The organism is Streptomyces qinglanensis (assembly GCF_900111245.1).
GTDB classification, from domain to species: domain Bacteria; phylum Actinomycetota; class Actinomycetes; order Streptomycetales; family Streptomycetaceae; genus Streptomyces; species Streptomyces qinglanensis.
The window spans coordinates 1-168,141 of the sequence record NZ_FOGO01000018.1 but is presented as its reverse complement, the minus strand read 5'-3'; the positions used below and the strand labels follow the sequence as shown (position 1 = coordinate 168,141).

Annotated in this window: 143 protein-coding genes, 1 tRNA gene, 2 rRNA genes, 4 pseudogenes and 1 riboswitch; of the genes and pseudogenes, 85 read left to right on the top strand and 65 right to left on the bottom strand. The window is 71.8% G+C overall.

Annotation, left to right across the window (positions count from 1 at the left end; translation table 11 throughout):
• Together BMX65_RS28850 and BMX65_RS28845 are read right to left on the bottom strand one after the other, a co-directional pair.
• A partial coding sequence (locus BMX65_RS28850) for a transglycosylase SLT domain-containing protein (protein WP_075003292.1) occupies window positions 1–616 on the bottom strand: 616 nt, incomplete at its 3' end.
• A 245-nt stretch (window positions 617–861) separates the two neighbouring features.
• Window positions 862–2,037 carry an FAD-dependent monooxygenase gene (locus tag BMX65_RS28845; RefSeq protein ID WP_075003291.1) on the bottom strand — a complete coding sequence of 392 codons (1,176 nt, stop codon included), beginning with the start codon at window positions 2,035–2,037 and terminating at the stop codon, window positions 862–864.
• Between the two features lie 205 nt (window positions 2,038–2,242).
• Here BMX65_RS28845 and BMX65_RS28840 point away from each other — a divergent pair, with 205 nt between their 5' ends.
• Genes BMX65_RS28840 through BMX65_RS28830 form a run of 3 tightly spaced genes read left to right on the top strand, consistent with a single transcriptional unit; the run spans window position 2,243 to window position 4,337 of the window.
• Window positions 2,243–3,241: a TetR/AcrR family transcriptional regulator C-terminal domain-containing protein gene (locus tag BMX65_RS28840; protein ID WP_075003290.1), complete on the top strand. Its 999-nt coding sequence runs from the start codon at window positions 2,243–2,245 to the stop codon at window positions 3,239–3,241.
• A gap of 40 nt (window positions 3,242–3,281) precedes the next feature.
• Window positions 3,282–3,968: a GNAT family N-acetyltransferase gene (locus tag BMX65_RS28835; protein ID WP_075003289.1), complete on the top strand. Its 687-nt coding sequence runs from the start codon at window positions 3,282–3,284 to the stop codon at window positions 3,966–3,968.
• A gap of 27 nt (window positions 3,969–3,995) precedes the next feature.
• Window positions 3,996–4,337 carry a DUF427 domain-containing protein gene (locus BMX65_RS28830; protein ID WP_075003288.1) on the top strand — a complete coding sequence of 114 codons (342 nt, stop codon included), beginning with the start codon at window positions 3,996–3,998 and terminating at the stop codon, window positions 4,335–4,337.
• A 190-nt stretch (window positions 4,338–4,527) separates the two neighbouring features.
• Here the strand turns inward: BMX65_RS28830 and groL are convergent, their stop codons facing one another.
• The 4 genes from groL to thrC form a co-directional block, all read right to left on the bottom strand.
• Entirely contained in the window at window positions 4,528–6,156 is a 1,629-nt protein-coding gene (groL, locus tag BMX65_RS28825) for a chaperonin GroEL (protein WP_019355143.1), read from the bottom strand.
• A 501-nt stretch (window positions 6,157–6,657) separates the two neighbouring features.
• Window positions 6,658–6,861, bottom strand: coding sequence for a cold-shock protein (locus BMX65_RS28820; protein ID WP_016472377.1), 204 nt, complete (start codon window positions 6,859–6,861; stop codon window positions 6,658–6,660).
• A gap of 549 nt (window positions 6,862–7,410) precedes the next feature.
• The gene (locus BMX65_RS28815) at window positions 7,411–7,686 is read right to left on the bottom strand and encodes a MoaD/ThiS family protein (protein WP_019355144.1); all 276 of its coding nucleotides are present in this window, start codon (window positions 7,684–7,686) and stop codon (window positions 7,411–7,413) included.
• Window positions 7,687–7,869: 183 nt separating this feature from the next.
• The gene (gene thrC / locus BMX65_RS28810; protein ID WP_177214372.1) at window positions 7,870–9,183 is read right to left on the bottom strand and encodes a threonine synthase; all 1,314 of its coding nucleotides are present in this window, start codon (window positions 9,181–9,183) and stop codon (window positions 7,870–7,872) included.
• A gap of 17 nt (window positions 9,184–9,200) precedes the next feature.
• Window positions 9,201–9,350: riboswitch (SAM riboswitch) on the bottom strand.
• Window positions 9,351–9,748: 398 nt separating this feature from the next.
• Between thrC and BMX65_RS28805 the strand changes: the two genes are divergently transcribed.
• Both BMX65_RS28805 and BMX65_RS28800 read left to right on the top strand, forming a co-directional pair.
• On the top strand, window positions 9,749–10,750 hold the full coding sequence (locus BMX65_RS28805; RefSeq protein ID WP_075003286.1) for a glucosyl-3-phosphoglycerate synthase: 1,002 nt from the start codon (window positions 9,749–9,751) through the stop codon (window positions 10,748–10,750).
• A gap of 80 nt (window positions 10,751–10,830) precedes the next feature.
• Window positions 10,831–12,417: an alpha,alpha-trehalose-phosphate synthase (UDP-forming) gene (locus tag BMX65_RS28800; protein ID WP_239502301.1), complete on the top strand. Its 1,587-nt coding sequence runs from the start codon at window positions 10,831–10,833 to the stop codon at window positions 12,415–12,417.
• A gap of 116 nt (window positions 12,418–12,533) precedes the next feature.
• On the opposite strand, the gene otsB is transcribed toward BMX65_RS28800, so the two are convergent.
• The 3 genes from otsB to BMX65_RS28785 all read right to left on the bottom strand — a co-directional run bounded on the left by otsB (window position 12,534) and on the right by BMX65_RS28785 (window position 15,267).
• Window positions 12,534–13,412: a trehalose-phosphatase gene (gene otsB, locus BMX65_RS28795; RefSeq protein ID WP_075003284.1), complete on the bottom strand. Its 879-nt coding sequence runs from the start codon at window positions 13,410–13,412 to the stop codon at window positions 12,534–12,536.
• Between the two features lie 56 nt (window positions 13,413–13,468).
• A complete protein-coding gene (locus BMX65_RS28790; RefSeq protein ID WP_079172131.1) occupies window positions 13,469–13,834 on the bottom strand; it encodes a DUF3263 domain-containing protein in 366 nt (121 codons plus the stop codon).
• 137 nt (window positions 13,835–13,971) lie between these two features.
• Window positions 13,972–15,267, bottom strand: a complete 1,296-nt coding sequence (locus BMX65_RS28785; RefSeq protein ID WP_239502300.1) for an extracellular solute-binding protein — start codon at window positions 15,265–15,267, stop codon at window positions 13,972–13,974.
• A 371-nt stretch (window positions 15,268–15,638) separates the two neighbouring features.
• Here BMX65_RS28785 and BMX65_RS28780 point away from each other — a divergent pair, with 371 nt between their 5' ends.
• The 3 genes from BMX65_RS28780 to BMX65_RS28770 all read left to right on the top strand — a co-directional run bounded on the left by BMX65_RS28780 (window position 15,639) and on the right by BMX65_RS28770 (window position 19,045).
• Window positions 15,639–16,598: an ROK family protein gene (locus BMX65_RS28780; protein WP_075003283.1), complete on the top strand. Its 960-nt coding sequence runs from the start codon at window positions 15,639–15,641 to the stop codon at window positions 16,596–16,598.
• Window positions 16,595–17,776, top strand: coding sequence for an N-acetylglucosamine-6-phosphate deacetylase (gene nagA, locus BMX65_RS28775; RefSeq protein WP_075003282.1), 1,182 nt, complete (start codon window positions 16,595–16,597; stop codon window positions 17,774–17,776). The genes BMX65_RS28780 and nagA overlap by 4 nt, the downstream gene beginning before the upstream one ends.
• Before the next feature lie 195 nt (window positions 17,777–17,971).
• Window positions 17,972–19,045, top strand: coding sequence for a 1-phosphofructokinase family hexose kinase (locus tag BMX65_RS28770; RefSeq protein ID WP_075003281.1), 1,074 nt, complete (start codon window positions 17,972–17,974; stop codon window positions 19,043–19,045).
• Between the two features lie 181 nt (window positions 19,046–19,226).
• Here the strand turns inward: BMX65_RS28770 and BMX65_RS28765 are convergent, their stop codons facing one another.
• Window positions 19,227–20,285, bottom strand: coding sequence for a carbohydrate-binding protein (locus BMX65_RS28765; RefSeq protein WP_075003280.1), 1,059 nt, complete (start codon window positions 20,283–20,285; stop codon window positions 19,227–19,229).
• A gap of 128 nt (window positions 20,286–20,413) precedes the next feature.
• Complete coding sequence (gene cdgB / locus BMX65_RS28760; RefSeq protein WP_075003279.1) at window positions 20,414–22,222, bottom strand: diguanylate cyclase CdgB; 1,809 nt, start codon at window positions 22,220–22,222, stop codon at window positions 20,414–20,416.
• Window positions 22,223–22,618: 396 nt separating this feature from the next.
• Between cdgB and BMX65_RS28755 the strand changes: the two genes are divergently transcribed.
• A complete protein-coding gene (locus BMX65_RS28755) occupies window positions 22,619–23,137 on the top strand; it encodes a flavin reductase family protein (RefSeq protein WP_075003278.1) in 519 nt (172 codons plus the stop codon).
• A 29-nt stretch (window positions 23,138–23,166) separates the two neighbouring features.
• On the opposite strand, the gene arfB is transcribed toward BMX65_RS28755, so the two are convergent.
• Window positions 23,167–23,607 carry an alternative ribosome rescue aminoacyl-tRNA hydrolase ArfB gene (arfB, locus tag BMX65_RS28750; protein WP_075003308.1) on the bottom strand — a complete coding sequence of 147 codons (441 nt, stop codon included), beginning with the start codon at window positions 23,605–23,607 and terminating at the stop codon, window positions 23,167–23,169.
• Window positions 23,608–23,900: 293 nt separating this feature from the next.
• Here arfB and BMX65_RS28745 point away from each other — a divergent pair, with 293 nt between their 5' ends.
• A complete protein-coding gene (locus BMX65_RS28745) occupies window positions 23,901–24,476 on the top strand; it encodes a TerD family protein (RefSeq protein ID WP_075003277.1) in 576 nt (191 codons plus the stop codon).
• Between the two features lie 304 nt (window positions 24,477–24,780).
• On the top strand, window positions 24,781–25,281 hold the full coding sequence (locus tag BMX65_RS28740) for a hypothetical protein (RefSeq protein ID WP_075003276.1): 501 nt from the start codon (window positions 24,781–24,783) through the stop codon (window positions 25,279–25,281).
• A 36-nt stretch (window positions 25,282–25,317) separates the two neighbouring features.
• Here the strand turns inward: BMX65_RS28740 and BMX65_RS28735 are convergent, their stop codons facing one another.
• Window positions 25,318–25,980 carry a pentapeptide repeat-containing protein gene (locus BMX65_RS28735; protein WP_075003275.1) on the bottom strand — a complete coding sequence of 221 codons (663 nt, stop codon included), beginning with the start codon at window positions 25,978–25,980 and terminating at the stop codon, window positions 25,318–25,320.
• Between the two features lie 222 nt (window positions 25,981–26,202).
• Here BMX65_RS28735 and mltG point away from each other — a divergent pair, with 222 nt between their 5' ends.
• The 4 genes from mltG to BMX65_RS28715 all read left to right on the top strand — a co-directional run bounded on the left by mltG (window position 26,203) and on the right by BMX65_RS28715 (window position 30,944).
• Window positions 26,203–26,994 carry an endolytic transglycosylase MltG gene (mltG, locus tag BMX65_RS28730; RefSeq protein ID WP_075003274.1) on the top strand — a complete coding sequence of 264 codons (792 nt, stop codon included), beginning with the start codon at window positions 26,203–26,205 and terminating at the stop codon, window positions 26,992–26,994.
• A 248-nt stretch (window positions 26,995–27,242) separates the two neighbouring features.
• Window positions 27,243–29,330, top strand: a complete 2,088-nt coding sequence (locus BMX65_RS28725; protein WP_177214371.1) for a TerD family protein — start codon at window positions 27,243–27,245, stop codon at window positions 29,328–29,330.
• A gap of 457 nt (window positions 29,331–29,787) precedes the next feature.
• Entirely contained in the window at window positions 29,788–29,985 is a 198-nt protein-coding gene (locus BMX65_RS28720) for a hypothetical protein (protein ID WP_027761532.1), read from the top strand.
• 428 nt (window positions 29,986–30,413) lie between these two features.
• A complete protein-coding gene (locus tag BMX65_RS28715; protein ID WP_075003272.1) occupies window positions 30,414–30,944 on the top strand; it encodes a hypothetical protein in 531 nt (176 codons plus the stop codon).
• A gap of 7 nt (window positions 30,945–30,951) precedes the next feature.
• On the opposite strand, the gene BMX65_RS28710 is transcribed toward BMX65_RS28715, so the two are convergent.
• Window positions 30,952–32,445, bottom strand: a complete 1,494-nt coding sequence (locus BMX65_RS28710) for an MFS transporter (RefSeq protein WP_079172129.1) — start codon at window positions 32,443–32,445, stop codon at window positions 30,952–30,954.
• Window positions 32,446–32,736: 291 nt separating this feature from the next.
• On the opposite strand from BMX65_RS28710, the gene BMX65_RS28705 reads away from it, so the two are divergent.
• The 3 genes from BMX65_RS28705 (at window position 32,737) to BMX65_RS28695 (ending at window position 34,858) form a co-directional block, all read left to right on the top strand.
• Window positions 32,737–33,567, top strand: coding sequence for a TetR/AcrR family transcriptional regulator (locus BMX65_RS28705; protein ID WP_177214370.1), 831 nt, complete (start codon window positions 32,737–32,739; stop codon window positions 33,565–33,567).
• A 237-nt stretch (window positions 33,568–33,804) separates the two neighbouring features.
• Complete coding sequence (locus BMX65_RS28700; protein WP_075003271.1) at window positions 33,805–34,011, top strand: hypothetical protein; 207 nt, start codon at window positions 33,805–33,807, stop codon at window positions 34,009–34,011.
• Window positions 34,012–34,252: 241 nt separating this feature from the next.
• Window positions 34,253–34,858 (top strand): DUF1062 domain-containing protein, encoded by a 606-nt coding sequence (locus BMX65_RS28695; RefSeq protein WP_107437606.1) that lies wholly within the window; start codon window positions 34,253–34,255, stop codon window positions 34,856–34,858.
• A 45-nt stretch (window positions 34,859–34,903) separates the two neighbouring features.
• Here the strand turns inward: BMX65_RS28695 and BMX65_RS28690 are convergent, their stop codons facing one another.
• A complete protein-coding gene (locus tag BMX65_RS28690; protein ID WP_075003306.1) occupies window positions 34,904–35,314 on the bottom strand; it encodes a polyketide cyclase in 411 nt (136 codons plus the stop codon).
• Between the two features lie 423 nt (window positions 35,315–35,737).
• Between BMX65_RS28690 and BMX65_RS28685 the strand changes: the two genes are divergently transcribed.
• A complete protein-coding gene (locus BMX65_RS28685; protein ID WP_075003305.1) occupies window positions 35,738–36,679 on the top strand; it encodes a hypothetical protein in 942 nt (313 codons plus the stop codon).
• 73 nt (window positions 36,680–36,752) lie between these two features.
• On the top strand, window positions 36,753–37,343 hold the full coding sequence (locus tag BMX65_RS28680; protein WP_075003269.1) for a Uma2 family endonuclease: 591 nt from the start codon (window positions 36,753–36,755) through the stop codon (window positions 37,341–37,343).
• 447 nt (window positions 37,344–37,790) lie between these two features.
• Here the strand turns inward: BMX65_RS28680 and BMX65_RS28675 are convergent, their stop codons facing one another.
• A complete protein-coding gene (locus BMX65_RS28675; protein WP_075003304.1) occupies window positions 37,791–38,159 on the bottom strand; it encodes a nuclear transport factor 2 family protein in 369 nt (122 codons plus the stop codon).
• A 330-nt stretch (window positions 38,160–38,489) separates the two neighbouring features.
• The gene (locus BMX65_RS28670) at window positions 38,490–39,338 is read right to left on the bottom strand and encodes a GNAT family N-acetyltransferase (protein WP_075003303.1); all 849 of its coding nucleotides are present in this window, start codon (window positions 39,336–39,338) and stop codon (window positions 38,490–38,492) included.
• Between the two features lie 539 nt (window positions 39,339–39,877).
• On the opposite strand from BMX65_RS28670, the gene BMX65_RS28665 reads away from it, so the two are divergent.
• The 5 genes and pseudogenes from BMX65_RS28665 to BMX65_RS28640 all read left to right on the top strand — a co-directional run.
• Complete coding sequence (locus tag BMX65_RS28665) at window positions 39,878–40,693, top strand: protein kinase family protein (RefSeq protein WP_338068969.1); 816 nt, start codon at window positions 39,878–39,880, stop codon at window positions 40,691–40,693.
• 7 nt (window positions 40,694–40,700) lie between these two features.
• Window positions 40,701–42,893: a protein kinase domain-containing protein gene (locus BMX65_RS28660; protein WP_075003267.1), complete on the top strand. Its 2,193-nt coding sequence runs from the start codon at window positions 40,701–40,703 to the stop codon at window positions 42,891–42,893.
• A 39-nt stretch (window positions 42,894–42,932) separates the two neighbouring features.
• Window positions 42,933–45,014, top strand: a complete 2,082-nt coding sequence (locus tag BMX65_RS28655; RefSeq protein WP_075003266.1) for a serine/threonine-protein kinase — start codon at window positions 42,933–42,935, stop codon at window positions 45,012–45,014.
• A gap of 1,194 nt (window positions 45,015–46,208) precedes the next feature.
• On the top strand, window positions 46,209–49,493 hold the full coding sequence (locus tag BMX65_RS28645) for a type ISP restriction/modification enzyme (protein WP_075003264.1): 3,285 nt from the start codon (window positions 46,209–46,211) through the stop codon (window positions 49,491–49,493).
• Window positions 49,494–50,502: 1,009 nt separating this feature from the next.
• A pseudogene (locus tag BMX65_RS28640) lies at window positions 50,503–51,360 on the top strand (tyrosine-type recombinase/integrase); the annotation flags it as partial.
• A gap of 95 nt (window positions 51,361–51,455) precedes the next feature.
• Here BMX65_RS28640 and BMX65_RS28635 read toward each other — a convergent pair.
• Window positions 51,456–51,529 (bottom strand) — tRNA-Thr (locus BMX65_RS28635).
• Window positions 51,530–51,696: 167 nt separating this feature from the next.
• On the opposite strand from BMX65_RS28635, the gene BMX65_RS28630 reads away from it, so the two are divergent.
• The 3 genes from BMX65_RS28630 (at window position 51,697) to BMX65_RS28620 (ending at window position 54,529) form a co-directional block, all read left to right on the top strand.
• A complete protein-coding gene (locus tag BMX65_RS28630; protein WP_075003263.1) occupies window positions 51,697–52,821 on the top strand; it encodes an ABC transporter ATP-binding protein in 1,125 nt (374 codons plus the stop codon).
• Window positions 52,822–53,295: 474 nt separating this feature from the next.
• Window positions 53,296–53,733: a hypothetical protein gene (locus BMX65_RS28625; protein WP_075003262.1), complete on the top strand. Its 438-nt coding sequence runs from the start codon at window positions 53,296–53,298 to the stop codon at window positions 53,731–53,733.
• A 76-nt stretch (window positions 53,734–53,809) separates the two neighbouring features.
• Window positions 53,810–54,529: a nucleotidyltransferase family protein gene (locus tag BMX65_RS28620; RefSeq protein ID WP_075003261.1), complete on the top strand. Its 720-nt coding sequence runs from the start codon at window positions 53,810–53,812 to the stop codon at window positions 54,527–54,529.
• A gap of 451 nt (window positions 54,530–54,980) precedes the next feature.
• Here BMX65_RS28620 and BMX65_RS28615 read toward each other — a convergent pair whose 3' ends face one another.
• The 7 genes from BMX65_RS28615 to BMX65_RS28585 all read right to left on the bottom strand — a co-directional run bounded on the left by BMX65_RS28615 (window position 54,981) and on the right by BMX65_RS28585 (window position 63,357).
• A complete protein-coding gene (locus BMX65_RS28615) occupies window positions 54,981–57,017 on the bottom strand; it encodes a DoxX family protein (RefSeq protein ID WP_177214369.1) in 2,037 nt (678 codons plus the stop codon).
• A gap of 349 nt (window positions 57,018–57,366) precedes the next feature.
• Window positions 57,367–58,281, bottom strand: a complete 915-nt coding sequence (rlmB, locus tag BMX65_RS28610; protein ID WP_075003259.1) for a 23S rRNA (guanosine(2251)-2'-O)-methyltransferase RlmB — start codon at window positions 58,279–58,281, stop codon at window positions 57,367–57,369.
• Between the two features lie 347 nt (window positions 58,282–58,628).
• Window positions 58,629–60,029 carry a cysteine--tRNA ligase gene (gene cysS, locus BMX65_RS28605; RefSeq protein ID WP_075003258.1) on the bottom strand — a complete coding sequence of 467 codons (1,401 nt, stop codon included), beginning with the start codon at window positions 60,027–60,029 and terminating at the stop codon, window positions 58,629–58,631.
• Window positions 60,030–60,174: 145 nt separating this feature from the next.
• Window positions 60,175–60,582 carry a PPOX class F420-dependent oxidoreductase gene (locus tag BMX65_RS28600; protein ID WP_075003257.1) on the bottom strand — a complete coding sequence of 136 codons (408 nt, stop codon included), beginning with the start codon at window positions 60,580–60,582 and terminating at the stop codon, window positions 60,175–60,177.
• 671 nt (window positions 60,583–61,253) lie between these two features.
• Window positions 61,254–61,787, bottom strand: coding sequence for a 2-C-methyl-D-erythritol 2,4-cyclodiphosphate synthase (gene ispF, locus BMX65_RS28595; RefSeq protein WP_075003256.1), 534 nt, complete (start codon window positions 61,785–61,787; stop codon window positions 61,254–61,256).
• A complete protein-coding gene (ispD, locus tag BMX65_RS28590; protein ID WP_075003255.1) occupies window positions 61,777–62,556 on the bottom strand; it encodes a 2-C-methyl-D-erythritol 4-phosphate cytidylyltransferase in 780 nt (259 codons plus the stop codon). The genes ispF and ispD overlap by 11 nt, the downstream gene beginning before the upstream one ends.
• Before the next feature lie 318 nt (window positions 62,557–62,874).
• A complete protein-coding gene (locus BMX65_RS28585) occupies window positions 62,875–63,357 on the bottom strand; it encodes a CarD family transcriptional regulator (RefSeq protein WP_016472332.1) in 483 nt (160 codons plus the stop codon).
• A 695-nt stretch (window positions 63,358–64,052) separates the two neighbouring features.
• Here BMX65_RS28585 and BMX65_RS28575 point away from each other — a divergent pair.
• Window positions 64,053–64,733, top strand: coding sequence for a copper chaperone PCu(A)C domain-containing protein (locus BMX65_RS28575; protein ID WP_075003254.1), 681 nt, complete (start codon window positions 64,053–64,055; stop codon window positions 64,731–64,733).
• Between the two features lie 238 nt (window positions 64,734–64,971).
• Here BMX65_RS28575 and phoP read toward each other — a convergent pair whose 3' ends face one another.
• Both phoP and phoR read right to left on the bottom strand, forming a co-directional pair.
• Complete coding sequence (phoP, locus tag BMX65_RS28570; RefSeq protein ID WP_075003253.1) at window positions 64,972–65,655, bottom strand: two-component system response regulator PhoP; 684 nt, start codon at window positions 65,653–65,655, stop codon at window positions 64,972–64,974.
• Complete coding sequence (gene phoR / locus BMX65_RS28565; RefSeq protein WP_075003252.1) at window positions 65,652–66,953, bottom strand: two-component system sensor histidine kinase PhoR; 1,302 nt, start codon at window positions 66,951–66,953, stop codon at window positions 65,652–65,654. Before phoR ends, phoP begins: the two co-directional genes overlap by 4 nt.
• A gap of 223 nt (window positions 66,954–67,176) precedes the next feature.
• Here phoR and phoU point away from each other — a divergent pair.
• Window positions 67,177–67,851 (top strand): annotated as a pseudogene (gene phoU / locus BMX65_RS28560) (phosphate signaling complex protein PhoU); the annotation flags it as partial.
• Window positions 67,852–68,392: 541 nt separating this feature from the next.
• On the opposite strand, the gene BMX65_RS28555 reads toward phoU, so the two are convergent.
• The 3 genes from BMX65_RS28555 to BMX65_RS33820 form a co-directional block, all read right to left on the bottom strand.
• The gene (locus BMX65_RS28555; RefSeq protein ID WP_075003250.1) at window positions 68,393–69,772 is read right to left on the bottom strand and encodes a sensor histidine kinase; all 1,380 of its coding nucleotides are present in this window, start codon (window positions 69,770–69,772) and stop codon (window positions 68,393–68,395) included.
• An 82-nt stretch (window positions 69,773–69,854) separates the two neighbouring features.
• Complete coding sequence (locus BMX65_RS28550; RefSeq protein WP_075003249.1) at window positions 69,855–70,217, bottom strand: cupin domain-containing protein; 363 nt, start codon at window positions 70,215–70,217, stop codon at window positions 69,855–69,857.
• Window positions 70,218–70,955: 738 nt separating this feature from the next.
• Window positions 70,956–71,144 (bottom strand): hypothetical protein, encoded by a 189-nt coding sequence (locus tag BMX65_RS33820; protein ID WP_075003248.1) that lies wholly within the window; start codon window positions 71,142–71,144, stop codon window positions 70,956–70,958.
• A gap of 924 nt (window positions 71,145–72,068) precedes the next feature.
• Here BMX65_RS33820 and BMX65_RS28535 point away from each other — a divergent pair.
• Window positions 72,069–72,671, top strand: a pseudogene (locus BMX65_RS28535) (hypothetical protein); the annotation flags it as partial.
• 439 nt (window positions 72,672–73,110) lie between these two features.
• Complete coding sequence (locus BMX65_RS28530) at window positions 73,111–73,290, top strand: hypothetical protein (protein ID WP_075003247.1); 180 nt, start codon at window positions 73,111–73,113, stop codon at window positions 73,288–73,290.
• 77 nt (window positions 73,291–73,367) lie between these two features.
• On the opposite strand, the gene BMX65_RS28525 is transcribed toward BMX65_RS28530, so the two are convergent.
• Window positions 73,368–74,126 carry a phosphoglyceromutase gene (locus BMX65_RS28525; protein ID WP_075003246.1) on the bottom strand — a complete coding sequence of 253 codons (759 nt, stop codon included), beginning with the start codon at window positions 74,124–74,126 and terminating at the stop codon, window positions 73,368–73,370.
• 126 nt (window positions 74,127–74,252) lie between these two features.
• Here BMX65_RS28525 and BMX65_RS28520 point away from each other — a divergent pair, with 126 nt between their 5' ends.
• Window positions 74,253–75,764, top strand: a complete 1,512-nt coding sequence (locus tag BMX65_RS28520; RefSeq protein WP_239502291.1) for an MFS transporter — start codon at window positions 74,253–74,255, stop codon at window positions 75,762–75,764.
• On the opposite strand, the gene BMX65_RS28515 is transcribed toward BMX65_RS28520, so the two are convergent.
• The 3 genes from BMX65_RS28515 to BMX65_RS28505 all read right to left on the bottom strand — a co-directional run bounded on the left by BMX65_RS28515 (window position 75,726) and on the right by BMX65_RS28505 (window position 80,802).
• Window positions 75,726–78,032, bottom strand: a complete 2,307-nt coding sequence (locus tag BMX65_RS28515) for a helix-turn-helix domain-containing protein (protein ID WP_075003245.1) — start codon at window positions 78,030–78,032, stop codon at window positions 75,726–75,728. The genes BMX65_RS28520 and BMX65_RS28515 overlap by 39 nt on opposite strands.
• 10 nt (window positions 78,033–78,042) lie before the next feature.
• The gene (locus BMX65_RS28510) at window positions 78,043–78,900 is read right to left on the bottom strand and encodes a 3-hydroxybutyrate dehydrogenase (protein WP_075003244.1); all 858 of its coding nucleotides are present in this window, start codon (window positions 78,898–78,900) and stop codon (window positions 78,043–78,045) included.
• A gap of 336 nt (window positions 78,901–79,236) precedes the next feature.
• Window positions 79,237–80,802, bottom strand: a complete 1,566-nt coding sequence (locus BMX65_RS28505; protein ID WP_075003300.1) for a hypothetical protein — start codon at window positions 80,800–80,802, stop codon at window positions 79,237–79,239.
• 344 nt (window positions 80,803–81,146) lie between these two features.
• Here BMX65_RS28505 and BMX65_RS28500 point away from each other — a divergent pair, with 344 nt between their 5' ends.
• The 6 genes from BMX65_RS28500 to BMX65_RS28475 all read left to right on the top strand — a co-directional run bounded on the left by BMX65_RS28500 (window position 81,147) and on the right by BMX65_RS28475 (window position 87,525).
• Window positions 81,147–82,586, top strand: a complete 1,440-nt coding sequence (locus BMX65_RS28500) for an MDR family MFS transporter (RefSeq protein ID WP_075003243.1) — start codon at window positions 81,147–81,149, stop codon at window positions 82,584–82,586.
• 236 nt (window positions 82,587–82,822) lie between these two features.
• The gene (locus BMX65_RS28495) at window positions 82,823–84,001 is read left to right on the top strand and encodes a helix-turn-helix domain-containing protein (protein WP_075003242.1); all 1,179 of its coding nucleotides are present in this window, start codon (window positions 82,823–82,825) and stop codon (window positions 83,999–84,001) included.
• A 110-nt stretch (window positions 84,002–84,111) separates the two neighbouring features.
• Complete coding sequence (locus BMX65_RS33100; RefSeq protein WP_177214368.1) at window positions 84,112–84,579, top strand: hypothetical protein; 468 nt, start codon at window positions 84,112–84,114, stop codon at window positions 84,577–84,579.
• Between the two features lie 513 nt (window positions 84,580–85,092).
• Window positions 85,093–85,383: a putative ATP-grasp-modified RiPP gene (tgmA, locus tag BMX65_RS28485; protein ID WP_239502293.1), complete on the top strand. Its 291-nt coding sequence runs from the start codon at window positions 85,093–85,095 to the stop codon at window positions 85,381–85,383.
• 7 nt (window positions 85,384–85,390) lie between these two features.
• Window positions 85,391–86,350 (top strand): ATP-grasp ribosomal peptide maturase, encoded by a 960-nt coding sequence (gene tgmB / locus BMX65_RS28480; RefSeq protein ID WP_075003240.1) that lies wholly within the window; start codon window positions 85,391–85,393, stop codon window positions 86,348–86,350.
• Window positions 86,347–87,525 carry a methyltransferase domain-containing protein gene (locus BMX65_RS28475; RefSeq protein ID WP_075003239.1) on the top strand — a complete coding sequence of 393 codons (1,179 nt, stop codon included), beginning with the start codon at window positions 86,347–86,349 and terminating at the stop codon, window positions 87,523–87,525. The genes tgmB and BMX65_RS28475 overlap by 4 nt, the downstream gene beginning before the upstream one ends.
• Window positions 87,526–87,651: 126 nt before the next feature.
• Here the strand turns inward: BMX65_RS28475 and BMX65_RS28470 are convergent, their stop codons facing one another.
• The gene (locus BMX65_RS28470) at window positions 87,652–89,268 is read right to left on the bottom strand and encodes a serine/threonine-protein kinase (protein WP_075003238.1); all 1,617 of its coding nucleotides are present in this window, start codon (window positions 89,266–89,268) and stop codon (window positions 87,652–87,654) included.
• Window positions 89,269–89,529: 261 nt separating this feature from the next.
• On the opposite strand from BMX65_RS28470, the gene BMX65_RS28465 reads away from it, so the two are divergent.
• Window positions 89,530–89,934: a hypothetical protein gene (locus BMX65_RS28465; RefSeq protein WP_075003237.1), complete on the top strand. Its 405-nt coding sequence runs from the start codon at window positions 89,530–89,532 to the stop codon at window positions 89,932–89,934.
• 89 nt (window positions 89,935–90,023) lie between these two features.
• Here the strand turns inward: BMX65_RS28465 and BMX65_RS32340 are convergent, their stop codons facing one another.
• The 3 genes from BMX65_RS32340 to mshA form a co-directional block, all read right to left on the bottom strand.
• Entirely contained in the window at window positions 90,024–90,434 is a 411-nt protein-coding gene (locus tag BMX65_RS32340; RefSeq protein ID WP_075003236.1) for a hypothetical protein, read from the bottom strand.
• Between the two features lie 221 nt (window positions 90,435–90,655).
• Entirely contained in the window at window positions 90,656–91,156 is a 501-nt protein-coding gene (locus BMX65_RS28455) for a type III secretion system chaperone family protein (protein ID WP_075003235.1), read from the bottom strand.
• On the bottom strand, window positions 91,149–92,516 hold the full coding sequence (mshA, locus tag BMX65_RS28450) for a D-inositol-3-phosphate glycosyltransferase (protein ID WP_075003234.1): 1,368 nt from the start codon (window positions 92,514–92,516) through the stop codon (window positions 91,149–91,151). Before mshA ends, BMX65_RS28455 begins: the two co-directional genes overlap by 8 nt.
• Window positions 92,517–92,712: 196 nt before the next feature.
• Here mshA and BMX65_RS28445 point away from each other — a divergent pair, with 196 nt between their 5' ends.
• The 4 genes from BMX65_RS28445 to BMX65_RS28430 all read left to right on the top strand — a co-directional run bounded on the left by BMX65_RS28445 (window position 92,713) and on the right by BMX65_RS28430 (window position 96,568).
• A complete protein-coding gene (locus tag BMX65_RS28445; protein WP_075003233.1) occupies window positions 92,713–93,540 on the top strand; it encodes an SAM-dependent methyltransferase in 828 nt (275 codons plus the stop codon).
• A gap of 201 nt (window positions 93,541–93,741) precedes the next feature.
• Window positions 93,742–94,281: a PadR family transcriptional regulator gene (locus BMX65_RS28440; protein WP_075003232.1), complete on the top strand. Its 540-nt coding sequence runs from the start codon at window positions 93,742–93,744 to the stop codon at window positions 94,279–94,281.
• The gene (locus BMX65_RS28435) at window positions 94,278–94,991 is read left to right on the top strand and encodes an ABC transporter ATP-binding protein (RefSeq protein ID WP_075003231.1); all 714 of its coding nucleotides are present in this window, start codon (window positions 94,278–94,280) and stop codon (window positions 94,989–94,991) included. Before BMX65_RS28440 ends, BMX65_RS28435 begins: the two co-directional genes overlap by 4 nt.
• Window positions 94,988–96,568, top strand: a complete 1,581-nt coding sequence (locus tag BMX65_RS28430; RefSeq protein ID WP_204357591.1) for an FtsX-like permease family protein — start codon at window positions 94,988–94,990, stop codon at window positions 96,566–96,568. The genes BMX65_RS28435 and BMX65_RS28430 overlap by 4 nt, the downstream gene beginning before the upstream one ends.
• A gap of 45 nt (window positions 96,569–96,613) precedes the next feature.
• On the opposite strand, the gene BMX65_RS28425 is transcribed toward BMX65_RS28430, so the two are convergent.
• The gene (locus tag BMX65_RS28425) at window positions 96,614–97,930 is read right to left on the bottom strand and encodes a CHAD domain-containing protein (protein ID WP_079172125.1); all 1,317 of its coding nucleotides are present in this window, start codon (window positions 97,928–97,930) and stop codon (window positions 96,614–96,616) included.
• A gap of 192 nt (window positions 97,931–98,122) precedes the next feature.
• On the bottom strand, window positions 98,123–100,381 hold the full coding sequence (locus tag BMX65_RS28420) for an RNA degradosome polyphosphate kinase (RefSeq protein WP_075003230.1): 2,259 nt from the start codon (window positions 100,379–100,381) through the stop codon (window positions 98,123–98,125).
• A gap of 229 nt (window positions 100,382–100,610) precedes the next feature.
• On the opposite strand from BMX65_RS28420, the gene BMX65_RS28415 reads away from it, so the two are divergent.
• Both BMX65_RS28415 and BMX65_RS28410 read left to right on the top strand, forming a co-directional pair.
• Window positions 100,611–102,542, top strand: coding sequence for a helix-turn-helix domain-containing protein (locus BMX65_RS28415; RefSeq protein WP_075003229.1), 1,932 nt, complete (start codon window positions 100,611–100,613; stop codon window positions 102,540–102,542).
• Window positions 102,543–102,935: 393 nt separating this feature from the next.
• The gene (locus BMX65_RS28410) at window positions 102,936–103,451 is read left to right on the top strand and encodes a hypothetical protein (RefSeq protein WP_075003228.1); all 516 of its coding nucleotides are present in this window, start codon (window positions 102,936–102,938) and stop codon (window positions 103,449–103,451) included.
• A gap of 224 nt (window positions 103,452–103,675) precedes the next feature.
• Here BMX65_RS28410 and mshD read toward each other — a convergent pair whose 3' ends face one another.
• From mshD to BMX65_RS28380, 6 genes are all read right to left on the bottom strand, one after another.
• Window positions 103,676–104,575 carry a mycothiol synthase gene (mshD, locus tag BMX65_RS28405; RefSeq protein ID WP_075003227.1) on the bottom strand — a complete coding sequence of 300 codons (900 nt, stop codon included), beginning with the start codon at window positions 104,573–104,575 and terminating at the stop codon, window positions 103,676–103,678.
• 66 nt (window positions 104,576–104,641) lie between these two features.
• On the bottom strand, window positions 104,642–106,093 hold the full coding sequence (locus BMX65_RS28400; RefSeq protein WP_075003296.1) for a HAMP domain-containing sensor histidine kinase: 1,452 nt from the start codon (window positions 106,091–106,093) through the stop codon (window positions 104,642–104,644).
• Window positions 106,094–106,173: 80 nt separating this feature from the next.
• Window positions 106,174–106,962 carry a response regulator transcription factor gene (locus BMX65_RS28395; protein WP_239502296.1) on the bottom strand — a complete coding sequence of 263 codons (789 nt, stop codon included), beginning with the start codon at window positions 106,960–106,962 and terminating at the stop codon, window positions 106,174–106,176.
• 158 nt (window positions 106,963–107,120) lie between these two features.
• Window positions 107,121–108,374, bottom strand: coding sequence for a S1C family serine protease (locus BMX65_RS34035; protein WP_075003225.1), 1,254 nt, complete (start codon window positions 108,372–108,374; stop codon window positions 107,121–107,123).
• A gap of 96 nt (window positions 108,375–108,470) precedes the next feature.
• The gene (locus tag BMX65_RS28385; RefSeq protein ID WP_075003224.1) at window positions 108,471–109,520 is read right to left on the bottom strand and encodes a LacI family DNA-binding transcriptional regulator; all 1,050 of its coding nucleotides are present in this window, start codon (window positions 109,518–109,520) and stop codon (window positions 108,471–108,473) included.
• Window positions 109,521–109,840: 320 nt separating this feature from the next.
• A complete protein-coding gene (locus tag BMX65_RS28380) occupies window positions 109,841–110,623 on the bottom strand; it encodes a winged helix-turn-helix transcriptional regulator (protein ID WP_075003223.1) in 783 nt (260 codons plus the stop codon).
• A gap of 302 nt (window positions 110,624–110,925) precedes the next feature.
• Here BMX65_RS28380 and BMX65_RS28375 point away from each other — a divergent pair, with 302 nt between their 5' ends.
• The 11 genes from BMX65_RS28375 to ygfZ all read left to right on the top strand — a co-directional run bounded on the left by BMX65_RS28375 (window position 110,926) and on the right by ygfZ (window position 121,069).
• Window positions 110,926–112,071 carry an alpha/beta fold hydrolase gene (locus tag BMX65_RS28375; RefSeq protein WP_075003222.1) on the top strand — a complete coding sequence of 382 codons (1,146 nt, stop codon included), beginning with the start codon at window positions 110,926–110,928 and terminating at the stop codon, window positions 112,069–112,071.
• A gap of 14 nt (window positions 112,072–112,085) precedes the next feature.
• Entirely contained in the window at window positions 112,086–112,352 is a 267-nt protein-coding gene (locus tag BMX65_RS28370; protein WP_075003221.1) for a MoaD/ThiS family protein, read from the top strand.
• On the top strand, window positions 112,349–114,157 hold the full coding sequence (locus BMX65_RS28365; protein WP_177214367.1) for a hypothetical protein: 1,809 nt from the start codon (window positions 112,349–112,351) through the stop codon (window positions 114,155–114,157). Before BMX65_RS28370 ends, BMX65_RS28365 begins: the two co-directional genes overlap by 4 nt.
• Before the next feature lie 129 nt (window positions 114,158–114,286).
• Entirely contained in the window at window positions 114,287–115,003 is a 717-nt protein-coding gene (locus tag BMX65_RS28360; protein ID WP_075003220.1) for an LmeA family phospholipid-binding protein, read from the top strand.
• A 682-nt stretch (window positions 115,004–115,685) separates the two neighbouring features.
• Window positions 115,686–116,522, top strand: coding sequence for a sulfurtransferase (locus tag BMX65_RS28355; RefSeq protein WP_075003219.1), 837 nt, complete (start codon window positions 115,686–115,688; stop codon window positions 116,520–116,522).
• A 30-nt stretch (window positions 116,523–116,552) separates the two neighbouring features.
• The gene (locus BMX65_RS28350; RefSeq protein ID WP_075003218.1) at window positions 116,553–116,840 is read left to right on the top strand and encodes a DUF1416 domain-containing protein; all 288 of its coding nucleotides are present in this window, start codon (window positions 116,553–116,555) and stop codon (window positions 116,838–116,840) included.
• Between the two features lie 69 nt (window positions 116,841–116,909).
• The gene (locus BMX65_RS28345) at window positions 116,910–117,275 is read left to right on the top strand and encodes a DsrE family protein (RefSeq protein WP_075003217.1); all 366 of its coding nucleotides are present in this window, start codon (window positions 116,910–116,912) and stop codon (window positions 117,273–117,275) included.
• A 241-nt stretch (window positions 117,276–117,516) separates the two neighbouring features.
• The gene (locus BMX65_RS28340) at window positions 117,517–118,095 is read left to right on the top strand and encodes a heme-binding beta-barrel domain-containing protein (protein ID WP_075003216.1); all 579 of its coding nucleotides are present in this window, start codon (window positions 117,517–117,519) and stop codon (window positions 118,093–118,095) included.
• 588 nt (window positions 118,096–118,683) lie between these two features.
• Window positions 118,684–119,487: an LAETG motif-containing sortase-dependent surface protein gene (locus BMX65_RS34030; protein ID WP_075003215.1), complete on the top strand. Its 804-nt coding sequence runs from the start codon at window positions 118,684–118,686 to the stop codon at window positions 119,485–119,487.
• Window positions 119,488–119,566: 79 nt separating this feature from the next.
• On the top strand, window positions 119,567–120,022 hold the full coding sequence (locus tag BMX65_RS28330) for a Fur family transcriptional regulator (RefSeq protein ID WP_075003214.1): 456 nt from the start codon (window positions 119,567–119,569) through the stop codon (window positions 120,020–120,022).
• A 33-nt stretch (window positions 120,023–120,055) separates the two neighbouring features.
• Window positions 120,056–121,069, top strand: coding sequence for a CAF17-like 4Fe-4S cluster assembly/insertion protein YgfZ (ygfZ, locus tag BMX65_RS28325; RefSeq protein ID WP_075003213.1), 1,014 nt, complete (start codon window positions 120,056–120,058; stop codon window positions 121,067–121,069).
• Window positions 121,070–121,193: 124 nt separating this feature from the next.
• Here ygfZ and dtd read toward each other — a convergent pair whose 3' ends face one another.
• Complete coding sequence (dtd, locus tag BMX65_RS28320) at window positions 121,194–121,619, bottom strand: D-aminoacyl-tRNA deacylase (RefSeq protein WP_075003212.1); 426 nt, start codon at window positions 121,617–121,619, stop codon at window positions 121,194–121,196.
• A gap of 152 nt (window positions 121,620–121,771) precedes the next feature.
• Between dtd and BMX65_RS28315 the strand changes: the two genes are divergently transcribed.
• From BMX65_RS28315 to BMX65_RS28305, 3 genes are all read left to right on the top strand, one after another.
• Window positions 121,772–122,323: an RsiG family protein gene (locus BMX65_RS28315; RefSeq protein WP_177214366.1), complete on the top strand. Its 552-nt coding sequence runs from the start codon at window positions 121,772–121,774 to the stop codon at window positions 122,321–122,323.
• A gap of 146 nt (window positions 122,324–122,469) precedes the next feature.
• Window positions 122,470–123,420, top strand: a complete 951-nt coding sequence (locus BMX65_RS28310) for an asparaginase (RefSeq protein ID WP_075003210.1) — start codon at window positions 122,470–122,472, stop codon at window positions 123,418–123,420.
• Between the two features lie 72 nt (window positions 123,421–123,492).
• A complete protein-coding gene (locus BMX65_RS28305; protein ID WP_075003209.1) occupies window positions 123,493–124,767 on the top strand; it encodes a GNAT family N-acetyltransferase in 1,275 nt (424 codons plus the stop codon).
• Window positions 124,768–124,982: 215 nt separating this feature from the next.
• Here BMX65_RS28305 and BMX65_RS28300 read toward each other — a convergent pair whose 3' ends face one another.
• Window positions 124,983–125,165 (bottom strand): hypothetical protein, encoded by a 183-nt coding sequence (locus tag BMX65_RS28300; protein ID WP_075003208.1) that lies wholly within the window; start codon window positions 125,163–125,165, stop codon window positions 124,983–124,985.
• A gap of 237 nt (window positions 125,166–125,402) precedes the next feature.
• Here BMX65_RS28300 and BMX65_RS28295 point away from each other — a divergent pair, with 237 nt between their 5' ends.
• The 4 genes from BMX65_RS28295 to BMX65_RS28280 all read left to right on the top strand — a co-directional run bounded on the left by BMX65_RS28295 (window position 125,403) and on the right by BMX65_RS28280 (window position 129,163).
• Entirely contained in the window at window positions 125,403–126,269 is an 867-nt protein-coding gene (locus BMX65_RS28295) for a winged helix-turn-helix domain-containing protein (RefSeq protein ID WP_075003207.1), read from the top strand.
• Window positions 126,270–126,371: 102 nt separating this feature from the next.
• Entirely contained in the window at window positions 126,372–127,637 is a 1,266-nt protein-coding gene (locus BMX65_RS28290) for a phosphotransferase family protein (protein ID WP_075003206.1), read from the top strand.
• A 130-nt stretch (window positions 127,638–127,767) separates the two neighbouring features.
• A complete protein-coding gene (locus tag BMX65_RS32330; protein ID WP_162637701.1) occupies window positions 127,768–128,484 on the top strand; it encodes an HAD family hydrolase in 717 nt (238 codons plus the stop codon).
• Window positions 128,485–128,743: 259 nt separating this feature from the next.
• Entirely contained in the window at window positions 128,744–129,163 is a 420-nt protein-coding gene (locus tag BMX65_RS28280; protein WP_075003204.1) for an ankyrin repeat domain-containing protein, read from the top strand.
• Between the two features lie 159 nt (window positions 129,164–129,322).
• On the opposite strand, the gene BMX65_RS28275 is transcribed toward BMX65_RS28280, so the two are convergent.
• Both BMX65_RS28275 and BMX65_RS28270 read right to left on the bottom strand, forming a co-directional pair.
• Window positions 129,323–130,081 (bottom strand): class I SAM-dependent methyltransferase, encoded by a 759-nt coding sequence (locus BMX65_RS28275; protein WP_075003203.1) that lies wholly within the window; start codon window positions 130,079–130,081, stop codon window positions 129,323–129,325.
• A 96-nt stretch (window positions 130,082–130,177) separates the two neighbouring features.
• Window positions 130,178–130,735 carry a TetR/AcrR family transcriptional regulator gene (locus tag BMX65_RS28270; protein WP_075003202.1) on the bottom strand — a complete coding sequence of 186 codons (558 nt, stop codon included), beginning with the start codon at window positions 130,733–130,735 and terminating at the stop codon, window positions 130,178–130,180.
• Between the two features lie 72 nt (window positions 130,736–130,807).
• On the opposite strand from BMX65_RS28270, the gene BMX65_RS28265 reads away from it, so the two are divergent.
• The gene (locus tag BMX65_RS28265) at window positions 130,808–131,965 is read left to right on the top strand and encodes an FAD-dependent monooxygenase (protein WP_075003201.1); all 1,158 of its coding nucleotides are present in this window, start codon (window positions 130,808–130,810) and stop codon (window positions 131,963–131,965) included.
• Window positions 131,966–132,298: 333 nt separating this feature from the next.
• Here the strand turns inward: BMX65_RS28265 and BMX65_RS28260 are convergent, their stop codons facing one another.
• Together BMX65_RS28260 and abc-f are read right to left on the bottom strand one after the other, a co-directional pair.
• Window positions 132,299–133,168, bottom strand: a complete 870-nt coding sequence (locus BMX65_RS28260; protein ID WP_079172134.1) for a Vgb family protein — start codon at window positions 133,166–133,168, stop codon at window positions 132,299–132,301.
• A gap of 98 nt (window positions 133,169–133,266) precedes the next feature.
• Entirely contained in the window at window positions 133,267–134,910 is a 1,644-nt protein-coding gene (gene abc-f / locus BMX65_RS28255; protein WP_075003199.1) for a ribosomal protection-like ABC-F family protein, read from the bottom strand.
• Between the two features lie 329 nt (window positions 134,911–135,239).
• On the opposite strand from abc-f, the gene BMX65_RS28250 reads away from it, so the two are divergent.
• The 3 genes from BMX65_RS28250 (at window position 135,240) to rox (ending at window position 139,067) form a co-directional block, all read left to right on the top strand.
• Window positions 135,240–136,151, top strand: a complete 912-nt coding sequence (locus BMX65_RS28250; RefSeq protein WP_420856848.1) for a TetR/AcrR family transcriptional regulator — start codon at window positions 135,240–135,242, stop codon at window positions 136,149–136,151.
• A gap of 364 nt (window positions 136,152–136,515) precedes the next feature.
• Window positions 136,516–136,923 carry a RidA family protein gene (locus tag BMX65_RS28245; RefSeq protein WP_075003295.1) on the top strand — a complete coding sequence of 136 codons (408 nt, stop codon included), beginning with the start codon at window positions 136,516–136,518 and terminating at the stop codon, window positions 136,921–136,923.
• A gap of 713 nt (window positions 136,924–137,636) precedes the next feature.
• Entirely contained in the window at window positions 137,637–139,067 is a 1,431-nt protein-coding gene (rox, locus tag BMX65_RS28240; protein WP_075003198.1) for a rifampin monooxygenase, read from the top strand.
• Between the two features lie 168 nt (window positions 139,068–139,235).
• Here rox and BMX65_RS33800 read toward each other — a convergent pair.
• Both BMX65_RS33800 and BMX65_RS28235 read right to left on the bottom strand, forming a co-directional pair.
• Window positions 139,236–139,316, bottom strand: a pseudogene (locus BMX65_RS33800) (SAM-dependent methyltransferase); the annotation flags it as partial.
• A 438-nt stretch (window positions 139,317–139,754) separates the two neighbouring features.
• Window positions 139,755–140,753 (bottom strand): hypothetical protein, encoded by a 999-nt coding sequence (locus tag BMX65_RS28235; protein ID WP_143081897.1) that lies wholly within the window; start codon window positions 140,751–140,753, stop codon window positions 139,755–139,757.
• A 239-nt stretch (window positions 140,754–140,992) separates the two neighbouring features.
• Between BMX65_RS28235 and BMX65_RS28230 the strand changes: the two genes are divergently transcribed.
• Complete coding sequence (locus BMX65_RS28230) at window positions 140,993–141,181, top strand: hypothetical protein (protein ID WP_075003196.1); 189 nt, start codon at window positions 140,993–140,995, stop codon at window positions 141,179–141,181.
• A 14-nt stretch (window positions 141,182–141,195) separates the two neighbouring features.
• Here the strand turns inward: BMX65_RS28230 and BMX65_RS28225 are convergent, their stop codons facing one another.
• Window positions 141,196–142,053 carry a hypothetical protein gene (locus BMX65_RS28225; protein WP_075003195.1) on the bottom strand — a complete coding sequence of 286 codons (858 nt, stop codon included), beginning with the start codon at window positions 142,051–142,053 and terminating at the stop codon, window positions 141,196–141,198.
• Window positions 142,054–142,351: 298 nt separating this feature from the next.
• On the opposite strand from BMX65_RS28225, the gene BMX65_RS28220 reads away from it, so the two are divergent.
• The 3 genes from BMX65_RS28220 (at window position 142,352) to BMX65_RS28210 (ending at window position 144,155) form a co-directional block, all read left to right on the top strand.
• Window positions 142,352–142,777: a helix-turn-helix domain-containing protein gene (locus BMX65_RS28220; protein ID WP_075003194.1), complete on the top strand. Its 426-nt coding sequence runs from the start codon at window positions 142,352–142,354 to the stop codon at window positions 142,775–142,777.
• Between the two features lie 129 nt (window positions 142,778–142,906).
• Window positions 142,907–143,617: a hypothetical protein gene (locus tag BMX65_RS33795; RefSeq protein WP_075003193.1), complete on the top strand. Its 711-nt coding sequence runs from the start codon at window positions 142,907–142,909 to the stop codon at window positions 143,615–143,617.
• 193 nt (window positions 143,618–143,810) lie between these two features.
• Window positions 143,811–144,155, top strand: coding sequence for a DUF2516 family protein (locus BMX65_RS28210; RefSeq protein WP_075003192.1), 345 nt, complete (start codon window positions 143,811–143,813; stop codon window positions 144,153–144,155).
• Between the two features lie 337 nt (window positions 144,156–144,492).
• Here BMX65_RS28210 and BMX65_RS28205 read toward each other — a convergent pair whose 3' ends face one another.
• Together BMX65_RS28205 and BMX65_RS28200 are read right to left on the bottom strand one after the other, a co-directional pair.
• Window positions 144,493–146,073 (bottom strand): fused response regulator/phosphatase, encoded by a 1,581-nt coding sequence (locus BMX65_RS28205; RefSeq protein ID WP_075003191.1) that lies wholly within the window; start codon window positions 146,071–146,073, stop codon window positions 144,493–144,495.
• Between the two features lie 474 nt (window positions 146,074–146,547).
• Window positions 146,548–147,714 carry a C40 family peptidase gene (locus tag BMX65_RS28200; RefSeq protein WP_075003190.1) on the bottom strand — a complete coding sequence of 389 codons (1,167 nt, stop codon included), beginning with the start codon at window positions 147,712–147,714 and terminating at the stop codon, window positions 146,548–146,550.
• A gap of 317 nt (window positions 147,715–148,031) precedes the next feature.
• On the opposite strand from BMX65_RS28200, the gene pstS reads away from it, so the two are divergent.
• The 4 genes from pstS to pstB all read left to right on the top strand — a co-directional run bounded on the left by pstS (window position 148,032) and on the right by pstB (window position 152,192).
• Window positions 148,032–149,156: a phosphate ABC transporter substrate-binding protein PstS gene (gene pstS, locus BMX65_RS28195; protein ID WP_075003189.1), complete on the top strand. Its 1,125-nt coding sequence runs from the start codon at window positions 148,032–148,034 to the stop codon at window positions 149,154–149,156.
• 207 nt (window positions 149,157–149,363) lie between these two features.
• Window positions 149,364–150,332: a phosphate ABC transporter permease subunit PstC gene (gene pstC, locus BMX65_RS28190; protein ID WP_075003188.1), complete on the top strand. Its 969-nt coding sequence runs from the start codon at window positions 149,364–149,366 to the stop codon at window positions 150,330–150,332.
• Complete coding sequence (pstA, locus tag BMX65_RS28185; protein WP_075003187.1) at window positions 150,329–151,402, top strand: phosphate ABC transporter permease PstA; 1,074 nt, start codon at window positions 150,329–150,331, stop codon at window positions 151,400–151,402. Before pstC ends, pstA begins: the two co-directional genes overlap by 4 nt.
• Window positions 151,403–151,415: 13 nt before the next feature.
• Window positions 151,416–152,192, top strand: coding sequence for a phosphate ABC transporter ATP-binding protein PstB (pstB, locus tag BMX65_RS28180; protein WP_075003186.1), 777 nt, complete (start codon window positions 151,416–151,418; stop codon window positions 152,190–152,192).
• 473 nt (window positions 152,193–152,665) lie between these two features.
• Here the strand turns inward: pstB and BMX65_RS28175 are convergent, their stop codons facing one another.
• Window positions 152,666–153,661, bottom strand: coding sequence for an inorganic phosphate transporter (locus tag BMX65_RS28175; RefSeq protein WP_075003185.1), 996 nt, complete (start codon window positions 153,659–153,661; stop codon window positions 152,666–152,668).
• A 6-nt stretch (window positions 153,662–153,667) separates the two neighbouring features.
• On the bottom strand, window positions 153,668–154,288 hold the full coding sequence (locus BMX65_RS28170; RefSeq protein WP_026004259.1) for a DUF47 domain-containing protein: 621 nt from the start codon (window positions 154,286–154,288) through the stop codon (window positions 153,668–153,670).
• Between the two features lie 207 nt (window positions 154,289–154,495).
• Here BMX65_RS28170 and BMX65_RS34025 point away from each other — a divergent pair, with 207 nt between their 5' ends.
• Window positions 154,496–154,930, top strand: coding sequence for a metal-sensitive transcriptional regulator (locus BMX65_RS34025; protein ID WP_177214365.1), 435 nt, complete (start codon window positions 154,496–154,498; stop codon window positions 154,928–154,930).
• Window positions 154,931–155,097: 167 nt separating this feature from the next.
• Here the strand turns inward: BMX65_RS34025 and BMX65_RS32610 are convergent, their stop codons facing one another.
• Together BMX65_RS32610 and BMX65_RS28160 are read right to left on the bottom strand one after the other, a co-directional pair.
• Window positions 155,098–155,322 (bottom strand): hypothetical protein, encoded by a 225-nt coding sequence (locus BMX65_RS32610; RefSeq protein ID WP_139141055.1) that lies wholly within the window; start codon window positions 155,320–155,322, stop codon window positions 155,098–155,100.
• A gap of 154 nt (window positions 155,323–155,476) precedes the next feature.
• Entirely contained in the window at window positions 155,477–156,358 is an 882-nt protein-coding gene (locus tag BMX65_RS28160) for an SCO4651 family lipoprotein (RefSeq protein ID WP_075003184.1), read from the bottom strand.
• 113 nt (window positions 156,359–156,471) lie between these two features.
• On the opposite strand from BMX65_RS28160, the gene BMX65_RS28155 reads away from it, so the two are divergent.
• Entirely contained in the window at window positions 156,472–156,714 is a 243-nt protein-coding gene (locus BMX65_RS28155) for a hypothetical protein (RefSeq protein ID WP_075003183.1), read from the top strand.
• Window positions 156,715–156,826: 112 nt separating this feature from the next.
• Here the strand turns inward: BMX65_RS28155 and BMX65_RS28150 are convergent, their stop codons facing one another.
• Together BMX65_RS28150 and BMX65_RS28145 are read right to left on the bottom strand one after the other, a co-directional pair.
• Window positions 156,827–157,537, bottom strand: coding sequence for a phosphatase PAP2 family protein (locus BMX65_RS28150; protein WP_075003182.1), 711 nt, complete (start codon window positions 157,535–157,537; stop codon window positions 156,827–156,829).
• 279 nt (window positions 157,538–157,816) lie between these two features.
• Window positions 157,817–158,794 (bottom strand): C40 family peptidase, encoded by a 978-nt coding sequence (locus BMX65_RS28145; RefSeq protein ID WP_075003181.1) that lies wholly within the window; start codon window positions 158,792–158,794, stop codon window positions 157,817–157,819.
• 344 nt (window positions 158,795–159,138) lie between these two features.
• Here BMX65_RS28145 and BMX65_RS28140 point away from each other — a divergent pair, with 344 nt between their 5' ends.
• The 7 genes from BMX65_RS28140 to BMX65_RS28110 all read left to right on the top strand — a co-directional run bounded on the left by BMX65_RS28140 (window position 159,139) and on the right by BMX65_RS28110 (window position 167,549).
• Window positions 159,139–159,447, top strand: a complete 309-nt coding sequence (locus tag BMX65_RS28140; protein WP_016472248.1) for a hypothetical protein — start codon at window positions 159,139–159,141, stop codon at window positions 159,445–159,447.
• Window positions 159,448–159,544: 97 nt separating this feature from the next.
• Window positions 159,545–160,195 carry an O-methyltransferase gene (locus tag BMX65_RS28135; protein WP_075003180.1) on the top strand — a complete coding sequence of 217 codons (651 nt, stop codon included), beginning with the start codon at window positions 159,545–159,547 and terminating at the stop codon, window positions 160,193–160,195.
• Window positions 160,196–160,476: 281 nt separating this feature from the next.
• Window positions 160,477–161,349, top strand: coding sequence for a DUF8175 domain-containg protein (locus tag BMX65_RS28130; RefSeq protein WP_075003179.1), 873 nt, complete (start codon window positions 160,477–160,479; stop codon window positions 161,347–161,349).
• Complete coding sequence (locus BMX65_RS28125; protein WP_075003178.1) at window positions 161,339–162,664, top strand: hypothetical protein; 1,326 nt, start codon at window positions 161,339–161,341, stop codon at window positions 162,662–162,664. The genes BMX65_RS28130 and BMX65_RS28125 overlap by 11 nt, the downstream gene beginning before the upstream one ends.
• Window positions 162,664–164,229 carry an SCO6880 family protein gene (locus tag BMX65_RS28120; protein ID WP_075003177.1) on the top strand — a complete coding sequence of 522 codons (1,566 nt, stop codon included), beginning with the start codon at window positions 162,664–162,666 and terminating at the stop codon, window positions 164,227–164,229. The genes BMX65_RS28125 and BMX65_RS28120 overlap by 1 nt, the downstream gene beginning before the upstream one ends.
• 144 nt (window positions 164,230–164,373) lie before the next feature.
• Window positions 164,374–165,819: an ATP-binding protein gene (locus BMX65_RS28115; protein WP_075003176.1), complete on the top strand. Its 1,446-nt coding sequence runs from the start codon at window positions 164,374–164,376 to the stop codon at window positions 165,817–165,819.
• Between the two features lie 122 nt (window positions 165,820–165,941).
• A complete protein-coding gene (locus BMX65_RS28110) occupies window positions 165,942–167,549 on the top strand; it encodes a hypothetical protein (RefSeq protein ID WP_239502295.1) in 1,608 nt (535 codons plus the stop codon).
• Window positions 167,550–167,850: 301 nt separating this feature from the next.
• Here the strand turns inward: BMX65_RS28110 and rrf are convergent.
• Window positions 167,851–167,967: ribosomal RNA gene (gene rrf, locus BMX65_RS28105) — 5S ribosomal RNA — on the bottom strand.
• Window positions 167,968–168,067: 100 nt separating this feature from the next.
• Window positions 168,068–168,141: ribosomal RNA gene (locus tag BMX65_RS28100) — 23S ribosomal RNA — on the bottom strand; the annotation flags it as partial.

Genomic DNA, 168,141 nt, shown 5'->3' with positions numbered 1-168,141 from the left:
AGTCGACGTTGTCCATGCTGCCGTAGCGGTCGGCGGCGTAGTTGCAGGCGGCGACGATGTTGGCGACGGGGTCGGTGAGGTCGTCGGGGGTGCCCTTGACGTGGTACTGGTCGAAGGTGGGCTGGATGACCTGGAGGAGTCCCTTGGAGGGGATGCCCTTCTGGGCGTTGATGTCCCAGTCGTTGACGGCGTCGGGGTCGCCTGCGGATTCGCGGATGATGTTGCGCTTGATGCCGTCGTAGCTGCCGGGGATGTCGTGCTTGGCCATGACGGCGCGGGCCTCGCGGATCCAGCCGTCGAGGTTGTCCGCGTACTTGCCCTTGCCCTCGCCCTTGCCCTTGCCCTCGCCCTTGCCCTTGCTGTTGTCCTTGCTCTTGCTGTTGTCCTTGGCGGCCTTGTCCGCGCTCTGCTCGGCCTGGGTGGCCTGGGTGGTCAGGTGCTGGGCGGTGGCGGCGGCCCGGTGGGCGGCCGGGGAGGCGGCGTCGGGCTGGGCGGCGTGGGCGGTGCCGGTCAGGGCGGTGGCGGCGATACCGGCCGCACCCAGGACGGTCAGGCCGCTGACGGCCGCACGACGGGTGGGACGGACGGCGGTCAGGGTGCTCAGGGTGGTGCGCATGGGGAAGGGGGGGCCTTTCGCGTGGGGGACGTGACGCCGCACCCGGCACGCGGCTGCCGGTCGTGTGGTTGCGCGGCGTGGGGCCCACCGTGCGCAAGACACCCCCCACCCCGGCAAACATGTGACCTACGACCCGGCCTAGTCCCCCACACCAGGCCCGGGATGCTGTCCCCGCACCCACCCCGATACCGGCATTCCGGACATACGAGGGCGGGTCGTACGTGACCTGGAGCCTATGGGCGGCCTCACACCACCCACCCGTCGCCGCCACCGAGGGTGAGCGCGTTCTTCGCGACGGTGAGGGACTCCTCCGAGGGCCCCTGGCCCGGGTTCTCGGTGGCGAGGGCCTGGTTGAGGGCGACAAAGGGGCGCATGCGCTCCTCGTACCGGAGCAGCGCGTCGGCGACCGACGCGGGGGACGCGCTCAGCTCGCGGGCGAGGACGTACGCACCGACCAGCGCGAGGCTGGTGCCCTGGCCGGAGAGCGGCGAGGGGCAGTACCCGGCGTCGCCGACCAGTGCGACACGGCCCCGCGTCCAGTGGTCCATGCGGACCTGCGCCATGGCGGCGAAGTAGAAGTCGGGGGCGGTGCGCATCGCTTCCAGCAGGGTGCCGGTGTCTCCGCCGAGAGAGGCCATGTTCTCGGCCAGCAGCGCCTTCTGCTGCGCGGTGTCGCGGTGGTCGTAGTCGAGCGGCGGCGACATGAAGCCGAGCGTGGCGCGCAGCTCGGTGTTCCCGCGGACGGGGTAGAGGCAGTAGCTCGCCTGCTCGTTCCGGACCCACACCTGCCAGTTGTCGAGCCCCGGGAAGTTGTCCGTGCTGAAGACGGCGACATGGGCACCGAGGTGGTGGAGGTGCTGGCCGGACTCGGAGCCGAAGGCGAGTCGGCGCACTCCGGAGCGCAGGCCGTCCGCTCCTACGACGAGGGAGAAGGTCCGGCTCAGACCGCTCGCGAAGGTGACGTGGACGCCGCCTTCCTCCGGGTCGGACTGGTCGAGGGCGGCGATGGAGTCGCCGAACAGGAATGCGGCACCGCCTGCGTCATCCGCGTCGTCCGCGTCGTCCGCGTCCGCGCGGACCCGCCGGTGGAGCAGTTCGGTCAGGTCCTCCCGCAGGATTTCGATGTCGTCGCTGTCGAGCCGACCGCTGCTGTAGGTCATCTCGGTGGAGCGCCACAGTTCGTTGCCGTCGCTGTCGTGCATCGACATGCCGCGCATCCGGGTGCGGGCCCGGCGCGCGTCGGCGAGGAGGCCCATCCGGTCGAGCACGTCGAGCGCGACTCCGCGCACGTCGACGGCGTGTCCCCCGGGCCGCACCGAGGGCGCCCGCTCGACGACCGTGGGCGCGAATCCTGCCCGGCGCAGCCAGTGGGCGAGCGCGAGTCCGGCGACTCCGGCACCGGAGATCAGAACGTTCCGCATGGCGACTCCCTGCACTGCTGGACGCAGGTGCTGTACGACGTACGCGCTCCTGCGGCGCACTCCCTGCACGCGATGCTGAATGTACGGCGTACACAGCACCTTTCCCATCGGCAGCACGCTCACCTGTACTAGCACAGAAAGCCAGAGTTCCCGCCCAAGTCGCTGCTAACCTCTGTCCTAGTACAGGTGACAGGGAGGAGCAGTCGTGGCGCAGCTCACACCGCCATACGCGCGGATCGCTGCCGATCTGCGGCGCCGCATCGCCGGGGGAGAGCTCGCGCCCGGCGACCGGGTGCCCTCGACCCGGCAGCTCGCCCGCGAGTGGAACGTCGCCCTGGCCACCGCGACCAAGGCACTGACCGCACTGCGCCAGGACGGACTCGTGCAGGCCCGGCCGCGGGTGGGCACGGTGGTCGCTCCACGGAGCCGCCGCCCGGCGCAGCCCGACCGCCCCGCGCCCTCCGGGGGCCCGGCAACCGCGGTCGGCGATCCGGCAGCGGGTGCGCAGCAGCGCGCCGACCGGGAGCTGTCCCAGGAACGCGTCGTCCGCGTGGCGGTCGGGATCGCCGACGCCGAGGGGCTCGCCGCACTGTCGATGCGGAGCGTCGCGGCCCGCCTGGGCGCGGCGACGATGGCGGCCTACCGCTATGTGCACAGCAAGGACGAGCTGATCCTGCTGATGGCGGACACCGTCTTCGGCGAACTGCGGCTGCCGCCGCATCCCGCGGCCGGGCCGGCGCCCGAAGGCTGGCGGGACCGGCTGGAGCTGGGCGCCCGAGCCCTGTGGCGCGTGCACCGGGCCCACCCCTGGCTGGCCCAGATCGGCCCGCTCACCCGCCCGTTGCTGCTGCCCAACCTGCTGACGTACTCGGAGTGGATGCTCGGCACGCTGGACGGCTGCGGGCTCGCCCCGGCCACCGCGCTCGACCTGAACGCCCTGCTCTACAGCCATGTGCTGGGGCTGGCCATCCAGCGCGAACGGGAGACCGCCGCGGAGAGCAGCACCGGCCTGACGGAGGACGCCTGGATGGTGCAGCAGGCGGCCACTCTCGCGTCGCTGACGGCCTCCGGCGCCTACCCGGCCTTCGCGCGCCTCCTCGACGCGCTCGGGGACGACGGCTACGACCTGCGTCTGGACGGGCTCTTCGAGACCGGGCTCGCCGCCATGCTCGACGGCGTGGCCCGGCTCGTCGAGGGGCCGTAATCCGCTCGCGCCCGCTCCCGGGCCTCGGCACCCTTGGACCATGGAAGCCGACATCTGGCCGCTGTACGGCCTGCGCCTGGCAACTCCGCGCCTGGAGCTGCGTCTTCCGGACGACCGGGCCCTCACCGAACTGGCGCGGCTCGCCTCCGGGGGCGTGCATGACGACTCCGAGATGCCCTTCAGCGTCCCGTGGACCGCCGCGCCTCCGGCCGACCGCGCCCGCGGCTGCTTCCAGCACGTTCTGAGCACCATCGCCGGCTGGCGGCCGGAGGACTGGACGCTGAGCCTCGCCGTCCTGCACCGGGGCCGGGTGATCGGACGGCAGGATCTGAGCAGCACCGACTTCGCCGTCGTACGGGAGACGCACACCGGCTCCTGGCTGGGCGTGGAGCACCAGGGCCGGGGTTTCGGCACCGAGATGCGCGCCGCTGCACTGCATCTGGCGTTCGACGGGCTCGGAGCGCACAGCAGCCTCTCGGCCGCGATGACGGACAACCCGCGCTCGCGGCGGGTCTCGGAGAAGCTGGGCTACCGGCCGGACGGCCTGCTGACCGAGTCCGTGCTGGGCCGGGCCCGCACTCTCGAGCGGCTCCGGCTCGACCGGGCCGGATGGGAGGCGCACCGCGCGGTGCCGGTGGAGACCGCGGGACTCGGCGCCGCCGCTCTGGCACTCTTCGGAGTCCGCGCGCCGGGCGTGCCGGACGCGGACGCAGCAGCACCGGACTGACGAACCCCCGAGCGAGAGGACCGCGTCATGACCACGCCGAGCAAGGGCCACACGATCACCGTCGAGGAGGGCACCGAACGCGTGCGCGTCGTCACCCGCGACGGCCGGGTGCTGGCGGAGAGCAGCCGACCGCTGCTGCTGCGCGAGACCGGCTACCCGGTGCGGTACTACCTGCCGCCCGAGGACGTCCGCACCGATCTGCTCGCGCCGTCCGACACCCGCACCCGCTGCCCCTTCAAGGGCACCGCCTCGTACTGGTCGCTGGCCGACGGTACGGCCCAGGACGTCGCCTGGTCCTACCCCGAACCCCACGACCAGGTGGCGGCCATCGAGAAGCACCTCTGCTTCCCGGACGTCCAGCTCGGCTGACGGCCGGCGGCCGGCGGCCGGCGGCCGGCGGCCGGCGGCCGATGCGGCCGACAGCCGGACTCCGGAGTCGCTCAGCCGAAGTCCCGAGCCGGTGCCGGACCCAGCCGGACAGCCGGAAGGGCGGGCACCCCGCGGGGTGCTCGCCCTTCCGCCGCCCTCGGCGGGCGGTACTGCCTGGTGCGGCTCGGACTCAGAAGTCCATGCCGCCCATGCCACCGGCGGCAGCCGCGTCGGCGCCCGCGGCGGCCTTCTCCGGCTTGTCGGCGATGACGGCCTCGGTGGTGAGGAAGAGCGCCGCGATGGAGGCGGCGTTCTGCAGCGCGGAGCGCGTCACCTTGGCCGGGTCGAGGATGCCCTCGGCGATCATGTCGACGTACTCGCCGGTCGCCGCGTTCAGACCGTGGCCCGGGGTCAGGTTGCGCACCTTCTCCACGATGACGCCGCCCTCGAGGCCGGCGTTGACCGCGATCTGCTTGAGCGGGGCTTCCAGAGCCAGCTTGACGGCGGCGGCACCGGTGGCCTCGTCGCCCGCCAGGTCCAGCTTCTCGAAGACCGAGGAAGCCTGCAGCAGGGCGACGCCACCGCCGGCGACGATGCCCTCCTCGACGGCCGCCTTCGCGTTGCGGACGGCGTCCTCGATGCGGTGCTTGCGCTCCTTGAGCTCGACCTCGGTGGCGGCACCGGCCTTGATGACGGCCACGCCGCCGGCCAGCTTCGCCAGCCGCTCCTGGAGCTTCTCGCGGTCGTAGTCCGAGTCGCTGTTCTCGATCTCGGCGCGGATCTGGTTGACCCGGCCGGCGACCTGGTCGCTGTCGCCCGCACCGTCGACGATGGTGGTCTCGTCCTTGGTGATCTGGACCTTGCGCGCCCGGCCCAGCAGGTCGAGGCCCGCGTTCTCCAGCTTGAGGCCGACCTCCTCGGAGATGACCTGACCGCCGGTGAGGATGGCGATGTCGTTGAGCATCGCCTTGCGGCGGTCGCCGAAGCCCGGAGCCTTGACGGCGACGGACTTGAAGGTGCCGCGGATCTTGTTGACGACCAGCGTGGACAGGGCCTCGCCCTCGACGTCCTCCGCGATGATCAGCAGCGGCTTGCCCGACTGCATGACCTTCTCCAGCAGCGGAAGGAGGTCCTTCACGTTGCTGATCTTGGAGTTGACGATGAGGATGTAGGGGTCCTCGAGCTCCGCCTCCATGCGCTCCATGTCGGTGGCGAAGTAGGCGGAGATGTAGCCCTTGTCGAAGCGCATGCCCTCGGTGAGCTCCAGCTCGAGCCCGAAGGTCTGCGACTCCTCGACGGTGATGACGCCTTCCTTGCCGACCTTGTCCATGGCCTCGGCGATCAGCTCACCGATCTGGGTGTCGGCCGCGGAGATGGAGGCGGTGGAGGCGATCTGCTCCTTGGTCTCCACGTCCTTCGCCTGCTCCAGCAGAGCGGCGGAGACAGCCTCGGTGGCCTGCTCGATACCGCGCTTGAGGGCCATCGGGTTGGCACCCGCGGCGACGTTGCGCAGACCCTCGCGGACGAGCGCCTGGGCGAGCACGGTGGCGGTCGTCGTGCCGTCACCGGCGACGTCGTCCGTCTTCTTGGCGACCTCCTTGACCAGCTCGGCGCCGATCTTCTCGTAGGAGTCCTCGAGCTCGATCTCCTTGGCGATGGAGACACCGTCGTTGGTGATCGTGGGGGCGCCCCACTTCTTCTCCAGAACGACGTTGCGGCCCTTGGGGCCGAGCGTGACCTTGACGGCGTCGGCAAGCTGGTTCATGCCACGCTCAAGACCGCGCCGCGCCTCCTCGTCAAAGGCGATGATCTTGGCCATGTGGGTTGGTCCTCCCTGGCTTCCCCCATGCGTCGAGCGCAAGGGGAGGGTTGGATTTCTCCGGACCGCGTGGCGCCCGCGACGGACGGCCTGAGACCCGGCGGTTCCTTCCCCACCCGGTTGCGGCCTCACCGACCCGGTCCTTCTTTGTCACTCTCACTCGCAGAGTGCTAACCCAATGATTAGCACTCGGGCATGGAGAGTGCAAGCGACGCCGGAGGCGTCTCCGTGAGGGGTGGTGGTCGGGCGACGGAGGGGGCGCAAGCGGCACTGAGGGCGCCCCCGGCCGGGGGCGGCGAAGTCACCTGCGGCCCGGGAAGCGGAACCCGGGAGCAGACCCGGGCCCCCGCGGAAGCCGAGCCCCCAGCGGACGGCGGACGGCGGACGGCGGACGGCGGACGGCGGACGCGACAGCAGACAGCAGACAGCGGAGAAGGGGCCGCACCCTCGGGCGCGACCCCTTCTCCGCTGTGTCTGCAGCTCTGCGCAGTCCGGCGACACTCAGCCGGTCACGCGGACCATGTCCGCCTGCGGCCCCTTCTGACCCTGCGAAATCTCGAACTCGACCCGCTGCCCTTCGTCGAGAGTGCGGTAACCGTCCATCTGGATCGCGCTGTAGTGGACGAACACGTCCGCACCACCGTCGACCGCGATGAAGCCGTACCCCTTCTCCGCGTTGAACCACTTGACGGTGCCCTGAGCCATTCCTAACTCCCCTATTACTGGCCCTTGCGCGAGCCCGCACTTCGCGAACCCGGGTCAGACCTCACCCCCACGAGCAAGCGGGGGCGTGCGCCGGAACGCGTCGACCGCCGCTGAATGTATCTGCACGGACGCCCTGTGCAACAGGTCAATCGGACGAGAATTCTGGGCACGGCTGATCGGAAATAGGCCGCAACTGGGCCTGAAGCAGGGCAAGTCGGGCCAGACATTTGGAGCCTTCGCGACAATTGCCGTCCGGTTTTCGACCGTAACTTGTCCCGTTGTCGTCGCGACGCTGTCCCGTCCTCGTCCGTGCCCGCCGCGGTCTGCGCGGCGGTCGGGCGGGTGCCGGGTGGGGGGAACTTCCGTCACTCTACCGTCTCCCGAAACACGGAATCGCCCCCTCCGATTTTCTCCGGAGGGGGCGATCCCACGGCGTAAGCCCTGCTGACGGTGGCCCCGGACACAGCAACCCGACGGCGGTCCGGCAGTGGTCCGGCAGTGGTCCGGCGGCGGACGACCAGGCTGACCGGCCGGGCAGCGGCGGCCCGGTCAGCCGCCGGCGACCGCCGGAATGATGGAGACGCCGGTGCCGTCCGGGGTGGGGGTCTGCAGCCCCTGTTCGAAGCGGACGTCGTCGTCGTTCACGTAGACGTTGACGAAGCGGCGCAGCTTCCCGGCGTCGTCCAGGACCCGGGCGGAGATGCCCGTGTGGTTCTTCTCCAGGTCCGCCAGCACCTCGGCGAGGGTCCCGCCCTCGGCGCTGACCTCGGCCTGGCCGCCCGTGTAGGTGCGGAGGATGGTGGGGATCCGGACGTTGACGCTCATGTCGATCTTCCTCACGTGTTGGGGGACGCGTCCCAGGGGCCCGTTCCGGCACTCCCGGTACGGAACACCGGGCAAACACCGGGGGGCGGATTTCAGCCGTTCGAGGCGCTGCGGGCCTGCGAGGCCCGCGGTCGTTCGAGGGGCCGTGGCGCTCCCGGGGCCGCGCGCCCCGGGAGACCCCGGTCAGGCCAGACCGGCCTCGCGGAAGGCGGCCAGGTTGGGGCGGATCACGGCGGTGGGCCGGGCCGTGGCGGCCACGGCGTCGAGGGTCTTGAGTCCGTCGCCGGTGTTCAGGACGACCGTCGTGAGCGTCGGGTCGATGGCACCGGACTCGATCAGCTTGCGGGTCACGCCCAGCGTGACGCCCCCGGCCGTCTCCGCGAACACCCCTTCGGTCCGGGCGAGCAGCGCGATCGACTCCACGATCTCGGCGTCGTTCACGTCGTCGGCGGCGCCGCCCGTACGCGTGCAGATGTCGACCACGTACGGCCCGTCCGCCGGGTCCCCGATGGCCAGCGACTTGGCGATGGTGTCCGGCTGCTTCACCGGGCGGACGGCGCCGGTGCCGTCCTTGTACGCGCGGGACACCGGCGAGCAGCCCTCGGCCTGCGCGGCGTAGATGCGGTACGGCTTGTCCTCGACGAGCCCGAGCCGGATCAGCTCCCGCAGCCCCTTGTCGATCTTCACGAGCTGGCAGCCGGAGGCGACGGGGATGACGAGCTGGTCGGGCAGCCGCCAGCCGAGCTGCTCGCAGATCTCGTACGCCAGTGACTTCGAGCCCTCGGCGTAGAACGGCCGCAGATTGACGTTCGTGAACCCCCAGCCCTCGCCCAGCGGGTCGCCGATGAGCTCGGAGCAGAAGCGGTTCACATCGTCGTAGGTGCCGTCGATCGCGACGAGTTCGCCGCCGTAGATCGCGGCCATCACCACCTTGGACTGCTCCAGCCCGTCCGGGATGAACACGCACGAGCGCAGCCCGGCCCGGGCGGCGGCGGCACCCACCGCACCGGCCAGGTTGCCGGTCGAGGAGCAGGAGAGGGTGCTGAACCCGAAGGCGCGCGCCGCCTCCAGGGCGATGGCGACCGGGCGGTCCTTGAAGGAGTGGGTGGGGTTGCCGGAGTCGTCCTTGACGTAGAGACCGCCGGTCACGCCCAGTTCGGCGGCGAGCCGGTCGGCCTTCACCAACTGGGTCAGGCCGGGGTTCAGGTTCGGCTTCTCGGCGACGTCGGCCGGCACCGGCAGCAGCGGCGCGTAGCGCCACATCGAGGCGGGCCCGGCGGCGATGCGCCGCCGCAGCTCCTCCGGGTCGCCGGAGGGGAGCTCGTAGGCCACTTCGAGCGGGCCGAAACACTCCAGGCACACGAAGCTGGGGCCCAGCTCGGTACGGGTGCCGCACTCACGACAGGAGAGGGCCACTGCGGCGCCGAGGTCGTAGGGGGCGCTTCCGGCGGTGCCGGTGGAGGTGGTGCTGTTCGCTGCAACTGTCTGCACAGCCATGGAGGCGAGGCCCTTTCTCCTCATCTTCCCCGTGGCGTATCTCGTCACGGGCCGGAATTGGCACCGTCCCCACGAGGCGGTCTCGCCTTTGAGTCCGCTTACGCGCGGATCGCGGGATGGTTGCCGGGGCTTCAACGGGCCGTTCCCTCTGCCCCTCTGGATGAGCTGCACTATGGCTACGGGCGGCCGACAGCCGCCCGGCGTTTGTGTCGCGGCGACCCCGAGATGCGGAGGTCACCTGCGTTGTTCAAGACTGTAACCGACGGCGGTCACGCTTGAGGGGGACGTCCGAACCGCGAGATGGATCTTCCACCGCGCATCCTCCCCGGTCCGGGGCCGTAACGGCACCGCCTGGCACGCCTCGGCCCGCCCGGGACCCGACCAGCCCGACCGACAGACCGACCAGCACGACCGACCAGCACGACCGACCGGACCGACCGGCCGGCACGACCGACCAGCCCGACCAGCCCGACCAGCCCGACCAGCCCGACCAGCCCGACCAGCCCGACCAGCCCGACCAGCCCGACTACAGATCCCACCGGACCGGCTACAGGAAGGCACGCACGTGCTCGACGAAGTGGGCCGCTGGCTGCGGCGCCGTTCCTGGCGCGTCGCGGACCGGCCACTGGAGGACCTGCTGGCGGCCAAGCGCCGCACCGGCACCACCGTCAGCGTGGTGCTGCCCGCGCTCGACGAGGAGGCCACCGTCGGCGACATCGTCTCGGTGATCCGCCGCGAACTGGCCTCGCCGCACCCCGGCACCGGGACCGCGCTGGTGGACGAGCTGATCGTGATGAACTCCGGCTCCACCGACCGGACCGCCGAGGTCGCGGCGGCGGCCGGGGCCGAGGTGGTCCACCGGGACGAGGTGCTGCCCAGGCTGCCGCCGCGCCCCGGCAAGGGCGAGGTGCTGTGGCGCTCCCTGCTGGCGACCAGCGGCGACATCGTCTGCTTCGTCGACGCCGACCTGCGCGAGTTCTCGCCGGACTTCGTCACCGGCATCGTCGGGCCGCTGCTGACCGAACCGGACGTGCACCTGGTCAAGGCGATGTACGACCGGCCGCTGCGGAACGACCCGGCAGGCGGTGGGCGGGTGACCGAGCTGGTGGCGCGTCCGCTGCTGAATCTGCACTGGCCCCGGCTGGCCGGCCTCGTCCAGCCGCTGGGCGGCGAGTACGCGGCACGCCGCTCGCTGCTGGAGCGGCTGCCGTTCCCGGTGGGCTACGGGGTGGAGCTGGCGCTGCTGGTCGACACGCTGGAGCTGGCGGGTCTGGACGCACTGGCCCAGGTCGACGTGGGGGTCCGGCTGCACCGCAACCAGGACGGGCAGGCACTCGGCCGGATGGCGACCGCCATCCACGCGGCGGCCGAGCGCCGCATCGCCCGGGGCCCGGCGACGGTGGACGGTACGCGCGGCGGGATCGAGGCGCTGTCGGGCGGCACGGCGCTGACCCAGTTCGAGCGGGACGGGACCGGGTGCTTCGTTCCCCGCGGCCACCTGGTGGACGTGGAGGAGCGCCCTCCGATGTGCACCGTGCCCGAGTACGGGCAGCGGATGGCGGCATGAGCGGCCCGGAGGTACCCCTGTCCGTGTTCGGGGGACGACGGGCACGTTTGAGCGGTTTCGGCGGCGGCTAGGCTCGCGGCATGGTCGCTGGAGGAACATCGCCCGGAGCAGCACCGCAGGGAGCAGGGGAAGCGCCGCGGCAGGCCAGGGGAACCCCGGCGCGGGTGCTGGTGGCCTCCAACCGCGGTCCGGTGTCCTACACGCGCGCGGAGGACGGCACGCTCTCCGCCAGGCGCGGGGGCGGCGGGCTGGTCTCCGGACTGTCCGCCATCGGCCCGGAGGCGGACGCGCTGTGGGTGTGCGCCGCGCTCGGCGACGGCGACCGCGAGGCGGCCAGGTCGGCGCAGGGACGGCTGGACACCGGGGACACCGGCGGGCAGCCGGTGCGGATGCTGGACATCCCCTCCGGCACCTTCGAGGCGGCCTACCACGGCATCGCCAACTCCGTACTGTGGTTCACCCACCACATGCTGTACCACACGCCGCTGGAGCCCGTCTTCGACGAGGACTTCAGCGGTCAGTGGGCCGGTTACGAGGCGTACAACGCCGCTTTCGCGGACGCGCTGGCGCAGGAGGCCGCCGACGGTGCCGCCGTCCTGGTGCAGGACTACCATCTCGCGCTGGTCCCCGGCATGCTCCGCGCACGCCGCCCCGACCTGCGGATCGGCCATTTCTCGCACACACCGTGGGCGCCCGCCGACTACTTCCGGCTGCTCCCGGACGACGTCGCCGCGCAGGTGCTGGCCGGCATGCTGGGCGCCGACCGCACCGCGTTCCTGACCGCGCGCTGGGCCCGGCTGTTCGCCGAGTGCTGCGCGCGGGTGCTGGGCGCGACGGTCGAGGGCGGCGGCCCGCCGCGCGAGGACGCCGCGCCGGAGGGCCTCTCCTCGGACGACGCCGCACCGGAGGACTTCTCGCTGACGGTGACCTACGAGGGCCGTACGACACATGTCGGGGTGCATCCGCTGGGTGCGGACGGCGACTTCCTGCGCGAACGGGCGCACCGGAGCGACGTCGCCGACCGGCTGGCGCAGTTGCGCGACCAGGTGGGCACGGGCCCGGACGGGGCCCCGCGCCGGGTCCTGGTCCGGGTGGACCGCACCGAGCTGTCCAAGAACATCGTCCGGGGGCTGTACGCCTACCGGCGGCTGCTGGCCGACCGCCCCGAGTGGCGGGAGCGCGTCGTCCACCTCGCGTTCGCCTACCCCTCGCGGCAGGACCTCGCCGTCTACCGGGACTACACGGCCGAGGTGAGCCGGGTCGCCGAGGAGATCAACCGGGAGTTCGGGACCGGCGGCTGGACGCCGGTCGTGCTGCATGTGAAGGACGACTTCGCGAGGTCGCTGGCCGCCTACCGGATGGCGGACGTCGCGCTGGTGAACCCCGTACGGGACGGGATGAACCTGGTGGCCAAGGAGGTCCCCGTGGTCTCGGACGCGGGCTGCGTGCTGGTGCTCTCCCGGGAGGCGGGCGCCCATGAGGAACTCGCGCCCGACGTGCTGTCCGTGAACCCGTTCGACGTGCGGGAGACGGCGGCCGCCCTGCACTCCGCGCTGGAGGCGGACCCGGCCGACCGCGCGGAGCGGACCCGCCGACTGGCCGCGACGGCCACCTCCCGGCCGCCCGCCCGCTGGTTCCTCGACCAGTTGGAGGCGCTGCCCGGCTGATCCCGCCCGCGGCCCCGCCCGCGCGGGCCCTGGGCCCTGGGCCCGCGCAGAGCCGCTGCCGAGCGGTGGCAGCCGATCGGCGTCCGCCGGTCAGCGCACCGGACGGCGTCCACCGGTCAGCGCACCGGCGGGATCTCGGCCGCCAACGCCCGCAGCCAGGCCACCAGTCCGGCCGGGCCCGGGACCCGGAGGTCGGCTCCGTCGCGGAGCTCGGGAACCGCCTCGGCCTCCGCCTCGGGGGCGCTGTAGAGCAGCAGTCCCGGTACGCCCTCGGCGCGCAGGGCCGTGACAGCGGCGTAGGCGGGCAGATCGCCGCGGTCGTCACCGGCGTAGACGACGGCGGTGGCGGCCCGCTCGCGGACGAAGCCGGTGAGCGCGGCGCCCTTGTCGGCGCCCGGCGGCCGGAGTTCGAGCACCATGCGCCCCGGTTCCACCACGAGTCCGTGCCGCTCGGCCAGCGTGTACAGCGGCTCCCGCAGCCGGTCGAGGGCCTCGTCGGGCGAGGCCGCACGCCGGGTGTGCACAGCGAGCGCCCGGCCCTTGTCCTCCGTCCAGGTGCCTTCCGGCGCTTCGGACTCCCGGAGCAGCCCGGGGAGTTCGGCCCGTACCGCGGCCACCCCGGCCGGGGGTTCGGGGGCGCGGACGACCGGGTCCGCCGCGTCCCACCGTTCGGCCCCGTACGCGCCCAGGACGGTGAGTCCCTCCAGTCCGGCGGCGCCTTCGAGGCCGCCGTACCGGACGGCTTCCGCCGCCGGGCGGCCGGTGATCACGGCGACGCCGGCCAGCCGCGGGGCGAGCCGCGCCAGCACGGGAACCGCCTCGGGGTGCGCCCGGGCGTCCCGCGGATCGCCGACGATGGGCGCGAGGGTGCCGTCGAAGTCGAGTGCGAGCACGGTGCGCGCGGGGTCGGCGCGGACGGCGGCGAGCCCGGCGCGCCCGGCCTCGGTCTCAGGTTCGGGCAGCGTCGGATGCGCGGAAGGCGGCGGAAGCGACATGTGCGCACCCTAGCGAGCGGGCGGCGGGCCGGCGGGTGCGCCGGGAGGGGGGGTCCCTAGTGGGTACGGTCCCGGGCGGCCTGCCGGTTGCGCCGCAGGCGGTTGACCGTCACCGGGGCGTGCCGGGCTGCCCGGGGGTCGTCGAGCAGCGCGTTGAGGTACTGGTAGTAGCGCACGGGCGACATTCCCAACTGCTCCCGGACGGCGCGCTCCTTCTCGCCGGAGGAGGGCCAGCCGCGGGCCGCGAAGGCGAGCACCGCGCGGTCCTCCGCGGAGAGGCCGTCCGCTGCCGGGTCCGCCGCGCCGCCGGGAGCGTCCCCGGCCGCGTCCGCAGCGGCGCCGGGGGGCAGATCCGCCGTGCCGGACCGGTCCGTCTCGCCGTCCGCGCCGCCGCTGTCCCGCACCTCTTCCGTACCGCTCACGCTTCCACCGTACGTGCCGGAGCAGCGGCTGCGACCGCGCGGGGAGGGGCGCTCGGCCTCAGCAGCGGCGCTCGGCATCAGAGAGAGGGGCGCTCGGCGTCGGCAGACGGACTCGGCGTCGGCAGACGCGCCCGGTGTCAGGAGGTCTTCGCCTCGTCCTCGGCCTCGGCCTTGCGCTGGAGCTCGGTGAGCACGGCCTTCGGGTCGCCGCCCTTGACGGCCGCCTGGCCGATGGACTTCTTGAGAGTCGCGGTGGTATCGGCCCAGGAGACCTTGCCCACCGGGTAGAACTCGGCGCCGGCGAGCTGGTCGAGGAAGGGCCAGAGCTTCTTCTGCTTCTTGTCCTTGCGCATCTTCTCGGAGGCGCTGGTGGTGACGGGCAGCAGCCCGTACTGGGAGACGAAGGAGTAGTGGTTCTTCGTCTCGAAGACGAAGGCGAGGAACTTGCCGCACGCTTCGCGGTGGCCGTTCTTCTTGAAGGCCATCATCCAGTCGGCGACGCCGAGGGTGCCCTCGGCGGGGCCCTTGCTGCCGGGCAGCTTGCCGGTGCCGTAGGAGATGTCCTTCTTGTCGGCCTGCTGCATCAGGGTGGGGTGGCCGTTGAGAATGCCCACGTCGCCCTCGGTGAAGGCGTCGAACAGCTTCTGCCGGTCGGTGCGCTGGGGGCTGGGCTCGGTGTAGCCGGGCGTGACGAGGTTGTCGCGCAGCCACTGGAACGTCTCGATGTTCTCGGGGGAGTTGATGGTGTAGTTGCCCACGCTGTCGACGTAGGCGCCGCCGTTGCCGAGCATCCACATCAGGGACTCGCCCTGCGCCTCCTCGGGGCCGAGCGGCAGACCATAGGGGATCCGCACCCCGGCGGACTTCAGTGCGCGGGCGGCCGACTTGAGCTCCTGCCAGCTCTCCGGCGGCTTCTCCGGGTCGAGCCCGGCCTTCTCGAAGAGGTCCTTGTTGTAGAAGAGCACCCGGGTGCTGGCGACGAACGGCAGTCCGTACTGGACGCGGCGCACCTCACCGGCCTCGGCGAGCGGGACGAGGAACTCGGCCTGCGCGGGGATCGGGAGCAGCTCGCTGACCTTGTAGAGCTTTCCCTCGTCGGCCCAGTCGGCGTACGAGTCGACCTGGGCGATGTCCGGCGGGTTGCCCTTGTCGACCATGTCGGTGAGCTTCTTGCCGATGTCGTTCCAACTGTGCACGGTGACGTCGACCGTGATGTCGGGGTTCTTCTTGGTGAAGGCGTCGGCGAGCTTCTGCCAGTAGATCTTGGAGCTGTTCTCGGCGCCGGGGTTGCCGTAGTCGGCGGCGACGAGCTTCAGCGTCACCTCGCTCGATCCCGGACCGCCGCCGCAGCCGGACAGTGCGGTCATGCCGGCCGCCCCGGCCACACCGGTCGCGGCCATACCCAGGAATCGACGCCGTTCCATCTTCTTCATACCCCTCAGCCCTGCGAACCCTCAGAACATACTGCGAGCCCCATGAGTGCCTTTGCTCCCCCCTGGCACCACCAGCCCCGGCCCGCCCGCCCGGAGTCTCCCTCCAGGAGGGCCCGAGCGTCCACCGAAACCGGATACCAGTACGGAATCAGGTTGGCTTCCATTCGGATCACGAAAGAAGTCCGGATGCGGACGAACCGCTCGCCGCGCCGCACGGAACGGCCGGCACCGGGAAGAAGCCCCCGAAGTGGACTAGACCTTTACGCTCCTCGCACGGGACACTGTCCCGCGTGAGTACCCGTGACAAGGCCCCCCTTGCGTCCGCCCCGGCAGGTGGCGCCTCCCGGACGCAGACCCGGGAAGCGCACCCCGTGCAGTACGTCATCGCTCTCGACGTCGGCGGCACCGGGATGAAGGCCGCCCTGATCGGCACCGGCAACGAACTGCTGCACGAGGCGCGCCGGGCCACCGGCCGGGAACGCGGCCCCGAGGCGGTGGTGGCGGGAATCCTCGACTTCGCCGCCGAACTGCGCGCCGAGGGCGTGCGGCAGTACGGCACCGAACCGTCCGCCGCGGGCGTCGCCGTCCCCGGCACCATCGACGAGGAACACGGCATCGCCGTCTTCTCCGCGAACCTCGGCTGGCGCGACGTGCCGATGCGCGCACTGCTCGGTGAACGGCTCGGCCGGGGCCGGGACGCCGGACTGCCGCCACTGCCGGTCGCGCTCGGCCACGACGTACGCACCGGCGGGCTCGCGGAGGGCCGCATCGGCGCCGGGAACGGCGTGGACCGCTACCTCTTCCTCCCGCTGGGCACCGGCATCGCGGGCGCCATCGGCATCGGGGACCGGGTCGAACCCGGGGCGCACGGCAGCGCGGGCGAGATCGGCCACATCGTCGTACGGCCCGACGGCCCGCCCTGCGGCTGTGGCCAGCGCGGCTGCCTGGAGCGCCTCGCCTCGGCGTCCGCGGTCGGCGCGGCCTGGGCGGCGGCCTGCGGCGACCCGGAGGCGACGGCAGCGGACGCGGCCGAGGCCGTGGCCGCGGGCGACCCGCGCGCCCAGCGGGTGTGGGCCGACGCCGTCGATGCACTGGCCACCGGCCTGGTCACGGGACTCACCCTGCTCGACCCCCGCACACTGATCATCGGCGGCGGCCTCGCCGAGGCGGGCGACACCCTCTTCGTTCCGCTCCGGGAGGCGGTGCGCGAGAAGGTCACATTCCAGCCACTCCCGACCATTGTGCCCGCGGCCCTCGGAGACGCCGCGGGCTGCCTGGGCGCGGGTCTCCTCGCCTGGGACCTACTCTCCGCGGAGGTTGCGAGCCGATGAGCAAGCGAACGGTGCTGACCGGTGCCCGGGTGGTGGTACCCGAAGGGGTACGCGAGAACGGCAGCGTGGTGGTCGAGGGCCGCACCCTCGCCGGCATCGGCCCCGGAGGGCCCGCCGGTGCGGGCGCGCCGGGCACGCCCGCACCGGACGCGGAGACGCTCGACCTGAGCGGGCACTGGATCGTGCCCGGCTTCGTCGACCTCCATGTGCACGGCGGCGGCGGCGCCTCCTTCTCGGCGGGCAGCCACGAGGAGTCGCTGACCGTGGTCCGGACCCACCGTGCCCACGGCACCACCACCATGGCAGCCTCCACGGTCACCGGAGACCTGGACGACCTGTCCCGGCAGGCGGCCTCGCTGAGCGAACTCGCCGAGCAGGGCGACCTGGCCGGCGTCCACTTCGAGGGCCCCTTCATCTCCTGCAACCGGCGCGGCGCGCACGACGAGTCCCTGCTGCGCGACCCCGACCCCGGCGACGTGCGCAAGCTCCTGGACGCGGCACGCGGCCGGGCCGTGATGATGACGCTCGCCCCTGAACGCCCCGGCGGGCTGGACTCGGTGCGGCTGCTCGCCGACAGCGGCGTGATCGCCGCGATCGGCCACACCGACGGCGACTACGAGGGCACCCGGGAAGCCGTCGACGCGGGCGCCACCGTCGCCACCCACCTGTTCAACGCCATGCCTCCGCTCGGCCACCGGCAGCCGGGGCCGATCGCCGCGCTGCTGGAGGACGACCGCGTCACGGTCGAGCTGATCAACGACGGCACCCATCTGCACCCCGCCGTGCTGGGACTGGCGTTCGAGGCCGCGGGGCCGGACCGGGTCGCCTTCATCACCGACGCGATGGGCGCGGCGGGGATGGGCGACGGCCGCTACCCGCTCGGCGGCCTGGAGGTCGAGGTGCGCGACGGCGTGGCCCGGCTGGTGGAGGGCGACTCCATCGCCGGTTCCACCCTGACACTCGATCAGGCGTTCAAGCGCGCGGTCACCGTCGACAGGTTGCCGGTCGCCGACACCGTCCAGGCGCTGTCGGCCAACCCGGCGCGGCTGCTGGGGATGGCCGACCGGGTGGGCTCGCTGGAGCCCGGGAAGCTGGCCGACCTGGTGGTGCTGGACGAGGAGTTCACCCTGACCGGAGTCATGCGCCAGGGCTCCTGGGTCGTCCGCCCGGCCCACTGAGCCGAACCGCGCATCGCCCGGCGCGGGTTCCCGGGGGCATCTCCCCCTCGTAGGCTGGGTGAGGCATGATCGCTCGCGCGGTCGCGGCAGGCCGCGGCCCGCGCAGGGCCCGCGCGCCGCGCCCGGCGGAAGTGTCGTCTGCCCTGGGTTGTATGTCATGAATCGTCGTTGGACGGGTGAGGGTGGTGCGCGCGGATGATCCTGACCGTCACGCTCAATGCCGCGCTCGATCTCACCTACCGAGTGCCCCACCTCGTCCCGCACTCCTCGCACCGGGTGCGGGAGGTGACCGAGCGCCCCGGCGGCAAGGGGCTGAACGTCGCCCGGGTGCTCGGGGCGCTCGGGTTCCGGACGACCGTCACCGGTTTCGCCGGGGGTGAGACGGGCCGCACGCTGCGGGCCCTGCTCGCGGCGGACGGCGACCGCGGAAGCGGCGAAAGCGGCGAAGGCCGCGGAGTCGGCAAGGGGGCCGGACCCGGCAGGGGTGCCGGAAACGCCGGAGGTGCCGGAACCGGCGGAGGTGCCGGAACCGGCGGAGGTGCCGGAACCGACGGGGGGAGCGCCGCCGTCACCGACGCACTGGTCGAGGTCGCCGGGCCCACCCGGCGCACCGTCGGCGTCGTCGACGAGAGCACCGGCGACACCACCCAGCTCAACGAGCCCGGACCGCACATCTCGCCGGAGGAGTGGGAGGGCTTCCTGACTGCCTACCGCGGCCTGCTGGAGCAGGGCGTCGAGGTGGTGGCCCTGTGCGGCAGCCTGCCGCCGGGCGTCCCCGTCGGCGCCTACGCGACGCTCGTGCGCGAGGCCCGGACAGCCGGGGTCCCGGTCCTGCTGGACACCAGCGGGGAACCCCTGCGCCGCGGCCTGGCCGCCCGCCCCGACCTCGTCAAACCCAACGCGGACGAACTCGCCGGGATCACCGGCACCGCCGAACCGCTGCGCGCGGCCCGCGCCGCCCAGCGGCGCGGCGCCCGCGCGGTGGCGGCCTCGCTGGGGGCCGACGGGATGCTGTTGGTCACCCAGGACGGCGCCTGGAGCGCGGCCGTCCCGGAACGGCTGGCGGGCAACCCGACCGGTGCCGGGGACTCGGCGGTCGCCGGTCTGCTCTCCGGCCTGGCCGAGGACCTGCCCTGGCCGGAGCGGCTGGCCCGCGCGGTCGCCCTGTCGGCGGCGACGGTGCGCGCCCCCGTCGCGGGCGAGTTCGACGAGCAGACCTACGCGCGGATGCTGCCCTCGGTCCGGGTCCGCGGCGCGGAGACCCCCTGAGGGACGGCCCGCCCCCGGGTCGGGCGGCGGCCCCGCCCGCGTACCGCGCCGGGGCGATGCGCGCCCGGCGTCAGCCGCCGGTCCGGCGTTCCGGGCTCGGCCGACCGCCGGTGCCCCGTTCCGGCCTCGGAGTCAGCCGTCCCGGCCCCGGTACGTCGGCGGCCGGTCCGCACCCGGCGGGTCAGCCGTTGTTCCAGCCCTTGGTCAGCCAGACCTGGTCCAGGTTGACCTCGCACTTGTTGCCGTCCTCGCAGGAGATCTTGACCGAGTTCTGGCCCTTCTGGAGCTGGATGTTCGACCAGGTGTTCTGCCAGCCGTGCTCCCAGTCGCCTTCCTTGGCACCGGAGAAGTTCTTCATCCGCAGCGGCCGGCTCTCCGGCTTGCCGTTGACGGTGAGGGTGGCGTCCGCGTCCTTGCCGGGCACGCCGTAACGGACGTGCAGGGTGTACTTGCCGCCCTCGGGAATGCCCTTCAGCGCCCAGGTCGCCGAGGAGCCGGGCTGGTTCATCCCGCCGACGTACGCGCCGCCCTGGCCCTTCGCGCCCGCCACGTCGGTGGCCGCCGTGGCGCCGCCGTCGAGCCGGAGGCTGGCCGCGTCCTCCTTCGGCAGCTTCTTCGACGCGGGCTCCTGGCCCTTGTCGTCCTTGCCGCCCTCGTCCTCGCCCCGGTCCTGCTCGTCCTGCTGCGAGCTGCCGGTGTTGCGGGCCTGCGGCTCGTCGTCGCCGCTGTCGTCGTTGAAGACGATGGCGGCACCGATGCCGATCACCACGGCCGCCACCACCGCTATCGCCCCGACCAGCAGGCCGGTCCGGTTGCGCCCGCCGCGGCCGGGGCCGCCCTGCTGCCGCGCGGCGGCCCGTCCGCCGGGAACCGTCTCGGGCGCGGCGTAGTGCGGGCTCGGCTGGTGCTGCGGGGGCGGCGGCTGCTGCGAAGCGCCGTACCCGGGCTGCTGGGGATAGCCGTAGCCGGACTGCTGCTGCGGATAGCCGTAGCCAGAGCTCTGCTGCGGGTAGCCATAACCGGAGCCCTGCTGCTGCGTCTGCGACGTCTGCTGCGGGTAGCCGTAGCCGTACTGCCGCTCGCCGACGGCACGGACCTGGTTGTAGGAGCGACGGGGAACGCCGGGCTGCTGTCCGGGCGCGGGCTGCTGGGCGCCGCCCTCCTGCCGGTACAGATACGCGAACGGGTCGTCGTCGCCCCCCTCCGGCGCAGCACCCGTGCCGTTGTTCTCGGCGGTCATCCCCTCACTCCCTACTGCGTCAGGTATCCGGGCGAGCCTACCTCTCCTGGGTGAACCTCTTGGCCCTGTTGCCGACCGGCTACCGACCGGCCTTCCGGCCGACTGCCGACCGATTGGCCCGGGCTGCGCTAGCCCGCCCGGCGCTGTCCCTTGGACCGGGACCGCTTCTCCACGTACATGCGCTGGTCAGCGGATTGCAGGACTTCTTCGGCCGTCATTCCGCAGCCTGCCCAGCCGATGCCGAAGCTGGCGCCTACCCGCACCGTCCGGCCGTCAATCTGAATCGGCGGGATGATCGCGTTCCGCAGCCGCACCGCGAGATCCTGGGCCTCGGCCGGGCCCAGCCCGTCGGCCAGCACCACGAACTCGTCGCCGCCCAGCCTGGCGACCGTGTCCTCGTCCCGGACCCCCGCCTCCAGGCGGCGGGCCACCGCGATGAGCACGCCGTCCCCGCAGTGGTGTCCGTAGCGGTCGTTGATGGACTTGAAACCGTCCAGATCGCAGAAGAGGACGGCGAGCCCCTTCTCACCGGGCCCGTCGCCCTTCGGCGGCACCGCGTGCACATGGTACGGATCCGCTCCCCCGTCCGCGCCGGACCCGCCGAAACCGCCGAAACCGCCGGCGCCCGGGGAGCCGGGCGGACCGCCGGGCGCCACGGCGGTCGCGTACGGAGCGGGGGCCTGCCGGGTGCCCGCGGCGGGCCGGCCGGTGCCGGGTTCCGTCCCGGCGCCGGGTATCGCTCCCAGACCGTCCAGGTCCCAGAAACCACCCCCCTGCCCGTACGGCTGGCCGGGCCCGCCCTCCACGTAACCGGAGGGGCCCGCACCGGGCAGGACGCTGGACTGGACCGCCGGCCGGTCCGGCCTCGCGCACAGCCTGCTGCCCAGCCGGGCCCGCAGCTCGGCGCTGTTCGGCAGCCCGGTCAACTGGTCGTGGCTGGCGCGGTGCGCGAGCTGGAGCTCGTGCCGCTTGCGCTCCTCGATGTCCTCGACGTGGGTGAGCAGGTAGCGCGGCCCGTCGGCGGTGTCGGCGACCACGGAGTTGCGCAGCGAGACCCAGACGTAGCTGCCGTCCCGGCGCGCCAGCCGCAGCTCGGCCCGGCCGCCCTCGGCCGAGGTGCGCAGCAGGGTGCGGATGTCCTCGGGATGGACCAGGTCGGAGAAGGAGTAGCGGCGCATCGCGGCCGCCGGGCGGCCCAGCAGCCGGCACAGCGCGTCGTTGATCCGCAGCAGCCGCCCGTGCTGGTCCCCGCCCATCTCGGCGACGGCCATCCCGCTGGGCGCGTACTCGAACGCCTGCCGGAAGCTCTCCTCGCTGGCCCGCAGCGCCTGCTGCTCGCGCTCCAGCCGCACCAGCGCGCGCTGCATGTTCGACCGCAGCCGGGCGTTGCTGATGGCGATGGCGGCCTGGGAGGCGTACATCTGCAGCGCCTCGCAGCCCCACGCGCCGGGGCGGCGGCCGTTGCGCGGACGGTCGACGGACAGCACCCCGAGCAGCTCGCCGTCAGAGGCGTACAACGGTGCGAAGAGGCGGTCCATGGGGTGCCAGGCGTCCGGGGTGTCCCGCACCGGCGACGGCGCGTGCCACTCCGGCACCTCGTCGTCGTCCAGGACCCAGCCCTCGGTGTACGGGACGAAGTGGAGCACGCCCCACTGCTGGCCCATCGACAGCCGACGCTCCCAGGCGGTGCGCGACCCCGAGCGGCCCGCCATCATCGCCTCGGCCGCTGCGCTCCCGGCGACGGCGGCCACGACCAGTTCGCCCTCGGCGCGCACCAGGTGGACGGCGGCTATCTCGAAGCCGAGGCCCTCGACCACGCCGTCGGCGACTGTCTGCAGGGTGTCGGCGAGGCTGCGGGCGGTGTTGAGCTGCGCCACGACGTGGTGGAGCTGCCGCAGGCTGGCGAGGCGGACGTAGGGCTCCGACTCGGTTTCCATAGCCCTCCCCCTGAGCCTTGCTCGTCCACTCCAGGTGCTCGTGGCGTCGCTTCCGGGTCTCACTGACTCAGTGCTTCGGCTGTCTTTCGGCTGCCACCGCCACTGAATCACAGCGAGCTGTTCACTCGGTACACAGGGTCAACAATTAATGCCCTCTGTGACTCAAGTCACAACAGTCCGCGATTAGTTGATTGCGCAACGTGTACCCCCGCGGGACAGCGGTATACGCCGCGTACATCTCGTGCAAATTCCCCGCATACTCCGGACGGCCCCGGCCGGTCCTAGTACCCACCTGGTCCCCGAGTCCGATGCGGGGTCGGGAGAGCGCCCGTTAGCGTAGCCGACGTGTCCCACGCAGTGCAGCAGCAAACGACCCCCGTACCCCCGGGCCCCGCCATGCCCCATGCTGATGGGGTGAGCGACGAGGAATTCCGCGCGGCGATGGCCCGGCTCGCGGCCGGGGTGGTGCTCGTCACCGCACACGACCCCGAGGAGGGCGTGCGCGGTGAGGACGTCGGCATGACCGCCACCGCGTTCCTGTCCGTCTCGCTCGACCCGCCCCTGGTGCTGGTCAGCGTGCGCGAGGACTCCCGGATGGACGAGCTGCTCTCCCGCCAGAACCACTGGGCCGTCTCCCTGCTCACGGAGGCCCAGCACCAGACCGCCGGTCGCTTCGCAATGAAGGCGCGGCTCAGCGACCGGCTCCTCTTCCAGGAGCTCCCCCACACCCGCGGCTCCGTCAGCGGCGCCCCCCTGGTCGACGGCGCGCTGGCGGCCGTCGAGTGCCGCACCGAGCAGCGGGTCACCGCGGGCGACCACACCCTGGTCATCGGGCGCGTCCTGGCCACGCGGCTCACCCACGGGGAGAGCGGGCCGCTGCTGTACCACAGCGGGCGGTACCGGTCCCTGCGCTGACCCGCGGGCCCGCGGCCCCGAGGCCGCCGTCAGTCCCAGCCGCGGCCCGCCCGGCCCCGCTTCAGATCGCTGCGCTGCTTCTTCTGGCGCAACCTGCGCTCATTGATCCCGCGGGGCGTCTTCTTCTTCCGCCGCGGCGGGGGCGGGGGCGCCGTGGCCTCCGCGAGCAGCGCCGTCATCCGCACGGCCGCCGTCTCCCGGTTGCGCCACTGCGAACGGTGCTCGCTCGCCCGCACGACCAGCACCGCACCGTCCACCAGCCGGTTCGCGAGCCGCTCCAGCGCACGGCGCTTCCACACCTCGGGCAGCGCCTGGGTGGCGGCCAGGTCGAAGCGCAGCTCCGCCTGGCTGTCGCTGGTGTTCACATGCTGGCCGCCCGGCCCCGACGAGCGGGTGAAGCGCCACGTCAGCTCGGCCTCGGGCAGGGCGACGTCGCCGCGGATGACATGGGGACCGGACATGCTCTCCATGGTCCGGCCTCCGGGCGCGGTCGTCATCCGCTTTTCCGGTTTTCCGGACACCCGCGCCGCGACCGGTCCGGGCACCGCTCGGTGCCCGCGGGCGCCACCGCGAAGGACCGGCAGGGCGCCACCGCGAAGGTAAAGAACGCAAAGTGGGCCGGGAAAGCTGGAACCCGCCCGTCCTCCGGCTGCGTTGTGCAGAGTGTGAGGCGTGCGGCCGCGGACCCCGGTGAGGTTCCGTTCCGGCGCCGGTGATTCCCTCGGAGTCACCACCAGAGCCAGACACGACAGAAGGGCACCCCATGGCTGTAAGCCTGTCCAAGGGCGGCAACGTCTCGCTCACCAAGGAGGCACCGGGCCTGAGCGCCGTCACGGTCGGCCTCGGCTGGGACGTGCGCACCACCACCGGTACGGACTTCGACCTCGACGCGAGCGCCATCGCGGTGACCGCCGAGGGCAAGGTCTACTCCGACCAGCACTTCATCTTCTTCAACAACAAGGCGACGCCGGACCAGTCGATCGTGCACACCGGTGACAACGTCACCGGTGAGGGCGAGGGCGACGACGAGCAGATCAACGTCAACCTGGCCGCGCTGCCCGCCGAGATCGACAAGATCGTCTTCCCGGTCTCGATCTACGACGCGGAGAGCCGCAGCCAGAACTTCGGCCAGGTGCGGAACGCCTTCATCCGGATCGTCAACCAGACCGGCGGCACCGAGATCGCCCGCTACGACCTGAGCGAGGACGCCGCCACCGAGACCGCCATGGTCTTCGGCGAGCTGTACCGCAACGGCGCGGAGTGGAAGTTCCGCGCGGTCGGCCAGGGCTACGCCTCCGGCCTCGTCGGCATCGCCCAGGACTTCGGCGTCAACGTCTGAGACCGGCGAACCGCCGACCGCCGTCCGGCGCGTCGGACCTCCGGCACGTCGGACCTCCGACGCGCCGGACACGGTCCGCCGGACACGGGCCCCGCGGACCTCGGGCCCGCCTGGCAGACACCGGCCGGGCTTCGGCGGTGGCGCTCCCCGAGCACGGGAGCGTCACCGCCCGCCCGCGCCCCGGCCGCAAAGCGGCCGCACAGCAGCCGCACAGCAGCCGACCGGTACCGCCCGACCGGAACCGAGTGGCGCCGAACGGAACCGCGCGGCGCCGGGAGCCCGGCGGGCGTGACACCATCGCGCCGTGCTCGACATCGGCTACGCCCTCTCCCGCCGCTTCCCCGACCCGCCCCAGACGGACTACCGCACCGCCGACGTGCGGACCCTGCGGCATGATCTGTTCTGCGGCGACATCTACCTCGCCGACACCGACACCGACCGCGAACTGTCCACAGCCTGGGGATGGGTGCCGGTGCTCGACTTCGCCTGGGCGCTCTGCGACATCGTCGAAGAGCTGGACCGCGACCCGCTGGGGAGCCGCTCCCCGGGTCCGCACCACGCCGCCCTGGACTTCACCGAGTCCGCGGAACTGCTGCGCTTCACCCGCCGGTTCGGCTGGGTGGAGATCACCGCCGACTGGACCCCGGACGGGGAGGAACCGCTCTCCTTCTCCCACGGCGCCCTGCGCCGGGAGGCCCGCGACTTCCTGCACGACCTCGTCGCGGACCTCTCGGACCTGCACGAGGACCTGGCCGCCAATCCGGCCGTCCACGTCCTGACCTCCCGCTTCCCCCGGGTGCCCTGACTCCGTGCCCGGGCGCCGGGCTCCGCCGCCGCGGCCTCAGGGCTCCACCCGCACTCCGATCTGCGCCGCGAACGCGGGGGCCAGCTCCATCAACTGCCCCGGGTTGATGGTGGCGCCGGCCAGCCGGTCCACGCCCGAGGCGATGTCCAGCTCGGTCGCTCCCCGCAGGTCCACGTCCTTGAGCCGCACCTCGCGCAGCTCGGCCCGGCGCACCGCGCAGTCGCGGAAGGCCACCCGCTCCAGCGCCGCGCCCGCGAAGTCCGGCTCGTCCAGCACGCAGCCCTCGAACGTCACGTCGGTGAGCGACGCCTGCCGGAGATTCAGGAAATCGATCTTCCCCCCGGACACCAGCACCCGGTTCCACCGCGCCCCGTGCAGCCGGACACCACCCAGCCGCGCATCCCGCAGCTCCACGTCACGGAACTCGGCACCCGCCAGCTCCGTACCCACGCCCCGGACCGCTTCCAGCACCGAGTCGATCACCCGGAGCCGCCCCAGCCGGGCCTCGTCCAGCACGCACCGGTACATCCCCACGTCCAGGAACGTCGCACCGCCGCCCTCGGTCCCGCTCAGATCCAGTTCCTCGAACCGCACCCCGTCGTAGTCCCCGTCCGGCTCCAGCTCCTGCCCCTCGAAGGGCCGTAGCTCGGGCAGGGAGATCTGCGGGCGCCGCGCCGCCCGTACTGCCGATGTCGCCATACCTCTCATGGTGCGGCCGACCACTGACAACGACGGCGCCGACGGGGGTCAGCCGCGGCGGGTCGGCGACCGCAGATCGGCGACGGCGGGTCGGCGGCAGCGGGTCGGCGACGCACCCGCACCCCTGGACCGGCTGCACGGGACCCGCACGGAAAGTGGCCCTGGTCCCATTAACCGGCATCCGGGCCCCGCCGTCCGGCGCACTGGCCTAGCGTTCTTCCCATGACCACCAGGACCGGGAACCGGAAGCGATGGCTCATCGCGGTGGCCCTGCTGTGCGCCCTGGCCGTGACCGCGGCCGCCGTGGTGCTGATCCGGCAGTACCAACGGGATCGGGCGTCGAAACCGTTCGTCGTTCCCGAGGGGTGGCGCGCCACCCAGGTGTACGCGGCGGCAGACAAGGCGCTGTCCGTGCCCGAGGGCACCACGCGGAAGGCCGCCCAGCGCGCCGCCCGCGCGGGCGAGCTCCCCCTCCCCGCCGCGGCGAAGCACAACCCCGAGGGGTACCTCTACCCCGCCACCTATCCGGTGCGCGCCAAGACGACACCGACCGCGCTGCTCACCTTCATGGCCGAGACGGCGAAGGAACGGCACGCGGCGGCGGGCGTGGGCGACTACGACACCCTCGTCATCGCCAGCCTGGTCCAGGCGGAGGCCGACAGCCCGGAGGACATGGCAAAGGTCGCCCGTGTCATAGACAACCGCCTCAAGCGCGACATGCCGCTGCAGATGGACTCGACCATCAACTACGCCCTCGGCCGCTCCACCCTCAACACCAGTCACGCCGACACCCGTCTCGACTCCCCCTACAACACCTACCGCCACAAGGGCCTGCCTCCCTCCCCCATCAACAACCCCGGCCCCGAAGCCCTCGAAGCCGCCCAGCACCCCACCTCCGGCGACTGGCTCTACTTCGTCACCGTGAAACCGGGCGACACCCGCTTCACGGACGACTACGCGCAGCACGAGAAGTGGGTGGAGGAGTTCAACACCGAACAGGCCGGCGGCGCCTGAGCCGGACGCCACTCGGCACCAGCACCAGCACCAGCACCAGCACCAGGACTGAGACCGGGGCCCGGACCGGGGCCCGGACCGGACCGGCGACGAATGGCCGCTGCCGATTTCCCACGAACCTCGCAGGCACCGGACGTGAGTACTACGATTTTCCTGGTGTGTCGTACGTCACATCGAGTGGGCGACAGGTGGTCCGTGCGGGAGAGCTGTGTGCCCCGCACGGGAGATGGGGGGCTTTTGTGCGCGAGATGGCCAAGGGGACGAACGTAGGGCTCAGCTCTCTGAGCTCCCATGTCGGCTCGGTGCTCGTCGGCCTGAGCTGGGTCAGCCCGGCCGGGGACGGCGACGCGGACGTGTCCGTCCTGCTGCTGGCCGCGAACGGCAAGGTGCGCGGAGACGGCGACTTCTACTTCTACAACAACCCCGCGGCGGCCGACGGCAGTGTGCAGCTTCTGGGCAAGACACCGACGGAGAACGGGGACGAGGATCGCATCAGCTTCGACCTGACCGCCGTCCCGCCCGGAGTCGCCCGCATCGTCGTCGCCGCGAGCCGCTACGGCGGCCGGAACTTCGGGGAGTTGGCGGACGTCGAGGTCACGCTGGCCGACGGGACCGGCGAGCGCCTCCTCCGCTTCGCCGTCGAGGACGCCGACACGGTCAGCGCGATCATCTTCGGCGAGCTGTACCGGCGCGGCGGAGAGTGGAAGTTCCGGGCTGTCGGCCAGGGGTACGACAGCGGACTGGCCGGACTGGCCACGGACTTCGGCGTCGACATCGAGGACGACGCCGAGGACGGCGAGGGGACGCCCGACGACGAGCGGGACACCGCCCGGAACGCCCCGGCCGGGCAGGCCGCCGCGGACGCGCACAGCAGCGCGAACGCAAGCGGGACCAGGACCGGGACCGGGACCGGGAAGGAGACCGGGAAGGAGACCGGGGACGGAGCTGCGCAGGCCGGCGGTCCGGATCCGCGGACGGCGCCCAGCCGGGTACCGCCGCCGCGCGCGCCCGGCGGCACCGTCCCGCCTGCCGTCCTTACGACCCGCCCCCGCACCGCGAAGAAGAAGGTCACCCTGCCCCGGGCGGACCGGAAGGCACTGGCGGAGAACGAGTCCTGGCGGCCGTCCCGGCTGGTACCGGTCCCGACGCTCAAGAGCGACCGGGACCGCGAGGTGCGGGCCACCTCGGTGCTGCTGTCGGTGATGGCCCAGGTGCCGGAGTTCGGCAGGAGACTCACGGCCGCGTTCGGGGCGCCCGCCGGGCGCATGGAGACCTACACCGAGGTCGTCCTCCCGCACGGCGAGACACCGCGCCGCCCGGACGGGGTGATCCGCGTCGAGCGGGCCGGCAAGCTGTGGACCGCCCTCGTCGAGACCAAGACCAACGGAAGCGCCCTCAAACCCGACCAGGTGCAGGCGTACATGGACATCGCCGCGCGCCGCGGCTACGAGGCAGTGATCACGGTGTCCAACGATGTCGCGCTGGAGGGCAGCCCGCTCGTCGACGTCAAGATCGACGGGCGGCGCAAGCACCGCGTGGCCCTCCGGCACCTGTCCTGGGCCGAAGTCACCTACCAGGCGCAGATGCTGATCCGGCACGAGGGCGTCGGGGACAGGGCACACGCCTGGCTGCTTCAGGAACTGCTGCACTACCTGCAGCACGAGAACTCCGGCTGCCACGGCTTCCAGAACATGGGCGCGGCCTGGGTGCCCGTACGCAACGGGATCAACGACGAAACCCTGTGCGAGGGCGATCCGCGCGCGCTGGACGTGGTCGAGAGCTGGGAGCGGCTCGTCCGCCAACTGTGCCTCAGCCTCGGCGGCGAACTCGGGCAGAAGGTGCTGCCCGTCCACCGGGCCAAGCGCGGTGCCGACCCCGCCGCACGCCGCAACCGCCTGGCCGACGGGCTCTGCCGCGAGGGGCGGCTCCAGGCGGAGTTCCGGATCGACGGGGCGCCCGGAATCCTGGCGCTCAACGCGGACCTGCGCACGGGCAAGCTGCGCACCTCCATCGAGATTCCGGCCCCCGAGCAGGGCTACCCGCTCAGCAGGGCGAAGCGCCTGCTTCGCCGGCTGGCCGAGGCCCCGGCGGACCTCCACGTCGAGACGCTGCTGGAAGGCGGGGCAGGCGGCCCGCGGGGCACGCTGGAGCGGCTGCGGCCGGAACCGGCGGACATGCTCCCGAAGGGCGACACCGGGGTCACCGGTTTCCGGCTGTCGTTGTTCAAAAGCATGGGGAACAGCCGGGGCAACGCCGAATCCGGCTTCATCCGCAGCGTCGACAACGCGGTGCACCGCTTCTACACGAGCGTGGTGGTGCACCTCGACCAGCCCTGACCCCCTGTCGGTCCCCGCAGGGCAGCGGGGACCGACGGAATCAGGCCGTGAAGGCGGCCGGCCGACCCGGCCGCACGGCCCCCGCCCGAACCGCGTGCATCCGCCGGCCGCCCGCCGTGCGGCCCTCCGGTGGACGTGCCGCACCCGTCCTTCCGGGGGCACGAGGAGTGGCCGAATGACAGCGCCGAGTCAGATACATCCTGTACCGGACGGGGGCGGGACCGCTATGGTGAGGGCCCGTCATACACATTGCGGAAAGAAGCGAGAGGAGGAATTCCGTGCCCTATCGAGAGACATGCTGGAACGCCGCAGATCCCTCCCGGATCGGCGTACACCGTGACCGGCGAGAAGCTGCTGGAGAGGCCGGATCCTCCAGCTTCTCCGCGCGAGGAGCAGTCTTCCTTTCGTTGTGAATCGCAGAGTGCACGCCCGGCCCGTGTGCGGTAAGGCGAGCGCGATGTATCTCGATCTCATGGAAGCCCTCGGCACATTCTTCGGCGGTCTCGGCGCCTTTCTCGCCGCCACGACCCAACTGCTGAACACCTTGCAGAAGAAGGGCAAGGAGGAGGAGCGGGGCGCCGGCAGCGGCAACGACGCACCGGTCGGCTGGGAAATCCCCCCGGCACTGACCCTCCACCTGGCCACCGCGGCCTGACCCGCTCCCCCTGACCTCGCCCTCGGGAGACGCCACTCCGCACCACGCGTCCCTCGGGCCGGCCCCACTGCGGTCGGCATCCAGGCCGGGCCGGGCAGCCATGTCAGGCCGCAGGCACCTCACTCCGGCGTTGCCGGGCACCGCACGCGCAGCGCACGCAACGCATCCGCACGGGGGAGGAGCCCTCCCGCTCCTCCCCCTGTTGCCGAAAGCCCCGAGGCCGAACGGCGGACCTCGGATGTCCGACCCCACATGCCCCACGCCTCCCGCGCACCCAACACACCCCACGTCGAACGCGAAAACCTCCGCACCGATCCAGCCTCAGTCCGAGAACTGGTCACAGAATGGCCACCTCTCACCCAAGTTCTCCACAGGGTGCACCGCAGAGCACTACGGTCACTCCACCCGAAACACCCTTGGGGGACGAGATGACCAATCCGTACACCGCTCCCATACCTCCGGCTCCCCGCCCGCCCGACACCCGCCCGCTCCACAAGCGGGTTCTCGTATGGGTCGGAGGAGTGGCCCTCTTCGTCGCAGGTGTGGGCATCGGTGCCACCGGCGAGGACGGACAGCAGCCGGTCGGCGACGAGGCGAAGCCCGCGACGACTGTCACCGCGACCCGGACGGCAACACCCGACCCCGCGCCCACGGTCACCGAGACCGTCAAGGCCAAGGCGAAACCCCGCCCCACGGTGACCGTCACCACGACCGCAGCCGCGAAAGCGGCCGACGACGGAAACGACGGAAACGGCGGAACCGGCGGCAACAGCAGCAGCGACAGCAACAGCGGCCAGGACAGCTCGGGCACCTGCTCGATCGTCTCCAGCTCCGGAAACTGCTACTCGGCAGGGCAGTTCTGCCGCAACAGCGACCACGGCGCCACCACCTCCACCGCGAGCGGCCGGGCCATCAAGTGCGCCTCCAGCTCGGGTTCCTGGCGCTGGACGTACAACTGACGTCGACTCAGTCCACCACGGACACGGCGTCACGGTCGTCGCCTGGCTCGCCCCGCTCGGCCCGCTCGCCCCGCTCGGCCCGCTCACTCCGCTCGCCCGGCTCGGCGCATACGGGCGGGCCGGTCCGGCGCAGGACGAGAAGCGCGACGAGGACCGCGGCGGCCAACAGCCCTGCGCCGAGGCGCAGGCCGAGCGCGTACCCCGCATCGAGCGCCTCGGGGGTGACGGCCTCGCCGGTGCGGTGCTGAGCCGCGGTGCCCAGTACGGCCAGTCCGAGGGAGGCACCGATCTGCCGGGAACTGTTGAGCAGGCCGGACGCGGTACCGACCTCATGCGCAGCCACCCCAGCGGTGGCGGTGGAGACGACGGGCCCCAGGCAGATTCCGAAGCCGGCACCGGCGACGACCGACGGCCCCAGGACATCGGTGACGAAGGCGCCGTCGGCGCTGATCAGGCCGAACCAGGCGAACCCGGACGCGGTCAGCGTCCCGCCGGCGACCAGCAGGGTGCGGGGCGCGACGCGGTAGCCGAGGGCGATGGCGAGCACCGACCCGGCGATCACCGCGAGGGCGAAGGGCAGGAACATCACCCCGGTCAGCGCCGGACCGTTCCCGAGGACCTGCTGGAGGTAGAGGGAGACGAAGTAGAAGGACGCCGCCATCGCCGCACCCACCAGGAGGTTGTAGGCGTTTGCACCCGCGACCGCCCGGTTGGCGAACAGGCCCAGCCGGACCAACGGTTCGCGTGCCGTGGTCCGCTCGACGTGGACGAACACCGCCAGCAGCACGACGGCGGCCGCCAGCGTCGCCAGGGTGACCGGTGAGCCCCAGGCGTACCGGTCGGTCCGGACGATGCCGAACACGAGCAGCGTCGTTCCCGCCGTCACCAGGACGGCACCGGGCACGTCCGGACGGCCGCGGGAGAGCGGCGCGCTGTCGGCGACGCCGCGCCAGGCCAGGGCCAGCGCGCAGGCGGCCATCGGCACATTCACGAACATCACCCAGCGCCAGTCGGCGTACTCGGTGAGCAGCCCGCCCAGCAGCACACCCATGGCGCCGCCCGCGGCGTTCATCGCACTCCACACACCGAAGGCCCGGACCCGCGCCCGGCCCTCGGGGAACGTCTCGGCCAGCACCGCCAGCGCTGCCGGTGCCAGCGCGGCGGCCCCGACACCCTGCACGGCCCGGGCGGCGACGAGGTGACCGGGCGCCTGGGCGAGACCCCCGGCCAGCGAGGCGAGACCGAACAGGCACAGCCCGAGCAGCAGGACCCGCTTGCGGCCGTACCGGTCGGCGGCCCTGCCGCCCAGGAGGAGCAGCCCGCCGAAGGTGAGGGCGTAGGCGTGGATGACCCAGGTCAGGCCCGCCGCGCCGAAGCCGAGCCCCTCGGCGATCTCCGGGAGTCCGACGTTCACGACCGACAGGTCCAGCGACACCATGAACTGCACGACGGCCACTGCGGCAAGCGTCAGTCCGGGGCGGGCGGTTGGGCTCTTCGTCATCGCATTCTTCTCCGTTCCCGGCGGGGGCTCACGGTGGACGGCTCGACTTTTCGAACGTGTTCCGAAAGTAGCACCGAACCGTCCGCCACGCACGCGAAGGGCTCCGGGAGCAGCAAGACTCCGCAGGCGGCGACGAGCCGCCGCGCTCGGCGCGGCATGGGCGGGACGGCCTCGTCCACGGCAGAGGCGCCGCCCTCGTCCCGGCAAGCGGGACGGCATGATGGGGCGATGCCCCGACCGCCCGAACCGTCCGAGCCGACCGGCCCACACACGTCGCCCGGGACACGCGAGATGCCTGATGCGCGTGAGACGTCCGACGCGCGTGAGACGTCCGACGCACGTGAGACGCTCGCACCGAAACCGCAGGACGGGGCCGCTCGCACCGGCAGTCGCACCGGCAGTCGCACGGGCCCCGCCGGGGACACCGGACGCAGCGGACACACCGGCCGTACCGGCCGCCCGCGGCTGACCTCCCGCGCGGAGATCCTGGCGGCGGCCCGCCGGCTCATCGACCGCGACGGGTGGGAGAAACTGACCATCCGCCGCCTGGCCGCCGAACTCGGCATCGGCGCGACGACCCTGTACCACCACATCCGGAGCAAGGACGAACTCCTCGTCCTCCTGCTCAATCACCACGTCGACCAGATCGCACATCCGCAGCTCCCCGACGACCCGCGCGACCGCGTCGTCGCGGCCGCCACCGCCCTGCACGACGCCCTCGCCGACTGGCCCTGGGCCGCCGAGATCCTCACCGCCGACGGGTTCGTCGGCCTGCTCGACGCATCGGCCCTGTGGATGGTCGAGGCCGTCGTCGCCGGGGCCGAGGACTGCGGCTGCACACCCGACCAGGCCGTCGACGTCTTCCGCGACCTCTGGTACTACACCGTCGGCGAGATCCTCGTCCGCGCCCACTCCGCGCGCCGACCGGCCGAGGGCACACACCCCGCCCCCCGCGGCGCCTCCTTCAGCGACCTCGACGCCACCCAGGTACCCCGCCTCGCCGCCATCGGCGACCGGTGGCCAGAGCTTGCCGCACGCGACACCTACCCCCGGGGACTCCGCGCCTTCGCCGACGCGCTCCTCCCCCACGCCCCGCCCACCGCACCCCGAACCACCGACTGACCCCGCGCACCCAGCCGGCACCCGCAGCACAGAACACGCGCACACGACGAGCGACAACGCGCCGCCGCGACGCCCCTCGCATGCGGGAAGCTCCTCGAATGCGCGACGCTTCCGCTGCCGAACGCGGATGAACCCGCCCGCGACGGGTACGGCGTCGCACACAACGGCAACCGCCCGAGGCCGAGAATCCGGACCGGGCGCCGCCGACGGTCCGCATGCACACCGCCGGGGGGCGACATGGACGAGCGCAACTTCCTGCGCGAACGGCTTCGCTGGGCACTCCGCGCAGGCGGCGCCCTCACGGCGTTCTGCGTCGTAGGGGCGGCGCTGTCCGCCCTGTTCGGTGCTCCGGACGTGGTGTCCTGGCCCCTGGCGGCGGGTGCGGCCGCCGTCGGCTGGCGCGGCGGCAACCAACTGATGCAGCGCTACGAAGGCCGCCGGTGACGCGGTAGCAACAGGCCGGAGCCGAACCGGCCGCCCCGCAGCCGAGCTGCGGGCGCTCCCCCGAAAAAGCGGTGGAGCGGGACCCCGGGGTGCCGCTACCGTGCTACCGCCCTTGTCGCCTCACCGAGGACGTGGCCTTGTACACCAAGTGAGACCCCCCGAGTGCTGATCTGTCGCGCGTCGCGCCTGTGCGCCGCGCTGCTTTCCGCTGCGGACTTCTCACTGAAACCGGTGTACTGCTGTGCAAACGACCTGGGTGGTCGTTCCCACCCGCCTGCCCGAAATCCTCCGCCGTTGTCATGTCTGCGCCTCCGAGCGCTTCCGGACCAGCGGCAAATTCCGCGTCAACGCGAACCACAAGCTCCTCGACGCCTGGCTCCTCGCCCTGTGCACCGGCTGCGGGGAGACCACCAAGCTCACCGTGCTGGAGCGGACCAACGTCCGCTCCATCCGCCCCGAACTGCTGGACCGCCTGCACGGCAACGACCCCGGCCTGGCAGCCGAACTGCTCCAGGACCCGACCGTACGGCGCCGCAACCGCATCGCCCTCGACTGGCGCAGCGCCTGGCAACTGGAGACCGCCGGACCGACATCGCCGGACACCGGGGACGTGCCGGGAAAGAGGGCACCGGCAGACGAGACGGCGGCCGTGCCGGAAGGCGAGACGCTCGAAGTCTCGGTCCGCTTCGCGGCGCGGATACCCGTCCGCCCGGTGCGCCTGATCGCTGACGGCTTCGGCCTCTCGCGGGCCGAGGTGGAGCGACTGATCGTCGAGGGGAACCTCGTCTCGACGGTCCGCCTGAGCGGCAAGGTCTCCGCCGACTTCACCTTCACGTTCAAACGCTGAACCAGGCCCTACCGGGTAGGTCCGGCCCGCCGCGGCGGGCCGGACCTACCCGGACTCCATGATCGACTTGAGCCGCACGAGATCGGCGGCAACGGTGTCGGCATCCCGCTCGAAGTCGGCATCGCTCATCTCCGGCCGCCGGCGCAACGTGAACACCACCTCGCTCCCCGCGCCATGGACGATCACGCGCACCGGGTTGTAGACGGTCTGCCCCGAAGGCAACGTCACATCGTGATCCAGCACGCCCAACTCATTACGCGGCGCGAAGTCGACCACCACCCGCCCCATCGGCGACGACTCCGCGACCCACCCCTCGTCCCCCTGCTCGACGGAATCCCCCAGCCCATGGGCCCACACGGGCAGATTCACCGGGTTCGACGCATAGGCATAGACCTCGCCGAGGGGCCGATCGATGTAGACGCTCACATGGCGTGATGCGGTGACTTCGCTGCTCATGGAACGACGGTAGCCCTCCGCCCACGCCTCTCTCTTGAACGAATCGGCCGTTCCCCCGCACCGGTCCCACGTCCTCCGGGTCGCCGTCAACCGGGTCGCCGTCCGCCGCGTCCCGGTGCTCCGCGACATCACAGACGTAAAGAAACCAGCGAAGCACCGCGCCAAGCCCACCAACCTTCCGTAACCCACAGGAGTGAAGAGAGTGAACTCGGCTCGCTTTCCTGCCCGTTCGCTGGCATAGGCTCCAGTCGAGCACCCGCTCCATCCGTACGACGTCGAAACGGCGGCCGCACGAGAAACCGCACGTCAACCGCACGACGACCGCACGACGACCGCACGACGACCGCACACATGCAACGGCCCCCGGCCGGGACGGCAATCCCGATCGAGGGCCTGACCACCGAGGAAGAAGAGACCTTCCCCATGGCTGTTCAGCAGCTTAACGCGGCTGCGCCCGCGCGCCCGCCCTCTCGCCCGTATCGACGTTGCACCTCCGCCAAGACCGCACCGGCCCCGGCCCGGCCCGGCGTCGTCCACATCAAGTACCGGCACCGCGAGCGCTTCACAGTCGTCGGCAACCATCTGGCCCAGCACCGCGAGCTGTCCCTCCTGGCGATCGGACTCGCGGTGCACATCCAGTCCGTGCCGGACGGCACCCGCGTGGACATCAAGTCGCTCACCGCGCGCTTCCCCGAGGGCGAAGCCCGTATCGCGGCCGCCCTGCGGGAGCTGGAGGCGTACGGCTATCTGACGCGGACCACGCGGCGCGCACCCGGCGGGCGGCTCGTCACGCACACCGTGTCCTACGACAACCCGGGGGCGCCCCAGCGCCGCCCCCATGCTGCACCCCGCGTAACGGAGGAGCCCCGGCCCACGGCCGCCCCCCGGGCCGTACCCCCGCCGCCGCCCGCACCACCCCAGGCAACCCCCGCACCACCCCAGCCACCGAAGCCCACATCTCTCCCGGCACCGAAACCACCCCTCCCGGAACCGCGCACCCCCGACCCCGTACGGCACGGCACCGCGGCCGCGCTTCTCGCCGGGCTCCGCCGGGACGACGACCGTCTGCTGCTCTCCGAGCGGGACGTGGCCCGCCTCACCCCCGCCGTCGGCGCCTGGTTGGAGCGCGGCACCGGACCGGAGGCCGTCCGCCGCACCCTCACGGCGCACCTCCCCGCCGGGCCGCTCCGCCGTCCGGCCGCCCTCATCTCCCACCGCCTCACCGTCCAGCTCCCGGCGCCGCTGCCCGAGGCCCCGCCCCCGGACCGCCGCCCGGACCCGTTCCAGGAGTGCCCCAAATGCGAGCTCCCCTTCCGCGCCCCTCGCCCGGGCCGATGCCGGGACTGCCGCGGCGGGGCGTCATAGCGAACCGCGCGACGGACGTCGCCGCTAAGGTGAAGGGGCTGGTCTCCGGTCACCGCAGAGAGGAGCGAATGCCGTGACGATCACCCCGCATCACACTGATCACGACTCTTTCCAGTACCAGGCGATGCGCGACATCGTGCGCCGCATGAGCGACGGGGTGCCCGGCAAGCTGGAGATCACGAAGGAAGGCATCGTCCACGACATGATGGCACCAGGAGGGCCGCACGAGCTGACAGCAGCCCGCATCAGCCGTCGGCTGGAGAAGGTGATGCCGGACGAACTGCTGGCACACACGGGTACGCCGGACGTCGAGGACGTGGCAGAGGGCGTACTGCGGCACCCGGACGTCATGGTGATCGCCGAGGCCGACATGGAAGTGGAGGGCTCCTTCGACCCCCGTTCCGTCCTGGCCGCCATCGAGGTCGTCTCGCGCTCCAACCCGGACAACGACTGGACGAGCAAGATGCGGGACTATCCGCTGCTCGGCATCCCGATCTATGTGATCTTCGATCCCCGAACCGGTGAAGGCGCGGTCTTCTCCGACATCCACACCACCCCCGCGGGATCCCGCTACGCCACCCGCAAGGACTTCCTCTACGGGGAGGCGGTCACGATCGGCGAGTGGACCATCTCCACGGACGGACTCCCCCGCTACGCGCCCTGACCGCACGGGAGAGCTGGAGACGCTGACCGGACACCCCGTGCGGCACCGCTATACCCCACACGGCGGACCAGAATCCCCGCTGGACCACGCCGTCGCGAAGGAGCCGCGACCTATGGCAACGGAGGTGTCACCGTCGTGTGGCCGCCCGGTGCCACGCGGATGGATGAAGACCCGGCTCACCAACCCACCAGTGCGCACTCGCCGCGGCACGCCGGCGTCGGGCCCCCGGGCTGACAACGAGCAGCTCGCACGGTGCTGCCGGTATGAGTCGGACCGGCAACTTTCCGTTCACAGCGTGCAGGCAGTACCTGCATCAGGTGCCTGCGGTGCTCCTTGGAGACTCACGCACCGGCCCCCTGTGCAGTGACAGTCGTTGACGCCATCGTTTTCGTCACAACTGCCATCAGCTCGGTCGCGGGGTCCCTGGCACAGAGCGAAGGCGGACGGCTATGCGTCGTCGATCAGCGTGCCTTGATGGAAGTACAGACGCCATCCGACGGCCGTGAGGCGCCACAAGGAACTGCGTCGAGCTCGGCGGCCCCGGTTGTCCGAGACGTATGTGAGGTGAACTGCGCCTGGTGCAAGCAGCGTCGCCTGCATGTCGCTGGTCACGATGCGGTGCATCGGTGAGCCCGCAGGAGGTGCAACAGCACCCAGAATCGACACTCGATCCCACCGCCGGCCCGAGGCTCCGAACTCGACGAATGCCGGATGCAGGAGTTCGGCTACGAGTGCTGGTGACGCGCGGACCTCGGGTTCCAGGAGCCGTAGCTCGCTCTCGACAGCGGCCCGTACCGACTGTTCCTCGTCAGGCATGGGAAAGAGCCCAGTCATCGACTGACCACGCGCCGGGGCTCAAGATCAGGCGGCAACAGGCATTCATTTCGGGAGGATGGCACAGCACCTCGCGTCCGAGCTCCTACGAGCGGGTGGCCTGATGTCTTCGGGGGTGACGATGGCATTGAAGCGGCCAGGCGCCGCACCCCTGACATGGCGGCCGTCCTGGAGATCAGGGACTGATCGGTCCGCAGCCTGATGGAGTTCCGCGACGGTCCGGATCTCCGCTTCAGCGGGTTGCCGCTCGAGAGAGGGAACGTTCCGACCTCGCCGCAGAAGAAGCTGACTCTCCGCTGCAGTCTTCTGTCCCTACTGGCCACGGGCCGGTTGGTTGGCGATCAGCAAGGTCGTGCCCGCCGGACGGAACCCCAGGCGCGCGTAGATGCGGGCGACTGCCTCTTCTGCGTAGGCGAGGATGATGGTCCGCACGCCGTGATCGCGGGCGTGGGCGACCAGGGCTGCCATGACGGCAGCACCGAGGCCCTGGCGGCGAGCGACGGGAAGGGTACCGATCCCGCCTATCTCGGTGGCGTTCTCCGCGGGGTGATAGTGCCCGGCGGCAAGCGGGGTGCCGTCTGGGGTGAAGGCGGCGACGAGGACTTTGTGTCCGGCCCGGAGCGAGGGCTGGAACGTCGCCACCGTGCCGCCCGCAGTGATGCGTTCGGCCGCTTCCTCCAGTTCCGCGCGGCCAGCGGGACCCACAGCCGTGCCCTCGTCCGCGAACGCCAACTCGGGAAGGGCGAGTACGGCCGGCAGCGCCGGATCGTCGGCGTCCAGAGACCGGACAGTGACTCCACGGGGGACGGGCTGCGGGAGCATCTGATGCTGTGGGTCGAGGACCATCAGCGGACGTTCGGCCACGGGGAGCCCCGCTTCCACGAGGCGACCGCGTAGGGACGGCGTCGACTCGGCCAGCCACTCGAAGCATTCCGGCACGTCGAGTTCACGTTGGCGAGCACGGACCAGGGCGATGTCCTCAGCGGTGGGCGCCGCGGCCCCCGTGATCGGGCGGGCGTGGTTCGGACCGCCGTAGTACAGGCCGTCCGCTTCCTTGCGGACGAAGAGACACAACCTGCCGAACGTTTCCACCTTCGAGAACAGCAGCGGGACGGTCGCGTAGTACCGCTCGATACGGTCACGCAGAGAGGTTTCATCCATGCAGCGCATCCCACCACAGAGAGCTGATGCACCGCCCCTGAAGAACCTCGCGCCGTGGCTGTAGCGGTCCCGCACGCCGGACCAGCACCAGCACGATGCGGGGCGGCCTCGGAGGCCGGACCGTAGGCGGGTCTACCGCACCGCAACTCGCCCACAGCCACGCCGACCCGCAGGATTCCGGACACCAGCGCATCCACCGCTGCAAGGTCAGGCCCTGAGGCGGGCCCTCTCCCGAATCGTCCGCCTGGGACCGACGGCACCTCGCCGGCCGGATGCCGAGGCAGGTCCGCGGTCGTAGCGGAGCACCAGGATTGCCCAACCAGCGGACTAGTAGGCTCTCCACCGGCCAGAGTGTGGGCCGGGAGGGGATTCGTTGTCGCATGGCTGCTCTGCCCATATCCGCGCATCCGGACACGGGCCGCGGGAAGGGCCCGTACACGGTGCTGGGAACTCTCGACGGGGAAGACGAATCGGGTGCGTGCGGGATACCTGTCCCAGAGCGCCGGTTCATCGCTCGCAGCGCGGACGGCCACCATACGATGCTGGTCAGTGTGCCGCTGCCGGGTACCGACACCGACCGATTCCTGGCTGAGGCCACCGCGTCCCGCCATCTGCTGGGCCCCTGGGCGTCCCCGGCCGCCGAACTCGCCGCGGATGGCACCGATTCCTGGCACGCACGCCCCTATCTGCCCGCACTCTCGCTGCCCGCAGCGCTCAGGGCGCACAACGGGCCGTTGCCCGAACGCACCGTGAGGGCCCTTGGTGCCGCGCTGCTGGTGACTCTTGTGGTCGGACACGGACAGGGGCTCGCCCATGCGGGCGTATCGCCCGGTGCCGTCCTGCTAGGGGTCCGCGGCCCCCGTTTGACCTGTTTCGGTGCCGTGCGAGCCGCTGCCGAGGACGGTACTCCGCGCTCGGGCCTGCCAGGTCTCGAATCCGGGAGCCTGCCACCGGAACAGGCCGACGGAGGACGACCGCGGCCGCTGGGTGACCTCTACGCGCTCGGCGCGACCCTCGCCTACGCCGCTACCGGGCACACCGTTCCCGAGCGTCGGGAGATCCCGCCGTCATTGCGCGATATTCTGACCCGCTGTCTGGCCCGGGACCCGGCGAACCGGCCCGCACCGGCCGAGTTGCTCGACGTCCTCAGCCCACTGCCGGACACCGGAGGCAGCGCGGCGGCCGACGGCATCCCGGCGGCCGAGCCCTCCGACGCCGTCTCCGTGCAGGAGCGAGCGGCAGTCCTGCTCACTTCGGACTGGCTCCCCGGCAGCCTGGTGGCGGCGTTGGCCCGCCAATCGGCCAGGGTCCTGACCACGAGCCTTCCGAACCGGCCCGCCGACCCCCGAGGCTGAAGCATCGATGCTCTCTCCGCTCCACCACGACGACCCCGAGGCATTCGGCCCGTACCAACTCATTGCCAGGCTCGGCAGCGGCGGTATGGGTACCGTCTACATGGCACGTTCACCGGACGGCCGGACCCTCGCGCTCAAGACACTGCACGCTCGGATCGCCCACGACGCCGACTTCCGCACCCGCTTCCGGCTGGAAGCAGACGCCGCCCGGGTCATCGGCGGTGAGCACGGCGCCCGGGTCTTCGACGCCGATCCACGCGCCGAGACTCCCTGGTTCGCCGCCGAGTACCTGATCGGCCCGCAGCTCGGCGAAGCGGTGGAAGTCGCCGGACCACTGCCGGAGGCATCCGTGCGACGGCTGGGTACGGCACTGTGCGCAGCGCTGGGCCAACTGCACCACTCCGACGTGGTGCACCGCGACCTGAAGCCCTCCAACATTGTGATCACCGCGGAGGGGCCGAAGGTGATCGACTTCGGTATCGCGCGCGCTCTCGGAGACGACCGGCTCACCCGCGCCGGCAGCCAGATCGGCACGCCCGCGTTCATGTCCCCTGAGCAGGCCGGCGGCCTGCACCACGGCTGGGCGGGCGATGTGTTCGGCCTCGCTGCGGTGCTGGTATTCGCCGCCACCGGGCACGGCCCCTTCGGTGACGGGCAGGCTGCCGAGCTCATCTACCGGGTCCGCTACACAGCGCCCGACCTCGACGGTGTTCCCGACGCGCTCGTGCCCGTTCTCGCCCGCGCGCTGGCCAAGGACCCGGCCGAGCGTCCCACCACTGCCGAGCTGCGGGATCAGCTGCACGAAGGAGGTGGGGAGTTCGCGGACGACCTGCCCGGCGCTGTGCTGCAGCAGATCGGCGCACGGGCGGAGGACATCTGGCACGTACAGCACGAACGGCTACCGGCGCCGGTGATGGAGGGGGCGACAGGACCCCCACCGCAGGCACCCCCGGGGACTGGCAAACTCTCCCGACGGCAACTGCTGTTCGCAGGGGGCGCCTCCATACTCGGCCTCGCGGGGGCAGGCGGAGGGGCCTGGGCGCTGTTCGTCCGAGGCGGTGGGCCGGCCCCGGCGCCGTACCACAAACCGACGCCCGGACCCTCCGTCTCGCCGCTGCCCAAGAAGAAGCTCGACTCACTGTGGCAGGTTCAGCTCGGTGGCCCGTTGGGATACGAGTCCCCGGCCAGTCCGATAGTGATCGATGGTCTGGCCATCCTGCCGTCCAGAAGGGCCTACGGCGTCGACACCGCCTCCGGCACAGTGCGCTGGACCACCCGCATCGCGCGGTCCTGGCACCTGGCCTCGGACGGCAAGCACGTCCTCCACGTCGTGAATCACGAGCAACCGCCCGGCGTGACTCGGGGCCTGGCCCGGCTCGACCTGGCCTCCGGCAAGGACCGCAAAGAGATCGACCTGCGCGATCCGAGCGGCAAGCTCTTCTCCGTACAGCTCCTGGGTGTCTCCGACGGCATCGCCTACCTGGCCGTTCTGCGACGGCACAAGACGAAGCTGTACGAGCGCGAGATGCCCTGGCACGTGACCGCGTTGAACCTCGACAGCGGTGACGAACGCTGGTACGAGCCGATTCCGTTCCACCCGGCGGAGTCCGACGACCTGCACTTCCTGGCCGCCAAAGTCGCCGGGAACCGGCTGGTGGCCCTGCAGCACATGAACGACGACACGGTACGGGTCAACGCACGCGACCTCCGCACCGGAAAGACCGTCTGGGACCAGCCTTTGAAGGGTGTGGAGCCGGATCAGGCACGCCATCCGCTGACGAGCGACGACAAGCACCTCTACCTGGGTGTCGGCCGGCTGCGGGCGCTGCGTCTGAGCGACGGCAAACCCAGCTGGGAACGGTCAGGCCGCTATGGCCCGCCGGCTCTGAAGGACGGGAAGCTCTACGTCGTGGAGGAGGGAAGCGGACTCCGTTGTGTGGCAGCCGACAACGGGAAGCACCGCTGGACGCAGCGCGACTCCTACGGTTCGCGTGCTGCCTTGACCTCCCGCCCCGTCGTCGGCACCAAGTACGCCTACGCCAAGAGCACGGCCGACGGTGTGCTGCGCGCGGTGAGCCTCACTTCGCACACCACGCATCACCAGTACCGAACCACCGGGACGCGCTTCTTCGCCGACGAGCGCAACAAGGTGATCATCGCCTCGGACGACCATTTCCTGGCCGCCTTCCCCCTTCGCTGACCCGACAGCCGCCCCCGACCCGTATCGGAGTGCTCTCGAATGACCCCTCTCGGCACCGGTGACCCGATCCGACTCGGGCCCTACCGACTGCTCGGTGTGCTCGGAGAAGGAGGGATGGGGAAGGTCTACCTCGGGGTGGACAGGACAGGAACGGCCGCAGCGGTCAAAGTGCTGCGCCCCGAAGTGGTCGACGAGGCCGACCTCAACCGGCGATTCATCCGAGAGGCCCAGGCAGCGCGGGCCGTGACCAGTACAGGGGTCGCGGCCGTGCTGGGAGCGCAGACCGAAGGCGGACGACTGTGGATCGCCACCGAGTTCCTTGCGGGACCGACTCTGGAACAGGCGGTCGAGGCGCACGGCCCGTTCGAGGAGCGGGCCGTACGGGCGATCGCGGCCTCGATCGCCCGTACGCTCTGCGACATCCACGCCGCCGGCCTGATCCACCGTGACCTCAAGCCCGCCAACATCGTGCTGACGTCGAACGGTCCGCGAATCATCGACTTCGGCATCGCCCGCCCACAGCACGGTCTGACGCTCACCCCCACCGGGCAGGTCCCGATCACCCCCGGCTACAGCGCCCCGGAACAGGCGCTCGGCCACCGGGTCACGCCGGCTGTCGACGTCTTCTCCCTCGGTGCGGTGCTGGTCCAGACGGCGGGCGGCCGCCCTCCCTTCGACGCCACCAACATCGCTGCGCTGCTGTACAAGGTCGTCCACGACGAGCCGGACCTGAGCACCGTGCCCGAGGCGCTGCTTCCGCTCATCACGCCGCTCCTGGCCAAGGAGCCGACGGCCCGGCCCGCGCCGGCCGGGATCGCCGTCGCCTGCGCCCCGCCCCGGGGTGCCGAACGCTGCTGGCGGCGCGGCCCCCTGGCCGAGGAGATCAAGAAGCGCGAGAGCCATGTCCGAGCACTGACGGCGCCCGGACCCTCCGAGGCCGACCGCGGGCTGAGCCGCCGCCGGATGGTCACAGGGCTGGCGGGGGGCGGCACACTCCTGGCAGCGGGTGGAGGTGCGGCCTTCACCTTGTGGTCTCGCGAACGGTCCGAGGCGAAGGAGAAGGACCTGTTCGCCTTTCCTCCCGCTGCCCGTACGCCCAAGGCGAAGGTCCTCGACCGGGACGACGGAGACTTCGTCGTCGGTGGCTCGCCCAAGGCCCTGTGGGGTCCGCTCTACATAGCCGAGGGCACACCGGCCGTGCTTCCGGTCCGGGACGTCCTCGTCTTCGGCCACCGTGACGGCGGGATCGCCGCGTGCAACGTCGTGGACGGCAAACAGCGGTGGGTACACCGGGACATCCGTCCCAAGAGCCGCTACCTGTCCCTCTCCGACCGGCTGATCGCGGCCGTCGACGAGGCGGGAACGCTGCGGACCTTCATCGCCGCCACCGGGGAGCCCCGTTGGAGCGCCCCTGTGGGAGCAAGCGCCTTGCTCGCCGCCGACGAGGACACGGTCTACCTCCGTACGAAGGATCACCGGCTGTGTGCCGTCGCCCGGTCGAACGCCCGGGTCCGCTGGAGCAGAAAGTTCCCCGAGGGCTTCAACGGCACTCTCGCCCCGCCGGGTGCCGCCGCCCACGAACGACTCGTCGTCTCCACCGACAAGGGCGACATACTGGCCTTCGACACGACGGACGGCCGTCTGGTGTGGAAAGTGCGCAAGCAATGGGACAGCCTGGTCCGGCCTGCGATCCGGAAGAGCATCGTGCTTCTCAACGGAACGACTCTCACAGCACGGCGGCTGCAGGACGGCAAGGAACTCTGGACGATCCGGGACAAGACCTCTTACGACAGGCCGTTCAGTCCCGCCACGATCACCGACGACGAGACCGTGTACGCCGTCAATGAGCCCTTGCTCTTCAAGTTGCGCAGCACCGACGGGAGCAAGATCTGGAGCGGCCGGGGAATGGTCAGCGGAGGTCTTCCCACCCTGGTCCAGGGCAACGGCGTCTGGGGCATCGACACAGAGCTGGAGGGCGAGGTCATCACCGTCGACAAGACGGACGGCTCCATCCTGTGGCGGTACGACATCCCCCTGGCGCAGAATGCGTGGCAGGTGGCCGACGGCAACCGGGTCTTCATCATGACCGACCGCTCGGTGTATGCCCTGCCCGTGTGCTGACACTCCGCACCTCGCCAAGAGACGGAGAGCAGGCCGAATACGTCCTGCAGGAGTGAGACCCGGCCCAACTCATCCGGCAGGGAACGTGCCGTCGACCAGTCGAGGGCCAGTTCACGTTCCTTGCCCCACGGTCGGTCACCTGCCCATCAGGCATTCGCCATGCCCTCACCCCCGCCGTTCCGGGCATGGATGTGGTCCTTCACTATCGGCTCGGAGCGCCCGGGGATCCTGGATCCCCCTCGCGCATCTTCTCAGTGATCCGGCCCTGCGCCTGGTCGGGCGCCGTCGTGCGCCTGGCCGTGTTCGTCCTCACGGGCGTCCAGCGGCCTGCCGAATCACAGCGGCCGGAGCCAAACGCTTCTTGACGGACGGCTGGGTTGCTGGGCGGTTCTGCGCGCTGGAGGCAGGGCCGACGCGAACGGGGCGGAGGCAGGAACGGGCGGCGGCCCCGGTCCGCCAGAGTGCGCGGGGCCGCTCCAGCGGCCCGCCTTGATCCGGGTGACCACGGACATCTGCACCCCCGTACGCCTCGACGAGCAGCGCGACGCCATCGGGCGACTGGGGAATGCCCTCAGCGGAGACGACGGCCCCGCCGATTCGTGGTCCGCTAGGACGGCTGCCGTCAAAACTGCCGTCATCGACACCGCAGAGGCCCCGCATCGATCATGATGCGGGGCCTCTGACCTGCGGAGCCGCCTGTCGGATTCGAACCGACGACCTTCTGTTTACAAGCTGTGGACAGCTCGGACATGTACGGTCGGAACGGTCAGGTGTGCGACGACTACGCGGGCCTGCGTCCGCCAACGGTCGGCATCGTTGCTGTACTCCGCTGCTGTACTGCAACGGCTCCGGAGGGCGCATGAGGACAAGGCGTTGCGGCAACTCAGCGGCTTGTCTGGGGGCAAGAGCCAGGCTTCTGGCCACAGGTGGTCCACTGGAGAGGGGTTTCTCAGCGTCCCGGAGGAGTGCTGGAGTCCACCGCCGCCCACCAACATGATGCGAAGCAATGGCGCTGCCGTACCTCTCGGCCCTGTGTCATTCGTGCCAGTACCTGTTCACTGTGCGTGGTCAGGCCCACTATGCTCGGGGAAGATCCGGTGGCCCTGGGCCGCTCGTGGGTCAACCACGAGCCTTGGGTTGCATGGATGCAATGTCCGCTTGGGAGAAAGTGGGGGGCCTGTGTCCTCATCTCGTATGGCCTCGATGAAAGACGCCTTGGTGAGCTTTGCTGAAAGCCTGACAGCGACATGGGCCCTGAATATCCCAGGCCAGCAAGAAGACCAACTTAAGTCCCCTACCACGACGCTGCTGGTGAAGGCTGGAACAGCCTACGGGCGTACTGTTGCGACTAAGACGGAGTCCGTTGTCTCTGGACTCGGCGGTCGGCCCGATATTGGTCTGGCAGTTAAGGGCTTGCTTTGTGGGCATATTGAACTGAAGGCGCCGGGCACGGGAGCCCGTACCAGCAAGTTCAAGGGCGACAACAAGAAGCAGTGGGAAAAATTCAAGTCACTGCCGAACGTGGTTTACACGGATGGCAATGAATGGGCACTTTACCGTACTGGCCAACTGGTAGGTAAGGTTGTTCGGTTTACAGGGGACGTTACGTCGGATGGGCGTAACGCTATCAGTGACGACAATGTAACCCAATACAGTGAACTAATTCGCAACTTCCTGACGTGGGATCCAGTCGTTCCCGATTCCCCTCGTGGACTCGCAGAGGAGCTAGCTCCTCTCTGTAAATATCTGCGTACGGATGTGCTTTCTTCGCTAGCCATCCCGGGATCTGCAATGTCGATACTGGCTGAGGAATGGCGTAGGTTCCTCTTCGGTGACGCGGATGATCTCCAGTTCGCGGACGCGTACGCCCAGACACTGACTTATGCGATGCTGCTTGCGCGTCTCGAGGGCGTAACCGACCTGCGGCGGGACGCCGCTGATGCTTTGGACAAAGGGCACGGTCTGCTTGCCCAGGTCCTGAGAGTGCTGGCTCAGCCGGATGCGCGCAAAGAGATTGAGGTGCCGCTGGACCTCCTCGAGCGTACGATCGCGGCTGTGGATCCTGAGGCTGTTAGTCGGCACGGTGACCCCTGGATTTACTTCTATGAAGATTTTCTGGCTGCCTACGACGAGAAATTGCGCAAAAATCGCGGAGTTTACTACACTCCTGCGCAAGTTGTAGGCTGCCAAGTAAACCTTGTCACGGACCTTCTCATCAGTAAGTTTGGTAAGCCTCTTGGAATGGCTGACGATGACGTCACGGTGTTGGATCCAGCAGTGGGGACAGGAGCTTACCCGCTCGCGGCCTTCCGCCGCAGCCTCGAACTGGTTGAGAACGCTTACGGCGGGGGTGCTGTAGGCGCCCGGGCCACTAAGGCCGCAAAGAACCTACATGGGTTCGAGTTGCTCGTCGGCCCCTATGCTGTTGCGCACCTTAGGCTCGCGGAGCAAATTATTTCGGCAGGGGGTGAACTGCCGGCAGATGGAGCCCATATTTACCTGACGGATACTCTCGAGTCGCCTTGTGAGCCTGAGGGGCAATTGTCACTCGATTTGTTGCACCGCCGTCTGGCGGAGGAACACAAGCGGGCTCGGAAGGTCAAGTCGAGTGCTCCCGTTCTTGCTTGCATTGGCAATCCGCCCTATTACCGGCAGACCATAAGCTCAGATGATGTGGGAGTGGAACGTCAAGGCGGATGGGTGCGATTCGGGGACCACGGGGATGACGGGATCCTTGCTGACTTCGTCAATCCGGCCATTGAGGTCGGCATGGGTGGTCATGTCAAGAATCTCTATAATCTGTATGTGTACTTCTGGCGCTGGGCTCTGTGGAAGGTGCTGGAGTCGACGGACGAACCCGGCATCGTCAGCTTCATCACGGCCTCCTCCTATCTTCGCGGTCCGGGTTTCGTCGGAATGCGTGAGACGATGAGGAAGGCTTTCGATGAGCTCTGGATTATTGACCTGGAGGGAGACAACCTCGGGGCCCGTAAGACCGAGAACGTGTTCGCCATCCAGAATCCTGTGGCCATTGCGGTCGGTGTTCGTTACGGGACTCCCAAGCCTGACCAGCCGGCCACTGTCTGGTATGCGCGTATCACAGGAACGCGTCAAGAGAAGCTTACGCGACTCGGTGACGTGAAGACGTTTGATGATATGTCCTGGCAGCGATGCTTCGAAAGTTGGCACGAACCCTTTCTCCCGGAGCAGTCTGGTGACTACTTTGCCTGGCCTCTGTTGACCGATGTTTTCCCTTGGCAGCATTCAGGGGTCCAGTTCAAGCGAACCTGGCCGATCGCTCCAGACACCCATACTCTAGGGCGCCGCTGGCAGACATTGACCAGCGCCCCTGACGAAAGAAAGGCGGATCTGTTCGTAGTCCGACCTGCCCGCAACCTTGACCGAGCGTATTCACGAGTCCTTGGCATGGATCCCGAGAACATGCCACCTGCTCTTCCAGTGCTGAGGAATGCGCGTCCGCAGGATGAGCCAACTACTGTCCGATATGGCTACAGAACTCTCGACAGGCAATTCGCCTTCGCGGATAGCAGGCTAGCTGACCGGCCGCGTGCGGATTTGTGGCGCGTCCACTCTGACAAGCAGGTGTACATGACGAGCCTGCTAACGGGTGTTCTCGGGCTAGGGCCCGCTGCGAGCGTCACGGCGTACGTTCCTGACCTTCACCATTTCCGAGGGTCCTTTGGCGGGAAGGACGTCATTCCACTCTGGCGCGACGCAGCGGGGACCGAGGCCAACACCAACCCAGCACTGGTACAGAAGCTGTCTAGCCTGTTCAGCCAAGAAGTGACAGGGGAGGACATTTTCGCTTACTGCTATGCGGTTTTGTCCTCTCCCTCCTATGTTGATCAGTTCAGCGAAGAATTGGTACTGCCGGGCCCTCGCATTCCGATCACCAAAAATGTTTACCTATTCACACAGGCGGTGGAAATCGGGTGGCAGCTAATTTCCCTACAGACTTTCGGAGAAAGGTCTGCTGAATCGGGCGCACGTGTGAGTATTCCGCAAGGGGGAGCCAGGTGCGTCAAGGCGGTTCCCGGTGATCCCGCTGGTTATCCGGACGAGGTGTTCTACGACCGGCAAAGCCGAGTACTCCACGTGGGAACCGGAAAATTTGCTCCCGTGGCGCCAGAAGTATGGGACTTCTCAGTCAGTGGCTTCGAGCCGGTGCAATCGTGGGTAGCGTACCGCCTCGCCGAGGGTGCCGGTCGACGCAGTTCTTCGCTGGATGGCATTAGGCCGGAGCGCTGGACGGCTGAGATGACTGAGGAACTGCTCAGAGTGCTATGGATTGTGGAGCGCACCTTGCAGTTGCAGCCAAAGCTGATTGCCATGCTCGACGAAATTGTCAATGGCGAGACGGTCGGGCATGAAGAAATGTCGCAACCGGCTGAAATCTTGCGGGAGCCAGTGCCTGAGGTTAAGCGTGTAGCTCATGTGCAGGGCACCTTTGACGAGTGAGTGTGTCGAAAGGAGATAGGTCGGCGGAGCGGCTTTGGGCTGGAGGTGCTTCGGCGCGAGCGATCATGGCCTCGTAAGCTTCCGGCGCGTCGGGCAGTCTGTGGACCTGCCCGGTAAAGCACGACGTTGGGGCCATGATCTTCGAGGCTCGCGCCAAAGTGGCTGCCTAAAGCCGTGGAGCCGACCGCCCCAGCCACGATGTACCCCTTCTCTGACGTTAGACGGCTGATTGCGGTGCGCGCGGCACGGGCGCCGGCCGGGCTGGAGCTGGGCGGAGACAGGAGCGCAGGCCCGGCCGGTGCCCGGGCCGCGCGCGGCCCGCGTGAGCGGGCCGCCTTGAAGTCGTAGAGAAAGTTGTTACGCACGCGCTTCGGGTGCTGGTGTCTTGTCTCGGTTGATGCTTGACGTTGTGGCTTCACCTGATGCTTGACACCGCTTGTCTCGGCTTTGCTGTGCGCGTCGTATCCGCGTGCAGGGAGGGCAGGGGCCGTGCTGGTGGAGCTGAGCGTGGTCGAGCAGAGATACCGGGCTGTCCTGGCAGTGCTCGCCGGTGCGACGGTGACGGAGGTGGCCGCCCAGGGGAGAACTTCAGCTCGGTTCCGCCGATGTCGGCGACGTGGGGGTTCAGTGTTGAGCACGAAAGTCTTCGTAGCCACGGGTGGCTCCTGTGTGCCCGTGCGGTCGCCCGGCCAAAACCAGGGGCGTACCGGCAGGGTAAACCAGCGCCAAAGCCTCCGGGACTGGGACCTTGTGGTTGGGCTTCACCTCACGCGGGTCTCACATGAGGCACGATCTGAGTATGGATCTGCAAGGAATCGGGGCCATAGCGGCTGCTGCGGTGACTGCTGTTGGTATCCCCGCCGCTCTGCTGGTGGGGCGGTGGCAAACGCGCGCCGCTATCCGCAACGCTGAGGAAACGGGACGTTCCGGAATCGCTCAAGCGGAAGCCACCTACAAGGTGGGGGTCTGATGCACGATCGGGTGACATCTGAACTGGCTTGCCCTGCGCAAGGACGCCAAGCGCCGTCCCGAGCGGCAGCGCTGCTGCGCCAAGGGCGAGTGCTGCGAGCAGTATCCGAGCGGGCGGGTCGTCCAGATCGCCCGAGACACCCTCCGCGCGGCTCTGAGTCAGGCCGTGATCGAGGAGGAGATCCCACGCAACGTCGCCAAGCTCGTACGGGTCCCCAAGCCGCGACGCCGGAAGGTCAAGGCGTGGTCCGTCGGGGAAGCCAGCCGCCTCCTGGAACACGCCGTCACCTCGGACGACCCGCTGTACGCCGCGTGGGTCCTGGCGCTCACCCTCGGGCTCCGTCGCGGTGAGATCCTCGGCCTCACGTGGGAGTCCATCGACTTCGACACCGGAGAGCTGTACATCGACCACCAACTACAGCGTGCGGGCCGTGAGGTCCTGCACCGGGAGACGAAGACGGAGGACTCGGAGGACTTCCTCCCCCTGCCGGAGCTCTGCCTCGCAGCGCTACGGCAGCGTCGCCAGCATCAACAGGAGGACCGAGAAGCGGCCGGAGAGCTCTGGCAGGACATGCATGGGCTGATCTTCACCACTCGCTACGGGACGCCGATCGAGCCCGGCAACCTCACCCGGGCCTTCGCCGTCCGCATCCGCCAAGCCGGCGTCCGCGCAATCCCGCTCCGGAACACCCGGCACACCACCGGTTCGCTGCTCGTCGCCATGAAGGTGCACCCCAAGGTGGCGCAGCGGATCTTGCGGCACTCCAAGTTCACGATGACCTTCGACGTGTACTCGGAGGCCAGTGACGAGGAGATCCGCGAAGCACTGCAACGGCTCTCCCGCGGCTTCGGCCAGAGCCCGCCGGACGACCCCGAGGAGTCCGACGAGGACTCGTAGCGGCCCGTAACGATCATCCCGGTTGCTGTACTTCGCTGCTGTACGGCACCACAGAGGCCCGCCCCGGAACCCCGGGACGGGCCTCTGACCTGCGGAGCCGCCTGTCGGATTCGAACCGACGACCTTCTGTTTACAAGACAGATGCTCTAACCAGCTGAGCTAAGGCGGCGGGGGTGCGTCGCTCGTGCAGTGTACCTGGGAGAGGGATCGTGATGCTTGCGACTACTGACAAACGGGCGTGCAGCGGCTAGCGTCTCGCCAGGTCCACGCAGTGGACTACACCTCCCTTTACGACGGATCGTCCGGCACGTACCTGCCGGTGAAGGAGAAGCGAACATGGCCACGGTCACCTATGACCAGGCGACCCGGGTGTACCCGGGCGCCGACACCCCCGCCGTCGACAAGCTCGACATCGAGATCGCGGACGGGGAGTTCCTCGTTCTCGTCGGTCCCTCCGGCTGCGGCAAGTCCACCTCGCTGCGGATGCTCGCCGGCCTGGAGGACGTGAACGAGGGCAACATACGCATCGGCGAGCGCGACGTGACCCACCTTCCGCCGAAGGACCGGGACATCGCGATGGTGTTCCAGAACTACGCGCTCTACCCGCACATGACCGTGGCCGACAACATGGGCTTCGCGCTCAAGATCGCGGGCGTGGCGAAGACCGAGATCCGCAAGAAGGTCGAGGACGCGGCCAAGATCCTCGACCTGACCAAGTACCTGGACCGCAAGCCCAAGGCGCTCTCCGGCGGTCAGCGGCAGCGGGTCGCGATGGGCCGGGCCATCGTCCGGGAGCCGCAGGTCTTCCTGATGGACGAGCCGCTCTCCAACCTGGACGCGAAGCTCCGCGTCCAGACCCGTACCGAGATCGCGAGCCTCCAGCGGCGCCTCGGCATCACCACCGTGTACGTCACCCACGACCAGGTCGAGGCCCTGACCATGGGCGACCGGGTGGCCGTGCTCAAGGACGGGCTGCTCCAGCAGGTCGACAGCCCGCGCAACATGTACGACCGTCCCGCCAACCTGTTCGTCGCGGGCTTCATCGGCTCCCCCGCCATGAACCTGGTCGAGGTCCCGATCACCGACGGCGGCGTCAAGTTCGGCAACAGCGTGGTGCCGGTCGAGCGCGAGGCCGTCAGCTCCGCCGCGGACAAGGGCGACAAGACCGTCACGGTCGGTGTCCGTCCCGAGCACTTCGAGATCGTCGACGGCGAGGGCGGCGGCAAGGGCCTCGCCAAGGGCGAGCACGCCGGTGTTCCCGTCACGGTGAACGTCGTCGAGGAGCTGGGCGCCGACGGCTACGTCTACGGCACCGCCGACATCGGCGGCGAGCAGCGCGACCTGGTGGTCCGGGTGCCCGGCCGCAGCGTTCCGGAGAAGGGCTCCACCATCCACGTGGTGCCGCAGGGCGGCGAGGCCCACGTCTTCGCCACCTCGTCCGGCGAGCGCCTCAGCGACTGAGCGCCTCAGCACCTCGACGACTGAGCCGGCTCAGCGACTGAGCGGCTCAGCGACTGAGCGGCTCAGCGACTGAGCGGCTCAGCTCCTGAGCCACTGACGCGGCAGCAGCCCGCGGGCCGTCCGCCCGCGGGCTCGCTGTCCGGGACCCGGGCGTGGGGGCATCCCGCGTCCGCGGGATCCGGTTCCCCGCCTCGGGCAGGCGCTTCGCCCTGTACGGGGCCGGTGTCGTGCCGGGTTCCTGCAGCGTTCGGCCTGTCGGTCCGTGTGGGCCAGGCTCCTGCCCGTATCCTCGTCCCGTCGTGCTCGGCACTTCCCTGCGGGGTCGGCCGTACGGACCGCGTCGGCCTCCGGCGTCATCTCGCCGCCGGATTGTTCCCTCTCCCGTGCGACATTTCTTCGAACAAGCCGGGTTCCCGTCCCTCGAAGTGGTGACAAAATGTCGCCAAATCACCACCCCCCGCTACCATCGCGGGCGTGAACCATGCAGCCCGCCGTATCGGCCGATCCCTCGCACTCGTACTCCCGGTCGTGCTCGTCCTGTCCGGGACCCTCGCCGTCACGTATGTTCCGTGGGCATCCGCGCCCGCGGACGCACCGGTTCTCGCCTCCTCGGCACACAAGGCGTCGGCGGACACTGCCTCGACGCCCGCCGGGCCGGCGACCCGCCACACGCCGGAGCACCAGCTCCGGGACCGGCTCATCGCCGAACTCCAGGAGCAGGACCCCGGGGTGGCGCTGAACAGCCTCCAGCGCGCCATCACCCGCAAGCCGTCGCTCGCCCGCCACTGCGCCTCGATCGCCCGGGCGCTGGGGAAGGCCGCCGTCCACAAGTACGGGGCCCAGCGCGCGCAGCGGTTCTCGCGGCCGGTGTGCGACACCTCGTTCGCCTACGGGGTCGCGCAGTTGAGCTGACGCCGCGAGAGCTCCGGATGCGCCGGACCGGGGCGTGACAACCGGGGTGGGTCGTGTGGCGCATAGGCTGCGCCACATGACCCAGCACCCGACCCAGGCCGTGATCCTCGCCGGTGGACAGGGATCACGGCTGCGGCCGTACACCGACGACCGTCCCAAGCCGATGGTGGAGATCCCCGGCACGGGAGTACCGATCATCGGCCATCAGTTGGCCTGGCTGGCGGACGAGGGCGTCACCGATGTCGTCGTCTCCTGCGGACACCTCGCCGAGGTGCTCGACGAGTGGCTCGCGCAGGCGGAACTCCCCTGCCGCGTCACGACGGTGGTCGAGCGCGAACCACTGGGGCGCGGCGGCGGGCTCAAGTTCGCGGCGCGCTCGCTGCCGCGGCCCGAAGAGCCTTGGTACGCGACCAACGGCGACATCTGGACGCGCTTCTCGCTGCGCGAGATGGCCGACTTCCACGCCGAGCGCGACGCCACCGCCACGCTCGCGCTCGCCCGTCCGCGCATCCCCTGGGGTGCGGTGGAGACCGACGAGTTCGGTCACGTCCTCGACTTCATCGAGGCGCCGCCCTCCCCCTATCTGATCAACGCGGGTGTCTACGTCTTCTCCCCCCGGTTCGTCGGGCTGCTGCCCGAGCGGGGGGACCATGAGCGGACCACCTTCCCGCGTCTCGCCCGCGAGCGGGCGCTGGCGGGCTTCCCGCTGCCGCAGGGCTCGTACTGGCGGGCCATCGACACCGCGAAGGACCTGCGCGAGGCCGCCCGCGAACTCGCCGACGGCACCCCGCGCTGAAGCCCTCGGGGCTGTCCTGAAGGTCCCTGCGGTACCTGCCCGGCTCGTACCTCCCGCACCGGCTCGTACCTCCCGCACCGGGTCGTACCTCCCGCACCTCTCCGGCACGCCTCTTCGGCTCGCCTCTTCGGTCCGCCTCTTCGGTCCTCGCGGTTTCCCGCCGGTCCGGCGCGAGCCGCGCAGACTGCGCAGGCCGGGACCACCTGTGCGGCGACTGCCGTGGCCGCGTGCGAGCGAAGCCGAGCCCTTCCGCAGGCACCGACCAGAGCAGGACAAGGCAGGACAGGACAGGAGCTGGGCGACGGCCGGAAACCCGAAGCCGGGTGGGGTCGTCGATCCCGGAAGATCGACGACCCCACCCGGCTTCACACGCCCTCGGCGCCTCGGCAGCGGCCCAGCCGCAGAACGGTACGGAACCGAACCGCCTCCGCGGCCCGCCCGCCGCCGCGGGTCAGCGTCCGAGCAGTCCGCCCAGTGCGCCGCGGCGGCCGCCGCTGCTGCCGGACGAGGACCCGCTGCCCGAGCCGGACGACGAGGCGCTCGTGCCGGAGTCGCTGGAGCCGCCGGAACTGGAGCCACCGCTGCCGCCGGGGTTGGCCTGCGGCTGCTGCGGCGCGGGCTGCTGCTGGGCCGGCGGTGCCGTGGTGCCCTGCTGCTGTCCGGGGGTGGCGGCCCCTTGTCCGCTGCCCTGGTTGGCGCCCTGGGTGCGGCCCTGGCTGGGGGTGGACTCGGGGCCGGTGGTGGCCCGCTGCTCGCCCGGGCTGGTCTCCTCCGCCGAGGGGCTGCCGTCCTTGTCCCGGCTGTCCTTGTCGCCGTCCCGGCCGTCGGCGCCGGACGGGCCCTGGGTGGCCTGGCCGGAGCTGGAGCGGCCCGGCTCCTGCGGCATCGGGGAGCCCGGCAGCCGGTTGGTGGGCAGATCGCCGCGTTCGGACCCGGAGGCGGGCTGCGAGGAGCGGACGGCGCTGCCCAGCAGGGAGCCGACGAGCAGTGCGAGGCCGACGACGACGGTGGCGATGACGGTGCCCCGGCGCAGTACACGCCGCCGCAGGTCGCGCAGTTCGACGCGGGGGCCGAGCCTGCGCCATGCCTCGCTCGCCAGCCGCCCGTCGAGGGAGTAGACCGGGGCGCCCGCGATGATCAGGGGGCTCCAGGCGGCGAGATAGATGATGTCCGGCGCCTCGTAGGCGGGGACGCTGCTCCAACTGACCGTCATCAGCAGGGCGGCGGAGAGCAGGGCTCCGATTCCGGCAGCGACCCGCTGCCAGAGTCCGAACATGGTCAGTACGCCGACGATGACCTGGAGGAAGGCGACCGTGAGGCCGGCTCCGACGGGGTGCGCGAGGGCGAAGTCCCGCAGCGGGGTGGCGATCGTCCACGGGTCGAGGGAGCGCAGCCAGGTGACCATGGAGCCGCGCTCGCCGCCGTCGAAGTAGACGGGGTCGCACAGCTTGCCCATCCCGGCGTAGACCGTGATGAAGCCCAGGAAGAGCCGCAGCGGGAGCAGGACGACGCCCAGGTTCATCCGGCGGCCCGGGTAGTACGCGTGCCGGACGGTGTCGCGGCGGGACCGGGCCCCGGTGATCCCCTGGGCGTGCTCGTCCTCGTCGTCCGGGTACGCCTCGTCCGCGTAGGGGCCGGGGGCGTAGCCGAGGCCGTCGGGGCCGCCCGGGTGGCCGCCACGGTGGGTGACGGTCGGCAGCTCGCCGGTGTCCGGTCCGGCCGCCTCGAACTCGCCGGTGTCCTCGTCGAACGCGCTGCGCGCCGGGCGTACGCCCTTCAGCAGTGGTTCGGTGCGGTGCTCGCGCGGGGGCAGCGGGCCTCCGCTCTCGGAGGGCTGGGGACCGCGCGGCGGGCCGACCACGGTGGCCGGGCCGTTCCCGGTGCGGCCCGGGCCCGCGATGCCGGGGCCCTTGACGCGGGGCAGCGTCTGGGTGGCGGTGGGGTCGGACTCGGCGGTGCCGCCGCCGTCCGCGAAGCCGACCAGGCCCGCCGTTCGGGCGGCCTGGATGAGCTTCGTCGCTCCCGTGTCGTCGGGCTCGGGGCCGCCGCTCCACACCACGGGTGTGCGGCGTCCGGCTCCGGGGCGGCGGGTGCCGGAGGGGCTGCCGCCCGCGGTGACGGAGACGGGCTCGGTGTCCCCGAACGCCGGCGCCCCGCGCCCGTCCGCCGGTCCGGGCTGCGACAGCGGCCAGGTGGGCGGCGTCGGCACCGTGGCGGTCGCCGCGGGCGACAGGGCGCCCCGGGCGTGCACGGCCGAGGCGGCGGACGGTGCGTACGGCATGGCCGCGGTGGGCGGCGCGGCCGCCCCGCCGAGCCGCACGCGGAAGCTCGCGTGGTTGACGACCACCTCGGCGGGGTCGGACGGGACCTTGACCGTGCTCAGCACCGGTTCGTCGTCGAAGAAACCGCGTGGGCTTCCCGCTGGGCTGTGCCCGGAGCCGCGGCCCGAAGCGCCGGGTGCGCGGGGTGTTCTGGTGTCCACACTCATCTAACCGAGTGACGGACGGTTAGGACACTGCCTTGACCGCCTCGATCTGTCCGAGGTCCGTCAAGAGATCATCGGAGTGGTGAGCCGAGCGAGCGCCGCCGCACGGCCCGACCGAGCCCCGAGGGCCCACCCGGACCGGGTGCGGCCCCCGCGATAGGCCAGGCCGATGCGACCGCCGCCCGCACGGAACGCTGCAGCGCTCCGAAGCAGAGCGCTGCCGGGTACGCGGAATCCGTCCGCCCGGGGGAAGCCGTCCGCTCAGCGTCAGAAGTCGCTCGGCATCAGAAGTCGCTCGGCATCAGAAGTCGCTCAGCGTCAGAAGCCGCTCGGCATCAGGAATCGCTCGGTGTCAGGCGCGGCGCCGTGCCGCCTCGTAGAGTACGACGCCCGCCGCGACACCCGCGTTCAGCGACTCGGCCCCGCCCGGCATCGGGATCCGCACCCGCACGTCGCAGGTCTCGCCGACCAGCCGCGACAGGCCCTTGCCCTCGCTGCCGACGACGACCACGAGCGGGCCGTCGAGCGCGGCGACCTCGCCGAGTTCCAGTTCGCCGTCCGCCGCGAGCCCGATCACCGTCAGTCCGGCCTTCTGGTACCCCTCCAGCGCACGGGTGAGGTTGGTGGCGCGCGCGACCGGCGTGCGCGCCGCCGTACCTGCGGACGTCTTCCAGGCACCGGCCGTCATCCCGGCCGCGCGGCGCTCCGGGACGACCACGCCGTGCCCGCCGAACGCGGAGGCGGAGCGGACGACGGCACCCAGGTTCCGCGGGTCGGTGACCCCGTCCAGGGCGACGATCAGCGGGTCCTCGCCGCGGTCGAAGGCGGCGGCGGCCAGGTCCTCGGGGTACGCGTACTCGTACGGCGGGACCTGCAGGACGACGCCCTGGTGGTTGAGGCCGTTGGTCATCCGGTCCAGCTCGGGCCGGGGGGCCTCGACCAGACGGATGCCGCCGCGTTCGCCCGCCACGCGGACCGCCTCGCGGACCCGCTCGTCGTTGTCGATGAACTGCTGCACGTACAGCGCGTTGGCGGGGACGCCCTCGCGGAGGGCCTCCACGACGGAGTTGCGGCCCACGACCAGCTCCGAGGTGCCCTTGCTGCCGCGCTGCGGACGGCCCTGGGAGCGGCGGGCCTTCGCCTGCGCGGCGCGCTGCTTGGCGTGGCCCTTGCGCATCTCGGCGGGCGGCGTCGGGCCCTTGCCCGCCAGACCGCGGCGGCGGTTGCCGCCGCTGCCGATCTGCGGCCCCTTCTTCTTCCCGGGCATGTGGGCACCTACCTTGCTGTCCGCGGCCTTCGGGGGCCTGTCGTCGACCCGGTCGCGGGCCTGTCCTGGGCCCGTCGGGCCTGTCGTCGTTCGTGGAGCGGCCGGCCGGATGGCCGGATGGCCGCAGGGCCGGACGTACGCAGCGCTCGCCGAGCGGTCGGATGTACGTACGGCCTTACCACGGTACCGGTTTCCGCTCCGTGACCCGCGCCCCCTTCCGGGGTGCGGGCCGGGGTGCGGGCCGGGGTGCGGGCCGCGCCCCCCGGAGGGGCGGGAACCCTTCCGGAGAGCCGGGCCCTCCTCCACGGTCCGCAGAGGCGAGCGGCAGGCGCCCCGGGGGGCCCGGGTCACTCCCCGGCGAGCTCCCAGCGGGGTCCGGCGGGGGTGTCCTCGACGGCGAGCCCGGCGCGCTTGAGCTCGTCGCGGATGGCGTCCGCGGTCGCATAGTCCTTCCGGGCCCGCGCGGCCTGCCGCTGCTCCAGCACCAGGCCGACCAGCGAGTCGACCACGGATTCGAGCCGGGCACCGGCGCCGGAGGCCCCGCCGGACCACTCGGCGGCGAGCGGGTCCATGCCCAGCACCCCGAGCATGGCGCGGACCTCGGCGACGGCCGTCGCCACGGCGGTGGTGTCGCCGTCGGCCAGTGCCGCGTTGCCCTGCCGGACCGTGGTGTGGACGACTGCGAGGGCCTGCGGCACGGCGAAGTCGTCGTCCATGGCGGCGGCGAACGCTGCCGGCACCTGGGCGGCGGGGGCCACCTGGCCGGCGAGTTCGATGCCGCGCTGCAGGAAGCCCTCGATGCGGCCGAGGGCCGACTCCGCCTCGCGCAGCGACTCGGCGCTGTACTCGATGGTCGAGCGGTAGTGCGGGGTGCCCAGGTAGTAGCGCAGGACGAGGGGGCGCCACTGCTTGACCATCTCGCTGACGAGCACCGAGTTGCCCAGCGACTTGCTCATCTTCTCGCCGCTCATGGTGACCCAGGCGTTGTGGGCCCAGTAGCGGGCGAAGTCGTCGCCGAAGGCGCGGGACTGGGCGATCTCGTTCTCGTGGTGCGGGAAGACGAGGTCGACGCCGCCGCCGTGGATGTCGAAGACCCGGCCGAGGTACTTGTGCGCCATCGCGGAGCACTCCAGGTGCCAGCCGGGGCGGCCGGGCCCGAAGGGGGTCTCCCAGCAGGGCTCGCCGGGCTTGGCGGCCTTCCACATGGCGAAGTCGCGCGGGTCCCGCTTGCCGGTCTCGCCCTCGCCCGCGGGCTGGAGCAGGTTGTCCAGCTCCTGGTTGGAGAGGGCGAGGTAGTCGCCGAAGGAGCGGACGTCGAAGTAGACGTTGCCGTCGGCGGCGTAGGCGTGGCCGCGGTCGATCAGGACCTGCATCATCTCGACCATCTCGGGGATGTGGCCGGTGGCGCGGGGTTCGTTCGTCGGCGGCAGGCAGCCGAGCGCCTGGTAGGCGGCGTCGAAGGCACGCTCGTTCTCGTAGCCGATCGCCCACCAGGGGCGGCCCTGCTCGGCGGACTTGGCGATGATCTTGTCGTCGATGTCGGTGACGTTGCGGATGAACGTGACGTCGTAGCCGCGGTAGGCGAACCAGCGGCGCATGATGTCGAAGTTCAGTCCGGAGCGGACATGCCCGATGTGCGGCGGCGCCTGCACGGTGGCGCCGCACAGGTAGATCGAGACGCAGCCGGGTTCGAGCGGGCTGAAGTCGCGGATCTGCCGGGCGCTGGTGTCGTACAGGCGAAGAGTCACGGTGCCCAGGGTAGTAGCCCGCCGGGCCGCGCCGTGCCCGGACCGCAGCGGAGCCGGGACGGATGTCCCGGGGCGGACCGGGCCTCGCCGGCCGCCGGGGTACGGCGGAGACGCGGGGTGCCCCGGGCGGGCGTGGGCCGCCGGCTCAGAGGCGGCCGACGACCTTGTCGACGCTGACCCGGACCACGACCCGCTCGGCGTCCTGGTCGGAGGCGGGGTTGAACTCGGCATAGCTCTTGCCGACGTACTTGTGGGCCAGCTCGTCGATCAGCTCCTGCCCGCCCTCGGTGGTGAGGGAGGCGGTGCCGCGCAGTTCGGCGTAGGTGTAGGGCGCCTCGGCCGGGTGCACCAGGACGGTCACCCGCGGGTCGCGCCGCATGTTGCGGGTCTTGCGGCGGTCCACGGTGGTGGAGATGAGCAGTTCCTCGCCGTCACGCTTCACCCACACCGGCGACACCTGGGGGCTGCCGTCCGGCTGGACGGTGGCGACGGCGACGAAGACCTTTCCGTCGAGTACCTTCTTCAGTTCCTCGGAGAGCACCTGCTGGGCCACGGGAACGGCTCCCTTCCTCTTCGCGATGCGGGACACGGGCCTGGGCGGACACCGCGGGGCCGCGGGGCCGCGACGCCGCGACACCGCGAGGCAGCCGCGGCTTGGCCGGAGCGCCGCAGGGCCCCGGCGGCCCTGCCTGCCGGGACGGTATCTCACATCCGGTCGGAGGCGGGGTGTACGCGTCGGGTCCGCGTCCTCCTCACCATCGGGTGGAGACCCGCCGAGCTTCGTGGGGGCACGCCCCCGTCGTTCCCGGCTGCCGCCGAGCGGTCGTGTCGGGGGGCGCTGCCCCCCGACGGCCCCCCGCTAAGGGGGCTCCGCCCCCTTAGAAACCCCCAGGCACCACAACTTCTCCCTCCCCCTCCCGTATCCGGCAACCGCCGGGGGCCTTTCGACTGCGGGAGCGCTCTTGTGCTGTGAGGGACGGCATCAGGACTCCTCCCGCACCCGACGGACCAAAGGAAAGGCCCGGAGCAAGGTCCGCAAGGGGCTCACATGGGTGCGGCTGGGGGTCCTAGGGGGCGGAGCCCACTAGCGGGGGGTGTTGGGGGGCGGAGCCGCCCCAACGCCCGTCCGGCGAGGACAACGGGGGCTCGGGGGCGAAGCCCCCGACAACGGCGCCGCACCGAGGCGAACAACAGACGGGGGCACCCAGCGAAGGGGGGCACCACTCAGCCGCGGCGGACGACCAGCGCAGTAGCAACGGCCGCCACCCCTTCGCCGCGCCCGGTCAGCCCGAGCCCGTCGGTGGTGGTGCCGGAGAGCGAGACGGGCGCACCGACCGCGTCGGTCAGCGCCCGCACCGCCTCCGCCCGCCGCTTGCCGATCTTCGGCCGGACGCCGATGACCTGGACGGCCACATTGCCGATGTCGTATCCCGCCGCGCGCACGATGCGTGCCGCCTCGGAGAGCAGCGCGACGCCCGAGGCGCCGGACCACTCGGGCCGGTCCGTGCCGAAGTGGGTGCCGAGGTCGCCGAGCCCGGCGGCGGAGAACAGCGCGTCGCACGCCGCGTGCGCGGCCACGTCGCCGTCGGAGTGCCCGGCGAGGCCGTAGCGCTCGCCCTCCCACAGCAGTCCGCCGCACCACAGCTCGCGGCCTTCCTCGAAGGCGTGCACGTCGGTGCCGATGCCGACCAGCGGCAGGGCGGCGGCCGGCGCGGGGCCGGCGGGGCCCTGAATGTCCTCGGTGTCGTCAGAACGCATCGTGCGCCCTCCTCCTGGCCAGCACGGCCTCCGCGAGCACCAGATCGAGGGGACGCGTCACCTTGAACGCCTCCTCGTGGCCGGGTACGACGACCACGTCGACGCCGAGCCGTTCGACCATGCCCGCGTCGTCCGTGGCCCCGTCGCCCTCGGCCACCAGCCGGGTGTGCGCCTCGGCGAGGACCGTGCGGGCGAAGCCCTGCGGGGTCTGCACGGCCCGCAGCAGGCTGCGGTCGACGGTGCCGGTGACGGGCTCCGGCTCGGCGCCGGGGCGGGGCTCGACCTGCTTGACGGTGTCGGTGACGGGGAGTGCGGGCACCACGGCGGGTGCGCCCGCGCGGACGGCCCGCGCGACGGCGTCCACCGTCTCGTCCGGCACCAGCGGCCGGGCGGCGTCGTGCACCAGCACCGTCTGGACGGTGTCGGGCAGTGCCGCCAGTCCGAGGCGTACGGAGTCCTGGCGGGTTCCGCCGCCGGGTACGACGACGACCTCGGGGAGCCCGTGTTCGTCCAGCAGGGTGCGGACGGCCGGGGCACCGTCCGGCGGTGCCACCACGACGACCAGTTCGACGGCGCGCGCCCGCGCCGTCGCCCGTACGGCGTGCACGAGCATCGGCGTCCCGCCCAGCTCGCGCAGCGCCTTGGGGGTTCCCGGGCCGAGCCGTACGCCCTTGCCCGCTGCGGGGATGACGACGGCCGTGCGGGGTCCGGGGGCCTCCGAGGAGTGCTGATCACCGGAAGGAGCGAAGTCCGTGGAATCGATTGACATCGGTAGCGCGTTCAGGGTTTGTGTCCTCAGCCGGGGTGGGTATGGCCTGGGGGTACCCCCAGGCCAGGGTTGGCGCCCTGGGTCGGCGGGAGTGCCGGGCGCAGCCACTCGATCGAGCCCTTTCCGTGACCAGCGGTCGAGTCGGGCGCCCGGCCCAGCACGCGGTCCGTCCGGCCGCATGCCCGCCTATGCGCCCCCCGGGAACCGGTGGTCAGTGTCACTCGGCGTACCTGCCCGGACATGCCGCCGAACATGCCGCAGCGCCCGGCGACGACTGATGTCATCCGGGCACCGCGGCATCGTGGGGCAGTTCGAATGTCAGGAAGCGAGAACCTCGTCGAGCAGCGCCTCGGCCTTGTCCTCGTTCGTGTTCTCCGCCAGCGCCAGCTCGCTCACCAGGATCTGCCGGGCCTTGGCCAGCATCCGCTTCTCACCGGCGGACAGGCCGCGCTCCCGCTCACGGCGCCACAGGTCGCGCACGACCTCCGCCACCTTGATCACGTCGCCGGACGCGAGCTTCTCGAGATTCGCCTTGTAGCGGCGGGACCAGTTGGTCGGCTCCTCGGCGTACGGCGCGCGGAGCACCTCGAAGACCCTGTCCAGCCCGTCCGAACCAACGACGTCGCGCACGCCTACGAACTCCGCATTGTCCGCCGGGACGCGAACGGTCAAATCGCCCTGCGCAACCTTCAGAACCAAGTAGGTCTTGTCCACGCCTTTGATCTGGCGAGTTTCGATAGCCTCGATCAGCGCGGCCCCGTGATGGGGATAGACCACGGTGTCGCCAACCTTGAACGTCATGTGTCAGGTACCCCTTCCGTGGCTATCCAGGGTAACACGGCGGCGACGTCTTCTGAATGGCGTTTTCGCAGGTCAGGGCGCATCTCGGGGCTTGACAAGCGACCCTCTATCGTGCATCGACCAACCAATGCAAGCGGGTATTCGCAGGTCGGAGCGGTTCTGCACACCCGCGGAAACAGGCTCCGAGGACCTCGGGAAGTGCACCACGACACGTCCGGAGTGACCGATTTGTCCGACTGTAGGGAGTAGCATCTTCGCGCCTCCCTTCCCGCTTTCCGGGAATTGATCAATGACCCCGCAAGAGCCCGTTGATCAATTCTTCATCGAGCTCTCGCATTCTCCTGGAATCGCCCGTACGGAGGTCGCCCGCACCGCGGCCGGAGCTATTCGACGGCGCACGGGACTGCCGCGCGCCCCCTGCCGCCCCCACGCCGGGGCGGCACCCGGAACGACGCCCGCCCCCTCCATGGGAAGCCCGGGCCGGAGGACCGGGTCGGGAAGGCCGGGTCGGGAGGGCCGGGGTCGGAACTCCGGCTCGGAGGGCCCGGGGCGGAAGCCCGGGTCGGAGGGTCGGGTGCGGGGCCCCAGCGGGCTGTCGGTAATCTGAGCGCGCACGCGAAAGCCCCATCCGTACGCGACCGGCACGCGCTCTGGAGCGTGCCGCCGCCATAGCTCGCCTAGGAGTTGCCGCCGCCGTGAGCAGCAGCCTTCGTCGCGGCGCCCTCGCCGCCACCACCCTCGCGCTCGCCGCCGTCTCGCTGACCGCCTGCGGCGCCGGGAACGACGCGCAGACGCTGGAGGTCAAGCCCGACAACGCGGCGACGCACGTCGGGGTCATCAAGGTCCAGAACGCCAACATCGTCACCGACACCAAGGGTTCGGGCGAGGCGACGGTCACGGCGCGGATCTTCAACGACGGGGACCGGGACCAGACCCTCAAGGGCATCCGCGTCGACGGGGCACGCGCCGAGCTGAGCCCCGCCAAGGGCGAGCAGAAGCTCGTGGTACCGGCCGGCGGCTCGCTGGCACTGGGCGGCAAGGGCAACGCCTCCGCGCTGCTCCAGGACTTCGAGGCCGCGGGCGTCAAGGACGGCAATGCGCAGCCGGTCGCGTTCGACCTGAGCCGGACCGGCGCGGTCAAGCTGCGGGCCACCGTCCTGCCCGCCAAGCACGCCTTCGAGACGGTCGGCCCGAACTCCTCGCCGACCGGCGGGGCGCCCGAGCAGGGCCCCTCCGCGTCTCCCGGGGAGGGCGGCTCGGACAGCCCGTCCGCCGACGCCTCCACCGGCGCCTCCGCGGACGAGCAGGGCGAGGGCGCGACGTCCCCCAGCACCTCGCCGGGCACCGAGCAGGGCGGCGAGCACTCCGGCCACTGAGCCGCGGGGTCCGCGGGCGCCTCGGGCGACCGCATCACACATGCGTACGGCGTGAGGCCGCACCCGCCACGGGTGCGGCCTCACGCCGTACGTGCATGCCCGGCACCGCAGGCACATGCCCGGCACCGCAGGCACATGCCCGGCGCCGCTCGGACTCCGCCGGGGCGGGTCCGCCGCCCGGAAGCCCCTCCTCGGCGCCCCGCGAAGGGCGTGGCCGGGTGCGGTGGGGCAGGCCGGCCTACGGCTCGAACTTGTAGCCGAGGCCGCGCACCGTCACCAGGTAGCGCGGCGCCCCCGGGTCGGGTTCGATCTTGGCGCGGAGGCGCTTGACGTGCACGTCGAGGGTCTTGGTGTCGCCCACGTAGTCCGCGCCCCAGACCCGGTCGATGAGCTGCATCCGGGTGAGCACCCGCCCCGCGTTCCGCAGCAGCATCTCCAGCAGGTCGAACTCCTTGAGCGGCAGGTCGACCTTGCCGCCGCCGACGGTGACCACGTGCCGGTCCACGTCCATCCGGACCGGGCCCGCCTCCAGCGCCGCGGGCGCGACCTCCTGCTCCGGCTCGCCGCGGCGGCGCAGCACGGCGCGCACGCGGGCCACCAGCTCGCGCGAGGAGAACGGCTTGGTGACGTAGTCGTCGGCGCCTATTTCCAGACCGACCACCTTGTCGATCTCGCTGTCCTTGGCCGTCACCATGATCACCGGGACGTTGGAGCGCCCCCGCAGTTGCCGGCAGACCTCGGTGCCGGGCAGCCCCGGCAGCATCAGATCGAGCAGCACCAGGTCGGCGCCGTTGCGTTCGAACTCGTCGAGCCCGTCGGGACCCGTGGCCGCGACCGCGACCTCGAAGCCTTCCTTACGGAGCATGTACGACAGTGCGTCGCTGAACGATTCCTCGTCCTCGACGACGAGCACTCGGGTCACGGGAGGACCTCCGGGGCGGAAAGTTGTTCATCAGCCTGATCGACATACGGCCGCTCCTCGTCCTCGAAGGCGGCCGGTTCCTGCAGTGCGCCCGACAGGCGGTTCCGGCCGAGCCGGTCGGCCTTGTCGAGTGCGGCCTGCTCCCGCGCGCTGCCCGCCTCGGGCAGCCGCAGGGTGAAGGTGGAGCCCTGTCCTTCGGCGCTCCACACGGTGACCTCTCCGCCGTGCGAGGCGGCCACGTGCTTGACGATGGACAGGCCCAGTCCGGTGCCTCCGGTGGCCCGGGACCTGGCCGGGTCGACGCGGTAGAAGCGCTCGAAGATGCGTTCCTTGTCGCGTTCGGAGATGCCGATGCCCTGGTCGGTGACGGCGATCTCGATCAGATCGCCGCCCGGGGTCTGGGCGAGGCGGCCCGCGACCTTGACGCGGGTGCGGGCCGGTGAGTAGTTGACGGCGTTCTCCACGAGGTTGCCGAGCGCCGCGGCGAGCTGGCCGCGGTTGCCCCACACGTGCAGGCTCTCGGTGCCGCCCGCGAGGAGGGTGATCTGCTTGCTGTCGGCGCTGTGCCGGCTGCGCTCGATGGCCTCGGTCACCAGTTCGTCCACCCGGACGGACTCGGAGTCCTCCAGCGGGTCGTCGTTCTGCACCCGGGAGAGGTCGATGAGCTCCTGGACGAGGTTGGTCAGCCGGGTCGCCTCGTTCTGCATCCGCCCGGCGAAGCGCTGCACCGCCTCCGGGTCGTCGGAGGCGTCCAGCACCGCCTCCGAGAGCAGCGAGAGCGCGCCGACCGGGGTCTTGAGTTCATGGCTGACGTTGGCGACGAAGTCGCGCCGCACCGCCTCGATCCTGCGGGCCTCGGTCAGGTCCTCCACCAGCAGGAGGACCAGCCGGGAGCCGAGTGGGGCGACCCGTGCGGAGACCGCGAGGGCATCACCCCGTCCCGTGCCGCGCCGGGGCAGATCCAGCTCGACCTGCCGTATCTCGCCGTCCCGTCTGGTGTCCCTGGCCATCTGGAGCATGGGCTCCACGGCGAGCTTGCCGCCGCGCACCAGACCCAGCGCGTAGGCGGCGGAGCTGGCCTTGACGACGGCGTCGCTCTCGTCCAGCACCACGGCCGAGGAGCGCAGCACCGACAGTACGGTGTCGACACCCGGGGGCAGCCCCGGCTCGGTGTGCAGGGAGGTGCGGGTGGGGCGGGCCTGCTCCCGCTCGCTCCACCGGAACGCCAGCATCGCGATCACACCGGTACAGACCCCGGCGATCGCTGCTGCCGCGGCGACGGCCGCATTAACGTCCATACACCCAGGTTATGCGCCTCTCGCGAGAGTGCCCCAGCCCTGGACGGCGCCGCCGAAAGAGCTGTCGCCCAGTGTTTACCCGCACGGCGCCTCCGGTTCACCGTGGAGGGCCGAACCGGTCGCATTTCGGGCGCACCGTGGGAGCGTAGGGGCCCGAGCGACCCCGTGAGAACGGCCGGGGCCGTGTGCCCCGGAAGAACATTCGTACGAGGGAAGGACAGCCATGCGGGACGCGTACCACGAGGAGCTGGACTCGATCGGGGACAGCCTGGTCGAGATGGCCCGGCTCGTCGGCTCCGCGGTCGGGCGCGCCACCACGGCGATGCTGGACGCGGACCTCAAGCTCGCCGAGAGCGTCATCGCCGCCGACGAGAAGGTCGACGACATCCAGCGCGACCTGGAGACCAGGGCGATACAGCTGCTGGCCCGGCAGCAGCCGGTCGCCACCGATCTGCGGATCGTCGTCACCTCGCTGCGGATGAGCGCCGACCTGGAGCGTTCGGGTGACCTGGCGCAGCACGTGGCGAAGGTCGCCCGGCTGCGCTTCCCCGAGTCGGCCGTCCCCCAGGACCTGCAGGCGACCCTGCTGGAGATGGGGCAGCTCGCACAGCGGCTGATGGCGAAGGCGGCCGAGGTGATCGTCACCAAGGACGTCGACCTGGCGATGCAGCTCGAGCAGGACGACGACGCCATGGACCTGCTGCACCGCACCCTCTTCCAGCACCTGATGGACGACCGCTGGAAGCACGGCATCGAGACCGCCGTGGACGTCACTCTGCTGGGCCGCTACTACGAGCGGTTCGCCGACCACGCCGTGTCGGTGGCCCGCCGGGTCGTCTACCTGGTGACCGGCGACTACGCGGACGAGATCGACCCCGCGGCCGCCGCGGCCGGTGCGGCGGACGCCGCCACGGGCGGCACCCCGGGCAGCACGGGCACTCCGGGCGGCACGGGCAGCACGGGCACCCCGGGCAGCACGGGCAGCGGGGACGACGCGGGCGAGGGGACCGCGGCGGGCGAGAGCCGGTAGCTCTCACTCCGGGGCGCTCCCGGCGGGCACCGCCCGCCGGGCGGCGTGCACCCGCGCGCCCTTGATGCGCCCGTGCCGCCGCGGCCTGCAATGGAGACGGTCATGTCTGTCCATGACTGTCCCTGCCGAGGAGGGCACGATGGCTGACTCCACCGAACCGCTCCGGACCACGGCCGACCAGCCGCCGACCGCACCGACGGAAGCCCGGCACCTGCCCCTGCTGGGGGCGTGCGGGTGCGGTGCCGGCTGCGGCTGCGGCTGCCAGTCGGGCGGCCCCTGCCAGTGCGGGGGTTCCTGCGGCTGACCGGCTGCCGTCACGCCCCCGCGCCCGCGCCTCGCGGGACGCGGGCCCGGGGGCTGCGGCGGACAGCACGCGAGCACGCCCGGGGTCCTGGCCGGTTCGCGCCGGTCAGGGCCCCGCGTCGTATCCGGGCTCCGGAGGGGGCCACGGCAGCCGGACGGTCAGCGTGAACATGCCGTCCTCGGGGCCGTAGGCGAGGGTGCCGCCCTCGATCTCCAGCCGCTCCCGCAGCCCCGTCAGCCCGGCACCGGCGCCGGGGATCGGGGAGCCGGTGCGCCCCGGGGCGCTGCCGGCCGGCAGCGGGTTGCTGACCCGGACGGTCAGCTCCTGCTCCACTGCGCCCGTCACCCGCACCTCCACCGGCCGGCCCGGCGCGTGCTTGCGCGCGTTGGTGAGCCCTTCCTGGACGGCCCGGTAGGCGGTGCGCTGGAGCTGCGGGCGGAGCGGATAGCCGCCCTCGCCGTCGGCCCGCTCGGGCAGTGCCAGCTCCAGCCGTACGGTCTGGCCCGCGGCCCGCGCCTCGTCGACCAGTTCGCCCAGCCGCGTCAGGTCCGGCTGCGGCCGGGCACCGTCGGACGTCCCCGGCGTCCCGGTCGCGTCGACGGGGACGCCGGAGGCACCCGGGACATCGTCCTCCTCGTCCTCGCGCAGCACGTGCAGCACGTCGCGCAGCTCCTCCAGCGCCTGGTGCGCGTTGTCGCGGATGACGGTGGCGCTCTCGGCGATCTCCGCGTCGTCCAGCGCGGGGCCCTCGCCCGCAGCCGTGCGCTGCGTCCGGTAGGCCAGCGCGCCCGCGTGCACGGACAGCAGCGAGACGCGGTGCGCCAGTACGTCGTGCATCTCCCGGGCGATCGCCCGGCGCTCGGCCCGCCGCACGTCCGCCAGCCGCCGCGTATGGTCCGCCTGGGCGCGCACCGCGTCCTCGCGCAGCTTGAGCACGAGCTGGCGCCGGGCCCGGGTCGCACTGCCCCAGGTGAAGAAGAGCAGATAGAAGACGAGGACGAACGCGGCGACCGTCCAGCGCTCCTCGTGCGGCACCCCGTAGAGCAGCACGTAGGGAAGCGTGGCCGCCAGATGCAGCAGCAGCACCAGCGCGGCCGTGCGGGGCGGCACGCGCAGCGCCAGATTGAAGATGATGACGGCGAGCGCGCCGACGACCGTGTCGGTCAGCGCGGCGGCGGGCACCGCCGCCAGCGCCACGCCCAGCGGCCACCTGCGCCGCAGCCACAGCGACAGGCAGGCCAGCGCACCCAGCGGCGGATCGATCGCCACCAGCCAGCCGGGCAGGTACTCCTTGGCCTCGGCCTGCTGGAAGAGCGCCGCCCAGCACAGCACCGCCCAGCCGAACAGCAGGACGTCGACGACCCAGTCGCGGGCGCTGCGTCGCACCCGCCGCGGGTCCGGCGTGCCCCCCGCAGTCGTGCCCCCCGCGGTCAGTTCCCCAGGCAGCAGCCGCTGCGCCAGCGCCGAAACGGGGTGGATCGTCATGGTCCGAGCGTATGCGGGAACCGGCCGGGCGCCCGCCGGGCCGGCACCGGCCGGGCGCCGCCGGGCGCCGGAGCGCCGGGCGTCAGCGCTTGGCGTACCCCGAGAAGCCCTGCCAGTCGATGAGGACGCAGGGTTCCTGGCCGACGACCCAGGCGTCGTGTCCGGGCGGGCAGTCCAGGGCGTCACCGGGCCCGATCTCGACCTCGTCGCCGTCGTCCATCACGATCTTCATCCGCCCCGAGACGACGTACCCGGCGTGCGCCGCCTGGCAGCTCTCCGTCCCGGCGATCGGCCTGACGTGCTTGGACCACTGCCAGCCCGGCTGGAACGTCCCCCGGCCCACCTCTCCCCCGGCCATGTTGACGACCTCCAGTTGCCCCGTACCGCCCTCGAAGGGCCGGACCTCGTCCGGCGCGTCGAAGCTCTTGCTGACAAGTCCCGCCATAGCGCACCTCCCGCATCGACCGTCCCCCGCCCCATCGTCCGGGGACCGGAGCGTGATCGCATCCGGGAGGCGGGGCGGGCGGGCCGGGCGGGGCGGGGCGAGCTGACTCCGGGGCGCACCGTCGCGCGGTTGCGGTCGCGACCGGCGCCGGGAGCGCGTGCCGACGACAGACCCCCTGTCCGCAGCGGATCCGCGGACAGGGGTTGACGTGCGCGTGGTGCTGCGCGGGGCCGAGAGGCTGCTTCTTGCCCGGGTCTTGTCGGGGATCTTGGTGACCTGCGTTTTCGCTGCTCATGAGTGGTGGGCTCGCGCGTCTGGTGGTCGTCTGCCGTCCTTGGCCACTGTCGAGCGGCCTCGGACGGCCCAGAGACGGCCCAGCTCCGCCCGGCGGGGCGCCTCCGACATGCCCGTTTGAACCTCAGCCGACGACAGCCAGCCACGACGGCGAAGACGCTGATCGGACACGCGCGCGTATGCCTCGCTGCACCCCCACCGACCTCAGCCACGCTGCCGGGCTGTCAACCAGAGCAAGTCACGACGGCAGGTGGGTGACGACGGTGCGGGAGCTCTCAGCTTGGGAAGCTGCGATCATCTAGGGTTGGTTGGTGTGCTGACCTGAGCGAACGCTAGGTGAGCGGTGTTCTCGGTCCTGGTTGCTTTCACCGTGATTCCCCGCTGTCCCTCGCTGAATCTGGTGCGCTTGTGGTGCGCGCCTTCATCGTTCAGACTCGGCGCTGCCTATCGCTTCTGCGCTCGGTAACGCCTCATCAGCGCGGTGATCCTCGCTTGATCCGCCTGCCCATTGAGTTCTGCCAGGAGATCGTCAGGGCACAACTCGTAGAGATCGCCCCACCATCGGCGGCCTCGGTTGTCCCAGATCCGGTAGCCGCCCGGCACACCCCTGGCGACGTAGCGTCTTCTGCTCACCGTCCCTCTACTCCCCGTACGGATCGTGACGTCGTCCAACCTCGTTCCCGGCGCGGACCATACGGAGGCGAGGGCCGTCCCGGCAAGGCAATATGCGGCAGTTGGGCAACACGTCCTCCAACTGTGTTGGTGGGGTGGTGGGCGTCGCACGTAGGCGTTCACCTGGATTCACGGATCGCTCGCTCGTAGGCTGCACCTGACTCCTGGTCTCGCCTGAACGGTCGCGAACGGGGCTGAATGAGACGGAAACTGAGACGAGCGGCCTTCACGGGTTCCCCGTCACAGACCTGGGAGTGCCTTCATACTCACCCCGCTCGCCACGGTTCGACATGACGGCATCTTCCTCGCTGGGTGTAGCCGCCGGGCACGCCCACGCTGACGGAACTCAAGAAGGGCTCGGCCTCCCGGAAATGGCCGCCCGCCGCCGGTGCGCCACTGGACTCCTGGGTAGACCTGGCGCAGGGACCGGAGAGCGGCTGAGACGAGGCCGCAGCGCTTATAACCCTCGTAGGAGTGAGGCGCCTCCACCCAAACGATCTTGCACGCATCGCAGACCACGTACTCGGCCTCGAAAGCGAGGTTGCATCTGACGTAGTCCGCACGGATGCGCCAGCCTGTGCGCTCGTAGTAGCTGGCGGACCGGTCGACCCAAGGCTCCGGTGGGGTGGCGATCCGGTCGAAGTGGTACGACGCGGGATCCATCCATCGGCGAAGCCGGTCCCGAAAGGTCGGCTTGTCGAGCCACTCCCGTACCCAGTACACGCGGTCAGCACGGCGGGCCACAGCACGAATTGCCACCTCCCTGTCTGCCATACGCTTGGGGCTGCTGCACGTATAGGTGACAGTCGGGTTTCATGCCGCAAGGGCTGCGGCGGGCTTCATGGTGGTCTCGTACTCGATGGGCGCCAAACGGCCCAGCCGTAGTTGAGCCGCAGCAAGCCCGTGTTCGCCTCGCCCAAGGGTGGCAAGCTGCGCGACGTGCCACTGCCCGCCCCCGTTGCGGATGCGCTGCGGGCACACATGATGCAGTTCCCACCTGTGGAGATCACGCTTCCGTGGAAGACGAGGACGGGGCCGATGGTGACACAGCGGCTGCTCTTCACCTCACCCACGGGTAACCACATCTGGCGGAACGTGTTCAACACTGACGAATGGAAGCCTGCGCTTGCCGCAGCCGGGGTCACCCCGGAGCCGAAGCTCGGCGAGAACTACGCACCGGCTCGCGAGCACGGCATGCATGCGCTCAGGCCCTTCTACGCGTCCATGCTGCTGGACGCCGGGGAGAGTATCAAGGCCCTGGCGGACTACCTGGGGCACTCCGATGCCGGACTCACGCTTCGCGTTTATGCGCATCGCATGCCATAAAGCCAGGAGCGGACCAGCAGGGCTATAGCAACCACCTACAAAAAACCCAAGAACCGTGCATCATTAACGAGCATCCAAAAAATAACCGGTCCCCAAAATTATCCCACCTCGGCCGAGATATATATCCACGAGCAAGTCAACAAACCTTCAGAGACTAAATAAGTGATTCGTCGCGATAATTTGTCACCGCCACGCGACCGGCCGGGTGGCCGACCGGTGCCGGGTGGCCACTTGGATGGCCAGGTGGGTGGGTGGGTGGGTGGGTGGGTGGGTGGGTGGGTGGCCGAATAAGCGGTCAACCGCATAGGCGCCCGTCCGGTTAAGTACAACTGACGGAAGCCGACAACGTCTACCCCGAGCGCCTCAACCTCGGCAGCCGACTCAATTGAGTCTCCCGAGCAAGCCGCAGAGCGCACCTTCGCCGATGGCTCCACAATCCACCCCACGGGGTACATGGAGCTGAATTTGGTCTCCGAGTAGATCCGTGGTTTGATTTCGCCTCGGATAGAAAAGAGGCCGCCTCCGCTGGCACGGAGACGGCCCAATCTCCATCCGCGCTCGTAATCCCATTCAACTACTCAACACGATGGAGACGACTAGCATGTCACGTTTCGGACTGACCATCGACGTCTGCCCCCGCGAGCTGCCCTTCTGCCTGACCGGTGCGGCCATCGGACTGTACGGCTACTGGCAGGACGCGTTCGTGGCGATCTACATCCCGATGACTCTGCTGTTGCTCTCCCGGATCACGGTCCGGCGCTGGCGTAGCCAGCACTCGTAGCGAGCACGGCCCGCAGATAGAGCGAAGCCCCCTGCCCGCGGGAAACCGCGGGCAGGGGGCTTGCTCGTGCTTCGGTGCTACTTCTTGCCCTGGTTCTTCACCGCTTCGATGGCGGCCTTGGCGGCCTCCGGGTCGAGGTAGGTGCCGCCCTTGGTGACCGGTGCGAAGTCGGCGTCCAGGTCGTAGACGAGCGGGATGCCGGTGGGGATGTTGAGGCCGGCGATGTCCTCGTCGGAGATCCCGTCCAGGTGCTTGACCAGGGCACGCAGCGAGTTGCCGTGCGCGGCGACCAGGACGGTGCGGCCGTCGAGCAGGTCCGGGATGATGCCGTCGAACCAGTACGGCAGCATCCGCTCCACGACGTCCTTGAGGCACTCGGTGCGCGGCCGCAGCTCGCTGGGCAGGGCCGCGTAGCGCGGGTCGCCGCTCTGCGAGAACTCGGCACCGTCTTCCAGGGCCGGCGGCGGGGTGTCGTAGGAGCGGCGCCAGAGCATGAACTGCTCCTCGCCGAACTCGTCGCGGACCTGGGCCTTGTCCTTGCCCTGGAGCGCACCGTAGTGGCGCTCGTTCAGCCGCCAAGAGCGGCGTACGGGGATCCACAGGCGGTCCGCGGACTCCAGCGCGAGCTGCGCGGTGCGGATGGCGCGCTTCTGCACGGAGGTGTGCAGTACGTCGGGCAGCAGGCCGGCGTCCTTGAGCAGCTCGCCGCCGCGGACCGCCTCCTTCTCACCCTTCTCCGTGAGGTTGACGTCCACCCACCCGGTGAACAGGTTCTTGGCGTTCCACTCGCTCTCGCCATGGCGGAGCAGGATCAGCTTGTACGGTGCGTCGGCCATGCCGGAGAGCCTACGCGCCCCCCGGGAGCCCGGGCACGAGGTGGGGTCCCGTCGCACAGCGGGACGGCGAAGTGTGGGGTGCGGCCACATGGGGGCCGGGGGCGGGGTTACCTAGCGTGCGGCGGCATGGTCTCCGCTTCCTCGTCGTCCTCGTCGTCCTCGTCGTCCTCGTCGTCCTCGTCCCCACCCGGCTCCGGCTCCGCCGAGCCCCCAGGGCCCGCGCCGGGCGGGCAGTCGCTGCGCCGGATCGTCGCGGCCAGCCTGGTCGGTACCACCATCGAGTGGTACGACTTCTTCCTCTACGGCTCGGCCGCCGCGCTGGTCTTCAACAAGCTCTTCTTCCCGGACTCCGATCCGCTGGTCGGCACGCTGCTGGCGTTCCTGACCTACGCGGTCGGCTTCGCGGCCCGCCCGGTGGGCGCGCTGGTCTTCGGCCACTACGGCGACCGCGTCGGCCGGAAGAAACTGCTGGTCATCAGCTTGCTGATGATGGGCGGCGCCACGTTCGCCATCGGGCTGCTGCCCACTCACGCGACGGTGGGCGCGTTCGCCCCGGTCCTGCTGACGACGCTGCGGCTGGTGCAGGGCTTCGCGCTGGGCGGCGAGTGGGGCGGCGCGGTGCTGCTGGTCTCCGAGCACGGGGATCCGCGGCGGCGCGGCTTCTGGGCCTCCTGGCCGCAGACCGGGGCCCCGGCCGGTCAGCTCCTGGCCACGGGCGTGCTGGCGGCCCTGACGGCGCTGCTGTCCGACGGCGCGTTCGAGAGCTGGGGCTGGCGGGTGCCGTTCCTGCTCTCCGGGCTGCTGGTGGTGGTCGGCCTGTGGGTGCGGCTGGCCGTGGACGAGTCGCCCGTCTTCCGGGAGGCCCGTGCCCGTGCGGAGGCCCGCAAGGAGCGGGACCGCGCGGCGGGCGCGGACACGGCGGAGGAGATGCCGCTGCCGGCCGTGCTGCGGCACCACTGGCGGGACGTGCTGGTCGCGATGGGTGCCCGGATGGCGGAGAACATCAGCTTCTACGTACTGACCGCGTTCCTGCTGGTCTACCTGACCGATCACCTGGACCTGTCCAAGCAGACCGGGCTGAACGCGGTGCTGATCGCCTCCGCCGTCCACTTCACCGTCATCCCGCTGTGGGGCGCCCTCTCCGACCGGGTCGGGCGACGCCCTGTCTACATCCTGGGCGCTGCCGGTGTCGGGGTGTGGATCTTCCCGTTCTTCGCCCTGCTGGACACCGGCAGCTTCGGGCTGATCCTGCTGGCGGTGACGGTCGGACTGGTGCTGCACGGAGCGATGTACGCGCCGCAGGCAGCGTTCTTCTCCGAGCTGTTCGCCACCCGCATGCGGTACTCGGGCGCCTCGATCGGCGCGCAGTTCTCGTCGGTGGCGGCAGGTGCTCCGGCCCCGATGATCGCGACGGCGCTGCTGGCGGAGTACGACGGTTCGGCGCTGGTGTCGGTGTATGTGATCGCCGCCGCGCTGCTCACTGTCGTGGCGCTGGCCTGCGCGAAGGAGACCCGGGACCGGGACCTGGCGACCGTGGGGGAGCCGGGCGCGGCGGCGGCCGGGGCCCCTGGGGCGACGCCCGCCCCGGACTCCCCCGGCTCAGCCGCCGAGGGCGCCCGTCAGCCGGTGGAGCCGTAGGGCGAGCTGGATCTCCAGCGCGCGGTGCGGCGCCTGCCAGTCGTCGCCCAGCAGCCGGCCGACCCGCTCCAGCCGCTGGGCGACGGTGTTGACGTGCACGTGCAGGACATCCTTGGCGCGCACCGGGCTGGCGCCGCTCTCGAAGTACGCGTCGAGGGTGGCCACCAGTTCGGTGCCGCGCCGCCGGTCGTAGTCGAGCGCCGGGCCGAGGACGCGGCGGACGAATCCGGTGACGTCCCGCGTATCGGCCAGCAGCAGCCCGAGGAAGCCCAGGTCCTCGGCCGCGGCGCCGTCGCCGCGGCGGCCGAGCAGGCTGAGCACGTCCAGGCAGCGCCGGGCCTCCGGGTAGGCGTCGGCGACGGATCCGGGCCGGGTGGCCGGGGACGGTACGGGCGCGGAGGCGCCGACGGTGACCGGGCAGCCCACCGCGCGACCCAGTTCGGCGGCGGCCAGGCGCGCCGTGCGGGAGACGGCGTCGGCGGCGTCGGGGGCCGGGGCACCCCGGTCAGCGGTCCCGGCGACACCCCGGTCAGCGGTCCCGGCGGCGGCCCGGTCAGCGGTCCGGTCAGCGCCTCGGTCAGCGCCTCGGTCAGCGCCTCGGTCAGCGCCTCGGTCGGCGCCTCGGTCAGCGCCTCGGTCAGCGGCTTCGAGGGGCAGCAGCAGGACCAGTCCGCCGTCCCGGGTCGCGGCCAGGCCGCGGCGGGTGGCGGCCAGATGCGCGGCCGCGGACCACAGGCGCTGCCGTTCCGCCTCGTCGAGCGCTTGCCCGGCGTCGTGCGGCGCCCCGGTGGTGGAGGCGTGCGCCGCGTCCCCGGACGGGGCGCCGGACGGCGTCCCGGCTGCGGACGGCGCCCCGGCGCCGGGCGCCCGGTCGAGGCGGGCTGCCAGCACGGTGTGCGGTACGTCCAGGTCGGCGCCGACCCGCGCGGCGCGGTCGCGCAGCAGGTGCGGATCGCGGTGCGCGGCGTCCAGCAGGTCGTCCAGCAGTTCGCCACGGACCCGCTGTTCGGCCTCGCCCGCCGAGCGGCGGGCGAGTTGCAGCAGCGAGGTGACCATCGCGGCGCGCTCCAGGGTGCGCTGGTCCACCGGGTCGAGGTCCGGGTGCCCGTGCAGCAGCAGCGCGCCCAGCAGTTCGCCGCCCGCGGAGACGGCCGCCACCCAACTGCCGCCCTCGCGCACGGCGTGCCCGTCGCGGCGGGAGCGCTCGACCGCGGCCGGTACGCCGTCGGAGGGCACGGAACCGGCGGGCGCCCCTTCCGACAGCGCGCCGGACGCCTCGCCACCCGTCGGTACGCCACCCGCCGGTGCGCCACCCGCCGGCACGTCGTCGAACCGCACGCTGTCGCGGAACTCCACCCGCCCGCCCAGCACCTCGGCCAGCGCACGGGTCACGTCGTCCACCCCGCCGCCGCGCAGCACCAGTTCCGTCAGCCGGTCATGGATGTCGGAGGCACGGCGGATGGTCTCGTTGACCGCGCGCAGCCCGGCCAGCGCCTGGGTCGTCTCGGTGAGCAGGCGGGTGCTGTCGATCGCGACGGCCGCATGCGCCGCGAACGAGCGCAGCAGCGCGATCTGCTCCGGTTCGAAGACGCGCTCGCGCCGGTCGGCCGCGTACAGCACGCCGATGACCTCCCGGCCGCCGAGCAGCAGCGGCACCCCGAGGATGGCGACCAGCCCTTCCTCGCCGACGCCCCGGTCGATGGTGCGGGTGTGCTGGAAACGGGCGTCCCGCGGGTAGTCCTGGGTCGCGTAGGGGCGCGCGGTCTGCGCCACGAGCCCGCCCAGCCCCTCGCCCATGCCGAGCCGCAACTGCTGGAAGCGGGCCGAGACCGAGCCCTCGGTGACCCGCATGTAGGTGTCGCCCCGCTCGGGGTCGTTGAGGGTCATGTAGGCGACCTCGGTGCCCAGCAGGCGGCGGGCGCGCTGGACGATGGCCTGGAGCACGTCGTCCAGGTCGCCGAGTCCGGCGAGGTCGTGCACCGTCTCGAACAGCGCCGTCAGCTCCGCCTCGCGGCGCCGCCTGCCCTCCAGCTCGGCGCGGATGCGCAGAGCGAGCTGCTTGCCGTGTTCGGCGGCGTGCCCGGTCCCCTCGGTGGCGATGTGCGCCGCCGGGTCCTCGTACGCCGCGGTCGGGGCGCCCCGGGCCAGCAGCTCCAGATAGCCGAGGCAGGCGGCCGGCGCGGCGTCGCCCGGCGGTGCGTGGCCCGCGGCGCTCTCGTGGCGTGCGGAGCTGTGGCCGTCGGGACCGTGGTCGGTGGTGCTGTGCATGGGCACAGGGTCAGTGAGCGGTCCAGGCGCCGTCGAGAGGCAGGGAGGAACCCGTGAGGAACCCGGCGGCGGGAGTGCACAGATAGGCGACCGCCTCGACCACCTCGGACGGCTCCAGCAGCCGCTTCAGCGCCGAGTCCGCGAGCAGGACCTCGGCCACCACCCGCTCCTCCGGGATGCCGTGCGCCTCGGCCTGGTCCGCGATCTGCCGCTCCACCAACGGGGTACGCACATATGCCGGGTTGACGCAGTTGGCGGTCACCCCGTGGGCCGCCGCCTCCAGCGCCGTCGTCTTGGAGAGCCCTTCCAGACCGTGCTTGGCCGCCACGTACGCCGACTTGTAGGCGGAGGCCCGCAGCCCGTGCACGGACGAGATGTGCACGATCCGGCCCCACCCCTGCGCGTACATTCCCGGCAGCGCACCCCGGGTGGTGCGGAACGGCGCCTCCAGCATGAGGGTGAGCATCCGGCGGAACGCCTCGGGCGGGAACTCCTCGATCGGCCGCACGAGCTGCGTACCGGCCGCGTTGACGAGCACGTCGGCGCCGTCCGCGGCACGCTCCGCCGCGTCCAGCCCGTCGGCGTCCGTCAGGTCGAGGGGGTGGCTCTCCACGGGCGCCGCACCGACGGGCCCCTCGGCGGCCGCGGCGACCTCGGCCGCCAGCGACGCGAGCCCCTCGGGGTCCAGGTCCACCGCCCGCAGCCGGGCCCCCGCCGCCGCGAGCCGCAGCGCACAGGCCCGCCCGATGCCGCTCGCCGCGCCGGTGACCAGAGCCGTCCGGCCGGTCAGGTCCAGGTGGACGGAGCGGGTCGGTACGGGCGGCTGCGGGGGCGCGGACTCGGGCTCGGAGGCGGGCTCAGGCGTCATGGGCCGCAGCCTAGGAGCGCCCCGCGGGCCCCCGGATGTGGCGTCCCTCCGCAGTTCGTGCGGGCTGTATGTGCCCGAGCCACATGGGGGCGGTCAGACGGCGGCACATGTTTCCGACGGCGGCACATGGTTGCTGCCCCACGAGCGGCCGGGCGCCGGGCCCCCGGACGGTGGGCTCCGGACCGGCGGCCCAGGACCCACGGCCCCGGACCGGCGGACCCCGGACCCACGGCCCCGGACCGGCGGACCCCGGACCCGCGGGCCCGGCCCGGACCCGGGGAGCCGCTCAGCGGCTCCGGAGCGCCGCCCGCACCGCCCCGCACCGCCCGACCGGGTTCAGTTCCGGCGCAGGACGACGGCCGCCGCTCCCGCCGTCACGATCGTGGCGAGCAGCCAGCCCAGCACGACCAGCGCCAGGGCTGCCCACTGGGAGAGCCCGGCGGGTCGCCAGGCCGTCTCCTGCCCGAGGTCCAGCACCGGCAGCAGGAGATCGAGGGTGTAGATGGCAGGAACCCAGTGCGGCCCCTCACCGGGCGTGTTCGCAGCCGGCGGGTTGCGGGCGAACCACACCGTCCCTCCGGACAGCAGCAGGCCGAGCCACAGGACCGCGCGTCCGGGCCGGTATCCGTAGCCGAGTACCGCGTCCTGGACATGTTCCCAGGCCCTGAACGCCAGCGGGAGCGTCCGCCGCCTCCGCCGGAGCTTGGTGAGCAGGACAGTGTGCGCGTCCGCGTCCTCGCCTCCGGCCTGGAGGCAGGCGGCGAGACGGTCGTAGGGCTCGGGAGCGAACTCCGGGGTCGCCGCCCGCACCCACGCGAGCCGACGGGCCAGCGGGAAGGGGGCTCCCGGCGCGAGCTGTTCGTAGGTGAAGCCGCGCAGCACCAGTCGGCCGTCGCTCGGCCAACTGTCCGGACGGTCGACCAGTCGGCGCACGGAAGCGTCCTGGAGGACCACGCGGCCGCGCTCCGGTGCCCGGGGCGTGAACCGCAGCTCCGCCGCCTGCACGGAGCGCAACGAGAACTCCTGGTCCGCTGCCAGTTCCAGGTCCGCGTCCTGGAAGTCCAACGCACCCCCGAGCGTCGAGCCGTCCAGTTGGACGCCGCCGTGCAGGCGTGCGACCCGCGGCCGACCGTCCGGCGCGGACGGAGAGCCGCCCCCCGGACGGCGCGGAGCGGGGGCCAGTACGAGGTCCTCCCCGACGGTGAGCCGGGGCGCGGTGAGCACCGGCCCGCCGTCAGGATGCCGCAGCAGGCATCCGCGCAGGCTCACCGCGCCGCCCACCCGCGCGGCCCGGAGGGTCAGCTCGCCCGTGGCCCGCAGCAGGTCGGCCGCCACGTCCCGGGTGACGTTCAGCCCGTCGGCGTCCAGCGCCCGGGCTCTCCCGGCGCTGCCCAACCGCACCTCCTCCAGGGCGAGATCCGCGCCGATGCGGGCCTGCGCCAGCAGCAGACCGTGCACAAGGTCACTCCCGGTCAGCCGCAGATCGCCGGCGACGGCCAGCCGCTCCGCCTCCAGGCGCGGTATCCGGCACCGGTGCAGAATGACCGTGCCCGCTCGGCAGTCGACCAGCCGTAACGGCTCCTCCAACCGGCAGTGCCGCAGTTCGAAGGGGACGGTGATCTCCGAGTTCGACAGGTCGAGCGGCCCGGTGAGGCGGCAGCCCGCCAGCTTCAGCGCGGGCGCCCTGCCGGGCACCGGAGGCGGTCCGCCGAGGAGCAGCAGCGAGACCACCCGGGCCCGGACGGTGCGTTCGGGCCCCCAGGGGATGTCGCCGTGCGCGTCGTCCCGGGCCGGGTCCCCGACCCGCAGGTCGTACGCGTTGCCGTTCCGGTACGCGTGCCACAGTCCCGTCTCCGCTGCTGTCAGTCCCTCCGGCGGTTCACCGCTGTCCTGTTCGGCCACTGCGTCGCCCTCCCCCTCCGGCACCGCGCGGTCTCGACGCGACCGCGCCTTCCCGGACAGCAGATGCCCAACCCGGAGGGCACCAATCGCCTCCGCCGCCCGGGAACCGGTCGTCGGGACCGTCCGCCCCCGGACCCGCCCACCGTCCGCCTCCCGGAGCCGCCCACGGCCCGCCGCCCGGAGCCGCCGGCCGTCCGCCGCCCCGGGCCGCCGATTGACGGCAGCCGTCAATTCGCTGGCGGCCCCAAGAGCGCCCTGGGTAACGTGCCCGACGCGGTTCAGCCGCTTACGTCTTCGCCGCGTAGGTCTTTCGTGGTGGGTGCAGGCACGCAGGGGGAGCGGTCATGGCCGGGAACGTGTCGTTCGACAAGGTGCGGCGGGCCGCCGCCGAGAGCGTCGGGGGGCTGCCCCGCCAGTTCTGGTGGCTGTGGACGAGCACCCTCGTCAACCGGCTCGGCGCCTTCGTGGCGACGTTCCTGGCGCTGTATCTGACCCTGGACCGCGGCTACTCCGCCTCGTATGCCGGTCTCGTCGGCGCCCTCTACGGCCTGGGCGGAGTCGTCTCCTCGCTCGGCGCCGGGGTGCTGACCGACCGCATCGGGCGGCGTCCGACCCTGCTGGGCGCGCAGTTGGCGACGGCCGTCTCCGTCGCCTCCCTCGGCCTGGTCACGCACCCGGTGGCGATCGCGCTCGTCGCCGCGCTCGTGGGGATGTCCACCAACGCCTCCCGGCCCGCCGTGCAGGCGATGATGGCCGACATCGTCCGCCCCGAGGACCGGGTCCGCGCCTTCTCGCTCAACTACTGGGCCATCAACCTCGGCTTCGCCGTCTCCTCCACCAGCGCCGGGCTCATCGCCCAGTACAGCTACCACCTGCTGTTCTTCGGCGAGGCGGCCATGGTGCTGGCCACCGCGCTGATCACGTTCCGGAAGCTGGCCGAGTCCCGGCCCGCCACGGCCGGCTCCCCGGCGCCCGCCGCCGACACAACCTCCGAGGCGGTGCCGGACTCCCCGCCCGACGGCAGCAGCAACGTCTCGCTGTGGACGGTGCTGCGCGACCGGCGCTTCATGGTCGTCGTCACACTCAACCTGCTGCTGGCCACCCTCATCCAGCAGGCGTTCGTCTCGCTCCCCATCTCCATGGGCGAGCAGGGACTCACCAGCACCGACTTCGGCACCGTCATCGCCCTCAACGGCGTCCTGATAGTGCTCCTCCAACTCCCCCTCACCCGCTTCATCCAGAACCGCGACCCGGCCAAACTGCTGATCGTCTCCGCGCTGCTGACCGGATACGGCTTCGGACTGAACGCGTTCGCCGCATCGGCCGCCTTCTACGCGCTCGCCGTCGCCGTCTGGACACTCGGCGAGATGATCAACGCCCCCACCCAGATGGGCCTGGTCGTCCAGCTCTCGCCCACCCACGGCCGGGGCCGCTACCAGGGCGTCTACGCCCTCTCCTGGTCCGTCGCCTCCCTCGGCGCACCCCTGCTGGGCGGCGCCGTCATCGACCATTTCGGCGCCGACACCCTGTGGACCGCCAGCGCCGTAGTGGGCACCCTCGCCGCCCTCGGCTACGCGCTGCTGCTCCGCAGCATGCGGGCCCACCCCGCCCCGGAGCCGGTGCACTCCTCCGCGGAGGCCGCGTCCGCGGAGGCACCGCCTTCCGCGGAGGTCGTCTCCGCGGAGGTCGTCTCCGCGGAGCAACCCGTCTCCGCGGATGCCGCTTCCGCGGAGCAACCTGCCTCCGCGGAGGCGCCGACGGCACCCGCGGAGCCCGCGGTCTGAGTGCGCCGGGGGCACCTGTTCGTGTGATCACCGAATCAATCTGTACTCACAGACTTTCCCGCTTCGCTCGACCTACGCAGGAGGCCGCGTACAGCCCCGACGGGCAGCAGACAGAGCCGCTTCCGTCGTCGGTCGGGTAGCACCCCCGCGGTCACCGAGCGGAGGCTGCGAACTACCACCGGCAACGCGGCGGGCGTACCGTTCCCAGTGTCGAGTCCGAGAACGGAGCGCTCACAATGCCCGAGCACACCGACACACATATCGGCGAACGCCTGCGGGACATCCGCAAACGCCGAGGCATGACGCAACGCGATCTCTCCACCGCCGCTGGCGTCTCCCTGTCGCTGGTGCGGAAGCTGGAACAGGGCGAGTACGGCGATACCCGTATGGAGACCGCCCGGCGTCTCGCCTACGCCCTCCGCGTGCCCACAGGCCGCCTGCTGCGGCGTGATGCCGACGACGCCGACCCCGTCACCGTCGACCGGTGGGCGCCCGTGCGCGCAGCCCTGCTCGCACCGCCGACCGACCAACTCGACGACGAGCCCACCACAACCGGAGTCGCTACCGCCCTCGACGCCGCCGAACCACTGGTCGTCGCCGCCGACCTCGCCGGGCTGGCCGCTGTCCTCCCGGCACTGCTGCGCGACGCCGATGCCCTCACCGAAGACGGTCCCCGCACCCGCGCCGTACAGGTCCGCGTGTTGCAGCTCGCCGGATGGCTCCTGACGCAGACCCGCCAGTACGACGCCGCAGCGGCTGCCCTCGAACGAGCTCTTGACACCGCCAGTGATCGTCTCGATGGTGCAGCCACCGTCAACACGCACTGTTGGCTGTTGCTCCGCATGGGCCGACTCACCGAGGCGCGGGAACTGGCCGCCCGTTGGGCCGACGACACCGAGCCTCGCATGTCCCGCGCCACAGCCGGCGAGCTCGCCGGCTGGGGGTGGCTGCTGCTACGCACCGCGGGCGCTGCCGTACGCGACAACCGCCCCGGCGAGGCAGCCGACGCCCTGCGTCTCGCCCGCTCGGCGGCTGTCGCGGTCGGCCGCGAAGACGTGGCCGGAGTCGACAATCTGCGCACTTTCGGTCCGGTGACGGTCGCTCAGCACCGCGTCGAGCACGCCTCGGTGACCGACCGTCCCGACCACGTGCTCAAACTCGCCGCCCACATGCCGCAGGGCCGGACGACCGGCAGCAATCGGGCCCGACACCTGCTCGACGTGGCGAACGCACACGCGACCATGCGCCAGTACGGAGACGCCATCGACGTACTGCAACGGGTCCGAGGCGAGCAGCCGGATTGGCTCCCGCAGCAGAGGTACGCCCGGGACATCATGGGGCGGATCATCGGCCGCCGTCGCACCCTCACTCCGGAAATGCGCGACCTTGCCGACGCGATCGGCGTACCCGCCTAGTAACACTCAGTGGTACTTCCGTTACTCAGGTACGACAAGTGCCATACCGCTCGACCTCCCGGTGCGCCTACGTTCGGTGACCACCAGTCACCTACGCGCCGGGGGTACCCGTGCCGATCACGAACAGAACCTCGCAAGACCGCGCCCGCCGCGCCGACATCGCGGCAGCCGCGGCCGGAGCCATGCCTCCCGCCGTGCCGTGGATACCGCCGAACGGCACCGATTCGCAGATGCAGCCCGCGGGGATCGCATGGGACGCGGTGCGCGCCCCCTCGCACCTCGCCCGGCCCGCCCTTGCGGCGCTCGGCGACGAAGCAGGCGCTGTCATCCGGGACCCGTACAACGGCGACCTGTACTGGCTCCTCCCCCCTGGTGCGGTCACCGTGTGGGAGCCGCTTCCGCAGGTGACGACGTACGGCACGGCCTGCTATGTCGAGATCCCGCCCACCGGTCGCACCGGCGGCCCCGGCCCCTACTGGATTCGCGAGCCGCACGACCGACACCTCACCCGGCCCGCCACGCTGCACGCGGCGCTGGCCACCGCCGTCGGCGAACAGCGGACGGAGGCCGAGTCGTGAACCGCTGTGTCCGATGCCGCATGCGAGGGACCGTCGTCGTGTTCGAGACCTCCGGTGGGAGCTACACCGGGCCGGACGGCGGCCCACCCGGATCCGGCCCGCTGACAGGACGCATGTACGCGTGCCGACCACACGCCGAGGAGATCGCCCGCGAGGACGACGAACGTCAGCGGGCCGCAAATCGAAAGGCTTCCCCGTGATGCGCGGACTCCGCCACCGCGTGATGACCACCTGCGGAATCGCCGCGCCGTTCCTGCTGCTCGCGATCGGCTTCGGCACCGGGTTCACCATCGCCGCCGCCCTCAGCAGCACCTCATGACTCCCGCCCGCGTCAATGAGACGCCCCCGCGGCACATCCCGGCACCGGCGGGCCGCTCCCGACAGGGGGCAGTTCCTCGTACACCACCGTCGGCCGGGGCACACCAGCGCACCACCCATGGCGACCGACGGGTCAGGGTCGCGACACCTCTACCGGATCTACCGGATCTACCGGAAGGCAGGAAGATGCAGGCATTGATCTCACACCCCCGGGAAGCGTTCCCGGTCGCGCCCGGACACGGGCGCATCCCGCACAGCAGCGCCCCACCGAGCGGCGAGGAAACCCGCCCGTGGGTGCTGCGCTTCGCGCGCGTCCCCGATGCCGCGCAAGCGATCGTGCGGCCCCCGGCGGTCTACGACAACGAGTTGCAGATGTCCCGCGGCCTGTACGACGGCCCGCTCCCCTACATGCAGACCCACACCCCGACCGTCCCCGACGGCAGCCCTACGAACCCGCCGCCGTTGGACGAGGGCCCGAAGGACTGATGCCCTCATGCCCGCCGTGCTCGTGATTGCAGCGCAGGACGACTGGCCCACGGACCGCGTCGTCAAGGCACTCACGGACGGTGGTGCGGAGGTGTTCCGGATGGACACCGCGCAGTTCCCGCAAGAGCTGTCCCTCGCCGGGCGCATCGACGCCCGGCGAGGGTGGTCCGGCGGGCTCACCACCGCACACCGCGCCGTCGACCTGGCCGATATCTCCGCCGTCTACTACCGCGCCCCGAACCCCTTCGACCTGCCCGCCATGTCCGAGCCCGAAAGGCGCTTCGCCGCCGCGCAGGCCCGCGCCGGTCTCGGCGGCATCATCACCGCTCTCGACTGCCGCTGGATGTCCCATCCGGCCGCCATGTCCCGCGCGGAGTACAAGCCGCTCCAACTCGCCACCGCACGCACGGCCGGCCTCACCGTGCCCGCAACGCTCATCACCAACAACCCGGCCGCCGTTCGCACGTTCGTCGGTGAGGTGGGAGGCCGGGTCGTCTGCAAGCCAGTGGCAACCCCCGTATTCATCGAAGGCGATCAGCTCAAGACCGTCTACACCCGCCGTCTCTCCGCAGCGGATCTCGCCGATCTGCGAGGCATCGACACCACCGCACACCTCTTCCAAGCATGGGTCGACAAGGCACACGAGGTACGACTCACCGCCGTCGGCGAGCGGCTGTTCGCCGCTGAGGTCCACGCCGCCGGCAGCGCTGGACACATCGACTGGCGCAGCGACTACGCCTCCCTCACCTACCAGGCCACCACGGTCCCGGATGCGACCGCCGAGGGCGTGCGACGGTACCTGCGTCGGCTCGACCTCCGGTTCGCCGCCTTCGACTTCGTCGTCACCCCGGACGGCACATGGACGTTCCTGGAAGCGAACCCGTGCGGACAGTGGGACTGGATCGAGCACGCGACCGGCCTCCCTCTCGCCCAGGCCATCGCCGACGAGTTGCAAGGAGCTTCATGAACGACTCCCCCGACCGCGCCCGCCCGCACAGGGAGGCTCTCGCCCACCAGCTCACCGCAGCAGGTGCGATCCGCACCCGCTCCTGGGCCGCCGCCTTCGCCGACGTTCCCCGGCACCTGTTCGTGCCCCGCTGGTACGAGCAGGAGACCGACGCGCGCGGCATCACCGTCTGGCGTGAGCGGCGGGCCACCGGCACGGACGCCGACCTCGCCGCCGTGTACCGCGACCAGACCCTCGTGACCGCGCTCGACCCGACCACCGCCGAACAGGTCGACGAGACGGCATGGACCGGCATTCCCACCTCCTCCAGCACCCTGCCGAGCCTGATGGCCCGCATGCTCGAAGATCTGGCCGTCGAGGACGGAAACCGCGTGCTGGAGATCGGCACCGGCACCGGCTACAACGCCGCCCTGCTCAGCCATCGGCTCGGCGGACCGGTGCACTCGGTCGATGTCGACCCCGGACTTGTCGAGACCGCGCGGCAGCGCCTCGCCGAGGCCGGCTACGTGCCGCGACTCGCGGCCGGCAACGGCTCCCTCGGGCACCCTGCCGGTGGCACGTTCGACCGGATCATCGCCACCTGCTCCGTACCGGCCGTCCCCGACGCATGGCTCGACCACAGCAAGCCCGGCACACTCCTCGTCACCGACCTCGACCTCGGTATCGAAGGCGGACTCGTCAGACTCGGCGTGGACGACGCCCGCAGCGCCGTCGGGCACTTCACCGCGACCTGCGGACGCTTCATGGCCGCCCGCACGGACGCGACCAGCTATCCGGCGCCCCGGTGGCCCGACCGGGCACCTACCGCCGGCACCCGCCCGACAACGGTCACCGCGGCCGACATCCGGGCCAGCTACCCTTTCCGCCTGCTCCTCGCCTTCCACCTGCCCCGCACCCAACTCGTCCACCACGTCGACGAAGCCGGTGCCGTGGCGCTCCAGCTCCAGCACCCCGACGGCTCCTGGGCTCGCGCGCCCCTCGCCGACGCCCCCGCCACCGTCACGCACGGCGGGGTGCGGGATCTGTGGCAGCAGGTCGAAGCGGCCTGGCGGTGGTGGAACGACGCGGGGCGCCCCTCACAGGACCGGTTCGGCTACGCCCGCGAACCGGACGGAAGCGTCTACGCCTGGCACATCCCCGACGGCACCCGCTGGGATCTGCCCGCACGGGCGTGAGCGCCGAAGACGGGGGCCGGGGCCCTCGCGCAGCCGCCGGAGGCGCCGCTCCTGTCGTGGCGGTGCGCAGCGTCCGGATCAGGTCCGCTGGGCGGCCAGGCCGCGGAGTCTCCCGCTCGGCGCAGGTCAGCGCTTGCGGTAGTTCTCCGGGCCGCAGGAGCGCGAGGCACGGGTCGTCGCGGCGTATACGTACGGATAGAGCCAGTCCTCTGCGAGGAGGTCGGTGCGCAGAGTTCGGATGGCGATCACATAGCGCCCGGAGAAGTGCATCAGGGCACGTTCGAAGAATCCGTCACCGTAGTCGCCGCGGCGGGGGCTGCCGTCGTCGTGGTTCTGGGCGGACCAGAGCGTCAGTTCCTTATGCCATGTGTCGCCATACTGCAGGACGAAGTTGTAGACCATGGAAGCCGTCGCACTGTCCGGCATCGGGAAGACGGTGACGGAGACCAGGATCGGCGGGTTCGGGCTGCCCTGCTCCAGGTAAACCCCGGCCATCACCTGCGGGCAGTCGCACGAGGTGAGCACGGAGGCCAGATTCCGGGGTCCGGCCTCCTCGGCCGGCCGCGGACCCGCCGCCACACGCACGTACTCGCCGTCGAGGTCGTTGACGAATCTCTCGGGCAGCAGGGCGTCCGCCGTGAACGGAGTCGGGTCGGTCGCCCTGCTGTTCCAGCGTGCCTCGTCGATCTCGCCGTCTCCTTCCGCTCCGGTGGTGGAAGCGTCTTTCGGGGGGCCGAGCAACCGGTCGACCTCGGCGCGCTGGTCCCGTACGAGAGCAGCGACGCGCGGGGGCCAGGGCCGCGTGGAGGCCGCGGCGTGGCCGACGAGGTCCCGCAGCCGGTTCAGGTCGGGCCGCTCGGCCGGGTCCTTGGCCAGGCACGCTGCCGCGACCTGGCGTATCCGGTCGGGCAGCGCGGACAGGTCGGGCTCGGCGTACAGGACGTCGTGGAACACCTGCTGCAGCGACGTTCCCGCGAACGGGCTGGCGCCGGTGCAGGCCATGACCAGCACCGAGCCGAGCGAGAAGACGTCGCTCGCCGGTGTGATCGCGGCTCCTTCGACCTGTTCGGGGGACATGTAGGACGGCGAGCCGACCACCCAGCCGGTCCGCGTCAGCCGGGTGCTGCCCGCGGCGTCGTCGGTGGCCAGCGCGATCCCGAAGTCGACCACCCGGACGCCCTCGTCGTCGGCCGGCACCTCGGCCCGGTCGGCGAGCGGGACGCCCGTCACGGCGGGTTCGTCGGTGAGGAGGATGTTGTCCGGTTTGAGGTCCCGGTGCACCAGACCGGCCGCGTGGATCTCCTCCAGCGCGGCGATCAGGCCCGCGGCAAGCCGGAGCACCGCCTCCTCCGGAAGTGTCTCCCCGGCGGCGACGGCGACGGTGGTGGCATCGGCTGCGCTGTCGGCGGCTTGGTCGGCGACAGCGCCGGTGACGACCCGGTGCAGTGCGGGGCCGCACACGAAGTCCGAGGCCAGCCAGGGGGTGGGGGCGTCGAGGTCCGCGTCGAGCACGTTCGCGGTGCGGGTACCGCGCAGCCTGAGCGCCACCGCCACCTCCCGCCGGAACCGGTTTTGGTGACGCCAGTCATCAGCGAGCGCCGCGCGGATCAGTTTGACGGCCACCAGCCGACCGTCCGGGGCGGCCCCGAGGTAGACCCGGCCCATACCGCCGTGGCCCAGTACGGCCAACAGCCGGTACTGTCCGATCTCCCGCGGATCGACCTCCGCCAAGGGCTGCACCACCGCCACCTCCCGGCACAGATCATGCCGTTCGGCGGCGACAGGCGGTAGACCGGTCCGCCGACTTCACGGTTCCCGTCACGCCCACCGTGGGGCCTCGCCTCGAGAGATGAACGGGCGGACACAGTAGACGCGTTCGGATTCCTGCGCCTCGCATGGTCGCCTTTTGCGCAAGCCCAGGGGCAGGACTCTCCGCCCACCGCGTGGTGTTCAATGTCCGGGACACATCAGTCACTTGAGTCACACAGAAAACGGGGAGCACACATGAGAACACTCGGACGCGTGCTGCTGGCGGTACCCGCCGCCGTACTGATCACCGCCGGAACGGCGACCGCGGCAGCCGCCGCGAACGGCACCCCGAGCAGTGCGCCGCCGTCGAGCGCCCCGTGCGTGTCGACGTCCGGTGCGAAGGCATGCTTCGTCGCGAACGGGGACACCGTCTACGTCAAGGACACCAAGGCCAACGGCGACTCCGTCGCGGGCACGCTCAAGTCGAGGCTCCCGTCGCGCTGGGGCCGCGAATGCTTCAACAGCCGTGGCGCGGCCGCCGGCTGGGTGAAGTGCAGCTTCGACGTGCCGGAGTACGAATGGGCCGACCTGTGGGCCGTCAACAAGCCCTTCATCGGCAGCCAGAACTCCACGGGGGTCTACACCAGCCCCCTCATCTGATGCGTGTTCGGCCGGTGGCCGGGCGGGGCGCCTCGGCCGGCCACCGACCGGGGGACAGCCGGCTGGGGGCTGACGCCCCCGCCGGCAGATCAGGCAGCGGCCTGACCGAGCCCCAACTGCACCAGCAGGAGCAGCAGCAGGATCCCCAGGCCGATCCCGGCCGCCCGCGCAGCCCGCTGGACCGTGAATATGGTGACCAGCGTGCACAGTGTCGTCATCGGCACTCCGACGAGGTCCGTCGCCATCAGTGCGGTTTCGAACCGGATCGGGCTGCGGACCCCGTCCTGGCATGACGAGCAGGCGATGGCCATGAGCGGGCCGAAGACGAACACCACGGCGCCGAAGCCCAGGACCACTGCGGCCAGGAACAGCAGACCGATCCGCTCGGCGGCGGTACGCGGGTGCGGGCTCTGCGCAGCGGGCCCGGCGGCCGTGGAGTCGGCGGGGGCGTCGGACTCGGCGTCCCGGGACCCGGACGCCGCAGCACTGTTCGGTTCCATGGATGGGAACGTACGAGCCGCGCGGGGGCGCGACCATCCGTCCGCGTACTCATCCGCGTACTCATCCACGGCCCCGCACGCATACTCGGTCCGGCGACCGGGGGCGGCACCCCGGGCGGAGCCGGCCGCAGGGCGGCCGGCCCGCGCGGCCGGTCAGTCCACGTGGCGGGTCAGCCCTCGTGACGGGTCAGCCCACGTGGCCGGTCAGCCCTCGTGGCCGGTCAGCCCTCGTGGCCGGTCAGGTGCGTGAACGCGTCCAGGTTCCGGGTGGACTCGCCGCGCGCGGTGCGCCAGGCGTACTCCTTGCGGATGGCGTCGGCGAAGCCCATCTCCAGCAGGGTGTTGAAGGAGCCGTCGGCGTTCTCCAGGACGCTGCCGAGCAGGCGGTCGACCTCCTCGCCGGTGACGGAGGCCAGCGGCAGCCGTCCCACGAGGTAGATGTCGCCGTGCCCGTCGATCGCGTAACTGACGCCGTACAGCTTGGTGTTGCGCTCCAGGAGCCAGCGGTGCACAGCGGCGTGGTTCCCGTCCGGGTTGCGGACGACGAAGGCATTGACCGAGAGGGAGTGCGCACCGACCGCCAGTGAGCACGTGGTCTGCAGCTTCCGGGTGCCCGGGAGTGTGACGACGTACGTGCCCTCCGCCGGGCTCTCCCACTCCAGCTCGGCATCGCTCAGTGTCCGCTCGATCGCCGCACGTGCCGCGGCAGCAACGTCACCCATGCGGCGATCGTAGGCGACGCCGCCGCTCCTGCAACGCGGCGGCGTACACCTCGGCGGTGGACCCGGCCGCGGCGGCCCAGCCGAAGCCCTGCGCGTGCCGGGCGGCGGCGGTGCCGAGCCGGTCCGGGAGGTGCGGGTCGTCGGCGAAGCGGCGCAGGGCGCGGGCGTACTCGGCGGGGTCGTGCCCGGCGACCAGACAGCCGCTGATGCCGTCCCGCACCGCGACCGGGAGCCCGCCGACGGCGGCGGCCACCACGGGGGTGCCGCACGCCTGGGCCTCGACGGCGACCAGGCCGAAGGACTCGCTGTAGGACGGCATGACCAGCACGGAGGCGGCCCGGTACCAGTCGGCGAGCTGTTCCTGGCCGACCGGTGGCCGGAAGGCGACCAGGTCGGCTATGCCCAGCCGGGCGGCGAGCTTCTGCAACCCCTCCGGCTTGGCGAGGCCGCTGCCGCTGGGCCCGCCCACCACGGGCACCACCATCCGGCGGCGCAGCGAGGGGTCCTCGTCCACCAGCCGGGCCACCGCGCCCAGCAGCACGTCCGGGGCCTTGAGCGGCTGGATGCGGCCGGCGAAGAGCGGGATCAGCGCGTCCTGGGGCAGGCCGAGCCGGGCTCGGGCCGCGGCGCGGCCGTCCGCGGGCCGGAAGCGGTCGAGGTTGACGCCGGGGTGGACGACGGCGGTGCGGTCGCGGGGTGCCTCGTAGTGGTGGACGAGGTCGCCCGCCTCCTCGTCGGTGTTGGCGACCAGCCGGTCGGCGGCGCGCACGATCTGCGTCTCGCCGATGACGCGGGCGGGCGGTTCGGGGGTGTCGCCGTCGGCGAGGGCGGCGTTCTTGACCTTGGCCATGGTGTGCATGGCGTGCACCAGCGGGACGCCCCAGCGCTGTGCGGCCAGCCAGCCGACGTGCCCGGACAGCCAGTAGTGGGAGTGCACCAGGTCGTAGTAGCCGGGCCGGTGGCCGGCCCACACCTGCATCACTCCGTGCGTGAAGGCGCACAGTTGCGCGGGCAGCTCTTCCTTGGAGAGGCCCTCGTAGGGGCCCGCGTCGATGTGCCGCACGAGGACGCCGGGGGCCAGCTCGACGGTGGGGGCCAGGGTGCCGGTCGTGGCGCGGGTGAAGATCTCGATCTCGGTGCCCTGCGCTGCGAGCTGCCGCGCCAGTTCGACGATGTAGACGTTCATGCCGCCCGCGTCGCCAGTGCCCGGCTGGTGGAGCGGGGAGGTGTGGACGCTGAGCATCGCCACCCGGCGGGCCCGGCGCGGGCCGGTCAGGCGCAGCAGCGGGGGCCTGGACTGGTGCGGGAGGGCGGAGCGTCCGCCGCGCCGCTGACCGAGCCGGGACACGTGGTGGCTCACGGTTCCGATGCCTCCTCCGTTGCGGACGGTACGGTCCGGGACACGGTGCGGTACGAGATCGCGGCAGCCGCGACCCGGCCACGCGCGGCCCGCGAGCGAGAACAGCGAAAAGGTTGCTCCGTCTTCCCTCTTCGCGGTCGAATTTGCCGAACTGTGACAATCGGCTCGGTTCTCCGGGCCCGCGTATCCTCGCCTCATGCCGCCGCGTTCCCCCGTACCGTCCCGCCCGGTCGGTACGGTCACCCGCGGGACGACCAACCCGAACCGGCTGCGCCGGATGGACCGCTGGATCGCCGCCGCGCACGGCCCCGCGCTCCGCCGCTCCCCCGCCCCGCCCGCCGCCGTCGACCTCGGCTACGGTGCGGCACCCTGGACGGCCGTCGAGCTGCTGGAGCGGCTGCGCACGGTGCGCGGCGACGCGCGGGTGTACGGCGTCGAGATCGACCCGGCGCGGGTCGCCGCGGCGTACCCGTACGCGCGCCCGGGCCTGGCCTTCGTCCGCGGCGGCTTCGAACTGCCCGTCGACCGGGGCCGCGGGCTGACACTGATCCGCGCGGCGAACGTGCTGCGCCAGTACCCGGAAGCGGAGGTCCTTCCGGTGTGGCGGCGGCTGTGCGCGCGGCTGGCGCCGGAAGGGCTGCTGGTGGAGGGCACCTGCGACGAGATCGGCCGCCGCCATGTGTGGGTGGCGCTCGGCCCGGAGGGCCCGCGGACGGTGACCTTCGCCGCCCGCCTTGCCACCCTGGCGGCCCCCTCCGACCTGGCCGAACGGCTGCCGAAGGCGCTCATCCACCGCAACGTGCCCGGCGAAGGGGTGCACGCCTTCCTCACCGACTTCGACCGCGCCTGGGCCACCGCCGCCCCCTACGGCGCCCTCAGCGCCCGCCAGCGCTGGATCCGCGCGGTACACGCCCTCGCCGCGGACTGGCCGCTGGCCGACGGCCCCCGCCGCTGGCGCCAGGGCGAGGTGACGGTCCGCTGGAGCGCCCTCGCCCCGCACACCATGCCGGGCGCCTTCGTCTGACGCCTCCCGCCCCGACGGTTCGCCGCCGGGCGCCGCCGCCCCGCCGGGCCCCCGATTCGGGACCGCCGCACAGGCGGCCCCTGCCCGGGAGGCGTTCCCGCAGCCGGACCGCGAGCGGCCCCCACACGTCTGACACACCGCAAAGATCCTGTGACCGTGCGCACTTGACCCCGACTATTCATTCAGAGAATAGTGGGGGTCATGTCCACCGCAGCTCACGTGTTGCTCGCCCTGCTCGCCGCCGGACCGCTGCACGGGTACGACCTGAAGAAGGCCCATGACCTGCGCTTTCCGAAGGCGAAGCCGATGGCGTTCGGCCAGGTGTACGCCACCTTGGGGCGACTGGAACGGGACGGGCTGGTCGAGCAGACGGGCACCGACCGCGACGGCGGACCCGACCGGACGCTGTTCGCCCTGACCGACGCGGGCCACCGGGCGCTGGACACGTGGCTGGCCGCAGTCGAGACCCCGGCCCCGTACGTGAGCTCCGACCTGCTCGCCAAGGTCGTCGTCGCGCTGCTGGTCGCCGACCCCGAACAGGCCCGCACCTGGCTGAGCGCCCAACGCCGGGCGCACACGGCGCGGCTGCGGGAACTCACCGCACTCAAGGCGGATCCGACGACCGGTCTCGGCGACGTGATCGCCGCCGACTTCGCCCTCACCCACCTGGACGCCGACCTGCGCTGGATGCAGACCACGCTGGAACGCGTCACCGACCTCCATCGGGAGATCCACGGATGACAGTCCTGGAAGCACGCTCAGTCGTGAAGTCCTACGGCCCCACGCCCGCGCTCCGCGGCGTCGGCCTCGAGCTGGCCGAGGGAGAGGTCCTGGCCGTCACGGGGCCGAGCGGCTGCGGCAAGTCCACCCTGCTGCACTGCCTGTCCGGCATCCTGCAACCCGACTCGGGCGAGGTCCGGTACCGCGGCAGGCCGCTGGACGCATACTCGGAGGCCGACCGGACCCGGCTGCGCCGCACGGAGTTCGGCGTGCTGTTCCAGTTCGGCCAGCTCGTGGCGGAGATATCAGCGGCGGAGAACGTCGCACTGCCCCTGCTGCTGACCGGACGCAGCCGCGCCGAGGCCCGCACGGCAGCACGCGACCAACTCGACCGCCTCGGCGTGGCGGAGGCCGCCGAGTCCCGGCCGGGACAGCTCTCCGGCGGCCAGCAACAGCGCGTGGCAGCGGCGCGTGCGCTGGTCACCGAGCCGGGGGTGCTCTTCGCGGACGAACCCACCGGCGCCCTCGACCAGCTCGCCGGGGAGAAGCTCCTGGGCGAACTGGTCCGGACGGCCCGCGAGCGGGGCACCAGCGTCCTGCTGGTCACCCACGCCCCGGTCGTGGCCGCATACGCCGACCGGGAAGTCGTCCTCCACGACGGCGTCGTCGACGCGAGCGGACTCGGCACCGGGAGACTCGGCGCCGGCGCGCGGACGGGAACCCCGCTGTGAGCGCCGTGCTGGAGATGCGGCCCGCGGTGCTGCTGCGGCTCGCACGTGCCGGAACCCGCACGGACACCCTCCGGGTCGTCCTCACCGCGGCGGGCGCGCTGCTGGGCACCCTCGCCCTGCTCGCGGGACTGACCGTGGCCGCCATCGGCACGCCCCTCGACGTGACCGCGGGCTCCCGGGCGCAGTCGGACCAGTACAGCAGCCTGCTGCTGCGGCAGCCGGGGCTGCGGCCCGGGGTGTGCCTCGCGTTCGGCCTGCTGACCCTCCCGGTACTGGCGTTGGCCGGGCAGTGCGCCCGCATCGGCGCGCCCGCCAGGGACCGGCGGCTGGCCGCGCTGCGACTGGCCGGAGCGACACCCCGGCAGAGCACCGCCGTCGTCGCCACCGAAACCGGACTCGCGGCCCTGCTGGGCGCCTGCGCGGGCTTCGCCGTCCACTTCACGCTCCGGGCCGTTCTCGACGAGCCGAACGCGGACGGCCGACTGCCGCTGCCCACCGATGTGCTGCCCCACCCGGTCGGCATGGCCGCGGTTCTGCTCGGCATCCCCCTGCTCAGCGCGGCGAGCTCCGCGGTGCTGACGCGCCGGGTCGTGGTGAGCCCCCTGGGAGTGACCCGCCGCGTCCGTACACGGGTCCCCCGCCCGTGGCCGGGGCTCCTCCTGCTGGCCGCAGCAGCGGCCTTCGCCGGGGTGGGCGCCCTGCGCCCGGAGGAAAGCGGCCTGCCGGAAACGGACTCCGTACTCGTCGAAGGCGGACTGCCGTTGCTGCTCCTGCTCATCGGCGGAGTGTGCACCGTACTCGGGCTGGTGCTCGGCACCGCCTGGATCTCCCACACCGCCGGCCGGATACTCCACCGCCACGCCCGCCGCGCCCCGGCCCTGCTCGCCGCCCGGCGGCTGATCGCGGACCCGTGGCACGGCAGTCGCACGCTGTCCGCCTTCCTGGCCTGCGTACTGGTCGGCGCCGGTGCGGCAGCCGTCCGCGCCACCTTCTCGGCGCTGTGGGACGCGGAGACGGCGGCGGCGCGCTACGAGGCGCGCGCCGGAGTCGACGACCGGGCACTCACGAGAGCCGACCCCTTCTACCTCGACTCGATGTTCCTGGTGGATGTCGCTGTCGTCACCGCTGCGGTGATCGCAGTCGGCGGACTGCTGGTCGCGCTCGCCGAGGCGGTCGCAGCCCGCAGGCGCACCCACGCGGCGCTGATCGCCTCCGGGGTGCCCAGGAGCGTGCTCGCCCGGGCCACCCTGTGGCAGACCCTCGCCCCCGCGGTACCCGCCGTTCTCCTCGCCCTCTCGCTGGGTACCGCCCTGGGCCGCGGGGTCATGGGCCGCAAGGCCGCGGCCGGCGGACACCGCTTCCGCGCGTGCGTCGCCGCGGACGGCTGCCCGGACGCACTCACCGACGCCAACAGCAAGGCGGTCGAGGTACCCGAGATGGTCCGCACCACCCACATCCCCTGGGCCGAACTGGCTTTCCAGGCCGGTGGCGCGCTGGTCCTGCTGCTCGCCGCGACCGCAGCGGCCCTGCTCTTCCTGCGTTCCACCGCGTCCGTCGAGGAACTCCGCACCCAATGAGCCGAACGGCGCCGCCCCGCCTCAGGAAGCGCCCCGGGAACCGGCTCAGGAAGGGGCGCCCTCGGGATGGGTGCGGGTCCAGTGGCGGCCGAAGGTGAAGCGGGCGGCCTCGACCTCGTGGCGCTGGTCGGCGTGCAGCACGCCGAGGGCGTAGGCGGTGGCGGGCGCGATGCGGGGGGTCGCGGCGGCGGAGGCGGCAGCAGCGGCGGCCGCGGCGGCCTCGTGGTGCCGTTCCAGGGCCTCGCCCGCCGGGCGGAGCCGCGGGTCGGGCACCGCGTGCGGGCCCAGCACCTCCTGCGCGTAGCGGTACACCCGCAGCAGCACCCGGACGTGGTCCCAGGCCGCGTCCTGCCGTGCCTCGGTGCCCAGCGAACGGGAGAGGCCGTCGGCGTTGTACGGGGCGCCGGCTCGGGAGAGCGGGAGCGCGGCGACGGCCTCGTCGAGCCGGCGGCGCGCCTGCTCGGCCGGCGGCGCGAGCACCACCGCGACCGGCCGGTCGGCGTCGCCGCCCGGGCGGAACGGTGTCTCGGAGGCCAGCAGTGCCACCGCGTCGGCGACCGCGTGGAACCGGGCCGAGCCCAGGGCCTGGAGCGCGGCCGAGTGGGCGCGGGTGCGGGCCAGGGTGAGCTGGCGCTCCAGCAGGGCCCCGGCACGGGCCGCTCCCACCGGCAGGGCGCCACGCTCGCGAGTGGCCGCACCGCCTCCGGCGGACCGCCGCCCGCCGCCCGCGGCGCCGGGTGTCCGGCCGCCCGCCTCGGCGGCCGCCGGGTCGGTGCCCTCGCCCCTGCCCGCCGCACCGCTCGCCAGCCGGTGCAGGGCGGCCGACAGCCGCTCCAGCCGGTCCGCACAGGAGTACTCGCGGGCCACCACTCCGGCCAGCCAGCTCAGTTCGGTACGCAGATTGTCGGCCCAGACCGGGTCGAGCAGCGCACGGTAGGTGACGAGCACCCCGTTCATCCGGCGGGCGGCCGAGCGGAGGGCGCCGACGGAGGCGGCGGCACGGGCGCGGTCCGCCGCTCCCGCCGTCCCGCCGGAGCCGCCTCCGGCGCCCCCCGCACCGGCGCCGGTGCCCTGCGCGTGGTCGCGCAGCCCGCGGAGGAACTCCGCGGCGCGCTCCTGCAGATAGCCGCCCAGCACCTCGGCGGCCGTCCCCGCGGGCGCCGCCGGACCCGCGGGCCCGGGAACCGTCCCCGCGGCCGCCGCCGCACCTGCGGGCGCCGTGGCCGCGGCTGCACCCGGACCTGCGGCCGCCGCTCGGTCCACGGCCGGATCTGTCGCCGTGCCCCCGGGCGCCCCGGCGGGCCGCGGAGGCTCCCGCGTACCGCGCCCGGACTCGACGACCACGTCCCGGCTCCGTCCCATCACGTCCCCTTCCGCGCACCGCGCACGTTGTCCCCACCGTCCCCACCGGACCTACCGGACCTACCGGACCCACCGGACCCACCGGACCTGCCGGACCCATCTGCCGCACCAGCCGCCCCGCGCGGGTGTGCCCGTGCGCCCCTGCGTCGCCGCATCGCCCTCAGTCCCCCAACCGCCACGCGGCGCCGCACGTCACGTCGCGGCCGGACCGCGTTTGCGCCGCCGCCCCTCGATCAGCATTTCCTGCACGTTCGGCAGCCGCTGCCCGCCTTCCTCCTCGGCGGCCCGCGCGTGCCGCGTCCACACCCCGTCCGGGCCCAGATGCCAGGAGTCCGTGGCGTCGGACATCCCGGTGACCAGCAGCCGGTCGAGCGAGGTGCGGTGCGCGGGGTCGGTGACCCGCACCAGCGCCTCGATCCGCCGGTCGAGATTGCGGTGCATCATGTCGGCGCTGCCCAGCCACACTTCCGGCTCGCCACCGTTCCGGAAGGAGAACACCCGCGAGTGCTCCAGGAACCGTCCCAGCACGCTGCGCACCCGGATGTTCTCGCTCAACTCCGGTACGCCGGGCCGCAGCGCGCAGATGCCGCGCACCCACACGTCCACCGGCACGCCCGCGGCCGAGGCGCGGTAGAGGGCGTCGCACACCGTCTCGTCGACGATCGAGTTGACCTTGATACGGATGGCGGCCTCGCGCCCGGCCCGGTGGTGCTCAATCTCCCGCTGGATCCGTGCGACGAGTCCGTCCCGCAGGGAGCGCGGGGCGACCAGCAGTCTGCGGTAGGTCTCCCGCCGCGAGTAGCCCGACAGCCGGTTGAACAGGTCGGACAGGTCCGCGCCCACCTCCTGGTCGGCGGTCAGCAGGCCCAGGTCCTCGTACAGTCTGGCCGTCTTGGGGTGGTAGTTGCCGGTGCCCACGTGCGCGTACCGGCGCAGCACCTCGCCCTCCTGGCGCACCACCAGCGACAGCTTGCAATGGGTCTTCAGCCCGACCAGCCCGTAGACGACGTGGCACCCCGCCTCCTCCAGCTTGCGGGCCCACTTGATGTTGGCCTGCTCGTCGAAGCGCGCCTTGAGCTCGACCAGGACGAGCACCTGCTTGCCGGACTCGGCGGCGTCGATGAGCGCGTCCACGATCGGCGAGTCGCCCGAGGTGCGGTACAGCGTCTGCTTGATGGCCAGCACGTCCGGATCGGCGGCGGCCTGCTCCAGGAACGCCTGCACGGAGGTGGAGAACGAGTCGTAGGGGTGGTGCAGCAGGACGTCGCGGCGGCGCAGCGCGGCGAAGATGTCGGGGGCCGAGGCGGACTCGACCTCCGCGAGGTCCCGGTGGGTGCCGGCCACGAACTTCGGGTACTTCAGCTCCGGGCGGTCCATGGCGGCGACGATCCCGGACAGTCCCGTCAGGTCGAGCGGCCCGGGCAGCGGGAAGACCTCCGACTCGCCGACCTTCAGCTCCCGGATGAGCAGGTCGAGGACGTAGGGGTCGATGGACTCCTCGACCTCCAGGCGCACCGGCGGGCCGAACCGGCGCCGCATCAGCTCCTTCTCCAGGGCCTGGAGGAGGTTCTCCGCGTCGTCCTCCTCCACCTCGAGGTCCTCGTTGCGCGTGACCCGGAACATGTGGTGCGCGAGCACCTCCATCCCCGGGAACAGCTCCTCCAGATGCGCGGCGATCACGTCCTCCAGCGGGACGTAGCGCTGCGGCGACGCCTCCAGGAACCGCGGCAGCAGCGGCGGCACCTTCACCCGCGCGAAGTGGTTGTGCCCGCTGACGGGGTTGCGGACGACCACCGCCAGGTTGAGCGACAGGCCCGAGATGTAGGGGAAGGGATGGGCCGGGTCGACGGCCAGCGGGGTGAGCACGGGGTAGATCTGCTGCCGGAAGAGGGTCAGGAGCCTGGCCTGCTCCTTGTCCGTGAGCTCCGCCCAGCGCAGCAGGTGCAGCCCCTCGGCGGCCAGCGCCGGGGCGATGTCCTGCTGGTAGCAGGCGGCGTGCCGCTCCATGAGCTCCCGCGAGCGCTCCCAGATCCCCTCCAGCACCTCGCGCGGCTTGAGCCCCGCCGCGCTGCGGGTGGCCACGCCGGTCGCGATCCGGCGCTTGAGGCCCGCGACGCGGACCATGAAGAACTCGTCCAGGTTCCCGGAGAAGATCGCCAGGAAGTTCGCCCGCTCCAGCAGCGGCGTCTCCGGGTCCTCGGCGAGTTCGAGCACCCGCTCGTTGAAGGCCAGCCAACTGCGCTCCCGGTCCAGGAAGCGGTCGGACGGCAGGTCGGCGGCGGACTCGTCGTCCAGTCGGCCTGCGCCGCCCCCGTACACGTCCGGGTCGGAGTCGAGGTCGGGGTCCAGGCCCAGATCGGGGCCGGCGCCCGGGACACTTCCGGGATCGGTGGGTGAGCTGAGGCGGTGGGCCGCGATCGAGCCGACCGGGGACTGCGGCTGCTGGGTCATACCGCCATTGTCGATGCTCTCTGCGAGGGAGGACCGGGCCATTCCGCGAGGCTCGCACGCGAGTTTGAATCAATGGTTACGCCGACATGGCATCGCGGGGTGCCGCGGATGACCTGCCGGGGTGGGCGGCCCGCGCATTCCTCCGCTCCCGGGAGGTCCGGGAAGCGGCCTGGCCGGTTAGTATCCCCCGCACCCCCCACCCGGCCTCTCCCCCACCACGGCTCCGTCCATGCTGAACCTCCGCCATCTGACCACCGGCCCCCACCCGGTACTGCGCTTCCCGGACTGCCCCGGCCGTCCGTACCGGCCGGACTCCGCCGGCCCGCCGGAACCGGCCGCCGACACCTCGGCACCGGCGACCGCGCAGCACGTGGACGACGCCGTGGCGTGCGATGCGCGCTGGCGTCTGCCTGCGGACGCGCCCCGGATGCGGGCCGGACTGGCCGTCCTGCCCACCGGCCCGGAGGGGATGGTGCCGGACTGCGCCGGTACGGCGCTGCGGGGACTCGTCCGCGCGGGCGTGGTCGCGGTGGTGCTCGCGCCCGCCGCGGCCCCCGCCGGCCATGAGGCCGCCCGAGCGGCAGGAGTGCCGGCACTCGTCCCGGCAGCGCACTGGGACTCCGATGAGACCCTGCGCCGCGTGCTGCGCACCCAGTTGGCGGTGGAGCGGGAGAACGCCCGCGCGACCGCACGGGTGCTGGCCCTCTCCGCGGCCGCGCTGGAGCGGGCGGAGGGTCCGGCGCGACTGCTGCGGGAGGTGGCCGCCGTCACCGGCGGCCTGGTGAGCCTGGTCGAGCCGGGGCATGCCGAGTGGGACCGGCTGGCCGCCGAGCAGCGCCGGACGCTGGAGGAGGTGCGGTGCGGGCGGATCCGCACGGCGGCCGTGCCGTTCCGTGATCGGGAGTTGCTGCTGCACGCGGTCGGAAGCGACCGGCCGCACCGGGTGCTGGCCGCACTCCGCTCCGGAGGCTGGCCCCCGCACCTGCGTCAGTTGCTGGCCCACACGGCGGGGCAGGCGGCACTGCTGGACTGTGCGGTGCGGCACCGCCGCGACCGCGAGGTGTTGCATACCGCTCTGCGGGGGGTGCGGGTGTCCGTGCTGCAGTACCTGATGCTGGGGAACTGGGAGGGCGCCGTACGGGTCGCCGAACCGCTGGCCCGGCTGGGTGCCGCCGAGTACGGCGTCGGCGAAGTCCTGGCCGCCGCACGCGGAGTGGTGGCCGTGGTGCAGCGCGCACCGGAGGAGGACCGCGGGCGGACCGCCACGGCCTGCGAACAGGCGGTGGGCGACGGAGGGCTGGTCGTCCTGTGTCCGGCCGATCCGCGGCACGTCATCGTGGTCCTTCCGCAGGACCCGGACGGCGGCACACCGCTGGCCCTGCTGCGCCCGGTCGTGGAGCAGCGGCCCGGACGCCTCGCCGGGGTCTCGGGGCCCCGGCCCTGGTCGCAGACCGCCCTGGGCTATGAGGCCGCGGTACGGGCGCTGACGGCCGCCCGGAACGATCCGGAGGGCATCGTCCGGGACACCGGGGCCTCCTCCCTCCTGGCGTCGCTGCCCCCGCGGGCACGAGTGTGGGCACACCAGGTCCGCGGCGGGCTGCGGAAGCTCACCGAGGAGCAGCGCTCCCAGGCGGTACCGACCGCCCGCCGCGCACTGTCCTACGGGGCGCTGCGCGCGGGCCGGCTGCTCGGCGTCGACCGCACCACGGCCAACAAGCGGCTCCGGCTGGTGCTGGAGGCAATGGGGCTCGACCACCGGCAGGTCGCGCACCGCGCGGTGGCCGACCTCGCCTTCCAGCTCGCCGACCTGCCGGTCCCGCCGGACCTCGCACCGCAGGCACCTCCCGGGCTGCGGGCGCTGCTGCGGGAGTCACCGGTCGTGGACCGGGCGACGCGAGAGCTGACGGTGCTGGAGCAGGCGGACGACCCCGTGCGGCTGCTGGCCACCTGGCTCGCGCACAACTGCCACGCGGGCGCGACGGCCGCGGCGCTGGGCATGCACCGGAACACCCTCGCGGCCCGGCTCTCGGCGCTGGGCGGGCTGCTGCGGCTGCCGCTGGGCGAGCAGGGAGCCGCCCCGCACCAGGTACTGCTGCTGATGGTGGCCGCCGGGCAGCTCCCGGTGACCGCAGTGCCGGATCCGGCGGGGCCCGGGCGCTGATACGCCGATCCGTGGAGACCCGCGCGCCGCCCGCCGTCCGGAACGGACGCCTCACATGCACAGCCGGCCGCCTCGGATGCATACGGCGCGGTGGCGGCCTGTGTGCCTACGATTCCGGCGTCCGACCGCACCGGCGGGGGAAGCGACGAACGGGCGGGCGAGTATCCGCCTCTCTCAGGGCGTTGCCGCGTGCGCGAACGAGCGGCACCTTCGGACGGTCGCCGGGCGGTTGGGGACCGCCACTGCGCGGAAGCCCGGTGCCGAACCGACTCGCCGCCCTGAAGCCCGGCACGCCGTCTTCCCGCCCCGGCCCCGCGCGCAGGTGCCGGACCGGGGCGCGGTCGGCTCGTACCAGCGAAGCCGCACCCCGTGCGGAGAACCAGGAGTCATCGAATGCGCACCCTTCTGCGCCGGGCCATGGTCGCCGCGACCTGCCTCGGCACTCTCGCCGGCGCGGCGGTCGTCATGGCGCCCCCGGCGATGGCGGCGTCCTGCAACACGACCACCAAGACCGTGGACGACCGCGGGTACTCCGGTCCGTGGGCGGACAACTGGACCCTCAAGGCGACCATGTGCTCCTACCGGTCCGGCAGCTACATCTACAGCTACGCCAAGCTGAGCTGGGACGTGCCGTCCTCCTACCCGAACCCCACCCCGCGGACCTTCGACGCGGCGAAGTTCCGGGTCTACCTCAAGAAGAGCGTCGCCGGCGCGCCGGACCCGATCCGCGCCCACCGCGACTTCGGCCTCGAAGGCCGGATGGAGAAGGGCGACGGTTCCTACACCACCCCGACCTTCCGGCACGCCGTCTCCCGCTACGCGGTCGGTGACGGTGCCTGGAAGCTGAACTGGAACAACGACGGCGACGGCTACGTCCACTACTCCGTCACCGCCTCACCCCGGGTCTGACGGCCCCGAGCGACTCCGGCCGCGCCGTGGTCCTCGCGGGGCCGGGGCGACCCGGCCGCCGAGGCCGCTCCGCAGTCTCCTCCCCCGCCCGCGCGACGGTGCCTCCCCACCGCGGCGGTGCCGGGGGAGGGCCCGCAACGGGGGAGGGCCGGAGGACGTGCGTCCTCCGGCCCTCGGGGCGGGACCCGGTGTCCGGCCTCGGGCCGGAACCGGGTACCCGGCCGTCAGGTCTCGGTGCGGTACATCAGGTCCGTCTCGTGGGTGCGGAAGCCGAGCCCCTCGTAGACCCGCACGGCGGCCCCGTTGTCGGCGTCGACGTAGAGCATGGCGGTCGGCAGGCCCCGCTCGTCGGCCAGGTACCGCAGGCCGATGGTGGTGAGGGCCTTGCCGAGGCCGCCGCCCTGCTCACCGGGGTCGACGCCGAGGACGTAGACCTCGCCCAGTTCCTCCGCCGAGTGCACCTTCGTCCAGTGGAAACCGACCGGCTTCCCGTCCCGCTCGGCGAGGAAGAAGCCGACCGGGTCGAACCAGGGCTCGGCCTTCCGGTCGTCGAGATCGCGCTGGGTGAGGGTGCCCTGCTCGGGGTGGTGCGCGAAAGCGGCGGCGTTCAGCGCCAGCCAGGCCGCGTCGTCCTCGCCGGGACGGAAGGCCCGCACGGTCACCCCGTCCGGCAGCACCGGATCGGGCAGCTCCAGTCCGGCCAGCGGGCGCCTCAACTGGCGCAGCTCGCGGAAGAGGGTCATCCCCAGGCTCTGCGCCAGGTGCCGCGCCGCGGGATGGCCGCCGTGCGCCCAGACCCGCAGCCGCCGCCCGGACTGGTCCAGCAGCGCCTGGCCCAGCCGCCGGCCGTAGCCGTTGCCGCGGCGCGTGGGTGCGACGACGAACTCCCCGGCCGGAGCCTCCACCGGGTCGGTGTCCTCCAACTGCGCGTAGCCGGACAGCACGCCGTCGCCGCCGCGCAGCAGCAGGTGGCGCACGCCCGGGCGGGAGCCGCCGCGCAACTGCAGCCTGCCCTGTTCGGAGACGGCGGGCTGGCCGTCCTCCCGCGCCGCGGCGTCGATCAGCGCCTGGACCTCCCGTACATCGTCCGCGGACACCTCGTCCACAACATCCACGTCACTCATGGGGACGACCCTACGGCGGAACGCGCGGGAGTGGACCGCTCGTCGCTCCGCCGACCGCGGACACGCTCAGCGGGGCGGCTCGGACGGCGGCGGAGTGGGCGCGCCGGGCAGCCGCAGCACCGCCTCGGTTCCCGGGCCGCCGTCCGCGGGGCGCTGGAGCCGCACTTCGCCGCCGCTCTGCCGCACGGTGCGGGCGACGATCGACAGCCCGAGGCCGGAACCGGGCAGGCTCCGCGCCGAGGGGGAGCGCCAGAAGCGGTCGAAGACGTGCGGGATCTCGTCGGCCGGGACACCGGGCCCCTGGTCGCGGACGGTCAGCACCCCGTCCCGCAGCACGACGTGCACGCTGCCGCCCTCCGGGCTGAACTTGAGCGCGTTGTCCAGCAGATTGACCACCGAACGCTCCAGCGCCGCCGCGTCGGCCCGTACATACCAGGGGGCGAGGTCGGTCGTCAGCGTCAGCCGCGGCCCTCGCGGCCGGGCCCGCTCCACGGCGCGCTCCACGACCTCGTGCAGCCCGACCACCGCGGCCCGGGGCGGGGCGACGGAACCGCCCGGCCCGCCGGGGGCGTTCGGGCCGCCCGGACCGGCGCCCTCGCCCTCCGCGGCGTGCGGGACCGCCTGCGGGCGGGAGAGCTCCTGCAGGTCGCCGATCAGCTCGGCCAGCTCGGCCATCTGCGCCTGCACCGAGGAGAGCAGTTCCCTGCGGTCCTCCTCGGGGAGTGCCCGCCCGGTCTCCTCGCTGCGGACCAGCAGGTCGATGTTGGTGCGCAGCGAGGTGAGCGGGGTGCGCAGTTCGTGCCCGGCGTCGGCGATGAGCTGCTGCTGGAGTTCGCGCGAGGAGGCCAGCGCCTCGGTCATGGCGTTGAAGGACCGGGACAGCCGGGCGATCTCGTCGTGCCCGTCCACCGGGATGCGCACCGCCAGGTCCTCGGTGCGGGCGATGTGTTCCACGGCCCCGGTGAGCCGGTCCACGGGCCGCAGTCCGGCGCGGGCCAGCGCGACACCGGCGCCCGCAGCGCCCAGTACGCCCGCGCCGCCCACCAGGGTGAGGATCAGCGCGAGCTTGCGCAGCGACTCCTGGAGCTCGGCCATCGGCCGCGCCACGGAGACCGCCAGCCCGGTGCCCGCGACCGGCGTGGTGCGGACCCGGTACTCGGTGCCGTCCGAGGCGCGCGCCGTGTGCAGGGCCTCGCCGTGCCGCCGCTCGGCCACCCGCACGTCGGCGTCGGCGACGTCCAGCTTCCTGCCGACGATCACGCAGTTCCCGCCGGACGGGTCCACCACCTGCACGGTGGCGCCGAAGGGGTTGGGCGCCGGCTGGTCGGGCGGGGTGCACTGGCCGGACTGCACCCGGTCGACGACGGCGCCGGGCGCCACGGAGTTGTCCCGCAACGAGTCGTCCAGCGAACTGAGCAACTGGGCGCGGACGAGGAACCAGCAGGCCAGCGCGCACGCGGCGACCGCCAGCGCCACCGTCGTCGCGGCCAGCAGCGCCAGCCGGCCCCGCAGCGGCATCGAGACGGCGCGGGCGCCGCCGCGCCGCAGCCGGAAGAGGGCGGTGCGGACGCCGCGCCCCGTGTGGTCGGAGCCGAGGCTCACGTGTCGTCCCGCAGCACGTAGCCCACGCCGCGCACCGTGTGCACCAGCCGCGGTTCGCCGCCCGCCTCTGTCTTGCGCCGCAGATACATCACGTACACGTCCAGCGAATTGGACGAGGGCTCGAAGTCGAAGCCCCAGACGGCCTTGAGGATCTGCTCCCGGGTGAGCACCTGCCGCGGGTGGGCGAGGAACATCTCCAGCAGCGTGTACTCGGTGCGGGTCAGCTCCACCGGGCGCCCGCCCCGGGTCACCTCGCGGGTGAGCAGGTCCATCCGCAGATCGGCGAAGACCAGGGTCTCCGGCTCCTCCGCGGCCTCGGCCTGCGCCTGGGCACGCGCGTAGGAGCTGCGCCGCAGCAGCGCCCGGACGCGGGCGAGGAGTTCGTCCAGTTCGAAGGGTTTGACCAGGTAGTCGTCGGCACCCGCGTCCAGCCCGGTGACGCGGTCGCCGACGGTGTCACGCGCGGTCAGCATCAGCACCGGCACCCGCTGGCCCGCGGCCCGCAGCCGCCGCGCGGCGGTGAGCCCGTCCATGCGGGGCATCAGGACGTCGAGGACGACGAGGTCCGGCTGGTACTCGGCCACCTTCTCCAGGGCCTCGGCCCCGTCGGCGGCGAGCCGGGTCGCGTACCCCTCGAAGCTCAGACTGCGGCGGAGCGCGTCCCGGACCGCGGGTTCGTCGTCGACGACGAGGACGGTCTGCTTCCCGGACGCGTTCCCGGCAGCGTTCCCGGGAGCGTTCCCGGGAGCGTTCCCGGGAGCGGGCACCGGTCCGGACGCGGGCACCGGTCCGGACGCGGGGGCCGACGGAGCGGGCTCCGGCCCCGCGGACGCCTGTGATGACTGGGACGGCTGGGGCGGCTGGGGCGGCGGAGGCGTGGTGTCGGAGGGCATGGCTCCCAGCTTGGCACCGTCCCGGCCGCCCAGCAGGTCACGCAGCGCCCTCACGCACCCCCCTGCCGCAGCGCGTCCAGGTCCTTCTTCACGTCGTCGACCGGGATGGCGAAGCCCAGGCCGACACTGCCGGCGCCGGCCTGCGAGGTCTGGCCCTGCCCCGAACCGGACGAGAAGATGGCCGAGTTGATGCCGATGACCTGGCCGGACATGTTGAACAGCGGACCGCCGGAGTTGCCCGGGTTGAGGGAGGCGTCGGTCTGGATGGCCTTGTAGGTGGTCGTCTCGCCCTGGACACCGCCGTTGTACTGGCCGCCGTCGAACTCGAACGGCCACTCCTGGCCGCCGCTGCCGCTGCCACCGCCGTTCCGCCCCGGCAGCCTCTGCTGTCCGCCGTCCTCCTTGGGAACCTTCACCTCGCGGTCCTTGGCGGAGACGATCCCGCTGGTCACCGTTCCGGAGAGGCCCTCGGGCGAGCCGATGGCGACGACCTGGTCGCCGACGCCGACCGCCCCGGAGTCGCCGAGCTGAGCGGGCTGGAGGCCGTCCTGCCCGTCCACCTTCAGCAGCGCCAGGTCCTTGTCCGCGTCGGTCCCCACAACCTCGGCGTCCGCCGTTCTGCCGCTGCTGAAGGAGACCTTCACGGTGTCGGCGCCGGAGACCACATGGTTGTTGGTGATGATCTGACCGTCCTTGGTGATGACGACGCCGGAGCCGGTCGACTCCCCCGAACCGCTGATCGCCTTGATCTCCACCACGCTGTCCTGGACGCTGCGCACCACGTCGGAGACCGCGCCCTTCGCCGTCGCGTTGCTGCCGCCGACCGCGGGCGCCGCCGAGTTCGTCCCGCCGTGCCCGCCGAGCAACCGCTCCATGCCGAAGGCGGTCCCTCCGCCGATCACGGCCGCGGCCACGGCGACCGCCGTCAGCAGCGCCGCGGGCTGCCGCATCCGGCGGCGGTGCGGGCGCCCGTGCCCGGCGTCGGAAGGGGCGCCGGAGGCACCGGGCTCCGCCGGGTCACCCGCCGCGCCGGGGGCGCCGGGCTCCGCGGCGAAGGCGGCGTGGGGCGGCGCGGCCGGGGGCGGCGGCGGGGGCGGTACGGCTCCGAAGGGCGCCGGCGCCTGCTGCTCGGGCCGGTCCGCATACGGCGGCTGCGGGCCCTGCGGGGGCTGCGTGCCGTGCGCGTCGGATGTGCCCTGCGGGGACTGCGTGCCGTGCGGGGCCTGCGTGCCCTGCGAGGGTCGGCCGCCCTGCGGGCCGTACGTGCCGTGCGGGGTCTGCCTCTCGAAGCTGTCCATGCCCATGAGCGTGCTCCGGCAAGATGAGAGCTCTCTGAGGAGGCGGTGAGAAACCTCCGAGTTCTCGCCCTGCGGCGGCCGTTCGGCCCGCGGCGCTGCGGCTCAGGCCGGATCGCAGCCGCAGGAGCGGCGGATCACCAGTCCGGAGGGGAACTGCCGGACGCGGCCCTTGCTGCCGGGGACGCCGCCGTTGCGCGTCCCGGGAATCCGCAGCGAGTCGTCCAGCACCAGGTCGACGGCGGCCTTCGCCATCGCCTCGCGGTCCGAGCCGACGGTGGTCAGCGGCGGATCGGTCAGCGCCGCCTCCTTGACGTCGTCGAACCCCGCCACGGCCAGCTCGCCGGGCACGTCGATGCCCAGCTCGCGTGCGGCCCGCAGCACCCCGATGGCCTGGTCGTCGGTGGCGCAGAACAGCGCGGTCGGCCGGTCGGGTCTGCTCAGCAGCTCCAGGGAGCGCTGATAGGTGTCGTACCGGTTGTACGGGGACTGGAAGAGCTGCCCCGCGGTGGACTTGCCCGCCTCCCGCATGGCCCGCTCCCACCCCACGACGTGGTCGGTGACCGGGTCGCCGAGCACCGGGGTCTCCTCGACGCCGCCGAGGCAGGCCACCGCGTCGTGGCCGTGCTCCAGCAGGTGCCGGACGGCCAACTGGGCGCCGCCCACGTCGTCGAGGACGACGGCGACGTCGTCGATGGCCTCGGGCCGCCGGTGCAGCAGCACCACGCGCGAGTCCCACGCGTCGATCTCCGCGGCCGCGTGCTCGCTGGGACCGGAGCTGATGAGGATGAGGCCGGAGACCCGCATGCCGAGGAAGGCACGCAGATAGTGCACCTCGCGCTCGTCCAGATAGTCCGAGTTGCCGACCAGGACCATCTTTCCGCGCTCGGCCGCCGCGCGTTCGACGGCGTGCGACATCTCCGCGAAGAACGGCTGGCGGGCGTCCGGGACGACCAGCCCTATGAGGTCCGTCCGCCGGGACGCCATGGCCTGGGCCACGCGGTCGGGCCGGTACCCCAGCTCCTTGATGGCGGCGAGCACCCGCTCCCGGGTCGCCGGGGCGACCGGCCGGGGACCGTTGTTGATCACATAGCTGACAACGGCTGTCGAGGTGCCCGCCACCCTCGCCACGTCGTCCCGCGTCACCTTGGCCACGCCGAGAGTCTACGCGGGATGAGTCGCCCCGCTCCGCGCCCGTCGCCGCCCTTCGCGCCGGGCCGCGGCGGACGGCTCCCGGCACTGCGGTGGCCGGGGCCGGGAGCGGGCTCCCGGGGCCGGCCGGAGAGCTCCGTACCGGCCCCGTCGGCCGTATCGGTCCCCCCGGCCGCACCCGTCCCTTCCTTCGGCCCTACCCGTCCCTCCGGCGGCCTCGGTCCCTGCAGCGGCCTCGGTCCCTGCAGCGGCCTCGGTCCCTGCAGCGGCCTCGGTCCCCAGGGCGGTCCCGCTCCCTCCGGCGGTCCCGCTCCCTCCGGCGGTCAGTCGCCGCTGCGCCGGGACGAGGACGCCGCCTCGCGGGTCACGCGCTCCGCCGCGTCCGCGACGGACCCGGCGCCGGAGGCGGGCTCAGCGGCGGGCGGCCCCTCGGCCTTCTCCGGCGAGACGAAGCGGTACCCGACGTTGCGGACCGTCCCGATCAGGGCTTCGTGCTCCGGCCCCAGCTTGGCGCGCAGCCGCCGGACATGGACGTCGACGGTGCGGGTGCCGCCGAAGTAGTCGTAGCCCCACACCTCCTGGAGGAGCTGAGCGCGGGTGAACACCCGGCCCGGGTGCTGGGCGAGGAACTTCAGCAGCTCGAACTCCTTGAAGGTCAGGTCCAGGACCCGGCCCTTCAGCTTCGCGCTGTAGGTCGCCTCGTCGACCGACAGGTCCCCGTTGCGGATCTCCATCGGGCTGTCGTCCGCGGTGAGCTGACGGCGGCCGGTCGCCAACCGCAGCCGGGCCTCCACCTCGGCGGGTCCCGCGGTCTCCAGCAGTACGTCGTCCACGCCCCACTCCGCCGTGACGGCGGCGAGCCCGCCCTCCGTCACGATCAGCATCAGCGGGCAGCCGGGTCCGGTGGAGCGCAGGAGCTGGCACAGGGAGCGCACCTGCGGCAGGTCGCGCCGGCCGTCGACGAGGATCACGTCGGCAGACGGCGCGTCCACCAGCGCGGGCCCCTCGGCGGGGGCGACGCGCACGTTGTGCAGGAGGAGCCCCAGCGCGGGAAGCACCTCCGAAGAGGGCTGGAGTGCGTTGGTGAGGAGCAGCAGTGAACTCATGCGGTGACACCCTCCCTCGGCGAGAGGGCCCACGTCGGACGTGGTCGGTGCGCTTTCGAACGGCCTCGGTTCCGGTCTCGGTTCTGCACGGTTCGCTTGCCCATGACGTCGAGTTCCCTCCTGGCGCCCTGCGCCGGGGGCGCCACCCGGGCCGGTGCCCGGGGGAATATGGCGGCACTGCTTCGTACGGCACTGCCCGAGGGCCGGGCCGCGGGCCTGTCCCACCGGCCACGACCCCCAGAAAGCACAAAAGGACCCGGGGGCGACGCTGCCCGGATCCTGCTTGCCAGCAGAATACCCGCATGAGAGTCGGAGCGGCATGTGACATCGCTCGCGCCCCCCGCCAGGGTGTTACGCAGCGTACTGACACGACGGCGGTACGGAAGGACCTGCGGACCGCCGACGGGGTCCGGATCGAGGCCCGGTACGAGCCGTACGCGGGCCCGGACACCGGCTCCGCAACCGCCGGGGACCCGGGCGCGATCGTGCTGGCGCACGGCTTCACCGGCTCTCTGGACCGGCCGGCGGTGCGCCGCGCGGCGACCGCGTTCACCGCGCACGCGGCCGTGGTGACCTTCTCCTTCCGGGGGCACGGCCGGTCGGGCGGGCGCTCGACCGTGGGGGACAGGGAAGTGCTGGACCTGGCCGCCGCGGTGGCGTGGGCGCGCGCACAGGGGCACCGCACGGTGGCGACCGTCGGCTTCTCGATGGGCGGTTCGGTCGTCCTGCGCCACGCGGCCCTGTGCCGCGCGGAGTACGGCCGGGGTCACGCAGAGTCAACTTTCGATTCTGTGATGCACAGGGGGCGCACAGACGGGCGCACGGCCGCCCCGGCAAGCCCGCGGGATGCCGCCGACGCGGCGGCAGCCACTCCCGCTCCCGCTCATGCGGACGCCCCCGTCCACACGGACGCCCACGCTCCCGCTCCCGCTCCCGCCCATGCGGACGCCGTGGTGGCCGTCAGCGCGCCCGCCCGCTGGTACTACCGGGGCACGGCACCGATGCGGCGGCTGCACTGGGCGATCCAGCACCCGCTCGGCCGGCTCGTCTCCCGCTACGGGCTCCGCACCCGCGTCCACCACCGGGACTGGGACCCCGTACCGCTGCCGCCCGTCGCCGCCGTCCCGCGGATCGCCCCGGTCCCGCTGCTGGTCGTGCACGGCGACCAGGACCCGTACTTCCCCGTCGACCATCCGCTCTCGCTCGCCGAGGCGGCCGACCCGGAAGCCTGCGAGCTGTGGCTGCGGCCCGGTTTCGGACACGCCGAGAACGCCGCGGACGCCGCGCTGTTGGACCGGATCGGCACCTGGGCGGCCACCCGGCTACGCGCACCCGCCGCGAGGCCGCATCATGGGACCCGCGACCCACACGCCCCGCGGGCCGCCGGAAGCACGCCGGGACACGCCCCGGGACCGGCACCGGACGCCACCGAGGGCACGGACGGCTGAGAGGGACCCCAACCATGGCCAGCGGCACGATCCGCTACTGGGCGGCGGCGAAGGCCGCGGCAGGCACCGCCGAGGAACCGTACGAGGCCGGCACCCTCGCGGACGCGCTCCGGCGCGCCCGCGAGACGCACGCCGAACGGCCCGAGTTCGCCCGCGTGCTGCTGCGCTGCTCCTTCCTGGTCGACGGCGACCCGGTCGGCACCCGCACCCATGACGCCGTCCAGCTCAGCGAAGGCGGCACCGTCGAGGTCCTCCCCCCGTTCGCGGGAGGCGCCCGATGAGCGACGGCCGCCCCGAAGAGCCCTACGGCGGTACGTACGACGGATACGGTCGGCCCGTGCCGCCCGACCCGTCCCACCCGCTGCCCCCGCACACGCCCCAGCCGGGCGCCGCCCCGCCGGACGCCGCCGGGCCCGGGTACGGCGAGCCCGAGTACGGCGGGCCCGGACCCTACGCCCAGGACCCGTACGGGACGGATCCGTACGCCTCGGGGCCCTACGGTCCGGACGCGTACGCCCAGGAGGCGTCTCCCCGGGCCCCGTACGGACAGCAGAGCCCCTACGACCGGCAGGCCGGGTACGCCTACGGGTACGGCCAGCAGTACGGCCAGCAGTACGACCGGGACGGAGACGGCCGGGGCGGCCAGGGCGCCGCGGGCCCGTATCCGTACGGCCCTGCGGCGGACCGGCTGCCCGACCACGGCGAGCGCTCCCCGTACGGGGCGACGCACCCGGCTCCGTACGGGCAGACGCCCGGTCCGTACGGGCAGACGCCCGGACAGCCGCACGAGCCGCCGCACGAGCCGCCGAACGGACCGGCGTACGAGCCGCCCTACGGACCGCCGTACGGACCGGCGAACGGACCGGCGAACGGACCGGCGTACGACGTCTCCTACGACGTGACCTACGAAGTGACCCGGATCGACGGGCCGCAGCCCGGCGGCGCGGCGGCCTCCGCCCGGACCGGAGATCCCTCGACGGGAGCACCCGGGCACACCGGGTCGCTCCCGCACGGGACCCCGTCGGCCCACCAGCCCCTGCCCGCCTCCTCGGGCCCGCTCCGGCCCGGAGGGGCCGGGCAGCCCCTGCCACCGGAAAGCCACACAGAGCACCAGCCGATGCCACAGCACCAGTCCCAGCCCGGACCGCAGTCAGGCCCGCAGCCCGGAGCCCAGCCGGGACCACTGCCCGGCCCGCAGCCCGGAGCCCAGCCGGCACCGCAGGCCGGACCACGACCCCACGGCACCCGGACCGCCCCGCAGCCGCCCCCGGCCCGACAGGCCCCGGCGGACCCGACAGACCCGACGGACCCTGCCGTCACGGCCGCCACAGCGGGCACCGGCAGCGCACGGCAGCGGACCGGCTCCCCGATCATCGCGCCGGGGATCAGGCCCGCCGCCGTCACCGCGGTCCTCGCGGCGCTGCTGGCGGCCACCGCGCCGCTGGGGCACGGTGCGCTCGCGGGTGCGCTCGTGCTGCTCCAGGCGCTGACCGCGGCCGGTTGGTACCGGCTGAACGGGATGTGGCCCGCCCGACAGGGCATCGCGCTGGCGTTCGTGGCCGGGTTGACGGCCGACGCCGGGCTGCTGCTGACCGACGGCGGAGAGGCGCCGACGGTGCTGCTCGGTGCGGCGGGCGTGTGGTGCGTCCTGTCCCTGGTGCTGCAGTTGCGCAACAACTCCAGCCCCGACGAGCGCCTCTACGCGCTCACCGCGGGCTTCGCCGCCATCGGGCTGACGGTGCTGGCCGCCGGGCTGCTCCCGGCCGAGGCCGACGCGGTGACGGTGGGAGCCGCCGCGGTCGGGGTGGCGGCGCTGGCCCGGGCCGTACCGCTGCCCGGGCCGCTGTCGGTGCCGCTCGCGCTGGCGGCCGCGGCGGCCGCCGGGGCCGCGGCAGGCCGGCTGACCGGTGTGGATCCGGTCCCGGCCGCGCTCATCGGCGTGGGCGCGGGAGTGTGCGCGGTGCTGGGGCTGCGGGTGGCCAGCTACGACTGGCCGTCCCGGTTCGTCCATATGACCGCGGGCGTCGCCCTCCCCCTGACCCTGGCCGCACCCGCCGTCCACCTGCTGGGCCGCACTCTGCTCTGACGACAGGCGGCCTGGCTGCAACGGGAGCCTCACTGTCCCCCCACGTCCCAGTCGTCTCCCCACCAACAGCGACCCGAAGCGGGTTACGCTCGCAACCAGCACGCCGACTCATGGGGGGATACGGACACCATGCGCGCACTCCGCACAGGGCTAGTGATCCTGGTGATACTCGCCGGGCTCTTCGTGGCGGCCGACCGCGTCGCGGTGAACCTCGCCGAGGACAAGGTGGCCGAGAAGCTGAAGGGCCGGCTCGGCTCCGCGTCGTCCGGCGACCCCTCCGTGTCCATCGAGGGCTTCCCCTTCCTGACCCAGGTCTTCGGCAAGCAACTGGACAAAGTGAAGGTCGACGTCGAGGGCGTCACCGCCACGGCGAACAACCGCCAGGTGCGGCTGAGCAAGATCACCATGGAAGCCCTCGACGTGAAGCTGTCGAACAACTTCGGCACGGCGGTCGCCGACCGGGCCACCGGCACCGTGCACCTGTCCTACGCGGACCTGTCCAAGGCGGCGGACGACGGGGTACGCGTCAGCTACGGAGGCAAGAACACCTCCGGCAAGGACCAGGTGAAGGTCACCGCAGGCATCGTCCTCCCGGTGGTGGGCCGCAGCATCGAGCGCAGCGTCTACAGCACCGTCAGCGTGACCGGCGGCGACACGGTGCGGCTGCACGCCGACGAGGTGCCCGGCTCCAAGCTGCCCGGTGTCGAGGACGCGATCCGCAAGAAGATCGACTTCGACCGCAAGATCGACCGTCTCCCCGACGGCCTCCGACTGGAGAAGGTCGAGGCGACCAAGAGCGGCGTGGACGTCTCCATGGCGGGCACCGACGTCCGGCTGGCCGGCTGACCCCCGGAAGCCCGAACCCGAGCCCGGCTCCTGCCCCGGGCGGGGCGTCCGGGCGGGGACTCCGCCGCTGGGCGCGGGGCCGGCTTGGGGACGCGGGCCCGGCTTCGGGGCGGGCCGCAGCCTGCCCGCTGTCGAGGCAGTCCGTGCCGGACGTCCGGCGTCGGACTGCCTCGACAGCGGGCTGTCGTTGAAGGCGAGATCATCGGTCCCGCCATCCGAGACGATCGGCTGCCCGCTCCCCGCACCCGCCCGCCCGGCGCCGTCTCCCCGCCCCGGTCGACGGGCCCCTCATCCCGTCATACGGACAAAAACATCTCACGATGCGGATCGACGGTGACACAGCCCCGTCGTCGTCCTTACGATCGAGCGCATGAAGCGACAGGCGGACCTCACGAAGCGCCGGGCAGTGGACCTGTGCCGCATCGCCGCCATGCTCTGTCGCGGCTCCCGCTGACCCGCTGACCGTCCGCACGTCCCGCCGGGACCGAGGCGCCCTGCCCGCTCGGCGCCCCGCCGCCTACCCGCACACGTGCCGCAGCGCAGTCCCGCGTACGTCCCACCGCGCACCGTCGCGCACGACCGGCACTCCGCCGTGCACCCGACCCGTGTCCGCGAGCCGCCGCGTACGCGCACCTGCTCCGCACCCTCCGCCGCATCCACCCACCTCACGAGGAGAGACAGCATGAGCCGCAGCGACGTTCTGGTCGACGCCGACTGGGTAGAGGCCCACATCGACGACCCGAAGGTGGTGCTCGTCGAGGTCGACGAGGACACCTCGGCCTACGACAAGAACCACATCAGGAACGCGGTCCGCATCGACTGGAAGCAGGACCTCCAGGACCCGGTGCGCCGCGACTTCGTGGACCAGGAGGGCTTCGAGAAGCTCCTGTCCGCCAAGGGCATCGCGAACGACGACACCGTCGTGCTCTACGGCGGCAACAACAACTGGTTCGCCTCCTACGCCTACTGGTACTTCAAGCTCTACGGCCACCAGGACGTCAAGCTCCTCGACGGCGGCCGCAAGAAGTGGGAGCTGGACTCCCGCGACCTGGTCGCCGAGGTGCCCGAGCGTCCGGCCACCGACTACACGGCCCAGCCGCAGGACACCGCCATCCGCGCCTTCCGCGACGAGGTCGTCGAGGCGATCGGCACCAAGAACCTGGTGGACGTGCGCTCCCCCGACGAGTTCAGCGGCAAGCTGCTCGCCCCCGCGCACCTGCCGCAGGAGCAGTCCCAGCGCCCCGGCCACGTGCCCAGCGCCCGCAACATCCCCTGGTCGAAGTCGGCCAACGACGACGGCACCTTCAAGTCCGACGAGCAGCTCAAGGAGCTCTACGAGGCCGAGGGCGTCGACCTGGGCAAGGACACCATCGCCTACTGCCGCATCGGTGAGCGCTCCGCGCACACCTGGTTCGTCCTGCACGAGCTGCTGGGCCAGCAGAACGTCAAGAACTACGACGGCTCCTGGACCGAGTACGGCTCGCTCGTCGGCGTGCCCGTCGAGCTCGGCTCCAACTGACCCGACCCCTCGAAAGGACGGAACACCCACATGTGCGGAGCACAGGCAGGCGGGCCCGACGCCGCCACCATCAAGCCGGGCGAGACGACGATCCAGGGCAGCGTGACCCGCGGCGGCGAGCCCGTCACCGGGTACGTGCGGCTGCTGGACGCCACCGGCGAGTTCACCGCGGAGGTCCCCACCTCCGCCACCGGCCAGTTCCGCTTCTACGCCGCGGAAGGCACCTGGACGCTCCGCGCGCTGGTGCCCGGCGGCACCGCGGACCGCACGGTCGTCGCCCAGGACGGCGGCCTGGCCGAGGTCACCATCGCGGTCTGAGCCTCCCAGGGGGTTCGGACCGGTTCCGGCACGCACCGGTACCGGTCCGAGCCCCCATATGCTGGCCGTATGGCACACCGGAAGCTGGTCATCAAGGTCACCGCGGGCGCTGACGCGCCCGAGCGGTGCTCGCAGGCGTTCACCGTCGCCTCCGTCGCGGCGGCGAGCGGTACCGAGGTCAGCCTCTGGCTGACCGGCGAATCCGCCTGGTTCGCCCTCCCGGGCCGCGCCGCGGAGTTCGAGCTGCCGCACGCGGCACCGCTGCCCGACCTCATGGCCGCGATCCAGGCGAGCGGCCGGATCACGCTGTGCACCCAGTGCGCGGCCCGCCGGGACATCGAGGAGAAGGACGTCCTCGACGGCGTCCGCATCGCGGGCGCACAGCTCTTCGTGAGCGAGATCATGGCCGAGGACGTCCAGGCCCTCGTCTACTGAGCGGCCCCCTCGTCCGCCGAGCAGCCCCTCGGGAGGCCCGCCCCGGCCGCGGCGATTAGACTCGGAGGGTCACCGAACACCGCGCAAGGAGAGCCACCCGTGCTTGAGGCATTCTTCACCGCCCTGATGGTCCTGGTCTGCGTCGGCACCGTGGCCTTCGCCGGGCTGACCTTCAAGAAGCTCTACCAGGGCCAGCGCTGACCGCTCGCACGCCCGCCACTCTTAGGGATCGACCAGTTCCATGATCGAGATTCCGTCCGACCTCCACCCGGACCTCGTGCCCCTCGCCTTCCTGCTCGGCAATTGGACCGGTGCCGGTGTGGCCGCCCTCGACGCCCAGGAGGGCGACGAGGAGCAGAAGTGCAACTTCGGGCAGGAAGTCACCTTCACCCACGACGGCCGTGACTTCCTGGAGTACCTCTCGCACTCCTGGGAGCTGGACGCGGAGGGCCGGAAGGTCCGCCCGCTGGAGACCGAGACGGGGTACTGGCGCATCGACGCGGACCGCAAGGTCGAGGTCGTCATGATCCGCGACCAGGGCATCGCCGAGGTCTGGTACGGCGAGCTGGCCGAGAAGAAGCCGCAGATCGACCTGGCGACCGACGCGGTGGCCCGCACGGCGGCCGCCGGCGAGTACAGCGGCGGCAAGCGGCTGTACGGCTACGTCAACGGCGATCTGATGTGGGTGGGCGAGAAGGCCACCCCCGAGGTGCCGCTGCGCCCCTACATGTCCGCGCACCTGAAGAAGGTCGTGGACCCCAAGGAATGGGCCAAGGACGTCGTGGACCTCCCCGACGACGGCATCGCCTTCTTCCGCTGAGGCCCCGGGACGCTGGTTCCGCGCGCGTCCCGCCGGGGACGCGCGTCCCGCGCATGTTCCGCCGGGGGCGCTCACTCCGCCGAGGAGCGTCCCCGCTTCCCGTTCCGGACCGCCCCTTTCCGCGGGGGCCGTCTCCCCTCCCCGCCGGGCACCGCTCCTGCTCCCCCGTCGCGGGGCCTTCCATGTCGCGGGCCCGTCGCGGGCTCGTCCACGTCGCGGGCTCTTCCACGTCGCGGGCCGCCCTCTCGTCCGCCGGGTGTTGCCGCCTCGCTCGACGGCGGCGACGGCCTGTCCGCGGTGCGCGTCTCGGAGGTGTCACGATTGTGAAAGCTGTGAAATAGCGCGTTTCCGCCCGGTCGTTCGGGAACCCTCCCCCGATGCCCCGGCCGAGGCGAATCCACAGGTCACGACGAGCTCCCTACAGCACGAGTCAGATGAATCACTCCCGGTAGCAATCTAATGCGTGTCCTTGAGTGATAAGAATGGCGTTAATCCATTCACCGGCACGAGCGCCGGTGGGGCCCTGTGGCGCGCTCTCGTGCCCTCTTGCCCCGGCGCTCGACCGCCCAACGGGGAAAAGGCTCTTCTGTGAATCGTTCTCGCATAACCTCCGCCGCCGCCACTGTCGCGCTGCTCGGCGGCCTGGCCACCACTCAACTGGCCACCGCGGCGAGCGCCTTCGCGTACGACAGCGGCGCCGAGCTGAACGTCGGCCTGACGTCCGGGATTCTCTACGACAAGAACTCCGGCAAGGTGATGGGCGACGGCATCGGAGGCAACTTCGGCAACCACGGCCCCGAGGCCACCAAGGCCACCGTCACGGTGACCGCCGTCAAGAACGTCACCTTCACCGGCAAGCCGAAGGTGGACAAGGGCACCGTCAAGTCCTGGAGCGCCAAGAAGGTCGTCATCGTGGCCAACCTGGCTGCGGACGGCGACGCGCTGGAGAACATGGACCTTCCGGCCACCCTCTCCGGCAAGAAGCAGACGCTGCGCGCCGTGATCAAGGGCGACAAGCCCGACCCGGACACCAGCAACAACAGCCTCACGCGCACCTACAGCGTGGACGCCACCAAGCCCAAGCCGACCGAGAAGCCCACGGACAAGCCCACCGAGAAGCCCGGCGAGAAGCCCACCGAGAAGCCCACCGAGGAGCCCTCGGACAAGCCGACCGAGAAGCCCGGCGAGAAGCCCGGCGACAACGCCTCGGACGCCAACACCCCGGCGCCCGCGGGCGGCTCCGACAAGGGCAACGGCTCCGACGACGGGAACCTCGCCGAGACCGGCAGCAGCTCCAACACTCCGCTGCTCGTCGGCGGTGCGGGCGCCCTCGTCGTGCTCGGCGGCGCGGCGGTCTTCCTGGCCAAGCGCAAGAAGGCGGGCCAGAACTGATCCCTTGCTCCTTCCGGTAGGACGCGGGTCCGGGTGCCACGGGGGCACCCGGGCCCGTCCCGCTTCTACACTGGACCACGTGGCTACCACCGACTGGCAGAGCGACCTCAGAGCGCGCGGATACCGGCTTACTCCGCAGCGTCAGCTCGTGCTGGAGGCCGTGGACAAGCTGGAGCACTCCACGCCGGACGACATCCTCGCCGAGGTCCGCCGCACGGCCGGCAGTGTCAACATCTCGACGGTCTACCGCACCCTGGAGCTCCTGGAGGAGCTGGGCCTGGTCTCCCACGCCCACCTCGGGCACGGCGCACCCACCTACCACCTCGCCGACCGGCATCACCACATGCACCTGGTCTGCCGGGACTGCACCGAGGTGATCGAGGCCGACCTGTCCGTCGCCGAGCCCTTCGCCACCGCCCTGCGGGAGCGGTTCGGCTTCGAGACGGACATGAAGCACTTCGCGATCTTCGGGCAGTGCGCGAAGTGCGGCGAGAGCGCCGGCACCGACCGGGCCGACCGCGCGGGCAGCGCCTGAGCACCCGCCGCGGCCCGTCGTAGGCTGGGACGCATGTCCTCCAGCAGTTCACGCGGCAGCGCCGCAGCTCCCACACCCAGCCCGCTGCTGAACCTGCCCGGCGGGGTTGCGGCCGAAGCCCCCGACGAGGGCGTCGCCGCCCACTACGGCGACCTGTTCAAGGAGCAGCGCGCCCTCGCCGACGGCACCGGATTCGTGGACCTCTCGCACCGCGGCGTGGTCACCGTCTCCGGCGAGGACCGGCTCTCCTGGCTGCACCTGCTGCTCACCCAGCACGTCGAGCAGCTCCCGGCCGGGCGGACGACCGAAGCGCTGATCCTCTCCGCCAACGGCCACATCGAGCAGGCGCTGCAACTGGTCGACGACGGGACGACGGTGTGGATGCACACCGAACCGGGCAAACAGGACGAACTGCTGAGCTATCTGGAGAGCATGCGGTTCTTCTACCGCGTCGAGATCGCCGACCGCACCCCCGAGGTCGCCGTCGTCCACCTGCCCGCCGGCTCCATCGCCGACGTGCCCGGCAGCACTCTGGCCGTGCAGGAGACGCCGCACGGGCGGGACCTGTTCCTGCCCCGCGGCGAGCTGACCGGCTTCGCCGCCGCGCACGGGCCGGCCGTCGGGGTGCTGGCCCACGAGGCGCTGCGCGTCGAGGCGCGGCGGCCCCGCCTCGGCATGGAGACCGACCACCGCACCATCCCGCACGAGGTGGGCTGGATCGGCTCGGCGGTGCATCTGGAGAAGGGGTGCTACCGCGGGCAGGAGACCGTCGCCCGCGTCCACAACCTGGGGAAGCCGCCGCGCCGCCTGGTCTTCCTGCACCTGGACGGCAGCGAGGTGCGGCTGCCGGCGCACGGCGACGCCGTCCGGCTCGCCGCCGAGGGCCTGGAGGGGCGGCAGATCGGGTTCGTCACCACCTCTGCGCGCCACCACGAGCTGGGGCCGATCGCACTCGCCCTCGTCAAGCGCAACGTCTCGCCCGACGCCGAGCTCGTCGTCGGCCCCGACGCCACCGCCGCCGCACAGGAAGTCGTCGTCGCCCCGTAGGCCGCCGGCCGGCAGGTCCCCAGCCTGTGGAGACCGCGCGCGGGCGGCTCCCCGGGATGCCCCGCGACGGGCTCCCTCCGCCGGACCCCGGGACCGGGGCTCCCGGGGTCCGGCGGAGCCGGCCTCACACCTCCAGGAGCAGGGTGAAGGGGCCGTCGTTGGTCAGCGAGACCTTCATGTCGGCCCCGAACACCCCCGTGGCGACGGTGGCGCCCAGCGCCCGCAGCCGGTCGACCACCTCGGCGACCAGGGGTTCGGCGACGTCTCCGGGTGCCGCCGCGTTCCACGTCGGCCGCCTCCCCTTCCGCGCGTCACCGTGGAGAGTGAACTGGCTGATCACCAGCAGCGGCGCTCCGGTGTCCGAACACGACTTCTCCCCGTGCAGAATCCGCACGGTCCACAGCTTCCGCGCGAGCTGGGCCGCCTTCTCCGCGGTGTCGTCGTGCGTGACTCCGACCAGCACGCACAGGCCCTCACCCGCCATCTCCCCGACCGTCGCGCCGTCCACGGCGACGCTCGCACCGTCCACTCGCTGCACCACTGCTCGCATGCCGCCATGATGCCGTGCCGCCTTATGTGCCCCGGCACGCGGCCGCAAGCCTCCGGAGGAGATCGGTGCGAACAGGGGACACGGAGTGGCACGATGCGCACACGCGGTGCGTTCACCGGTACCGCGCGATGGGGATGAGGGGACACAAGCCCATGAGCACAACCGGAGCGGGCCCGTCCAGGACACCGCGGCGGCCCGGGGCCCTGGAGGCGCTGCGCGAGCCGGAGCGACCGGATCTGAACGCGCTCTCCTTGCGCGAACTGCGGATCCTGCGGCGCTCCGCACAGCAGGACGAGGCGGACCTGAGCTATGTGCGCAGACTGCTGCAGGGACGTATCGACATCCTCGGCGCCGAACTGGCCCGCCGCAGCTCCGCCGGCTCGCCGCTGCTGGACCTGCTGCCGCAGATCCTCGCGGACGGTCCGTCCAGCCACCGCTCCTCCGCCCGGCATGTGACTCTCGCCGCACCGCGCAGCGAGGAGTACCGGGCGCTGGCCGAGGAGATGCTGGCCGAAGTGGAGCTGAGCGACCTGAAGGCCCGCACCGACGGCGAGCTGCACGACGCGACGGCCCGGCTGATCCGCTACGAGCAACAGGTCTCCGGACGCCGCCAGTCGCTGCAGCAGACGGCCGACGAGTGCAGCACCGAGATCGCCCGACGCTACCGGGAGGGAGAGGCGCAGGTGGACGACCTGTTGCCGTAGTGCGGGGCGGGCGTCGGGGCGGGACCGGGACGGGAGGGGCCAGGGGTGTCTGTTCTGCGGCACCGTGCATCCGGTTACGGTGAAGGGCCACATATCCGTCTGCTCCGCACGCCGCCGTACGGCGTGCACCACCGGAAGGTCCCGAGATGCCCGAGATACTCCCCGTGCTCGCCGAGGTCGTCAGGTCCGGCTTCACCGAGGGGCGGCACCGGGGCTCGCTGGTCGTCCTGGCGGCCGACGGGAGCGTCACGTTCGCGCTGGGCGACCCCGAGGCGCCGGTCTTCCCCCGCTCCGCGAACAAGCCGTTCCAGGCCGCCGCGGTGCTGCACTCAGGGCTGGAGCTGTCCGGCGAGCGGCTGGCGCTGGCCGCGGCGAGCCACTCGGCGGAGGGCTTCCACCTCGACCTGGTCCGCACGATGCTGGCCGAGCACGGGCTGACCACCGCCGACCTGAAGTGCCCCGCCTCCCTCCCGCTGGACGCGGAGGAGGCCGAGGCATTCCTGGCGGCCGGCAACACCCGCACCCCGCTGGCCATGGACTGCTCGGGCAAGCACACCGCCATGCTCGCCGCCTGCCGGGCCAACGGCTGGCCGCTCGACAGCTACCTGGACCCCGACCACCCGCTGCAGAAGCTGGTCCGCGAGACGCTGGAGGAGGCCACCGGCGACCCGGTGGCACACACCGGCGTGGACGGCTGCGGTGCACCCCTGATGGCCGTCTCGCTGACCGGGCTGGCGCGCGGCTACCGCGCCCTGGCACTCGCCTCCGCGCAGAGCCCCGAGGGCCGGGTCGTCGAGGCGATGCGCGCCCACCCCGCCCATGTGGGCGGCACCCGGCGGCACGACACCTGGCTGATGCGGGAACTGCCCGGAGCGGTCAGCAAGATGGGCGCCGAAGCCGTGCAGGGAATCGCGCTGCCGGACGGAAGCGCCCTCGCGCTCAAGGTGGAGGACGGCGCTGAGCGCGCCCTGGGGCCGGTGGTGGCGCGGGCTCTCTCCACCCGTATGGGAGTCAGCTCCGCGGTGCTGGACCGGCTGGCGACCGTACCGATCCTGGGCGGCGGCGTCCGGGTCGGCGAGATCCGCGCGGCGTTCTGAGCCCGCGGGGCGAGGCCCGCGCCCGGGCGAAATCCGGGTGCGAGCCGGGTGGGCACGGCCTAGCGTGAGCCCATGCCGACCTCCCTCGACGTCCGCACCCTGGCCGGTCCCGACGCGTATCCGGAGTGGCTGCGCGCCGTCTCCACCGGCTTCTTCCGCGGCCCCGGCGCCGTCGGCGAGCAGGAGGTGGCGGTCCGCGCGCTGGACACGGACCTCGACCGGATCCAGGGAGCTTACGACGGCGGGCGCTGCGTGGGCACCTTCCGTACGCTGCCGCAGTCGCTGACCGCTCCGGGCGGCGCGCTCCTGGCCGCGTGCGCGGTCTCCAGCGTCACCGTCTCGCCCACGCACCGGCGGCGCGGACTGCTGAGCAGGATGACGGCGAACGCGCTGGATGCGGCCAGGGACCGCGGCGAGGTGTGCGCGACCCTGGTCGCGGCCGAGTACCCGATCTACGGCCGGTACGGCTTCGGCCCCGCGACCTGGACCACCGACCGGGAGGTCCTCGTCGCCCGCACGGGCCTGGACCGGCGCTACGCCGGACCGGCCGACCTCGGGGACGGCGGCCGGGTGGACCTGGTGGACGCCGCCGAGTTCCGGGCCCTGATGCCCGCCGTCCACGAGCGGTTCCGCTCCGGCCGGCACCGGCAGGGCGCCATCGACCGCCGCGCGAAGTGGTGGCGCACGGCGACCGGCGAGCTGCGCTTCCCGGACGACGGATTCACCCCCGCGTTCCACGCCGTCTACCGCGACGCGGACGGGCAGCCGCAAGGCGGGGTGTCCTACACCTCCGACGATGTCTGGCAGGCCAAGCAGCCCGAACAGACCCTCACCGTGCGCGACCTGTTCGCCACCACGACCGCCGGGGAAACGGCGCTGTGGCGGTTCGTCCTGGCCGTCGACTGGGTGCTGCGGGTACGGACCGGCTGCCGCGCCCCGGACGACATCCTGCCGATGCTGCTGCCGGACCCGCGCGCCGCGCGCACCGTCACCCACGCCGACTGGCTGTGGCTGCGGCCGCTGGACGTGCCGCGGATGCTGGCGGCCCGCGACTACGCGGCCGCGGACACGCTGGTGCTGGAGGTGCGCGACAAGGACGGCTACGCGAACGGGCGCTTCGCGCTGGAGACCGGCGGGCCACGGGGCGGGGCCCGGTGTGCGGCCACCCGGGAGGACCCGGAGGTGTCGCTGGACGTCCGCGAGCTGGGCACCCTCTTCCTGGGCGATGAATCGGCCGTGCGGTTGGCGGCGCTGGGACGGCTGGCCGAGCACCGCGAGGGGGCGGCGGAGCGGGCGGAGGCCCTGTTCCGTACGGCGCGGCGGCCGTGGTGCCAGGACATGTTCTAGGCGGCCGGGTCCAGTTCCGGGCGGCCGGGTCCAGTTCCGGGCGGCGGCTGCCGGGCGGTTCCCCACCCGGACTCCGGGGCCCGGAGCCCGGGATGCCGTCGTCAAGCCGCCTTCCCCGTGGCGTGGGTTGATGGGTGGGGAAGGCGGCATGACGGCGGTCGCCGCACGCAGCCTGTGCGCACGGTCCGGACGACCCCCCGCCGGTCGTCCGGAGTTCAGGGATGCAGCAGCAGCGTGGCGAGTACGAGGGCCCCGGCGGTGCTGCATCCGGTGTGCCGGGCTTTGAGGCCGATGCTCAGCAGCAGGAAGCCGACGAGGCCGAGGACTCCGTAGCGCACTTGGACCAGTTGCTCGAAGGCGACGACGGCGACGGCTACGGCGAGCGCGAAAAGCGGCATGGCGGTCCCTCCTTCTCGGGTGCGAGAGGAACGGCTGTGCTGGGAGTACCGGAGGTGCCCGCACGGCGTCGGACGGGCGGATGGCTCGGGGCCGACCTGGAGGCAGGACCGGCAAGGTTGTCTGCCAGATCCCGAAAGTTGGCGACCAACTCATTCAATACATTCCCACTTGTCCGCCATCTGGAAACATCTACCGGATAACTAACGGGTTGTGAGGCGGAGTTGTATGGTCATCGCGTGACCAGGAAGCCGACGTCCGCAAGCGGCCGCCGCCCACGCGATGTGGTTGCTGACACCCTTCGCGAGCAGATCCGGACCGGAAGACTTCAGACCGGCACCCGCCTTCCCACCCAGCGGGAGCTGGAAGCGGAGTTCTCCGTGGGCCGCAGTGCCGTCCGCGAGGCTCTGGCAGTCCTCGCCCAGGAAGGGCTCCTGGAGAACGTGGGCCGCGGCGCCTCTCCGACCGTGGCCGAGCCCACGTACCACGCGGAGGCCCCGCGCAGTGCGGGAGTCGAGCTGGCCGACCGGCTGCACGAAGCGTTCCAGGCCGAGCACATCACCGTCGACGCGTTCTCCCTCACCACCGAGACCCTCAACAACGCGCTGGCCTGGCCCGTCCGCCAGGTCATGGACCACCAGCTCACCCCCCGCTCGGTCACCGCGCGCGTCCTGGTACCCAGCCTGCAGGCAAGACTGGCCCTCCCACGGCTCATCGACGACCCGGAGGACCCCAAACCCCGCGAACGGCTGCACCGGATGCAGACCACCTACGTCGACGCGCTCAGCAACTCCCTGCACTCCCTCGCCCCGTTCGGCACCGCGGTGACGCTGACGGTCCGCGCCGTACCGCTCACCCCCACCCACAAGCTCTACCTGCTCAACGGCGACGAGGCGCTCATCGGCTACTACCAGGTCGTCAAGAACGAGGAGGCCGCCTTCCGGGGCGAGCAGCTCGCCCTCTACGACGTGCTCGGCCTCACCGCCAAGCTCTTCCGCTCGGCGCGGGGTCCGGAGGCGCGGGACGAGCAGGAAGCCAGCTTCGTGGCGGAGTCGCAGCAGTTCTTCGACTCCCTGTGGGACACCATCGCCACCCCCTTCGGGTGACCGGCGAGGAAGCCGCGAGAACCGGTTCGGCGGCACCCGGTACAGTTCCGGCACCCCGGTGATCTCCGTGGCCGGGCCCACCGCCCCGAGGACAGCTCACCGATGACCTCTCCCGCCCTCCGACAGGCCGAAGCGATCGGTGCCGTGGACGGCCCCCTGGCGGGGTACCACCGCGAGTGGTACGTGGTGCGGCCCCAGGGCGAGCTGACCCGGCTGGGCCGGGTGAAGATCGGCGAACCGCGGGAGGACGCCCTGTGGTTCGACCGGCGGTACTTCGCCTCGGAGGACGAGGTACTGCTCGACCTGGCCCGGCTCGGCGTGTCCCATGTACCCCCCGTGCACCGGGTCCGCCGGTCGGGCACGGTCTTCCACGGGTTCATCGAGGGCCGGACCCTGGCGTCCCTCACCCCGCGCGGCCACCCCGTCGCCCCCGGCCATCTGCGGCAGATCATCGAGCGGTTCGCCTCTCTGAGCCGACTGCGCCCCGGAGACCTGCACGCCCGCCCGCTCCGGGACACCCCGGGCAGGACACCGGAGCGCGGCGGCGCCCCCCTCGCCCCCGCCGCGGCCGAGGCCCGCGCACGGGACGGCAGTGCAACGCCGGTACGCGCGGCGCGCGGAGCAGATCCCGGCCAGGGCGGGTCGTACGAGGAGCACGAAAAGGGCGAGAATCACAAGGGCGAGAGTCACAAGGGCGACGAGGAGGAGGGGCACGGCCCGCACGGGAGCAGTGCGCACTTCCTGCGCGAACTCCTCGCCTTCACACGGGAACACGCACACCGCGCCCGACTGCCGCAGTTCGGCCCGCTCTTCGCCCGCCTCGGCATCCCGCCGGACGTGCTGGGACCGCACTCCCGGCTGACCGCCGAGGCCGCGCGGCTGACCGACCGGCCGAGCTGCCTGCTCCACGGTGACCTGCACCGGGCCAACTTCATCGTCGATCCGGCCGACGCGCTGTGGACCATCGACTGGGAGCTGGCCGCGTTCGGTGACCCGCTCTACGACCTGGCGACCCACCTCTATCTGATGGACTACCCGCCCCGGCAGCGCTCCCAGGTCGTCGCGGAGTGGCGGCAGGCCGTCACCGCGGTGCTGCCCGGTGCCGACGCCGGACTCGCGGACGACCTCCCCCGCTATCTCGCCTACAAGCGGGCCCAGTCCGTCTTCGCCGACGTGGTACGGCAGGCCGTCGCGGTCGGCGCCGCCCACGGCACCCCGGCGCAGGCCGACCAGCTTGGCCGTACGGCCAAGCTCGTGCACGAGATCCTGGTCCGCGCCGCCGAACCGTTGGAGCTGACCGACGTGCCCAGTCCGGGCGCGATCGAGCCGGCATACGCCGAACTGTGCACGCCGCCGCAGCTCCGCTGACCGGGACCACCGACCGCTGCCCGCATCGCGGACACGCCTGCGACAATCACTGCCTGCCCGGCCGACGGCGCTGCCCCGGCAACGGGACGGCCGAGGCCCACGAACGGGGACACGGAGGATGGTGGCGGCAGTGCAGCCTCAGAACAACTCGGCTCGGATCAGCTCGGCAGAGTGCGTGATATTCGACTTCGACGGCCCGTTGTGCCACCTCTTCGCCCGGCGCACCGCCGCCTCGGTGGCCGACACGCTGCGCGCGGCGTACGTCGACGGCCCCGGCGGCGGCCCGGCACCGGGGTGGCCCGAGACCTCCGACCCGCTGCGGCTGCTGACCGCCGCGTTCGACGACGGCGCACTGCTGCCGCCGGAGCGCGCGCAGCGGATGGAGCAGTCCCTGTCGAGCGAAGAGGTCGCCGCCGCAGCGGTCGCCTTCCCCACCGGATACGCGGACACCCTCGTGCGCACCCTGCACGCCACGGGCCGCACGGTGGCCGTCGCCACGGACAACTCCGCCGACGCCGTACGGCGTTACCTCGCCGGACGCAACCTGCTGGAGCCCTTCGGCGAACGGCTGTGCGGACGCCTCTGCAACGGCACCGGCCTGCGGCTGAAGCCCGACCCGGACTGCGTGCTGCGTGCCCTGGAGTCGACCGGTGCGGACGCGGCCGCCACGACGATGATCGGGGACTCCCCGCAGGACGTGGCAGCCGCCCGAGCCGCGGGGGTCGGCTTCGTGGGCTACGCACGCAACGAACGCAAGGCACGGGAGCTGCGCACGGCCGGCGCCGCGTGGGTCGTCGGCTCGCTGCGCGAGGTCCTGCTCACGGTCGACCCCCTGGCGCACGTCTGAGGAAACGGCAGCGGGGACGGCCGCCGGGAGGGCCCGCCGGGAGGGCGGCCGGGAAGGCCGCGGGCGTCCGAAGGGGCGGCCGGCGTCCCGAGGGAACGGCTGCGGGAGCGTCCGAGGGAATGGGCTGCGGGAGCGTCCGAAGAAACGGGCTCCAGGACGTCCGAAGAAACGGGCTGCAGGACGTCCGCAGGTTCGTCCGAGGAGGGCGGACGGCCCCGGCACACCCTCCGGTCCCCGCGGCGGTCCGTACGCTGGACCCATGAGCGACGCACCCACCCCCGCGAGCGAAGAACCGGCACACGACCCCGAGGTCCTCGAACTGGCGCAGCGGATCTTCGACCTGGCCCGGCACGGCGACACCGACACCGTCGCCGCCTACGTCAAGGCGGGCGTCCCGGCGAACCTGACCAACGACAAGGGCGACAGCCTGCTGATGCTGGCCGCCTACCACGGTCACCCCGAGACCGTGCGCGCCCTCGTGGCGCAGGGCGCCGACCCCGACCGCACCAACGACCGGGGCCAGTCCCCGCTCGCGGGCGCGGTCTTCAAGGGCGAGGACGCGGTGGTGCGGATCCTCGTCGAGGCGGGCGCCGATCCGCGTGCGGGGACACCGTCCGCCGTGGAGACCGCCCGGATGTTCGAGAAGCGCAAGCTGCTCGAACTCTTCGGCGAGCAGTAGCCCGCGGCCCCGGCCCACCGGTGCGGGCCGCACGCGCCGCCGGCCCCTCCCGGGCCCCGGCAGAGCCCTCCGTTCGCGGTCGGAGGGGGCGGCCGGACGGCGGCGGCCCGGTCAGGCGGCCATCCGATCAGGCGGACTTGCGGTCAGGCGGACTTGCGGTCAGGCGGACTTGCGGGCCTCGACGAGGAAGCGCGCCGAGTGGGCGACGAACGGGCCCTCGCGCTCGATCCGGTCGTGCAGCTCCCGCAGCCGGTCACGGTAGCGCTCCACGCTGAAGTCATGGACCATCCACACCACCTTGCGCAGGAAGTAGACCACCGCTCCGACGTCGAAGAACTCCATACGGAGCCGCTCGGACCGCAGGTCCACCACCGTCAGCCCGGCCGCCTCGGCCGCCGCCCGCTCGTCCTCGGGCCGCCGTCGCCGCCGGGCCTCGGGCTGGGGACCGAGGAAGTACTCCACCAGTTCGAACACCGATGCCGGGCCCACGTGCTGAGCCAGGTAGCTGCCGCCAGGCTCCAGCACCCGGGCGATCTCCGACCACCGGGCCCGCACCGGGTGCCGGCTGACCACCAGGTCGAACGCGCCGTCGGCGAACGGCAGTGGCGCCTCGTCCGTGTCCGCGACGACCACCACGCCACGAGGGCGCAGCAGCGCGGTCGCCTTGGCGACGTTCGGCGGCCACGACTCGGTGGCGGCCATCACCGGCGGCAGCCGATCCGCCCCCGCGAGCACCTCGCCGCCGCCGGTCTGGATGTCGAGCGCGGCGGAGGCGGTGGCGAGCCGGGCGCTCATCTGCCGCTGATATCCCCAGGACGGCCGCTCCTCGGTAGCCCTGCCCTCCAGCCAGGAGAAGTCCCAGCCTTCGACGGAGACGGAAGCGGCCTCCGCCACCAGATCATCGAACGAGCGCACCATCCCGTCATCCTCGCGGCTCGGCCCCGCCGCCGCCAACCGCTTTCCGGCGGCTCCGGTCCCGGGCCCTGCACCCGGGTCCTACCGATCGCCCGGGGCCTACCGCAGTGCGGCGGCGACCAGGCCCTCCAGGGCCTCGCGCCGCGCTTCACCACCGCTGACGAGGTGGTCGAAGACCAGTCCGTCGATGCAGGTCAGCAGGGTATGCGTGCGGCTCTCGACGTCCGGGACACCGCGTGTGGCGAGGAACGACCGGACGGCCTCACGCCCGGCGTTGTCGCGGGGCACGAGGATCTCGCGGAGTTCCGGGTCGCGCACGCTCTCGACAGCGCAGGCGTAACGGGCGAGGGAGCGGCGGCGGCCCTCGCCGGTGAGTCGCTGCCGGATGAGCAGCGCCATGCCGTCCACCAGTTCCTCGGCGGTGCGCAGAGAGGGCAGCTCTTCGGCCGTGGCCTGCAGTTCCGCCTGGTCGAGGTGGACCAGGCGGGTGACGAGAGCGCTGAGCAACGCGGCACGTGTCCGGAAGTAGGCCGAGGTGGTCCCGGTCGGCAGGGCCGCTCTGCGGTCGACTGCGCGGTGGGTGAGGCCCCGGATCCCCTCCTCGGCGAGTACGTCGATTGCCGAGTCCGCCAGGAGAGTGCGCCGGTCCGAAGCCATACCTCTTTTCTACACCTGTAGAGCACCGGATAGGATGCTCTTCTACACCTGTAGAAGAATCGGGGTTTCGGCATGGGCAGCACAGCAGTGGTGGTCGGAGGGGGCATCGGCGGACTCGCCGCCGCGATCGGCCTGCGCCGCAGCGGCTGGGAAGTGACGGTCCTCGAGCGCGCGCCCGTGCTCGAGGACGCGGGGGCAGGCATCTCGCTGGCCGCCAACGGTCTGCGGGCCCTGGACGAACTCGGCGTCGGCGCCGCGGTACGGGCCGCTTCGCGGGGCCAGTACCGCGGCGGCACCTGTACACCACGCGGCGGCCGGCTGGCCCGGATGGACGGTGCGGCGCTGGAGAGGGCGGTGGGCACCCCGATCATGGGCATCCCCCGCTCCGCCCTGCACCGACTGCTCCGCGACTCCCTGCCCGCCGACTCCCTGCTGATCGGTTCCGAGGCGGCCACCGTCGTACAGACCGGCCCCGCGACGGTGCACGTCGACTGCGGCGAGGCCGTCTTGGAGGCCGACCTCGTGGTCGCCGCCGACGGCATCGGCAGCACGCTCCGCAGAAGCCTCTTCCCCGACCATCCCGGCCCGGTCCACAGCGGCTCGACGGTCCTGCGCGCCATCACCGAGCACCCGATCGATCTGCCCACCGACTTCGAACTGACCTGGGGACAGGGCATGGAGTTCGGGCACATCGCCTTCAGAGACGGGCGAGCCGAGTGGCACGCCGTACTCAGCGCCCCCGCCGGAACGCGGTACGCCGACCCTCTGGCCGAACTGCGCCGCCGCTTCGGCACCTGGCACGACCCGATACCCGCCCTGCTCGAGGCGACCCGAGCGGAGGACGTGCTGCACCACGACGTCAACGAACTCCGCACACCCCTCCCCTCGTACACAGTCGGCCGGGTCGCGCTGCTCGGCGACGCGGCGCACGCGATGACCCCCAATCTCGGACAAGGCGCTTGCCAGGCACTGGAGGACGCGGTCGTACTGGCCGCCTCGCTCGGCACCGAGCCCACCATCGAGGCCGCACTCGCCCGCTACGACGCCGAGCGCCGACCGCGCGCTGAGGACGTCTCGGGGGCCGCCCGGCAGGCCGGGCGGATGGGACAGCAGCTCTCCCATCCCCTGGCCGTAGCCCTCCGGAACACGGCGATGCGACTGACCCCCTCCCGCATCACGACACGCATGGTCCTCCGCCACCACACCTGGGTCCCGCCCCGACTGCCCTGACCCGCCCCGGGCCTCTGGGGCGGGGCCCCACCGCAAGTCCCCGCCGCAAGTCCCCGCCCCTGCCTGCGGATCGAGACCGCCACCGGATCCGGGAGCTCTCCGGGCCCTCCGGCGCCGGAACGGTGCTTGCCGGAGCCGGATGCCAGTAGCGGGTCTGGTGCCGGTGGCGGTGCCGGGATGCAGGTCCGTGAAGCCCGGGTGCCCGGCGGTCCATGCCCGCTGCGACCCCTCCGGACACAGGCCAGAGCAGGGCAGGACCGATCAAGACACAGTCCCAGGACAGGGCCGTCAGGGCCGTCAGGGCCGTCAGGGCCGTCAGGGCCGTCAGGGCCGTCAGGGCCGCAACGTGCTGATCCGCACCACCTCTCCCAGCTCCAGCGCAACATAGAGGTCACCGTCCGGGCCGATGGTCAGACCGTGCGGTTCCGATCCGGGCGTGGGCAGCGGATGCTCCACGAGGTGACCGGAAGGGGCACGGGCAGCCACGCGATTGCCCGCCCACTCAGTGACCCAGCAGGTACCGTCCGGGCCGACGCTCACCGCGTGCGGCCTCGACTGCCGGTCGGGCAGCGGACATTCCTCGACCCGGCCGTCCACGCTGATCCGCCCGAGCTGGCCGGCGCCGATCTCCGCGAACCACAGCTCGTCCGTCCCAGCGGCGATCCCCACCGGTGCCGCTCCCGCAGTGGGCAGCTCATACACCGTGACGCTGCCGTCGAGGGCGATCCGGGCGATCGCATCCGCCTGGTTCAACGTGCACCACAGGGCCCCGTCCGGACCCGCCACCAGCGCGGAGGGAAAGCAGCCGTCGCTCGGCAGGGGAAACTCGGTGACCTCACCTTCCGTAGTGATCCGGCCGACGCGATGGGCGCTCGTCTCCGTGAACCAGAGCGCCCCGTCCGCGGCCGCCGCAATGCCGTACGGGCCGCACTCCGGCGTCGGGAGGGCGAAGGACGTGCTCTCCCCCTCGACCGTGATCCGACCGATGCGATGGTCTTTGGTGCGGGTGAACCACAGGGCGCCGTCGGGCCCCGGCGTGATCGCTGTCGGGCCCGAATCCGCCGCGTCCAACGGACAGGTCGTCACCCGGCCCTCCGGCGTGACGCGGGCCACGGCACCCGCCGCCACGAGGGTGACCCACAGTGCCCCGTCGGGGCCGGTGACGATGCCGTAGGGGCCCGCTCCTGGACCGAAGGCCGCCATAGTGGTCACGACCACCGGAGGCACCGGCGACACCGGTTCCGTCCCGGGACCGGACGCGGAACGTGATACGCGCCCGGTGCTCGCCGACTTCTGACTCATCAACAGCTCCTCTTCCCGGCCGCTTCCTCGGAGAGCGCCGCGTTCGGTTCCTCCAGTGCAAACTGCGCACCCCGCCAGCCCTGCCGCAGCCTGCGGTCGTGGCTCACCACGACCAACGCGCCCGGGTAGGCGTGCAACGCCTCCTCCAGTTCCTCGGCCAGCGCGGGAGACAGGTGGTTGGTCGGCTCGTCCAGCAGCAGGATGTCCGCCGGTGTGGTCACCAGCCGGGCCAGGGCCAGACGCTGCCGCTGACCGGTGGAGAGCCGGGCGACGGGCACCTCCAGCCGCTCCGGGGCGAACAGGCCCAGCGACAGCAGCCGTCGGGCGTGCTCCGCACGCGACCCGGGACGGCCGTGCGCGTACGCGTCCAGCAGGGTCTGCTCCGATCCGCCGGGGATCTCCGGCTCCTGGGGCAGGTGGGCGATCGTGCCTCGGTGGGCGATCCGGCCGGTCTCCGGTGTCGGCTTCCCGGCGAGGGCGTTCAGCAGTGTGCTCTTCCCCGCGCCGTTCGGCCCCGTCACCAGCAGCCGCTCGCCTGCCGTGAGCGTCAGGTCGGTCCGGGCCAACCGACCGCGGACCGCGATGCCCTCGGCCGTCAGCACCGTGCCGCGCAGTCCCCCGGCGCGTAGCTCCGGGGCGAAACGCAACGGTACCGGCGGGGGCGGCACCGGATCCGCCAGTAGTCGGCGCAGCCTCTCCTCGGCATTGCGGACCCGCCCGGCCAGCGACTGCTGGACGCGACCGGCTGCCCGGTCGTAGGCCATCTTGTTGCCGTCCTTGATCACCCTTCCGGGCGCCACCCTGCGGGCCGTGGTGGCGGCGGCCTCCCGGAGCCTTACCATCTCGGCCTGCCGGCGCTCGTACGTCTCGGCCCAGCGGCGGCGGGCCGCAGCCTGCTCCGCCAGATAGCCCCCATAGCCGTTGCCGTAGCGGGTTACCGTGCGGCGATCGCCGTCCACCTCCAGCAGCGTCGTCGCGATCCGTTCCAGGAAAGTGCGGTCGTGCGAGACGGCGAGGGTGGTGCCGCGGCGTGCCCGCAGATGCTCCTCCAGCCAGCGCAGCGCGGCGTCGTCCAGGTGATTGGTCGGCTCGTCCAGCAGCAGCACCTCGGGGCTCGCGGCCAGCAGCGCGGCCATCCGGAGCCGCACCCGTTCGCCACCGGAGAGGCCGCCGACAGTGCGGCCGCGGGGCAGGAGTCCCAGCCCGAGACCGTGCAATGCACGCTCGACGCGGGCCCCGGCGTCATAACCGCCCCGCAGTTCGAACGCGGTCAGCAGGTTCCCGTACTCGGCGAGGAGCGACTTCCCGCCCTCCGCCATCGCTGCTTCCAGCGTGCGCAAACGGCTCTCCATGGCGCGCAGTTCGGCCAGCGCGCCGTCGATGACCTGCTGGACGGTCAGCTCCGCGGGCAGCGGCGCATCCTGAGCGAGGTAGCCCACACCTCCCTCGGCGTGCAGGACGATCTCTCCCGCATCCGGCTTCTCGTGCCCCGCGAGCAGACGGAGCAGGGTCGTCTTGCCGGAGCCGTTCTCCCCGACGATCCCGGCTCGTTCACCTGCCGAGAGGGAGCAGCTCACTCCGTCCAGAACCGTGCGGCCGTCGTACGACTTGGTGACGGCCGAAGCCGTGATCCGGGTAGCCATCTGTGCTCTCCAAAGCAATCAGAGATGAAGCGGCCAAGGGGGACCGCAGGACCGGGTGAACGCTCTGGTCGAGCATCGGCAACTCCTCTTCCGTGTCGCGGCGCGCGCGACGGTTCCGACTCGGGATGCGACTGGCGGACTTTTACCGCGACGCCTGTCGCGTTAAGATGTTGGCACGGCGACCGCGGTCACGGCAAGGCGCAAAAGACGGCAAGGCGCAAAAGGGGGAAACCGCGGGAGCCGGACCACCACCGGTCACGGAGACGGATACGGATACGGAGTGGGCGGAGCCGGAGCGCGAAGGCGAGAGGAAGCGGGATGAGCGCGACGTGACAGCGGAGGAGCACGGTCCGGAGGCGCCGGCCCGGCGTACACGGAAGCCGGGCGGCACGGGCAACGACGCAGGGCAGGACCCCACGGGCCGGGAGAACCAGGACAGCCAGGAGAGCCAGAACACGAACCGCGGCCCGGAAGCCGACACGCACGCCGAGCCGCGCCGGGACCTCGGGACGGCCCGGCGCACCACCGGTGCCCGGCGACCGGGCGGACGCACGGCGCGCGTGCGGGAAAAGGTACTGGAGTCCGTCGGTCCCCTACTGGTCGAATACGGCTTCGACGGGCTGACGGTGGACGCCGTCGCGGCGCGCTCGGGCGTCCACCGCGCCACGGTCTACCGCCGCTGGCGGGACGTGGGCGGCCTGCTGGCCGACGTACTCGACGCGGCGGGCGACGACGACTGGCGCCCGGCCGACACCGGCTCCCTGGAGGGCGACCTGCGAGCGCTGAACGACGAGGTGCAGGAGGCGCTGACCGAGGAGCCTTCGGTCGCACTGGCCATGATCGCCGCCTCCTTCCGTTCGGAGGAGGCGGCGCGGTCGCTGCGGCGGTTCTGGGAGGAGCGCTACGCGCGCTGCACCGTGGTCGTGGACCGGGCCGAGGCGCGCGGGGAGCTGGAACCACCCGTCGACGCGCGGAAGCTGGTGGTGAGTTCCACCTCTCCCGTCTACCACCACCAGGTATTGCTGCACGCCCCGCCCGACCCGGAACTGCCCGCAGAAGCGGCCCGCGCCGCGGTGCTCGCCGCGCGGGCCGGAGCGTTCCGCAGCTCACCCGGCAGCCCCTCCGGACGCCGGGCGGCGGAGCAGGCCCCGGCGAAGGCCGAGCGCGGGACGGGGACCGGGAGCGGGGCCGGGACCGGGAGCGGGGCCGGGACCGGGGCCGGGGCAGAGCCCGGGACTTGACCCAGGCCCCCGGACCGGAGCCGGGACCGGGGCGGGGAGCCGGGACCAGGATCGGACCGGGGCGCGGAGCCGGGACCAGGCCCGGGGCCGGAATCCGACCGGCCCGACGCGGCTGCCGTCCGCAGTCGGCATCGAGCCGGTGCTGCGCTCCGCACCGCCGGAGGCGGGGCGGGAAGCGAGAGGGCGACAGCCAAGGCGAACCGGATGGGAGCTGCACGGTCACCTTCTGGTGCCTACGTCACCAAAAAGTGCGTTCTTCCACGTCAGACGGCACTCTCTTATGGTTCCCGAGTATCCGCAGGAGACCACACATGGTCTGACCGTCCGCACGGGCCCCGGGCCCGTGCGCAAGGAGGCGCACAGCATGCCCGTCACCCTCGTGAACCCCGCCGGACTTCCTGCGATCGACGCCTACCGGCAGGTGTCCCTCGCATCGGGATCGCGACTCGTCTTCATCGCCGGACAGGTCGCCTGGGATGCCGAGGGGACCACCCGCGGTGAGGGCGACCTCGCCGCGCAGGTCGAGCAGTGCTACCGCAACATCGGCACGGCGCTCGCCGAAGTCGGCGGCACCTTCGAGAACGTGGCGAAACTGAACTTCTACGTCGTCGACTGGACACCCGACAAGATGCCCCAGCTCATGGAGGGGGTCTCGAGGGGCGCAGCGGCAACGGGGACGGCCGCGGCCCCGCCCGCCACGCTGTTGGGCGTCGCGGCGCTCGACGTCCCCGAGCACCTCGTGGAAATCGAGGCCACCGCGGTCCTGGACTGACAAGCTGCCGTCGCGCCACCGGTCACGAACGTCCCCCCCGGGGGGGCCGGACGGCTGCGGTTGCCGAACCGGAGCGCCCCACAGGCGTCTCGCCAGGCACCCGACAGGCGTCGGCGGGACGCAGTACCCGCCTCCGAACACAACGGCGGAACGCGACGGCGAAACACAACGGCGGGACACCGGCCAAGAACAGCCGCAACGCAGACCAGGGCCGAGAACAGACGCAGCCGGGTCGTCGGCCGGGTTCGACGGACGGGAACCGGGCGGTGCGGAACGGTGCCGCGCGGCGGCTGGCGCATCGGGCGGCTGGTGCATCGGGCGTCGCCGGAACCGCAGTTCGGAAGGACAGTGCACACTCCCCGCCACTTTCAACATATAGCCCAGTGGGGGCCTTGCGGCAAGCCCCCGGTGATGCCCCAGAATCACGGGCCGAGACCAGAACCTGGGTAAATCAGGGATTCGCGCATTACGCGGGCTTATGCGGCGTACTCGCGAGCTGGTTGCCGTGCGGGGCGCGCAAGGGCGAACCGTCAGCACATCCACAGCGCGGACACGGGACACGGGACACGGACACGGGACACGGACACGTCCGGGGTCGACGAGGCGGGTCCTGGCACGGAGGTGCGCCGCGGGTCCCGCCGCGCTGCGGGGGCAATTACGCGACTGACCGCAGGGCAGCCGCAGGGACCGCAAGGAAAAATGGGGGGGATTCGATGATCGACGTGATCGTGGCCGGTGGCGGACCGACCGGATTGATGCTGGCCGCGGAGTTGCGGCTGCACGGAGTGCGGGTGGTCGTACTGGAGAAGGAGGCGGAGCCGACCACGGTGGTCCGGGCGCTCGGCATGCACGTGCGCAGTATCGAGATGATGGACCAGCGGGGTCTGCTGGAGCGCTTCCTGGCGCTCGGCAAGCAGTACCCGCTGAACGGATTCTTCGCCGGGATCAGCAAGCCGCACCAGGTGCGCCTGGACTCCTCGCACGCGTACGTCCTCAGCATCCCGCAGCCCCGCACCGAGCGACTGCTGACCGAACACGCGGTCGAGCTCGGCACCGAACTGCGGCGCGGCTGCGAGGTGGTCGGACTGGACCAGGACGCACACGGGGTGACGGCAGAGCTGGCCGACGGCACCCGGCTGCGCTCGCGCTATCTGGTCGGCTGCGACGGCGGCCGGAGCACGGTGCGCAAGCTGCTCGGCGTCGGCTTCCCGGGCGAGCCCAGCCGGGTCGACACGCTGCTGGGCGAGATGGAGGTGGGCGTACCGGCGGAGACGCTGAACAGCGTGGTGACGGAGGTTCGCAAGACGCAGCGCCTGTTCGGTGCCATGCCTCTCGCCGACGGGGTGTACCGCGTCGTCGTGCCCGCCGCCGGAGTGGCCGAGGACCGCACGGTCCCGCCGTCACTCGAGGAGTTCCAGCAGCAGCTCCGGATTTATGCGGGAACCGACTTCGGCGTGCACTCGCCGCGCTGGCTCTCCCGCTTCGGCGACGCCACACGACAGGCCGAGCACTACCGGAGCGGCCGGGTCCTGCTGGCGGGCGACGCGGCGCACATCCACCCGCCGACCGGCGGGCAGGGACTCAATCTCGGCGTGCAGGACGCGTTCAATCTCGGCTGGAAGCTGGCGGCCGAGGTCAATGGCTGGGCGCCGGAGGGACTGCTGGACAGCTACCACGCCGAACGGCACCCGGTGGCCGCGGAGGTACTGGTCAACGCCCGTGCCCAGATGGAGTTGCTGTCCACCGGACCAGGACCGCTGGCCGTGCGCCAACTGCTCTCGGAGCTGATGGACTTCGAGGAGGTGCACCGGTACCTGAACGAGAAGATCACCGCCATCGGGGTGCGGTACGACTTCGGCGAGGAGGGTCACGCGCTCCTGGGCAAGCGACTCCGGGACGTGGAACTGAAACGCGGGCGGCTCTACTCGCTGCTGCACGGTGGCCGCGGGCTGCTGCTCGACCAGACCGGCCGCCTCTCGGTCGAGGGATGGGCCGACCGGATCGACCACGTCGTGGATGTCGCCGAGGATCTGGACGCACCCGCCGTCCTGCTGCGGCCGGACGGGCATGTGGCCTGGGCCGGCGAGGACCAGGCGGAACTGCTCGACCGCCTGCCGCGCTGGTTCGGCGCCCCGGTCGGCTGAGCGCGGGGGCGCTCGGTTTCGGTGCCGGCTACCCGTTGCCCGGTTCGCTGTCCCGGCCGGCGGGCCCAGGGGCCGGCCGGTTCGAGCAAGTCCGCCATCGAGGTGCTCGTCTGTGGAGCGGCTGACCGCCTGCCCTCGGTCGACGTCCGTCCGGGATGAGCCCGCCACCGGGCGAGAGGCGATGAAGACCAGTTCCCTGCCTGGGCGATCGGGGGCGTCCCGCACATCTTCCACAGCGAATCCGTGCGCGAGGGCCAATTATGGCTGGGACGGATTCAGTTGTAGTGAGGGTTGGCCATGACCATGGCGCCTCGAACCGTGTCACAGGGCCACGGAGCCCCGTCGCAGCCGGTGCATACAGGTTCATGGCGGTCGCTCGGTGCGTGCGCGACCAGCTGCGGTGCTGCCACACCGCGCGCCCACCGCTCATCGGCGGGCATCCCCCGGTCCGTCTCCCCGGCGAGCCGCACTGCCAAGTCGTACGCAGCAAGCTGCTCGTGAACATCACCAGTCATAGGGAGCGAGGCTACCGAAGTGCCTCTTGGCAATCCTCAGGAAAGTCCGAGATCGTGCGCCTCTGAGATTCTCTGTCCCTCTGATCTGGCGAGACACGACGGGAGGCACCCGAAAAGGCGAGAGTCTCCGCGTAGCGGATCGGTCGATGGCCGCAGTTTGCGCCGTCTGCGGTCAGCTCTTCCTCTTGCGTAGTTCGTTCTGCAGGAAGGTGATCTCCTTGAGGCATCTGTCGAGGGCCTTCTCACCAAGACCGCCGTGGACTACCTGGTAACGGTGCGGCTCGTAGCGCTCTCGCGGCGCTATTGGCTGGCTGAAGATGCTGGTCTGCTCGGACTTGGGGCGAGCGATTCTGAGAAGCCCGAAGGAACAGAGGCGGCGACGGGCGTCCTCGTAGGCATCACGGCGCAGACCGAACCGCTTGCGTACGTCCCCGACGAGGAAGTTCCCCTCGTCATCGTGCTTGCCGGGAAAGTGCTGGCTGAGGGCCTGGAAGATGAGCCACGTGGCGATCTCGGACGGGTGCAACACCTGGACCCAGCCGTTCAGGAAGAACGCGGCGGGCACGCGGAACGCTTTGCTCCGTTCGAGCTTCGGCACGCTGTAGCGGTCCGGCGTCTGCAGTCGGCCGCGTCCGCTCTCCGCCATCAGAGTGAATGCGTCGTAGAGCCGATGACCGTTGTCCTTCGTCGGGATGTCCACGAGGGCCTGGTGTCGGTCGTTCCCGAGCTTCTCCATGGTGCGCAGCGCGCCCTGGACCTGCCGCAGGCGCAGTGTCTCGAGGTCCCTGTCCTGCTTGGTGCCACCACGCATGTACTTGCCGGTCTCGGCGTCGTAGGCCCCGTCGATGGCCACGAGGTCGGCCCAGCCGTTTCGTCCTGCGATCGGACGGCTGCCGACCCGCTGCTCGCCCACGTCCAGGCGGCATTGGGCCTCGAAGAGCGCTAGGAGGTAGAAGCGCATCGCGATCCCGCGGGGGTTAAGGAGCCCCGCCATGGGCGGTGGGGGTTGGTTGGTATCGAAAAAGGAGTGCCGAAGCGCGATGGCCTGTGGCTTTTTGCCAGCCTCCCAGAGTTCCCGCAGTGCCTGCGAGGCTGCATCGACCTGGCCTCCCTTCTTCATCTCATTCAGGCGGCGATGTCGGCGCACGAGTGCGTCAAGCTCTCCGGACATCGGTTCCCCAACGTTTTGAACCCAACGTTTTGACCCGCATAAAGCTATCACTAGCTATTTCAGCCTAGATGCGGTTCAAAACGTTGATCGACATACGCTGAGGGCCCTTCGCGCTCGCTCAAACTGGGGTAGGCAAGCCCGAAGGGTTCGGGTGTGGCGGCCAGCCGTTCGCTGGAATGCGAACGGCCCCGGGGGGCAACCGGGGCCGCTACAGCTCTCACGTAGATGGGATCCACGTAGTGACAACAGTAAGGCGCAGTACGAGTAACGTCGACACCTTCAGCCCGGAGCCGCTGCCCCAGCGGTGGGGGCTGATCCTCACCGCCGCCGCCATGGCGGGGCTCGTCGGCTTCATGGCTGGCGGCCCGATCGCCGCTCTGGTCGCGGCTTCCGGGGTCGTTGGGCTGCTCCACCAGATTATGGCGTAGCGGTCGGGCTAGCTCTAACCTGTCGATCCGTCGACTGGCTGGCCCCATCGCCCCACCGGGGCGACTGGCACGATACGCAGTAGGGCCGCTGCCATGGCGATCATCGTCTCGGCTTCGGCGCGGGTGTACGTGAACGCCTTGGTGATCGCATCCTTGTGCATCGCTCCGCTGGCCTGGTCCTCTAGCGCCGCGCGAATCCACGACCATCGTTCGTCCCGGAGGCGCTCACGGGCTTGCTTGTTGCCCGGCCAGGACCATGCACTGATGTCCCGGATGCGCTCCAGCGCTCGGCGAGCCTCAAGGATGGCGCCGTCGACGTCGTTGTTTCCAAGGCGGCGCTGCGCTTCCAGCAGGTACTGGGTGGCTTCCTGGCGGGGCTCGTCATCGGCGGGGAAGGGGATGGACATCTCCACGGCGAGGCTGTCGCCGAGCCCTTGGAGCTGTTGGCGCCATCGGCTCTCCGCAACGTCGAGGTACAGGACGGCCGGCGGGCAGCCCGGGTACCCCGTCGCCTGAGGCAGCACGGCACGCACTTCGACCTCCAGGCGCAGATCGCCGGAGCGGTGCTCTTCCAAGGCCCGGAGCTGTGCGCTGGTGAGGACGTACTGCAGGTGTGGTCGTGTGAGCTCGCCCTGTCGGAACGGAAGTGTGATCACGGACGAGCCGAGCCAGCCGCGGTGACCGTTGCCGTAGGGTGCGTACAGATCGGTCTCCAGGTGCAACACCCGTCCCGCCTCGGCGGCCGCCGGGGCCTTCACCTCCAACTGCAGGCGCAGGCTGTGTGTGCCAAGCGCCTTGAGGATCATCAGGCTGTTGTCCCGATGTCCGATGGCTATAGACCCGATCGGTTCGTCGAAGCGCAGCTCGTCCATCGCGTCATGCCTCCTGATGGTTCCCGTACTCTCGCTGATTCTCGCTCTCGTACCCCTGCCGGGGCTCCTGGTTTCCGCGGTCCGTTGCACGATCCAGTGGGCGTGGTGGCCATGCGAGAGCTGGGCCACGACGGGAGCCGCAGGGCAGCTTCAGTGACATGGAAGCGCGGACTGGTCGCGACAGGTGTCCTGCGAATACGACATCTACCGTGCTCAGGCACAGTCCGGCGCACCGACGAACGCCACACTTGCAAGCAAGGTGCTTGCAATAGTTAGCGATCGGGTGCATGCTGTGTGCATGGCCTCGCTCAACGTCGGGAACCTCGGCGAGTTCCTGCGGGAACAACGGCGGACCGCGAAGCTGTCGCTGCGGCAGCTCGCGGAGGCCGCCGGTGTCTCGAACCCGTATCTGAGCCAGATCGAGCGCGGCCTGCGCAAGCCCAGCGCGGAGATCCTGCAGCAACTCGCCAAGGCGCTGCGGATCTCGGCGGAGTCGCTCTACGTGCAGGCCGGAATCCTCGACGAGCGGGACCGGGAGGACCTGCTGCAGGTTCCGGCCGCGATCCTCGCGGACTCCACGATCAACGAGCAGCAGAAGCAGGCGCTGCTCCAGATCTACGAGTCGTTCCGCAAGGAGAACGCGCAGCAGCGGGCAGCCGCTCCCGACGCGGCGGACCCGCACGCGGCGGAGGCACCCGCAGCGGAGCCCCGGCAGGCGGAGTAAGCACAACAAGCTGAGCAAGGACAGCGAGGGGCCGCGACGGTGCGGGCCACCGGCACCGGACCGCGGGCGTCGGCCCCCTCGCGACGGACGGCCTCATCAGGCGAGTTGAGCCACGAAAGGCGAACCCTCATGCCCATCGCGAACGACCTGCGCAAGACCCTCACCGACCCGACGCCCCTCTACGTCGCCGCGGGCGTCGTCGACAAGCTCCGCGAGGAGGCGCCGCAGGCCATCGCCGCGGTCCGGGAGACGGACCCCAAGGAGGTGCAGGCGCGGCTCACCCAGCAGGCCAAGGAGACCCAGGCCAAGGTGAGCGAGACCCTCGGCGGGCTGGACACCGACATCAAGAAGCTCCGTGAGCAGGCCCAGCACCTGGCGCTGCAGGGGGTCGGCGTCGCCGCCGAGTACGCGGTCAAGGCGCGGGAGACGTACGACGACCTGGCCGTGCGCGGCCGCGAGGCGGTCAAGAACTGGCGCGGCGAGAGCGGTGGCGACACTCCCGAGGTGACCGTCGAGCGCGAGCCGGCCCAGTCGGTCAAGATCGCCGAGCCGCCGGCCGAGGAGACCTCCGCCGGAACCTCCGGGGCCGACCCGCGCGGCACGTCCGCCGGGTCCACCGGCGGCACCCGCGGCAGTGCCGACTCCGGCTCCGCCGGGAAGAGTGCGGCCAAGAGCAGCACCGCGAAGAGCACCGGGACCACGGGCACGAAGAGCACCGCGAGCGGCAGCAGCACCAAGTCCGCTTCCGGCTCCGCGGCCGCCTCTGGCGCCAAGAAGACGGGCACGGCCCGCTCCACCGCCTCCGGCACCCGGAAGTCGGCTCCGAAGTCCGATTCCTGAGCCGAACCGTACGCGGGACGGAACGGGCCGGGCACCCTACGCGGTCCCGGTCCGTTCCGCGAGCGCTGCGGTACGGTTGCGGCAAGCCCCTTCGAGTCCTCCGCCATCCCTCCGAGCACCGTGACCGCCGCGACGACCACTGTGACCGAGGCGACCGAGCAAGGCACCGACACCGACCGGGAGTGTGAGCACCATGCTGTTCGCGGGCTTTCAGGCCACCGTCTTCGGGCTGATCAGCGTTGTGCTGCTCGCCCTGGCGGTGTTCACCTTCGTGGACGCCGCCTTCCGGCGCGAGGACGCCTTCCGGGCCGCGGACAAGCAGAACAAGCAGTTCTGGCTGATCATCCTGGGGATCACCGTCCTGGTGAACCTCGTGGTGCAGATGTTCCTGCTGCAGATCATCGGGCTGATCGCCACGATCGTCTACATGGTCGACGCCCGTCCGGCGCTCAAGCAGGTCATGGGCAACGGCCGGGACCGCCGCCCGCGCGGCGGCAGCAGCAGCGACGGCCCGTACGGTCCGTTCAACGGCCGGTGACCCCTGCGGGCAGGTGACCGCTCGGGGCTCGCTCCCGGCGGCGGTCGACGGCGCGGCTGTCCGCGGACGGCCGTGCGGCGACGGCCTCGCCGTGACGACCGTGGGTGACCACCATGTGGCGACGGCCTCGCAGCGACACCCGCGGGAACCCTGAGCACGATCCGGCAGTCGGAAGTCCCGTGCAACGGTCCCGGCCCAAGCCGCACAGGACGCCGGAGCACGATCGGGCACGGGATCGGACACGACACGGAACCGGACACGACACGGAACCGGACACAGCACGGGAACCGGACACAGCACGGGAACCGGACACGGTCCGGCACGTGGGCCCGGGGCACTACCCCTGACGGCCCCGGTCCAGCAGCAGGACGGCCACGTCGTCGGTCAGCTCGCCGCCGTTGAGCCGGCGCACCTCGCCCATCGTCCCGTCGAGCAGCCGCTCGCCCTGCGCGCCCTCGGCCATCCGCCGGGCCACGATGTCGAGCATCCCCTGCTGGCCGAGCCGCTCCCGGCTCGGTCCGGTGCCCTCCGCGGAGCCCGAGCCCGCCCCGGCCCGGGGTTCCTCGGCCCGGCCACCGTGCACCCGGCCCTCGATCAGCCCGTCCGTGTACATCATCAGGCTCCAGGAGCGGCCCAGCCGGACCTGGCGGCGCGGCCAGCGGGCGTGCGGCAGCAGTCCGAGGGCCGGGCCGTTCTCCCCTTCGGGCAGCAGCCGGGGCGGCGCACCCGCGTCGGCCCCGGCGAACAGCGGCGAGGGGTGCCCGGCCAGGCAGACGCCCGCGCTGCGGCCGTCGGCTGCGATGTCGACGGTGCAGAGCGTCGCGAAGATCTCCTCGCTGCTCCGCTCGTTCTCCAGCACTTTCTGCAGCGTGCTCAACAGCGCGTCCCCGCACAGCCCGGCGAAGGTCAGGGCGCGCCAGGCGATCCGCAGCTCGACGCCGAGTGCCGCCTCGTCGGGGCCGTGGCCGCACACGTCGCCGATCATCGCGTGGACGACGCCGTCCGGGGTGCGGACGGTGTCGTAGAAGTCGCCCCCCAGCAGCGCGCGGGAGCGGCCGGGCCGGTACCGGGCGGCGAACCGCAGGTCGCTGCCTTCCAGCAGGGGCCGGGGCAGCAGGCCGCGCTCCAGCCGGGCGTTCTCCTGGGCCCGCAGCCGGCTCTCGGTGAGCTGGCGCTGGGCCAGGTCGGCGCGCTTGCGCTCCACGGCGTAGCGGACGGCGCGCATCAGCAGCCTGCCGTCCAGTTCGTCGCGGAAGAGGTAGTCCTGGGCACCCACCCGGACGGCCTCGGCGGCCCGCTCGGCGTCGCTGCCGTCGGTGAGCGCCAGGACGGCGTGCCGCGGGGCCATGCGCAGCACCCGGTGCAGGATGTGCAGCTCGTCGGAGTCCGGGGCCGGTCCGGAGCCGGAACCGGAGCCGGAGCCGGAGCCGGAACCCGGCCCAGGGCCGGACGGGGCCGCGGAGTCCGGGGGTCCGGGTGCGCGGGCGCCCAGCTCGGCGGCGGCACCGCTCCCGGTCTCGGCCGTGGCGCCGCCGCTCCCGGTCTCGGCGCCACCCGCTCCCGCGTCTCCCGGGGCGCCGGTCGCCGGTACGGGGATCGCGCCGGCAGCCGGGGCTGCGGGCCCCTCGCACGAGGCGTCCTCCGCCTGGCCGCGGAGCTCGCAGGGCAGGGCGAGGTCCAGCAGGATGCAGTGGACGTCGTCGGTGAGCAGCCGTGCGGCCTCGGTGAGGTTGCGGGCGGTACGGACCCGCACGGGCCGACCGTAGGCGTCGAGCATGCGGGGCACGCTCAGCGCGCCGGTCGGATCGTCCTCGACGACCAGCAGGGTCAGGCTGCTGCCGGGTCCCTGCGCGGCCTGCCGGGCCGACGTGTCGGCGGCCTGTGCCACCGCCCCGGCCTGGGGCGCGCTTACGGGCATGCTGAAAACCTCTCCCTCCCCCGAGGGCGTGGTGCGCGGCGCCGTACGGCCGCCACCATGGGTGAGCCCGGAACGGCGCGCGGTGGTGGGCGCTCGTCATCCCGGGCTGTCGAACAGGACCTTAGCGTCCGCGTGCGGATGGACGGAATGGCCGACGATAATCCGTCACTGTCATATGCCCGCGCCACAACGGGAATTCACGCCGCTATGGCCTCGTTTCCCCCCGCCCCCGCATGACCAAGCTCACGCGCTGGAAAACGGGACGGCCGCACCGGACCCGCCCCCACCCGGCATGTACCCGCCCGTCCCGCTTTTCGCGAGGAATTCCCCTTCGCCTGCCAGGCGAGGGGTCTCTGTTGTGCACCCTTTTGCGCACCGATTGCCCACCCATCGCCACCGAGAGGTCCCCGGAATCCGGGCAGAGCACCCTTTCGGTGATCGAAGAGACACTCTGCCCGGCGGACGGACGCGTGGCTACTTGTCCGGACGGACGACGCCCAGGATCGGCATGCTGCCCGCACCCTCGACGGTGATCTGCCGGCCGGTGCGCGGGGCGTGCAGCAACGCGCCGTCGCCGACGTAGATCCCTACGTGACTGGCGTCCTTCTTGTAGATGATCAGATCACCGGGGCGCATCTTGCGGACCGGGACGTGCGGCAACTGCTTCCACTGCTCCTGCGAGGTGCGCGGGATCCGCACCCCCGCCGCCTCCCAGGCCCGCATCGTCAGTCCGGAGCAGTCGAAGGTGTCGGGGCCCTCGGCGCCCCAGACGTAGTCCTTGCCGAGCTGCTTGGTGGCCCATTCGACGGCGCGCCGGCCGGCCGGGGACGCCTTGCCGTCGAGTCCCTTCAGCACTCCCGAACCGACCCACTCGGCCTGGCGCGCCCTGGCGGCCTCGTCCTGCAACTCACGCAGCCGCTCCCGCTCCTCCTTCTTCAGGCCGGACTCGATCTTCTTGGCCTGCTTCAACTGCGCGGTGATCTTCTTCTTGGCCGCGGCCTTCTTCTTGCGGTTCCGCTCCAGCTTCTCCCACTCGTCGGTGGCGTCCGCCGAGTACCCGCGGAGCCGGGCGCGAGTCCTGGTCAGAGAGCCGAGGAGTCCGCGAGTGGCGTGCTGCCCCTTGCGGGCCAAGGAGACGCCCTGCAGGAACTCCTCCGGGTCGTCGCCGAGCATCAGCGTGGCGGCGTCCGGCATGCCGCCGCTGCGGTACTGCGCCCGGGCCATCGCACCGGCCGACTTGTTGAGTTCGTCCAGTTTGCCCTGGGTGGTCTCGATCCGTTTGGCAAGCTTGACGATGTGCTTCTGCTGCTTGTCGACGGCGGCCTCGGCCGCGTTGTAGGCGTCCGTGGCCGAACCGGCCTCGTCGTGCAGCTTCTCGATCCGCTTGCGGATCTGCTCGAGGCTCGGCTTGCCGCTACCGCCCGGCTCGTCGGCCTCGAACCCGGATGCGGACCCGGACCCGGATGCGGACCCGGACCCGGTTGCGGACCCGGACCCGGCCCGGTTGCCGCCGGGGTCCGGCTTCCCCGGCGCGGCGTACGCGGTGCCCGGCGCGAGTCCGGCCAGCAGCGCCATGGTGCAGGCCGCCACGAGCCCGTAACGGACGGACGGGAGGGTCGAGCTGGTCTGCGGCCGTGTCACCCGGGCCACCCCCTGAATGTGGTCAACTTTGGCCGACGCAGCGTGATAGTGCCATGCCCGGCCGGAAGAGAACAGAGGAACGTACTGACGAGTATCCACAGGCGCCGCCGCGGAGCGGCCCTCTCGGAGGGGCACCGGGCTGACCGCCGAGGTTCACTCGGCGTTCACTCAGCTCCGTCGGCCGCTTCACCTGATCTGTCTAATTTCGGCCTTACCAAGCGCGCGGCACAGCCTGATTCAGGAACCGCGCCCCGTAGCCAGAGAACCCGACGGCCGGCCGGCCGTCGCTCCCGGGCCCAGGAAGGAACTGAACGAAAGTGAAGCTTCAGCGCACACTCCGGCTCCGCACCGCCGCCGTCGGCGCTCTCACGGTCTGTGGCGCCCTGGCCCTGAGCGCCTGCGGCTCGGACGACAACTCCGGCGGCTCCGGCAACGACACGACGAAGGCGGCCAGCAAGATCAAGTGCGAGGGCGAGGGCAACCTCCTCGCCTCCGGCTCCAGTGCCCAGAAGAACGCCATGGACATCTGGACGCAGACCTACCAGTCCGCCTGCGGCAACACCCAGATCAACTACAAGCCCACCGGCTCGGGCGCGGGCATCCAGGAGTTCCTGCAGGGCAAGACGGCCTTCGCGGGCTCCGACTCGGCGCTCAAGCCGGACGAGGTCGCCAAGTCCAAGAAGGTCTGCAAGGGCGGCCAGGGCATCGACCTGCCGATGGTCGGCGGCCCGATCGCGGTCACCTACCACCTGGAGGGCGTCGACGGGCTGGTGCTGGACGCCGACACACTGGCCAAGATCTTCGACTCGAAGATCACCAAGTGGAACGACCCCGCGATCAAGAAGCTCAACCCGGACGCGAAGCTCCCGGGCAAGAAGATCCAGGCGTTCCACCGGTCCGACGAGTCGGGCACCACGGACAACTTCACCAAGTACCTCAACACCGCCGCGCCCTCCTCCTGGAAGCACGAGCCGGAGAAGGCCTGGGCAGGCAAGGGCGGCCAGGGCGCCGACGGCTCCTCCGGCATCGCCACGAACGTCAAGCAGAACGACGGCTCCATCGGCTACGCGGAGCTCTCCTACGCCACCGGCAACGACCTGGACACGGTCAAGCTGGACACCGGCGCCGAGGAGCCCGTGGACGCCACCGCGGACAACGCCTCCAAGGCCATCGCGGACGCCAAGGTCGTGGGCCAGGGCAAGGACCTCTCCCTGGAGCTGAACTACAAGACCGAGTCCGAGGGCGCCTACCCGATCGTCCTGGTGACCTACGAGATCGCCTGCGACAAGGGCAACAAGAAGGAGTCGCTGGACGCGACGAAGTCCTTCCTCAAGTACACCGCGAGCGAGGACGGCCAGAAGGCCCTCAAGGAGAAGGGCTACGCCCCGATCCCCGACGAGATCGTCACCAAGGTCCGCTCGACCATCGACGGCCTGAGCTGAGCAGACCCCGCCGCCACGGCGGGACCCCGACGGTGTGGACCGGCGGTGCCCCGCGCACCGCCGCCCACTCCCCCCTGCAACCCCGCGCCCTGAACATCACGAACGTCCCGATCACCGGGGTGCGAACGATCCGGTGCACCGCCAAGGGGCCGCGCCGCGGAGCCACACCGCGCGCACAGCGGCCCGCACCGTCAGACCGGAGAGACCATGGCTACCGAAACCCCTCCCGCGACAGCGGCCTCCGCGAAGGGCGCCACGCGCAAGGGTGACCGAATATTCCTCGGGCTCTCCCGGGGATCCGGGATCACCCTTCTGGCGATCATGGCAGCGATCGCCGTCTTCCTCACCTGGCGGGCAGCGCTCGCCATCGGCGCCGACGAGGCCAACTTCCTCACCAGCTTCGAATGGGACGCCAACGCGGACCCGCCCCGCTTCGGCATCGCCGTCCTCGCCTTCGGCACCGTCGTCAGCTCCGTCCTCGCGATGGTGCTCGCGGTGCCGGTCGCCGTCGGCATCGCCCTGTTCATCTCGCACTACGCGCCGCGCAAGCTGGCGGCCCCGCTCGGCTACGTCATCGACCTGCTGGCCGCCGTCCCCTCGATCGTGTACGGCCTGTGGGGTGCGCTCTTCCTCGTCCCGCACCTGACCGGCCTCTACACCTGGATGGACACGTACCTCGGCTGGACGGGGCTCTTCACGTACCACGGCGGCGCCGCGCGCTCGCTCTTCACGGTCGGCATCCTGCTCGCGATCATGATTCTGCCGATCGTCACCAACGTCTCCCGCGAGGTCTTCCGGCAGTCGCCGAAGATGCAGGAGGAGGCGGCCCTCGCACTGGGCGCCACCCGGTGGGAGGTCATCCGCATGTCGGTGCTGCCCTTCGGCCGCTCCGGCGTCATCAGCGCCTCCATGCTGGGCCTCGGCCGTGCGCTGGGCGAGACGATGGCCGTCGCCACGGTCCTCTCCCCCAGCTTCCTGATCAAGGCCAGCCTGCTGGAGCCCGGCGGCGGCACCTTCGCGCAGAACATCGCCGCCGGCTTCAAGGAGGCCGGCTCCACCGGCCGGGACGCACTGATCGCCTCCGGCCTGGTCCTCTTCGTCATCACCCTGCTGGTCAACGGTGCGGCCCGGCTGATCATCGCGCGCCGCAAGGAGTACTCGGGAGCGAACGCATGAGCCGGACCGCTGTGGCCGACGCCCCCGTCGACAGGGCGGCACCGCCGGTCAGCACACTGCGGCAGCCGCGGCTGCCGCGCTGGGCCCCGCTCGGCCTGGCCGCCGTCGCCGCCGTGCTCGGCATCGGAATCGGGCTGGTGGGCGGGCTGGACAGCCGCCTGCAGTGGGGACTGATCGCCGCCGTCCTCTACCTCGGCCTCACCGCGGTGCTCGCGAGCACCGTCGAGGGGACCCGGCAGGCCAAGGACCGGCTGGCGACCAGTGTCATCTGGGTCTGCTTCCTGCTGGCCGTCGTCCCGCTGGCCTCCCTGCTGTGGGAGACGCTCGTCCGCGGCGCGAAGGTGCTGGACGGCTACTTCCTGACCCACTCCATGAGCGGCGTGATCACGCTGGAGCCGGGCGGCGGCATCTACCACGCCCTGATCGGCACCCTGGAGCAGGTCGGCCTGGCCACCCTGATCGCGGCGCCCCTCGGGCTGCTGACCGCGGTCTACCTGGTCGAGTACGGCACCGGCAGGCTGGCCAAGGCCATCACCTTCTTCGTGGACGTCATGACCGGCATCCCCTCGATCGTCGCCGGTCTGTTCATCCTCTCGTTCTGGATCATCATTCTCGACTTCGGCTACTCCGGCTTCGCGGGCGCCATGGCGCTGGCGATCCTGATGATGCCGATCGTCGTGCGCTCGACGGAGGAGATGCTCAAGCTCGTCCCCAACGAGCTGCGTGAGGCGTCGCTGGCGCTGGGCGTACCGAAGTGGAAGACGATCATCAAGGTCGTACTGCCGACCGCGGTCGGCGGCATCACCACCGGCATCATGCTCGCCGTCGCGCGCATCGCCGGTGAGTCGGCCCCGATCCTGCTGCTGGTCTTCGGCTCCGCCGAGATCAACAACAACCCCTTCGACGGCGCGCAGTCCTCGCTCCCGTACTTCATCTACGAGCAGTGGGCCCTCGGCAACGAGGCGTCCTACGACCGCGCCTGGGCAGCCGCCCTCGTCCTGATCGCCTTCGTGATGATCCTCAACCTGGTCGCCCGCGGCATCGCCCGCTGGAAGGCCCCCAAGCACTAAGAGAGTGATTTCCATGGCCAAGCGCATCGACGTCAGCGGCCTCTCCGCCTACTACGGCAGCTTCCGCGCCATCGACGACATATCCATGACCGTGGAGCCGCGCTCCGTGACGGCCTTCATCGGCCCCTCCGGCTGCGGCAAGTCCACCTTCCTGCGCACCCTCAACCGCATGCACGAGGTCACCAACGGCGGCCGCGTCGAGGGCAAGGTGATGCTGGACGACGAGGACCTGTACGGCCCGGGCGTCGACCCCGTCTCCGTGCGCCGCACCGTCGGCATGGTCTTCCAGCGGCCCAACCCCTTCCCGACCATGTCGATCTACGAGAACGTCGCGGCGGGCCTGCGGCTCAACGGCGACCACCGGAAGAAGGACCTCGACGAGATCGTCGAGCGCTCCCTCAAGGGCGCCAACCTGTGGAACGAGGTCAAGGACCGGCTGAACCGGCCCGGGTCGGGCCTCTCCGGCGGGCAGCAGCAGCGGCTGTGCATCGCCCGGGCCATCGCCGTCGAACCGCAGGTGCTGCTGATGGACGAGCCCTGCTCGGCGCTCGACCCGATCTCCACCCTCGCGATCGAGGACCTGATCGGCGAGCTGAAGTCGCGCTTCACCATCGTGATCGTGACGCACAACATGCAGCAGGCGGCACGCGTTTCCGACCGCACCGCCTTCTTCAACCTCGCCGAGGTGGGCGCCCCCGGGAAGCTCGTCGAGATCGACGACACGGAGCGCATCTTCTCCAACCCGACCGTCCAGGCCACCGAGGACTACATCTCCGGCCGCTTCGGCTGACCGGGCACTGCGGCTGATCCGGGCACTGCGGCTGATCCGGCCGGCCGGTTCCGGCTGGTGCCTTCCGGCCGGTTCGGCCGGTCCCTTCCGGCCGCTGCGGGCCGGCCGATCCGGCCGCAGCGGCTGGTCCCCCTCCGGCCTCCGGGCCAGAGGGCACACCGACCGCCCGCGGTGCTGCATGGCGGTGCCACCGCGGGCCCCTCCGCCCCCGCCTCCGCCCCTTCCCGCTCTGCGGGGAGACGGCGAGGCGGGGGCGGCGCACTTCCTGGAGGCCGATGCCGGGCCGGTGCTCGGGGCGGGCCCCGGGGGGGCGCCCCGGGGTGGCGGACCGGGGTGGCGGACCGGCGAGCGGCGCGGCACTCGGACGAACCGGGAGGTCGAGCCGTCCGCAGCCGCGGCCGCTCGCAATCCGTCGGCCGACCACGGCTGCGGACGGCGTCAGCCGTCAGCCGTCAGCCGTCAGCCGTCAGCCGTCAGCCGAAGACGAGTTTGATCGCCCAGTAGATCACCGCCGCCGAGAAGGCGGCGGCCGGCATGGTGATGAACCAGCCGAGGATGATGTTCTTCGCGACGCCCCAGCGCACCGCGCTGACCCGCTTGGTGGCGCCGACACCCATGATCGCCGAAGTGATCACGTGGGTGGTCGAGATGGGCGCGTGGAACATGAAGGACGCGGAGTACATCACGGAGGCCGCGGTGGTCTCGGCCGCGAACCCCTGCGGCGGGTCGAGTTCGATGATCCGCCGGCCGAGGGTCCGCATGATGCGCCACCCGCCCGCGTAGGTGCCCAGCGACAGCATGGCGGCGCTGGCGAACTTCACCCAGATCGGGATCTCGTTGTGCTGCTGCACATCGGCGATGGTGAGCGCCATGACGACCACACCCATGGTCTTCTGCGCGTCCTGGAGGCCGTGTCCGAGCGCCATCCCGGCCGCCGAGACGGTCTGCGCGATGCGGAATCCCCGCTTGGCCCGGTGCGGGTTCGCCCTGCGGAACATCCACATGATGGCGCACATCACCAGATAGCCGACGAGCAGACCGACCAGCGGCGAGAGGAACATCGGGACGACGATCTTCCCGAAGACCCCCCACCAGTGCACCGCAATGCTCCCGGCCAGCGCCGCGCCCACCAGACCGCCGAAGAGGGCGTGGCTGGAGGACGAAGGCAGTCCGTAGTACCAGGTGATGAGGTTCCAGACGATGGCACCGACCAGGCCGGCGAACAGGATGGCCATGCCGCTGTCGCCGTGCGGGGTCTCGATCAGCCCCTCGCTCACGGTCTTGGCGACGCCGCTGCCGAGGAAGGCACCCGCGAGGTTCATCACCGCAGCCATGGCCAGGGCGGCACGCGGGGTCAGCGCCCGGGTGGAGACCGACGTCGCGATGGCGTTCGCGGAGTCGTGGAAGCCGTTCGTATACGTGAAAAAGAGCGCGACACCGACGGTCACGATCAGCGCGAAGGTGTCCACGGAACGTCAGGACTCCTTGACCGTGATGGTCTCGACGGTGTTGGCCACGTGCTCGAACGCGTCGGCGGCCTCCTCCAGCACGTCCACGACCTGCTTGAGCTTCATGACCTCGATGGCGTCGTACTTGCCGTTGAACAGGTGGGCCAGCAGCTTGCGGTGGATCTGGTCGGCCTGGTTCTCCAGCCGGTTGACCTCGATCCAGTACTCGGTGAGGTTGTCCATCGTCCGCAGGTTCGGCATGGCCTCGGCGGTCAGCTCGGCGGCCCGCGACAGCACCTCGATCTGCTGCTCGACCCCCTTGGGGAGCTCTTCGATCTGGTAGAGGACGACGAGGTCGACGGCCTCCTCCATGAAGTCCATGATGTCGTCGAGCGAGGACGCCAGGTTGTAGATGTCCTCGCGGTCGAACGGCGTGATGAAGGAGGAGTTGAGCTGGTGGAAGATCGCGTGCGTCGCGTCGTCCCCCGCGTGCTCCGCCGCGCGCATCCGTTCAGCGATCTCGGTGCGCGCGGAGGATTCAGCGCCGAGCAGTTCCATGAGGAGCTTGGAGCCGGTCACGATGTTGTCCGCGGAGGCCGCGAACATGTCGTAGAAGCTCGTCTCCCTGGGGGTCAGACGAAAGCGCACTGGGGGTCCTCGGGGTGCATCGATGACGGTCTCGTTGATGCTAGGCGCATCATCCGGCCACGGCGAACCGGCGTCCCCAGTGTCACCCATGGAGACTCGCGCTCCGAACCGGGCTCCGAGAAGTCCGGTATCATATACCCGTCAGGGGTATCAAGGCCCCGGTGTCAGGGGCCCGACCGCCCCTCACCACCCACCCGGGAGGACCGCATGACGTCGCCGCAGACCACACCGGACACGCCGGAGACCGTGACGCCGGACACGGCCCGGACCGGCCCGGCGGGCTCCGACACCGCAGCGACGGACCCCGGCACCGTGGCCGAGGCGACCTCGCAGTGCTGCTCCGCCCACGCGGCCACCGGCGAGCACGGCTACACCAAGCACAAGGACGCTCACGTCAAGCGACTGCGCCGCATCGAGGGCCAGATCCGCGGCCTCCAGCGCATGGTGGACGAGGACGTCTACTGCATCGACATACTCACCCAGGTCTCCGCCTCCACCAAGGCCCTGCAGTCCTTCGCACTCCAGCTCCTCGAGGAGCACCTGCGGCACTGCGTGGCCCACGCCGCACTGGACGGCGGCGCCGAGATGGACGCCAAGGTCGAAGAGGCCACCGCCGCCATCGCCCGCCTGCTGCGCACCTGAGCAGCCGCCGCCCACGCCCCTGACACCTCCTGCACCCGCCCCTGGGCCGAGCCGTCGGGGACCACCAGGGGACAGGAACCGGTGAGCCGGGCTCGGAATTGCCCGCGAGCCGCGCGCGGAGGGACCGGGAACCGAGCGCTGCGGTCCGCGACGCCCGGACGCCTCCGTCAGCAGGCGGACGAGCGGGGCAGTTCGTCGAACCCGTCCGCCGCGCGCCGCAGCACCTCGTCGATCCGGGCCGCACTCAGCGGCCCCTCCGCGGCGGACGCGGCGATCATCAGCTCGCCGCACAGCTCGATCTCGGCGAGAGCGACGTGGTCCTGCATCAGCGAACGCCGTCGGCAGCGGCCCCCACGGCCGTCGCCCCTGCCGTCACGCTTCGGTACGGGCACACGTATCACCTCCCGTGCTGCACGGATCCACCGGGCGGAGCGCCGCGGCAGGGCCTCGGCCCAGCCCCCCAGCCTAGGGAGGCGGCCGCCCGGGCGCATGGCACTTCCGAATCATTTACCGGTACGGCATCGCGTCCGCCGCGCCGGCCGATGGCTACGGTGCGGCGATCCGGCCCGTCCAGATGTCGCCGGGTTCCGGCATCCTGATCCGCACCCGCGTACCGAAGGCGTGCAGTTCCGTCGTCGAGGTGACCGTGTAGTCCGCGTTCGGAGGACTGCCCGGCCCCGCGGCGAAGTCGAAGCGGTGCCGCACCTTCCGCAGCCGCGCCTGCGCGTCCAGATAGGCGTCGAACGGCACCGTGTGACCGGAGAACCCTTTCTCCGCTGCCCGCAACTGGCGCCGCGCCCGCGGCGGCGCCCCCGCCGCCGCCCGCTCGATGTCGACCAGGCCGCTGTAGTGCCACACCCGGGTGCCGCCCAGCTCGGTCACCCCCTCGTAGGCCACCCGGTGCGCACCCCGCAGCAGTTGGGCGGCGGTGACCGGATCGGTCGCACCGCCCGTCACCAGGTTCCCGTCCGGCAGTCCGGTGGTGTCCACCCGCACCCACTTGTCGGCCGGCACCCCCGCACGGTTGCGCATGTAGAGCGCGCCCGGCGCGATCAGCTCACGCACCTGCCTGCGCTCCCCCGGCAGCGCCCCGTCCGTACCGGGCGGCAGCGTGACCCGGAGCCGTCCGGTACGGGCCGCCAGATCGAACGCGCCGCTGCCCTCGATGGTGACCCGGGTGTGGCCGCTGACCATGTCCATGGCCGTACGCACCCGCGCCGTCCCCGCACGGGCCAACTCGTCGGCCGCCGCCACCACGGCGGCGCGGCCGGGCCGCGCGGGCCCGGCGGGACCGGCCGTGGGCGGCTCCGCGGTCGCCACCGCGCCCTCGCCCGAGCATCCCGCCGACAACAGCAGTACCGCCCCGAGCGTCATCACCGTGAGCGGTGCGGGCACCCTGCCCCCTCGGATGTGCCGACGCACTGCCATCTAGCCGACCCCTCGCTCCCGGTCGCCGCCGTACCGGTTTCCCGGGCCGGTCCGGATCCGACCGTTCAACGAGCCCCCTGGGAAGGCCGTCACGGTCCGCGTACGGTGGTCACGTGCGAGAGCTAGCTCCCGAACACCAGCCGGACCCGGCACATCCGTCGGCCGCCGCGGCGCCGCACGGCACGTCGCTGACGGAACGGGGCTCCTTCTGCTCCGCCTCGTGCGCCTGCGGCTGGCGCGGTCCCGCCCGCCGGGCCCGCGACCGCGCCCGGGAGGACAGCCACGCGCATCTGCGGGACCACGGCGCCGACGACGCGGCAGCGCCCCCGCCGGACGGTGCGGCGGGGGCGCTGTAGAACCTCTGTTTCGGAGCGGGTGCGACGGTGCGGGCGATCCGGACGGCTCGGGACCGCTTCAGGCCGCAGGGCCGCTTCAGGCCGTAGCGCGACGTCGGGCCGCGGGGCCCCGTCAGGCCGCCAGGTCGCGGTCTCCGGTGCGGCGCGGCTCCTCCCGGCTCCGGCGGCCCACCGCCCGGCTGCCCGCGGCGCCGACGGCTGCAGCGGCGCCCGCCCACAGCAGCGCCTCCAGACGGGCGTTCCGGGCCGCGCCCCGCACCACCGGGGTCAGGGCCCACATCGCGACGGGGGCCAGCAGCAGCGCCACGGCGGTGCCCAGGGCGAGTCCGCCGATGACGTCGGTGGGGTAGTGCACTCCCATGTAGACGCGGCAGAAGCCCTCCAGGAGGGCCAGCGCGATCGCGACGAGGCCGGGCTTGCGCTGGACCATGAAGATGCCGACGGCGATGGCCATGGTGAGCGTGGCGTGGTCGCTCACGAAGGAGAAGTCCGTCTTGCCCGCGACGAGGGGCTCCACGCTCTTGTGCTCCAGGAAGGGTCTCGGCCGCTCGACGAGGCCGCGGATGGGGATGTTGACCGCGAGCGCGATCAGGGCCGCCACCGGGGCCCAGATCAGTCCGGCGAAGCCGCCGAGGGCCTCCTCCCGGCTCTCGCGCTTGCGTGTCACGCCCCACCAGGCCCACAGGGCCAGCACGACGAGTCCAGCGGCGATGCCGTACTCCCCGATGTACTCCATGACCCGGTCGGCCCAGGTGGGTGCGTCCTTGGCCAGCCCGTTGATCTCGTAGAGCAGTTCGACATCAGGGTTGTCCCAGAGTGCCATCGTGGTGCGGCCCCTCACTTCGGCTGTGTGCTCGTCGCTGGATCTGCGCTGACGACCCCCCGTGGTCGCGGTGCGGAAGTCCCATTCCGTGGAGAAAAACGCGCTGCGTCAGGTGAACCGTTCCGTTCTTACCGAACGATCACCAGGACGTTACCCAAGGGTGACCCGTATACGCAGCTCAGGGCCTGTGCCTCACGGATTGTTGACGTAATCCGTGCGCTGCGCACACAAGCGCCCGCCGAGCCGCACACACGTCCACCGGGACCGCGCCACCCCGGGTCACCCGGCGCTGGGCCGGGTCGCCCCGAAGTAGTCAGGAGTGTCGATGGGGTCGTAGCGAATCTTGGCCCCCGTGTAGGGAGCGTTGATCATCTTGCCACCCCCGACATAGATGCCCACATGGTGGATGGAGCGGGAGTTGGTGAGGTCGGAGGCGAAGAACACCAGGTCTCCGGGGAGGAGTTCGCCCCGCTTGGGGTGCGGCCCGGTGTCGTACTGGTCGTTGGCCACCCGCGGCAGTTCGACGCCCACCTTCGCGTACGCCGCCTTCGTCAGGCCCGAGCAGTCGAACCGGCCGCCCTGCGCCGCCGTACCGTTGCCGCCCCACAGATACGGCGTGCCCAGCTTGCTCTGCGCGAAGCTGATCGCTCCCGCCCCCTGCTTGGTGGGGCTCAGCCGCCCGGTGGGCGCGGCGAAGCTCTGTTCCATCCTGCGGATGGTGGCCACGTAGTTCTTCGTCTCGCTGTAGGGCGGCACCCCGCCGTACTTGATCACCGCGTACGGCCCCGCGTTGTACGCGGCCAGCATGTTGTCCGAGGCATTGCCCGCCACATGCTTGACGTTCGCGGCCAGCTTGCAGTCGTAGCTCGCCGCCGACGGAATGGCGTCCTCCGGGTCGTGCACGTCCCGCTTGCCGTCCCCGTTGGCGTCCAGCCCGTGCGTCGCCCAGGTGCCCGGGATGAACTGGGCTATGCCCTGCGCCTTCGCCGGGCTCTGGGCATCGGGGTCGAACCCGCTCTCCTGCTTGAGCTGCGCGGCCAGCAGCGCCGGGTTGAGCGCCGGGCACTTGTTGCCCCACTTCTCGATGAGCTGCGCGTAGGCGGCCGGCACGGCCCCCTTGGCGAGGGACACGGCGCCGCCCCCGGCCAGCAGACTGGCGGAGGCCACGTAGGTACCCACCACCAGCAGTGCGACGAACAAGGACAGCAGTCCCCCTCCGCCACCGACCGCCAGCAGCAGTGCTCTTCTACGGCGCACTCCCCAAACCTCCCCCACAGGCAACCAGTTCGCTCACGCCGACCATGCGTCACCATCATTCCAGGCCGATCCCCCGAGCGGAACGGCGGACAGCGGGCGCGGAGACGAACCACGTCCGCCGCCCCGCCCCGCCCCAGGCCCACCAGGGGCGCACGGAGGTGCACCCGTGCGCCCGCAGTCCGCGGTGCAGCGCTTCCGGACCCGGAACGGCCCGCGCCGCGCCGCCGGGCGCACGGAACGACGCCGATCCGGGACCACTTCGGGCAAGCGGGACGCTCCCGTTGTCACCGGGCCGTGGCACAATCCGTCAGAGACAAACCTTGAAACTAGGCGGTGAGTTCACCATGTTCCTGGCGGCTGACAAAGGCGATATCACCACCATCATCGGCGGGATCGCCCCGGACTGGGGCCCGTTCGGCTCGCTGGGCCACGAGGCCAGGGTGATGATCGAGGTCATCATGGCGGTGGCCATCCTGCTCTGCCTCGGCATCGCCATCTGGGGCGCGGCAAAACAGCGGATCGGTGCCACGGCGCTCCGCGACACCTTCAGCGCCGAACAGGGCAAGGGCCTGATCGTCGCCGGGCTCACCGGCGTCTTCATCATCGGCTCGCTCGGCACTCTGTTCACCATCGTCTACGGCATGGCGGTCTGAGGGCCGACCACAGCGGAGCGCTCCTGGAGCCGCTCCGCACCCGACACACCGGCGCCCCCGTGCGCCCGCACACTCGCGCCCGCACACGAGGAGCTCCATGGACATCGTGAACCCTGCCCTCGACGACTATCTGCTGGCCCACTGCACGCCGGCCGACGACATCCTGCGCGACCTCGTCGAAGAGACCCACGCGCGGGTGCCGGACTACCCCACCATGCAGATCACGCACGACGAGGGCGAGTTCCTCACCATGCTCGTGCGGCTCACGGGCGCCAGGACCGCGGTCGAGGTCGGCGTGTTCACCGGGTACTCCTCCCTGTGCATCGCCCGCGGCCTGCCCGCCGACGGCCGGCTGATCGCCTGCGACGTCTCCGAGGAGTGGACGTCCATCGCCCGCCGCTACTGGGAGCGCGCCGACCTCGCCGACCGCATCGAACTGCACCTCGCACCCGCCGCCGACACCCTGGCCGACCTGCCCGAGGAGCCGTTCGTGGACTTCGCGTTCATCGACGCGGACAAGGTCGGCTACCCGGCGTACTACGAGGCGCTGGTGCCCCGGCTGCGCCCCGGCGGGCTGATCGTGCTGGACAACGTGCTGCGCGGTGGCAGGGTCGTGGACCCCGCCGCCCAGGACGACGCGGACCTGGCCATCCGCCGGATCAACGACACCATCACCGCGGACGCCCGCATGGAGTCCGTCATGCTCCCCCTCCGCGACGGCGTCACCCTGGCCCGCAAGCGCGCCTAGCGGCACCAGGACGGCAGCGGCCGGTCCGGCCGGCCGGACCGGCGGCCGCCCGGCGGCCCTGCGCACCGGGGGCGCACCGACGCGCGGACGTCCCCGGTACCGCGCCCGGAACCGCCCCGTGAGCGGCACGGACACGGACGGCGCACCGGCGCGATGTTCGAAATGCTGCCATCCACCTGGCTTGCAGACGGCACATGCGCGGCGCGACCCCGCTACCGTCATCTGAGGAGACAATGCAGTGACGGCAGTTGAGCGACAGAGGTCGAGGGGGCCAGGCCGGCATGAACATCGGCGGCGGCGAGTACGACGCCCGTACCCGCACCAGCGAAGGCGTGCCCGGCGCCCGTGATGGCGCACGGACAACGACTCGAACACGCCTGCCCGGCGGCGACAGCGGCGGCAACCGCCCGTCCAACCGCCCCGGTCGCAGCCTGGTGACAGTCGTCGCCGTAGTCGTCCTGCTCATCGCCGCCATCGCCTTCGCCAACCGCGGCGGCGGCGACGAGGGCGGCGGCGGAGGCGGCACCGCCTCCGACAGCAAGAACGACGCAGCCACCGATGCCCGCCCCACGGCGCCCTCAGGTGAAAAACCTGTGAAGAATTCCCCCGGCGCCCTCGCCTCCGGCTTCGCCCATGACGAGCAGGGGGCGCAGAGCGCCGCGGCGAACTATGCGGTGGCGTTGGGCGGGGAAGACATGTTCTCCTCCGCGTCACGCGACAAGATCGTGGATTCCGTCTACGCGCCGAGGGTCACGGACGCCCGGAAGGTCGACTTCGACAAGACCTACGGCGACCCCGAATTCCTCCAGAAGGTCGGCCTCGACAAGGCAGGCAAGGCGCCTGAGGACACGACGTTCGTGGCACGCACGACTCCGGTGGGCGCCAAAGTGATCGATTTCAGCGACAAGAAGGCCAGAGTCGCAGTCTGGTATTCCGGCCTCTTCGGTTTGGCCGGGAAGGACTCGAAACGCCCCGTGACCGAGAGCTGGTACACCACCACTTTCGAAATGTCGTGGGTGAAGGACGATTGGAAGGTCACCGACTTCAAGCAGAAGGACGGACCCACGCCGATCGGCAAGGACCAAGCGGCATCGTCGGCCGACGAGATGGCTGACGCGGTGAAGGGGTTCGGAGGGTTCACATATGCCCGATAATCGACGCCGCGCGTTCACCGTCGGAGCGGTGCTGGCCGGGGTGCAATCCACCGCTGTGCTGCTCGCCACTCGGGCGTCCGCCGACCCCGACGACGACTGCATGGGTCCCGCCAACGAGTACTGCAGTCAGGGCGGTGGTGACAACGACACCCCAGGCAACCCCCTGGACGACCCCGCAGCCGCCGCCGACCCCCTCTCCTCCCTCGCCAAAGGCTGCGCCGAAGCCGCGGCGTGGACGGTCGACAAGCTGGCGAAGCTCGTCGACACGACGACGAAGGTGGACTTCACGAACACGGAGTTCCTGCGGCAGTACGCCGTGGTGTTCGCCGCGTCCACGATCCTGACGCTGACCCTGTGGCTGCTGGCGGTCGCCAAGCGGGCAGTGCGCGGGGTGCCGTTCACCGAGGCGTTCACCGAGGCGATCGGCTTCCTCTGGTTGACGGTGCTGGCCTCCGCCTTCACTCCGCTGATCCTCTACACGGTGGTCTCGGCGACCGATTCGGTCACCGAGGTCATCGCCTCCGGCACCTCGGACAAGACCGACGCGTTCTTCGGCACCTTCTCCAAGGCGCTCAAGAAGGGCGACGACATCGGCGGCGGGCCGATCATGCTGATCGTCGTCTCCCTGGTGTCGGTGCTGGCGGCGGGCGTGCTGTATCTGGAGCTGGTGGTGCGCGCCGCCCTGCTGTACGTCGGCGCGCTGCTGGGCACCGCGGTCTACGCGGGACTGGTCGACAAGAACCTGTGGGGGCACGTCCGCCGCTGGGCGGGCATCATGATCGCCGTGATCCTCGTGAAGCCCGTGATCGTGATCGTGCTCGGTCTCGCGGGGGCGCTGGCCGGCGGCGACGGGCCCGATTCGGTCTCGGCGATCGTGTCGGGGCTGGCCATCATCCTGCTGGCCATCTTCGCCAGCGGAATGATCTACCGCTTCGTCCCCGGCTTCGGCGACGACATCGCCGCCCACCGCAACGCCGTGCGCGCCTCCTCCCGGTCCGCGGCCGCCGTGGTGGCCTCGCCCGCCGCGCTCGTCCGGCAGGGCATCAACACCCACGGCGGCCGGGGCGGCGGCCAGAGCGCCCCCGCGACCGCCAACGCCTCCTCCGGCGGGGGCGGCGGCTCCGGTTCCAACGTGTCGGGCGGGGTGGCCGCCCACAGCTCCCGCTCGGGCGGCGGCGAGGAGTCGGCGCCGCGGCAGCAGCCGCCTGCACCGGCCGCCACCACCCCGCACTCGGCCCGGCCGCCCCGGCAGGGCTCCTCGGAGGCGGGCCGGTCGCCGTCCGGTCCGCCGCGCAGCTCGGGAGGTGAGCGCTGATGACGACCTCGTCCCACACAGCAGGCTCCGGCCTGGGCACACCGCGCCGCACCTACATGATCGGCCGGGCCAGGCCCAACGCCATCGTCGGCAAGAACCGCGACACGGGCGAGATCGGCCTGATCGTCGTCGGTGCCTTCCTCGGCATGATGTGCGGCCTGCTCATCCCCGTCCTCTCGTTCCGTATCCCCGCCCTGGTCGGCTTCCCGGCGCTCGCGCTGGCGGCTGTCTACGTGCCGTACAAGGGCCGTACGTTCTACAGGTGGTTCGAGATCAACCGCTCCTACAAGCGGCTGCTGCGCCGCGGTACGACGTTCCGTTCCGATGCCGCCGAGGCGGGCACGATGCTCGACGGCCGTGAGGTGGAGATCGGCTCGCCCCCCGGGGTGGGCCGCATCAACTGGCTGTCGGCGCCGTTCGGCCCCGACGAGATCGCCGTGCTGCTGCACGCCGACCGGCGTACGGTCACCGCTGCCATCGAGATCGAGGGCCCGGGCGTCGGACTGCGCGACAGCGAGGACCAGGAGGCTCTGGTCGACCGGTTCGGCACGCTCCTGAAGCATGTGGCCAACGGCGACGGCTATGTGACGCGGCTGCAGATGCTGGCCCGGACGCTGCCCGCCGATCCGGACGCGCACGCCAAGGACGTGGCCCAGCGCGGCAACGAGCGGGCCGCCGGCTGGCTGCGCACCTCCTACGACCAACTGCAGTCCATGGTGTCCACCTCCAGCGAGCAGCACCGCGCCTATCTGATCGCGTGTATGCCCTACGGACGGGAGCTGGCGACCGAGGGCGCCACCATCGCCAAGGCCGCCCGGCGCACTGCGGGCCGCAAGCTGACCAAGGACGAGGGGCTGGCCATCGTGATGGCCCGCGAGCTCACCGACATCTGCGCCCGCCTCGCCGAGGCCGACATCCGGGTCCGGCAGCCGCTCGGGCAGGCCCGGCTCGCCTCGCTGATCCACTCGATGTACGACCCGGACCACCCCATCGACCACATCCAGGCCATGTCCAAGCGCAACGCCTGGCCGGCCGAGCTGGACGCGGTCGCCCCGACGTATCTGCAGGCCAAGACCCGCGAGTCGAGCACTCGCGAGCCGTGGTGCCACGCCACGGCGTGGGTCAAGGAGTGGCCGATGACGCCGGTGGGGGTCAACTTCCTGGCCCCGCTGCTGGTGCACACCCCGGATGTGATCCGCACGGTCGCCGTGGTGATGGATCTGGAGCCGACGGAACTGGCCATCGAGCGGATGCTGACGGAGAAGACGAACGACGAGGCGGAGGCCAGCCGCTCGGCGAAGATGAACCGCACCGTCGACCCGCGCGACATCGCCGCGCACGGCCGCGTCGACCAGCGCGGCGAGGACCTGGCCTCGGGTGCGGCGGGGGTCAACCTCGTGGGCTATCTGACCGTCTCCTCCCGTTCGCCGGAGGCGCTGGCGCGGGACAAGCGCACGATCCGCGCCTCAGCGGGCAAGAGCTATCTGAAGCTGGAATGGTGCGACAGGGAACACCACCGGGCCTTCGTCAACACCCTTCCCTTCGCCACCGGCATCCGGCGCTGAGGAGGGACCCGTGCTGCCCGTCCGCCCCCGCGCCGCCGCTCCACGGCTGCGCCGCTCCCGCACCACCGTCCGACCGCTCCGCTCCCGCACCGTCGACCGACCGCTCCACCCCCGCACCGCCGCTCCAGGCCGGAGGTAGCCAGCATGGCCGCGCTCGATCCCCTGTCCGCCCTCACCGAAGCGTTCACCAGCTTCCTGTTCGGCAAGACGGAGACGACCCGCCTGCCCGTCCGCACGTCCACGGGCCAGGCGCAGGCCGTCTACCTGCCGACGGCCGCACCCGGGCTGGGCGACTCCGGCGTCATCATCGGCCGCGAGGTCTACAGCGGGAAGGGCTACATCTACGACCCCTTCCAGCTCTACGGGCAGCAACTGCCCGCACCGCACTGGCTGGTGCTGGGCGAGTCCGGGAACGGCAAGTCGGCACTGGAGAAGACCTACGTACTGCGCCAGTTGCGCTTCCGCGACCGCCAGGTGGTGGTCCTGGACGCGCAGGGTGAGGACGGCGTCGGCGAGTGGAATCTGATCGCGGAGGAGATGGGCATAACCCCGATCCGCCTCGACCCCACCGCAGCGCTCGACCAGGGCATCCGGCTCAACCCGCTGGACCCGGCCATCACCACCACCGGCCAGCTCGCGCTGCTGCGCACCATCATCGAGGTCGCCCTGGGGCACGGGCTCGACGAGCGTTCCGGCTTCGCGCTCAAGGTCGCGCATTCCTACGTCAACTCCACCATCACCGACCGCCAGCCGCAGCTCACCGACATCGTCGAGCAACTGCGCCACCCCAAGCCGGAGTCGGCGGAGGCGATGAACGTCGCCCTGGACGACGTCCGGGACTGGGGTCTGGACGTGGCGCTCGTCCTCGACCGGCTGGTCGACGGCGACCTGCGCGGCATGTTCGACGGTCCGACGACGGTCGGCATCGACCTGGACGCGCCGCTGATCGTCTTCGACCTGTCGCACATCGACCGCAACTCCATCGCCATGCCCATCCTGATGGCCATCGTCGGAGTCTGGCTCGAACACACCTGGATCCGCCCCGACCGGCGCAAGCGGATCTTCCTGGTGGAAGAAGCCTGGCACATCATCAACAGTCCGTTCGTCGCCCAGCTCTTCCAGCGCCTGCTGAAGTTCGGCCGCCGCCTGGGCCTTTCCTTCGTCGCCGTCGTCCACCACCTGTCGGACGTGGTCGACGGCGCGGCCGCCCGGGAGGCGGCCGCCATCCTCAAAATGGCTTCCACCAGGACGATCTACGCCCAGAAGGCGGACGAGGCACGGGCCACCGGCAAGGTCCTGGGCCTGCCCCGCTGGGCGGTGGAGATCATCCCCACCCTGTCGCCGGGCATCGCAGTCTGGGACGTCAACGGGAACGTCCAGGTCGTCAAGCATCTGGTGACCGAGGCGGAACGCCCGCTCGTCTTCACCGACCGCGCCATGACGGAGAGCGCCGTGGAAGCGGAACTGGCGGAGGGCGCCTCGTTCGAGACCGCGCTGGACGCCGACCTGGAGGCCGAGACCGAGGCCCGGGCCCTGGCCATGGAACGCGCCCCCTCCGGGCGGGCGGCGCCCGGTTCGGGAGTCGCCTGAACGGTGCCGGCGGGTGCCGTGCGCACCCGACCGGATGACACGCCCCGGCGGTGACCCCGCACGGTGCCGCCGCGCAGGGGATCTTGCCGCAACCGACCGGCCCCGCTTGAATATCGGTACCGATGCCATACGACGACGATCGCGAACGTCAGCAGCGCCTCCCGGACGGCCGCCCGGCCCCGGACGCGGACTACGTACCCCACCGACCCCGCCGCGCACCCGGTGGGGGCGGCGGCATCCCCGACGGCCTCCTGGTGGGTGTCCTCGGCTTCCTGCTGGGCCTCACCGTGTTCGTGTGGACGGCGACCGGACTCGCGGGTCTGCTCGCCCACGGCGCCTGGCCGGACGGTGTCACCTTCGCCAGGACGCCCTTGGCCGTACGACAGTTGGTCACCGAGCCGCACGACATCGAGGGCGCCTGGCCCTCGACCCCCGGCGGCCAACTGTCCGGCTACGGCTTGTTCTGGGGCCTCTTCATCAGCCAGATCCTGGTGCTGGTGGTGCTCACCGTCTTCGTCATGGGCACCGTGGCCAGGGCACGGGCCGTGCGGAGGGCCCGCCGCTTCCGGGGCGACCACCGCCGCGCCGGAACCGAGGCGTCCATGCCGCCCGGAGCCCCGCGGGCGCCCGAGGTGCCGGCCTCGCCCGAGACTTCTGAGCACAAGCCCCCGGAGGCGGCTGCGGGGCATGCAGGATCTGCGGCATCCACGCCGCCGGCTGCGGAGCGCCTGGCGCACCCGAACCCGGCGTCCTGGCCGCCGGCTTCCGGCCCGGGCCAGGAATCCGGTCCCGCGCCGGTCCTCCCGCCGGACACCGGCACCCGACTCGGGGAACCCGCCGCACCGGTCGATCGGACGCCACCTTCCGCAGAACCGCCCGCCCCCGCGGTCCTCTCCACGCCAGGAGTCCCGTCGCAGAGCTCCCGCCAGGACCCGGGAAGCCCCGACGGCGTGCTCCCGGCCCCCGGCGGCCCGGCAGCCGACGACGACCCGGTGGCGCGGATCCTGGAGGCTCCCGGTGCCGTGCTCGTCAGCACGGGCACCCCCGCCCTGTGGAACGCCACCCGAACGGCACGCGCCAAACTCGGCCCCGTCCACGTCTTCGACCCGACGCACGCGTGCGACACACCCGACCGCCTGCGCTGGTCCCCCCATCACGGCTGCGCCGACCGCGCCACGGCGGCGTCCCGCTCCACCGCGCTGCTGGCCCCGCTGCGCTCACCGCGCCCGATCGACGCAACGGTCCACACGACCGCGGAGACCATGCTGCGCTGCTGGCTGCACGCCGCCGCCCTGGAGAAGCGCTCCTTCCGCGAAGTGCACCGCTGGGCACTCGCGACCGGCCAGACGGCGGACGCCGTCCGCATTCTGCGCTCCCACCCCCGCGCCGCCTCGGGCACCGCGGGCGAGTTGGAGTCCGCACTCGCCGGCCACCCGCAGTTGCGCGCTGACGCGCTCGCCCTGATCCGCCGTGCGCTGTCACCGCTCGGGCAGTTGCATGTCCGCAACGCATGTTCGGCCGAACGAGCCGATCGGCTCGCGTTGGAATCCTTCGTCGCCGAAGCGGGCACGCTGTATGTAGTGGGCGAGGATCCGGACGTCCTTCCGATCCTCAACGCGCTCACCCAGAGCGTGGTCGAGCACGGCCGCCGCATGGCCGCACGGTCATCTGACGGTCGGCTCGACCCACCACTGACGTCGGTCCTGGATCTGCCGACGGCACTCTCCTGAGCGGCCCGACGGGCTGAGGAGTGGGCCGAGAAGCTGGACAGACGGGCCGGACGGCCCTCTGTACGGCCTCGGTCAGGTATGGCGCCCAATGCCCCGCTGCCAGGGTCGTCGGGTCTGCAACCCAGGCTGGGGGCTGGGGCTACGCGGGCGACACAGCCTCAACAGAGCTCGTCGCCTTCCCTCCCCCCTTCGACCACGCCCTTCGACCACGACGGGCGAAACCGTGCGGTGGTCCCGGCGAAGAGTTCTGAACGTGAGAAAGCCCCGTCGGATGAATCCGACGGGGCTTTCCCCACAAAGAGTTCGGCGGCGTCCTACTCTCCCACACGCTCCCGCATGCAGTACCATCGGCGCTGAAAGGCTTAGCTTCCGGGTTCGGAATGTGACCGGGCGTTTCCCTCACGCTATGACCACCGAAACACGGTGAAACACACAACCAGCAGCACAACACACCCCAACGACAGGGTGGTGCTTGCACGGTTGTTGTCTCAGAACCAACACAGTGGACGCGAGCCTCTATGGACAAGCCCTCGGCCTATTAGTACCGGTCACCTCCACACGTTACCGTGCTTCCAGATCCGGCCTATCAACC

What these genes read in the sequence shown, in the direction of transcription:
- BMX65_RS28845 (WP_075003291.1), bottom strand. Translation starts at nt 2,037, where the DNA reads ATGCGGAACGTTCTGATCTCCGGTGCCGGAGTCGCCGGACTCGCGCTC.
- BMX65_RS28835 (WP_075003289.1), top strand. Translation starts at nt 3,282, where the DNA reads ATGGAAGCCGACATCTGGCCGCTGTACGGCCTGCGCCTGGCAACTCCG.
- BMX65_RS28830 (WP_075003288.1), top strand. Translation starts at nt 3,996, where the DNA reads ATGACCACGCCGAGCAAGGGCCACACGATCACCGTCGAGGAGGGCACC.
- groL (WP_019355143.1), bottom strand. Translation starts at nt 6,156, where the DNA reads ATGGCCAAGATCATCGCCTTTGACGAGGAGGCGCGGCGCGGTCTTGAG.
- BMX65_RS28820 (WP_016472377.1), bottom strand. Translation starts at nt 6,861, where the DNA reads ATGGCTCAGGGCACCGTCAAGTGGTTCAACGCGGAGAAGGGGTACGGC.
- BMX65_RS28815 (WP_019355144.1), bottom strand. Translation starts at nt 7,686, where the DNA reads ATGAGCGTCAACGTCCGGATCCCCACCATCCTCCGCACCTACACGGGC.
- thrC (WP_177214372.1), bottom strand. Translation starts at nt 9,183, where the DNA reads ATGGCTGTGCAGACAGTTGCAGCGAACAGCACCACCTCCACCGGCACC.
- BMX65_RS28800 (WP_239502301.1), top strand. Translation starts at nt 10,831, where the DNA reads ATGGTCGCTGGAGGAACATCGCCCGGAGCAGCACCGCAGGGAGCAGGG.
- otsB (WP_075003284.1), bottom strand. Translation starts at nt 13,412, where the DNA reads ATGTCGCTTCCGCCGCCTTCCGCGCATCCGACGCTGCCCGAACCTGAG.
- BMX65_RS28785 (WP_239502300.1), bottom strand. Translation starts at nt 15,267, where the DNA reads ATGAAGAAGATGGAACGGCGTCGATTCCTGGGTATGGCCGCGACCGGT.
- nagA (WP_075003282.1), top strand. Translation starts at nt 16,595, where the DNA reads ATGAGCAAGCGAACGGTGCTGACCGGTGCCCGGGTGGTGGTACCCGAA.
- BMX65_RS28770 (WP_075003281.1), top strand. Translation starts at nt 17,972, where the DNA reads ATGATCCTGACCGTCACGCTCAATGCCGCGCTCGATCTCACCTACCGA.
- BMX65_RS28765 (WP_075003280.1), bottom strand. Translation starts at nt 20,285, where the DNA reads ATGACCGCCGAGAACAACGGCACGGGTGCTGCGCCGGAGGGGGGCGAC.
- cdgB (WP_075003279.1), bottom strand. Translation starts at nt 22,222, where the DNA reads ATGGAAACCGAGTCGGAGCCCTACGTCCGCCTCGCCAGCCTGCGGCAG.
- BMX65_RS28755 (WP_075003278.1), top strand. Translation starts at nt 22,619, where the DNA reads ATGCCCCATGCTGATGGGGTGAGCGACGAGGAATTCCGCGCGGCGATG.
- arfB (WP_075003308.1), bottom strand. Translation starts at nt 23,607, where the DNA reads ATGGAGAGCATGTCCGGTCCCCATGTCATCCGCGGCGACGTCGCCCTG.
- BMX65_RS28745 (WP_075003277.1), top strand. Translation starts at nt 23,901, where the DNA reads ATGGCTGTAAGCCTGTCCAAGGGCGGCAACGTCTCGCTCACCAAGGAG.
- BMX65_RS28735 (WP_075003275.1), bottom strand. Translation starts at nt 25,980, where the DNA reads ATGGCGACATCGGCAGTACGGGCGGCGCGGCGCCCGCAGATCTCCCTG.
- mltG (WP_075003274.1), top strand. Translation starts at nt 26,203, where the DNA reads ATGACCACCAGGACCGGGAACCGGAAGCGATGGCTCATCGCGGTGGCC.
- BMX65_RS28725 (WP_177214371.1), top strand. Translation starts at nt 27,243, where the DNA reads ATGGCCAAGGGGACGAACGTAGGGCTCAGCTCTCTGAGCTCCCATGTC.
- BMX65_RS28720 (WP_027761532.1), top strand. Translation starts at nt 29,788, where the DNA reads ATGTATCTCGATCTCATGGAAGCCCTCGGCACATTCTTCGGCGGTCTC.
- BMX65_RS28715 (WP_075003272.1), top strand. Translation starts at nt 30,414, where the DNA reads ATGACCAATCCGTACACCGCTCCCATACCTCCGGCTCCCCGCCCGCCC.
- BMX65_RS28710 (WP_079172129.1), bottom strand. Translation starts at nt 32,445, where the DNA reads ATGACGAAGAGCCCAACCGCCCGCCCCGGACTGACGCTTGCCGCAGTG.
- BMX65_RS28705 (WP_177214370.1), top strand. Translation starts at nt 32,737, where the DNA reads ATGCCTGATGCGCGTGAGACGTCCGACGCGCGTGAGACGTCCGACGCA.
- BMX65_RS28700 (WP_075003271.1), top strand. Translation starts at nt 33,805, where the DNA reads ATGGACGAGCGCAACTTCCTGCGCGAACGGCTTCGCTGGGCACTCCGC.
- BMX65_RS28690 (WP_075003306.1), bottom strand. Translation starts at nt 35,314, where the DNA reads ATGAGCAGCGAAGTCACCGCATCACGCCATGTGAGCGTCTACATCGAT.
- BMX65_RS28685 (WP_075003305.1), top strand. Translation starts at nt 35,738, where the DNA reads ATGGCTGTTCAGCAGCTTAACGCGGCTGCGCCCGCGCGCCCGCCCTCT.
- BMX65_RS28675 (WP_075003304.1), bottom strand. Translation starts at nt 38,159, where the DNA reads ATGCCTGACGAGGAACAGTCGGTACGGGCCGCTGTCGAGAGCGAGCTA.
- BMX65_RS28670 (WP_075003303.1), bottom strand. Translation starts at nt 39,338, where the DNA reads ATGGATGAAACCTCTCTGCGTGACCGTATCGAGCGGTACTACGCGACC.
- BMX65_RS28665 (WP_338068969.1), top strand. Translation starts at nt 39,878, where the DNA reads ATGCTGGTCAGTGTGCCGCTGCCGGGTACCGACACCGACCGATTCCTG.
- BMX65_RS28660 (WP_075003267.1), top strand. Translation starts at nt 40,701, where the DNA reads ATGCTCTCTCCGCTCCACCACGACGACCCCGAGGCATTCGGCCCGTAC.
- BMX65_RS28655 (WP_075003266.1), top strand. Translation starts at nt 42,933, where the DNA reads ATGACCCCTCTCGGCACCGGTGACCCGATCCGACTCGGGCCCTACCGA.
- BMX65_RS28645 (WP_075003264.1), top strand. Translation starts at nt 46,209, where the DNA reads ATGGCCTCGATGAAAGACGCCTTGGTGAGCTTTGCTGAAAGCCTGACA.
- BMX65_RS28630 (WP_075003263.1), top strand. Translation starts at nt 51,697, where the DNA reads ATGGCCACGGTCACCTATGACCAGGCGACCCGGGTGTACCCGGGCGCC.
- BMX65_RS28620 (WP_075003261.1), top strand. Translation starts at nt 53,810, where the DNA reads ATGACCCAGCACCCGACCCAGGCCGTGATCCTCGCCGGTGGACAGGGA.
- BMX65_RS28615 (WP_177214369.1), bottom strand. Translation starts at nt 57,017, where the DNA reads ATGAGTGTGGACACCAGAACACCCCGCGCACCCGGCGCTTCGGGCCGC.
- rlmB (WP_075003259.1), bottom strand. Translation starts at nt 58,281, where the DNA reads ATGCCCGGGAAGAAGAAGGGGCCGCAGATCGGCAGCGGCGGCAACCGC.
- ispF (WP_075003256.1), bottom strand. Translation starts at nt 61,787, where the DNA reads ATGCGTTCTGACGACACCGAGGACATTCAGGGCCCCGCCGGCCCCGCG.
- ispD (WP_075003255.1), bottom strand. Translation starts at nt 62,556, where the DNA reads ATGTCAATCGATTCCACGGACTTCGCTCCTTCCGGTGATCAGCACTCC.
- BMX65_RS28585 (WP_016472332.1), bottom strand. Translation starts at nt 63,357, where the DNA reads ATGACGTTCAAGGTTGGCGACACCGTGGTCTATCCCCATCACGGGGCC.
- phoR (WP_075003252.1), bottom strand. Translation starts at nt 66,953, where the DNA reads ATGGACGTTAATGCGGCCGTCGCCGCGGCAGCAGCGATCGCCGGGGTC.
- BMX65_RS28555 (WP_075003250.1), bottom strand. Translation starts at nt 69,772, where the DNA reads ATGACGATCCACCCCGTTTCGGCGCTGGCGCAGCGGCTGCTGCCTGGG.
- BMX65_RS28550 (WP_075003249.1), bottom strand. Translation starts at nt 70,217, where the DNA reads ATGGCGGGACTTGTCAGCAAGAGCTTCGACGCGCCGGACGAGGTCCGG.
- BMX65_RS28530 (WP_075003247.1), top strand. Translation starts at nt 73,111, where the DNA reads ATGTCACGTTTCGGACTGACCATCGACGTCTGCCCCCGCGAGCTGCCC.
- BMX65_RS28525 (WP_075003246.1), bottom strand. Translation starts at nt 74,126, where the DNA reads ATGGCCGACGCACCGTACAAGCTGATCCTGCTCCGCCATGGCGAGAGC.
- BMX65_RS28520 (WP_239502291.1), top strand. Translation starts at nt 74,253, where the DNA reads ATGGTCTCCGCTTCCTCGTCGTCCTCGTCGTCCTCGTCGTCCTCGTCG.
- BMX65_RS28515 (WP_075003245.1), bottom strand. Translation starts at nt 78,032, where the DNA reads ATGCACAGCACCACCGACCACGGTCCCGACGGCCACAGCTCCGCACGC.
- BMX65_RS28510 (WP_075003244.1), bottom strand. Translation starts at nt 78,900, where the DNA reads ATGACGCCTGAGCCCGCCTCCGAGCCCGAGTCCGCGCCCCCGCAGCCG.
- BMX65_RS28500 (WP_075003243.1), top strand. Translation starts at nt 81,147, where the DNA reads ATGGCCGGGAACGTGTCGTTCGACAAGGTGCGGCGGGCCGCCGCCGAG.
- BMX65_RS28495 (WP_075003242.1), top strand. Translation starts at nt 82,823, where the DNA reads ATGCCCGAGCACACCGACACACATATCGGCGAACGCCTGCGGGACATC.
- tgmB (WP_075003240.1), top strand. Translation starts at nt 85,391, where the DNA reads ATGCCCGCCGTGCTCGTGATTGCAGCGCAGGACGACTGGCCCACGGAC.
- BMX65_RS28475 (WP_075003239.1), top strand. Translation starts at nt 86,347, where the DNA reads ATGAACGACTCCCCCGACCGCGCCCGCCCGCACAGGGAGGCTCTCGCC.
- BMX65_RS28465 (WP_075003237.1), top strand. Translation starts at nt 89,530, where the DNA reads ATGAGAACACTCGGACGCGTGCTGCTGGCGGTACCCGCCGCCGTACTG.
- BMX65_RS32340 (WP_075003236.1), bottom strand. Translation starts at nt 90,434, where the DNA reads ATGGAACCGAACAGTGCTGCGGCGTCCGGGTCCCGGGACGCCGAGTCC.
- BMX65_RS28455 (WP_075003235.1), bottom strand. Translation starts at nt 91,156, where the DNA reads ATGGGTGACGTTGCTGCCGCGGCACGTGCGGCGATCGAGCGGACACTG.
- BMX65_RS28445 (WP_075003233.1), top strand. Translation starts at nt 92,713, where the DNA reads ATGCCGCCGCGTTCCCCCGTACCGTCCCGCCCGGTCGGTACGGTCACC.
- BMX65_RS28440 (WP_075003232.1), top strand. Translation starts at nt 93,742, where the DNA reads ATGTCCACCGCAGCTCACGTGTTGCTCGCCCTGCTCGCCGCCGGACCG.
- BMX65_RS28435 (WP_075003231.1), top strand. Translation starts at nt 94,278, where the DNA reads ATGACAGTCCTGGAAGCACGCTCAGTCGTGAAGTCCTACGGCCCCACG.
- BMX65_RS28425 (WP_079172125.1), bottom strand. Translation starts at nt 97,930, where the DNA reads ATGGGACGGAGCCGGGACGTGGTCGTCGAGTCCGGGCGCGGTACGCGG.
- BMX65_RS28420 (WP_075003230.1), bottom strand. Translation starts at nt 100,381, where the DNA reads ATGACCCAGCAGCCGCAGTCCCCGGTCGGCTCGATCGCGGCCCACCGC.
- BMX65_RS28415 (WP_075003229.1), top strand. Translation starts at nt 100,611, where the DNA reads ATGCTGAACCTCCGCCATCTGACCACCGGCCCCCACCCGGTACTGCGC.
- BMX65_RS28410 (WP_075003228.1), top strand. Translation starts at nt 102,936, where the DNA reads ATGCGCACCCTTCTGCGCCGGGCCATGGTCGCCGCGACCTGCCTCGGC.
- mshD (WP_075003227.1), bottom strand. Translation starts at nt 104,575, where the DNA reads ATGAGTGACGTGGATGTTGTGGACGAGGTGTCCGCGGACGATGTACGG.
- BMX65_RS28400 (WP_075003296.1), bottom strand. Translation starts at nt 106,093, where the DNA reads ATGCCGCTGCGGGGCCGGCTGGCGCTGCTGGCCGCGACGACGGTGGCG.
- BMX65_RS34035 (WP_075003225.1), bottom strand. Translation starts at nt 108,374, where the DNA reads ATGGGCATGGACAGCTTCGAGAGGCAGACCCCGCACGGCACGTACGGC.
- BMX65_RS28380 (WP_075003223.1), bottom strand. Translation starts at nt 110,623, where the DNA reads ATGAGTTCACTGCTGCTCCTCACCAACGCACTCCAGCCCTCTTCGGAG.
- BMX65_RS28375 (WP_075003222.1), top strand. Translation starts at nt 110,926, where the DNA reads ATGAGAGTCGGAGCGGCATGTGACATCGCTCGCGCCCCCCGCCAGGGT.
- BMX65_RS28370 (WP_075003221.1), top strand. Translation starts at nt 112,086, where the DNA reads ATGGCCAGCGGCACGATCCGCTACTGGGCGGCGGCGAAGGCCGCGGCA.
- BMX65_RS28365 (WP_177214367.1), top strand. Translation starts at nt 112,349, where the DNA reads ATGAGCGACGGCCGCCCCGAAGAGCCCTACGGCGGTACGTACGACGGA.
- BMX65_RS28360 (WP_075003220.1), top strand. Translation starts at nt 114,287, where the DNA reads ATGCGCGCACTCCGCACAGGGCTAGTGATCCTGGTGATACTCGCCGGG.
- BMX65_RS28355 (WP_075003219.1), top strand. Translation starts at nt 115,686, where the DNA reads ATGAGCCGCAGCGACGTTCTGGTCGACGCCGACTGGGTAGAGGCCCAC.
- BMX65_RS28350 (WP_075003218.1), top strand. Translation starts at nt 116,553, where the DNA reads ATGTGCGGAGCACAGGCAGGCGGGCCCGACGCCGCCACCATCAAGCCG.
- BMX65_RS28345 (WP_075003217.1), top strand. Translation starts at nt 116,910, where the DNA reads ATGGCACACCGGAAGCTGGTCATCAAGGTCACCGCGGGCGCTGACGCG.
- BMX65_RS28340 (WP_075003216.1), top strand. Translation starts at nt 117,517, where the DNA reads ATGATCGAGATTCCGTCCGACCTCCACCCGGACCTCGTGCCCCTCGCC.
- ygfZ (WP_075003213.1), top strand. Translation starts at nt 120,056, where the DNA reads ATGTCCTCCAGCAGTTCACGCGGCAGCGCCGCAGCTCCCACACCCAGC.
- dtd (WP_075003212.1), bottom strand. Translation starts at nt 121,619, where the DNA reads ATGCGAGCAGTGGTGCAGCGAGTGGACGGTGCGAGCGTCGCCGTGGAC.
- BMX65_RS28315 (WP_177214366.1), top strand. Translation starts at nt 121,772, where the DNA reads ATGAGCACAACCGGAGCGGGCCCGTCCAGGACACCGCGGCGGCCCGGG.
- BMX65_RS28310 (WP_075003210.1), top strand. Translation starts at nt 122,470, where the DNA reads ATGCCCGAGATACTCCCCGTGCTCGCCGAGGTCGTCAGGTCCGGCTTC.
- BMX65_RS28305 (WP_075003209.1), top strand. Translation starts at nt 123,493, where the DNA reads ATGCCGACCTCCCTCGACGTCCGCACCCTGGCCGGTCCCGACGCGTAT.
- BMX65_RS28300 (WP_075003208.1), bottom strand. Translation starts at nt 125,165, where the DNA reads ATGCCGCTTTTCGCGCTCGCCGTAGCCGTCGCCGTCGTCGCCTTCGAG.
- BMX65_RS28290 (WP_075003206.1), top strand. Translation starts at nt 126,372, where the DNA reads ATGACCTCTCCCGCCCTCCGACAGGCCGAAGCGATCGGTGCCGTGGAC.
- BMX65_RS28280 (WP_075003204.1), top strand. Translation starts at nt 128,744, where the DNA reads ATGAGCGACGCACCCACCCCCGCGAGCGAAGAACCGGCACACGACCCC.
- BMX65_RS28275 (WP_075003203.1), bottom strand. Translation starts at nt 130,081, where the DNA reads ATGGTGCGCTCGTTCGATGATCTGGTGGCGGAGGCCGCTTCCGTCTCC.
- BMX65_RS28270 (WP_075003202.1), bottom strand. Translation starts at nt 130,735, where the DNA reads ATGGCTTCGGACCGGCGCACTCTCCTGGCGGACTCGGCAATCGACGTA.
- BMX65_RS28265 (WP_075003201.1), top strand. Translation starts at nt 130,808, where the DNA reads ATGGGCAGCACAGCAGTGGTGGTCGGAGGGGGCATCGGCGGACTCGCC.
- BMX65_RS28260 (WP_079172134.1), bottom strand. Translation starts at nt 133,168, where the DNA reads ATGGCGGCCTTCGGTCCAGGAGCGGGCCCCTACGGCATCGTCACCGGC.
- abc-f (WP_075003199.1), bottom strand. Translation starts at nt 134,910, where the DNA reads ATGGCTACCCGGATCACGGCTTCGGCCGTCACCAAGTCGTACGACGGC.
- BMX65_RS28245 (WP_075003295.1), top strand. Translation starts at nt 136,516, where the DNA reads ATGCCCGTCACCCTCGTGAACCCCGCCGGACTTCCTGCGATCGACGCC.
- rox (WP_075003198.1), top strand. Translation starts at nt 137,637, where the DNA reads ATGATCGACGTGATCGTGGCCGGTGGCGGACCGACCGGATTGATGCTG.
- BMX65_RS28235 (WP_143081897.1), bottom strand. Translation starts at nt 140,753, where the DNA reads ATGTCCGGAGAGCTTGACGCACTCGTGCGCCGACATCGCCGCCTGAAT.
- BMX65_RS28225 (WP_075003195.1), bottom strand. Translation starts at nt 142,053, where the DNA reads ATGGACGAGCTGCGCTTCGACGAACCGATCGGGTCTATAGCCATCGGA.
- BMX65_RS28220 (WP_075003194.1), top strand. Translation starts at nt 142,352, where the DNA reads ATGGCCTCGCTCAACGTCGGGAACCTCGGCGAGTTCCTGCGGGAACAA.
- BMX65_RS33795 (WP_075003193.1), top strand. Translation starts at nt 142,907, where the DNA reads ATGCCCATCGCGAACGACCTGCGCAAGACCCTCACCGACCCGACGCCC.
- BMX65_RS28210 (WP_075003192.1), top strand. Translation starts at nt 143,811, where the DNA reads ATGCTGTTCGCGGGCTTTCAGGCCACCGTCTTCGGGCTGATCAGCGTT.
- BMX65_RS28205 (WP_075003191.1), bottom strand. Translation starts at nt 146,073, where the DNA reads ATGCCCGTAAGCGCGCCCCAGGCCGGGGCGGTGGCACAGGCCGCCGAC.
- pstC (WP_075003188.1), top strand. Translation starts at nt 149,364, where the DNA reads ATGGCTACCGAAACCCCTCCCGCGACAGCGGCCTCCGCGAAGGGCGCC.
- pstA (WP_075003187.1), top strand. Translation starts at nt 150,329, where the DNA reads ATGAGCCGGACCGCTGTGGCCGACGCCCCCGTCGACAGGGCGGCACCG.
- pstB (WP_075003186.1), top strand. Translation starts at nt 151,416, where the DNA reads ATGGCCAAGCGCATCGACGTCAGCGGCCTCTCCGCCTACTACGGCAGC.
- BMX65_RS34025 (WP_177214365.1), top strand. Translation starts at nt 154,496, where the DNA reads ATGACGTCGCCGCAGACCACACCGGACACGCCGGAGACCGTGACGCCG.
- BMX65_RS28160 (WP_075003184.1), bottom strand. Translation starts at nt 156,358, where the DNA reads ATGGCAGTGCGTCGGCACATCCGAGGGGGCAGGGTGCCCGCACCGCTC.
- BMX65_RS28150 (WP_075003182.1), bottom strand. Translation starts at nt 157,537, where the DNA reads ATGGCACTCTGGGACAACCCTGATGTCGAACTGCTCTACGAGATCAAC.
- BMX65_RS28140 (WP_016472248.1), top strand. Translation starts at nt 159,139, where the DNA reads ATGTTCCTGGCGGCTGACAAAGGCGATATCACCACCATCATCGGCGGG.
- BMX65_RS28135 (WP_075003180.1), top strand. Translation starts at nt 159,545, where the DNA reads ATGGACATCGTGAACCCTGCCCTCGACGACTATCTGCTGGCCCACTGC.
- BMX65_RS28130 (WP_075003179.1), top strand. Translation starts at nt 160,477, where the DNA reads ATGAACATCGGCGGCGGCGAGTACGACGCCCGTACCCGCACCAGCGAA.
- BMX65_RS28125 (WP_075003178.1), top strand. Translation starts at nt 161,339, where the DNA reads ATGCCCGATAATCGACGCCGCGCGTTCACCGTCGGAGCGGTGCTGGCC.
- BMX65_RS28120 (WP_075003177.1), top strand. Translation starts at nt 162,664, where the DNA reads ATGACGACCTCGTCCCACACAGCAGGCTCCGGCCTGGGCACACCGCGC.
- BMX65_RS28115 (WP_075003176.1), top strand. Translation starts at nt 164,374, where the DNA reads ATGGCCGCGCTCGATCCCCTGTCCGCCCTCACCGAAGCGTTCACCAGC.
- BMX65_RS28110 (WP_239502295.1), top strand. Translation starts at nt 165,942, where the DNA reads ATGCCATACGACGACGATCGCGAACGTCAGCAGCGCCTCCCGGACGGC.